Genomic DNA, 225,177 nt, shown 5'->3' with positions numbered 1-225,177 from the left:
TCACCGGCTCGGCCTCCGGCGGCATGAGCATCGCCCTGGCGGCGATGGCCGACAGCTTCATCGCCAACGCCAACGCCGCCGGCATTCCGATGGAAGTGCTGCACCGGGTCGCGGCGATGGCGTCCGGCGGCATGGACACCCTGCCCCACAACGGCGCGGTGATCACCCTGCTCGCGGTCACCGGCCTGACCCATCGCCAGGCCTACAAGGACGTGTTCGCGATCACCCTGATCAAGACCGCAGCGGTGTTCGTGGTCATCGCCACCTTCTACGCCACCGGGCTGGTGTGAGCGTCCGCCACGCGCCATCGCCGGAAGCCGTCTGCGCCTGTAGGAACGGCATCCCGCGGGCGCTTCCTTCGGCGATGAACCGCGACCTGCGCAGCGTTGCGTGCCGGCGTCCCATCCGAACGCCGGCCGTTCGAGCGTCGGCAATCGCTCGGACGCGACCCCAGCGACGAAGGATCCAAGCGCAGGCAAGGATCGATTGCGCATCGCCGCCGTTTCGCGCGTAAAGATCCAAACGATTTACGCAGCGCTCGCGCCGGCCGTGCCGGGTTCGCCGCACAATGCCCGCCGCGCGGACGTTTGCCGTTTTTTGCCCCGTCCAAAGCCTCGCCCGCGCGCTGCCCGGCGCTGGGCGACGCGCGCGGATCGACCTATAGTCGGGCCTCCGCCTTCGCTCAGCGTGCCCGCATGCGCCTCGTTCTCGCCGCATTGTTGTGCCTGTCGTCCCTGCTCGCGCCGCCGTCGGCCCACGCCTCGGAAACCCTCGACCACCGCGCCATCGCCTTTTACTACAACTGGTACGGCAGCCCGGCCGTCGACGGCGAGCGCCTGCATTGGGCGCACGATGTGTTGCCGGAGAACGACCGCGACGCCGCCCGCAAGCGCATCCCCGGCGACGGCGACATCGCCGCGAACTTCTATCCCCAACTCGGCGAATACAGCAGCGCCGACCCGGCGATCATCGAGCGGCATATGCGCATGCTGGTGCAGGCGCGGATCGGCACCCTGGCGGTGACCTGGCTCGGCGTCGACGACCCCAGCTACAAAAGCTTGACGCCGCTGTTCGCCGCCGCCCAGCGCCACGGCGTGAAGATCTGCTTCCAGATCGAACCGGCGGCGCGCAAGACCGCCGACGATGCGCGCGCGGCGATCGTCGAGATCCTGGACCGCTACGGCAAGCATCCGGCGTTCTACCGCGACGCCAAGACCCAGCGGCCGCTGTTCTTCGTCTACGACTCCTACGTGATCGACCGCAAGGAGTGGGCCCGGGTCTTGAGTCCCGACGGCGCGCAGACCATCCGCGGCGGCGGCTACGACGCCGACGTGCTCGGCCTGTGGGTCGGCGCGGACGAGCACGCCTTCTTCGAGCAGTCGGGTTTCGACGGCTTCTATACCTACTTCGCCAGCCGCGGTTTCAGCTACGGCGCCACCCCGGAGCATTGGCCGGCCTTGCAACGCTGGGCCAAGCAGCACGGCAAGCTGTTCGTGCCCTCGGTCGGACCGGGCTATATCGACACCCGGGTGCGGCCGTGGAACGCCAAGAACGCCAAGGACCGCGAGCGCGGCGCCTACTACGACGCGATGTTCCGCGCCGCGATCGACAGCGGCGCGCCGTTGATCGGCATCACCTCGTTCAACGAATGGCACGAGGGCACCCAGATCGAACCGGCGGTGCCGTTCGAGCACGCGGCCTTCGATTATCTCGACTATGCGCCGCGCGCGCCGGACTACTACCTGGACCGCACCGCGTATTGGCTGGAACGCTTCCGCCGCTGACCCCGCCTGTAGGAGCGGCGTGAGCCGCGACAAACGAAGCGACGAACGCAAGCGCCGCGGTCGAAGACCGGAAGCGCGAAGTGGTTTCCGGCCCGACCTGAAACGACTCGGCTTCGGCTGCCGCTGTGGTATTCCGTCGCTTCGGTTGTCGCGGCTCATGACCGGAGGAAATCCCCGTGGGACGCCGCTCCTACAAGAGCTACGTCAGCGCTCGCGCACCGGGCGCTTGGCCAGGCGCCGCTGCAGGGTGCGGCGGTCGACGCCGAGCACCCGCGCCGCGGCGGAGACGTTGCCGCCGCATTCGGCCAGCACCCGTTGCACGTGCTCCCAGCCCTGCCGGCGCAGCGAAGCGGCTTCGGCCGGCGGCGCCGGCACCGCTTCGGCCGCGGGCTCGGCGAAAGACTGCGCCAGCGCCTCGATGTCGAACGGCTTGGGCAGGTAGTTCCAGGCGCCGCGGCGCATCGCATCGACCGCGGTGGCGATGCTGGCGTAGCCGGTGGCCAGCACGATCCGCGCCTGCGGGCAGCGCTGGCGCAGGTCGCGGATCAGCAGCAGGCCGTTGTCGGCGCCGAGCTTGAGATCGAGCACGATCCCGTCCGGGGCGAATTCGCCCAACGCCGCCAGCGCGCTGTCGGCGTCGTGGCGCGCCTGCACTTCGATCCCGCGCCGCGCCAGCAGCCGGGCCAGTACCTGGCAGAACGCCAGATCGTCGTCGATCAGCAGCATCCGCGCCGGCAAGCTCATGCCGCTCCCTCCGCCTGCGGCGCCAGCAGCGGCAGGTCGATTTCGGTCGCGCAGCCGCCGCCGTCGCGTTCGACCTGGCGCATCCGCCCGCGGCTGCGCTCGATCGCCGCCTTGGAAATCATCAGGCCGATGCCCAGGCCGCCGCCCTCGCCGTCGTGCAGGCGCGGACGTTCGGCGATGCGCTGCGGCCCGGCGCCGCGGTCGAGGATGCTCAGGATCAGCCAGCCGCTGCGCACCGTGGTCGCGACTTCCACCGGCAGTTCGCGGGCGAGCGCGGCATTGGCGTCGGCGGCGTTGTTGATCAGGTTGATGATCGCCTGCTGCAAGCCGGGGTCGACCCGCACCTCGCCGCCCGCGGCGCCGGCGCGGAACTGGGCGCTGGCGTTGGGACGCAGCAGGCGCCAGCGGTCGACGCAGGCATGGACGAAACCGTCGGCCGACTCCACCGTCGGCTCGCCGGCGGCGCCGCGACGGGCCATCTCGGCCAGTGCGCGCACGTGTTCGCGGCAATGGCTCAGCTGCGCGCGCATCAGCTCGATGTCCTCGCGCGCCGGCGGCGCGTCGTGCGCCAGCCAGTCGTCGACCAGCAGGCCCATGGTCGCCAGCGGCGTATTGAGTTCGTGCGCGGTGCCCGCGGCCAACGAGCCCAGCGCCGACAGCGACTCGTCGCGGATCGCGCGCTCGCGCGCTTCCGACAGCCGCCGCCGCTGTTCGCGCACCACGCTCATGAACCGGCTCAGCACCACCGCCATGATTCCGGCCGAGAGCAGGAAGTTGATCCACATCCCGGTCACGTGCAGCTGGAAATCGCCGCCGTGCATGTGCGGCAAGGGGATGTTGTGGCGCATCAGCCAGGTGTACAGGGCCGCGGTCAACGCGGTCAGGCCCAGCATCGGCGCGATGTCCAGGCCGATCGCCGCCACCGCCACCGGCAACAGGTACAGCGAGACGAAGGGATTGGCCGGGCCGCCTGAGAAGTACAGCAAGGCGGTCAGGGTCAACAGGTCGACCAGCAGCTGCAGGATCAGCGCGCGCGGGCCGGCGTCGCGATGGCGCAGCGACCACCAGTGGCTGAGCACGTTGAACGCCAGCAGCCCGGAGGAGATCGCCAGCAGCTCGCGGGCCGGGATCGGCAATTGAAGGCGCTGGACCACGAACACCACGGTCAGCATCTGCCCGGCTACGGCCATGTATCGCAGATAGATCAGCAGTTGCAGCACGGCTCGGCCCACGGAACGCGAGATCCGGATTATCGCATCCCGGCACGGCCGCGCCCGGGGCTGCGGCGATCGGCCCCGGTCGACGGCGCAGGCGCCCTGCGGGTTGCGTTGCGACCGGCGGCAATACCTTCGACGCGGCGGTCGCTACCCTCGCCCGGCCAGCGTCGTCCGGCGATCACAGGAGAGGAGCTGATGAAACCGCAAGGACCGGCGCTCATGGAATCCCTGTTCGGCTCCGCCCTGGCCGCCCTGCTCGGCGCCGCCGCTTCCGCCCCCGTGGCGGCGCAGACCACTCAGCCGGTGCTGTATCGCTTCTTCGGCCCCAACGGCCAGCCGCCGGTCGGCGACTTCGGCCGCTGCAGTAGCCACCACTCGGCCAGCAGCTACACCGCCGTGTTCGAACTGCGGCGCCTGCCCGCCGGCGACTACGGCTGCGCCTGGACCACCGAGAGCGGCCTGGCGCTGGCTGGCCCCGCCGCGCGTTGCAGCCAGACCTATCGCGGCGGCATGGAGGTCGCCGACATCGTCGACGTGACCTGCACCAACCGGGCTAGCGGCGAGTCGAAAACGCCGAACCGTCCGTTGCCGATCCCCGCCCCGTTCTGAGCGGCGCGGCGCCGGACCAGGCGCTCGGCGGCAACGAAACAGCGGGCCGCGCCCGCTTTTTCGTCCCGCTGTACGAGGCCCGGTCCGAGCCGGCGGCCGTGGACCTGCGTTCAGCGGAAGCGGTAGTTCACTTCCAGCCAGAACTGGCGGCCATAAGGGTCGTAGTTGCCGACCGGATAGAACGGCCAGCCGCCGCCGCTGCGGTCGGCCGGGGGACGCGAGTCGCGCAGGTTGTTGACGATCAGCGCCACCGAGCCGCGTTCGTTGAAGCGATAGGACACGCTGCCGTTGTAGCGCGCGTACGGGGCGATGCGGCCGCTGCCGTCGCCGTTGGGCAGGCTGCCGTAGCGCAGGCCGGTCAGGTTCGCGGTCCAGTCGCCGATGTTCCAGGTCACCCCGGCATTGACCTTGCTGCGCCAGTCGGTGGAATCCAGCGAGTCGCGCAGGTCGATCGCCGGATCGTCTTCGAACTGGCGGTAGTCGTGCTTGAGCACCAGGGTGTAGCCCAGGCGTGCGGCGAAGTCGCCGTAGCGGCCCGCGCTCCAGCGCAGGTTGCTCTTCAGATCGATGCCGTCGGTGCGCTCGGAGGCGGCGTTGATCGCGTTGATCAGCACCCGCCGCACCTGGTCCGGCTGCACCGGCGCGTCGGACGGGTTGCGGATCACCCGGCTCAGCGCGTTCTGGCACAGCGGCGAGCGGATGTCGCGCGGTTCGCCGCCGACAGTGCGGCCGAGGCGGCAGTCGGCCTCCTCGCGCAGGATCCGGCTGCTGCTGAGGTTGGTGACTTCGTCCTCCAGGCGGATGCTGTAGTAGTCCAGCGACACGTCGAAGCGCTCCGACGGCGACCACACCAGGCCCACGCCGTAGGACTTGCCGGCCTCCGGCTTCAGGTCCGGATTGCCGCGGCTGGTGTAGTCGATCGCCAGGCCGGAGTAGTCGCAGTCGTCGTAGGGCTGGCCGGCGGTGCGGCAACGCCAGTAGTCGGTCATGCCCGGGTTATAGCCGCGGGTTTCGGCGGCGAAGATGTAGTTCATGTCCGGCGCGCGGAAGCTGGTCGCGGCGGTCGCGCGCAGCAGCAGGCTGTCGAACGGACGGAACTCCAGTCCGGCGTTCCAGGTCGCCTTGCCCGACTTGCGCCCGGCGAAACGGAATTCGTCGTAGCGCGCCGCCGCCGAGGCGGTCAGGCGCGAGAACAGCGGCACGCTGATCTCGGCGCCGATCGCGTAACGGTCGCGTTCGCCTTCGGCGCGCACGCCGGCGCTGGTGTTCCAGAACGTGCCGTCGCCCAGGTGCGGGTCGGGCCGGTTGATATAGCCCTGGTTGCCGGCCTCGATCACGCCGGCGAAACCGACCGGGCCGGCCGGCAGCTCGAACAGATCGCCGTTGACGGTGAAGGCCAGGTTCTGGATCCAGGCGGCGTTGTCGCTTTCGTGGAAGCCGGTCAGGCGCTCGTAGTCGGCCGGAGTCAGCGGCGTGTACAGGCGCGAGGGGTCCGGGTTGTACACGCCGATGCCGTTGCGCGTGCCCAGGCGCGGACCGAGGTAGAACTCGTTGATCCCGGCCAGGAACTGGCGGCGCTTGGTCTTGTTCTCGTAGCGGCCGCGGTTGTAGGCCAGCTCGTAGTCCCAGGCCGATTCGGCGAAGCTGCCGCGCACGCCGGTGGTGAAGGCCCAGGAGCGTTCGAGGAAGCGGTTGTTATTGGCGTGCGCCGAGCCGATTTCCTCCGGCGCGATGCGCCGGTACCAGATCTCGTTGAGGCCGGTGGCCTGGTTGTAGAAATAGTTGTTGTCCGATGTCCAGCTCGGCGCGCGGGTGTTGTTCTGGATGCTCGACACGCCCAATTGCACGTCGGCGAACAGGTCGGTGCGGTCGTTGAGGTGCCAGGTCAGCGAGCCGTAGGCGTCGGCGTTCTTCTTCTCGGTCTGCACGGTCCAGAACGCCGGCGCGGCTTCGTTGCTGCCGCAGTACCAGCCCTGACGCGGGTTGTTGGCGCGGAAGGTCGAACCGCCGTACAGGCCGCCGAGGGTCGCGCAGTTCGCGCCCGGGTCGATGAAGCCGTTGCTGCGCGCATTGCGGCGGAACCCGACCTGGGTCGGCAACAGCGCAGTGCCGGCCGGATTGTCGAGCAGCGAGTCCATGAAGTCGCGCTGTCCGCCCCAGATCGCCTCGCGGTTCAGCAGTTCGATGCCGAACACCGAATCGAACCGCTCGCCGGACCAGCCGCTGACCAATTGCAGGCGCTGGTTCTGGCCGCCGCCGTGTTCGGTGCCGCCGACGCGCAGGTTGACCTCGGTGCCTTCGAACTTGTCCTTGAGGATGATGTTGACCACCCCGGCCACCGCGTCGGAGCCGTACACCGCCGAGGCGCCGCCGGCCAGCACTTCGATCCGCTTGATCAGCGCGCTGGGAATGTTGGCCAGGTTGACCACGTTGACCGAACCCTCGTAAGCCAGCGGGTAGTCGGCCAGGCGGCGGCCGTTGACCAGCACCAGGGTGTGGTTGGGGCCGAAGCCGCGCAGGTTGATGGTGTTGGCGGCCGGAGTGAAGGTATTGCCGAAGTCTTCGCCCTGCACCGAGCCGGTGTTCTGGGTCAGCGCGCTGACCGCGTCGAAGGCGCTGCGATAGCCCTGCGCGTCGATGTCTTCCTTGCTGATCACGGTGACCGGCGACGGCCCTTCCAGGCTGGCGCGCGGAATGCGCGAGCCGGTGACCACGACCTGCTCCAGATCGGTGGCGGCACCGGCGGGCGGGCCGGCGGACGCAGTCTCCGCGGCAAGCGCGGGAGCGGCGAGCGCCGGCAGCGCCAGCGCGAGCAAAACGGAAAGCGGACGGCGTCGCAGCCGCAGGGCAGCGTGCATGGAGGATCCTCGACAGTGGGGTTGGACCGGCCGCCGGGACTGCACCCCCGTGCCCGCGGTACGGCGTTCCGGCCATGGTTGTTGCTATGCAGCATGCGTAGAAATGAACCCCGCGCATCTGCATATGGCGAGCCGGCATTTGCCTGTCGCCAGCGAAGCTGCGCCGCACGGCGCAGCAAGGCTACGCAGCGGCGCACGCGCGATCCGCGCAACGCGTCGCGGCTTGCGAACGCGGACGGCGTTCGCGCAATCGCCAGAATCGGCAAGCCGTCGCGCTCGGCGCGCGCCGCGACGCACGCGATCGGCGTGACTTGGCGCACGCGGACAACGGTACCGGTGACGAACGCGTCAAAGCGCGTGCGCCGGAGCGCATCGAAACGGTGACGCAGCGCAGCTCACGGCGAATGGATCTGTGACGCAGCCAAGGCTTTGCCGCGAACGGGCGGCATTAAGCTCGCGCTCCCTGAACGAGGTCGCAGGACTGCCATGAACCGCACGCTTTCCGCTTCAGAACAGGCGGCGACGCGCAGCCGGCTGGTGCAACGCTACGGCGCGCTCGGCCGCAGCGCGCCGTCGAAAGCCGCGCGCGCCAAGCTCGCCGGCGAAGCGCAGCCGCCGGCCGACGCGTTCGCCGCGGCGCTGCCGCTGGACCTGCCGCGGCCGCCGTTCTGGATCCGCGTGCTCGGCAACCTCAGTTACGGCGCTACGCCGCAGTCGATCGCCGAATTCAACGCGCTCGGCACCACCGACACCCAGCGCCTGGCCAACTACGTCGACTGGCAGTTGGACTGGCGCGCGATCGACGACAGCGCGGTGGAAACCCGCCTGGCCAACGCCGGCTATACCACCCTGGGCAAGTCGCTGATCCAGCTGTGGACCGACCACGTCAAACCCAACCCGGCCTACGAAGTGCGCATGCGCCCGGCCTGGGAATGCCAGCGCGCGGCGCTGGTGCGCGCGGTGCACTCCAAGCGCCAGCTGCACGAGATCATGGTCGGCTTCTGGCACGACCACTTCAACGTCACCGTCGGCGACTACGACGCCGGCCCGGTGTACGTGCACTACCAGCGCGACGTGATCCGGCCGAACGCGCTGGGCAACTTCCGCACCATGCTGGAGGAAGTGGCCAAGAGCACCTCGATGCTCTACTACCTCGACAACGCCTCCAACACCCGCGCCGGCCCGAACGAGAACTTCGCCCGCGAACTGCTCGAACTGCACACGCTGGGCGCGGAGAACTACCTGGGCTTCATGGATCCGTTCCAGGTGCCGCCGGATGCGCAGGACCCGAGCTATCCGGCCGGCTATACCGATATCGACGTGTACGAGACCGCCTCGGCGTTCACCGGCTGGTCGATCAAGAACGGCCACTGGGAATTCCCCAACGACAACGACGGCAGCTTCGTCTACCGCCAGTCCTGGCACGACGCCGGCCCGAAGTTCCTGCTCGGCCGCATGCTCTACCCCGAGCAGCCGGCGATGAAGGACGGCCGCGACGTGCTCGACCGCCTCGCCAGCCATCCGGGCGTGGCCCGCTTCGTGTGCAAGAAGCTCATCCGCCGCTTCATCAGCGACACGCCGGATCCGGCCATGGTGCAAAGCGCCGCGGCGATCTTCCGCCAGAACTGGCGCAGCCCGGACCAGATCGCCCTGACCCTGCGCCATATCCTGGTGTCGACCGCGCTGGCGCAGACCTGGGGCGCCAAGGCGCGGCGTCCGTTCGAGGCCGTCGCCGCGGCGATGCGCACCCTCGGCAGCGACTGGACCATCGCCGTCGGCACCCAGAAGAGCGACGAATTCGCCTGGCGCATGGGCTTCACCGGCCATGCGCCCTACGACTGGCCGGCGCCGAACGGCTACCCGGACACGCATCAGGCCTGGTCGGGTTCCAGCAGCTATGCGATGACCTGGAAGCTGCTCAACTGGATGACCGAAACCAGCGACGGCGGCGTGCCGCTGGCGCCGATCCTGGCGACCACGCGCGCGCAGGTGCCGCAGTGGACTGCGACCAAGCTGGTCGACTTCTGGTGCCGGCGCATTCTCGGCTATCTGCCGACCGCGGCGCGGCGCCAGACCCTGATCGCCTTCATGGCCCAGAACGGCGACCCGGCCACCTACGTCGTCACCGACACCAACGCCTGGGCCGGTACCGACCTCAAGCGCCATTACAACCAGGAACGTCTGCGCAGCATGGTCTCGCTGATCCTGATGTCGCCCGAATTCCTCAGCCGCTAGCAGGACGCCCGCCATGACCCTGACCCGACGCGAATTCCTCAAGGGCACCTGCGCCACCGCCGCGGCCGGCGCCGTCGCCGGCCCGTCGCTGCTGTTCGCCCCTTCCGCCCACGCCGCCGCCAACGGCCACGACACGGTGATCCACCTGTTCCTGCGCGGCGGCCTGGACGGGCTCAACCTGGTGGTGCCGATCGACGGCGCCGACCGCACGTTCTACGAGCAAGCACGACCGAACCTGGCGATCGCCGCGACCGGCACCTACGCCGCGCTGCCGCTGACCCTGGCCAGCGGCGCCGGCACCGGCTTCGGCCTGCATCCCTCGGCGAGCGGCCTGCGCGACCTGTGGAACGCCGGCCACCTCGCCATCGTCCACGCCTGCGGCCTGGCCAGCAGCGTGACCCGCAGCCACTTCGACGCCCAGCTCTACATCGACCTGGGCACGCCGGGCCAGCAAGGCATCGGCAGCGGTTGGATGGCGCGGGCGATGAACGTGCAGCCCAATCTCAACGGCGCCGAGCAACTGCCGGCGTTGGGCGTGGCCTCGCGCCAGCCCACCGGGCTGTTGGGTTCGGTGCAGGCGCTGACCATGTCCAGCCCGGGCGATTTCGCCCTCAACGCCGGCGCCTGGTCGTGGCAGCGCACCCGCACCGATTCGCCGGCCGGGCTGCGCGGCGTCAACGAAACCCTGGGCAGCCTGTGGGCCGGCAGCACCGCGCTGGAGCTCGGCGGCCAGCGCGCCGACCGTTCGCTGCAGGTGATCGCGCGCCAGTCCTACAGCGCGGCCCCGACCGGCTGGCCGAACAGCGACTTCGCCCGCCAATTGTGGACCATCGCCCAATCGATCCAGTTCAACCTCGGCCTGCACTACGCCACCCTCGACCTGGGCGGTTGGGACACCCACAACGGCCAGGGCACCGCCGGCAGCGGCTATCACTACTACCAGAACAAGATCGCCGAACTGTCGCAGGCGCTGGCCGCGTTCTACGCCGCGCTCGACGGCAGCGGCCACGCCTCGCGGGTGACCGTGATCGTGCAGTCCGAGTTCGGCCGCCGGGTGCGCGCCAACGCCAGCGGCGGCACCGATCACGGCTACGGCAATCCGGTGTTGGTGCTCGGCGGGCCGGTCAACGGCCGGCGCTTCTACGGCAGTTGGTCGGGCCTGGACCCGGAAATCCTCTCGCCGCATTTCGGCGACGTGCCGGTCACCACCGACCACCGCCAGGTGCTGTCGGAGATCCTGGTCAAGCGGATGGGCAACAGCAACCTGGCGACGATCTTCCCCGGCTACGCCAATTACGCGCCGCTGGGCCTGATGCGCGATTTCGGCACCCTGGCCAAGCCCGCGCCGCGCCTGCGCGCGCGCCCGATCAAGCCCGCGGCGGCCGACGAACCCGACTTGCTCGAACGGCTGATGCGTTACGTCCAGGAGTGGGTGGACTGAGCCGGCGCTGGGCCGGGACTGGGGGACTGGGGGACTGGGGGACTGGGGACTCGGGACTCGGGACTCGGTTCAAGAGCGCATCTGCCTCTCCCGTTTCCCAGTCCCGTTTCCCGACTCAATCGAATCCCGAGTCCCGAGTCCCGAGTCCCGACCGAACTTGTCCGCAAACACCTGCGCCACCCAGTCCACGAACACCCGCACCCGCGGCGACAGTTGTCGGTGCTGCGGATACAGCACCGACACCGGCACGCCGGGGCTGGCGTAATCGGCCAACACTTCGATCAGGCGGCCGTCGGCCAACTGCGCTTCGACGCCGTGGCGCGGCAACTGGATCAGCCCGCAGCCGCGCACCGCCGCGGCGACATAGCAGGCCGCGTCGCTGACGCTGATCCAACCGTCCAGGGCGAACTCGCGCAACTGGCCGTCGACGGTCAGCTCGAACGGGTAGCGCAGGTCGCGGTCGCTGGCGAAGAAACCCACCGCCTGATGTGCCGACAGTTCGTCGGGATGGCGCGGCGTGCCGAAGCGCCGCAGGTACTCCGGGCTCGCGCAGACCACTTCCGGCATCACCGCCAGCCGCTTCGCCACCAGGCTGGAATCGCGCGGCTGCCCCGAGCGCACCACGCAGTCGATGCCCTCACGCACCAGGTCGACCAGCCGGTCGCCGCTGCTGATCGCCAGGTCGACCTGCGGGTATAGCGCGCGGAACTCGTCGATGCGCGGCAGGATGATCCCGGTCGCATGGCTGCCGTGCAGATCCAGCCGCAGCACCCCGCGCGGATTGCGCGCCACCGCGGTCAGGGCCGACTCGGCATCGTCGAGTTCGGCCAGCACGTGCACGCAGCGCTCGTAGTACGCCTGCCCGTCCAGGGTCGGACGCACCTGGCGGGTGGTGCGCTCGAGCAAGCGCACGCCCAGGCGCGCCTCGAGCTGCTTTATCGCGTGGGTGGCGGTGGCCTTGGGCAGGTCGAGCACGGCCGCGGCGCGGGTGAAGCTGCCCAGCTCGACGATGCGGACGAACAGGCGCAGGGCATCGAAACGGTCCACGGGCAGGCTCCGGGCATTGTTGGCGATTATTGAATTGTATTGCCCGATCCGACGCATTTATCCAGACAGAGGCAATACGCAGACTGCTCCCAGCGCGAAGCCGGGCCTCCGCCCGGCCGCCTACCGGAGTTCCCCATGACCGACTCGCCCTCCCCGACCCGCGTCGCCCTCGTCACCGGCGCCTCGCGCGGCCTCGGCCGCGCCATCGCCCTGCGCCTGGCCGGCGACGGCCACGCCGTGGCGGTCAACTACGCCGGCAACGCCGCCGCAGCCGACGCCGTGGTCGCCCAGATCCAGGCCGGCGGCGGCCAGGCCGTCGCGATCCAGGGCGACGTCGCCGACGCCGACGACGTGCAGCGCGTATTCGATCTGGCCGAACGCCGCTATGGGCGCCTCGACACGGTGGTCAACAGCGCCGGGGTGATGCCCTACCAGCCGATCGCCGGCGGCGACCTGGCCGAGTTCGACCGGGTGGTCGCGATCAATTTGCGCGGCGCGTACCTGGTCCTGGGCCAGGCCGCGCAGCGGTTGGGCGAAGGCGGCCGCATCGTCGCCCTGTCGACCAGCGTGATCGGCAAGGCCTTTCCGACCTACGGCCCCTACATCGCCTCCAAGGCCGGGGTCGAAGGCCTTGTGCACGTGCTCGCCAACGAACTGCGCGGACGCGGCATCACCGTCAATGCGGTCGCACCGGGCCCGGTCGCGACCGAGTTGTTCCTCAACGGCAAGAGCGAAGCGCAGGTGGCCCACTTCCGCGGCTTGGCGCCGCTGGAGCGTCTGGGCACGCCGGAAGAGATCGCCGCCGCGGTGTCCTTCCTCGCCGGCCCCGACGGCAGCTGGGTCAACTCGCAGGTGCTGCGGGTCAACGGCGGCTACGTGTTCTGAGCCGCCTGCGCCAACGCCTCCTCGCCGCTCGGGCCTGCTCTGCGTCCACTTTGTTCCCCGCCTGGCTCCTTTCTTTTGAAAGGCCTGCTTGCTCCAGCCCTGCTCCCTCTTCTAAGAGCCTGCTTGCGCCTTGCTCCCCCCTTTGAAAAAGGCGGGCCAGGGGGGATTTGCTTTGGCTTGGCTTTGGCTTGGCTTTGGCTTGGCTTTGGCTCCGTTCCATGCATGCACACAGCGCCTCGCTCCCGGTCGCGGCTCACGCCGCTCCTACAAGAAGCCACACCGCGTTCCGACAGCTCCGCGACGCTCGCGAAGGTTGCCTGGATCGCCGCCGCCAGGCGAATCAGGGCAGATACGGCCCTTTCGCCTCGCCCCAACCCCAGCGCGGCATCGGCGCGTCCGCATCCGCGCTCGCGCCGGGCTGCGAATTGATCACCGCCAGGCGCGAGCCCCACTCCAGATAACCGACCAGGGCCGAGCGGAACTCCGGGTCGTCGGGCAGGCCGAGCTGATCGGCGGTGTCGAGCAGCAACTCCATCCAGCGCCGGCGCTGCGGCTGGGTGAGATGGCGGTTGAGGTGCCGACGGATCATCTGCGGATGGCCGCCGTGGCGCTGCGAGTAGTCGTCCGGGCCGCCCAACACCTCGGCCAGGAACGCGGCCACGTGCGCCGGATGATCGCCGCCCATGTGCGCGAACACCGGCGCCAGCAGCGCGTCCTCGCGCACCCGCTGGTAGAAGCGTTCGGTCAGCCGCTGCAACGCGGCGCTGCCGCCGCACCATTGGTACAGACTGGGTATTGCGGTGTCGCTCATGCGGGCTCCCGGCGGGCGATCGCGCCCCGAACAGTCCAGCGGTCCGTCACGGCGATCGGATCGCGCACGTTGCGCCGCCGACGCCCCTGCGAATGCGACCGCGCGCACGTTCGCACAGACCCTTACCGGATCGCGACGCCGCCGCCGGCCCGCGGGTGCACTCCGGCACATGCCGCCCGCGCCGGCACGGACCAGCATTCGCGCATGAGCGACCGTCCTGCCTGCTACCCCGATCCTTCGACCGAGCGGTCGGCGGCCGGTTCGGCGCTGCCGCAACTCGACGTGCTGATCTCGCCGGTACCGGTCGGCCGCTTCGACTCGCCGCTGGACGGCCGCCACGTGCTCTGCCTGCACCTGGGCGCACCGGTGCCGGTGTCCTACCGCGCCGGCCGCCACGAGCGCCAGGGCGTACGCCTGCACGGCCAGTTCTGCGTCGTGCCCGGCGGCAGCAGCACGCGCTGGACCCTGAGCCTGCCGGCACGCTCGCTATTGCTGCGGCTGGCGCCGTCGCTGTGGCGCGATACCGCGCACAGCCTGGGCGCCGGATCGGGCGACCAACTCGCGCCGGCGATCCATATCCGCGATCCCCAGGTCGAACGCATCGGCTGGATGATGCAGGCCGAACAACGCGACGGCTTCCCCGGCGGACGCCTGTTCGCCGACGGCCTGGCTGCGGCACTGGCGGCGCGCCTGCTGGCGCTGCAGTCGCGCAAGCCCTTGGCGGCGGTTGCGGCCGGCGCGCTGCCGACGTGGCGCCTGCGCCAAGTGCTCGAATACATCGAAGCGCACCTGGAGCGCGACCTGCGCCTGGCCGAACTGGCGGCGGTCGCCGGCTTCAGCGTCTCCCACTTCAAGCCCTTGTTCAAACAGGCCACCGGCCTGCCCGCGCATCGCTTCGTGCTGGAACGGAGGGTCGAGCGCGCGCGCACGCTGCTGCAGGAAGGCCGCGGCAGCATCAGCGAAATCGCCCAGGCCTGCGGCTTTTCCCACGCCAGCCACATGGCCCGCAGCCTGCGCCGATCGCTGGGAGCGACGCCGTCGCAGATCGCCGCGGCGGCGCATTGAGCGCAGCGTCTGGAACCGGCCGGCGCCGCGCGCACCGATCGGATCCAGCGCGACCGCATCGAGCCCGGGCAGATCTAACGCGGTCCGACCAAACTCGATCGACACGGCACGCTCGAAGCGGCACGATCGAGGCGACGCGCTCGTATCGGCGCGATCAGCGCGGAGTCCGGCGCGCCTCGCCCAGGGTCGCGGCCGGCGCGCCATCGCGCGGCGTCCAGCCCTGCAGGGAGAAATCGTCCGGCAACGGCGCCGACCGCGGCTGCAGGCGCAGCCGGGCGGAGATCCGCATTCCTACCGGCGCCAGTTCGGCCAGGCGCGCAGCGCGATCCTCGCTGGTGCTGAAGGTCGCGAACTGTCCGCTCGGATCCGGCGCTGCGTCGGATTCGGGACGGGTTACGGTCGCGGTCTTGACGATCTCGACGGTGTAGCTCGCATCCGGCTCGGCCCGGAGCCGCACCCGGAACTGCTCCTCGCCGTAGGCCCACTCGTTGCTGGCGGCGCGCTCCACCGCCTGCCCGGGCGCCGGCCAGCGCGCGTCCGGCTCCAGCGCCATGCCCAGCCACAGCATCGGCGTCATGGCGACCATCGTCACCCAGGCCGCCGGATGCTCCGGCATCGGCCCCGACGCCTCGCCTTTGACGAAGCCGCGGCCGTTGCCGAGCAGCAGGACCTCGAACCGCTGTTCGCCGCTCTGGATCGACACCCGGGCATCGTCGCCGGCGTAGAGTTCGACACGGCCCAGATAATCCTTGTCGCCGCTGCCGCTGGTGCTGGTTTCGATCCAGCTCAGGCAATCGGCGGCCTGATCGATGCGGGTGCAGTCGCGAGCCGCTGCGGCGGCGTCCGCCGCGGCCGCGCGCGCCTGCGCCACCGGCCAGCCGCAGCACGCCGCCGCCAGCCAGCCCGCCAATACCGAAGCCCTCACCCAGCGTGTCCTCACGACGCCATGCTCCCTGTCCGCGCAAGCCGGCCAGTATAGGCCGCGGCGCGCGCCGCAAGTTTCCAAATCGAGGCTTCACATCCGGGCGAGGCCTGCGTTTGCAGCCATGAGCGCAGCGTTGCGACCGCGCAAGGCCGCGCCGCCCTCGTCCACCGCACAGGCCGCGCCGTGAGCCATTCCCTGCCCGAACCATCGCTAGACATCGGCCGCTTTTCGCTGGACCTGCATCCTCGTGTCTCGCAACCGGCACCGGGCGGGCCGAACGGCCCGCAGCCTGGCCTGGTGTACGGCGCCGACTTCAAGGTCGGCTATACGCCGGCGCTGGCGCGCAATCCGCTCGGGCTGATCCAACTGGTGTTTCCGCAAACCAAGCGCTTCGAGCATACGAACCTCTACGCCTGGAACGTCGACAAGCGCGCTCCCGACACCGGCCACAGCCTGCTGATGGCCCGCTGCCTGTACGGCAGCGACGACGGCCGGGTCGGCGACGCGACCTCCGGCGGCCAACAACGCCGGCTCGGCGCGGACCAATGCTGGCTGGCGGCCGCGCCGCGCGAAACCTGCAAGAGCATCGCCGCGGCGGTGGTTCCTACCGCGACCCTGACCAAGTTCGCCCAGTACGCCGTCGACCTGGTCACCGGCAAGATCGCCAATGCCGGCATGCTCTGGGGCTACTACGTGCTGCCGCCGGGCGCGGCCGGGCAGCCCTACGCGATGCAAGTGCAGCCGCCGCAGGAAACGCGCCTGCGCAGCAACAACGAGCACCTCAGCGCCCTCGCCGGCTTTCTCGGCGTCCCGACCGCCGAGGTCAGGAGCCACATCGACTGAGCGGCCCGCGAGCGCGCCGCCGCGACGGGGACAAAAGAAAAGCGGGCCGAAGCCCGCTTTTCTCCGATCGCGGCGATGCGCTGGCCGATTACTCGGCGGCCACGCCCTCGCCTTCTTCCACGGCCTTCATCGACAGGCGGATGCGGCCCTGCTTGTCGACTTCCAGCACCTTGACCTTGACCAGGTCGCCTTCCTTGAGCTTGTCGCTGACCTTCTCGACGCGCTCGTTGGAGATCTGCGAGACGTGGACCAGACCGTCCTTGCCCGGCAGGATGGTCACGAAGGCGCCGAAGTCCATGATCTTGGCGACCTTGCCTTCGTAGATGCGGCCCGGCTCGACGTCGGACACGATCTGGTCGATGCGCGCCTTCGCGGCCTGGGCGGCGGCGGCGTTCACCGAGGCGATGACGATGGTGCCGTCGTCCTGGATGTCGATCTGGGTGCCGGTTTCCTTGGTGATGGCCTGGATGGTCGAACCGCCCTTGCCGATCACTTCGCGGATCTTGTCCGGGTGGATCTTCATCGTCAGCAGGCGCGGCGCGTACTCGCTCAGCTCGCCGCGCGGCGCGGTGATGGCGTTGGCCATCTCGCCGAGGATGTGCAGGCGGCCGGCCTGGGCCTGGGCCAGGGCGACCTTCATGATCTCTTCGGTGATGCCCTGGATCTTGATGTCCATCTGCAGCGCCGAGATGCCTTCGGCGGTGCCGGCGACCTTGAAGTCCATGTCGCCGAGGTGATCCTCGTCGCCCAGGATGTCGGACAGGACGACGAAGTTGTCGCCTTCCTTGACCAGGCCCATCGCGATGCCGGCGACCGGCGCCTTGATCGGCACGCCGGCGTCCATCAGCGCCAGCGAGCTGCCGCAGACCGAAGCCATCGAGGACGAGCCGTTCGACTCGGTGATTTCCGAGACCACGCGGATGGTGTACGGGAACTCTTCCATGGTCGGCATCACCGCCAGCACGCCGCGCTTGGCGAGGCGGCCGTGGCCGATTTCGCGGCGCTTGGGAGCGCCGAAGCGGCCGCATTCGCCGACCGAGTACGGCGGGAAGTTGTAATGGAACAGGAAGTGTTCCTTGTACTCGCCCGAGACGGCGTCAATGATCTGGCCGTCGCGCGCGGTGCCGAGGGTGGCGACCACGATCGCCTGGGTCTCGCCGCGGGTGAACAGCGAGGAGCCGTGGGTGCGCGGCAGCACGCCGACCTTGGAAGCGATCGGGCGCACGGTGTCGAGCGCGCGGCCGTCGATGCGGACCTTGGTGGTCAGCACGGCGTTGCGCATGGTCTGGTACTCGAGCTCGCCGAATTCCTTCGACAGCTCGGCGCCGTTCCAGCCTTCGGCTTCGGCGCGGCCGGCCAGCGAAGCCAGCACGTCCTTCTTGATCGCGCCGATCGCGTCGCGGCGCTGCAGCTTGTCGCGCACCTGGAAAGCCTCGGCCAGCTGGCCGCCGACCGCTTCCTTCAGCGCCGAGATCATGGCGTCGTTCTTGGCCGGAGCTTCCCAGCTCGACGGCTTGGTGCCGGCTTCCACGACCAGTTCGTTGATCGCGTTGATGACCTTCTGCATCTCGCGATGGCCGAACATCACCGCGCCGAGCATGACCTCTTCGGACAGCATCTTGGCTTCGGATTCGACCATCAGCACCGCGTTCGAGGTGCCGGCGACGACCAGTTCCAGCTCGGAATCGGCCAGTTCGGTCGCGGTCGGGTTGAGCAGGTACTGGCCGTTCTTGTAACCGACCTTGGCCGCGCCGATCGGGCCCTGGAACGGCGTGCCGGCCAGCGCCAGGGCGGCCGAGGCGCCGATCAGCGCCGGGATGTCGCCGTCGACTTCCGGGTTCAGCGACATCACCGTGGCGATGATCTGAACTTCGTTCTTGTAGTCTTCGGGGAACAGCGGACGGATCGGACGGTCGATCAGGCGCGAGATCAGCGTTTCCTTCTCGGTCGCGCGGCCTTCACGCTTGAAGAAGCCGCCCGGGATGCGACCGCCGGCGTAGAACTTCTCCTGGTAATCCACGGTCAGCGGGAAGAAGTCCTGGCCCTCGCGCGCGCTCTTGGCGGCGACGGCGCTCACCAGCAGTACGGTGTCGTCCATCTTCACGATGACGGCGCCGCTGGCCTGACGGGCGACTTCGCCGGTCTCCAGGGTCACCTGATGGTTGCCGTACTGGAAGGTCTTGGTAATTTTTGCCACGTTGGGTTCCTTCGGTATCTATGCGTTCCGGTCGGAGCCCTTGCTCCGCTCCGGTCGGCCGCCGGCGCAGCGACCTGAGGATGGTTGTGTTTCGCGCGCGCTCCGGCGCTGCATCGCACGTGGCCCGAAGGCCGGTCCAGTTCGGCGGTCGCGCTCGCGTACCGTCGCTGGCGGCGCTGCCTCCTGCATCGCCCGGCGGAGCTTTCGTGCCCGCCAAAACAAACCGCGGCGCATCGCTGCGCCGCGGTTGGGTGTCCGGTTAGCGGCGCAGACCGAGCTTCTCGATCAGGGCCTTGTAGCGCTCGCCGTCTTTGCGCTTCAGATAGTCGAGCAGGCTGCGACGGCGGTTGACCATCATCAGCAGGCCGCGGCGGCTGTGGTGATCCTGCTTGTGCTGCTTGAAGTGACCGGTCAGCAGTTCGATGCGGGCGGTCAGCAGGGCGACCTGGACTTCCGGCGAACCGGTGTCGTTGGCGCCGCGCTTGTTATCTTCGATGATCTTGTTGGTGTCGATCGACATGACGATTTCTCTTTAGATGCGCGGCCCGCAGAAGCGAATCGGTCGCGGCCCGAGGCCGTCCCGACGCACCGCTTGGCCCGCCGTTTGCTTAGTGAGGAATGCCGTTCTCGCGATCTCCGCGGCGCGTGCGCCGGGAAGTGCTTGAAAAGCGGCGGGATTGTAACAGCCCGGAAGCACGAATGCGACCCGCGGGCCGATCGGCGGGCAAGAACCTTCCCCTGTTCAGTTTTCCGGGCGAACCGCCTCGGCCGCGCCCGCCGGCTCAACCGCCCTGCGCGGCCCAACGGAACAGCCGTTGCGGCTGCAACCGGCCCTCGCCCTGGCGCAGGCCCAGGCCGAGGCAGCGCCCGGCCTCGCCGAACACCGCGACCAGGCCCGGCTCGCCGGCCTCGCAGGCCACCGCCTGGCCGCGGCCCAGGCGCTGCGCCGCGGCCGCGTCCAGTTCGACCCGGCCGAACCCGCTGAGCCCGGCCTCGATCGGCAGCAGGCAGGCGTCCAGCGCCCGGTCGCCGCCCTGCCCGGCCAGCTCGCGCAGTTGCTCCAGGGTGGTCATCTGCGGCTGCAGGAAGGGCTCGACCCACAGCCGGCGCAGGCTGGCGACGTGCGCGCCGCAGCCCAGGGCCTCGCCGAGGTCGCGCACCAGGCTGCGCACGTAGGTGCCCGAGCCGCATTCCACATGCAGATGCAGGCGCGGGCCGGCGCGGCCGGTCAGGCTCAGCGACTGCACCGCCACCTCGCGTTCGGGCGCCTCGATCGCCTCGCCGCGGCGGGCCTTGGCGTACAGCGGCTCGCCGCCCTGCTTGAGCGCGGAATAGATCGGCGCGCGCTGGCGGATGATGCCGCGCAGCGGCGCCAGCGCGGCCTCGATCGCCGCATCGTCGAACTCCGGCACCGGCCGTTCGCGCAGCGGCGCGCCGTCGGCGTCGTCGCTGTCGGTGGTCAGGCCGAGCACGGCGGTGGTGATGTAGGCCTTGCGCGCGCCGAGCAACAGACCGGCGATCTTGGTCGCCTCGCCGAAGCACAGCGGCAGCAGCCCGGTGGCCAACGGGTCCAGGCTGCCGGTGTGGCCGCCCTTCTCCGCGTGGAACAGGTGCCGCGCCTGCTGCAGGGCCTGGTTCGAGCTCAGGCCCTGTGGTTTGTCGAGCAGCAGGATGCCGTCGACCGTGCGCCATTGGCGTTTACGCGTGGTGTTCAAGCAGGGCGTCCGGGTTCGAAGTTCGCAGCCGCGCAGGCCGCAAGGCGGATGGCCGAATGCTCCCATATTGCGCGGCCCGCGGCGCGTGAAGCGACGCGCGCCGACCGGCGGTCGGCGTCGCGCGCGACGGCCGGAGCGGCCATGGGATCTGGGTTGGGTCCCGCAGCGGCGGGCGGACCGGAGCGGACCGCCCGGACGACGGCTCAGCCGGCCTTGCCGCTGCCGTCGCTGTCGTCGCCCGCGGCCGGCGGCAGGTCGCGCAACAGGGTGTTGATGCGTTCGCCGCGGTCGACCGAGTCGTCGTAATGGAAGTGCAGCTCCGGCACGTGGCGCAGCTTCATCGCCCGGCCGAGCTGGTAGCGCAGTTCGCGCGCCAGTTCCTTGAGCGCCTTGACCGCCTCGGCGGCGCGCTCGCTCTGCAACGCGGTCACGAACACCTTGGCGTGGGCCAGGTCGCGGCTGATTTCGACGTCGGACACGCTGACCGACGGCAGGCCGTGCTCGCGCACGGCCTCGTGCACCAGCGTCCCGAGCTCGCGGCGGAGCTGGGCGGAAACGCGATCGGTGCGGTGGAACGATTTGCTTGGCATTTATCGGGAATCGAGAGTGGGGAATCGGGAATCGGAGAAAGCAAGGCCGCTAGGCCGGGACGCTTCGCGAAGACTCCCGACTCCCGGCCTTACGGAGAGTCGGCGGGCCGGAGAAGAACCGGTCGCCCGGAATCGCTCTCGCGATTCCCGACTTCCGATTCCCCATTCCCGGCTTACAGCGTGCGCTGCACCTCGATGCGCTCGAAGCACTCGATCTGGTCGCCCGGCTTGACGTCGTTGTACTGCTTGACGCCGATGCCGCACTCGGTGCCGTTGCGCACTTCGTCGACGTTCTCCTTGAAGCGGCGCAGCGATTCCAGCTCGCCCTCGAAGATCACCGCGTTGTCGCGCAGCACGCGGATCGGCTTGCTGCGCTTGACCACGCCTTCCACGACCATGCAGCCGGCGACCGCGCCGAACTTCGAGCTGCGGAACACGTCGCGCACTTCGGCGATGCCGATGATCTCTTCGCGGATCTCGACGCCGAGGATGCCCGAAGCGACCTGCTTCACCTGGTCGATCACGTCATAGATGATCGAGAAGTAGCGCAGGTCGACGCCGTTGGACTCGATGATGCGGCGGGCCGAAGCGTCGGCGCGGACGTTGAAGCCGATCACCGTGGCCTTGGCGGTGGCCGCGGCGTTGGCGTCGGACTCGGTGATGCCGCCGACGCCCGAGCTGATCACGTTGATCCGGATCTGGTCGTTGGACAGCGCCATCAGCGCCTGGCGCAGCGCTTCCACCGAACCCTGCACGTCGGCCTTGACCACCAGGTTGAGGCTCAGCTGGCCCTCGCCCTTGCCCATCTGGGCCATGATGTCTTCCATGCGGTTGCCGGCCTGGGCGACCAGGCGCGACTCGCGGCGCTTGGCATCGCGCTGCTGCGCCACGTCCTTGGCCAGGCGTTCGTCGTCGACGACCACGAAGTCGTCGCCGGCGTCGGGCACGCCCGACAGGCCCAGCACCTGCACCGGAATCGACGGACCGGCGCTTTCGACCTGCTTGCCGGTTTCGTCGAACAGGGCGCGGACGCGGCCGTAATGCACGCCGCAGACCAGGTAGTCGCCCTTCTTGAGCTGGCCCTGCTGGACCAGCACGGTGGCGACCGGGCCGCGGCCCTTGTCGAGCGCGGATTCGATCACCGTACCGGTGGCGCGGCCGACCGGCACCGCCTGCAGTTCGAGCACTTCGGCCTGCAGCGAGATCGCGTCGAGCAGATCGTCCACGCCGGCGCCGGTCTTGGCCGACAGCTCGACCATCTGGGTCTCGCCGCCGAAATCCTCGGCCACGACTTCTTCGCCGAGCAGTTCGTTCTTGACCCGCAGCGGATCGGCGTCGGACTTGTCGATCTTGTTGATCGCCACGATCAGCGGCACGCCGGCCGCCTTGGCGTGCTGCACCGCTTCCTTGGTCTGCGGCATGACGCCGTCGTCGGCGGCGACCACCAGCACGACGATGTCGGTCAGCTTGGCGCCGCGCGCGCGCATCGAGGTGAAGGCGGCGTGGCCCGGGGTGTCGAGGAAGCTGATCACGCCCTTTGCCGTTTCGACGTGGTAGGCGCCGATGTGCTGGGTGATGCCGCCGGCTTCGCCCGAGGCGACCTTGGTCCGGCGGATGTAGTCCAGCAGCGAGGTCTTGCCGTGGTCGACGTGGCCCATGATCGTGACCACCGGCGGACGCGCGGACTTCTCGCCCTGCGTCTCTTCGACGTGCGCGATCAGCGCGTCCTCGGCGTCGTTGGCGTTGGCCTTGATCACGGTGTGGCCGAGCTCTTCGGTCACCAGCGACGCAGTGTCGTGATCGATGGACTGGTTGATGGTCGCCATGACGCCCATCTTGAACAGCGCCTTGACCACGTCGCCGCCCTTCAGCGCGAGCTTCTGCGCCAGGTCGGCCACGGTGATGGTGTCGCCGATCGCGACTTCGCGCACGATCGGCGCGGTCGGACGCGAGAAGCCGTGCTGGCCGCCGCCGGAGCGCGACTGCTCGGAATGGCGGCGCGGCTGCGGCTTGGACTTGCCGCGCGAGCTGCTGCTGCGGCGGGCGCGGTCGGAGGCGCTGAGGTGCAGCTGGCCGGCGAAGCGGTTGGCCGCATCGTCGTCCTCGACCCCGGCGACCATCGCGTGCGAGCCGCGGGTCTTGTGGCGCGCGGCGCTGTTGCGGTCGTCGGCGCGCGGCGCGACGGCCGGAGCCGGCTTGGGATGACCGTGGCCGTGGGTGGCCGGCGGCTTGCGCGCCGGCTCCTGCTCGTCGGCCGGCGCGGCCGCGCTGGCGTCGGCGAGCTTCGCCCGCGCCTCTTCCTCGGCCTTGGCCCGTGCGGCGTCCTCGGCGACCTGGCGCGCGGCTTCGGCGGCCTCGGCGCGGCGGCGGTCGCTGTCGGCCAGGCGCTGCTGCTCGGCCAGGTTGCGCTGCTTGGATTCTTCGAGCTTGCGCAGGATCTCCGCGCGCTCGTCGTCTTCCGACACGGCCGAACCGGCCTCGTTCGGCTTGACCAAGGTCACCTTCTTGCGCACCACCACGTCGACCGTGGTGCGGTTCTTGCCGCCGCCGACGGTGATTTCCTGCTTGCGGCTGCGGTTGAGGGTGATCTTCTTCGCCGCCTCGTCCGCATCGGCCGGCTTGTCGGCCTTGCCGTGGGAGCGCTTGAGGAAGCCGAGCAGCTTGACTTTTTCGATGCTGGTCACGACCTGGTCGGGGCCGCTGAACTTCATGCCGGCCTCGGCCAGCTGTTCCAGCAACTTCTCGACCGGCGTGTTCACCAGTTCGGCCAGCTTGCGGATGGTGGTTTGCTGCGACATTCGGTTTTTCCGTGTCCTCGTGGCGCGGGACGGATCCCGCGCGTGATGGCGCCATTCTAGCTCCGCGCGCGCCGCACGACCGGCTCGCGCAGGCCGTCTTGGCCTGCCCGCGGACCGGGCCATGCCCGATCCTGCGAATCCGCCCCCGGCCGGGCCGGTGGCGGGGTGCCGCAAGACGCTCCCCGGAGCCTCTTGCGGCGGTATTTACCTCGACTCGCTAATTCACTCGAACCAGTGCTTGCGCGCTTCCATGATCAGGGCCTTGGCCCGCTCCTCGTCCACGCCCTCGATGTCGGTCAGCTCGTCGGTGGCCAGGTCGGCCAGGTCGTCGCGGGTGACCACGCCGCGCGAGGCGAGGGTGAAGGCCAGCGCCTCGTCCATGCCGTCCAGCGACAACAGGTCGGCGGCGGGCTGGTGCTCGTCGAGCTCCTCTTCCGCGGCCAGGGCCTCGTTGAGCAGGGCGTCGCGGGCGCGGGCGCGCAGTTCCTCGACGATGTCCTCGTCGAAGCCCTCCACCGCGAGCAGCTCGCCGACCGGCACGTAGGCGATTTCCTCGACCGTGCTGAAGCCTTCCGAGACCAGGATGCCGGCGATTTCCTCGTCGACCTCGAGCTTGTCCTGGAACAGCTGGCGCGCCGAGGCCTGTTCGGCTTCGGACTTGGCGGTGACCTGGTCCTGGGTCATGACGTTGAGCTGCCAGCCCGACAGGCGGCTGGCCAGGCGCACGTTCTGGCCGCCCTTGCCGATCGCCTGGGCCAGACGGTCCTCGGCCACGGCCAGGTCCATCGAATGCTTTTCTTCGTCGACGATGATCGACTGCACTTCCGCCGGCGCCATCGCGTTGATCACGAACTGGGCCGGGTTGTCCGACCACAGCACGATGTCCACGCGCTCGCCGTTGAGCTCGTTCGACACCGCCTGCACGCGCGAACCGCGCATGCCGATGCAGGCGCCGATCGGATCGGTGCGGTTGTCGTGGGCGAGCACGGCGATCTTGGCGCGGTCGCCCGGATCGCGTGCGCAGGCCTTGATCGAGACCAGGCCCTGGCCGACTTCCGGCACTTCCAGCTTGAACAGCTCCATCATGAATTCCGGCGCGGCGCGGCTGATGAACAGCTGCGGGCCGCGCGGCTCGGTGCGCACGTCCTGCAGGTAGCCGCGGACGCGGTCGCCGGCGCGCAGCACGTCGCGCGGGATGCCCTTGTCCTTGGGGATGATCGCCTCGGCGTTGCCGCCCAGGTCGACGTAGATGTTGCCGCGCTCCACCCGCTTGACGATGCCGGTGACCAGCTCGCCGACCCGGTCCTTCCAGGCGTCGACGACCTGCGCGCGCTCGGCCTCGCGCACGCGCTGCACGATCACCTGCTTGGCGGCCTGGGCGGCGATGCGGCCGAACTCGGGGTTTTCGATCTGTTCTTCGATGTAGTCTCCGACCTCGACGCCCTCGACTTCGTCGACCGCGTCCATCAGGCGGATCTGCCGGTCCGGCGACTCCATGACCACGTCGTCGGCCACCACTTCCATGCGGCGGAAAGTCTCGTAGTTGCCGTCCTTCTGGTCGATGGACACGCGCACCAGCACGTCCTCGTCGTGGTAGCGCTTCTTCGCGGCCGACGCCAACGCGGCTTCGATGGCCTCGAAGATGACCTCGCGCGGCACGCCCTTTTCGTTGGCGACCGCATCCACCACCAGCAACAGTTCCTTGCTCATTTCGTCACTCCGCACGGGTCGGCGTTCCGCCGCCGGCTATTCGGGTTGGTATTCGGCTGGAAGCGCCCGGCGCTCCCATGTTCGTCACTTCTTCTTCGAGGCGTCCTGCTTCGAAGCCTTGTCCTTGGCCGGCTTGCCGCGGCTCGGGCTGCCCTTGCTCGGGGCGAAGCCCAGCGCGGCCCAGTCCGGCACGATCCGGCCCTTGTCGATGTTCGAGAACGGCACCGCGAAGCGCACGCCGTCGATCGCGAACGCGACCTGCTCGCCTTCCACGCCGAGGATCTCCCCCTGCAGGCGGCGACGGCCCTCGTGCGGCAGCTTGAGGCCGACCTTGACGGTCTGCCCGGCGAAACGGCGGTAATGCTCGAGCGTGAACAGCGGCCGGTCGATGCCCGGCGAAGACACTTCCAGGGTGTAGTTGCCGCTGATCGGATCCTCGACGTCGAGCTGCGCCGACACTTCGCGGCTGACCGCCTCGCAGTCTTCGATGCTCACCGAGCGCGGTTCCTCGCCTTCCGGCGTGGCGTCGACTTCCGCCGCCGGCACGTCGATGTACAGGCGCAGGGTCGCGCTGCCCGGCGCGGGCAGGTATTCGATGCCGAGCAACTCCACGCCCAACGACTCGATGGTCGGGGCGAGCATTGCGGCGATTTGGCTGGCCTTGTCCGTCACGCGCCGGAACTCCCTATGTTGCGATTGCCAAGAGGTGCGACTGGTACGACCAATCTTTGGATACGCGAAGCTTGTGTACGCGAAGCGGTATATAGCGGGGCCCTGCGGCGCGGCGCGAACCGCATCGCGTCCCGGATTACGGAAACCCGGATTACGGAAACGCAGAAACGACAAAGGGCCCGTTGGGCCCCTTGTCCGTTACCGCTGGATTTCGGCGTGGCCGCGCGAGCAGAGCGCGACCACAAAGCCCGAGCCTTAGCCGAAAAGAAAGCCCCATCGGAGGCATTCCCTCAGCCGAAGCTGGTAGCGGGGGCAGGATTTGAACCTGCGACCTTCGGGTTATGAGCCCGACGAGCTGCCAGACTGCTCCACCCCGCATCAGGCCGACCATGATAGCGGCCGGCATCACTTCCTGCAAGCCTCCGATCTCGATTCGGGATCTTCCGCTTGCCCTGCGTTCCGTCGTCGTTGCCGACTGCGTCTCGCAGGACCGCAATAATAAGGCGGTTTCAAAATTATTCAAGTCTTATTTTGGGGACTCGGGACTCGGGATTCGGGACTCGGGATTCGGGACTCGGGATTCGGGACTCGGGACTCGGGATTCGGGATTCGGGATTCGGGATTCGGGATTCGGGATTCGGGATTCGGGATTCGGGATTCGGGATTGGACTTGGGACTTGGGACTTGGGACTTGGGACTTGGGACTTGGGACTTGGGACTTGGGACTTGGACTTGGACTTGGACTTGGGACTTGGGACTTGGGACTTGGACGCGACGTCCCGCACGCCATCCCCCGCCCCCGCCTTTCGAGTCCCGAGTCCCGAGTCCCGAGTCCCGAGTCCCGAAACCCGAAACCCGAAACCCGAAAAAGCGAAAGGGCCGCAAAGCGGCCCTCCCGTCATACCCCGTGGCCGAAAAACTCAGGCCTGGAAGGCGCGCAGGCACCAATCCATGATCGGGTTCCAGGCGATGCCCAGCGCCAGCAGGCCCAGGGCGTTGACGCCGAACACCACGCGCAGCGGGCGGTCGTCGCTCGGCGCCGGCATCTTGCCGTCCGGCTCGTCGAAGTACATCGCCTTGATCACGCGCAGGTAGTAGAAGGCGCCGACCACCGCGAACACGATGCCGACGATCGCCAGCCACAGCATGTCGCCGTGCAGCGCGGCCTTGAGCACCGCCAGCTTGGCCCAGAAGCCCAGGAACGGCGGCAGGCCGGCCAACGAGGCCATCACGCACAGGACCATGCCGGCCATCCACGGGCTGCGCGCGTTGAGGCCCTTGTAGTCGTCGATCTTGTCGGCCTCGAAGCCGCGGCCGGACATGACGATGATCGCGGCGAAGGCCGCGGCCGACATCAGCGAGTAGCTGATCGCGTAGAACGCCGCCGCGGCGAAGCCCTGCCCCCCGCCGCCGGCCATGCCGATGAACAGGAAGCCGACGTGGGACACGGTCGAATACGCGAGCAGGCGCTTGAGGTTGGTCTGAACCAGCGCGCTGAGGTTGCCGATCGCCAGCGACAGCACCGCCAGGCCCGCCAGCAGCAGGCGCCAGTGGCCCTCCTGGCCGGCCGCGCCGACTTCGAGCAAGCGGTAGGTCATGCCGAACGCCGCCAGCTTCGGCGCCGCGCCGATGAACAGCGTGATCGGGGTCGGCGCGCCCTGGTAAACGTCCGGCAGCCACATGTGGAACGGCGCCGCGCCGAACTTGAAGGCGATGCCCGCGACCACGAACACCACGCCGGTGACCAGCATCAGCGAGGACGGGCCGACCTGGCCGGCGACCGCGATCTGGTCGAGCATCAGGCTGCCGGTGGCGCCGTAGATCAGCGACAGGCCGTACAGCAGCAGGCCCGAGGCCAGCGCGCCGAGGACGAAGTACTTGATCGCCGCTTCCGAGGCCAGCGGGCTGTCGCGATCCACCGCGACCAGCGCGTAGGAGCACAGCGCCAGCATTTCCAGGCCCAGGTAGACCATCACCAGGCTGCCGGCGGAGACCAGCAGCATCATGCCGGCCAGGGCGAACAGCATCAGCACCGCGACTTCGCCCTTGTACAGGCCGCGCGAGCGCAGGTAGGGCCAGGTGTAGATCAGCGACAGGATGCCGACCACGCCGATGCCGAGCTTGAGCACGTCCGCGGCGGTATCGCGCACGAACATCCCGGCCAGGACCGAGCCGTGGCCGCCGACGTCGAAGGCGATCAGCGCGGTGGCGACCGCGACCGTCGCGATCGCGAACACGTGGGAGACGATGCGATTGCGCTCCTCGACGAACAGGTCGAGCATCAACAGCGCGAACGCGCCGAGGATCACCACCAGTTCGGGCAGCAGGGGCATCAGATCGGCGAAGGTCCGTACGGGCATGTTCATTAGTGCATCTCTTGGCGGCTTCGAGCCTAGCTCTAGGAGCGAGCGGAGAGGAGTGAGAAGTGAGCGGCGGGCGCTCGTGCCTTTCTCTCGCTCCTCGCTCCTCGCTTCTGCTCACTTCTGCGCGGGCAAGGCCCGCGCGTTTTACAGCTTGCTGGCGACGATCTGGCTGGCCAGATTGGCGATCGCCGGCTCCATCAGGTCGGTCAGCGGCTTCGGCCACACGCCCAGGATCAGCACGCCGGCGGCGAACACGCCCAACACCAGCGCTTCGCGCGGGTTGATGTCCTCCAGCTCGGCGACGTGGGCGTTGCCGACCTCGCCCCAGATCACCCGCTTGACCAGCCACAGGGTGTAGCCGGCGCCGACGATCAGGGTGGTGGCCGCGCCGAACGCGACCAGCGGATGCTGCTGGAACGCGGCCAGGATGACCATGAACTCGCCGACGAAACCGGAGGTGCCCGGCAGGCCCGAGTTGGCCATCGCGAACAGGACCACGAACGCGGCGAACCACGGCATCACGTTGGCGACGCCGCCGTAGTCCTTGATCATGCGGCTGTGCATGCGGTCGTAGAGCACGCCGACGCAGGTGAACATCGCGCCGGAAACGAAGCCGTGGCTGATCATCTGCACCATCGCGCCCTGCAGGCCCAGGCGCGCGGCGTCGGTGCCGTGCGCGTCGCCGTTGTGGACCAGGGCGAAGGCGATGAAGGTGCCCAGGGTGACGAAGCCCATGTGCGAAACCGACGAGTACGCGATCAGCTTCTTCATGTCGTCCTGGACCAGGGCGACCAGGCCGACGTAGATGATCGCGATCAGGCTCAGCGCGATCACCAGCCAGGCCCACTCGTGGCCGGCGTCCGGCACGATCGGCAGGACGAAGCGCAGGAAGCCGTAGCCGCCGATCTTCAGCATGATCGCGGCCAGGATCACCGAGCCGGCGGTCGGCGCCTCGACGTGCGCGTCCGGCAACCAAGTGTGGACCGGGAACATCGGCACCTTGACCGCGAAGGCGATCAGGAAGCCGAAGAAGATCCACATCTGCTCGGTCGCGGTGAGCTGCAGCGCGTACATGTCCGCCAACTGCCAGCTGCCGCCCTTCAGGTACAGGTAGATCAGCCCGACCAGCATGAACACCGAGCCGAGGAAGGTGTACAGGAAGAACTTCACCGAGGCGTAGACGCGGCGCGGGCCGCCCCAGACGCCGATGATGATGAACATCGGGATCAGCATGCCCTCGAAGAACACGTAGAACAGCATCGCGTCCAGGGCGGAGAACACGCCGACCATCAGGCCTTCCAGGATCAGGAAGGTGGCGTAGTACTGGTGGACCCGCTTGTCGATCGAGGTCCAGGCGCTGATCAGCACCAGCATCGAGGTCAGCGTGGTCAGCGCGATCAGCGCCGCCGAGATGCCGTCCGCGCCGAGGTGGTAGCGGATGTCGTAGGCCGGGATCCAGGCGTGGTCTTCGACCAATTGCATGCTCGCGCTGGCGAAGTCGCCATGGCTGAACATCAGCAGGCTCAGGCCGAGGGTGGCGATGGCCACGATCAGCGCGAACCAGCGCGCGGTGTTGGCGCGCTCGTTGCCGAACGCGAGGGTGGCGAAGCCGCCGAGAATCGGCAGCCAGATCAGGAGGCTAAGCAAGGGCACGGGGCTCACGTCGGGTGTCCTTGTCGGATTAGTGCCAGTAACGGATGACGACGGCGAGCAGAGCAATCAGGCCGACAATCATCGCGAAGGCGTAGTGGTAGAGATAACCGGACTGGACCCGGCGGGCGAGATTGGCGACGAAGCCGACCAGGCTGGCGCTGCCGTTGACCGCGGCGCCGTCGATCAGCTTGCTGTCGAACAGGCGCGAGACCTTGCCCAGGCCGACGCCGCCGGCGGCGAAACCGTCGATCCACAGGTTGTCCATGCCGTACTTGTTCTCAAGCACGCGGATCGGCAGCGCGAACAGCTTGCGCGCCTTGGCCGGCAGCTCCGGCTTCCACCAGTACATGACCGTAGCCAGCGCGAAGCCCGAGAAGGCGAGCCAGAACGCCGGCGCCTGGAAACCGTGCAGGGCGAACGGCAGCCAGCCGTGCCAGGCTTCCGCGCCGACCTGGGCGATGGTGTCGCGCGCCGGCTGCAGGTCGATCGCGCCGAGGAAGAACGGCAGCTGCTTGGCGTGGCCGGACATGTCGGTGCCGAACAGCATCGGACCGGCGGTGAAGATGCCGATCAGCACCGACGGAATCGCCAGCAGCATCAACGGCAGGGTCACCACCCACGGCGACTCGTGCGGCTCGTGCGGGCCGTGGTGGCCGTGATCGTCGTGGGCGTGATCGTCGTGCTTGCCGTGGCCGTGGCCGTCGTGGGCGTGCGCCGCATGATCGTCGTGGCCATGGCCGTGATCGTCGTGGGCGTGCGCGTCGCGGAACCGCTCCTTGCCGTGGAAGGTCAGGTACAGCAGGCGGAAGCTGTAGAACGCGGTGACGAAGGCGCCCAACAGCACCGCCCAGTAGGCGTACTGCGAGACCCAGGTCGCGTGCTCGCCGCTGGCGGCGTGGTGCGCGGCCTCGATGATGGTGTCCTTCGAGTAGAAACCGGCGAAGAACGGCGTGCCGACCAGGGCCAGCGTGCCGAGCAGGCTGGTCCAGTAGGTGATCGGCATGTACTTGCGCAGGCCGCCCATCTTGCGCATGTCCTGCTCGTGGTGCATGCCGATGATGACCGAGCCGGCGGCCAGGAACAGCAGCGCCTTGAAGAAGGCGTGGGTCATCAGGTGGTAGACCGCGGCCGAGTAGGCCGACACGCCCAGCGCCACGGTCATGTAGCCCAGCTGCGACAGGGTCGAGTACGCGACCACGCGCTTGATGTCGTTCTGGACGATGCCGATCAGGCCGGTCCAGAACGCGGTGGTGGCGCCGATGAACAGGACGAAGTTCAGCGCGGTCTGCGACAGCTCGAACAGCGGCGACATGCGCGCGACCATGAAGATGCCCGCGGTGACCATCGTCGCGGCGTGGATCAGCGCCGAGATCGGGGTCGGGCCTTCCATCGAGTCCGGCAGCCAGACGTGCAGCGGCACCTGCGCCGATTTGCCCATCGCACCGATGAACAGGCAGATGCAGATCACCGTCGGCAGCGACCACACGATCGGGTCGGCGCCGCCCCACACCGTGATGGTGCGGCCGGCCAGGGTCGGCGCGTTGGCGAACACGGTGCCGTAGTCGAGCGAGCCCAGCGCCCACAGCACGGCGCCGATGCCGAGCAGGAAGCCGAAATCGCCGACGCGGTTGACCAGGAAGGCCTTGAGGTTGGCGAACACCGCGGTCGGCTTCTTGAACCAGAAGCCGATCAGCAGGTACGAGACCAGGCCCACCGCTTCCCAGCCGAAGAACAGCTGCAGGAAGTTGTTGCTCATGACCAGCATGAGCATCGAGAAGGTGAACAGCGAGATGTAGCTGAAGAAGCGCTGGTAGCCCGGGTCGTCGGCCATGTAGCCGATGGTGTAGACGTGGACCAGCAGCGAGACGAAGGTCACCACGACCATCATCATCGCGGTCAGCTTGTCGACCATGAAGCCGACATGGGCCTCGTAGCCGCCGATCTGGAACCAGGTGTAGACGTTCTCGTTGAACGGCGCGGCGCCCTGCCCCACGAGCTGCCACAGCACGTAGATCGACATCGCGCAGCTGGCGGCGACGCCGAGGATGGTGACCGTGTGCGAGCCGGCGCGGCCGATCTTGCGCCCGAACAGGCCGGCGAGGATCGCGCCGAGCAGCGGCGCGAGCACGACCGCGAGCAGGATGGTCTTGGAAAGTACGACGGGTTGCATGCCGGTCAGCCCTTCATCGTGTCGATTTCAGCGACGTTGATCGTGCGCCGGTTGCGGAACAGCGTGACCAGGATCGCCAGGCCGATGGCGGCCTCGGCGGCGGCCACGGTCAGGATGAAGAACACGAACACCTGACCGGCCGGATCGGCCAGCTGACGCGAGAACGCGACGAAGTTGATGTTGACCGCGAGCAGCATCAGCTCGATCGACATCAGCAGCACGATCACGTTCTTGCGGTTGAGGAAGATGCCGGCGACGCTGATGCAGAACAGCACCGCGCCGAGGGCGAGGTAGTGGCCCAGCGCGAGGCCGGCTCCGAAGAATTCGCTCACGGCTTGGCCTCCTGTGCGGCGGGCTCGGCGGGCGCCGGCACGACCGGCTTGACCGCTTCCCGGCTTTCGGCGGGCATTTTGATCATGCGGATGCGGTCGCTGGCGCGGACGCGGGCCTGCTCGCTCGGGTTCTGGTGCTTGGCTCCGGCGCGACGGCGCAGGGTCAGCATCACCGCCGCGATCACCGCCACGGTCAGGATCACCGCGGCGACCTCGAACGGCAGCAGGAAATCGGTGAACAGCGCGTGCGCCAGCCACTTGGTGTTGGACTCGCCGGCGGCGTCCGCGGTCAGCGGCGCGGCCAGGCTGGCCTTGACCCCGATCAGGGTCAGCATTTCCGCCAGCATCACCACCGCGACCAGCAGGCCGACCGGCAGGTACCGGACATAGCCTTCGCGCAACGGGGCCACGTCGATGTCCAGCATCATGACCACGAACAGGAACAGCACCATCACCGCGCCGACGTAGACCAGGATCAGGGCCACGCCGAGAAACTCGGCGCCGGCGATGATCCAGACGCAGGCCACGGAGAAGAACGTCAGCACCAGGCTGAGCGCGGCATGGACCGGGTTCTTGACGCTGATCACGGCCACGGCCGAAAGCGTGGCCGCGGCGGCGAAGACGAAGAAGGCGATCTGGGCGAGATCCATGTCGGGGTACTCAGCGGAAGGCGGCGTCGGCGGCGCGGCGTTCGGCGATCTCGGTCTCGAGACGGTCGCCGATCGCCAGCAACTGCGGCTTGGTGACGATGTTCTGTCCGCGCTGGTCGAAGTGGTATTCGTGGATGTGGGTTTCCACGATCGAGTCGACCGGGCAGGACTCTTCGCAGAAGCCGCAGAAGATGCACTTGAACAGGTCGATGTCGTAGCGCGTGGTGCGGCGGGTGCCGTCCTCGCGCTTCTCCGAATCGATGGTGATCGCCAGCGCCGGGCACACGGCCTCGCACAGCTTGCAGGCGATGCAGCGCTCTTCGCCGTTGGGATAACGGCGCAGCGCGTGCACGCCGCGGAAGCGCGGCGATTGCGGGGTCTTCTCCATCGGGTACATCAGCGTGTACTTCGGCTTGAACAGGTACTTGAGCGTCAGCCCGAGGCCCTGCGCGAGCTCGATCAGGAGCAGGCTCTTGAAATAGGAAACGATGCGATTCATGTAGGTGCCTGCCTTACTGTCCCGGCTGGAAGACGCCGTAGTACGCCATCACCGCGACCACGCAGATCCAGGCGATGGTCAGGGGGATGAACACCTTCCAGCCCAGGCGCATGATCTGGTCGTAGCGATAGCGCGGGAACGACGCGCGGAACCAGATGAAGCAGCTGGCGAAGAAGAACACCTTGATCAGCAGCCACCACCAGCCGTCGGCCGACAGCAGCGGGATGCCCAGGCCCTGGAACGGGCTCAGCCAGCCGCCGAGGAAGAAGATCGAGGTCAGGAAGCTGATCAGGATCATGTTCGCGTATTCGGCGAGGAAGAACAGCGCGAACGCCGAACCCGAATACTCGACCATGTGGCCTGCGACGATTTCCGACTCGCCTTCGACCACGTCGAACGGCGCGCGGTTGGTCTCGGCCACGCCGGAGATGAAATAGACCACGAACAGCGGCAGCATCGGCAGCGCGAACCACTCCAGCGCGCCGGCGTTGCCCGACTGGGCCATCACGATCTCGCTGAGGTTGAGGCTGCCGGCGCCGACCATCACGCCGACCATGGCGAAGCCCATGGCGATTTCGTACGAGACCACCTGGGCCGCGGCGCGCATCGCGCCGAGGAAGGCGTACTTCGAGTTCGAGGCCCAGCCGGCGAGGATGATGCCGTACACGCCCAGCGAGGTCATCGCCAGCAGGTACAGCAGGCCGGCGTTGGCGTTGGACAGCACCACCTGGGCGTCGAACGGCACCACCGCCCAGGCCGCGAAGGCCGGGGCCAGGGCCAGCAAGGGCGCCAGCTTGTACAGGAAGGACTGCGCCCGGGTGGGCTGGATCACTTCCTTGAACAGCAGCTTGAACACGTCGGCGAAGGCCTGGAGGATGCCCATGCCGACGTACATCGGGCCGCGGCGGACGTGCATCCAGCCGATCAGCTTGCGCTCCCAGACCACGTAGAACGCGACCGAGACGATCACCGGCATGGCGATCAGCAGGATCTTGAGCACGATCCAGGCCACCGCGCCGGCCATGCCGAAGGAAAGAAAGAACTCGCGAACCGGGTCGACCACGTGGGTCGTGAACATTCCATCCGTCATGGCTTAGGCCCTCCCCGCCTGCACGCGGCCGGCGCCGAGCGGCGCGGTCGCGCCATGCCCGCTTTCGATCCACACCGTGCCCGCGGCGACCTTGGCGCTGAGCGCCACCGGCAGCGTCGCGGTGCCCGCGCCCGCGCCGAACTTGGCCACCGCGCCCTCGGCCAGGCCGAGCGCCGCCGCGTCGTTCGGGTTCAGCACCGCGCGCGGCGCCAGGTTGAGCGGATGCGACTGCAGGGCCGGCGCGCGGCGCACGGTGGCGTCGCTGCGGTAGATCGCGGTCGACACGGCCAGCTCCAGACCGGCATGCTCCAGGCCCTCGCCCGCCGCCTTCGGCGCGCGGCCGGCGGCCGGGGTCACGCTGCGCGGCGCGATGCCGCGGCGCAGGCCGTCCAGGTCGGTGAACTCGAAGCCCGGAGCGCCCAGCTCGCCGCCGAGCGCGCGCAGCACGCGCCAGCCGGCGCGCGCGTCGCCCGGCAGTTTGCCGCCGGCGCTGGCGGCCTGGGACAGGCCGTCGAGATTGGTCAGGGTGGCGTCGACTTCCGGCAGCAGGCCGATCGGCAGGATCACGTCGGCGACCGCCTTGGTCGAGCGGCAGGCGTAATGGCTGAACGCCACCACCTGGGCCGCGCCGAGCGCGCGCAGGGCGCTCTCGCTGTCGGCGAAATCCAGGCCCGGCTCGATGCCGTAAACGATGTAGGCGCCGCGCGCGTCCTCGAGCATGGCGCGGGCGTCGCGCGCGCTCGGCAGCACGCCGTGGCGGGCCAGGCCGACCGCGTTCGCGCCTTGCGGAATGCGGCACAGCTTGGCGCCGGTGGCCTCGGCGAAGGCCTTGGCCGCGGCGCGGATCGCGGCCGCGTGCGGGCCGTTCTCGGCCAGCGCGCCGACGATCAGGGCGACATGGTGGCCGGCCTTGGCCGCTTCGCGCAGGGCTTCGTCGGCGAGCGCGCCGGCGAGCTGCGACGGGGCGACGATGCGCTTGCCGGCCAGGTCGAAGGTGAAGTCGAAATCGACCGGGTTGATCGCGTGGACCTTGGCTCCGCGGGTGAAGGCCTTGCGCACGCGCTGGTGGACCAGCGGCAGTTCGTGGCGCAGGTTCGAACCCACGATCACCACCACATCGGCGCGATCGATCTCGGCGACCGGCATGGCGAAGGTGTCGGCGACCGCGGCGTCGGTCAGGTCGTGCTGGCCGATGCGGTGGTCGAGGTTGCCGCTGCCCAGGGCCTCGGCCAGGCGCGCCAGCAGCGCGCCCTCTTCGTTCGAGGTCGCCGGATGGGCGAGCACGCCGAGGTTGTCGCCGCCGTTGTCGCGCAGGATCTTGGCCGCGCGCGCCAGGGCTTCGTCCCAGGACGCTTCGCGCCACTCGCCGTTGTCCTTGAGCAAAGGACGCTGGGCGCGGTCTTCGGCGTACAGGCCCTGGTGCGAATAACGGTCGCGGTCCGACAGCCAGCACTCGTTGACCGCTTCGTTGTCGCGCGGCACGGTGCGCAGCACGTCGCCGCGGCGCACGTGCAGGAACAGGTTGCTGCCCAGCGCGTCGTGGTAGCCCAGCGACTCGCGCGCGGTCAGCTCCCACGGACGGGCCTTGAACTGGAACACCTTGTTGGTCAGCGCGCCGACCGGGCAGACGTCGATCACGTTGCCGGACAGCTCGGTGGTCAGCGGCTTGCCGTCGAAGGTGCCGATCTGCAGGTTCTCGCCGCGGTACATGCCGCCGAGCTCGTAGGTACCGGCGATCTCGGCGGTGAAGCGCACGCAGCGCGTGCACTGGATGCAGCGGGTCATCTCGGTGGCGACCAGCGGACCGATGTCCTCGTCCGGCACCACGCGCTTGCGCTCGGCGAAGCGGCTGACCGAGCGGCCGTAGCCCATCGACACGTCCTGCAGCTCGCACTCGCCGCCCTGGTCGCAGATCGGGCAGTCCAGCGGGTGGTTGGCGAGCAGGAACTCCATCACGTTGCGCTGCGACTTCAGCGCGCGCTCGTTGCGGGTGAACACCTTCAGCCCGTCCATGACCGGGGTAGCGCAGGCCGGCGACGGCTTGGGCGCGGCGCGGCCGCCGACCTCGGTGTCGACCAGGCACATGCGGCAGTTGGCCGCGATCGCCAGCTTGTCGTGGTAGCAGAAACGCGGGATCGGAATGCCGGCCTTGTCGGCGGCATGGATGATCATCGAGTTCTTCGGCGCGGCCAGCTCGACGCCGTCGATGAAGACGGTGACGTGGTCGGGCGGCAGATTCGGATTTACGGGCTGCGCGCTCATGCCGCCACCTTCTTCTCAATGACCGTGCCGGCGCGCTGGTCGTCGACCAGGAAGCGCTTGTTCACGATCGCGTACTCGAACTCGTCCCAGAAGTGGTGCAGGAAGCCCTGCACCGGCCACGCGGCGGCTTCGCCGAACGCGCAGATGGTGTGGCCTTCGATCTGGCCGGCCGCGGCGCGCAGCATGTGCAGGTCGTCCAAGGTCGCCTGCTGCTGGGCGATGCGGGTCAGCATGCGGTACATCCAGCCGGTGCCTTCGCGGCACGGCGTGCACTGGCCGCAGCTTTCCTTGTAGTAGAACCGGGCGATGCGCTGGCAGGCGCGGACCATGCAGGTGGTCTCGTCCATGACGATGACCGCGCCCGAGCCGAGGCCGGAGCCGGCCTTCTGCAGCGAGTCGTAGTCCATGGTGCAGGCCATGATGGTCTCGGCCGGCAGCACCTTCATCGACGAGCCGCCGGGGATCACCGCCTTGAGCTTGTTGCCCTGGCGCATGCCGCCGGCCATCTGCAGCAGTTCCGGGAACGGCGTGCCGAGGCGGATCTCGAAGTTGCCCGGGTTGGCGACGTGGCCGGAGACCGAGAAGATCTTCGGTCCGCCGTTGTTGGGCTTGCCCAGATTGAGGAACCACTCCGCGCCGTTGCGCAGGATCGCCGGCACCGAGGCGTAGGTCTCGGTGTTGTTGATCGTGGTCGGCTTGCCGTACAGGCCGAAGTTGGCCGGGAACGGCGGCTTGTAGCGCGGCTGGCCCTTCTTGCCTTCCAGCGACTCCATCAGCGCGGTCTCTTCGCCGCAGATGTAGGCGCCGGCGCCGAGCGCGCCGTAGATGTCGATGTCCACGCCGCTGCCGAGCACGTTCTTGCCCAGCCAGCCGTGCTCGTAGGCTTCCTTCAGCGCCTGCTCGAAATGCTCGAACGGCTCGTGATGGAACTCGCCGCGCAGGTAGTTGTAGGCCACGGTCGAACCGGTGGCGTAGCAGGCGATCGCCATGCCCTCGACCACCGAGTGCGGGTTGAAGCGCAGGATGTCGCGGTCCTTGGCCGTACCCGGCTCGGATTCGTCCGAGTTGCACAGGATGTACTTCTGGGTGCCGCTGCCCTTGGGCATGAAGCTCCACTTCAGGCCGGTCGGAAAGCCCGCGCCGCCGCGGCCGCGCAGGCCCGAGGCCTTGACCGCGTCGATGATCTGCGCCGGATCGGTCTTCTCGGTCAGGATCTTGCGCAGCGCGCTGTAGCCGCCGGTCTTGAGATAGTTCTCGTACGACCAGGGGGTGTCGTAATGCAGCGTGGTGTAGACGACCTGATGCTCCTGCGGAGCCGGGCCGACCGGGCCGTAGCCCTTGGAATAATCGTGGTGACCATGCGCCATCTCGCCCGACCTCACTTCAGACCGTCGAGCAGCTCGTCGACCTTGGCGGCGTCGAGCTTCTCGTGGTAATGACCGTTGATGACGACCACCGGGGCGCCGCAGCACGCGGCCACGCATTCTTCCTCGCGCTTGAGGAAGACGCGGCCGTCGGCGGTGGATTCGCCCAGCTTGCAGCCCAGTTTCTTCTCGGCGTGGGCGACCAGTTGTTCGGCGCCGTTGAGCCAGCAGCTGATGTTGGTGCAGAAGGCGACGTTATTGCGGCCGACCTTCTCGGTCTCGAACATCGAGTAGAAGCTGGCGACTTCGTAGGCCCATACCGGCGGCAGGCCCAGGTACTTGGCCACCGCGGCGATCAGCTCGTCGGTCAGCCAACCGCCGTTCTGCTCCTGAGCCGCGTGCAGACCCTGCAGCACCGCCGAACGCTTGCGGTCGGGCGGGAACTTGGTCAGCCAGTGATCGATGTGCGCGCGCGTCGCATCCGACAACGCCACCATCGGATCGACGTGCTGTGCGGCTTCGAAATTGCCTGTCGCTTTCATGCTTGAACCTCCGGGACTCGGGACTCGGGGCTCGGGACTCGCGGAGCCCGATTCGCCGATCGCCGAAGATCGCGGAAAGAATGTTGAGAAATAGCCTTGCGGAAAAGCGGCCGAACCGCTCCTGCGAGTCCCGAGCCCCGAGTCCCGAGTCCCGCCATCACCGATCGATCTCGCCGAATACGATGTCGTAGGTGCCGATCATCGCCACCACGTCGGCCAGCATGTGGCCCTTGACCACCTCGTCCATCGACGACAGGTGGGCGAAGCCCGGGGCGCGCAGCTTGACCCGGAACGGCTTGTTGGCGCCGTCGGAAACCAGGTAGCAGCCGAACTCGCCCTTGGGCGCTTCCACTGCGCTGTAGGTTTCGCCGGCCGGGACGCAATAGCCTTCCGAGAACAGCTTGAAGTGGTGGATCAGCGCTTCCATGTCGTCCTTCATCTCCTCGCGCTTGGGCGGGGCGACCTTGAAGTTGTCGACGATCACGGGGCCGGGGTTGGCGCGCAGCCACTTCACGCACTGCTTGATGATGCGGGTGGACTCGCGCATCTCGGCGACGCGGACCAGGTAGCGGTCGTAGCAGTCGCCGTTGACGCCGACCGGAATGTCGAAATCGACTTCCGCGTACTTGGCGTACGGCTGCTTCTTGCGCAGGTCCCAGGCGATGCCGGAACCGCGGATCATCGGCCCGGTCATGCCCCAGGCCAGAGCCTGTTCGGGCGAGATCACGCCGACGCCGACGGTGCGCTGCTTCCAGATGCGGTTATCGGTCAGCAGCGTCTCGTATTCGTCGACGCGCTTGGGGAAATCGTCGGCGAAGGCGTCCAGGTAATCGAGCATCGAGCCTTCGCGCCATTCGTTGAAGCGCTTCAGGCTGGCGCCCTTCTTCCAGGGCGACTCCTTGTACTTCGGCATCCGGTCCGGCAGGTCGCGGTAGACGCCGCCCGGACGGTAGTAGGCCGCGTGCATGCGCGCGCCGGAGACCGCCTCGTAGCAGTCCATCAGCTCTTCGCGTTCGCGGAACGCGTACAGGAACACCGCCATCGCGCCCAGGTCGAGCGCGTTGGAGCCGACCCACATCAAGTGGTTCAGGATCCGGGTGATCTCGTCGAACATGGTGCGGATGTACTGCGCGCGCACCGGCGCCTCGATCCCCAGCAGGGTCTCGATCGCGCGCACGTAGGCGTGCTCGTTGCACATCATCGACACGTAGTCGAGGCGGTCCATGTAGCCGATCGACTGGTTGAACGGCTTGGACTCGGCCAGCTTCTCGGTGCCGCGGTGGAGCAGGCCGATGTGCGGATCGGCGCGCTGCACGACCTCGCCGTCCATCTCCAGGATCAGGCGCAGCACGCCGTGCGCGGCCGGATGCTGCGGGCCGAAGTTCAGCGTGTAGTTGCGGATCTCGGCGTTGTTGAGGCCGGAGGTGTTGGCTTGCGGCATGACGCTAGCGGGGTTGCTCATTTCACTTCACCTCGCGCTGCGCCGGCTCGCGTTGAGCGAGCTCGCCCTGCGCGGTCTGGTAGCGGGCGTCGTCGCGGATCACGCGCGGCACGCCGACGCGCGGGTCGATCGAGACCGGCTCGTACACCACCCGGCGCTTGTCGGCGTCGTAGCGCACTTCGACGTTGCCGATCAGCGGGAAGTCCTTGCGGAACGGATAACCGACGAAACCGTAGTCGGTCAGGATGCGGCGCAGGTCCGGATGGCCTTCGAAGACGATGCCGTACAGGTCGAAGGCTTCGCGCTCGAACCAATTGGTGCCCGGCCAGATGCCGGTCAGCGAAGCGACCACCGGCAGGTCGTCGTTCGGGGCGAAGGTCTTCAGCCGCAGCCGCTGGTTGTGCTGGCACGACAGCAGGTGGGCGACCGCGGCGAAGCGGCGCTCCGGCGCGATCGACGCCGCGTTCGGGCTTTCGCCCCAACGGAAGCGGCCGGCGCTCTTGCCTTCGACGCCGCGCGAGAAGCCTTCCGAGGACACGTCGGTGTCCCACTCGTCGCTGCCGAAGCTGAGGTAGTCGACGCCGCTGACGTCGACGCATTGCTCGAAGCCGAATTCGTCGCGCAGCGCGCGGGCGGCGGCGAGCCAGTCGGCGGCGGGCACTTCCAGGGTGAGTTCGCCGCGCGGCTCGGCCACGACGACGGTAGCGTCGGCGAAACGTTCGCGCAGACGCTCGGCGAGGTTGGCGGCGCTCATTCGCGGACGCCCTGCTTCTGGTCGCCGAAATTGGTGCCGCGGCGGATCTTGCGCTGCAGCTGCAGGATGCCGTAGATCAGCGCCTCGGCGGTCGGCGGGCAGCCGGGCACGTAGACGTCGACCGGCACCACGCGGTCGCAGCCGCGCACCACCGAGTAGGAATAGTGGTAGTAGCCGCCGCCGTTGGCGCAGCTGCCCATCGAGATGACCCACTTCGGGTCCGGCATCTGGTCGTAGACCTTGCGCAGCGCCGGGGCCATCTTGTTGACCAGGGTGCCGGCGACGATCATCACGTCGGACTGGCGCGGCGACGGGCGGAACACCACGCCGTAGCGGTCCAGGTCCAGGCGCGCGGCGCCGGCGTGCATCATCTCGACCGCGCAGCAGGCCAGGCCGAAGGTCATCGGCCACATCGAACCGGTGCGGGCCCAGTTCCACAATGTGTCGAGATTGGTGGTGACGAAGCCCTGCTGCAGCAGCGGGTTCTCGCCTTCCGGGCGCAGGATATCGTCGAGGCGGCCTTCCGGGAGAGGGTTGTGCATCAACCCGGAAATCGTGTCGCCAACGCTTTGGATCACTCCCATTCGAGCGCTCCCTTCTTCCAGACGTAAACGAAGCCGAGCAGGAGCATGCTGGCGAAGATGCCCATCTCGATCAGGCCGATGATTCCGAGGTCTCGGAACACGGTGGCCCAGGGCACGATGAAGATGATTTCCAGATCGAAGATGATGAACTGGATCGCGATCAGGTAGTAGCGCACGTCGAACTGCATGCGCGCGTCTTCGAAGGCTTCGAAGCCGCATTCGTAGGGAGACAGTTTCTCCGCGGTCGGGCGCTTGGGCCCGAGCACATTGCCTACCACCAACAGGGCGACGCCGATACCACCGGCGACGATCAGGAACAGCAGGGTCGGCAGGTATTCGGCCAGCACGCGGTGTTCTCTCGGCTACTTGTTCGGCTACATGGGCGCGTTACCGCGACCTTGGCTTGGCGCTATGGCGCCCAGTCGTTTGGACGCATTGCGCGGCCCGCCGTGCGTGCCGCACCTGCGTACCGTGGTGCGAGTTGCGAATAACTGAAGCAAAGGGATGGATGTGGTGCCCAAAGGGGGACTCGAACCCCCACGACCTAAGTCGCTACCACCTCAAGGTAGTGCGTCTACCAATTCCGCCATCTGGGCACTGTTACCAACCGCGGCCATCCCGGGCCCGACTCCGCAAGCGCTGCGAAGCCCCTGGTCATCGCTGACCTGCCCTGCCGTCCGTGCGGGGCGATGAAACCGTATTTTAACTCTTTATTTCACTTACCGTCAGCCGGCTGTTTTGCCGGGGTTGCCTGCTCGGCGGGCGCCGGAGCGGGCGCGGCCGGAACCGCGGGCGCCTGGGTCGCGGCCGGAGCCGGGACCGACTGCGCCGGCGCCTGCGGCACGCCGGAGGCGGGCGCGGCCGGAGCGGTCGCCGCCGGGGCGGGAACCGTCGGCTGGGCCGCCGGAGCGGTCGCCTGCGGCGCGCCCATCAGACCCATGTCGGGCTTGCCGGCTTCGGCCGAGGGGCGGCTCGCCTGCCAGGCCATGAACAGGCTGATGGCGAAGAACGCGATCGCCAGCCACTTGGTCGCCTTGGACAGGAAGTTCGAGGAACCGCGCGCACCGAACACCGTCGCCGAAGCGCCGCCGCCGAAGCCCGAGCCCGCCTGCGCGCCGGCGCCGCGTTGCATCAGGATCAGCGCGACCATCGCGATCGCGATCAGCACATAGATGACGTTGAGGAACAACAGCATCGCTTTGGATTCTTCGGTTCGGACTGCTGGTTACGACCGCATCGCTGCGGCGCCGTACGCCGCAACGCTTCGATCAGGGCGCCGCCGCGGCTGCGATGGCGTTGAAATCCGCGGCCACCAGCGAGGCGCCGCCGACCAGGCCGCCGTCGACGTCGGGCTGGGAAAACAGCGCGGCGGCGTTGTCGGCCTTCACGCTTCCGCCGTAGAGGATCGGAAGCGAGCCAGCGATTGTAGCATCGTGCGCGGCGATTTCGCTACGAATGAATGCGTGGACCTGCTGGGCCTGCTCCGGGCTGGCGGTCTTGCCGGTGCCGATCGCCCAGACCGGCTCGTAGGCCAGGACCGCGCCCTCCAGCGCCTGCGCGCCGAGCAGCTCGAAGATCGGCGCCAGTTGTTCCTGCAGGCGCCATTCGGTCTTGCCGTCTTCGCGCTCGTCCAGGGTCTCGCCGACGCACAAGATCGGGGTCAGGCCGGCGGCCTTGGCCGCGGCGAACTTGCGCGCGACCAGTTCGCTGCTCTCGCCGTGGTACTGGCGGCGCTCGGAATGGCCGACCAGGCCATAGCCGGCGCCGACGTCCTTGAGCATCGCCGCCGAGACTTCGCCGGTGTAGGCGCCCTTCTGGTTGGCGCTGACGTCCTGCGCGCCGAAGCCCAGGCCGCGCTCGCCGTAGTGTTCGATCAGCTCGCCCAGGTACGGCAGCGGCGGCAGGATCAGCCGTTCGACCCCCGGCGGCGGGGTCTGCGCGGCGACCTCGTCGAGCAAGGCGAAAGCGAACTCGCGGCTGCCGTGCAGCTTCCAGTTTCCGGCGACGATCCTGCGGCGCATGGTCTCTCCTGTTGCGTCTGAACGCGCAGTTTAACCCAGCCCGCCGCGCCCCCACCCTATCCCGGCACGTTCGCGACCCCAACCCAGTCCCCGCCCCACCGCCGATGACCGCGCCTCCCCCCACCCCCGTCCGCAGTTTCGCCCCGATCGAATCGCCGCAGGCCCGCGTGCTGGTGCTCGGCAGCATGCCCGGGGTCGCTTCGCTGAGCGCCGGGCGCTACTACGCCCATCCGCAGAACCGGTTCTGGCCGATCATGGGCAGCCTGGTCGGCGCCGGCCCGGAACTGGACTACGAGCGGCGCATCGCGCGCCTGCGCCGGGCCGGGATCGCGCTGTGGGACGTGCTCGCGCAATGCGAGCGCGAGGGCAGCCTGGATTCGGCGATCCGCGACGAGACCGCGGTCGCCAACGATTTCGCCGGCTTCTTCGCCCGCCACCCGCGGCTGCGCACGGTGCTGTTCAACGGCGCCAAGGCCGAACAGAGCTTCCGCCGCTTCGTCCTGCCCACCCTGGCGGCGCCGCCGGCGCTGCGGCGCCTGCCCTCGACCAGCCCGGCCAACGCCTCGCAGGCCAACGCGGCCAAGTGGACGGCCTGGCGCGAGGCGCTGCGCGAGGCCGGGGTGGCGGTGCTCGACTGAGCGCGAGCGGCCGCAGCGTGTTGCAGGCCTGAAACCTCGGCGCGCTCGCTTCCGCGCCAAGAAGACGCCGCAAACCTTTGGCGACGCTGAGTTTTTTGCCCCGCCGACCGGCTCCGTAACGGGTCGGCGACCGGCCGCCCGTCGGCGCCGATGCGCCACTGCCCTGTCCTGCCCCCTGCGACCCCGGCGTTTGTTGGGGTGACCGCCCGCATCGGGCCCCTTCAACGCCAAGGATCGCTTGCGAGCCCCCTCCCCGGAGCTCGCGGGACAGGGAGTGTTCGCCTGCGCAAACCGGCGCCGCCGGCCGGCGCCCGCTTCCCGCCCCGATCCAACGCACGCGCCCTCCGGGTCGGGGCGCGCGCCGGCGACCGCCGACCCGTCATCGCCCCCAGGGAAGCGATACCACAAGGAGTTCCGCCATGAAGTCGCAGCACCGCTCGCCCCGCCCCGTCGCCCGCCTCGCCGCCCTCGGCGCGCTGGCCCTGACCTGCTTCGCGGCCCAGGCCGCCGACGCCGGCAAGACCGTCCGCACGCCCTACGGCGAAGTGGTCGAAATCCAGGCGCCGCAGTCGCAGCAGCGCCTGCCCGCCTCGGCCCAGGCCCATCCGTTCGCGACCGCCCGCCAGCGCGCCGCGGTCCAGCCGCTGCAGTGGACGCCGCGCGACGATAAGGCCGCCGCGGCCCCGGCCGAGCTGACCGAGCAGTTGGTTCGCGCCGCCGGCAGCGCGCCCGGCGGCGAAGCGCCAGCGTTCGCCAACTACCTCGCCCGCAACCACTTCCGCGCCACCTGGCAGCGCCTGGAGGCGCTCGACGCGGCCAAGGGCGCGGCGGCGCCGACCGCCCTGTCCGATGGCGAGAAGGACGGCGCGCACTACGGCTACACCCGTTACCCGGGCAATTACTACACCAGCCAGTGGAAGACCACGCCCTGGAACAAGATCGGCAAGCTCTACTTCACCAAGCCCAACGGCAGCGGCTCGTACTGCACCGCCAACGTCGCCAGCGGCAACTCGGTGCTGGTCACCGCCGCGCACTGCGTCTACACCCTCGGCGCGGGCTGGAACTCGAACTTCGTGTTCGTGCCCGCCGAACGCTACGGCGAAGCGCCGTACGGCCGCTTCGGCTGGAGCAGCGCGCGCATTCCCAGCGGCTACCTGCCGTCCGGCGGCCGACGCTGGGACGTGGCGGTGATCAAGCTCACCGGCGAACAGACCAGCGGCCTGCCGGTCACCAGCTATGTCGGCTGGCTCGGCCGCACCTGGAACCGCCCCTACTCCGAGTACGCCTATTCGCACGGCTACGCCAGCAACCTGAGCACCCAGTACACCCACGTCTGCGCCGGCCAGACCTACGACTCGCCCAGCGAAGGCACCAACGTGCTGGTGCAGGGCTGCGACATGACCTACGGCGCCAGCGGCGGCGCCTGGCTGCTGAACCTCGGCGGCAGCCACTACGTCAACAGCGTGGTCAGCGGCCCGCACATCGGCGCCTTCGGCACCGCCTGGGTCGGCCCGCGCTTCGCCGACGACAACATCGTCGCGCTTTGCACCGCGATCGGGTGCTGAGCTTTTCGGGGACTCGCTTGGGACTCGGGACTCGGGACTCGGGACTCGGGGCTCGCTCGGGGCTCGGGGCTCGGGGCTCGGGGCTCGGGGCTCGGGGCTGGGAAGCTTGACACCCTGAGTAGTACCGCGATGACGCCCGGATTCGGGGAGAACGAAAAAGAAAAAGCCCGCCAGTCGGCGGGCTCTTTCTTTAGGCGTGCTCGAGCCCACGCCCGTTCGCCGAAACCCTAAAGCGCAAGCTCCGAATCGCAAACTCCGAGTCCTGGCCCCGAGTCCCGAGTCCCGACCCCCGAGCACCGAACCCCGAGCACCGAACCCCGAACGACTACTTGAGCTTGATCTCGCGCAGGCGCTCTTCCAGATAGCCCTGGGCGGTGATCGGCTCGGGGTAACGGCTGGGGTTGTCGGCGCTGATCGTCGAGGGCAGCACGTCGATCAGGAAGTCCGGGTTGGGGTGCAGGAAGAACGGGGTCGAGTAGCGCGGCTGGCGCGCCTGCTCGCCCGGCGGGTTGACCACGCGGTGGGTGGTCGAGGGATACACGTGGTTGGTCAGGCGCTGCAGCATGTCGCCGATATTGACCACGATGGTGTCGGCGTCGGCGGTGAACGGCACCCACTCGCCCTGGCGCGACTTCACTTCCAGGCCCGCCGCGCTGGCGCCGACCAGCAGGGTGATCAGGTTGATGTCCTCGTGCGCGCCGGCGCGCACGTTGGGAATGTCGTCGGTGGTGATCGGCGGATAGTGGATCGGGCGCAGGATCGAGTTGCCCGAATCGGTCTTGTCGGCGAAGTAGTTCTCCGCCAGGCCGATGTGCAGGGCCAGCGCGCTGAGCACGCGCGAGCCGAGCCGGTCCAGGGCCTGGTACAGGCCGTAGGCCTGCTCGCGGAATTCGGGGATTTCCTCCGGCCACAGGTTGGCCGGCATGTCCGCGGCGTACTTGGAGTCGCGCGGGATCTCGCGGCCGACGTGCCAGAACTCCTTGAGGTCGAAATGCTTGGAGTCCTTGGCGGTTTCCACGCCGAACGGGGTGTAGCCGCGAGCGCCGCCGCCGCCGGGCACGTGATACTTGCGCTTGACTTCGTCGGGCAGGGCGAAGAAGCGCTTGAACACGTCGTAGGAGCGGTCGATCTGCTCGTCGGAGATGCCGTGGCCGCGAATGCCGGCGAAGCCCCATTCGCGATAGGCCGCGCCGAGTTCGGCGACGAAGGCCTCGCGGTCGGTGTCGAAGCGGCGGATGTCCAGGGTGGGGATCTGACTCACGTAACCTTCCTGTGGTGTCTTCGGTCTCGAGTAATGGGCCATTTTCGCTCAAACCCGGCGTCCGCGCTCGCCGCGACGCGACAGGGCCGGCAAAGCCGCCTCCCGGCGGTATTCCGGGGGCGGATTACGCGATACAGTCGCGCCCCGACCGGCCTTGCGCGCCGGCAGTACCGTCGGCCGCCGAGAACGCCCCCCCGCATGCAAGATACAGTCGCCCGCCCCGCCTTCCCGGCGCGCCGCGCCCTGGCCTGGCTGACCGGGTTCATCTTCAGCAACGCGCTGGCCGCGATCGCCATCGCCGCGTCCAACATCCCCTTCGCCCATCTGGCCGAGCACTGGAAGGCCGCGTTCTTCCTGACCCTGGCCCTGCCCGGCCACTTCCTGTTCTTCGGCGCCGTATTCGGCCTGCCGGCGCTGCTGCTGGGTTGGGCGACCCGCAGCGTGCGGGTGCTGGGCGCGTCCGCGGTGCTGCTGCAGGCGGCCTGGATCTGCCTGCTGCTGACCGACGCCAAGGTCTTCGCCCTGTACCGGTTCCACCTCAATGCGATGGTCGCCAACATGGTGTTCGGCGGCGCGATGCAGGACCAGGTGGTGTTCTCCGGCGCGGTCTGGGGCCTGATCGCGCTCGCGGTCGGCTCGGTGCTGGCGCTGGAGATCGTGATCGCCTGGCTGTGGTGGCGCCTGCTCGAGCGCCGGCCGGGCTGGCAGCGCGTGCTCAAGGGCTGGCTGGCGGCCGCGGCGGTGATGCTGGCCGGCCAGGGCATGGTCGCCTACTACGACGCGCGCGGCGACCGTGCGGTGATGTCGCAGCTGCCCTATATCCCCTGGGCCCAGCCGATCACGCTCAAGGACGCGCTGGCCCGGTTCGGCATCGAGCGCGATCCCGGCGCGTCTCTGCCGGCCCAGAGCGAAGGCCTGCTGACCTACCCGCTGCGCCCGCTGCAGTGCGACCCGGCGCCGAAGCTCAACGTGGTGGTGATCCTGCTCGAATCGCTGCGCCACGACGCGCTCGACCCGCAGGCGATGCCCAACGTATGGGCCTACGCGCAGCGCTCGCAATGGTTCGACGACCACTACAGTTCCGGCAACGCCACCCGGTTCGGCGTATTCGGCCTGCTCTACGGCCTGCCCGGCGGCTATTGGCACCCGATGCTGGCCGAACAGCGCGGCTCGGCCCTGATCGGGCAGATGAAGCGCGACGGCTACGGCATGCACATCTACGGCAGCGCGCCGCTGCACAGCCCCGAGTTCGACCGCACCGTGTTCTCCGAGGTGCGCGACCGGGTGGTCAACGGCCCGCGCAAGCGCAAGAGCGCCGAGCGCGACCGCGAGATCCTGCGCCGGCTCCAGGCCGACATCGCCGCGACTCCGCGCGACGGGCGCTTCTTCGGCTTCGTGTTCCTGGATTCGCCGCACCAGCCCTATTACATGCCCAAGGGCTATCCGCCGCTGGCGCGGCCGATGGCGGCCGACGTCAATCCGCTGGACCTGGGCCCGGACCACGACCCGACCCCGGAATTCAACCGCTACCGCACCGCCGTGCATTACGCCGACAGCCTGATCGGCGAATTCCTGCGCGCGCTCGACGCCGGCCCTTTCGCCGAAAACACGGTGGTGCTGATCACCGGCGACCACGGCGAGGAATTCAACGACCTCAAGCTCAACTACTGGGGCCACAACGGCAACTTCTCCGACTACCAGCTGCGCACCCCGTTCGTGCTGCGCTGGCCCGGCCGCGCGCCGCAGAAGTTCGCCCACGTCACCGCGCACGAGGATTTCGTCCCGACCGTGATGCGTCACGCATTGGGCTGCCGCAACCCGGCCGGCGACTACAGCACCGGCCGCGACCTGTTCGGCCCGCCCCAGCCGCAGCGGCCGCTGCTGGTGGAGAGCTGGTCGCAACGGGGCATCCGCCAGGGCGAGCGGATCTATCTGTTCGACAACTATGGCGCGGCCACCGTGGTCGACCGCCGCTACCGGCCGCTGCCCGAGGCCAAGGTCGACCCGACCGCCCTGCGCCAGTCCTGGGACATGCTGACCCGCTTCCAGCAACAGCACTGACCCGCACGCGCTTCGGTCTGTGCGGTTGCGGCCGCCGTTGCCGTTGCCGTTGCCGTTGCCGTTGCCGTAATGAGCTTGGCGCCGCAACGAACTCGTGAGAAAGCCCTGAAGCCCCCGAAGGGCGGCCCGCAGGGATGCGGGCCGTGCGCAGCCAGGCCAGGGATGGCCTGTGCGGAGCAGCCCTGCGCAAACCTTGTCCCATAGCGGCTCTTGATTCGAAACAGTTGTGGCGTTTTCTTTGGTTACTTTTGACCGCAGGAAATCCCCTGGGACTTTGTCGCCTTGGACAAAGAAAGTGACCCGGCCGCTTGCGGACGGAAGCTTTGCTTTTGAGGCTTTGGAAGCCTTCGAACGGCACACGCTGCGAGACCGCAAGAACGCTGTCGCGGCTCACGCCGCTCCTACAAGGGCGGTGCGCAAACAAAAACGCACCGGCGCGCTGGGCGCCGGTGCGTTCGGGAACGATCGACGCGAGCGGGTTCAGGCCGCGGCGGCGCGCACCGCGGCGGACAGGGTGTCCAGGGTCGATTGCATCAGCGCTTCGTCGTCGGCCTCGACCGTGACCCGCACCACCGGCTCGGTCCCGGACGGGCGCAGGAAGGCGCGGCCGCGGCCGCTGACCGCGGCCTGGGCATGGCGCAGCGCCTCCTGCACCGAGGCCGCCTCGGCCGGCTTGGCCTCGCCCTCGTAACGCACGTTGACGGTCTTCTGCGGCACCCGGTACAGCCCATCCAGCGCCTGGCGCAGGGTGACGCCGTTGCGCCCCAGCACTTCCAGCACCTGCAGCGCGCTGACGATGCCGTCGCCGGTGCTGGTGCGGTCCAGGCACAGCAGGTGGCCGGAGGCTTCGCCGCCGAGCACGCCGCCGTGGGCGATCAGTTGCTGGTGCACGTAACGGTCGCCGACCTTGGCGCGCAGGAAGCCGATGCCCATCTGCTCGAACGCGCGCTCCAGGCCGTAGTTGGTCATCAGGGTGCCGACCACCGGCCCCTGCAGGCGGCCGCTGCGCTGCCAGTCGCTGGCCAGCACGTACAGCAGGTCGTCGCCGTCGCAGACCCGGCCTTCGCCGTCGACGAACAGCACCCGGTCGCCGTCGCCGTCGAAGGCGATGCCCAGGTCGGCGCCGGTGGCCTGGACCCGCGCGACCAGGGTCTGCGGGTGGGTCGAGCCGACCCCGTCGTTGATGTTGAGGCCGTTGGGATCGATGCCGATCGCGTCGACCCGCGCGCCGAGCTCGCCCAGCACCAGCGGGCCGGTCTGGTAGGTGGCGCCGTTGGCGCAGTCCATCGCGATGCGCATGCCGCTGAGGTCGAAGCCCTTGGGCACCGAGTTCTTGCACGCCTCGACGTAGCGGCCGATCGCGTCGCGGGTGCGCACGGCCTTGCCCAAGCGTTCGGATTCGACGGTGCGGAACGGCTGTTCCAGCGCCGCCTCGATCGCCAGTTCGGTCTCGTCGTCGAGCTTTTCGCCCTCGGCCGAGAAGAACTTGATGCCGTTGTCGTAATGCGGATTGTGCGAGGCGGAAATGACGATGCCGCCGTCGGCGCGCAGCGAACGGGTCAGGTGGGCGACCGCCGGGGTCGGCATCGGCCCCATCAGTTGCACGTCGACGCCGGCGGCGACCAGCCCGGCTTCGAGCGCGGCCTCGAACATGTAGTTGGAGATGCGAGTGTCCTTGCCGATGATGACCATCGGATTGCGCCAGCCGCGCCGGGTCAGGGCGTGACCGTAGGCGTTGCCCAGGCGCAGGACGAAATCGGCGGAAATCGGGCCTTCGCCGACCCGGCCGCGGATGCCGTCGGTGCCGAAATACTTACGAGCCATGCAGTTCAACCTCCAGGTAGCGCGGCGCGTCGCACCAGGACGCGGGCGCTGGATGTGATCGGGACAGGATCGAAGACGCCGCCGACACCGATCGCGCCCCTAGGCCATCCAGCCCGCGCTCGTGTCCACAGACGGCAAGGACCGCCGCGGCGGTCCCCCATGACGCGCGCGGTCGGGCCGCTGCGATCAAGCCGCCGCCTCTGCGTCGTCTTCGGGTTGCGATTGTTTCATCAACAGCGCCAACAGATGCGAGAGGCGGTCACGCATTTCGCGTCGATCGCAGATCTGGTCGACGGTGCCGTGCTCGAGCAGGAACTCGCTGCGCTGGAAACCGTCCGGCAATTTTTCGCGCACGGTCTGTTCGATCACGCGCGGGCCGGCGAAGCCGATCAGCGCGCCGGGCTCGGCCAGGTTGAGATCGCCGAGCATCGCGAACGAGGCGGTGGTGCCGCCGAAGGTGGGATGGGTCATGACCGAAATGAACGGCAGCCCGGCATCGCGCAGCCGGCCCAGCGCGGCGGAGGCCTTGGCCATCTGCATCAGCGAGAACAGGCTTTCCTGCATGCGCATGCCGCCGCTGGCGGCGAAGCAGACCAGCGGCACGCGGTCGGCCAAGGCGCGTTCGGCGGCGCGGGCGAAGCGTTCGCCGCTGACCGAGCCCATCGAGCCGCCCATGAAGGCGAAGTCCATCGCGCAGGCGACCAGCGGACGCTGCTTGAGAGTGCCGGTCATCGCCACCAGCGAGTCGCGCTCGCCGGTCGCCTTCTGCGCCGCCTTGAAGCGTTCGGCGTACTTCTTCTGGTCCTTGAACTTCAGCACGTCGACCGGGCTGAGCTCGGCGGCGATCTCCTGCGGGCTGCCGGCGTCGAGGAACGCGAGCAGGCGAACGCGGGCGCGGATCGGCATGTGGAAGCCGCACTTGGGGCAGACCTCCAGGTTCTCCTCCAGCTCCGGCCGGTACAGCACCGCGCCGCAGCTTTCGCACTTTTCCCACAGCCCCTCGGGGACGCTGCGCCGCTTGGCCGCGACCGTCTCGGTGCGGATGCCGGAGGGCATGAGTTTCTTGAGCCAAGACATGCGATGGAATCTTCCTGTTCAGGCAACCACGGGTGAAGTGCCGGCGGGCAACGGGGCGGCAGGCGCCACCGCGCATCGGCGGATGAGTTTAGCGCAGCGGGCGCCGACGCCCGCCGCCGGCCGTTCAGCCACGCGCGTCCAGGGCCTGGCGCAGCGGGGCGAGGAAGTCCGCTGCGGTGCGCGCGGCGGCCTCGTCGCCGGCCTCGGCCAGGGCCGCGACCAGGGCGCTGCCGACCACCACGCCGGCGGCCTCGCGCGCCATCGCCGCGGCGCTGGCCGCGTCCTTGATCCCGAACCCGGCCACCACCGGGACCCGGCTGCGGGCGCGGATCTCGTGCAGGCGGTCGTTGGCGGCGCCGGCGTCGAGCCGGTCGGCGCCGGTGACCCCGGCGAAGCTGACGTAGTACAGATAGCCCTGGGCGCCTTCGCACAGCAAGGCCAGGCGCTGGTCGGTGGTGGTCGGAGAGGCCAGCAGGATCAAGGCCAGGCCGGTGTCGGCGAAGGCGCCGCGCAGTTCGGCGGCCTCTTCCGGCGGCAGGTCGACCAACAGCACGCCGTCGACCCCGGCCGCGACCGCGTCGGCAGCGAAGCGCGCCGCGCCGCGGATCTCGATCGGGTTGAGATACCCCATCAGCACCACCGGCGTATCGGCGTCGTCGCGGCGGAACTCGCGCACCGCCTGCAACACCCAGCCGAGCCCGGCGCCGCGCGCGATCGCGCGTTCGGAGCTGCGCTGGATCACCGGCCCGTCGGCCATCGGATCGGAGAACGGCACGCCCAACTCGAGCACGTCGGCGCCGGCGCCGACCAGCGCGTGCATGACCGGCACGGTCGCTTCCAGCGAAGGGTCGCCGGCGGTCAGGAACGGGATCAGCGCCTTGCGGCCGGCGGCGTGCAGTTGGTGGAACTTGGCGTCGATTCGGTTCATGGGAGGGCTGTGGTGAGAAGTGAGGAGTGAGAAGTGAGCGGTTCAAAAGCGGCGTGGAGGATCGCGGGGCGGCAAGGCGGTGCTTCGCTCGCTCCTCACTCCTCCACGCTCGTTCCTCGCTTCAAAAATGCAGCCCCTCGCGCCCGGCGATGGTATGCACGTCCTTGTCGCCGCGCCCGGACAGATTGCACAGCACCACCTGGTCCTTGGGCATCGAGCGCGCCAGCTTGATCGCCTGGGCGATGGCGTGGCTGGACTCCAGCGCGGCGAGGATGCCCTCGGTACGGGCCAGGGTGCGGAACGCGGCCAGCGCGTCTTCGTCGGTGACTCCGACGTACTCGGCGCGGCCGGCGTCCTTGAGGAAGGCGTGCTCGGGACCGACGCCCGGGTAGTCCAGGCCGGCGGAGACCGAGTGGGTCTCGATGATCTGGCCGTCGTCGTCGCACAGCACGTAGGTGCGGTTGCCATGCAGCACGCCGGGGCGGCCGGCGGCCAGCGAGGCGGCGTGGCGGCCGCTGTCGATGCCGTCGCCGGCCGCTTCGGCGCCGACGATCCGCACCGAGCGGTCGTTGAGAAAAGCGTGGAACAGGCCGATCGCGTTGCTGCCGCCGCCGACGCAGGCGGTGATCGCATCCGGCAGGCGGCCGTACTCGGCCAGCATCTGCGCCCGCGCCTCGCGCCCGACCACGGCGTTGAAGTCGCGCACCATGCGCGGATACGGGTCGGGACCGGCGACGGTGCCGATGATGTAGAAGGTGTCGCGCACGTTGGTGACCCAGTCGCGCATCGCTTCGTTGAGCGCGTCCTTGAGGGTCTGCGAGCCGCTGGTCACCGGCACCACGGTCGCGCCTAGCAGCTTCATCCGGTAGACGTTGATCTTCTGCCGCTCGATGTCGGTCGCGCCCATGTAGACCACGCACTCCAGGCCCAGGCGCGCGGCCACGGTGGCGCTGGCGACGCCGTGCTGGCCGGCGCCGGTCTCGGCGATGATCCGGGTCTTGCCCATCCGGCTGGCGAGCAGCGCCTGGCCGATGGTGTTGTTGATCTTGTGCGCGCCGGTGTGGTTCAGGTCTTCGCGCTTGAGCAGGATCTGCGCGCCGCCGACTTCGTCGCTGAGCCGCTGGGCGTGGTAGATCGGGCTGGGCCGGCCGACGTAATGGGCCAGGTCGCGCTCGAACTCGGCGATGAAGGCCGGGTCGACCCGCGCCGCGTCGTAGGCCGCCGCCAGTTCCTCCAGCGGCGCGATCAGGGTCTCGGCGACGAAGCGCCCGCCGAAGCGGCCGAAGTGACCGGACGCGTCCGGGTAAGCGTGGAAATCGATCGGTTCTGCGGACATCGGCTCGGCGCGCTGAGTGGGCAACGTGGGACGCCGCCGGAAGCGGCGACGGGAACCGTGGAGTTTAGGCCATCGCGGGCCCGACCGTACGCGTTGCCGGCCGATGGAATGGGACCGGGGTCGCGGCGCCGTGGCAGGCGGCGTCCAGGACGCTGGAATCGCCCGACTGCCGCCCGACCGGGCCCAGCCCCCGCCCCGATCCGGCAAACGCGCCGGACCGCAGTGCGGCAACGAAAAGGGCGCCGCAGCGCCCTTTGGTCAACGATCCCGGATCAGGCGCGGCGGGTCCGCCGCAACGCCGGCTTGCGCGCTCCGCGCCGAGCCTGCGCCGGCTTGGCCGCCTTGCGCGGCTTGCGCGCGCCGCGGCGCGGCTTGTTGCTGCCCTTGAGGCCGAGCTTGTCCAGCACCGGCGCCAGCCGGGCTTCGACTTCGGCGCTGAACTTCACCACCGTCGGCTCGACCTGGCCGCGCACGTTCTCGATCCCGCCGCGCACGTTGTCGCGTGCATCGGCGACCAGGCCCTGGGCGCGACGCTGCAGCGAACCGATCCGGTCCAGCGCGCGCGCGCCGCCCGCCAGCGCTTCGCGGCGCGCGACCACGACCAGTCCGAGGCCGGCCAGCCAGACGTGGCGCAGCGTGGGGTTTGGGCTCTTCGCCGCCGTCTTGTTGCGCTTCACAGCTGCCATGGTTCGCTCCGCACGACCGCCCGGGACCGGGGGTTTCACCGCGCCACTGTGGGCCGTCGCCATCGAGCATTCACACTAGCCGCGACCGCTGCCGCAAGCCCGCGGCCGCCCTCTTGCCAGCGCACGGCCGCGGCGGGATGCTGCCCACCCGACCTGTCGACAAGGACCGCAGATGGCCGCTAAATCCGCTTGGGCCGCTTTTCCCCACGATGCCAAGGCCTACGCCTATGCCGGCGACGCTCTCAAGAAAGCCTGGCCCAAGCTGCATGCCGGCGACACCGAGCCCTACCCCGACGCCAAGCGCGCCGCCGCCCTGATCGACGCCGCCGGCAAGGCCGCGCCCAAGGGCCTGGATGCGGCCGCGCTGGCCGACGCCTTGCAGGAGGCCTGGCGCGCCTTCCACCGCGGCGACTTCAAGGCGGCCTTCGACGCCGGCCAGGCGTTGGGCCCGATCGGCGCCACGGTCGCGGTCAAGGCGCTCGGCATCCACGCCACCTACTTGGTCGAGGACGAAGACGAGCAACTGCAACGCTACGAGCAGGCGGCCAAGATCGCCGAGGCCGCGGTCAAGGCGCTGCCGGACGAAGCCAACAGCCACTATCGCCACGCTTTCGCCCTGGGCCGTTACAGTCAGGGGCTGAGCATCGCCAAGGCGCTCAAGGCCGGCATCGCCGGCAAGGTGCGCAACGCCCTCGACGCCACCCTGGAACTCGCGCCCAAGCACGCCGAAGCGCATACCGCGATGGCGCTGTACCACGCCGAAATCATCGACAAGATCGGCGGCATGATCGGCGGCCTGACCTACGGCGCCAAAGCCGCCGATGCCGAGAAACACATCAAGACCGCGCTCAAGCTGACCCCGGACTCGCCGATCGCGCATATCGAACACGGCAACGTGCTGCTGCTCCTGCACGGCGACAAGCAGGAAGCCGCGGCCGCGGCCGCGTACGAGAAAGCCGCCAAGCTCAAGCCGCTGGACGCGATGGAAGCCTTGGACGCGGCCTTCGCCAAGGAGCAGTTGGAGTAATCTCGCGGCGGCCGCGAGGGACATGAAGCGATCGGGCAGAACGCGACTGCCGCCGGACGCGCCTGCCTCGCCCCGCGGAAAAATTTTCCGCCGAGGCTTGTCAGCCCGAAAAAGCCCGATTACACTTTGCGGCCCGATAAGACTCGGGCGGTTAGCTCAGCGGTAGAGCATCGCCTTCACACGGCGAGGGTCGCAGGTTCGAACCCTGCACCGCCCACCAGTTCCACGAAAAGCCGGCGCAAGCCGGCTTTTTTCGTTTCCGGCGCCGCGCCGGCGCGGCCCTCGCCTCCGCTCTCGCCCCGTCCCGACCAGGACCCGCCCCATGACCGACCCCCACCTCGCCCCCACCCGCCTCTACCACAATCCGCGCTGCTCCAAGTCGCGCGGCGCCCTGGAACTGCTGCGCGAGCGCGGCCTGGAGCCGGCGTTGGTGGCCTACCTGGACTCGCCGCCCGACGCCGCGCAATTGCGCGCCCTGCTCGGGTTGCTGGGCCTGTCGGCGCGCGAACTGCTGCGCAGCGGCGAAGACGAATACCGCGAACTGAACCTGGCCGATCCGGGCCTCGACGACGCCGCGCTGATCGCGGCGATGGTCGCGCACCCGCGCCTGATCGAACGCCCGATCTTCGTCCACGCCGGCCGGGCCGTGATCGGCCGCCCGCCGGAGCGGGTGCTGGAGTTGTTGTAAGCGGCCGCAAGCCGCCGCGGATCGACCAGTCCGCACCGGGGCCGCCTGCAGGGGCGGCGCCCTGCGGGGAGTTCCCCCGCGCCCAAGCCGCGACCGCAGAGGCGGCGGAGCATCGCGCAGCCAGACGAAACAGCGCGACCGCCCAGGCTTCGGCAATGGCGCTGGCGCACACCGCTGCGGTTGTCGCGGCTGACGCCGCTCCTACAGAAAGCCGGCGCGCGTGGGCTACAACGACTTGCTCTCGCGCATCGCCAGCACCCGCGCCGGCGCGGCGAACGAATCGCTGCGCGCTGCGCTCCAGAACGCCTGGAACACCGCATGCGCCGGCACCTTGCCGATCAGGTCGCCCGGAGCGAGGAAGTTGTACAAGGCCCCCAGCGAACGCACCTCGGTCGGCGAGACCCGGCGCAGGATGTGTTCGGGCCCGATTTCGCCCGGATGGCGCAGGCCCGCCGCGCACAGCAGGTCGCGCAGCGCCTTGAGCGTGTTCTCGTGGAAATGGAACACGCGGCTGGCCTTGTCCGGCACGTCGAGCTTGCGCCAGCGGCTCGGATCCTGGGTCGCCACCCCGGTCGGGCAGCGGTCGGTGTGGCAGCTCTGCGCCTGGATGCAGCCCAGCGCGAACATGTAGCCGCGCGCGGCGTTGCACCAGTCCGCGCCCATCGCCAGGGTGCGGGCGAGGTCGAAGGCGCTGACGATGCGGCCGGCGGCGCCGATCCGGATCTTGTCGCGCAACTCCAGCCCGACCAGGGTGTTGTGGACCAGCATCAGCGCCTCGTGCATCGGCACGCCGACGTGGTCGATGAACTCCGCCGGCGCCGCGCCGGTGCCGCCCTCGGCGCCGTCGACGACGATGAAGTCCGGCAACAGGCCCGATTCGTGCATCGCCTTGGCGATGCCGAACCACTCCCAGGGATGGCCGATGGCGAGCTTGAACCCGGTCGGCTTGCCGCCGGACAGCTCGCGCAGGCGGGCGACGAAGCGCAGCAGGCCCAGCGGCGAATCGAACGCCGAATGCGCGGCCGGCGACACGCAGTCCTGGCCCATCGGCACGCCGCGGGTGGCCGAGATCTCGGCGCTGACCTTGGCCGCCGGCAGGACTCCCCCATGGCCGGGCTTGGCGCCCTGCGACAGCTTGATCTCGATCATCTTGACCTGCGGATCGCCGGCGTTGGCGGCGAAGCGCTGCTCGTCGAACAGGCCGCGCTCGTCGCGGCAGCCGAAATAGCCCGAGCCGATCTCCCACACCAGGTCGCCGCCGTTCTCGCGGTGATACGGCGAAATCGAGCCCTCGCCGGTGTCGTGGTAGAAGCCGCCGAGCCTGGCGCCCTTGTTGAGCGCGCGGATCGCGTTGGCCGAGAGCGAGCCGAAGCTCATCGCCGAGATGTTGAACACGCTGGCCGAGTACGGCTGGGCGGCGTGCTCGCCGATCGTCACCCGGAAGTCGTGCGGCACGTGCGCGGTCGGCGCCAGCGAATGGTTGATCCATTCGTAGTCCTGGCTGTAGACGTCCTGCTGGCTGCCGAACGGACGCACGTCGTTGACCGACTTGGCGCGCTGGTAGACCAGGGCGCGCTGCTGGCGCGAGAACGGCACCTCGGCGGTGTCGGCCTCGATGAAGTACTGGCGCATCTCCGGGCCGATCGATTCCAGGCCGTAGCGGAAATGGGCCAGCACCGGATAGTTGCGGCGCAGGGTGCTGCGGGTCTGCAGCAGGTCGGCGGTGCCCAGCGCGGCGATCGCGCCGAACGCGGCCACGCCCCACCACCAGTCCGGATGGTGCAGCCAGACCAGCGACAACGAGATCACCGTCAACAGCAGGCTGGCGGCGTAGGCGGCATAACGCATGGCGATCGGTCGGTTCACGAATTGGCGCCGAGCATAACCGGCCGCGGGTGCAGGCACCGTGCCCGCGGCCGCCGCGCCGGCTACAGCCGCGCGTCGACCTGGTCGCGCGGATACAGGCTCTTGATGTCATACAGCAGGGCGCCGGGCTTGCCGAACGCGCGCGCGCCGGCGGCGCCGAGGGTGCGGAACTGCTCGTGCGCGACCGCGACGATCACCGCGTCGTAGCTGCCGGCCTGCGGCGCCTCGACCATCTCCAGGCCGTATTCGCGCCGCGCCTCTTCGGCGTGAGCCCAGGGGTCGTGGATCTCGACCCGAGCCTGGTACTCGCCGAACTCGCGCGCCAGGTCGACCACCCGGGTGTTGCGCAGGTCGGCGCAGTTTTCCTTGAAGGTCAGACCGAGGATCAGGATCCGCGAACCGGCCACGGCGATGCCGCGCTGGATCATCCGCTTGATCACCTCGGCCGCGACGTGCCCGCCCATGGCGTCGTTGATGCGCCGGCAGGCGAGCAGGATGTCGGGGTAGTAGCCCGCGCTCTGCGCCTTCTGGATCAGGTAGTAAGGGTCCACGCCGATGCAGTGGCCGCCGACCAGGCCGGGACGGAACGGCAGGAAGTTCCACTTGCTGCCCGCCGCTTCCAGCACCTCGGTGGTGTCGATGCCCAGGCGCTGGAAGATCAGCGCGAACTCGTTGATCAGGGCGATGTTGGCGTCGCGCTGGGTGTTCTCGATGACCTTGGCCGCCTCGGCCACGCGCAGGCTGGAGGCCTTGTGGGTGCCGGCGGGAATGATGCTGCGGTACAGCGCGTCGACCCGCTCGGCGGTGGCCGCATCGGAGCCGGAGGTGACCTTGGGAATGTCGACCAGCCGGCGCTGGCGATCGCCGGGGTTGATCCGCTCCGGGCTGTAGCCGACGAAGAAATCCCGGTTCAAGCGCAGGCCGCTGGCGCTTTCCAGTTCGGGAATGCAGATCTCCTCGGTCGCGCCCGGGTAGACGGTGGACTCGTAGATCACCGTGTCGCCGGCCTTGAGCAGCGCGCCGAGCGCGCGGCTGGCCTGGATCAGCGGGCTGAAGTCCGGACGCTTGTGCTCGTCGATCGGGGTCGGAACGGTGATCACGTAGGTGTCGCGATCGGCCAGGTCCTGCAAGCGGGCGCTGAAGCGCAGGCGGGTCGCGGCGGCGATCTCGCCGGCCTCGTTCTCGCGGTGCAGGTCCTCGCCCAGGCTGAGCTGGGCGACCCGCACCGGGTTGATGTCGTAGCCGACGGTGTCGTAGCGCTTGCCGAATTCCAACGCCAACGGCAGGCCGACGTAGCCCAGGCCGATGACGCCGATGCGCGTTTGCGCGAGGTTGCCGCCCTGCTCCGCCATGCCCTGCCCCGATCTTCGAGTCTGCGCCGGGTGTTCCGGACGGTGGATTCTAGTGAGCCGGTTTCGTTGCTGGCAAACCCCGCTCCGCCTCGGCGTCGGCGCACACCACCTGGTTGCGGCCGCGCTGCTTGGCCTGGTACAGCGCCGCGTCGGCGTGGCGCATCCACATCGCCGCGCTGACCGTGCGCAGCCCGGTCGAGGCCAGGCCGATGCTGACCGTGCAGCGCAGCGCCGGCGCGTCGTCGAAACGCGCGTCCTCGATCGCCTTGCGGATGCGCTCGGCGATCGAGCGCGCCGGCTCCGGGTCGGTGTTCATCAGCACCAGGGCGAATTCGTCGCCGCCGATCCGGCTGGCGGTGTCGGTCAGGCGCACCACGCCGTGCAGGATGCCGGCGACCCGGCGCAGCACCGCGTCGCCGATCTGATGGCCGTGGAAGTCGTTGATGTCCTTGAAATGGTCGACGTCGATCAGGATCAGGCTGGCGTGGCGGGACGAGCGCGCGCAATGGGTCATCGCCGCGGTCGCCGAATCGTCCCAGTGCAGGCGGTTCTGCAGCCCGGTCAGGGGATCGGTGCGGCTGAGCTGGTCGAGCTGCTTGTTCTGCCGCACCACCTTGCGCGCCAGGCCGTAGGCGGCGCTGCTGATCGCCATCGGGTAGACCACCATGAACGGCAGGCAAGCCAGGACCACGGTCATCGAACTGTAGGGCGAGAACGGAAAGCCGATCAGAGTCCATACCGCCGCGCCGGTGATCAGCATCGCCAGCGCGGTGCGGACCAGGAAACGCCAGCCGCCGACGCCGATCTTGTCGGCCGACAGCATCACCGCGAGCAGGGCGCTGGGCACCAGGTTGAACTGCATCACCGCGATCCACAGCCCGCCCAGCGCCGAGTCGATCGCCAGGTTGCGGTACTCGGCGTACTCGGGGTCGCGGCTGCGCGACGCCAGTACATAGGCCAGCGTGGGCCACAGATAGCCGTTGGCGAACAGCAGCGCCCACACCCCGATCGCGGCGCGCTGCTCGTACAACACCCCGGCCACGGCGAAGAACCCGAAGCCCAGCCCCAGCGAGCGCATCGCATAGATGCGGCGGACGAAACGCAGATGCTCGGCGGTGCGTCCCGATTCGCGGGAACTGTCGGTCATTCCGCTCACGCCCCCTCGCTCGTGGATGATCGCGCCGAACCGGTAGTGCCTGCCCCGTCCGAGCATACCTCGCTTGGCGGTCCGGCGAGCACACTGCCCCGGCCCGGCCGGAGCCTGCGCCGGCGCGGTCCCGGGCCGGTCCGGGCGCGGGTCCCGACCCGCGGATCGGACCGGACCGGCGCCCGTGGCGGCGCGCGCCGGCACGTGACCGCGGTCGCGCAGCGGAGCGGATGCCGATCGCAGAGATGAACGTTTAGCTCGATTGAATCCCCGTCTACACGTGCATCTAACAGCGCGTTCGGGCACCATCTGCGCGACAGGGGGTTCCTCCACGGAGCCTGAGCGATGACGACCACCCTACGCGGCCGCCACAGCCCGAACACGCCCGGGCTCAGCTATTGGGCCAGCCATTACCGACACGCGGACTTCTACCGCGACGGCATGCGTTTCAGCGATTACGCGCCGGCGTTCTACGTCGGCATATCGGTGCATCTGGAACATCCGGATCGCGACTTCGACGATCCGACCCTGGAATTGCGCCAGCGCTATCAGCGCATCCGCCTAGGTTCGGCGCTCAATTGGGAGCAGGCCGAACGCGCCGCGCGCTCGGCCTGGCAGCGCGCGCGCAACACCGCCGAAGCCGCGCAGGCGCGCATCGCCCGGCACATGGCCGAACTGGCCGCCCAGCCCTGAGCCCGGGCTGCGGCGCGCGCATCCCGGCACGCCCGGACAGAGCGCGCGGCGGCGATGCCGCCGCGTTCGGAGCCGGGCCTGGGCCTGGCGGGCTTCGGACTCAGGCCGTCACAACCGGAAGCGACCGCCGTCGACGCGCAGGATCTCGCCGGTGCAATAGGCCGCATCGCTCAGGTACATCACCGCCGCGACCACGTCCTCGGGCGAGCCGATCCGCCCGAGCACCGTGCGCGCGGCGATCGCGTCTTCCTGCTCGGCGCGCTCGGCCGGATCGCGCACGGACGGCAGCACCGTGCCCGGCGCGACCGCATTGACCCGGGTCGGCGCCAGTTCGCTCGCCAGCGCGCGCACCAGCCCGGCGCCGGCGGCGCGGCTGACCTGGTAGGCCGCATGCCCGGGAAAGGACCGGTCCAGGTAGGTGTCCAGCAGCATCACCACCGAGTTCAGCGGGCGGCGCCGTTGCAAGGCCAGCGCCAGTTCCCACGGCGCCAGCAGGTTGACCTGCAGATGGCGCTGCATGCGCGCGCGCTCCTCGTCCAGCCCGGCCGCGTCGAGCGCGTTCCAGTCCTGGCCGCGCTCGAACATCGACGCGCTGAGCACCAGGTCGGTGACCTGCGCCTCGGGCAGGGCCGGCAGCGCCTGGTTCAAGTCCCAGCTCCAGCCGCTCACCGGACCCGAATACGGCGCCGGCTCGGCGTCGGCCTCGCGGCGGTGCGCGATCACGCGGTCGCCGCGCGCCAGGCAGGCTTCGGCGATGGCGCGGCCGATCCGGCGCGAGGCGCCGGTAATCAAGGTGACGCGCTGCGACATCAACCGGCCTCCGCTGCGAAATCGACCCAAAGATCCTTGCTGTGCAGGCAACGTTCGACGAAGGCCGCGCCGGCCAGGGCATAGAACCCTTCGGCGTTGCGCTCCGGCACGAAGCCGCGCTGCGCGGCGACCGCGTCCAGCGCCTGTTTCAACGCCGGCAGCGGCAGCTGGTGCAGGCCGTGGAACAGATACGGCCGACCCGGATCGTAGCGCGGCTGCCATTGCACGTCCGTGTCGATGCGCCCGACCAGATCGATGTCCAGCGGCACCGGCAAGGCCCGGAGCGGATCGCGGCGGCGGCCGAACTCGCTTTCGATCTGCTTGAAGCCCCGCTCCAGCGCCTCGACGCTGTCGGCCGCGGCGGTCTGCAGCGCCAGCATCAGGTTCACCGTCACCCCGCCGCGGTAATCGCGATGGCGGTCGGCGAACAGGTCCGAGCACGCGCGCAGGCTGTTCGGGCCGGCCTGCGCGCGCAGTCGCGCGGCGGCGCCGATCAGGGTCTCGACCCGGGCGCCGTCGCAGGCGCCCAGGCAGATCAGCGCGATCGCGCTCATGCCCATCCCGCCGGCGGCGCGCCGCGGCGCGGGAAGTTCGAACCCGGAATCGTCTGGTAGCGGTGGTTCAATGCGGCGCCTCGTCGGTGAGCGGCGACGGCACGCCCGGCGCCGTCGTCATCGGGACTCATTCTAGCCAGCGCCGGGCGGACGCCCCAGCCGCCCGCTCCAGCCGCCGCTCAAGCCACCGGATAGGGCATGTCCTCGAAGCGCTGCGCGTGATAGCCCTTGACCCCGACCTCGCGCGCCAGTTCGCTGCGGAAATCGCGGCCCTCGCGCAGGCAGTCCAGCACATGGCCGAAATCGTAGCGCGGCCGCCAGTCCAGATCGCGGCGCGCACGCGCGTTGTCGTAGACACGGTCGAGCTCGGGAAACAAGCGCCAGCCTTGGGCCGCGTACAGCTCGCGACAGTGCGGGTAGTGGCGCTCGACCGCGGCCGCGGCGTCGCGGCGCAGCTCGGCCCGCTCGGTGCGCGCGAAGGGGGTGGTGGCCGAGACGATGTAGCGGCCGAAGCCCAGCGCCGGCGCGCGCTCGATCGCGCACAGATGAGCCTGGACCACGTCCTCGATGTCGGCGCGCCGGTGCAGCAACTCGTTGGCCTGCGCATTGGCCGGGCTGTAGACGCTGCGCACCGCCGCATCGTCGTCGTCCTCGGGGAAGAAGCGCGAGGTGCGCAGCACCAGCGCCGGCAGGCGATGCTTGCGGTGGAACAGCTCGCACAGGCCCTCGGCGGCGATCTTGGTGGTGCCGTAGATGTTCTTCGGCACCGGCGCCACGTCCTCGTCGATCCACGCCGCCGGCTCGCCCGGCGCCGGGCTCAGCGCCGCGCCGAAGGCGCTGGTGGTGCTGGTGAACACGAACGCTTCGACCCGTTCGGCCAGCGCCGCCTCGAGCAGGGCCAGGGTGCCGGCGACGTTGGTGTCGACGAACTGGCGGTAGCTGTGGGTGGCCACGTGCGGCTTGTGCAGGGTCGCGGCGTGGATCACCTGGCGCACTCCGCGCATCGCCGCGGCGACGAAGTCGGGATCGGCGATCGAACCGACCGCATCGGTATAGGCCGAAGGCTTGATGTCCACGCCGCGGACGTCGCGCCCCTGAACGCGCAAACGGCGCATCAGGCCTTCGCCGAGGTGGCCGGCGCTGCCGGTAACGAGAATCGACATCGGTGCTCGCTCCTGGCCGGGGCCGGGCGCGGACGCGCACGCGGCGAACCGGCAAAGAAGCCGACACTAGCAAGCCCGATCGCCCGCCGCCAGGCGCGGCGCGGCGTTTCGGCCCGGCCCGGCGCTGGGCTGCGCATCGGGCTGCGGGGCCGCGCCGGCGGCGCGGATCATAAGCCGGTGCAGGTGCTGATGGTGGCTGCGCCAGCCGTCGCCGTCGAACAGCACGAACCACCCCAGCTGCAGGCGGCTGCGGCCGGTGTCGTTGCGCGAGACCAGCGCCAGCCGACGGCGCGGATCGACGATCAGGAACTGCCCGCCCCAACCGTCCGCCCAGACCGTGTCCGCATCCCGGTCGACCCACCACAAATAGCCGTAGGCGTCGAAGGGATCGCGGTCGGCCACCGGCGAACAGGCGCGCGTGCTGCGCTCGACCCAGGCCTGCGGCACCACCTGCACCCCGCGCCAACGGCCGCGGTCGGCGTAGAGCATGCCGAACCGGGCCAGATCGGCGGCCGAGAGGAAGATCACGAACTGGCGGTGCTCGGTATAGCCGGGCTGCTCGTAGATCACGTGCGCGGCGCGGAATCCGGTCATGCCGGTGGGCCGGGCGATCCAGCGTTCGAAGGCTTCGCCGATGCTCAGTCCGGTGCGGCGTTCGAAGATGGTGCCGAGCACGTTGAAGTCCCAATTGTTGTAATAGAAGAACTCGCCCGGCCGGTGCGCGCCGCGGCGCGGCCGCGAGTCCTTCATGCCGCGGGCTTCGCCGGCGGCCTGGATGTAGATGCCCGAACGCGACATCAGCAGGTCGCGCACCGTGGCGCGCTTCTCCTGCGCGGTCAGCGGCACGACCCGGTCGTCGATGCCCAGCTCCGCCAGGCTCTGGTCCAGGCGCAGATAGCCCTTGTCGATGGCGATGCCGTACAGCGCACTGAGCAGGCTCTTGCGCACCGAATGGGTGTTGATCGGCAGGTCGGCATCGCCCCAGCGCGCCAGCTCGCTCCCCTGATGCACGGCGACGAATGCGTCGAAGCGGGTCTGCGCAGGCAGGTAGGCATAGGCTTCGCGCAGCGCGGCGGGATCGGCCGGCGCGCGCCGCGGCAACGGCCCCGCGCCGGCGCTGGAAATCGCCGGCGCGATCGCCGGGATCGCGGCATAGATCAGGGCGGTGCCGGCAACGCCGGCGAACAGGGCCAGGAGCGGACGCAGCTTGCGGGCCGGGATGCGCATGGGCGGGTTCCGATGGCGGAGGTGGGCGCAGTCTGGGCGTCGCCGCCGCGACGCCGGCAGAGCCCGGAAGTCAGCGCCGGCGGTGACGAAAGTCATCCATTCGCGCGCCTGGCTTGCCTTGCCCGGGCCGCGCCGGCCAAGCTGGCCGCATGCGCTCTCCGCCGCCCCTACGCTACCCCGCCGCGGTGCTGGCCGGCTTGCTGGCCTGGGCCGCGGTCGGCCTGGAGCTGTGGTCGGGCCCGGTGCAGGCCAGCGGCTTCGCCGCCGCCTGGCCGGTCCCGGCGCTGGCGCGCGGGCTGCATCTGCTGTTCGCGCCCGCGTTCGTCCTGTCCTGGCGCCTGCGCGAGCGGCGCGCGCGCCTGGCGGCCGCGTCCGGCCTGACCGTGCTGGCCTTGGGCCTGGTCGCGCTGTACCGCTACAACTCGGCCGCGGCGCTGCTGATCCTGCCGATGATCGAGTTCGCCGCCCTGCTCGGACCGCGCGCGTTGGCCGCGGCGTTCGCGCTGAGCAATGCCGCGCTGTTCGGCGTGGTCTGGCTGGCGCGCGAGATGGACGCGCCGTGGACCTACGTCGGCGTGCACGCTGCGCTGCAGGCCTTCGCCATCCTGTTGCTGCGCTCGGCACGCCGCACCGAGCGGGCGCACCAGGCCCTGGCGCAGTCGCACGCCGACTTGCTGGCCGCACGCGGCATGCTCGCCGAGGCCGCCCGCAGCGAAGAACGCTTGCGGTTGTCGCGCGAGCTGCACGACGTCGCCGGGCACAAGCTGACCGCGCTACGGTTGAACCTGAGCGCGCTGCAGTATCACCCCGGGCTCGACCGCGAACAGGCGCTGGCGCGCTGTTCGCAGCTCAGCGCCGAACTGCTCGAGGACCTGCGCGCGGTGGTTCAGCAACTGCGCCTGCACGACGGGCTGGACCTGGAGCCGTCGATGCGCGCGCTGGCCGGCGCGTTCCCGCAGCTGCGCCTGCACCTGCGGCTGGATCCGGACGCGCGCGCCCCCGGCCTGGACCAGGCCGAGGCGTTGTTGCGCGCATTCCAGGAGGGGCTGACCAACGCCGTGCGCCACGGCCAGGCGCAGACCCTGTGGGCCAGTCTGCAGCGCGACGGCCAGCGCTTGGCGCTGGAACTGCGCGACGACGGCCGCGGCGCGCCGGCCGGGCTGCTAGCCGGCAACGGCCTGACCGGAATGCGCGAGCGCCTGCTCGCAGTGGGCGGCGGACTGGACTTCGGCGCCGGCGACAACGGCGGTTTCCGCCTGCGCGGATGGGTACCGCTGTGCTGATCGAGCCGACGCCGCTGCGCCTGGCCTTGGCCGACGACCAGGCCCTGGTGCTGGGCGGACTCAAAGCCCTGCTCGGCGGCTTCGAGCGTTTTCGCATCGTGCTCGAGGCCGGCGACGGCGAGGCCTTGATCGCCGGGCTGCAGGAGCGGCCGGTGGACGTGGTCCTGTGCGACGTGCGCATGCCCCTGCTCGATGGCTACGGCGTGTGCGAGCGCCTGCGCGGCGTGCCCGGCGCGCCGCCGGTGATCCTGCTGACCACCTTCGACGAGGCCGGCGCGGCCCTGCGCGCGATAGCGGCCGGCGCGCGCGGATTCCTGCTCAAGGACGCATCGCCGCCGGAACTGATCGCGCTGATCGAAGAGGTCGCGCAGGGTCGGCGCGCGATCGCCCCGGTGTCGACCGATGCGGTGCGCGCGCGCTACGCCTATCGCGAAACCGCCCCGCCCAGCCACGGCCTCAACCGGCGCGAGGTCGACATCCTGCGCCTGCTCGCCGGCGGCTACAGCAACCGCGAGATCGGCCAGGCGATCCACGTCGCCGAGGGCACGGTCAAGAACTACCTGATCGAGATCTTCGACAAGCTCGGCACCCGAGACCGCACCCGCGCCGTGCTCAAGGCGATCACCCTCAAGATCATCTGAACCCCCGGTCCGCGGCCGCCGGCGCCGGCTCCCAGCGCCAGGCCGACCGCAGGCGCTCGCGCAGGTAGTCGACGAACAGCCGCACCCGCGGCGGCAAATGGCCGGCGTGCGCGTAGATCGCATGCAGCGGCGCGGCCGGGATCGAATGCCCCGGCAGCACCCGCCGCAAGCGCCCGGCGGCGAGGTCGTCGCCGACGTCCCAGATCGACTTCAGCGCGATGCCGGCGCCGGCCAGGGCCCAGGCGTGCACCGCGCCGCCGTCGTTGCTGACCAGGCTGCCGCGCACGCGCACGCTGAGCGGCGGCTCGCCGCCGAAGCGCCAGTCCGCGCGCGGCTGTTCGCCGATCAGCAGGCAGCGGTGCGCGGCCAGTTGCGCCGGCTCGCTCGGCTCGCCGTGCGCCTGCAGATACGCCGGCGCCGCGCACAGCACCCGGTAGTTGGGCGCGAGCGGCCGCGCGACCAGCGAGGAATCCTCGAGCCGGCCGAAACGGATCGCCAGGTCCAGGCCGTCGGCGACCAGATCGGCCAGGCCGTCGCCGAGGCTCAGTTGCACGTTCAACTGCGGATGCAGGCGCTGGAAGTCGGCCACAATCGGCGCGATCCAGCGCCGGCCCAGGTCGTTCGGCGCGGTGAGGCGCAGCAGGCCGTCGACGCTTTCGCGCCGGCGCGAGATCAGCGCCTCGGCCGCAGCGACCTCGGCCAGGATACGCACCACCTGCGCATGGAACAGCGCGCCCTCCTCGGTCAGCGTCTGACGGCGCGTGGTCCGTTGCAGCAGGCGCAGGCCGAGGTCTTCTTCGAGCTGGGCCAGGCGCTTGCTGACCACCGCCAGCGACAGGTCCAGCTCGCGCGCCGCGGCCGACAGACTGCCGGCCGCGACGATGCGGTCGAACGCGATCAGATTGGGCAGGTTGTCGATCACGCGCCGCGCGCTCCGGCCATGCTTCGCTGGCATTGTTCGCAGATCGGAAAGGATACCTCTGCGCCGCGCGCCTGTTTACGCGGCCGCGAACGGGCCAGCATGCCGTTCCCGCGCCCCAGGCGCTCGCCCGGCCTCGCCCATGACCGTCTCTACTCCGTTCCCGTTGCTACGCCCCGCATGCGCGTCCGCCCTCGCCGCCTTGCTGGCCGCGGCGCCCGCCGCATTCGCCGCTGCGCCGCCGCTGCTGCAACCGGCGCGGCTGATCGCCGCGGCGCCGGACGATGCGCGCAGCGCCGCGCGAGTGCTCGCCGCGCGCCGTTACGCCAGTTTCTGGAACAGCGGCGATCCTGACCTGGCGCGTGCGGCCCTGGCGCCGGATTTCGTCGACCGCACCCTGCCGCCCGGCCGCGCCCAAGGCCTGGCGGGCGCGTTGCGGGCATCGCGCACGATGCGCGCGGCGGTGCCCGACCTGCGCTGCGAAATCCAACAGATGATCGTGGCCGGCGACCGGGTGGTGGTGCACCTGCGCTTCCGCGGTCGTTTCGACGGCCGCTTCGGCACCGTGGAAGGTAGCGGCCAGACGGTCGATTTCATCGCCACCGACATCTACCGGATCGCCGCAGACCGGATCAACGAGAACTGGCACCTGGAGGACAACCTCGGCCTGATGCGCCAGCTCGGACTGCTCGCCCCCGCCGGCTGAGCGCTCGCCCGGCGTCGCCGCGCGGCGGCGGCAAGCCGTCCGCCTTGATCAGCGCCGTCGTTCCGCTCGAACGGGCCGGAAACGACGACAGCCGGCGCGAAGCCGGCTGTCGTTACCCGCTAAGCCAGCGGCCGCGGTTCAGTGCCCTTTGCCGTTGCCCTTGCCGTTGCCGTGCCCGCCGCCATGGCCCTTGCCATGCCCGCCTTTGTCCGGCTTGCCGTGGCCCTTGTCTTTGCCCTTGCCGTGGCCGTCGTAACCGCCGCGGTCGTAGTGGCCCCGATCGTGACCGCCCTTGCCCTTGTCCTTGCCTTTGCCCGGACCGTGCTGCGACCAGTCGACGTGCACCGACTGATGGACGGTGATCGGATAGCCCCAGCGATCGTAGGTGCCGACCGCGCCGCGCTTGAGCGCGTGGAAGGCCGGCGAGCCGGGCTTGATGCCCATGCGCTTGGCGACGTCGCCCCAGCCGCGGCCGGGATAGCGGTCGTACTCGCGGACGACGTTCAAGCACGGCACGCCAAGCGCGCGGGCGATGGCGCAGGCGTAGTAGACGTCGCCAGGCGCCCAGCCGCGACGGCCGAGCAACTCGTCGATCAGCGAGCGCGGCGCGCCGTAGTAGCCGGTCATTTCGTTGATGAAGGGATCGCGATAGCGATACCCGTAGTCGTTGATCTCGCCCAGCCGGGTATCGACCCACACGTCGCCGGTGCGGATGTTGTAGCCGATGGTCTGGGCCTGGACCCCGGCCGCCAGGCCGAGGCCGAGCAGCAGGACCGCTGCCGTCCGCTTGATGGTTCGCATCGCTTGCACCTCGTCGTTCGTGCGTGATGTTGCTGTGACGGTCATGGTTTTTCGCGCCCCCGGGCCGCGGACGGCATTGCCGCCGAGCGCAGTATGCGCATTCTGGCTTAATCGCGCCGGAGCGCGTTTGCCGCATCGCAGAATGCATTCGCGCACGCGCTCTGCTTAGGTGCGATCAGGTCCGCGCGACGGGCCTTTGCCGTTCATTATGTTCACTTACGTTCGGGGGGTTTCGGAATGAAAATCAGTCTCATGTCCGCGGTCGCGGGCAGCGTGGTGGTGGCCGGCGCGATCGCCTCGGCGACCGCGGCGCCGAAGTACGAAAAAGCCAATCCCTTGCGCATCGGCCTGATGGCCGTCGCCGATTCGTCCGGCCGCTTCGACGGCCTGGTCGAAGTGACCGTGACCAACGCCAGCCGCCACACCGTGCGCGTGCCGAAGTGGCAGCTGCCCTCCGCCCTGGCCGAGTCCAAGCTGTTCAACGTCAGCCGCGACGGCGTCGCGGTCGACTACCTCGGCCCGATGATCAAGCGCGGCCTGCCCCAGGCCGAGGACTTCGCGATCCTGCGCGCCGGCCAGACCCTGCGCAGCACGATCGACCTGTCGCAGGCCTACGACTTCTCCCAGCGCGGCCAGTACGTGGTCAACCTGGACTCGCCCCTGCAGTACGCCTCGCTGTCCGACGGCAGCCTGCTGCGCCAGGACAACGGCCTGCCGCTGGTCGCGCGCAGCGTGCCGCTGAGCCTGTGGAGCGCGGGCAAGGGCGGCGACGTCACCGCCCAAGGCAAGCCCGGCGGCGGCGGCACGGTGGTCGGCGGGGTGACCTACAAGAGCTGCGACGCGACCCAGATCGGCACCATCGGCAATGCGGTCGCCGCCGCGCGCGGCTATTCCGAAAACGCCAAGGGCTACCTGGCCGCCGGCACCGTCGGCCCGCGCTACGCCACCTGGTTCGGCGCCTACACCTCGGCGCGCTACGGCACCGCCAGCCAGCACTTCGTCGCGATCGACCAGGCCATGGACCAGAGCAACGGCCAGATCACCGTCAACTGCGGCTGCAACCAGCGTTACTACGCCTACGTGTATCCGAACCAGCCGTACGAGATCTTCGTCTGCAAGACCTTCTGGACCGCGCCGCTGACCGGCACCGATTCCAAGGCCGGCACCCTGATCCACGAGATGAGCCATTTCAACGCCGTCGCCGGCACCGACGACCACGTCTACGGCCAGGCCGGCGCCAAGAACCTGGCGATCAGCAACCCGGCCGACGCGCTCGACAACGCCGACAACCACGAGTACTTCGCCGAGAACACTCCGGCGCAGAACTGAGCCGGCGGCAAAGCAGTCGCGAAAAGAAGGCCCCGGGAAACCGGGGCCTTCCGCTTTTGCCGCCGCTGCGTCCGGCGGTATCGCCGCCCCCCCGCGGCGGGCGCCGGCGCCGCAGGGTTCAGAACCCGCTGGCGTTGAGCCGGCCGCCGCTGACGGTCTTGCCGCTCAGCGAGGGCGTGGCGATCGCCGCGCTCATCACCGCGCTCTTGATGTCGGCCGCGCTCGCGCCCGGGTGCGAGGAAGCGTACAGCGCCACCGCGCCGGTCACGTGCGGAGTCGCCATCGAGGTGCCGTTGTAGCTGGCGTAGCCGGGAATCACCTTGCCCTTGGACGAGACCGGCACGGTCGACCAGATGCCGTAGCCCGGCGCGCCGATGTCGATGGTGGTGGCGCCGTAGCTGTAGATCTGGGTGCCGTTGGAACGCAGCGCGGTCACCGCCAGCACGTTCGGGTTCGGGTACTCGGCCGGGTAGCAGTCGGAGGTGTCGCAATTGACCCCGGAGTTGCCGGCCGCGACCACGAACAGGATGCCGGCGCTGTTGGCGCGGCCGATCGCGTCCTGCAGCGCCTGCGAGAAGCCGCCGCCTCCCCAGGAGTTGTTGGTGGCGACGATGTTGAGGCCGTGGCGGCTCTTGAGGTCGTTGAAGTAGTCGATCGCGGTGATCGCGTCGGCGGTGCTGCCGCCGCGACGGCCGAGGAACTTGCCGCTGATCAGCTTGACCCCGCTCCAGCACACGCCGGCCACGCCCTGGCCGTTGCCGCCGGCGCCGGCGATGGTGCCGGCGACGTGGGTGCCGTGGTCGTCGCCCGCGCCGTCGAAGACTTCATTGTTGCCGCCTTCGAAGTCCCAGCCGTGGACGTCGTCGACATAGCCGTTGCCGTCGTTGTCGATGCCGTCGGCCGGGTCGTAGGGATTGGTCCAGGCGTTCGCCGCCAGGTCCGGATGCGAGTACATGTAGCCTTCGTCGATGACGCCGATCACCACGTTGCTGCAATCGGTGTGGCCGCCGGCCCAGGCCTGCGCGGCCTGCGAGCCGTAGGCGTTGGCCGGGCTGGTGCCCGAGCCGTACATGCCCCACAGCGAGCCGTTGCTGTAGTAGGTGTCGTTCGAGGTCGCCTGGTGCTGGTACTCCCAGTTCGGCTCGGCGTACTCCACGCTGGGGTTCTTGCTCAGTTCGTACACGGTCGCGGCGAGGTCGCGCCCGGGCGCCACCCGCCACAGCGCCAGTTCGCCGTTGCGCGCATTGCCGCCGCGCAGGGTCTTGAGCTTCTCCAGGCCGAACGCCTGGCGCGCGGCGCCCTGTTGGCTCGCACTGCTGCCGTCGCGGAACTTGACCAGCACTTCGCCGGCGCGATGCGCTTGTCCGGCCTTGAGCCCCGCCAACACCAGATCCGGCCGGCCGCCGGCGACCGCGGCCGAGGAAGCGCCCAGCGCGGTCAGCACCGCGCCGCACAACAAGGCGATACGAAACGAGGACGTCATGGCGAGTACCCTTTGAGTCGAACCGCGACCAGGAGCGGCCGCAGGGCAAATGTAATTTGCGCACTTTGTCACATTCATGCCGCACTGCAGCGAACACTAAATCCGCTGAACAGGACACCGAAACCGTGACCGCTGGCGCCGAACCGTTATCTGCCCCGCCCCTGCCGCCGCGTCCGGTTGCCGTCGCCCATGCTTGAGGTGTTCCGGGTGTTCCTGCGCCTGGGCCTGACCTCGTTCGGCGGGCCGATCGCCCACCTGGGGTATTTCCGCGACGAGTTCGTGCGCCGGCGCGGCTGGCTGGACGAGGCCGGTTTCGCCCAGTTGCTGGCGATCTGCCAGTTCCTCCCCGGCCCGGCCAGCAGCCAGCTCGGCTTCGCCATCGGCCTGCTGCGCGCCGGCTGGCGCGGCGCGCTGGCCGCCTTCGTCGGCTTCACCCTGCCCTCGGCTTCGCTGATGTTCGCGCTGGCGCTGTCGGCGCCGCACTGGATCGCCCATCCCACCGGCGCCGCCCTGGTGCACGGGCTGAAGCTGGTCGCAGTGGCGGTGGTCGCGCACGGCGTCTGGGGCATGGCGCGCAACCTGACCCCGGACTGGCGCCGGCGCCTGATCGCCCTGGCCAGCGCGCTGGCGATCGCGCTGATCGGAGGGGCCTGGGTGCAGTTGCTCGCCGTCGCCGCCGGCGGCGCGGCCGGGCTGGCCTGGTGCCGGGCGCCCGTCGCCGAATCGACGCCGGCCGCGCCGATGTTCGCGCCGGGCTATGGCCGCGGCGTCGCCCTGCTGTGCCTGACGCTGTTCGCCTTGGGTTTGGGCGCGGCTTTGCTGTGGTCCGGCGGAGCGGCATCGCTGGCGGGACTGGTTGCCGCCTGCTATCGCGCCGGCGCGCTGGTGTTCGGCGGCGGCCACGTCGTGCTGCCCTTGCTGGAACAACGTCTGGTCGCCAGCGGCTGGCTCGACCTGGACCGTTTCCTGCTCGGCTACGGCGCGGCGCAGGCGATGCCGGGGCCGATGTTCTCGCTCGCCGCCTACCTCGGCGCGGCCTTGCCGCTGGCGGCGCCGGCGCCGTGGCGCGCCCTGGCCGCGCTGCTGGCGCTGTTCCTGCCCGGCCTGCTGCTGATCGTCGCGGCGCTGCCTTGGTGGTCGGCATGGATGCGCCGCGCCTGGGCCGCGCGCGCCGTGGCCGGGATCAACGCGGCGGTGGTCGGCCTGCTCGCGGCGGCCCTGTACGACCCCATCGTCCGCCAGGGCATCGGCGATGTTCGCGACCTGGCCATCGTCGCGGTCGGCATCGCCTTGCTGGCGCGGACGCGGCTGCCGGCGCTGGCGACGATCGCCTGGTGCGTGCTGGCCGCTCTGGCGTCGGCCTGGCTATGGCCGCGGGTTTGAGCGCGCGCCGCGGCCGACGCCGCAGCGGCGCTGCGTTGGTATCGGCTAGGCCGGCCGAGGTTTGCCGGTCGGCGGCCGTCGCCTCGGGCGTGCGGTCGGGGCCCGATCCGGGACCGCGCTGGCGCCGCGTCGTCGTCCAGGCCGGGCGGCCGACGGACACAGGGGAGCGGATGGGATACACCGAAAGCGGCCGGCGCACGGTGCGAACTCGGTCACGTCCGGGCCTCCCCCGCTTGCCTCTATGCTCCGCTCGCCAAGCACTTCCGCAAGCCGCTGTCGCCAGCCGCCACTCGCAGTTCCCAACGCTTCGCCAACGCCGGAGCCCGCGCATGAGCGTGTCACGCCCCCCGCCCCGCGCCGTTGCCGCCGGGCTAGAGAAGTCGCGACAAATCCGACAGGATGGGCCATGAATAACATTTCGATTCGGCAACGCATCGTGCTCGGCTTCGCCCTCATCGTCGCCGCGATGCTGGTGATGGGCGGGATCGCCTTCCTCCGCTTGCAGCACATCCAGGAAGAAGAGAACCTGCTGCGCAAAGACTCGATTCCCGGGCTGTATGCCTCCGGGCAGATGGAGGCGGCCTGGCATTCGTACTACACCGCGGTGCATGGGCTGGCCGGGCTGCCGGCCGCCGAACTGCCCGCCGCCCAGGCCCGACTGGAACAACGTCGCGCCGCCTACGAGGCCACGGCCAAGCGTTACGAAGCGAGCATCGTCCTGGCCGACGACCGCGCCGCCTTCCAGACCTTGTCCGCCCTGACCGCGCCGCTGTTCGCCGAGCAGGCCGACCTGCTGCGCCAGGCCGGCAGCGGCGACACCGCAGCGCTGCAGAAGACCCTGCGCGAACGCATCGACCCGCTCTTCGACAAGGCCGAAACGGCGATCGGGCGGCTGATCGAACGCAACCACGAACGCGCGGTGGCCTCCGGCCAACGCATCGACAACGCGGTGCAGTCGGCCCGCTACGGCATGAGCATCGCCTTCGCGGTCGCCCTGCTGGTCGCAGTGCTGGCCGGGTTCTACCTGCTCAGGGCGATCACCGAACCGCTGCAGCGCCTGGCCGGCGCCGCCGAGGTGTTCGCCAAGGGCGACTTCAGCCAGCGCCTGAACTTCCGCCGCAACGACGAGTTCGGCACCCTCGCCCTGGGCTACAACAAGATGAGCGGCGAGCTGTCGGGCCTGGTCGGCCAGGTCCAGACCTCGAGCATCCAGGTCAATTCCTCGATCAACGAGATCACCGCGACCCTGCGCGAACAGCAGGCCACCGCGGCCCAGATCGCCGCCACCACCACCGAGATCGGCGCGACCTCGCGCGAGATCGCCGCGACCTCGAAGGAACTGGCGCGGACCATGGACTCGGTCGCGACCAGCGCCGAGCAGACCGCGACCCTGGCCGGCAACGGCCAGGACGGCCTGGCGCAGATGGAGGAGACCATGCGCCGGATGATCGAGGCGACCGCGGCGATCAGCGGCAAGCTGGCGGTGCTGGCCGAGAAGGCCAACAACATCGGCCAGGTGGTGACCACCATCACCAAGGTCGCCGACCAGACCAACCTGCTCTCGCTCAATGCCGCGATCGAGGCCGAGAAGGCCGGCGAATACGGCCGCGGCTTCTCGGTGGTGGCGGTGGAAATCCGCCGTCTGGCCGATCAGACCGCGATGGCGACCCTGGACATCGAGCAGATGGTGCGCGAAATCCAGTCGGCGGTCTCGGCCGGGGTGATGGGCATGGACAAGTTCTCCGAAGAGGTGCGCCGCGGCACCGGCGACGTGCAGCGGGTCGGCGAGCAGCTGACCCAGGTGATCGACCACGTGCAGACCATGGTGCCGCGCTTCGATGCCGCCAACGAAGGCGTGCAGGCGCAGGCCGCCGGCGCCGAACAGATCAACCTGGCCCTGAGCCAGCTCAGCGAAGCGGCGCAACAGACGGTCGACGCGCTGCGCCAGTCCAACCAGGCCATCGACGAACTGCACCAGGTCAGCGCCAGCCTGCGCGACGGGATTTCCAAGTTCAAGCTGCTGGCCTGAGCGAAGGCGCCGGCGGCGCGACCGACCCAGCGGAGAACGCGTGCTCTTTCTCGTCTTCCAGCTCGACCAGGACCGATACGCGATCGAAGCCCGGCGGGTGACTGCGGTGCTGCGGATGGTCGCGCCCAAAGCGATCCCGCAGACGCCGGCGGCGGTCGCCGGCGTGTTCGACTACGCCGGCGAACCGGTGCCGCTGATCGACCTCAGCCAGTTGGCCCTGGGCCGGCCGGCGCAGGCGCGGCTCAGCACCCGGGTGGTGCTGGTGCCCTATGCCGACGGCGCAGGCCGCGACCGCAACCTGGGCCTGATCGCCGAACACGTCATCGAGACCGTGCAGCGCGACCCGGCCGAGTTCGCGCCCAGCGGCGTCGACAGCGCCGGCGCGGCCTACCTCGGCCCGGTCGCGGCCGACGCGCACGGCCTGCTGCAGTGGATCCAGGTCGAACGCCTGTTGCCGGCGTCGCTGCGCGACCTGCTGTTCGCGGCGGTGGACCGCGAGAGCGCATGAAACTCGCCGGCTTCGAGCGCTGGTTGAAGGAAACCATGGGGCTGGACGCCAGCACCATCGGCCCGACCATCGTCGACCGCGCCCTGCGCGAACGCATGGCCGCGGTCGGCAGCGCCGACCTGGCCGGCTACTGGCAGGCGCTGCGCGCCTCGCCGCTGGAACAGCAGGAGCTGATCGAGGCGGTGGTGGTGCCGGAGACCTGGTTCTTCCGCGACCGCGAAGCCTTCGCCGCGCTGGCCCAGCGCTTCGGCCCCGGCGGCGCCGGCGAACGCGCGCCCGAACGCTTGCGCTTGCTCAGTCTGCCCTGCTCCACCGGCGAAGAGCCCTACACCATGGCCATGGCGATGCTCGACGCCGGCCTGTCCGGCGAGCGTCTGGCGATCGACGCGTTCGACATCAGCGAACGCGCGCTGGCCAAGGCGCGCCGCGCGATCTACGGCAACAACTCGTTCCGCGGCAACGACCTGCGGTACCGCGAACGCCACTTCAGCCCGGTGCCGGGCGGCTGGCAGCTCGGCGCGGCGGCGCGCCAGCGGGTCGACTTCCGGCAAGGCAACGTGCTCGACATCGGCTTCCTGCCCGGCGAGGCGGTGTACGACGCGGTGTTCTGCCGCAATCTGTTGATCTATTTCGACCCGCCGACCCAAGCCCGCACCGTCGCCGTGCTCGACCGCCTGCTGCGGCCGGACGGGCTGATGTTCGTCGGCCCGGCCGAAACCGGGCTGATGCTGTCGCTGGGCTTCGTCTCGGCGCAATTACCGATGGCGTTCGCGTTCCGCAAGCCCGGCGCGACCGATGCCACGACGGCCGGGGCGGCCGCCGCGCCGGCGCCGGCGCGCACGGCCAAGCCCGCGACGGCCACACCCGCTTCGGGCAAGCGCGCCGGCCCGCCCGCCGCGGCCGGACCGGCGACCGCCGCGCCGCGTCCGCGCGCTGCGCCGCGGCCGACCGCCGCGGCACCGGCCGCGGACGCATCGCCGTTGCAGACCGCCCAACGCGCCGCCGACGACGGCCGCTTCGACGAAGCGATCGCGATCTGCCAGGCGCAGTTGCGCGAACACGGGCCCTCGGTCGAGCCTCTGTACCTGCTCGGCCTGGTGTACGGCGCGATCGGCCAGGCCACCCGCGCCGAGGACAGCTTCCGCAAGGCGCTCTACCTCGACCCCGCCCATGAGGAAACCCTGATGCATCTGGCCCTGCTGCTCGACGCCAAGGGCGATGCCGCCGGCGCGCGCGTGCTGCGCAGCCGCGCCCAGCGCCACCGCAAGCACGAACCGCGTAGCGGAGACCGCGCATGAACCCGGGCGACGAACGCGGCGCCATCGGCTCGGCGGTCGCGCGCCTGCTCGAGCGCGCACCGCAGGCGCAAGACCTGCGCGAAGCCACCGCCGAGGCCGCGGCGCGCCATGCCGGCCAGGCCCTGCTCAGCGGCTCGGCCTTCCTGTTCCGGCTCGGCGGCGAATGGCTGGGGCTGGACAGCGCGGTGGTCGACGAGGTGATCGAGCCGCGCAGCGTGCACAGTCTGCCGCACCGCCGCGACGGCCTGGTGCGCGGACTGGTCAACGTGCGCGGCCGACTGACCGTATGCGTGGCCCTGGAATCGTTGTTCCAGCTCGACGCGGCGCGCGCGCAGGCGCAGGCGCGCCGGCGCCTGGTGGTATTGGCCCAGCACGACCAGCGCCTGGCCTTCGAGGCCGACGAAGTGCACGGCTCGCACCGCTACGATCCGGCCGAATGCCTGCCGGTGCCGTCGACGGTGGCCCATTCGACCTCGCGTTTCAGCACCGGCGTGCTCCAATGGAGCGTGCCGCAGCGCGACGGCGGCGCCCACGCCGCGGCGGCCGCGGCCGGACCGGCCTCGCGCAGCGTCGGCCTGCTCGACGCCGAACTGATTTTGAGCAGCATCAACCGGCGGCTGGGATGAGTAACGGCAATCTCCAGGACTACTCCCTGCACGACCTGTTCCGCCTCGAGGTGGAGGGGCAAAGCCAGCTGCTGACCGACGGCCTGCTGCTGCTCGAACGCCAGCCGACCTCGGCCGCCGAGCTGGAGTCGTGCATGCGCGCGGCGCATTCGCTCAAGGGCGCGGCGCGGATCGTCGGCCTGTCGGCGGCGGTGGCGGTGGCGCACGCGATGGAGGATTGCCTGGTCGAGGCCCAGCACGGCCGCATCGTCCTCGACCAGGACACCATCGACGCCCTGCTCGGCGGCGTCGACCTGCTGGTGCGGATCGCCTCGACCCCGGCGGCCGAGGCCGGGCCGTGGATGCAGGACGAGGCGCCCGAGGCGCTGCGTTTCCGCGACGCTCTCGCCGCTGCCCTGGCGGGAGAACGCACCGCGTCGAACGCCGCAGGCGACGCGCCCGGGCCAGTCCAGGCGGCAACGCAGGCGCCCGTAGCGGCCGCGCCGACGGCAACGGCGCCGGCCGAGCCGTCGGCCGCCGAGGCCGAGGCCGAAGAACGCGTGCTGCGCATCGACGCGCGCAATCTCAACCGCTTGCTCGGCCTGGCCGGCGAATCGCTGGTGGTGTCGCGCTGGCTGGATCCGTTCCTGCGCTCGCTCAATCGGCTCAAGCAACTGCAGCAGGCCGGCGCGCAGGCGCTGGACCGGCTGGCCGAAGCCACGCCGGCGCTGGCCCAGGAGCAGAGCGCCGCGGCCTTGCTGCTGCAGGCGCGCACCTCGCTCAGCGAAGCCCAGCACCTGCTCGGCGAGCGCAGCTACCAGCTCGACCTGTTCGAACGCCGCTTCGCCAGCGTCGCCCATCGCCTGTACGACGAAGCCCTGGCCAGCCACATGCGGCCCTTCGCCGACGGCACCCGCGGCCTCAACCGGATGGTCCGCGACATCGCCCGCGAACTCGGCAAACAGGCGCAGTTGGAGATCGCCGGCGCCAAGACCCAGGTCGACCGCGACGTGCTGGCCAGGCTGGAGGCGCCGCTCGGCCATCTGCTGCGCAACGCCGTCGACCACGGCATCGAAACGCCGGCCGAACGCCTCGCCGCCGGCAAGCCGGTCGAAGGCCGGATCCGCCTGGAAGCGCATCATGTCGCCGGGCTGCTGGAGATCGTGGTCGAGGACGACGGGCGCGGGATCGAGGTGGACCGGGTGCGCGAGCTGGTGATCGAGCGCGGCCTGTCCGACCCGGCCACCGCGCAACGGCTCAGCGAAGCCGAACTGCTGGAGTTCCTGTTCCTGCCCGGCTTCACTCTCAAGCGCACCGTGACCGAAATTTCCGGGCGCGGCGTCGGCCTGGACGCGGTGCAGAACATGGTCAAGCAGTTGCGCGGCAGCGTGCGCCTGAGCGTTCGCCCCGAGCAGGGCCTGCGCTTCCAGTTACACCTGCCGCTGACCACCTCGGTGCTGCGCGCGCTGGTGGTCGAGATCGGCGGCGAACCCTACGCCTTCCCGCTGGCGCAGATCGCCCGCACCGCGATCGTCGCGCGCCACGACCTGCAATGGCTGGAAGGGCGCCAGCATTTCGCCCTCGACGGGCGCCGGATCGGCCTGGTGGCTGCGCAGCAGTTGCTCGGCGGCGAAGCCAAATCGGCGCCCGAGCAACTGCAGGTGGTGGTGCTCGGCGACCGCGGCCGCGTGCACGAGTACGGCCTGGCCGTGGACCGCTTCGTCGGCGTCAGCGAACTGGTGGTGCAGCCGCTGGATCCGCGCCTGGGCAAGGTCAAGGACATCGACGCCGGCGCCCTGCTCGACGACGGCACGCCGGTGCTGATCGTCGACGTCGAGGACCTGCTGCGCTCGATCGAACGCCTGGTCTCGACCGGCCACCTGGCCCAGGTGCGTTACGACGACGGCGCCCAGGCCGCGACCCGCAAGCGGGTGCTGGTGGTCGACGACTCGCTGACCGTGCGCGAATTGGAGCGCAAGCTGATCGAAAGCGGCGGTTATGCGGTGGAAGTGGCGGTGGACGGCATGGACGGCTGGAACGCGGTGCGCTCCGGCCATTTCGACCTGGTGGTGACCGACATCGACATGCCGCGCATGGACGGCATCGAGCTGGTCTCGCTGATCAAGAAAGACGCCCGCTTGCGCACCACCCCGGTGATGATCGTGTCCTACAAGGACCGCGAAGAGGACCGCCGCCGCGGCCTGGACTCCGGCGCCGATTTCTATCTGACCAAGGGCGGTTTCCACGAGGAAGCGCTGTTGCAGGCGGTGATCGACCTGATCGGCGAGGCCTCGGCATGAGCGCGGCGCGACAACGCAACCGGGCAATCGCACAATGAGGACTGGGCCATGAGCGCATCGGCATGAGAATCGGCATCGTCAACGACCTCGCACTCGCGGTCGAGGCGCTGCGCCGCGCGCTGAGCCAGCGCTCGGACCACACCGTGGTATGGACCGCGCGCAGCGGCGAGGACGCGGTGGTGCAGTGCGCGCGCAACACCCCCGACCTGGTGCTGATGGACCTGGTCATGCCCGGCATGGGCGGGGTCGAGGCGACCCGCCAGATCATGGCGCGCAGCCCTTGCGCGATCCTGGTGGTCACCGCCAGCGTCGGCGGCAACGCGCCGCTGGTGTTCGAGGCCATGGGCCACGGCGCGCTCGATGCCACCGACGTGCCCGCGCTCGGCAGCGACGCGCCGGGCGCGGCCGACGGCCTGCTGGCCAAGATCGACCTGATCGGCCGCCTGATCGGCGACCGGCCGGCGCGCGCGCCGCGCATGCCGACCCGCCGCGCCGGCAACGGCGAGCGCCTGATCGCGATCGGCGCCTCCGCCGGCGGCCCGGCCGCGGTGGCCGAGGTGCTCGGCGGCCTGCCGGCGGGATTCCCGGCCGCGGTCGCCGTGGTCCAGCACATCGACGAGAAATTCGCCGGCAGCATGGCCGAGTGGCTGAACCGTTACTCGCCCAACCCGGTGCGGTTGGCCCGCCCCGGCGACGGCCTGGTCGCCGGCGAGGTGTTGCTGGCCGCGACCAACGAGCACTTGGTGCTGACCCCGGAGGGCGTGCTCGACTATACGGCCGAGCCGAAAGAGCAGCCTTATCGGCCGTCGGTCGACGTATTCTTCGGCAGCATCGCCGAGCGCTGGCCGGGCCCGATCGCCGGCGTGCTGCTCAGCGGCATGGGCCGCGACGGCGCCAGCGGCCTGCTCGGCCTGCGCCGCAAAGGCCATCCCACCATCGCCCAGGACCGCGCCACCAGCGCGGTCTACGGCATGCCCAAGGCCGCCGCCGAACTCGGCGCCGCGGTCGACGTGTTGCCCCTGGACCGGATCGCGGCGCGGCTGCGGGTCCTGTTCGGGGATCTACGGAGCGCATCGCAATGAACGCCACCGCCGACCCGGCTTCCGCCGATCTGCGCCCCGGCCGCATCGTCGTGCTGCTGGTCGACGACCAGCCGATCATCGGCGAGGCGGTACGGCGCGCGGTCGCCAGCGCCGCCGACATCGAATACCACTACTGCGCCCAGGCCGGCGAAGCGGTCGCCGTCGCCGAGGCGCTGCGGCCGACGGTGATCATGCAGGACCTGGTCATGCCCGGGATCGACGGCATGAGCCTGGTGCCGCTGTATCGCAACAGCCCGATCCTGCGCGACGTGCCGATCGTGGTGCTGTCGAGCAAGGAAGACGCGGCGGTCAAGAGCCAGGCCTTCGCCACCGGCGCGGCCGATTACCTGGTCAAGCTGCCCGACCCGATCGAGCTGATCGCGCGCATCCGCCACCATTCGCGCGCCTACCTCAACCAGGTCGAGCGCGACGCCGCTTATCGCGCGCTGAGCGAGAACCAGCAGAAGCTGATGGAAATGAACGAGGTGCTGCGCCGGCTCAGCGAGGTCGACGGCCTCACCGGGCTCAACAACCGCCGCTACCTGGACTCCTTCCTCGATCACGAATGGCCGCGAGCCGCGCGCGAGCGCAGCGCGTTCTCGGTGCTGATGATCGACGTCGACTACTTCAAGTTCTACAACGACACCTACGGCCACCTGGCCGGCGACGAGGTGCTGAAAGCGGTCGCCGGCGTGGTCCGCGGCTGCGCGCGGCGCCCGGCCGACGTCGCCGCGCGCTACGGCGGCGAAGAGTTCGCCCTGGTCCTGCCGGCCACCGACCTGGAGGGCGCGCGCATCGTCTCCGAGCAGATCTGCACCGAAGTGCACGCGCTGGAGATTCCCAACGAACGCGCCGCCGGCGGCCGGGTCACGGTCAGCGTCGGCGGCGCCACCGCGATGCCGGCGCCGGGCACGTCCTACAAGCCCTTGCTGGAAGTCGCCGACGCCGCGCTGTACGAGGCCAAGCGCGCCGGCAAGAACCGCGCGATGCACCGCCAGCACGGCTGAGCGCGCGCTACGGGAAACTCGGCGAAAGCGTCCCCGGCACCGCTGCGCTCAGTCCTCCGGCAGCACGATCTTGGCGCAATCCGGACCGCTCAGCATCGGATCGTCGACGCAGGGCAGGCCGCCGGGCACGCGCTGCGGATAACGCGCCGGCGCATGGCCGCCGCCCCAGCCGGGGAAGTAGGTCGCGGTGCGCGAAGGCCGGCGGTCGATCACGGTGGTGGTCTGGACGAAGTCGCCGCCGCCGTAACGTTCGATCCGGTAGCCGCGCAGTTCGCTGTAGCCGTAGGCCGGTATCGCCGCGTCGATCCGCACCGAGGGCCGGGCGTAGTGCAGATAGACGCCGTCCCGCGCCGGCGGGTACGCCCGGTAGCCATGACCGTACCGGCCGCCGCGATAGCCGTCGTCGCCGCGGTCGCGATAGCCGTCGCGATAACCGTCGAGATAGGCGCGGCCGTCGCCGCCCGCGGCGCGATACGGCGACGCCGTAGTCTGCGGCCGCACCGTGTCGTAAGGCGCGACCGTCTGTCCCGGCCCCGGAGTGAAACCGTAGACCTGCACCGCACCGCGCGACTGCGCCGCTGCCGGCATCGCCACCGCGGACAACCAGACCGCGCCGGCCATCGCCAGAATTCGTCGTGTGCTGCTCATCGCTCGCTCCGCTGTCCGCCGGTAGGGGCCGCCATGCGGCCGGTGACGGCGCGGCGACAGGCCGATGGTAGCGCCGCCCGCCGCGTCGATCGGGGCCACGCCCGACAAAATCCGCCGGCATTCAGGCGCTGGTCGGCGACGGCGCGGCCGAACGCCGGGGAGGGCCTGTTCAGGTCAGGAGCGAAGAGCGACTGCGAAGCAACGAGCAGCCGGAGCAGGCAGCCATCCTCGGCAACTCGCCGCTCCCCCCTTGCACCGACTACTGTCTACTCGTTCCTCTCGGCTTTCATCTCGCCCCCGGCGCTCAAGGCCTCGATCGCCGCATCCAGATCCGGATCGCGGCCGCCGCACAGATCGGCGCGGGTCCATTCGATGCGCCGGTCCGGCGTCAGCGGCCGGTCGCCCAGGTCGCGTCCGTCCGCCGCCCACAGCCCGTGCACCGGCACGGTCAGGGTCCAGCCGCCGGCCAACTCGAAGTTCTCGCCGCTCAGCAGTTCGCCGGCGCTGTCGCGGCCGTACAGACGCGCGCCGCTGTACAGGCGCATCGCCCAGGCGAAGCCTTCGCCTGCGCTGGCGGTCTCGCCGTCGATCAGCACCACCACCGGCGCGCGATAGCGCGGCTTGCCGGCCAAGGGGTCGGAGTGGAACACCGCCGCGCCGCGCTGCGCGCCGATCGCCTCGAACACCGCCGCATCGGTATAGGCGCCGACGGTCTTCGGCCCTTGGGCGATGTCGGCCGCGCTCGGCCGCCGGCCCAGCGACTGCAGATAGGACCGCGCATACAGGGCGAACACCGGGCGTTCGCCCGGCTGCATGAAATAACTGGCCAGGCGCAGCGCCGAGGTGTTTCCGCCGCTGTTGCGGCGCAGGTCCAGGATCAGGCCCTGGGTATCGCCCAATTCGCTCATCGCGCTGTCGGCCAGGGCCGCGGCGCCGTCGTCGAAACGATCCACGCGCAGGTAGCCCAGGCTCAGGCCCTTGCGCGGCGAGTAACGGCTCCAGCGCCATCCGGGATGTTCGGCGGCGCTGAGTCCGACCCGGGCGACCTGCAGCGCCCGGGTCTGGCCGGCGCAATGCTGCACGATCAGCTCGGCGCGGCTGCCGAGCGCCCCGGCCACCGCATCGGCCGGGCTCAACAGGCGATCGCCCGGGCGCAGGCCCTGCCGCCAGGCGTCGCTCAGCGGCGAGACCTCGACCGCCGTGGCCGCGCCCTCGACCGTGCCGAAGCGCGCGCCGATGCCGCGCGCACGCGCGGCGCTGCCGGCCGGCGCCGACAGCGCGACATGCGAGACCTTCAGCTCGCCCAGCATTTGCCCGATCAAGGCCTGGAACGCCGCGTCGTCGCCGACATCGCCCAGGCGGCCGCGGTAACGACGCCCGACCGCGGCCCAGTCCGCACCGTGGAAACCGGGGTCGTAGAAGTTGCGCTCGACGGTGGACCAGACCTGTTCGAACACAGGCGCATACGCCGCGCCCTTCGGCGCGCCGGCCGCGGTGCCGGTCGCCGCCAGCGCCGCCAGTCCGATCGCCGCCCATGCCGTTGCCGCTCGCCGCATCCCTGCCCGCTTGCTCTTGCTTTGCCGCATCGACCGCATCTCCCGCGCCGGCGCCGTCGTGGCGCCCCCGGACGATGTGATAGCCGATCGCGGCCGCCAGCGGCAATGGCGTTGGTCCCGGCGGCGGACGGCTTGGTCACAGCCCGGCGCACAACGCGGCCTTCACAGCCCCGGGCCTAGGGTGAAGGCGCAGGGGGTGGTCAGCCGGAGAGTGCGTCATGCACGCTGCGCAGCTGCGTTCGCTCAGCTACTGGGCGAGCCACTACAAGCACGCCCCCTTCTACCGCGAAGGCCTGACCTTCTCCGACTACGCCCCGGCGATCTATCTCGGCATCGCCGCCCGCGGCGACCATCCCGAGGCCTGCTTCAAGGACTTGGTGGCCGATCTCGAAGAACGCTATGCCCAGGTCCGGCAGGGCTCGCGGTTGAACTGGATCCGCGCGATCGAAGTCGCCGAAGCGGCCTGGCTCAGCATCCACGACGAAGCCGAAGCGGCTTGAAGCAGGGCGGGTCGCCCCGCTCCGCCGTACCCGCGGCGCGGGTGCGCGAGGACTGAACATGCCTCCGGCCCCGCGCGGCACCGCGCTGCTGATCATCGACATGATCAACCTGCTCGACTTCCCGGGCGGTCCGGCGCTGCTGCGCCTGGCCGTGCCGGCGGCGCGCCGCATCGCCGCGCTCAAGCGGCGCTTCGTCGAAGTCGGCGCACCGGTGATCTACGCCAACGACAACTTCGGCCAATGGCATGCCGACTTCCGCGAACTGGTCGCGGTCTGCCGCCAGCCCGGCAGCCTCGGCGCGCCGCTGGCCGAGTTGTTGGCGCCGCAGCCGGACGACTACTACGTGCTCAAGCCCAAGCACTCGGCTTTCCACTCCACCCCGCTGGCGATCCTGCTGGAGCAGTGCCAGACCGAACGGGTGGTGATCGGCGGCGTGTCGACCGACGTCTGCATCGCCGCGACCGCGATCGACGCGCATATGCGCGAGCTCGCCGTGCACGTGCCCTCCGATTGCGTCGCCGCGCCGTCGCGCGCGCGTTCGGAACGGGCTTTGAAGTTGCTGCGCGACTCGATCGGCGCGGCGACCGCGGCGGCGCGCTGGGTCCGGCCCTGAGCCGTCCGTCCGCGCTTACAACTGGGCCCGCAACGGCCGCACCAGCAGTTCGCCGATGCGCTGGCCGAGCGGCCGTTCGCGCCACATCGCCGCGGTATAGACCGAGGAATTTTCCAGGTCGCGCTCGAACACCGCCCGCATGCGCCCGGCGAACTCGCGGTCGAACAGGTTCAGGCTGGCCTCGTCGTTGAGCCGGAACGAACGGATGTCGAAATTGGTCGAACCGACCGAGACGAATTCGCCGTCTACGATCAACAGCTTGACGTGCATCATGGTCGGCCGGTACTCGTAGAATTCCACGCCGGCGTCCAGCAAGCGCCCCCACTGCGCCTTGGAGGCGTAGCGCACCACTTCCGAGTCGGTGTGCGCGCCCGGCACCAGGATGCGGATGCGCACGCCGCGATGGCGGGCCTGCAGCAGCGCCAACAGGATCAGGTCGTCGGGCACGAAGTAGGACGCGGCCAGGTCGATCTCGCGGTTGGAGGCGGCGATCGCCATCAGATACATCAGGTGCATGCTTTCGCTGCCGCTGGCCGGCGAGCTCAGGAACAACTGCGCTTCGGTCGAACCGACCGGCGCGAGCGGCGGGAAGTACTCCGGCCCGCGCAGGGCCTGGCCGGTCATCTTGATCCAGTTGTCGTTGAACGCGGCCTGGAACTGGCCGACCACCGGCCCTTCGACGCGGAAATGGCTTTCGCGCCAGTGCTCGGCGTCCTGGGCGTGGCCCAGCCACTGGTCGGCGATGCCGACGCCGCCGGTGAACGCGACCCGGCCGTCGACCACCAGCAGCTTGCGGTGGGTGCGGTTGTTGAGCCGGTCCCAGGTGTACCAGCGGATCGGCCGGTACTGCTCGATGCGGACCCCGGCCTGGCGCATCTGCCGCAATAGCTCCTCGTCCATCTTGGTGCTGCCTAGCCAGTCCAGGGTGACGTGCACGCGCACTCCGGCGCGCGCGCGCTCGGACAGGGCTGCGCTGAATTGCTGACCGATCCGGCCCGACCAGTAGATGTAGGTTTCGAAAGTGATCGAGCGCTGCGCCGCGGCGATCGCCTGCAGCATCGCCGGGAAGATCTCGTCGCCGTTCTGCAGCGCCTCGACCCGGTTGCCGTCGAGAATGGTCGGCCCCAGCGCCACCGCCATCTCGCGGCGGAACTGCCGGTCGGTCACCGAATAGGCATGCGGCGGCAACTGGCGCAGGCGCTTTTCCGGCCCGATCAGATTGACCGACACCAGCAGCGCCAGCGCGGTCGCCAGGACCGCGATCGCCAGCGCCCACAGCACCTGCTTGCGGCTCCAACGCTTGCGCTTGATCAGCGAGACCTCGGTCATCGGCGGGATACCTGGGCAACCGGTCGCACTTTACGCCGCGGCCCGCGCCCGCCGCGTCAAGACGCGATCGGGGTTTGCTGATGCTGGATCAAGCGCCAATCGCCGCCGTCGCGGCGATAAGTCGAGCTGCAATAGGCGCGGTACGGCGGCGCGCCCGGCCGAGAGCCGAGCGCGCGATAGGCCAGCACCGCGGTATCCGGATCGGCCCGTTCCAGCGTGGGCTGCTCCAGTTCCACCGCGGTCCAGCGCGGCGCGGCGCGCAGGCTGTCCAGGACGGCCTCGCGGCCGCGCAGGATGCCGGTCGGCGGTGCGAACGCCATCAGACAATGCGGGCTGAGCCTGGCGGCGTTGTCCGCCGCCGGGCTCAGCCAGAAATCGCGTTCGCGCTGCCACAGTTGCGCATCGTCTATGCCGTGCTCCGCGTCTTCGCAGCCGTGCGCCGCTGCGTTGCGCACCGCGGACCGGCGATCGGATTCCGTCGCCGGCCCGCGAACACCGCCATTCATCGGCCGTCGCGGTCGGCATCGCCCGGCAGGGCGCGCTCGACGCTGTGCCAGGCGTCGCGGACCGCGGCCTTGGCCTTTTCCCAGCCCAGGCGCGATTGACCCTTGACCCGGTCCCAACCGCGGCCGAGATCGCTTTCCAGGCGGTCGTCCCAGGCGCGGTCGCCGTACTGATGGCGTGCCTGAGTGCCGTAGCGGTACGCCGGCCGATAGTCGTCGTAGTTCGCTTGCGGGTCGCGGTAGTCGACCTGATCGAAGCGCGCCGCGTGATAGCGGTCGGTGGCGTCGTACGCCCGATAGCTGCGGTCGGCGCGGTCCCAGGCGTCGCGCACCGCCGGCATGGCCGCCGCCCAATCCAGGCGCGACCGGTCGCGCGCGTTGCTCCAGCCGCGCTCCAGTTCGGTCTCGATGGCCGCGTCCCAGGCGCGGCCGGCGTAGCGATAGCGCGCCTCGCCGCCGTAGCCGTAGGCCGGCGCATAGTCCTTGTCGTAATCGTATTGCTGGTTGTAGTACGGCCGATGAGCGTACTCGTCGCGCCAGTACTCGGCTTCGCCGGTCGGGTCGACGCGTTCGGCCAGATCCTTGCCGACCGCGGCGCCTGCGACCGTGCCGATGCCGGCGCCGATCAAGGCGCCGATCGGCCCGCCGAGCGCGCCGACGGCTGCGCCGGCGGCCGCGCCGCTGGCGCCGCCGAGGCCGACGCCGACCGGATGCGAACCGGGCGCACCGGTGATGGGGTCGCGATTGAGGTCGCGGTTCGATTGCGAAGCGCGCGGATCGTTGGGGTTTGCCATGAGCGTTCTCCAGGTAGGCCCTGCATCGCGCCGAAGTGGCCATGCCGGGATGGCTATCAAGCTGCATGCCTCGGCGTAAGCGGCTCGTAGCCCGGGCGCCAAGGGCGCATTAACCCGGCGTGGATGCGGCGTAAACGTGTCGGCTGCCTGACGCTCCGGCCGCCGCCGCGCTGGCCGGCAACTCCTGCACCCGGGTTCGCGAACTGCGCCCACGGCTTGGCCGCCGTCCGCCTCCGCGCGCCCGCGGCGCAGCGTCGCCAATGGCATGGATGTTGCGTGATCGTGCATGACCGCCGGTCGCGCCCAGCCTCCGCCGGTCGCCACCGCCCACGCAGTACGAAGCCTGATCCGGGAGTCGCCGATGCGCGTGCACCATCTCAACTGCGCCACCTTCTGTCCGCTCGGCGGACATTTCTTCGACGGCCGCACGCCGGGACTGCGGCGAGCGCGGCTGGTCTGCCATTGCCTGTTGATCGAAACCGCGGACCGGCTGATTCTGGTCGATACCGGCCTGGGACTGAACGATGTGTCGCATCCGCATCCGCGCTTGAGCCGCAGCCTGACCGCCCTGTTGCATCCGCGCTACGCCCTGGCCGAAACCGCGCACGCGCAGATCGCCGCACTCGGCTACTCCACCGCCGATGTGCGCGATATCGTCCTCACCCATCTGGATTTCGACCATGCCGGCGGGATCCAGGATTTTCCGCGCGCGCGCGTGCACATATACGCTGAGGAACTGCAGGCCGCGCTGCACGCATCGGAGCGACTGGCGCGACGCCGCTACCGGCGCAGCCAGTGGGGCCACAACGTGCGCTGGATCCAGTACCGCACCCAGGGCGAGACCTGGTTCGGCTTCGACTGCGTGCACCAACTCGCCCAGTTGCCGCCGGAGATCCTGATGCTGCCCCTGCCAGGCCACACCGCCGGCCACTGCGGCATCGCGGTCGACGACGGCCAGCGCTGGCAGTTGCTGGCCGGCGACGCCTACTTCCATCACGACGAGCTGCACGCGGCCGAGCCGAGCTGTCCGGCCGGGCTGGGCCTGTACCAAAGCCTGATGCAAACCGACCGCGACGTGCGCTTGGACAACCGGCGCCGACTGCGCGAGCTGTCCCGCAGCGAACCCTCGGTGCGCATTTTCTGCTCGCACGATGCGGCCGAGTTCGATCGGCTGCATGTGTCCGTGCCGGCCTACGTGAAGCCGGTGAGAAAACCCAGCCGAGCCGTCTAGCGGCAACAGTACGATCGGCGCGTCGAAACGGCCGACGGAACGAGCCGGTCGAACGCGTTGGCGCAGCAGGTTGGCGAAGCAAGTCGACGGAATCCTGGCTGAACATCGCCGGCCGCGTTAGCGCCGTGCATAGCGATCCGTCCTCTGCATTGACGCGGCCCTAGCGAATGCTGATCTAGCTTCGGCTCAAGACCGCAGGTTTGCGATGTATCGAACGGCAGTCGCGGAGCGCAAACCGCGCTCCCCGAGGCGAAGGAGGCACCGATGCGAAACGCTCGACTCGACCTGGAGCTGTGCGCCCTGGAGGCCGCGATTGCGTTCCTGCGCGCTTCGCTCGACGACAGTTGCTTCGAGCGTGAAATACGCGCCTATCGCCAAGGCCTGAATGTCCTCGCCGCCGATGCCGCGGACCGCAGCGAGCTCGATCGTCGATGGATATCGGCGCTCTCCCCGGCCGCCGGCGGTCCATCGTCCTGACTGCGCCGCGCGCGCAGCCCGCGTTCCACATCGGCCGCCCCGCGGCCATCGCCAAGGAGAACTCCATGCTTCGCTATGCCGTCATCTTCTTCGTCATCGCCCTGATCGCCGCCGTGCTGGGTTTCACCGGCATCGCCGGCACCGCCAGCAGCATCGCCTGGATCCTGTTCGTGGTGTTCCTGGTCCTGGCGGTCATTTCGCTGATCCGCGGCCGGCGTCCGGTCGCCTGATCGTTCCTGCATGCAGGCGCGGCTGGAAACAGGTTCGGCCGAGAACAGGTACGGCCGCCCACCGGAGCGCAGCCGGTACGCACCGGCGCGCTCCCTCTGCATCCGGATCAAGCGGCAGCTGCGCGCCGATAGCGCGCGCGTCTACGAGGCCCTGCTGGATCCGCGCGCCTGGCAGACCTGGATCGCGCCCGAAGGTGCGCTCTGCCGCCTGCACCGCTTCGACCCTTGCCAGGGCGGGCGGTTGCGCTATTCGCTGCTGTATCCGGCGGCCCCGGGCCCGCTGCCTGGCGGCCCGCGGGTCGAGACTTATCGCGGCTGCTTCAGCGCCTTGGTTCCATGGCGCAAGGTAGTGCTGCTGTTGGAGCGCGAAGCCGCCGATCCCGACTCGTTCGGCGAAATGGGCTTGGCCTTCCTGCTCGAAGAGACCGGCCACGGCACCGATCTGCTGCTCGTACACGACCGGATTCCGCCGGGCCTGGCGGGCCAGGACCAGGAACGGGCCTGGCGCTCGGCCCTGGCGAACCTGGCCGCCTGGACGGAAACCGACGACCCCTAACGCGGTGCGCTTGCCGGCGCGCCTGCATTCTCGCGGTCTGACCGACGACCTGCGGCGCGCGTCGGCCCCTGCCCCCGCTGTCTACCTGCGATCGTCAGGCCGATGCCGCGCACGCCTGCCCCGTGTACTCGCGCCCAGCAAGCAGCCGCAGACGATCGCGGCCGCGAACGCCGGCATCGGGCGCTCGCGTATCGCTGCCTGCAGGCGGCGCCACGGCGAGGCGGCCTGCTCCGGACCATGTACGGCGACGCGGCTGCGAACGGGTTCGGACAGGCAACCGCGATCGACGCCGGATTCGGGGCTGGATTCCGGGGCGGGTTCCGGCTCGGGCGCCGGTACCGGACTGGCCAGGTCGACGGTCGGTCGGTTGCGCACTCCGCGGCCGGCGTAATCGGTCGGCGTGGCGGGCGGATACGTGGTCGGTTTCATCGGCAAATCCTCGGCTCTCGCGCGCGTCTTGGTCGGATCGGGATGGCGGTCCACGCGCACGTCGTGGCCGCCGTCAAAGACCTGGGCTTTTCAGCCTTTTTCGATGGCGCGTCGCAGCGGAGCGCCGCTTCATACCAGGGGCGGATCGGTCTCGCGCCGCCAGTGACGGTGGGCCGCGACCGCGTCGATGAAACGCTCGATGGCCGGGTGCAATGCCTGCGCATCGCTCAGCACCAAACCCGGATCCGGCTCGCCGTCGGGCAGGCGGCCCCCGGCGCCCGCGCTCTCCAGCAGAGCTCGCGCCGCGCCGATGGCGAGGATCGACTTGCAGTGCCGGTACTGATCCTTGATGTATTCGGCGACGCGGCCGTCCGCGCGCAGCCGCTCGACCGCTGCCGCGCCGTCCGGCAACACCAGCGCGTCGAACAGTACCGACGGTTCGTTCTCGAACGAGGCCTCGGCCTCGAACGCGCTGCCGTCGGCGGCGAGCACCCGGCCGACCCGCGGCCCGACCAGGCGCGGCGCCGCGCCGGCGCTGACCAGCGCCTCGCGCACCGCCTTGACCACGCCTGCATCCACGCCGTCGGCGATCGCCACCGCGACGCGACGGGTCTGGATGCCGCCCTCGCCCGGCCGCGCCAGCATCGACAACGGCGGCGACTGCCGCACTTCCGGTTTCGGCGAGCGCGCCAGCGCGCGCGGCATCGGCTCGGGCACCGCGATGCCCAACCCCGCGGCGACGCCGGCGGCCAGATCGTCCGACACGTTGGCGAGCATCGACACCACCCGTTCGCGGATCGCCGGCACCATCACCTTGCTCAGCTCGAAGCGGAACGCGGCGACGATATGCGCCCGCTCGGCCGGGCTCTGGCTGTCGAAGAACAGGCGGGCCTGGTTGTAGTGCTCGGCGAACTTCTCCGGCTTGGCGCGCAGTTCGTCGGCGCGGATCGGCTCGGGGAAGGACACGAAGCCGGCGCCTCCGGCCTGGAACGGACAACCGCCTCCCAGGCTGTTGGGTTCGTAAGAGACCCGCCCGCGGTGGATCGCCTGGCGATGGAAGCCGTCGCGCTGGTTATTGTGCACCGGCGCGATCGGCGCGTTGATCGGAATCTCGTGGAAGTTCGGCCCGCCCAGGCGCAGCAGCTGGGTATCCACATAGGAGTGGATGCGCCCGGCCAGCAAGGGGTCGTTGGTGAAGTCGATGCCGGGCACCACGTGCGCGGTGCAGAACGCGACCTGCTCGGTCTCGGCGAAGAAATTGTCCGGGTTGCGGTTCAGCACCAGCCGGCCGACCGGCATCACCGGCACCAACTCCTCGGGCACGAGCTTGGTCGCGTCGAGCACGTCGAAACTGAACTTCGCCGCCTGTTCCTCGCCGAACAGTTGCAGTCCCAGTTCGTACTCGGGGAAAGCGCCGGCCTCGATCGCCTCCCACAAGTCGCGCCGGTGATAGTCCGGATCGCAGCCGGAAATCTTCACCGCCTCGTCCCAGGTCAGGGCGTGGGTGCCGAGCTTGGGCGTCCAGTGGAACTTGCACAGGGTCGCCTCGCCGCGCTCGTTGACCAGGCGGAAGGTGTGCACGCCGAAGCCCTGCATCATCCGGTAGCTGCGCGGGATCGCCCGGTCCGACATCTGCCACAGCAGCATGTGGGTGGATTCGGGCATCAGGGACACGAAGTCCCAGAACGTATCGTGGGCCGAAGCGGCCTGCGGCATGGCGTGGTGCGGTTCGGGCTTGACCGCGTGCACCAGGTCGGGAAACTTCATCGCGTCCTGGATGAAGAACACCGGGATGTTGTTGCCGACCAGGTCCCAGTTGCCCTCGTCGGTGTAGAACTTGACCGCGAAGCCGCGCACGTCGCGGGCGGTGTCCTTGGAGCCGCGCTCGCCGGCTACGGTGGAAAACCGCACGAACGCCGGGGTGATCTTGCCGGCTTCGGCGAACGGCGCGGCACGGGTGATCCGCCGCAGCGACTCGTAGCATTCGAAGTAGCCGTGCGCGCCGGAGCCGCGGGCATGGACGATGCGCTCGGGGATGCGCTCGTGATCGAAGTGGGTGATCTTCTCGCGCAGGATGAAGTCCTTGAGCAAGGCCGGCCCGCGCAGGCCGGCCTTGAGCGAGTTCTGGTTGTCGGCGACGGGCACGCCCTGGTTGGTGGTCAGCCGCTGGGCCGACGGGTCGACCCGGACCCGGTCCAGATCGGCGACCGTCGGATTGCCGCCCGGCGTCGCGCGCGAACCGAGTTTGGCGCCGCGGCTGCTCTCGCTGAGGGTGCTCGCCGTCGCCAGCGGATCCGCGTCGGCGCTGGCGCCCGGCGGTGGCGTCAGCGCGCCGTCGCGGCCATGCTCGGCAGGCTTGTTCGGGTTGGACGGGAACCGGCGCGCCAGCGCGTCGGCCGCCTGGACCTGATTGGCCAGCGGCGAATGCGCGGCGGCCGCTTCGCGCGGTGCGGCCGGACGGGCGCGGCCGCTGTGGCGAACCGTCTTGGAACTTGTTTTGGAGCTTGCCGTCTTGGCGCCGGCCGCTTTGGGGCCGCTCGCTTTGGAGCCGGTCGTTCCGGGACTGGCCGATTTCGGGCCGATGGACTTGGTGGACCTGGCAGGCGCCGGCTTGGCGGCGGCCGGCTTCTTCGGAGGACGGGCCATGGGCAGTCTCGCGGTGAACTGGACCAGTACGCCGCAAGTTCCGTGCCCAGCGCCGATGCCTCAGTCCGGCGCCGCCTGCCGCGCTGCTGCGCGCGGCACCCGGTGCGCGGCTGCAGGCAATTAATGCGGACGCCAGCACTTCTTGCACGGTCGACGCGTACGCGTGCGCCGTTGACGCAAGCCTAACCCCGCCGCTGCCGATACTGGGTCGTGCCCGAAGGTCCCACCATCGCGATCCTCAAGGAAGCAGCGGCCGGTTTCGTCGGCCGCCGCGTGCGCTGGGTCGGCGGCAACAGCCGCGAGGACATCCAGCGCCTGCATGGCCGGACCCTGCGCCGCCTGCGCAGCTGGGGCAAGCACTTCCTGCTCGAATTCGACGACGTCGCCTTGCGCATCCATTTCATGCTTTACGGCAGCTACCGGATCAACGAAGAACGCGACAGCCCGCCGCGCCTGAGCCTGCGCTTCGACCGGGGCGAGTTCCTGAACTTCTACGCCTGCTCGGTGCGCTTCATCGAGGACGACCTGGATCGGGTCTACGATTGGAGCGCGGACGTGATGAACCCGGACTGGAACCCGCGCAAGGCCCGGGCCAAGCTGGCGCTGCGGCCGCAGGCGCTGGCCGCCGATGTCCTGCTGGACCAGCAGGTGTTCTCCGGAGTCGGCAACATCATCAAGAACGAAGTGCTGCACCGCATCCGGGTGCACCCGGAAAGCCGGATCGGCGCGCTGTCCTCGCGCAAGCTGGGCGAGCTGATCCGCCAGGCGCGCGAGTACAGCTTCGACTTCTATGCCTGGAAGAAGGCCTACGTGCTGAAGCAGCATTTCCAGGTGCATACCAAGACCCACTGTCCGCGCGACGGCCAGCGATTGAGCTTCCGGCCCAAACTCGGCAAGGCGCAACGGCGCGCGTTCTTCTGCCCACGCTGCCAGCGCCTATACGAATAGGCGCCGCGACGGCTCGACAACGCGAGCGGCCGCATCGCGCCCTGGTCTGAAGGCGCCCGGGGCCGGATCATAGCGGTCTGTCCTCCCCCGGCGCGGCCTACCGCCCCGTCACGATCGAGCGTCTTATGGCTGCTAGAACTTCGCCCCGCAAACCTTCCGCGCTCCGCGCCCACGGCGATGCCTTCGTCCGCGTCCGCGGCGCGCGCGAGCACAACCTCAAGGACGTCGACGTAGACCTGCCGCGCGACGCCCTGGTCGCGTTCTCCGGCGTGTCCGGCTCGGGCAAGTCCTCGCTGGCCTTCGGCACCCTCTACGCCGAAGCCCAGCGCCGCTACCTGGAATCGCTGTCGCCGTACGCGCGGCGCCTGATCGACCAGGTCGGCGTGCCCGATGTCGACGCGATCGAAGGCCTGCCGCCGGCGGTGGCCCTGCAGCAGCAACGCGGCAGTCCCAGCGTGCGCTCCACCGTGGGCAGCGTCACCACCCTGTCCAGCCTGCTGCGCATGCTGTATTCGCGCGCCGGCCACTACCCGCCGCGGCAGCCGATGCTGTACGCCGAGGACTTCTCGCCGAACACCCCTCAGGGCGCCTGCCCGCACTGCCACGGCCTGGGCCATGTGTACGAGGTCACCGAACGCTCGATGGTGCCCGACCCGTCGCTGAGCATCCGCGAGCGCGCGATCGCCTCCTGGCCGCCGGCCTGGCACGGCCAGAACCTGCGCGACATCCTGGTCACGCTCGGCTACGACATCGACAAGCCCTGGCGCGATCTGCCGAAAAAAGACCGCGACTGGATCCTGTATACCGAAGAACAGCCGGTCGCCCCGGTCTACGCCGGCTTCACCCCGGCCGAGACCCGCGCCGCGCTGCGGCGCAAGGCCGAGCCCAGCTACATGGGCACCTACATGGGCGCGCGCAAATACGTCCTGCACACCTTCGCCACCACCCAGAGCGCGCAGATGAAAAAGCGCGTGGCCCGGTTCATGACCGGCGCGCCCTGTCCGCAATGCGACGGCCGACGGCTCAAGCCGGAAGCCCTGTCGGTGACGTTCGCCGGGCTCGATATCGGCCGCCTTTCGCAGTTGTCGCTGGACCGGATCGCCGAAACGCTGGCTCCGGCCGCGCAAGGCCGCTTCGAAGCCGCTAGCGACAACGCCACCCGCAGCCGCGCCGCCGGACGCCGCGACATCGCCAAACGCGTGGCCGCCGGCGGCCTGGCCCACACCGGCAGCTCCGACGTGCGGCGTACGCCGAACCTGTCGGAGGAAAAGCGCATCGCCGCGCAGCGCATCGCCCACGACCTGGTCGAGCGCATCGGCACGCTGCAGGCGCTGGGCCTGGGCTATCTGGCCCTGGACCGCACCACCCCGACCCTGTCGCCCGGCGAGCTGCAGCGCCTGCGGCTGGCGACCCAGGTGCGCTCGAACCTGTTCGGCGTGGTCTACGTGCTCGACGAACCTACCGCCGGCCTGCATCCGGCCGACGGCGAAGCCCTGCACGACGCGCTGAACCAGCTCAAGGCCGCCGGCAACACCTTGTTCGTGGTCGAGCACGACCTGGACACCTTGCGCCGCGCCGACTGGATCGTCGATGTCGGCCCCGGCGCCGGCGAACTCGGCGGGCAGGTCCTGTACAGCGGGCCGCCGCAGGGGCTGGGCGCGGTCGCCGGCTCGCATACCGGACGCTATCTGTTCGCGCCGCCTGCGGCGTCCGGACGCGCGCCGCGCGCCGTGTCGGACTGGCTGGAACTGCGCGGCGTCCGCCGCAACAACCTGCACGATCTCGATGCGCGCTTCCCGTTGCGCGCCTTCACCGCGGTCACCGGCGTGTCCGGCTCGGGCAAGTCCAGCCTGGTCAGCCAGGCCCTGGTCGATCTGGTCGGCGCCCACCTCGGCCACGAACCGGCGCCGGAGGAGACCGAAGGCGAACTGCCGTCGCTGAGTCCGGTCGCGGTCACCGGCGGTCGCCTGCACGCCGGCGCCGATTCGATCCGGCGTCTGGTCAACGTCGACCAGAAGCCGATCGGCCGCACCCCACGCTCCAATCTGGCCACCTACACCGGCCTGTTCGATCACGTGCGCAAGCTGTTCGCCGGCACCGCGCTGGCGCGAACGCGCCGCTACGGCGCCGGCCGCTTCTCGTTCAACGTCGCTCAGGGCCGCTGCGATACCTGCGAGGGCGAGGGCTTCGTCCAGGTCGAGCTGTTGTTCATGCCGACCGTGTACGCGCCCTGCCCGACCTGCCACGGCCGGCGCTACAACGACAAGACCCTGGAAGTGCAGTGGAACGGACGCGATATCGCCGAAGTATTGGCGATGACCGTCGACGAGGCGCTGGCGTTCTTCGCCGACGAGGCCGCCCTGCAGCGTCCGTTGGCCTTGCTGCACGACATCGGCCTGGGCTATCTGCGCCTGGGCCAGCCGGCGACCGAACTGTCCGGCGGCGAAGCGCAGCGGATCAAGCTCGCCACCGAACTGCAGCGGCGCCAGCGCGGCGACACCTTGTACGTACTCGACGAACCGACCACCGGCCTGCATCCGGCCGATGTCGACAAACTGATGGCGCAACTGCACGGCCTGGTCGACGACGGCAATACGGTGATCGTGGTCGAGCACGAAATGCGCGTGGTCGCCGACAGCGACTGGGTGATCGACGTCGGCCCGGGCGCCGGCCAGGAGGGCGGCCGCATCGTCGCCGCCGGCACCCCGGCGCAGGTGGCGCGCGCCAAGGCCAGCCGCACCGCGCCCTATCTGCGCGCAGCGATGGGCTGAGGCTCAGCTCGCGCTGCGCTTGCGCACGGAAGCCTTGCGTGGCGCCGGCTTGCGCGTGCCGGCCGCGGCGGCGGCCTTCAGCCGCACCCAGGCCGGCGCGTGATCGCTGGGCTTATCCAGGCCGCGCACCCAGCGGTCGACCCCGGCTTCGGCCAGCCGCGGCGCCAGTGCGCGGTTGAGCAGGACATGATCGATGCGCAAGCCGGCATCGCGCTGCCAGTGCTGGCGGAAGTAGTCCCAGAAGGTGAACATCGGTCGCTGCGGATGGCGCTCGCGCAGCGCATCGGTCCAACCCTGCGCGAGCAGCGCCCGGTATCGCTCGCGGCTTTCCGGTTGCAGCAAGGCGTCCTTGCGCCAGTGGCGCGGGTCGTAGATGTCGAAATCGGTCGGCACCACGTTGAAATCGCCGGCCAGCGCCACCGGATGGCGGCTGCGCTGCAACCCGGCCGCGTAGTCGATCAGGCGGTCGAACCAGGCCAGCTTGTAGTCGAATTTCGGCCCCGGCTGCGGATTGCCGTTGGGCAGGTACAGACAACCGACCAGCAGGCCGTGCACGGCGGCCTCGAGATAACGGCTCTGGGTATCGCGCATGTCGCCCGGCAAGCCGCGCCGGCTTTCCACCGGTTCGCTGCCGTGGGCGAGGATGGCCACACCGTTCCAGGAGCGCTGGCCCAGCCACAAGGCGCCATAACCGGCATCGCGGATCGCCGCCTCCGGAAAACCTTCGTCGGCACTCTTGAGTTCCTGCAGGCAGACGATGTCGGGCCGCTCGCGCTCCAGCCACGCCAGCAGGTGCGCCAGGCGGGTGCGGATGCCGTTGACGTTGAAGGTGGCCAGGGTCAGGCGACGAGCCGGCATGGAGGCGCAGCGCTGAAGAACCGCGCCCAGCCTCCCATCGACGGTGTTAAGCTGCGGTCGTGCAGGGACTGCATCGCGCGGCGTCGCGCGGCGCGCGCAGCCGGCGGACTACGATCCGTTAACGGCCAAGGCTCCAGCCTGTCGCCTCGATGATCCGCGCGCCGGTGCCGCACTCATCGCCATATCGACCGGTGCGACACGCATCCGACATTCTGGCTGCCGATGATCGATGCCGGCGATACCGCGCCGGTCGCGTCGCCTGCCCCGCGCGGCCTTTGCGCCGCAGCTCCGTTACGGAATCGCCCTATGCTGGAAAAAATCGCAGACCGCTACGCCCTGAGCTGGGCCGAACCGCAGATCGCCGGCGACGACCTGCGCTGGATCGCCTGCTGGGAGGTGTACGAGCGTCCGCCCGGGCGCGACGACGTACCGCTGCTGCAAGGCCGCGCCCGGCACTGGACCGGCAGCCGCCAGGCCGCGGCCGAAGAGGCGCGCCGGCTCGCCGCGCAGGCTGCGCGCGGTTGAGTCGTCGGCGGCCGCGCCGTTCGCGTCGGCTGCACGACCGCGGCCGGATCCTACCGCCTGCTTGTTTCGTCGGGAGTTCCGTATGAACGTCGACCTGATCGGCTGGCTCGCTTCGGCCGTGCTGTTGGCGACCCTGACCCGGCAGATCGTCAAGCAATGGCGCGGCGACGATTCGCTGTCGCGCTGGCTGTTCATCGGCCAATGCGCGGCCTCGGCCGGGTTCGTGCTGTACAGCCTGCTGCTCGGCAACTGGGTGTTCACCGTCACCAACGCCTGCCTGCTGCTCACCGCGATCGTCGGCTGGGCGATCGACCGACGCCGCCGCAACCCGAACGAGCGCGACGGCGGCCGCGGACGACACAGCGGCGCCTGAGCTGCGTCAACGATTGGTTAGCGCATCGCCGCTGCGCGTGAATGCGGACGCGGCGGCCCTTGGCGCGTGTTTAACGCGGCCGGTAGCAGGTTCGGTTCATCCCCGATGGAGGACGAGCCGTTGAGCAACGCCATGACCCTGCCGATCTGGTCGTCGCTGCAGGAGCTGACCCAGGAATGCTTCCAGGCCCCGGACGGCATCGAACGCGTCGACGTAGCGGTGATCGGCGCCGGCATCGCCGGCCTGGCGACCGCGCTGAACCTGGTCGACGAGGGCCGCCATGTCGCGGTGTTCGACCGCGACGGTTTCGGCGCCGGCGAGTCCCTGCGCACCACCGCGCATCTGGCCTCGGCCCTGGACGATCGCTACGGCCACCTCGCCCGCTGGCACGGCAGCGACGGCGCGCGCCTGGCCGCGGCCAGCCATGCCGCGGCCACCGACTGGATCGAAGCCTTTTGCAGCCGCCAGGGGCAGCGTTGCGGTTTCCGCCGCGTGCCCGGCTATCTGTTCGCGCACGACGGCGACCCGGCGCCGCTGCGCGAGGAGTACCACGCCGCGGCCCATGCCGGACTGAAGGTGGCGTTGCTCGAACGCGGCCTGCCCGGCGTGCCGCAGTTGGGCGCGCTGCTCGAATTCCAGGACCAGGCCCGGGTCGACATGGGCCGGCTGCTCGAGGCCCTGGCCGAAGAACTGCGCGCCCGCGCGGTGAGCTTCGTCCGCGCTGAAGTGACCGCGGTCGACGGCGGCGACGAAGTCGGCCTGAGCCTGCGCTCGGGCCAGCGCATCCGCGCCGCGGCCGCGGTGGTCGCGAGCAACGTGCCTTTCCATGAAATGGTGTCCATCCACACCAAGCAAGCGCCTTATCGCAGCTACGTCGTCGCCGGCGACTGCCGCGCCGGCGCGGTGCCCTCGATGCTGCCCGATGCGCTGTTCTGGGACGACGGCGATCCCTATCACTACCTGCGCCTGCGCGAAGACCCCGAGCGCGACGGCCGCTGGCAGTTGCTGGTCGGCGGCGAGGATCACAAGACCGGCCAGGCCGAGGATCCGCAGGCCTACGTGCGGCTGCAGACCTGGACCCGGCGCCTGTTTCCCGAGCTGGTCGAGAGCTTCAGCCACGCCTGGTCCGGCCAGGTGCTGGAACCGGTCGACGGCCTGGGCTTCATCGGCGCCGACGCCGGCGGCGCCGACAATGTTTACGTGATCACCGGCGACTCGGGCAACGGCGTCACCCACGGCGTGATCGGCGGCATGCTGGTCGGCGACCTGATCGTCGGCCGCGCCAACCCCTGGCGCGATCTGTACGACCCGGCGCGCAAACCGGTTCGCGCCGCTGGCGGTTGGCTGCGCGAAAACGCCAATGTGCTCGCCCAGTACCGCGACTGGCTGGAATTCGGCGACGGGTTGAAGGACCTCGCACGCGGCAGCGGCGCGGTGGTGCGCAAGGGGCTGCACCGGGTCGCGGTGTACCGCGACGGCGACGGCGCGCTGCATGCGTTCTCGGCGCGATGCCCGCACTTGGGCTGCGCAGTGCGCTGGAGCCCGCAGGAAAAATCCTGGGACTGCCCCTGCCACGGTTCGCGCTTCGCCGCGCAGGACGGGGCGGTGCTGAACGGCCCGGCCAACGCGCCGCTGGCGCCGTTCGAGCTCGACGCCGACGACGCCGCGGCGCCGGAACGATGATCGCGGCGCTGTATCTGGCCTACCTGCTCTGGCTGACGGCCGGATGGGCGGATTTCCGCTGTCACCGCCGCACCGACCTGGCCCACACCTCCGGCTTGCGCGAATCGAGCCTGCACCTGCTGCAACTGGCGCTGATCGGCGGCGGCACGATCCTCGCCCTGACCTTCGAACTCGGCCGAGGCCCCTTGTTCGCTTTGGCCGCGCTGGTCGCCGCGCACGCCTGGGTCGGCTATCGCGATACCTGCAGCGCCTACGGCCGGCGCGACCTGCGCCCGATCGAGCAGCATCTGCACAGCGTGCTCGACGCGGCGCCGGTGGCGGCCTGGACGATCGCCGTCGTCGGTTACGGCGCCGACGACGGCGGCTGGGGCTGGCGCCCGCGCCGTCCGCCGCTGCCGCCGGCCGGGTGGATGGCGGTGCTCGCGCCGGCGTTGCTGCTGTGCGTGTGGCCGGCGCTGAGCGAGTTCCGCAGCGCCTGGCGGGCGCGGCGGGCGCACGCCGGACCCCAGCGCGGGCACGACGGCTGAACCAGGCGACCGCCATCGCAGCCTACGCAGTCTTCACATCGTCTTGGCCGAACCCTTATCGTCCGCCGGCTAGGCTGCCTCGACCGAACGCTCGGAAGGAGACAGCTACGTGTACATCGTATTAGGCGGCACCGGCCATGTCGGCTCGGCCCTGACCCGGGAACTGCTGGCGCGCGGCGAGACGGTGACGGTGATCTCGCACGACCCGGACAAGCGCGAACCCTGGGAACGCCGCGGTGCCGCTTTCGCCCTGGCCGATGTCGGCGACACCGAGGCCCTGCGCGAAATCTTCGCCCGCGGACGGCGTTTGTTCCTGCTCAACCCGCCGGCGCCGCCGGACACCGATACCGACGCGGTCGAACAGGCCGGGGTGCGCTCGATCGTCGACGCCCTGCACGGTTCGCGGCTGGAGCGCATCGTCGCCGAGTCCACCTATGGCGCCCAGCCCGCGCAACGCGCCGGCGACCTGGGCGTGCTCTACGACCTGGAGCAGGCGTTGCGCCTGCAGCCGATCGCGCACCGCGCGATCCGCGCCGCCTACTACATGAGCAACTGGGACGCGGCGCTCGACACCGCGCGCGAGCGCGGCGTGGTGGAGAGCTTCTTCCCGGCCGATTTCCTGCTGCCGATGGTCGCGCCGCAGGACCTGGGCCTGGCCGCCGCCGACCTGCTTACCGCGGCCGAGATCGAGCGCCCGCCGCTGTATGTCGAAGGCCCACGCCGCTACTGCCCGGCCGACGTCGCCTCGTGCTTCGCCAGCGCCCTGAACCGCAGCGTCGAGGTCGAGGTGGTGCCGCGCGAGCGCTGGGTCGAACGCTTCCGCGAACTCGGCTTCTCCCAGCCCGGCGCGGAGTCGTACGCGCGGATGACCGCGCTGACCCTGGACCAGGGCAGCCACGCCGCCAGCGAGCCGCGCCGCGGCGACACCACGTTGCGCGAATACATCGACGCCCTGGTCGGGGTGGATTGAGCCGCGACGCAGCGCACGCGCGCGGCGCGTTCGCCGGATCGGTTCCGCACCCGCGTTCTCAGTTTCGCCGACCCGGCGAAAGTCGAACGCCGGGCCCTGTCCCCCGGCCGCGCCTGCCGCCGTTTGTCAGGGAGCACGACGCCAGGGACGCGTCGCGAGCGCCCGCCGCGCCCGCCCGTCCAGGCCGTGTCCTTCCTCCGACGCCACAGGACCCAGGCCCCATGACCGACACGCCCGCTCCGCCGCCGACCGCCGAGCTCCAGGCCCATATCCAGCGCGTCACCGAGGCCGCCACGCGCGCGATCGCCTCGCTGGACCGGGTGTCAGGCGATGCCGCGGGCCAGGTCGCGCAATCGGCCGCCGCCTATTTCGACAGCGTCAGCCAGCTCGCCCTGGCCAGCCACGCCGTGCTGCTCAAGCGCATGTCCGAGGAGATGGTCCAGCAGCACACCGCCCAGGCCGCCGAAGACGCGCTCGGCCTGCTCGCCAGCGACGTCCTGGCCGGCGCCGCCGCCGCAGTGGCCGCTGCGGCCGGCGCGATCGAGGCCGAGTCGGCGAGCTTCGCCATCGACCACATCGATCAGAGCATCGCCCGCTACACCTCGCTGCTGCACCGGCACGGGCCTTGATCGCCCCCGCCGGCGCGACGCCGACGCCGGCCGGGCAGACAGCCAGGCACCACGGCCGCGTGGCGTGCCGGCGGACGTGAATCCGCGCCCCGCTGCCGCAACCGCCCGGCCGGATGCGGCAATGGCGGCGCTCGCCGATCGGCTGGCGCTGCGCTCCGGCGTGTCGGCGCTCCGATCGGCGCGCGGGCCGCGATCGCCCGCACGGCGCCTGCGGTTTCAAACAAAAACAGGCGCGAGCCTGCAGGACTGGCAAGCTCCGCGACGTCGCCGAGCCGCCCGGATCGACGCGCAATCCCGCAAATTACTCCGCCCCTTCTCTCCCCATGAACCTCCTGTCCAAGCCCGTCGCCGCGACCCTCCTCTCCATTGCCGCCATGACCGGCGCGCCTTCCGCGCGCAGCGCCGAGTTGCCTCCGCTCATCATCGATCTGAGCAAGTGGCCGCGCATGACCTCGACCCAGTTCGGTTGCTATATGGAAAAGACCTTCGGCCACCGCGACCCGCGTTTCAACTGCGCGACCAAGAACTACAAGAACGGCGGCGACCCGTGCCGCAACACCGAGCCCTACTACGAGGGGCCGGCGTTTCCCGACCGCGCGGCCCGCAAAGTGCACCCGCTCGCCACCCGCGTGGAGCTGGACTGGGAACACGAAGAGCTGCGCGAGGTGACCGTGACCCTCAAGGGCACCTGGAACGAAGCGCAGGTGCGCAAGGTCTTCCGCCTGCCGCGCACCGACGCGTTCCGGCTTTCGGACGCAGAAAACGCCGCGCTGCCCGAACATCTGATGGACACCTCGGTGCAGTATCCGCTCAGCAACGACGATGCCGTCGGCGAGCGCGCCAGCGATCCCTCCCGCGGGGTGACCTCGGTGTCCTTCATCGGCTTCGAGCATATGGGCGCCGCCGATTTCGAATGCGGCGAGCCCGGGTGAGCACCGAGGACCGGTGCGGATCGCGGCTTGACCTTGCCATCGTGGCAAGCCCGAGGCTGGCAGCGCCGGCGCACCGCCGGCTTACCGGGAACCGCCATGAAACTGATCGTCGAAGGAATGAGCTGCGGCCACTGCATCGTCGCCGTCACCTCCGCCATCCGCCTGCTGGACGCCGCGGCCGAGGTCGAAGTCGATCTGGCCGCGGCCACGGTGTCGATCGCCAACACCGATCTCAGCCCAGCCGCCGCCAGCGATGCGCTCGGCGACGCCGGCTATGACGTCGTCGCGGTGGTCGATGCCGCGATCGGCAACCCGAGCGCAAAGCCGCAAAGCGCAAACGCCTGCTGCGGCGGTTGCCGCAGCTGAGCTGGCGTCGGTTTGGGCGCCAAAGCGGTAGGCGCTGGAAGCGAACCGCTAGCGACGCAGGGAAATCCGACGGCGCACCGAACTCGGCTGAGCGATGCGATCAACAGGAACCATCGCCTGCGTTTTGCGACGCCGGCGACGCCAACCTGGAAATCGCATCGCGCTTCGGCCGGACGCCGCTCGCGTCGCCAGGCCGCGACTTGACGTTCGCTCCACCCAGCGGCCAATCTTGAAACCGTCGAACAACGCGGGCGCCCGCCACCGGCGCCCCGCCTGGCCTGAGCGCCGGGCCCAGGTGCGATAACAAACCCATTCGCCGCTGCGCAGGATGCGCGACGAGGCCGCCGCACAGAGCAGACAAGGACCGTCCATGCCCCATCGCCACGACGCTCGCACCACCACACCGCCGCCTACACGCGCGGCGCGACGACGTCCGTCGTGCGCCGCACCGACACCCCGTCTGCGCACGGATAAAGTGCGGCATGGGCAGGCCACTAAGCACATTCAGCGACTACCCAGAGCGATGGCTTCCTAGGACGATAGGCATGAACTCCCCCGCTTCCCCGAACCCAGCCATGGCCATCAGCCCTGAACTGCAAGCTAAGATCGATGCGCTCGACAATGAGAAGCTCAGGGACAGAATTCTGAGTGTGCTTACCGGCCCCGGAAAACGGACGGCCAGCGACGAGGATATCTATGAAAACATGGTGTCCAATCACAAGGCGTGTCAGGAACAACAGGCCCGAACACGCAAGTGGCGCGACGACGAAGTGGTCGCCTTCGCGCAATATTTCAGCGTGATAAGCCCGGAGGACTACGCCGACTTCCTCCACCAGCAGAGAGAGTTCAACCACATCGATGCAGAACTCGGCTGGGACGTCGACCGATTGATAGAGACATGGGCTCCGAAGCTGGACTATTTCCTGGACGCAGGCGAGCTGTTCGGCGACTTCCGCACCTACATCGAGACCACCTTTTGCGAGTCCGCGCTCGAACGCCAGGCCACGGACCTGTCCATCAGCCCAGAACTGCGGGCCAGGATCGACGCACTGGAAGAAAAACCGCTCAGGGACAGATTGCGCTGGGTGCTCGCAGCGCCGGCGCACCGGCGCGCCGACGATGAGGCGACCTTCCAGATCGTGCTGTCCGCCGACGCCTTGGCCAAACAGCAACTGGCCGGGGTAGAGAGCTGGAGCGAGGACGAGCTGGCGGAGTTCACCCGCTTCTTCCGCGAAACCTGGCCGGAAGACCATGCCGAACTGCTGCGGCAGCAGGATCCCAGCCTGATCGGACCCGAACTCGCCTCGAGTCTTCAATGGCTGCTGGCATGTTGGGCGCCGGTTTCGACCATGGTCGAGATCAAGGGGCTGTTCCGCCAGTACCGCAACCACCTCAAGACCGCCGCGCCGGTCGCGGACGAGACCGACCGGAGTCTTTGGCAACGAACCACGCCCGTCGATCCGGAACTGCAAGCCAAGATCGACGCGATCGAGAACGCCGAGGTCAAAGCCAGAGTCCTGCGCCTGCTTTCATGCCCCTGGCGGGGCCACACTCTCGATAGCGCGATCTACTCCCTGGTCGCCTCCGAACACGAGAACGCCGAAATCGAGCGGTCCTACCTCGAGGAATGGGGCGACAAGGAGCGATGGCGCATCGACGGGGAAGTGCGTTTCGCCGAATACTTCCGCAAACACCGGCCGCAAGACTATGCCGAGTTCCAGCGCCAGGCCAAGGAATCCAGCGAGATCGCCCCGCAACTGCGCTGGGACGTGTCTCGCCTGCTGAGGGAATGGAACATGGAACTAAGCTCCTCCGACCACAAGATGCTGATCGGCAGGCTTCGCGATTACCTCAAGTCGCATTGATCCGATCGAGGTGGGTGAAATGGATGCGAGAGATCGCTAGAAACGCCCTACGAACGGGGCACTCGACCATCGCGACCGCCAGATCGAACGCCAGCCAAGCACGAGCCATCGAACCCTAAAGAGTCCATGCCATGCCCATCAGTCCTGAACTGCAAGCCAAGATCGATGCTCTGGAAGACCAGGATTTCAAAGCAAGAATTCTTCACCTGCTTACAAGTCCAGCCAAGAAGGAGGTTAGCGATGAAGAAATATTTGAGAACTCCGTCAACAGCTACATGAGGGCCCAGGCCCAGCAGGACAAGCTGCGAAATTGGCAGGATGAAGAAGTCACCGCATTCGCGCAGTATTTCAAAGGGGAAAAGCCAGAAAGCTATTCCGAATTTTTGCGGCAAGAAAGGGACTTCAATGAAATCGAATCAGTGCTCGCCTGGAACGTCCGCACCTTGATAAAGCAATGGATGCCCGGCCTGGATGAGTCGGACAATATCAGTCTGTTCAGGAAATTTCGCCGCCATGTCAGATCCTCGCCACCGGAGCAGACTTAGCAGCCAGATATCGACTGCCGAACAGATCGCCGTTCCTGACGTCACAACCGCTCTGCCAAAGCAAATAAATCCGCGAGCGCTTACGACATGCCCATCGAGCCTGAATTACAAGCCAAGATCGACGCATTGGAGGACGAAAAGCTAAAAGAGAGAACTCTCTTCATTCTATCGGGACCCGGGAACAGACAGGCGACTGACGAGGAAATCTTCGATTCCATGATGCTTGGCTATCAGATGGCAAAAGACCGCCGAGCTCGACTGAGAGAATGGCAAGACGATGAAGTTAAAGCCTTCGCGTCACACTTCGAAAAAGAGAGCCCCAACGATTACACTGAATTTCTTCGGCAGGAAAAGGAATTCAACGAAATAGATGCAGAGCTTGCCTTAAAGGTTCGCCACTTGATTTGGGAGTGGATGCCAGGCTTGAGCTTTTCGGACTGCGATGAGTTCTTCAGCAAATTTCGCGACCATGTAAATTCGCATCTGAGTTGACCAAGGAGGGTCATATGGCCGTGAACTATATCCTGGCCGACACGAGCAGCTTGGTTTTTGCTTATCGTGCGGGAGGTCCAGAGCTTCTAGACTCCTATCTACTGCAAGCAAGATCGACGCCATCGAGAACGCCGAGGTCAAAGCCAGAGTCCTGCGCCTGCTTTCATGCCCCTGGCGGGGCCACACTCTCGATAGCGCGATCTACTCCCTGGTCGCCTCCGAACACGAGAACGCCGAAATCGAGCGGTCCTACCTCGAGGAATGGGGCGACAAGGAGCAATGGCGCATCGACGGGGAAGTGCGTTTCGCCGAGTACTTCCGCGAACATCGGCCGCAAGACTATGCCGAGTTCCAGCGCCAGGCGAAGGAATCCAGCGAGATCGCCCCGCAACTGCGCTGGGACGTGTCTCGCCTGCTGAGGGAATGGGTCCTGGAGCTAAGCTCCTCCGATCACAAGATGCTGATCGGCAGGCTACGCGACTACCTCAAGTGGCATTGATCCGATCGAGGCAGGCGAAATGAATGCATGCCCCTGCTGGGCATTACTTTATAAACAAAAATATGACCAAATCAATAATTCAACCCAAATACATTTGATACGTTAACCGTCAACTCTTAAAGGATCCGTGTCGTGCCCATCACTTCTGAAGTACAAGCGAAAATTGATGCATTAGAAGATGAAGAGCTCAAAGCAAAAGTTATCCGAGCCCTTACAGGCCCCGGCATTAGGCGAGCGAGCGACGAGGACATCTACGAGCTAATCGTCACCGACTACGTATTGGCAAAGCAGGAACAGGCCCGACTGAAACAATGGAAAGACGACGAAGTACTCGCCTTCATACAATACTTTAGAGAAAAAAAGCCGAAGGACTATGCTGAATTCCTAAGGCAGGAAAAGGAATTCAATGAGATTGACACAGCGCTTACCTGGGATGTTCGCCGTTTGATCTGGGATTGGATGCCCGATCTCAGCTCGGCTGACTGCAGCGGACTTTTCAGGAAGCTTCGTCATCATGCCAGGTCGATTTTGGCCTGATCAAGGAGGATCTGATGGCCGCGAAATATCTTCTTGCTGACACCAGCAGCTTGGTTTTTGCCTATCGCGCGGGAGGCCCGGATCTACTTGATGCATATATCAAGCTCGCTGAAAACGAGGGATTTAAGCTCGCCATCTCCAGACTAGTCGAAATCGAAATTGAAAAAGGCCCTCTTGAGCGGGACCTCCTTGATTATCTCGCCAGTCGCGATATCAGAGCTCTAGACACACCCGAAACAGAGCAACAATTGAGGGATGCTACCGATCCTCAGGAGCTCAAGCGGCTTACAAAGAATGCAGGCGAACGCTCCCTGCTCGAAATCGCAGCTCGCGAGCATGCTGAAGGTCGCAACGTCGTCATCTGGTCTGATGACGGGCAATTCATTTCGCCGCAGATACGGCGCCAACTCCAGCGGGAGCTGCCTGGCCTGCAACTCAGGACTACCGCCGAGTTGCTGGACCAATCGTACCGGGATGGCATCATCACTGAGGCCCAGTACCAACAGCATTTAGCCGGCTACCGCCAACAGGATCATTTCCAGAAGAGCACCCGCCTCAACTCGTTCGACCCCACCCTCTCCCCCGCCCCCGCCGATCTCCCCGAAGGCGAAGCCTCCTTGCGCGGCCCCAACGGCCAGCGCGGCTTCGCCTCCGCCCAATTGCTGATCGGCGAGGTCCCCAGAAACACCCTGATCCGCTCGGGCGGTCTGTTGGCCAGCGGGGTCGACGTGGCCGCCAGCACCCGCCGCGTCGCCGAATTGCTGGAGCAGGACAATCCCACGGCCGCGCGGTCCGAAGCCGCCCATGCGGCGGCGCGCAATCTCGGCGGCTGGGTCGGCGGCAGCGCCGCGGCCTACGCGGTCGGCACCTCGGGCTACGTGCCCGCGGCCCTGGTCGTCGCCGACGCGATGCTGATGAGCAAGGCCTTCGACAAGGCCGTGGACCTGAAAGAAAACCACGACATCACCCATCAGACCGACCGGCAGGGCGTGGCGTGGGAATTCAATGGCCGCAACTGGGTGCGCGAGGGCTTGATCGACCGCAGCGCCGACGGCCGCGACAACCCGGTCGAAGGCACGCTGGGCGCGAACTACGACAAGGCGCGCGAGCTGGGCGCCCGAGCCAGCGTCACGGCGGTGGAACTGGCCCTGGGCAAGGTGCCGCGGCCGCAGGATCCGTTCGATATTCCGGCCGGCCCGCACGACCAAGCGGGCCTGGACAACCCGAACTGGCGCCGCGACCCGGCGACGGAGCAGTGGCAGCGCCAGGTCAAGACCGGCGTCGCCGGCGCCAACGATCGCGGCGTTTACGAACAACAGGTCGCCGCTCCGGAACGGGCGATGGAGCTGAACCGCGAAGCGGTCGCGCGCATCCAGCACAACATCGGCAACGGCCGCGAGGCCGTCGCCGCCGCCTACCTGGAGAACTACGCCGCGCAGCGCTCGAGCGACTTCGTCGCGGTGCCGGCGGCCGTGCAATCGGCGCGGCCGCGGCCCGAGGAGGTGCTGGGCTCGGACGGCCAGCTCTATCGGCGCAGTCCGGACGGGGAATGGGCCGGCGCCGGCCGGGTGGCGCAGGGTAATCTGGCGCTGGAACTGGAGCTGACCCGCTCGGCGCGCGAGCCTTCGCTGCAGCAGCTCGATGCGCGTATCGCCGCGCTCGACGCCAGGCCCGCGCCCAGCGAAGAACAGCGCCAGCGGAACCATCTGCTGCACCAGTACCGGGTCACCGCCGACAGGACCGAACTCAGTCCCGAATGGCAGCAGGCCATCGCCCTGGCGGTGCAACGCACCCGCGACGCGCACGGCATCGACGGGCCCGGCGCGCTGCAACTGCAACGCAGCCACGGAGCCTATGGCGCCGACAGTTCCATCGCCCACTACCAGCGCGACGCCCAGGGCGTGAACCGGCTGGTCGCCGTCACCAGCCGCGAAGAGATCCTGCAGGCGCGCCAGGAGGTGCTGGCCGGCGCCCGCCAGGCGGCGCCGCTGACGGCGCCCGAGTCCGCAGAACGGCCTGCGCCGGCCGCGCCCGACCCGCCACCTCAGCGCGTGCCGCCGCCCGCCGAGCCCGAGCCGGCTTTCGGCCTGTCGCGCTTCTCGCGCGAGGACCAGGCGATGATCGCCAAGATCCGCGCCGCCGTTCCCGCCAGCCTGTCGGACGAGCACGCGGCCGCCGCGATGCTCGCGGCCAAGCGCAACGGCATCCCCGACGCGGACCGCATCGGCCCGGTCGGCCTGGTCGGCGACACGCTGTGGATCGGCCGCACCGTGCCGGGCTTCCATACCGCCGTGGACCTCGCCCAGCAGGCGCCGCAACTGCGCGACACCTTGCGCGACAGCCAGCAGTTCAACCAGGAACAAACCCAGAAGCAGTCGCAAGATCAGGAGCAGCAACGCCAGCAGGCGCAAGCCACCGGGGCGATGAAGCTGATGCAGTAAGCGGCGGTGCGAGCGCCTGGAAGCGGTCCAACGCGCGTCGCGATGGCTTTCGCGCCCAACCCCAGACGCATGCGCGGAAGCGGCGAACGCGAAGCGGCCCCGAGGCACAGAGGCCAGAAACGAAAAGCCCGCTCGATGGCGGGCCGTGGTGCTGGATAGACAACCAAGGCGCCGCGGTCGTCGGTCTTGCTGCCTGTTCGTGGTGCCCGGAGCCGGACTCGAACCGGCACGGCCGCGAAGCCGGCGGATTTTAAGTCCGCTGCGTCTACCGATTTCGCCATCCGGGCAGGATGCGGTGACCGGCTTAGCTTACCGCATCCGGACCTGGGGCCGGGCCGCGGGTCGCCGGGCACCGCGCGACGGCGGCGCTCACCATTCGCGCGGGGCGATCAGTTCCTCGATGTCGGCGTCGAAGCCGTAGGCGGCGGCGATGCGGGCGAAGTCGGCGCCGATGCTTTCGCGGGCGACGGTCTCGATCTCGCTGCCGGCGGCGTCGAACGCTTCTCCCAGTGCGTTGAAGCGCTCGGTCGCGGCGTGGGTACGCGCGTACAGCGCGGCCAGGTCGGCGGGGCGATCGCGTTCGATGCTCAGGCACAGCTCGGCCAGGATCGCTTGCCCGCGTTCGACCAGGTGCGGCGGAAAATAATCGTCCTCCAGCATCTCGCCGAGGAAGACGTGGCCGGCGAGAGCGGGGTTGGCAAGACCGGGGTTGGCAAGAGCAGGATTGGCGGTGGGCATGCGGCGGTCCTTGTGTGCGTTCGCGGGCGAGTGCGGCGAAGACGCGGACGCTAGTCGATTCGCGTCGCCGCGGTTGCGACCCGCTTGCGGCCGGCCGGGTTCGTTGAGCCAATGGCAGGCAGCGCACACGATGGCCGCGCCCGAGCGCGGCGCCGCAGTTTCGCGCGCCGTGCCGCAGGCCTATGCGGCAACCGTATGCGCCAGCCCGCCGCCGCGAACCTGACCGCAGCGAAAACCGCAGTCGCCAAGCGAAGCTGCGGCCGCTCCGCCGCAGGGACGATGCGATGCGGAAACCAGGCGCGGAGACCGGCCCCTGGCGAATCGGATTGCTGCAAGAACCATAGCCGCCAAAACGACAAAGCCCCGCATCGCGGGGCTTGGGCGTTCGCTGCCGGAGGCGGCGAAGAATATGGAGCGGGAAACGAGACTCGAACTCGCGACCCCGACCTTGGCAAGGTCGTGCTCTACCAACTGAGCTATTCCCGCTGAAACTTTGTTTTACCGCTTTTCCTTACTGCGGCGGACCGACCCTTGGTCTGATCGATGCGCCCGATTTGGAGGCCGAGGTCGGAATTGAACCGGCGTACGCGGATTTGCAGTCCGCTGCATAACCACTCTGCCACCCGGCCGGTGACTCGCCACAGCATACTGCCTGCGGTCGCGACGGCTTGCAATCTCTGCCCGCCTTCGCTGAAAAAACAAGACCCCGCGAAGGGGCCTGGTTTCTAAACCGATTCCGTTGCCGAAACCGCTTTGAATCTGGAGCGGGAAACGAGACTCGAACTCGCGACCCCGACCTTGGCAAGGTCGTGCTCTACCAACTGAGCTATTCCCGCTGAGGAAGCGATATTTTAGGCATGGAAGCGAAAGTGTCAACACCTTTCTTCACGCCCCGGGACCGCGCCGGACCCGTTCCGGAACCGGTCAAACCGGTTTGGCCGGTTAGACCGCCCCGCGCCGCGATTCCGTGTCCGGATCCGTTGCGCGTCGACCGTTTCGTTGCCGATCAGGTCGAAGGCTTGTTCTCGTCGGCGAGCATTATAGGCCATGCCGCGCGCAAATACGCCAGCCCCGACCACAAAGTGAGCAACGCCGCCGCGGCGAGCAACCATTCGCCGATCGGAAAGATCGGCAGGCCGAAAAACGATTCCTGATACAACAGGCAGACCAGCGCGACCATCTGCACGATGGTCTTGATCTTGCCGATCGCGGCCACTTTGACCGCGGCGCGCTGGCCCAGTTCGGCCATCCATTCGCGCAGCGCCGACACGGCGATTTCGCGGCCGACGATGACCGCGGCCCACAACGTCATCCACACCGTCGGATGCTTCTGCACGATCAGCAGCAGCGCCACCGCCACCATCAGCTTGTCGGCGACCGGGTCGAGGAAGGCGCCGAAAGCCGAGTACTGGTTGTAGCGGCGCGCGATCCAACCGTCGAGCCAGTCGGTGATCGAGGCGAAGGCGAAGATCGACGCGGCAGCGAGGTTGACCCACGGGTAGTCGAGGAAGAACACCACCACCAGCACCGGGATCAGGACGATCCGCGCCAGGGTCAGCATGGTGGGTATGGTCAACTTCATCGCTCGCTCCGCTTGCCGTCGGGCGCCGCGTCGGCGGCGCCCCGTTGTTTCCTGCCCCGCCCCGCCGTCGCCGCGGCGGCCGGCTCGGCCGGCGCCTCCAGCCCGTGCAGGGCGGCGTAGATGCGCTCGGCCAGGGCCTCGTTGACGCCCTCCACCCGCGCGATCTCCTCGACCCCGGCGGCCTTGAGCCCGCCCAGTCCGCCGAAGTGCCGCAACAGATTAGCGCGCCGGCGCGGCCCGATGCCTGGGATGTCCTCCAGCCTACTGCTGTTGCGGGCCTTCTGCCGACGCCCGCGGTGGCCGGTGATGGCGAAACGGTGCGCCTCGTCGCGGACCTGCTGGACCAGTTGCAGGGCCGGCGACTCCGCGCCCGGACGCACCGTGCGCCCGTCCGGCAGCAGCAGTTCTTCGTCGCCGGGCCGGCGCGCCGGTCCCTTGGCCACGCCGACCAGGATCACGCCCTCCACGCCCAACTCGTCCAGCGCCGCGCGCGCCTGGGCCACCTGGCCGGCGCCGCCGTCGATCAGCAGGATGTCGGGCAGCACGCCGTCTTCCTCGACCGCGCGCCGGAACCGGCGCGAGATCGCCTGGTTCATCGCCGCGTAATCGTCGCCCTCGGTGATGCCGGCGATGTTGTAGCGGCGGTATTGGCCGCGCACCGGGCCCTCGGCGTCGAACACCACGCACGAGGCCACGGTCGCCTCGCCCATGGTGTGGCTGATGTCGAAGCACTCGATCCGGCCCGGCAGGGCCGGCATGCGCAGCAGCTCGCGCAGCGCTTCGGCGCGGGCCAGCTGGGCGGCGTGGCTGGTCAGCTCGGTGCCGAGCGAAAGCTCGGCGTTGCGCCGGGCCATGTCCAGGTAGCCGGCGCGCTCGCCGCGCACGTTGTGCCTGATCTGCACCCGCCGCTCGCCCGAGCTGGACAGCGCGTGCTCGAGCAGTTCGCGCTCGGGCAGGTCGCGGTCGAGCACGATCTCGCCCGGCGGCGGCTGCTCGGCGTAGTACTGGGACACGAACGCGGTCAGCACTTCCTCGGGGTTGTCGCTGCCGCGGGTCTGCGGGAAGAACGCGCGCGTGCCCAGGTTGCGGCCGTCGCGGAACGCCAGCAGCAGCACGCAGGCCGACACGCCCTGCATCGCCACCGCCAGCACGTCCAGGTCGGCGGCGCGGCCGTCGACGTACTGCCGCGCCTGCAGGCTGCGGATGCTGGCGATCAGGTCGCGCAGGCGCGCGGCGTCCTCGAAGTCCAGGCGCGCGCTGGCCGCTTCCATGTCGCGGCCGAGCTCGTCGGTGAGCTCGTCGCTGCGTCCTTCCAGGAACAGGCCCGAGCGGCGCACGCTCTCGGCGTAGTCGCGCGCCGGCACCAGGCCGACGCAGGGCGCGCTGCAGCGGCCGATCTGGTGCTGCAGGCAAGGCCGCGAGCGGTTGCGGAACACGCTGTCCTCGCAGCTGCGCAGGCGGAACAGCTTGTGCATCAGGTTGAGCGTGTCGCGCACCGCGCCGACGCTGGCGTAGGGGCCGAAATAGCGCCCGGGCACCGCGCGCGGCCCGCGGTGCATGGCGATGCGCGGCCAGGCCTCGTTGGTCATCAGCACGTAGGGGTAGCTCTTGTCGTCGCGCAGCAGCACGTTGTAGCGCGGCTTCAGCGACTTGATGAGCTGGTTCTCGAGGATCAGCGCCTCGGCCTCGGTGCGGGTGACGGTGACTTCCATCCGCGCCGTCTGCGCCAGCATCGACATGATCCGCGCCGACTTGGGCGTGGCGTTGAAATAGCTGGAGACGCGGTTTTTCAGCGCGCCGGCCTTGCCGACGTAGAGCACGCTCTCGTCGGCGCCGATCATCCGGTACACGCCCGGCGCGGTGCTGAGCTGCTTGACGAAGGCCTTGCCGTCGAACGGCGCGGGCGCGGCGGCCTGGCTCATGCGCGCCGCGCCCCCGCGGCGGGCGCGCGCAGCAGGGCGTCGTTCGGGAGCATGGCGGCGGAGAGCGTCACAGGCATCGGCGGCGGCAGGCGGCGGGCGGGAGTCCGAAGCGGGTTCAGGCGGGAACGGAGCATGAATTGGGTTGATTATGCGCGAGTGCAAGGGCCGCGACCGGGATGCGGCGCTGAACCTGTCGGGTAGGCGGCGCAGCGGACGGGACGGCCGTCGACCATCGACCATCGACCATCGACCATCGATCATCGAGCGTAGACCGGGCCCGGGGCGCGGGCATCCAGGGCGCCGGCACCTCGGGCGGCGGGCTCGGCTCGACCGCGCACGCCCGGTTGGGCGATGTGCGGATTCGCCCAATCCGCGTTGCGGAACCGGGCCGCGAGCGGCGCAGCTCTTTCCGGCCCGGCGGCGCTCAGCCCAGCCGCAGTTCCTGGCGCAGGCGCGCGATCGCGCCGTCGGCGGCGCGGTCGAGCAACTGGAACACGTGCTCGAACTGGTCCGGCCCGCCGGTGTAGGGATCGGGCACTTCGCTGCCCTCGCCCAGCCCGCACCAGTCCAGCAACAAGGCGCTCTGCGCGGTTGCATCGCGCGGCGCGCGGGCGCGCACGTCGCGCAGGTTGGCGCGGTCGGCGCACAGCAGCCAGTCGAAGCGGCGGTAGTCGGCGGCCTGGAGCTGGCGCGCGCGCAGGCCGGCGATGTCGATGCCGTGGCCGGCGGCGTTGGCGATCGAGCGCCGGTCGGGCGGATCGCCGATGTGCCAGTCGCCGGTGCCGGCCGAATCCAGCTCGACCCGGCCGGCGATCGAGGACGCGGCGATGCGCGCGCGCAGCACGCCCTCGGCCACCGGCGAGCGGCAGATGTTGCCCAGGCAGACCACCAGCAGGCGCATGCTCAGCCGCCCTCGCCTGCCGCGGCGCCGGCCGCCAGACGCGCCTCGGCGCGGGCCAGGTCCTCGGGGGTATCGACTCCGGGCGGGAACGGTTCCGGCGCGATCCCGACCGCGATCCGGTAGCCGGCTTCCAGCGCGCGCAGTTGTTCCAACGACTCGACCTGCTCCAACCGGCCCGGGCGCAGCTTGGCGAACTTGCGCAGGAAACCGGCGCGGTAGCCGTAGATGCCGATGTGGCGCAGCCATTCGCCGCCGCCGGGCATGCGGGTGCGGTCCTTGGCGAAGGCGTCGCGCGGCCACGGGATCGGCGCGCGGCTGAAGTACAGCGCGTCGCCGTTGCCGGCGCGCACCAGCTTGACCGCGTTCGGGTCGAGCAGGATCTCGACCTGGTCGATCGGCGTGGCCAGGGTCGACATCTCGGCGCCGCTGTCGCGCAGGGTCGCGGCGGTCGCGGCGATGCCGGCCGCCGGCGCGAAGGGTTCGTCGCCCTGCAGGTTGACCACCACCGTGTCGTCGCTCCAACCGGCCTGGTCGGCGCATTCGGCCAGGCGGTCGGTGCCGGAGGCGTGGTCGGGCGAGGTCATCGCCACCCGCACGCCCTGGCCGTCGAGGGCGCGGGCGATGCGCTCGTCGTCGGTGGCGATCCAGACCTCGCGCGCGCCGGCGGCGAGCGCGCGGCGGGCGACGTGCAGCACCAGCGGCTCGCCGCCGAGCAGGCGCAGCGGCTTGCCCGGCAGGCGCGAGGCGGCGTAACGGGCGGGGATGGCGACGACGAAGTCCTGGCTCATGTTCGGTTCCGGGGCGAAACGGTGCGGCCGCGGCGCGCAGGCGCGGGTTGCGGCGGATAGGACGCAGTCTAGCGGCGCCGGCGCGCCGTGGCGGCGTCCGCGCTCAGCGGCGGCGGTGCGCGGCCAGCTTGTCGATCAGGGCCACCCACAGCGCCTCCGGCAGTTCGGCCCGCACCGGCACGCTGTAGTGCTGCTCGGAGACGAACGCGTCGGCGCCGTCCAGGGCCAGCTTGACCGCGTCCTTCTCGGTCGTCAGCACCGGCAGCTTGCTGCCGAAATCGAAGTCCTCGGCGACGTAGCGATGATGGTCGGCGAAGGCGTGCGGAACCACCGCGATGCCGAACTCGCGCAGCATGGCGAAGTAGCGCTCAGGGTCGCCGATCCCGGCTACCGCGTGCACGCGCCGGCCGGCGAACGACGCCAGCGGCAGCGGCCGGCCGCCGAGCAGCGGCAGGGCCTGGTCGGCGATCAGCCGCATCGGCCATTCGCCGAAGCCGGCGCTCGCCGCCGGATCGCCGGCCGCGCCGGCCAGGTTGACCACGCGGAAGTCGCAGGCCGCCGCGCGCTCGGGCAGCTCGCGCAGCGGCCCGGCCGGCAACAGCTGGCCGTTGCCGTAGCGGCGGCGGCCGTCGATCACTTCGATCTCGATGTCGCGCGCCAGCCGGTAGTGCTGCAGGCCGTCGTCGCAGACCACCACGTCGCAGCCGGCCTCGGCCAGCGCGCGCGCGGCGGCGGCGCGGTCGCGGTCGACCCGCACCGGCGCGCCGGTGCGGCGCGCGATCAGCACCGGCTCGTCGCCGCCCAGGCGCGGATCGGTGTCGCGCTCGACCCAGCGCGCGGCCTTGGCCTCGTCGCGGCCGTAGCCGCGGCTGGCGATGCCCGGCTTCCAGCCTTCCTGTTGCAGGCGCTGGACCAGGGCGATGCTGAGCGGGGTCTTGCCGGCGCCGCCGGCGGTGATGTTGCCGACCACCACCACCGGCACGCCGGGGTGGCGGCGGCGCAGCAGGCCCCTGCGGTACAGGCCGCGGCGCAGGCCGGTCAGCGCGCCGTACAGGCCCGACAGCAGCCGCGCGGAGACCGGCACCGGCAGGTCGTCGTACCAGAACCCGGGCACCCCGGGGCGGCGCTCGGCGCCGCTCATTCGCCGTCCCGGAACTGCATGCGGTGCAGGTGCGCGTACAAGCCGCCCTGCGCCAGCAATTCGGCATGGCGGCCGCGTTCGACGATCCGGCCTTGGTCCAGCACCAGCACCTGGTCGGCATGTTCGATGGTCGACAGGCGGTGCGCGATCACCAGGGTGGTGCGATCCGGCATCAGCCGTTCCAGCGCGTCCTGGACCAGGCGCTCGGACTCGGTGTCCAGCGCCGCGGTGGCTTCGTCGAGGATCAGGATCGGCGCGTCCTTGAGCATCGCGCGGGCGATCGCCAGGCGCTGGCGCTGGCCGCCGGAGAGCTTGCCGCCCTTGGCGCCGATCGCGGTGTTCACGCCGTCGGGCAGTTTGTCGACGAATTCGGCGGCGTTGGCGCCGTGGATCGCCTGCGCCAGCGCGGCCGGGGCGGCGTCCTGCATTTCGCCGTAGGCGACGTTGGCGGCGATGGTGCCGTCGAACAGCATCACCTGCTGGCCGACCAGGGCGATCTGCCGGCGCAGGTCGGCGAGCCGGTACTCGGACAGCGGATGACCGTCGAGCAGGATCTGCCCGGCCTCGGGATCGTAGAAGCGCGGGATCAGCTTGATCAGGCTGGACTTGCCGCTGCCGGAACGGCCGACGATCGCGGTCACCGAGCCCGGCTTGGCGACGAAGCTGATGTCCGCCAGCGCCGGCTGGGCCTGGCCCGGATAACGCGCGGTGACGGCGCGGAATTCGATCAGGCCCTGGCTGCGGGCGAGCGCGCGCTCGCCCTGGTCCGGCTCCTCGGCCGCATCCAGCACCTCGAACAGGCGCTCGGCCGAAGCGACGCCGCGCTGGAGCATGTTCTGCACGTTGGTCAGCTGCCGCAGGGCCGGGATCATCGCCATCATCGACATCATCAGGGCGACGAAGCCGCCGGCGCTGAGGCGGCCGGCGGAGGCTTCGTAACCGGCGACCAGCAGCAGCAACGCCAGCCCGGTGGCGCCCATCAGCTGGACCATGGCCGAGGCGATGCTGCGGGTGGATTCGACCTTCAGGCTCAGCCGCAGGTAGTCGTTGGCGATCGCGCCGTAGCGCGCCAGCTCGGAGGTCTGCGCGCCATAGACCTTCACTTCCTGCTGATTGGACAGGGCCTGGTCGGCCGAGACCAGCAGTTGCGCCCCGCTCTCCTGGATCCGGTGGCTGATCCGGCGATAGCGGCGGCCGACCTTGTCCATGACCCAGGCCAGCGGCGGCGCCATCACCGCCACCGCGATCGTGACCTGCCAGTTGGTCCAGATCATCACCGCCAACAGGGCCAGTGCCTGCAGCGAGTTCTGCACCATCACCTTGAGCGCGTCGACCGCGGCCTGGGCGACCTGGTCGCTGTCCGAGCCCAGCCGCACCAGCATCGACGGCACCGGCTCGGTGTCGAAGCGCGAACCCGGCAGGCGCAGGTACTTGTCCAGCACCCGCACGCGCAGGTCGCGGGCCACGCCGCGGCCGGACTTGGCCATGTAGTAGTCGGTAAGGTACCCGGCCACGCCGCGCAGCACGAACACGCCGACGATCGCCGCCGGCAGCCACAAGGCCACCGCCATGTTCTTGGCGATGAAGGTCTCGTTGACGATCGGCTCCATCAGCTTGGTGAACGCCGCGCCGGCGCCGGCCTCGATCGCCATGCCCAGCGCCGCGATCCACAGCAGTCCGCGGTAGGGCCGCGAGAATTCCAGCAACCGGCGATACGTCTGCCAGGGCGAGGCGGTTGCCGTCACCGCGCGGCCCCCGGCGCCGGCTTGGCCGCGCTGGGTTGCGGCGGCGCGGTCGCGTTCATGATCCGGCGGAAGCCGAGCTGGCCGAGCGCGTCGTAGACGGTGACCACGGCTTGGTACGGGGTGCGCGCGTCGGCGCGCAGCATCACGGTGCGGTCGCGGTCGCTGCCGGCGACCTCGGCGATGGTGGTCTTGAGCGATTCCAGGTCGTCGCGCAGCACTTCGCGGTCGCCGACGAAGTAACGGCCTTCGGCGTTGACCAGCACGATCAGCGCCTTGCTGGCGTCGCCGGCCGGCTCGCCGGTGGCGCGCGGCAGCTCGAGCTTGAGCACCGAGCGCGCGTCGAAGGTCGCGGTGACGACGAAGAAGATGATCAGCACCAGGATCACGTCGATCAGCGGGACCAGGTTGATCTCAGGTTCGTCGTCGGCGCGGTGGTCGCGGATACGCATGCGGCGGCGCCTCAGCCGGCCTGGCCGCCGGCCAGGCGCACCGGCGGACGCGCTTCGTGCGCGCGCGCTTCGGCCGTGCCCGGGGTCAGCACGTCGACCAGGGCGATGGCCTCGTGCTCCATCGCGACGATGTACTCGGCGATGCGGCCGCGGAACCAGCGGTGGGCCATCAGCGCCGGGATCGCCACGATCATGCCGGCGGCGGTGCAGACCAGCGCCTTGCCGATGCCGCCGGCGAGTTGGTTGACATCGCCGATGCCGTGGTCGTTGATGACCAGGAACATCTGGATCATGCCGACCACGGTGCCGAACAGGCCCAACAGCGGGCCGGCCGCGGAAATCGTGCCGAGCGTGTTCAGATAACGCTCCATGCGGTGGACCAGATGGCGGCCGACGTCCTCGATCCGCTCGCGGATCTCCTCGCGCGGGCGATGGCGCACGTCCAGCGCGGCGGCGAGCAAGGCGCCCAGCGGCGCGGTCGCGCGCAGCGACTCGATATGCGCCGGGTCGAGCTTGCCGGAGGCCGCCCAGGCGCGTACTTCCTGGCCCAGATTCGGCGGCAGCACGGCGCGCCGGCGCAGGGTCCACAGGCGTTCGACGATGATCGCCAGCGCTACCGCCGACAACATCAACAACGGAATCATCGGCCAACCGCCGGCCTTGACCAGTTCCAGCACTCGCGAACCTCCGGCCCGTGGCCGACTTCAATCCGGGCGATAGGATAGCCCAGGGTCCGTGCGCCGGGTCGCATCCCACAGGCGCGGGTGTGTCTGGCGTCGCGTTTCCACGGCGATGCCGGCGGCGCCCAGCCGGACCCGCAGCGCGCCCTGCTCGGCGGTCAGCCAGGTGCGCGCGCCGGCCTCGCGCCAGCGCTGCAGCACCGGCTTGCGCGGATGGCCGAAGCGGTTGCCGTGGCCGGCCGAGACCAGCGCGTGGCGGGCGCCGGTGGCGGCGACGAAGGCCGGGTCGGAGGAACCGCCGCTGCCGTGGTGGGCGACCAGGACCACGTCGGCGCGCAGTCGCTCGTCGGGCGATTGCGCCGAGCGCCGGACCAGGTCGCGTTCGACCACTTCGCCGATGTCGCCGGTCAGCAGCACGCTGCCGTGGGCGCCGTCGATCCGCAGCACGCAGCTGGATTCGTTGCCCAGGTAGGGAAAGTCGGCCGGCGGGTGCAGGAAACGCAGGCGCACGCCGTCCCAGGCCCAGCTCTGCCCGGCCCGGCAGGCAACGCTGCGCAGCCCGCGCATCGCCTCCCCGGCCACCTCCGGCGGTGCGGTCAGCGGCGCGGCGAACTCGGCCAGCACCGCGCCCAGGCCGCCGGCGTGGTCGTTGTCGCCGTGGCTGGCGACGACCCGGTCCAGGCGGCGTACGCCGAGCGCGCGCAGGCTCGGCAGCACCGCGCGCTCGCCGGCGTCGTAGCCGTCATGCACCGCCGGGCCGGCGTCGTACAGCAGGCTGTGGCCGGCGGTGCGGACCAGCACCGACAGCCCCTGGCCGACGTCGATCGCGACCACTTCGACCTCGCCATGGCGCGGCAGTTGCCGGTCCGGCCATAACAACGGCAGCCACAGCAGCGCGGCCAGGGCCTTGCCCGGAGTGCCGCGCGGCAGCAGCAACCAGAACGCGCCGGCCAGGGCCAGCGGCAGGGCATACCAGCGCGGCTCCGGCAGCCACCACAGCGCCAGGCCGCTGTCGGCCAGGGCGGCGAACCAGGGCCAGCCGGGCTCGAAACAGGCCGCCGCAACCCGCCACAGCGGTGCGCCGGCGCCGGGGTGCAGGCACTCCAGAGCGGTGCCGAGCAAGGCCAGCGGCACCACCAGCAGGCTCCACCACGGCACCGCCAGCAGGTTGGCGACGGGGCCGGCCAGCGAAGCCTGGCCGAACAGCCAGGCCGCCACCGGCAACAGGCCCAGGCTGGCCACGCCCTGCGCGCCGAGGAAGCCGCCCAGACGCGCGCGCCAGCCGCTGGCCCCGCCTGTTGCCGGCAGGCACCACATCAGCCAGGCCACGCCGAGGAAACTGAGCCAGAACCCGGCCCCGAGCAGGGCCAGCGGATCGGCCAGGGCGAGCGCGAGCGCCGCCACCGCCAGGGCGTCGAAACCGCGCCAGCGCCGGCGCGACAGGCTCAGGCCGGCGACCACCGCGATCATCAGCCAGGTGCGCACGGTCGGCAGAGCGAAACCGACCGCGGCGGCGTAGCCGCCGGCGCCGAGCATCGCCGCCAGCGCCGCGGCGGTCGCCGCCGGCCAGCGCCGCCCCAGCCCCGGCCACAGCCACCACAAGGCTCGCGCCATCCAGGCCGCGGCGCCGGCGACCAGGCCGACATGGAAGCCGGAAATCGCGATCAGATGGGTCAGGCCGTTGGCGCGCAACACGCTCCAGTCGCGTTGCTCCAGGCCGCGGGTGTCGCCGAGCGCCAGCGCGCGCACGAAGCGCGCGCCGGGCGTGGGCACGGCAGCGGCGATGCGGTCGGACATGGCTTCGCGCCAGGCCTGCAGCCCTTGCGCTTCGCCCAGGCGCCGCGCCTGCTCGGGCTTGCGCAGATAGCCGGTGGCGGCGAGCCGGTCGATCAGCGCATAGCGCTCGGCGTCCGGCGCGCCCGGGTTGCGCAGCCCGCGCGGCGCGCGCAGGCGCGCCCGCAGCTGCCAGCGCTGGCCGGCGCGCAAGGCCGAACGCGGCTGCGGGTCCTGGTCGTACCACGACAGGCGCACCAGCCGGCCGCGCAGCGGCGCCGGTTGCGCGGCATCGTCGTCGACGCGGAAATCGAAGCGGGTGCGGCGCGGCTCGTGCAGCGGCAGCTCGACGATGCGGCCGCGCAGCGAGAGTTCGCGCTTCTCCCAGTCCGGCGGCAGTTGCAGGCTCAGCGCCCAGGCCGCATGCAAGCCGGCCCAGGCGAAACCGAATACGAACGCGGCCGGCGGGCGCCAGCGCGGCACCCGCCACCACAGCGCGGCGGCCAGGGCCGCCAGCAGCGCGGCGGCGATCCAGGGGCAAACGCGCGGCAGGGCCAGGCCGGCGCCGATGCCGGCCAACAATGCGATCGCTACGCGTTTTCCGAACGGCGGCGTCCTTGCCGCATCGAACATGGCTACACCTCGGCGGCGTCCAGTTGCCGCAGTTTGCCCTCGTGCAGTTCCAGCACGCGGTCCAGGCGCCGCGCCAGGCGGCGGTCGTGGGTCACCAGCACCAGGCTGGTGCCCTGGTCGCGGTTCAGCGCGAGCATCAGCTCGAACACCGTCGCCGCGGTCTTCTCGTCGAGATTGCCGGTCGGCTCGTCGCCGAGCACGCAGGCCGGCCGGTTGACCAGCGCGCGCGCGACCGCGGCGCGCTGGCGCTCGCCGCCGGACAGCTCGCCTGGCTTGTGGTCGAGGCGGTGGCCCAGGCCGACCGCTTCGAGCAGTTCGCGCGCGCGCTGCTTGGCTTGCGCGGTGGTGGCCGAGCGGCTGCGTCCGTCGAGCAGCACCGGCAGCATCACGTTCTCCAGCGCGGTGAACTCGGGCAGCAGGTGATGGAACTGGTAGACGAAGCCCAGCGCCTGGTTGCGCAGCAGGCCGCGGGCGCGGTCGGACAGCGCGCTCATGCGCTCGCCGGCGACGTAGACCTCGCCCGCGGTCGGCGTGTCGAGGCCGCCGAGCAGGTGCAGCAGGGTGCTCTTGCCGGCGCCGGACGCGCCTAGGATGGCCACGGTCTCGCCCTTGCGCACGCTCAGGTCTAGGTCGTGGAACACCGGCGTGCGCAACTTGCCTTCGGCATAGGTCATCGCCAGGCCCTGGCACTGCAGGACCACGTCGGCGCCGTTGGAATCGGAATGCATCGGCGCCTCACTCATAGCGCAAGGCCTCCGCCGGCGCGGTGCGCGCGGCGCGCCAGGCCGGGTAGATGGTGGCCAGGAAGGCCATCGCCAAAGCCACGCCGGCGATGATCACCACGTCGCTGGTCTGCAGGTCGGTCGGCAGGCCGGTGATGTAGTAGACGTCCTCCGGCAGCAGTTGCACCTTCAGCACGCGCTCGATCGCCTTGAGGATGTGCTCCAGGTTGAGGGTCAGGACGATGCCGCCGACCACGCCGAGCACGGTGCCGATGATGCCGATCAGGGTGCCCTGGACGACGAAGATCCGCATCACGCTCATCGGGGTCAGGCCGAGGGTGCGCTGGATGGCGATGTCGGCCTGCTTGTCGGTGACCAGCATGACCTGCGAGGAGACCAGGTTGAACGCGCCCATGGCGATGATCAGCGACAGCAGGATCGCCATTACCGTCTTTTCCATCTTCAGCGCGCGGAACATGTTGGCGTTGTCGCTGCTCCAGTCGCTGACCCGGTACGGGCCGCCCAGGCTCACCGCCAGGTCGCGCGCCACGTTCCAGGCCTGGTCCATGTCGTGCAGGCGCAGGCGCACCCCGGTCACGCCCTCGCCCATCCGCAGCACGCGCTGGACGTCGTGCATGTTGACCACCGCCAGGCCCTTGTCGAACTCGTTGTAGCCGGCCTCGAAGATGCCGCTGACGGTGAAGCGCTTGAGCTGCGGCATCGCCCCCATCGGCGTGCTGCGGCCGTCGGCGGTCATCACCACCACGCTGTCGCCGACCTGCGCGCCCATCCACAGCGCCAGTTCCTTGCCGAGCACGATGTTGAAGCTGCCCGGAGTGAGCGAGTCGAGCTTGCCCTCGACCATCTTGTCGGCCAGCACCGAGACCTTGCGCTCCTGGGACGGATCGACGCCGCGGATGATCGCCGGCTGCTGGCGGGTGGCGGACAACAGCGCTTCCTTCTCGATGTAAGGCGCGGCGCCGGCCACGCGCGGGTCGGCCTGGGCCTTGTCCACCGCCTGCCGCCACTCGGTCAAAGGCTCGCCGTAGGCGCTGACCGTGGCGTGCGCGGCCATCTGCAGCATGCGATCGCGGATCTCGCGCTGGAACCCGCTCATCACCGCCAGGGTGGTGATCAACGCAGTCACGCCGAGCGCGATGCCGGCGATCGAGGCCAGCGAGATGAAGGAAATGAAGCCGTTGCGGCGCTTGGCGCGCAGATAGCGCAGGCCGATGGCTACTGAGATGGGTTTGAACATCAGGGATTGGGTTCGGGATTCGGGTTGGTTCGAGGCGGGACTCGGGACTCGGGACTCGGGACTCGCAAGAGCGGGTTTCGCGGCAAGCTGTTTCACGAGTCCCGAGTCCCGAGTCCCGGCTCATGGTGCCATCGATCGCGCCTCGGGCGCAGGCGCTGAGACCGCGGCGGCCAGCCGCAGTTCACGCCGCTGCGCGGCCGCCAGGGTGTCGGGCCACCACAGCAGGCGGCCTCGGTGGCCGTCGGCATCGCGATACTCCAACCGCGCCAGCCAGCCGCGCCAATGCACCTGCCAGTGGCTCAGCGGGCGGCCGTCGAGCCAGGCGCGGCCGCCGCGCAGCAGCAGCCGGTGCGGCGGACGGCGCAGCTCTCGCCGGGCCGAATGCGCGGTCCAGGCCAGGGCCGCGGCCGCCAGCGGCCAAGCCAGCGGCGCCGGCAGTTCGCTGCCGAGGCAGGCCGCGGCGGCGGCCGGGCCCAAGGCGATCAGGCCGGCCGCGAGCAGGCGCGAGGGGCGCCACAGCAGGCCGTCTTGCTCCCGCCCGTCGCTCGCCGCCGATGCGGCCGGGCGTCGCGGTCCGAGGCCGATGGCGGCGCGGGTGTCCTGCGCCCTGCCCTGCTGAGCCGCCAGGCGCGTCGCCGGCGCGCCGCCCACGTCCGCCGCGCCGCGCTCAGGGCGGCAGCCTGCCGATCGATTCGACGAGTCGCTGCAGTTCGGCATCGCTGGAAGCCTCGTGGCCCATGAACCAGTGCCAGAGCTTATCGTCCTCGGTTTCCAGCAGCCGTAGGAAAACGCCGCGCTCGGCGTCGGAAGCTTGCCGCCACGCGCGGTCGAGATAACGGCCGAACAACTGGTCCAGTTCGCGCATGCCGCGCCGGCAGCGCCAGCGCAGGCGGCGCAGTTCCAGTTCGTCGCTTCGTTCGCGCTCGCTTGCGCCGGTCTCGTCGTTCATGAGCTCCTCGTTGCGTTCACGGCGTCGCCGGCGCGCTTTCCAGCGCGTCGCACAGGCCGCCGGGGTTGCGCTGGCAGTGCGCGGCGGCGTCCTTGGCCAGGGCCGGGTCGTTCTCGACCGCCAGGCGCGCCGCAGTGCGGAAATCCTCCTCCGACGCGCCGTCCGCCATGACATTGCCGAGCTTGTCTTCGATCGAGGTCTCGGCGAAGGCCCGATGCGCCCGGTACTGCGCTTCGCCGCCGCGCTCGCGGATGCAGTCCGGTACGCCGGGCGTGCCTAGCGCGGCGCGGATGCAGGCCAGTTCGGTGCGGCCGGCGTCGCTGCGGAAATAGGCCAGGCCCTGGGCCAGTTCGGCCGCGCTGCTCGCGGCCGCCAGGCGGCTGGCGGCGCCGTCTGCGAACGGCGCCATCGGCATCGCCGCGGTCCAGCGCCGGACCAGCTCGCGCTCGGCGTCGCTGCGCGAATCGTCCGGACCGCTCGGCCCTTGCCCGGCGGTGAGCTGCAGGATCTGCCGCATCAGCGCGGGATAGCCGATGGCCTCGAGCAGGCTGCGCGCGTCGGCGAGCCCGCTTTGCCCGGCAGCGCTATCGATGGCGGCGGTCTGGCCGGCGGGCGTTGCGGCCAGCGCCGACGACACCGTGGCTACGGCCAGCAGCGCGACAGCGTAGCGGTACATCGGCCGAAGGAGATGGCGGTGGGATGGGCGAGTCATGAGCGGAGCAATCCGATTGCGAGGTGAATCCACAACGCCCACAGCGCGACCGCGCCGGCGAAGTAGGCGGTGAAACGGTGCATGACCCGGTTGTAGCCGCAGTGGATCAGGCTGTGCAGCACGCGCAGGGCGACGAAGGCCCAGGCCAACGCCAGCGTCGCCGCGTCCGCCAGGCCGCTCAACGCCGCCACCGTCAGCGCCAGGTAGAACAGCACCGGCAGTTCGAACAGATTGCGGAAGTTGTCCGCCGCCGCGCTGTCGGTCAGTTTCGCTGCGGCCTGCGCGGAGGTCGCCACCGCCTGCGGATGGATGCGGTCGCGGCGCATCTGCCCGATCCGCACCACGTACAGGCGGATCCACACCGCGCAGGTCAGCGCGACCATCGCCAGTGCGGGCAGGAAGATCGCCTTCGACGGCATGCTCGACCCCGTTTGCGGCGCGCGGCCGCCGTTGCGGTGGGCGTAACGGCACGACGGCGCCACCGGGCGCCGTCGTGAGTCGGTGCTGGAGGGCCGCGGCGCCGCAACGACGGCGGCACGGCCGGCCGCGCATCAGACGCGGCGCGCCAGCATCAGCTTCTTGATCTCGCCGATCGCCCGCGCCGGGTTCAGACCCTTCGGGCAGGTGCGGGCGCAGTTCATGATCGTGTGGCAGCGGTACAGCTTGAACGGGTCTTCCAGATCGTCCAGGCGCGCGCCGGTGTCCTCGTCGCGCGAATCGACGATCCAGCGGTAGGCCTGCAGCAGGATCGCCGGGCCGAGGTAACGGTCGCCGTTCCACCAGTAGCTCGGGCAGCTGGTCGAGCAGCACGCGCACAGGATGCACTCGTACAGGCCGTCGAGCTTCTCGCGGTCGGCCGGCGACTGCAGCCGCTCGCGGTCCGACGGCGCCGGGCTCTGGGTGCGCAGCCAGGGCTTGATCGAGGCGTACTGGGCGTAGAAGTGGGTCAGGTCCGGCACCAGGTCCTTGACCACTTCCATGTGCGGCAGCGGGTAGATCGGCAGCTCGCCGTTGCCGCCGCAGTCGCTGATCGCCTTGGTGCAGGCCAGCGTGTTGGTGCCGTCGATGTTCATCGCGCACGAACCGCAGATGCCTTCGCGGCAGGACCGGCGGAAGGTCAGGGTCGGGTCGATCTCGTTCTTGATCTTGATCAGCGCGTCCAGAACCATCGGACCGCACGCGGCCAGGTCGACCTCGTAGGTGTCGACGCGCGGGTTCATGCCGTCGTCCGGGTTCCAGCGGTAGACCTTGAAGGTGCGCGGCTGCTTGGCGCCGGGAGACGCCCAGTGGCGGCCCTTCTGGATCTGCGAGTTCTTGGGTAGGGAAAATTCAGCCACGGTGCTCGCTCCGGATCAGTAGACGCGCTTGGCCGGCGGGATCGAAGCGACCTCGCCCGTCATCGGCTGCATGTGGACGGGACGGTAGTCGATCCGGGTCTCGCCCTTGTCGTCCACCCAGCACAGCGTGTGCTTCTGCCAGTTGACGTCGTCGCGTTCCGGGAAGTCCTCGTGCGCATGCGCGCCGCGCGACTCCTTGCGGTTCTCGGCCGAAACGATCGTGACCAGGGCCTGGTCGAGCAGGTTGGACAGCTCGAAGGTTTCGATCAGATCCGAATTCCACACCAGCGAACGGTCGGTGACCTTGACGTCGGCGAACGAAGCGTGGATCTCGCGCATCTTTGCTACGCCTTCGGCCAGGGTCTGGCTGGTGCGGAACACCGCCGCGTCGGCCTGCATGGTGCGCTGCATCTTGTCGCGGATCACCGCGGTCGGCGTGCCGCCGTTGGCGTTGCGCAGCTTGTCCAGGCGCGCCAGCGCGCTGTCGCAGGCATCGCCGGCGAGCGGCGCCTGCTTGCCGTTCGGGACGATGGTCTCGGCGCAGCGGTTGGCCACCGCGCGGCCGAACACGACCAGGTCGAGCAGCGAGTTCGAGCCCAGGCGGTTGGCGCCGTGCACCGACACGCAGGCGGCTTCGCCGATCGCGTACAGGCCCGGGACGACCGCGTCGGGGTTGCCGTCGCGCAGTTGCACCACTTCGCCGTGGTAGTTGGTCGGGATGCCGCCCATGTTGTAGTGCACGGTCGGCAGCACCGGGATCGGCTCCTTCTCGACGTCGACGCCGGCGAAGATGCGCGCCGATTCGGCGATGCCCGGCAGCTTCTTGTGGATGACGTCGGGGCCGAGGTGGGTCAGGTCGAGCAGGATGTGGTCCTTGTGCTCGCCGACGCCGCGGCCTTCGCGGATCTCGATGGTCATCGAACGGCTGACCATGTCGCGCGGCGCCAAGTCCTTCACGCTCGGCGCGTAGCGCTCCATGAAGCGCTCGCCGTTGCTGTTGCGCAGGATGCCGCCTTCGCCGCGCACGCCCTCGGTGATCAGGCAGCCGGCGCCGTAGATGCCGGTCGGGTGGAACTGGACGAATTCCATGTCCTGCATGCCCAGGCCGGCGCGCAGGGCCATGCCGCCGCCGTCGCCGGTGCAGGTATGGGCCGAGGTGGCGCTGAAGTAGGCGCGGCCGTAGCCGCCGGTGGCCAGGACGGTGCCCTGGGCCTTGAACAGGTGCAGGGTGCCCTCGGCCATGTCCAGGGCGAGCACGCCGCGGCAGACGCCGTGCTGGTCCATGATCAGGTCGAGCGCGAAGTACTCGATGAAGAACTGCGCGTCGTGCGCCAGCGACTGCTGGTACAGGGTGTGCAGGATCGCGTGGCCGGTGCGGTCGGCGGCGGCGCAGGTGCGCTGCGCCGGCGGGCCCTTGCCGAACTGGGTGGTCATGCCGCCGAACGGACGCTGGTAGATCTTGCCGTCGTCGGTGCGCGAGAACGGCACGCCGTAGTGCTCGAGTTCGATGATCGCCGGGATCGCCTCGCGGCACATGTACTCGATCGCGTCCTGGTCGCCGAGCCAGTCGGAGCCCTTGACGGTGTCGTAGAAGTGGTACTGCCAGTTGTCGTCGCCCATGTTGGCCAGCGCCGCGGCCACGCCGCCCTGCGCCGCCACGGTGTGCGAACGGGTCGGGAAGACCTTGGTGATGCAGGCGGTCTTCAGGCCCTTCTGGGCCAGGCCGAAGGTGGCGCGCAGGCCGGCGCCGCCGGCGCCGACCACGATCATGTCGAAGGTGTGTTCTTGGATCTTGTAGGCAGAGGCCACGGCTCAGGCTCCCAACGCGATGCGGATGATGGCGAGCACGCTGGCGAGGGCCGCGAGTACGCAAACGAAAACGACCGCGAGCTGCGATGCGATCGCCAGCCCCGGGGTATGGACGTAATCCTCGATGACCACCTGCAGGCCGAGCTTGGCGTGCCAGAACATCGCGATCAGGAACGCGCTCAGCAACACCGCGTTGCAGGGGTTGGCGACCGAGGCGCGCACCGCGGCGTAATCGGCGCCGATCCACGACACGATCAGGCCGACCACGTACAGCACCAGCGGGATCATCGCGATCGCGGTGACGCGCTGGACCACGAAGTGATGGGTGCCGTCCTTCGCCGAGCCCAGGCCGCGCGCGGTCTTGAGCGGGTTGCGCAGACGCTTGGAATCCTGAGTGCTCATGCGCCACCTCGCGACATCATGGCGGCGATCCAGACCAGGGCGGTCAGGACCAGGCTGCCGATCACACTGATCCAGCTGTTGCGGACGAAGGCTTCGATCTTGTAGGCGTAGCCGGCGTCCTGGACCAGATGGCGGATGCCGTTGATCAGGTGGTAGCACAGCGCCCAGGTCCAGCCGAACAGGACCAGGAAGCCGAGCGGCGAGCGCGCGCAGGCGACGAACTTGGCCCACGACTCCGGACCGCCGGCCAGGGCCAGCAGCGCCCAGGCGATCAGCAACGCGCCGATGGAAAGGATGACACCGGTGGCCCGGTGCAGGATCGAGGTCACCATCTGCACCTGCCAGCGGTAAACCTGCAGGTGGGGTGACAAGGGTCGTTCGCGGTTCGCCATGAGCGATGGCAATCTCGGCTGGGCGGCGGCGCCGCGTGGCGGGAAGCGTGGGAGCGCTATGTGGGGGTGTGCTTGAAAAGCGGGCTGTCGGATCTGCGTTCCAGCGGACTAGAAGTCGATGCAACGGCCGTTCTTTTCCCAGTCGCCGTAACGGGTCGGTTCGAGACCCTCGCGACCACCGTGCTCACGCGGAGCTCGCTCCGTCGGAGCGTCCTTGGCGGAAGGCGAGTGGCCTCCCGTGTCGGGCACGGGAGTCGCCGGGGTCTCGGACGTCGGGTCCGAACGTGCTTCCGGGGTGGTTTCGCCTATCATCACAGCGTTAAATATTAATTCCCGGCCCCCATGCCTGACAACCCGCAAGCCTTGCCCGGACAGGCCTTCGCCCTGCCCGGCCATACCGTAATCGCCCTGGAAGGCCGCGACGCCGCGGTCTTCGCCCAGGCGCAGTTCATGAACGACGTGAAGCCGCTCGGCGACGGCCAGTGGCAATGGAACGGCTGGCTGACGCCCAAGGGCCGGGTGATCGCGCTGTTCGCTTTGCTGCGTCTGTCCGATCAGCGGCTGCGCCTGGTCGTGCCCGACGCCGACGCCGCGGCGCTGGCCGAGCGGCTGCGTCGCTTCGTGTTCCGCAGCAAGGTCGCCATCGCGGTGCGCGAGGACCTGCACGCCGCCGGCCGCTGGGGCCGCCCCGCGCAGGCCCGGGACGCGGCCCTGGCCGGCGACGAGGACGCCGGGCTGGAACTGGACTACAGCGGCGACGGCGGAGCCCGCAGCCTGATCCTGGCGCCGGCGCCCGCCCCGGCCAACGCCGAGGCGGCGGCGCGCTGGGCCCTGGCCGACCTGGGCCACGGCCTGCCGCGGCTGGCCGCGGCCCAGGCCGAGCATTGGACGCCGCAGCAGCTGTCGCTGGAGCGCCTGCGCGCCTTCAGCGTCAAGAAGGGCTGCTATCCGGGCCAGGAAATCGTCGCCCGCACCCACTTCCTCGGCAAGGCCAAGCGTGGTCTGGTCCTGTTCGCCGCCGCCGCGCCGATCGCCGAGGGCGCCGAAGTGCGCGGCACCGAGTCGGTGCTGGGCACGGTCGCGGCCAGCGCCGGCAGCGGCGACACCCACCTGGCGCTGGCGGTGCTGCCCTTGGAGCGCGAGGCGCAGGCGCTGAGCATCGATGGCCAGGCGGTCAGCGAGCAGCCGCTGCTCGACGGCCTGGCGCGCTGAGCCGGGCCGCCTATCGCAGCCCCCCTGCAGGAGCGGGGCAAGCCGCGACCAGCGAAGCGACGTCCCCAGGCGCAGGCGCCGAAGCCCGGTGAATCGGGCTCGCGTGCCGGTTCACCCGATGGCGCAGCCCGCGCGTCGGGGCCTCGATTGGATCGGTTACCCCGCCTTGGTTTTTCCACGCGTCCCGGTCGTGGCTTACGACCGGAAGGAAATCCCTTGGGGCGCCGCGCCTGCGGCAACGGCGTCGCGCTGCGCGCGCCAGTGCGCGTGCCAGGCCTGGAACATCAGCACGTTCCACAGATGGGTATGCCAGCGCCGTTCGCCGGCCTGGAATTGCCGCCACAGCCCGTGCACCAGGTCGGCGTCGAGATAGCCTTCGCGGCGCAGCCGCGCCGGATCCAGCAATGCCTCGGCCCAGCCGCGCAGATCGCCGCGCAGCCATTGAGTGACCGGCGCGCCGAAGCCGCGTTTTTCCCGGTCGACCATCGCATCGGGCAGATAGCGCTTGAGCACCCGCTTGAGCAGGCGCTTGCTGCCGCCGTCGCGCTTGTAGGCCAGCGGCAGCGACCAGGCGAACTCGGCGACCCGCGTGTCCAGCAACGGCGCGCGCGCCTCCAGGCTCACCGCCATGCTGGCGCGGTCGACCTTGCACAGCAGATCGTCGGGCAGATACACCGCGTAATCGGCCAGCATCATCGCGTCGGCCGGCGTGCCCAGGCCGTCCAGCGGCTCGGCCCGGTCGTACAGAGTCGGCGGCAGCTTCGCGCCCGGCACCGCGGCCTGCGGAAAGCGCCAGCGCACGATCCGGTTGCGGTAGACGTCGCCGATGCCGCGCGCGCCCATCTCGGCCGCGAATGCGGCGAAGCCGCCGGCGCGCGAGGTCTCGCCATGCCCGCGCGCGCTCGCCGCCAGCCAGCGCCGCAACGGCGCCGGCACCTGCCCGAGCAGGCGCAGATTGCGCAGGGCGCGCTCGTAGCGGGTGTAGCCGAGGAACAACTCGTCGCCGCCGTCGCCGGACAAGGCCACGGTGACCTGGCTGCGCGCCAGCCGGCAGACCAGTGCGGTCGGCACCTGCGAGGCGTCGGCGAAGGGCTCGTCGAACATGGTCGGCAACTGCGGCACCACCGCCAGGGCATCGGCGCCGCTGACGTAGAGCTCGGTGTGGTCGCTACCCAGGTGGCGCGCGACTTCCAGCGCCAGCGGCGCCTCATCGTGGTGCGAGTCCTGGAAGCCGATGGTGAAGCTGCGCACCGGCTTGGCGCTGAGGGTCTGCATCAGCGAGGTGACCACCGACGAATCGGTGCCGCCGGACAGGAACACCCCGACCGGCACGTCGGCGACCATGCGCAGGCCGACCGCGTCGCGCAGCAGTTCGTCCAGTCGCTCCTCGGCGGCGTCGATGTCGCCGTCGAAGGGAGCGCGGATCGCCGCCGACATGCGCTCGCGCGCATCCCAGTAGCGGCGCTGGTCGCGGTGCGGGTCGTGCCCGGCCGCGCCGCGCGCTACCGTCTGCGCGTCCAGCCGCAGCAAAGCGCCCGGCATCAGCTTGTAGGTGTCCTGGTGGATCGCGTACGGCGACGGCACGTAGTCGTAGCGCAACAGCAGCGCCAGCGCGTCGCGGTCGACGCCGTTGTCGAAATTGGGATGGCGCCACAGCGCCTTGAGCTCGGAGCCGAACACCAGGGTGTCGCCGGCCCAGCCGTAGTACAGCGGTTTCTTGCCGACCCGGTCGCGGGCCAGCCACAGGGCGTGCCGCTCGCGGTCCCACAATGCGATCGCGAACATGCCGTTGCAGCGCGCCAGCGCCGCTTCCACGCCCCACTCCACCACCGCCGCCAGCAACACCTCGGTGTCGGAATGGCCGCGGAAGGCATGGCCGCGTTCGACCAGGGCCTCGCGCAGTTCGGCGAAGTTGTACACCTCGCCGTTGTAGGCGATCACGTAGCGTCCGTCGGCCGAGGCCATCGGCTGATGGCCCAGCGGCGACAGGTCGAGGATGCTCAGGCGCCGGTGCGCCAGGGCGACGCCGTGGGCGGGATCGGCCCAGACCCCGTCATCGTCGGGGCCGCGGTGGGCGAGCGCTTCGCCCATCGCCGCCGCCAGGCGCCGCAGCGCGTCTTCCGGCTGCCGCGCCGCTGCCTGCCACATGCCCGCCAGACCGCACATTCGATTCCCCCTACGTCGCTGCGGCCATTATGCCGCCGGCGCCGTGATCGCGTCCTGATGCGCCGATCCGGCGCGGCGGAAGGCCCGATCGCGGCGGCCGCGGCAACGGGCCGCGTTCGCGGCACGGCCGGGCGGCGATCGCCCGGACCGCGCCGCGGCGCCGGCTCAGACCAGCCGGTCGGCCGCGGCGACGATGTCCTCGTCGCCCGGAATGACCAGGAAGGCCGCGCCGGCCAGCGGGGTGTAGGTGTCGACGCCGACCACGCGCTGCATCGGCACGCCGCCCAGGCCGGCCTCGGCCAGCGCGGTGATCACGCCCTCGCCGACGCCGGCGCTGCGCCGGCCTTCGTCGACCACGACGATGCGCTTGGCGCCGCGCGCCTGCTCGGCGATGTAGGCGTCGTTGAGCGGCACCAGCCAGCGCAGGTCGACGACCTTGGTCTTCCAGCCGTGCTTGCCCTCGATCGCCCGCGCCGCGCGCAGGCTCATCGGCACGCCGTTGCCGTAGCTGAAGATCACCAGGTCCTCGCCCTCGCCGTAAGTGCGGCCCTCGCCCAGCGGCATGGCCTGGTCCGGCGCCGGGTAGGCGGTCAGCCATTGGCCGTCGCCGGCCTCGTACAGGTCCTTGGTCATGTACAGCGCGATCGGCTCCAGGAACACCGCGACCCGGCCGTCGACCTTGGCCAGCGCGGTCAGGGTGCGCAGCATGGTCGCCGCATCGTCGCCGCGCGACGGGCAGCCGACCACCAGACCGGGGATGTCGCGCAACGCGGCGATCGAGTTGTCGTTGTGGAAGTGGCCGCCGAAACCGCGCTGGTAGCCCAGCCCGGCGATGCGCACCACCATCGGGTTGCGGTACTGGTTGTTGCTGAAGAACTGCAGCGAAGCCGCTTCGCCGCGGATCTGGTCGCAGGCGTTGTGGAAATACGCCAGGTACTGGATTTCCGGGATCGGCAGCAGGCCGACGTTGGCGAAGCCCTGGGCCATGCCCAGGATCATGGTCTCGTCGAGCAGGGTGTTGAACACCCGGCGCGGGCCGAACGCCTTCTGCAGGCCCTTGGTGACGGTGTAGACGCCGCCCTTCTGCGCCACGTCTTCGCCGAACAGCAAGGTCTCGGGGTACTTGGCGAACAAGTCGTGCAGGGCGTTGTTGATCTGGATCGCCAGATGGCGCGGCGCCTGCGCTTCCGGCAGCTTGGCCTCGCCGCCGAACACCTCCAGGCGGCGGGCCTGGTAGTCGGCGCGCGCGGCCTCCGCGGCGACCGCCTCGGGCGAGTACGGCGCCAGCGGCGCGATCACCTCGTCGAGCCGATCGAGTTTGGGCCGGCGGTCGGCCTCTTCGGCCGCGGCGAAGCACTTGGCGCGGGTGGCCTCGTACAGGTCCAGCACGTCCTCGCGCGACATCAGCCCCGATTCCAGCGCGATCGCCGCCGAGCGCAACAGCGGGTCGCTGGCCTCGACCGCGCACAGCTCTTCGACCGAACGCCATTCGATCTCGAAGTCGGTGCCGGCGTGGCCCATGATCCGGGTCGTGCGCAGGTGCAGGAAGGTCGGCCGGCGGGTGCGGCGGCAATGCTCGACCGCGCGCTGCACGTCGCCGTAGCCGCCGGCCAGGTCGAGGCCGTCGGCGGCGAAGTAATCCAGGCCGTCCATGTTGCGGAAGCGGTTGCCGATCCAGCCGCCGGGGGTCTTGACCGAGATGCCGATGCCGTTGTCCTCGCACACGAACAGCACCGGCGCCGGCAGCTTCTGGTAGGCGGTCCAGGCGGCGGCGTTGAACGCGGTCTGGGCGGTGGCGTGGTTGGCCGAGGCGTCGCCGAAGGAGCAGATCGCGATGCTGTCGTCCGGGATCGGCAGCGCATGGCCGAGCCGGCGCGCGGTCTCGATCGCCACCGCCGTGCCCAGCGCCTTGGGCAGGTGCGAAGCGATGGTCGAGGTCTGCGGCAGCACCCACAGGGGCTTGCTGCCCCAGACCTTGTGCCGGCCGCCGGACGCCGGGTCGTCCTTGCTCGCCGCGAACGACAGCGCCGAGTCCATCACCGGGTCCATGCCCGGCAGCTTGCGGAAGCGTTCGGCCATGAAGCCGCCGCTGCGGTAGTGCAGGAAGGCCGGATCGGTGTGGCGCGCGAGCCGCGCGACCATCGCATTGCCTTCGTGGCCGCTGGAGCCGATGGTGTAGAAGACCTTGTTCTGCACCCGCAGCACCCGCGCCATCAGGTCCAGGTGGCGGCTGATCAGCTGCGACTCGAACAATTCGCGGAAGCCGCGCGCGTCCAGCGCGCTGCCGTCGAGCACGGCCTCGTCGGCGGCCGGGCGCGCATCGGCGCGGCCGTTCCAGCCGCGCACGAACTCGACGAAGTTGACGTCGCAGATTTCGGCCCGGTTGAGGCCTTTCATGCGCGCCGGGATCGGACTCGGCACCGGGTTGAAGTTCGGCACGCCCTGGAAGATCGGAGACTGCGGTTGCGCTGACATCGGAAACTCCGCCGCCCGCATGCGGGCCGGCTCAACGGTGAGGAATCGGGGGAGGAAGTCGGGTTCGGAAGCGGTTTCAGGCGGTCTGCGCGATCCGCTGCGCGGCCTGCTCGTCCGGTTCGGGCAAGGCGACGAAACCCTCGGTCGCGCGCACCCGCGCCAGCCAGGCGCGCAGCGCCGGGTAGCCGTCCAGGCCGATGCCGCCGTGGCCGGCGACGTCGGTGTAGGCGAACAAGGCGATGTCGGCGATGCCGTAGTCCGCGCCGCTGAACCAGTGGTGGGACTGCAGATGCCGCTCCATCACCGCCAAGGCGCGATGGCCGCGTTCGCGCAGCGCCGGCAGCTCGGCGCGGCGCGGCGAGTCCAGCGGGGTCCAGCCGGCGATGAAGCGCGCCACGGCGATGTACGGTTCGTGGCTGTATTGCTCGAAATTCATCCAGCTCAGGGCTTGCGCGCGCTGCCAGCGATCGGCCGGCAGGAAGCGGCTGCCGTCGGCCAAGTAGTACAGGATCGCGTTCGACTCGCTGAGCGTGCGCCCGTCGTCGAGCTCGATCACCGGCACCTTGCCGTTGGGATTGAGGGCGAGGAACTGCGCGGTACGGGTCTGGCCCTGGCTGCTGTCGACTTCGACCCAGCGATAAGGCTCGCCGAGTTGTTCCAGCAGCAGGCGCAGCTTGTGGCAGTTGCCCGAGGGCGAAAAGCCGTGGACGGTGATCATGCGGCCCGCCCCTGGCGGCGCGCGCGCCATTCCTCGCGGCTCTGGCCCCACACTTCGACTTCCATGTCGACCGGCGCCGGCAAGCGGTCCTGGCGCAGGTAACGCGAACCGAGCTTGCACGCCACGCCCTTGGAGGCGGCGTTGTCGGCGTCGATGGTGTGGATCACCTCGGTCCAGCCCAGGTGGTCGAAGGCCCAGTCGATCGCGGCGGTCGCGCCCTCGGTCCCGTAGCCCTTGCCGCCTTCGCTTTCGACGATGCCCCAGCCCACCTCGGTGCCCGGCCAGCCTTCCGGCTGCCAGGGGCCGAGCCGGCCGACCCAGCGCCCGGAGGCTTTTTCGTAGACCGAGAAGAAGCCGTAGCCGAGCGCGGCCCAGGAGCCGATCACCGACATCAGTCCGCGCCAGGCCACCGAGCGCGGCTGCGGCCCGCCGATGTAGCGCAGGTAGTCGCCGGCATCCATGAAGGCGGCCCAGTCGTCGAAATCGTCCAGGCGCGGCGGGCGCAGGATCAGGCGCGGGGTTTCCAGTTCGATGTCGGGAATCGTCATCACGGCTGGGGCTCTCCGATTGCGCATGCATCGCGATTGAAAGCCCCTCTCCCGCATCCGGGAGAGGGGTTGGGGTGAGGAGCCCGCGCCGCGGCGGCGCGCCCTCATCCGGCCCCCTGCCTCCGCAGGGGCAGGCTCTTCGGGCCACCTTCTCCCGCGAGCGGGAGCAGGGAATTCGCGGCTCCCGCACACGGCGGGAGCGAAACTCAGAACGCGTTGATGCCGGTCAGTTCGCGGCCGACGACCAGCTGGTGCACGGTCTCGGTGCCCTCGTAGGTGATCACCGATTCCAGGTTCAACGCGTGGCGGATCGCGGCGTGCTCGGTGGTGATGCCGGCGCCGCCGAGCAGGTCGCGGCATTCGCGGGCGATGTCGATCGCCATCCGGCAGTTGTTCCACTTCGCCAGCGACACCTGGGTCGGCTGCATGGTGCCGGCGTCCTTGAGCCGGCCGAGCTGCACCACCAGCAACTGGGCCAGGGTGATGCGGCGCGCCATCTCGGCCATCTTGATCTGCGCCGACTGGGTCGCCGCGACCGGACGGTCGAACAGGATGCGTTCCTTGGTGTAACCCAGCGCTTCGTCCAGGCAGGCGATGGCGGCGCCGATCGGGCCCCAGGTGATGCCGTAGCGGGCCTGGGTCAGGCAGCCCAGCGGGCCCTTGAGGCCCTTCACGTTGGGCAGGCGGTTGGCTTCCGGCACGCGCACGTTGTCGAAGAACAGCGACGAGGTCACCGACGCGCGCAGGCTCATCTTGTGCTTGATTTCCTGGGCGGCGAAACCGGGCATGCCCTTCTCGACCACGAAGCCCTGGATGCCGTCCTCGGTCTGCGCCCAGACGATGGCGATGTCGGCCAGGTTGCCGTTGGTGATCCACATCTTGGAGCCGTTGAGGATCCAGTCGCCGCCGTCGCGCTTGGCGTTGGTCTTCATGTTGGCCGGGTCGGAACCGCCGTGCGGCTCGGTCAGGCCGAAGCAGCCGATGATCTGGCCCTTGGCCATGCCCGGTAGCCAGCGCTGGCGCTGCTCTTCGGTGCCGTAGGCGTAGATCGGGTACATGCACAGCGAGGACTGCACGCTGACGAAGCTGCGGATGCCGCTGTCGCCGCGCTCCAGTTCCTGGCAGATCAGGCCGTAGCTGACCGCGTTGAGGCCGGCGCAGCCGTACTGCTCCGGCAGCGAGGAGCCGAGCAGGCCGAGCTCGGCGATCTCCGGCACCAGCTCCTTCGGGAAACGGCCCTGGTCGAAGGCATCGCCGATGATCGGAATGACGCGTTCGTCGGTGAAGCGGGCCACGGTGTCCTGTACGGCGCGCTCCTCTTCGCTGAGCAAGGAACGGACGTCGTAGAGATCGTAAGGATGCAGGGCCATGGCGTGCTCAGGAGACCTGTTTGGGCAGAAAGACGGCCATTGTAATGGCCGGCTGCGGCCCGGGTAAGGCCAAAAACCGCGGGACGCAGCGCTCTGCGCGCGATACGGGGAATTCTTGCGCGAGCCACGGCGATAGCGGGCGGGTTTATCGCCGGCGGCCGCGGTACGGCCGCCGATCCAATCCCGTCGCCGCACGCGCGCCCGGCCGCGGGGCCGCACGCAGCCTGCCCGGCCGCGCTTGCCGACGCGCCGCGCGCCCTGCCCGGCCGGCACGCGGCGGCGGCACAAAAAAACGGGGCCGGACAAGCCGGCCCCGTTTCGGGTGTCGCGCTACGACGCCGATCAGCCGCGGCTGGGCATCGCCGCCGAAGCGGTCTGGGTCACGACTTCGCCGTTGATCACCGGCAGGCGCTGGGTCGGACGCTCGTCCATGCGGATGGTCTGCTCCTGGCCCTGGTAACGGTAGGTCACGTCGTAGCCGACCACCTTGTCTTCGCTGCCCAGGGCGATGCGGCTGCCCGGCTTGCTCTCGGTACGCATGGTGCCGGTGGTGCCGTCCGGATTGCGGTAAGTGACGTTGTAAGCCACCACGCGCGAGGACTGCGAGGTATCCGACACGGTGCGGCACTGGCGCTCGGTGCGGTTCACCACCCGGCCGCCGACATGGTTGCGGTCGACCCGGTTGCCGATGAAGCCGCCGGCCACCGCGCCGGCCGCGGTCGCGGCCTTCTTGCCGTTGCCGCCGCCGACCTGGTTGCCGAGCAGGCCGCCGATGACCGCGCCGGCCACGGTGCCGCCGACGTTGCCGTCGCGCTCGGGCAGGCGCTCCTGCACGACCACGTCTTCGCAGACTTCGCGCGGGGTCGAGACGGTGTTGGTCTCGCGCACCGGATCGGTGCCGATCACGGTCGCGTACAGCTTTTCCTTCTGGTTGATCGGCGCGACCTTGACCACGTCGGCGTACTCGACCTGCGGGGTGGCGTCGATCGCGCCGCTGGCGGCGATGTCGCCGCCGGCGCCGTTGCCCGGCTGCAGCTGTTGGCCGGCCGGGGTCAGCGCGGCATCGGCGGTGGCCGGGCCGCGGAAGCTCTGGAAGGCTGCGACGGCGACGCCGCCGACCAGCAGCGACGCGATCGCGACAGCAATCATGTTCTTGTTCATATGGAGCCTCCAGCGGGGGACCTGAGTGCAGCGTGGTTGGATGCGGACCGCCGGGGCATGGCGGGCCGCGCGTTGTGTGTGTGCGCTAATTCCACCACCGGAAAGCTGAACCGGTGCCTATTGATTTTCGCCAGCCTGTCCCCGGCATGAACCCCGCCGCGCACGCGTGCTAGCGTGTTCGCGAACGCCGTCACATCCCACCGTTACCCCGACGAGTTGCCAGACGACCGCCATGACCAATCCGCTGCTCGCTCCCCTGATGGGCTTCCTCGGCCGCCTGAGTTACCCCCGGCTGTTCATGGTCGCCGCGACGCTGTTCGCGCTGGACGTGGTGGTGCCGGACTTCATCCCGTTCGCCGACGAGTTGCTGCTCGGCCTGGGCACCTTGCTGCTGGCCAACTGGAAGAAGCGCAAGAACCCGGCGCCGCCGCTGAAGCCGCCGGCGCCCGGCGCCCGCTGAACGTGGGCCTGACCGACAGCCATTGCCACCTCGACGCGGCCGAGTTCGACCGCGACCGGGCGCAGGTGGTCGCGCGCGCCGCCGCCGCCGGGGTGACCCGGCAAATCGTCCCGGCGGTCGACGCCGCCGGCTGGCCCAAGCTGCGCGAGGTCTGCGCGGCCGCGCCCGGCCTGTACCCGGTCTACGGCCTGCATCCGATGTACCTGGATGCGCACCGCCCCGAGCACCTGCGCGAACTGCGCGACTGGATCGAGCGCGAACGCCCTTGCGCGGTCGGCGAATGCGGCCTGGATTTCTTCGTCGACGGGCTCGATCCGGCCCGCCAGGCGCTGTACTTCGATGGCCAACTGGCCCTGGCGCGCGAGTACGACCTGCCGGTGATCGTGCACGCGCGGCACGCGGTGGAGGCGACGATCGCCGCGATCCGCCGCGTCGGCGGGCTGCGCGGCGTGATCCACAGCTACTCCGGCAGCGAGGAGCAGGCCGCGCAGTTGCACAAGCTCGGTTTCCTGCTCGGCTTCGGCGGCCCGCTGACCTACGACCGGGCCAAGCGCCTGCGCCGGATCGTCGCGAGCATGCCGCTGGAGCAGTTGCTGCTGGAAACCGATGCCCCCGACCAGCCCGACGCCGCGATTCGCGGCCAGCGCAACGAGCCGGCGCGGTTGGCGACGATCTGCGCCAGCGTCGCCGAGCTGCGCGGCGAGCCGCCGGAACGCATCGCCGCTGCGACCAGCGCCAATGCGGCGCGGTTGTTCGGCTTGAGCGAGGAGTGAGCGCAGAGAAGCGAGAAGTGAGCCGGCAATACCTCGGCTTGCTCGCTCCTCACTTCTCTGCGCTCACTCCTGTTTCCAGGCTCATTCCTGCTTCTTCAGCAGCAACTCCAGCGCCCGCCCCACCGCCGCGAACGCGAACGCCCCGGTGATGTGGGTGGCCGCGCCCAGGCCGGCGCCGCAATCGAGCTTGAGCGCGGCGTCGCCGTCGAGCTTGGGCCGCAGGCCGCAGACCGTGCCGTCCGGCTGCGGGTACTTGACGTTTTCCAGCGAGTAGATCGCCGACACGCCGAAGTAGCGGTCCGGGTTCTTGGGGAAATTGAACTCGCCGCGCAGCTTCTTGCGGATCAGCGCCAGCATCGCGTCGTGCTCGGTGCGCGACAGATCGCGCACCCGCACCAGGGTCGGGTCGGTGCGGCCGCCGGCCGAGCCGACCACGATCACCGGCCGCTTGCGCCGCCGGCACCAGGCGATCAGCTCGACCTTGCTGCGGAAGCTGTCGCAGGCGTCCAGTACCAAGTCGTAGCCGCGGTCGAGCAGTTGGTCGAGGTTGGCCGGGGTCAGGAAGCTCTGCACCGCGTCGACTTCGATCGCCGGATTGATCGCGCGGCAGCGCTCGGCCATGGCCTCGACCTTGGCCCGGCCGTACTGGCCGGCCAGCGCCGGCAATTGGCGATTGGTGTTGGACACGCACAGGTCGTCGGCGTCGATCAGGGTCAGGTGGCCGATGCCGGTGCGCGCCAGCGCCTCCACCGCCCAGGATCCGACCCCGCCCATGCCGACCACGGCGATCCGGCAGCGGCGAAAGCGCGCGACCGTGCCGCGGCCGTAAAGCCGGTCGACGCCGGCGAAGCGTTCCTGCCAGACGGTGTCGGCGGAGGGGTCGGAGAGAGCTGCGTTCATCCGCATAGTGTAGTCGCCGGCGTACCGCGGATCGGAGCCGGCGATGGAATGCTGCGGGCGGCCGCGCGCCCTCGTCGGGCCATGGCACGTACCGCCCGGGCGACCGGATCGATCTGGCCCCGCCCCGCCGCCGCCCCGCCCCGCCGCATCCCGCCCCACCCCGCCCCAAACCGGCCCGGCGCCGACCCCGGCCTCACGCGGTCGCATGCTATGTTCGCGGGCAATTGGACGGAGGCCAGGCAATGAGCAATACCCAGCCCACTGACGCAGCACCCAAGCGCAAAGGCAATGGTTCGAAATATCTGTTCCTGTTCCTGATCGGCCTGGTCGGCGGCGTGGTCGCCACGGTCATGGCGGTGCGCGCGCTCGACCAGCGCAAGGACCATTTCCCCGACAGCGTCATGCACGTGCAGCAGTGGCACCTGGGCCAGCTCAAGAGTCGGGTCGAGCAGAACCGCTGCGCCGCCACCGACACCCTGCCGCACGTGAAGGCGCTGCGGACGATGGCCGACGATCTCGAACCGGCCTTCCCCGACCTCAAGGACGACCAGCGCTTCGGCCAGCACGCCAGCAAGATGCGCGCGGCGCTCGACGGCGCGCTGGCCAGTCCGCCGCTCGGCTGCGCCGGGGTCAGCGCCGTGTCCGAACAGATCGGCGAAGCCTGCAAGGCCTGCCATCAGGATTTCCGCGGTTGAAAGGCGGCAACGAGTGGAGAGAAAACGGCAGCGGACAGGACACGGCTAAGGCTGCTTTCATTCCTCGCTCTCCACTCGTTGCTCTTCACTCGTCCCTAGCGCTCCCGTCGCCTTCCCCGACGCTAGCTGAACGCAGCGGCGCGCAGTGCCGGAACGGGCGGAAAAATTGAACACGTGTTCACGCAAGGCTGGCTAGCGTGGCAGGCGCGTGGCGATGCCCGCCACATGCCTCTAGCGCAGGAGCCTCGAATGAACACCAATCAATTCCGACTGTTGGGCCTTGCCGCGACGGCCACCCTGGCGCTCGCCGGCTGCGCGACCTCGCCGGGCTACAGCGGCGGCGGCTACAACAGCTATCCGCAGCCCTCGCAGCCGAGCTACAACCAGAGCAACTGCTACGACTGCGGCGTAGTCACCCGGATCGAGCAGATCAGCACCGCCAGCACCGCTCCGCGCGCTACCGGCGCCGTACTCGGCGGCCTGGTCGGCGCCGTCGCCGGCCGCGAGATCGCCGACGACCACACCGACAGCAAGGGCCGCAGGAATACCGCCACGGTAGCCGGCGCGGTGGCCGGCGCGGTGGCCGGCAACGCGATCCAGAACCGGGTCGGCGCGCCGAGCTACAACGTCTATGTGCGCATGAACGACGGCCGCACCGTGGTGATCACCCAGAAGGACATCGGCGGCATCCGCGAGAATACCTACGTCCGCGTCGCCAACGGCCGCGTGTACCTGCGCTGAGCGTATCTGCGTCGAGCCGCCGTCGCCGCCGCTCGCGCGGCGGCGACGGAACCAAGCAACGAAATCGCCAGGACAACAACGGCCCGCATCGCGGGCCGTTTTTTTGCGCGGTCCTTTCGTTGCGTTTTCGCCGCGCCGGCGCTGCGATCCGCGTTCCCGACCCGCGTCACGGTTGGGCGCGGAACTGGCGCACTTCTAGCGGTCTTCATGGGCGCCGCGTTGCGCTAGGGTCGTTTGCGTCCGCCCTGCGGATGCCAGCCAACGCAACTCAGCCAACGCAAGCTCAGGAGATAGTGGAATGAAACTTCGCTTCCTGCCCGTGGTGTCCGCCGGCGCCGTCCTCACCGGCGCCATCGCCGCCGCCGTCGCCGCGCCGGGCGCGGCCCAGAACAATCCGCTGCGCGTGGGCCTGGTCGCGGCGACCGGCGCCGCCGACGATTTCCTCGGTGCGGTCGAAGTCAGCATCACCAACACCGGCCGCAAGGCGGTGCGCCTGCCCAAGTGGCAGTTGCCTTCGGACGAATTCGACGCGCGCCTGTTCGACATCAGCTACGGCGGCAAGCCGGTCGCCTATGAGGGCGCCCTGGTCAAGCGCGGCCTGCCCGCTGCCGAAGACTTCGCGATCCTGCAGCCGGGCGAGACTTATCGCCGCACCATCGATCTGTCGGCCGGCTACGACCTGTCGCGCACCGGCCAGTACGTGGTCCGCTTCAATGCGCCGCTGCAGCACGCCTCGACCTCCGACCGCGCCATGCTGCGCCAGGGCAACGGCCTGGCGATGAGCGCGCAGAGCGTGCCGCTGAGCCTGTGGGTCGACGGCCTGGACCAACTCGGCGGCAGCAAGGTCGCCGCGGCGGCGAAGAAGCCGATCGGCCCGACCGCGGTGGTCAACGGCGTCAACTACGTCGGCTGCACCACTTCGCGCATCAGCGCCGCCGGCCAAGCGGTGGTGTCGGCGCGCAACTATTCCGAGAACGCCAAGGGCTATCTCGTCGGCGGCTCGTTCGGCCCGCGCTACACCAGCTGGTTCGGCGCCTACACCGACAGCCGCTACGCCACCGCGCGCCAGCACTTCGTTTCGATCGACCAGGCGATGGACCAGAACAGCGGCCAGATCACCATCAACTGCGGCTGCAGCAGCAGCGCCTACGCCTACGTGTACCCGAACCAGCCGTACCAGATCTATGTCTGCAACGCGTTCTGGAGCGCGCCGCAGACCGGCACCGATTCCAAGGCCGGCACCCTGATCCACGAGATGAGCCACTTCACCGTGGTCGCCGGCACCGACGATCACGCCTACGGCCAGGGCGCGGCGCAGAACCTGGCCAACACCAACCCCGCCGCGGCGCTGGACAACGCCGACAACCACGAGTATTTCGCCGAAAACACGCCGTTCCAGAACTGAGCCTGGGCCGCCGATGCCCGCGCATCGGCGGCGGCTCGAGAGCCGCGCATCGCTTCGTACGAAGTCGAAGATGCGAATCGGCGCACGGGGGATTTGCTTGGGCTGCAGGTAAAGCGAATCCCCCCTGCCCCCTCTGCGAAGGGGGGAGGCGGTAGTCGGTTGCGATGGGGGCCGGATCGAACGGCTTCGGGCGGACGGTGCAAGGCCGACTCCGCGTTCCAGATCGCAGCCCGCAGCACTCACGCCAGATTCCCCGGCTCCTAGCTGCTTGGCTACTGCCCTCCAGCCACCAAGCTACGACCCCGATTCCCCATTCCCGCCCCCGCAGCAACCCCACTGCCGCCGCCGGCGCGTTAGCCAACATCGAGCCCGGCGGCAGGACGCCGTAGCGATCGGCAGGGACGCGGGCGGCGCAGCGGAAGACGAGGCCGCTGCGCCGCGGTCGGGGTTCGACGCGGCCGGGACGGCCGCGCTGCGTGCGCAGGGCGGAACATCGGGAACGCACGCGACGGGCAAGGAAGCGCCGGCCCTGGCGGCCGGTCGGCGGGTCGGGGGCTCGCGCCCCCGGCTCGACCGAGTCGCTGCGGCCGCCTATGGGCCAGTCGCTCGCCGGCGACCCCCGGGGCAACGGGTTCAACGCAACGGATTCAAGCGGACGAGATTCGCGGACGGCCGAAGGCGGCGAGGACGACGCCAGCATCGACCCGCAGCCTAGCCGCTGCGGCGGAAAATCCCGCGCCGGGCTTGGATCGAGTCAAACGCGATGGCGGTCGGAGTTTGCGGCGCCGCTCCGATGACTGCGCGCACGCTTTGGACATTTCGTATGACCGGCGCGGCGGCAATTGGCGATTTTGTGACGATTATCGAACTTCCGCACAAGAAAAACCCGGCCGTAGCCGGGTCTTTCCGATGCGTTCGCGGCGCCGACAGCGCCGCGGCGGATCTCAGTACGGGGTCAGATCGGCTCGACCGCGTCGGCCTGCAGGCCCTTCTGGCCTTGGACGACGGTGAACGAGACCTTCTGGCCTTCCTTCAGGCTCTTGAAGCCCTGGGTCTGGATCGCGCGGAAATGCACGAATACGTCTTCGCCGTTTTCACGGCTGATAAAGCCAAAACCCTTGGCGTCGTTGAACCACTTGACGGTTCCGGTTTCTTTCGCGGACATCGCTACTCTCTCCTTGAAACGTGGTGTTGTTAACGCGACTGGCTCGCGTGCTGGTTGCAAGGAGGAAGCGAGGTGCAACGATGTAGCGGATCGACGGATCAACCGCATCGGGCCACGATTCACGGTGACCCTTGGCAAACGCAGCGCCCGCAACGTACCCCGACATCGGTGAAAATGCAAACCGGCCGGACACCCCGTCCGGACAGGGAATAAGCATGGATTTGCAGACACTTTATTACATATTGGCCGGCGTCCTGGTGGTGATCGGAATCGTCGGCACGGTACTCCCCGCCCTGCCCGGCTTGCCGCTGGTGTTCGGCGGCATGGTCCTGGCCGCCTGGGCCTCGGATTTCGAGAAAGTCGGCTGGGTCACCCTGGTCGTGCTCGGCCTGCTGACCGCGCTGTCCCTGGGGATCGACTTCCTGGCCACGGCGATGGGGGCCAAACGGGTCGGCGCCAGCAAGCTGGCCCTGATCGGCTCGGTGATCGGCACCTTCGCCGGCCTGGCCTTCGGCCTGATCGGGGTGTTCGTCGGTCCCTTCGTCGGCGCGCTGGTCGGCGAACTGATCCACACCCGCGAGTTGTCCAAGGCGACCCAGGTCGGGGTCGGCACCTGGGTCGGCATCGTCGTCGGCACCGTGCTCAAGTTCGGCCTGGCCTTCGCCATGGTCGGACTGTTCGCGCTGGCGTGGTTCTTCTGAACGGGCCTCGCCGCCCCGGGTTCATCTGACCCGACCGGCCGCGCCGACGCGGCCGGTTCACCTCTCGTTCGCACGCCGATGCAAGACTGCAGCGGTTTGCCGTCCGTCGACCTTATCGCCATGACCCCTGCCCTGCCCCGAACCCGCCTGCTGCCCTGCCTGCTGCTGACCGTCCTGCCCGCCGCGGCCGGCGCGCAGGAAATCAAGCCGCAGCCGGCCACGCCCGAAGCCTGTGTGGCGATCGCCAACGGCGCCGACCGGCTGGCCTGCTACGACACCGCCCTGGGCCGCGGCGCCGATGGCGTGCGCGCGGCCGATATCGCCGCCAAGGAGGCCAAGGCGATCCAGCGCAACCTGGAACTGGGCGACCAGATCGAAGCCGCGCCGACGCCGGGCCTGGCCGCACCGGCCCGGCGCAAGGCCGGCAGCAGCGACCTTTTCAGTCACGAAGAGGAGGCGCTGGACAGCGCGATCGCCAACGCCGGCAAGGGCGGCCTGCTCGACAGCCGCTGGGAACTGGCCAAGGACTCCAAGCTGGGCGTGTTCAACTTCCGCGCCTACAAGCCGGTGTACCTGCTGCCTGCGTTCTGGAGCAGCAAGCCCAACGTGCTGCCGCATTCGCCGAACCCGCGCAACACGGTGACCGATCCGCAGTCGCTGAAGGACGTCGAGGCCAAGTTCCAGGTCAGCTTCAAGACCAAGGCGGTGGAGAACCTGTTCGGCGACAACGGCGATATCTGGATGGGCTACACCCAGTCCTCGCGCTGGCAGGTCTACAACGGCGAGGACTCGCGCCCGTTCCGCGAGACCAACTACGAACCGGAAGTGATGCTGGTGTTCCGCAACAACTACCGCATCGGCGGCTGGAACGGGCGCATGGCCGGGATAGGCATCAACCACCAGTCCAACGGCCGCGCCGACCCGTTCTCGCGCAGTTGGAACCGGGTGATCGGCCAGGTCGGCTGGGACCGCGAGAATTGGGCGGTGATCGCGCGGCCGTGGTGGCGCCTGTCGGACGGCAACGACGACGACAATCCGGACATCGAGGATTACATCGGCCGCGGCGATCTCACCATCGTCCATACCCGCGGCGGCCATGAGTTCTCGCTGATGGCCCGGCATTCGCTGCGCGGCGGCGACCGTTCGCACGGCGCACTGCAGTTCGATTGGGGCTTCCCGATCCACAACCAGCTGCGCGGCCACCTGCAGATCTTCGACGGTTACGGCGAGAGCCTGATCGACTACAACCACCGCGCGACCTACGTCGGCCTGGGCATCTCCTTGCTGGAGTGGTACTGAGCCGCCGTTTTTTGTAGGAGCGGCGTGAGCCGCCGATAACGAAACGCCCGGCGCGCAGCCGGTTTTTGTAGGAGCGGCGTGAGCCGCGACCGCCGAAGCGGTGTACGCAAGCGCCGCCCACGAAGCCGGGCATCCGGATGCATGCTTCGCCTCGCCGCAGGGTTTCGGGTCGAACCGTGGTATTCCACCGCTTCGGTCGTCGCGGCTCACGCCGCTCCTGCAGGGGCGGGCGGCGCCGCCGATAACGAAACGCCCGGCGCGAGGCCGGGCGTTTTCGCAAGCGGGTACGGCGGCCGGTCGACCTATTCGACCACCACCGGAATCTTGCCGAGCATTCCAGCCGAAATCCGCGCCTGCCATTCCTTCGGGCCGGTCTTGTGCACCGATTCGCCGGCGCTGTCGACCGCCACCGTCACCGGCATGTCCTGCACGGTGAATTCGTAGATCGCCTCCATGCCCAGGTCGGCGAAACCGACCACGCGCGAGGCCTTGATCGCCTTCGACACCAGGTAAGCCGCGCCGCCGACCGCCATCAGATAGACCGACTTGTGCTTCTGGATCGCCTCGATCGCGGCCGGGCCGCGCTCGGCCTTGCCGACCATGCCGAGCAGGCCGGTCTGCGCCAGCACCTGTTCGGTGAACTTGTCCATGCGCGTGGCCGTGGTCGGGCCGGCCGGGCCGACCACTTCGTCGCGCACCGGATCGACCGGGCCGACGTAGTAGATGAAGCGGCCCTTGAAATCGACCGGCAGCGGCTCGCCCTTGTTGAGCATGTCGACCATGCGCTTGTGCGCGGCGTCGCGGCCGGTCAGCAGCTTGCCGTTGAGCAGCAGCACTTCGCCGGGCTTCCAGCTGGCGACATCCTCGGCGGTGACGGTGTCGAGATCGACCCGGCGGCCCTTGGACGAGTCGTAGGTCAGCTTCGGCCAATCCTCCAGCGACGGCGGGTCGAGCATGACCGGGCCGCTGCCGTCGAGGGTGAAGTGGGCGTGGCGGGTCGCGGCGCAGTTCGGGATCATCGCCACCGGCAGGTTGGCGGCGTGGGTCGGGTAGTCCTTGACCTTGATGTCGAGCACCGTGGTCAGGCCGCCCAGGCCCTGCGCGCCGATGCCGAGCGCGTTGACCTTCTCGTACAGCTCCAGACGCAGCTCTTCGGCGCGGTTGCTGGCGCCGCGCGCCTGCAGTTCGGTGATGTCGATCGGCTCCATCAGCGCTTCCTTGGCCAGCAGCATCGCTTTCTCGGCGGTGCCGCCGATGCCGATGCCGAGCATGCCCGGCGGGCACCAGCCTGCGCCCATGGTCGGCACGGTCTTGAGCACCCAGTCGACGATCGAGTCGGACGGGTTGAGCATGGCGAACTTGGACTTGGCCTCCGAGCCGCCGCCCTTGGCGGCGACGATCACGTCGACCGTGTTGCCCGGCACGACCTTGACGTTGACCACCGCCGGGGTGTTGTCGCGGGTGTTCTGGCGCTTGCCGGCCGGATCGGCCAGCACGCTGGCGCGCAGCTTGTTGTCGGGGTGGCTGTAGGCGCGACGCACGCCTTCGTTGACCATGTCCTCCACGCCCATGGTCGCACCGTCCCAGCGCACGTCCATGCCGATCTCCAGGAAAACGGTGACGATGCCGGTGTCCTGGCAGATCGGCCGATGGCCTTCGGCGCACATGCGCGAATTGATCAGGATCTGCGCGATCGCGTCCTTGGCCGCGGGCGACTCCTCGCGCTCGTAGGCGGCGGCGAGGTTCTTGATGTAGTCGACCGGATGGTAGTAGCTGATGTACTGCAGAGCGTCGGCGACGGACTGGATCAGGTCGTCCTGGCGGACGACGACCGGGCCCGAGGCGGCGGAAACGGCGGAAGACGAAGAAGCGGTCACGGCGGGCGTAAGGCTGGCGGTGGGGCGATTATTCTACCTGTCCCGGCCGGTCCGGGCCCGCGGCCGCGCGCAGCGGCCCCGGTTCGGCCAATGGCCCACCCGCCCAGGCCGATCGCCCATGACTGCGTCCTCCGCGCCACCTGCAACCCCGTTCAATCCCGTACTGCCGTCCCTGGGCGTGCTGGTCAGCCTGCTGTGCGGGCTGTTTCCCGTGTTCGCCGCACCGCATTTCGCCCCGGTCTACGCCGCCTTCGGCGCCGATCTGCCCTGGCCGACCCGGCTGCTGCTGGATTACCCCTGGGCCCTGTGCCTGCTGCCGCTGTCGACCGTCGCGGTCTGGGGCTTGAGCCCGGTGCGGCGGCGCGATCCGATCGCCTGCCTGTTCGGCATCGGCGCCGGGCTCGCCGGGCTGGCGGCGGCGCTGGTCGCGCTGTATCTGCCGATCTACCGACTCGGTGCGCCCCTGTGAGCCGTGGCCGCGGCGCGACGGCCCGCCCCCTCGCGGAGGCGGGCCGCGGTGCGGCTTACTGCGGGCAGGCGTCGAGCACGCAGGAGCGCCAGAACACGTCGCACATCGACGGGCTGCCGCCGCCGTCCAGGCAGGGCTGACGGACTTCCTGGTCGCAATACACGCCGCCGGCGCAGACGATGATGTCGCGCGAGGACGCGGTGGCGCCGAAGGCGAAACCGAACGCGGCCACGGCCACGGCGAACAGCTTGATCTTCATTCGAACTCTCCTCTCGGATGGTGGATCTTTCGGTGATGGAGCGAGGCTGGAGCAGCCTGTCCGGCCGGGCCGGACCCGAGCTGCGCCGCGCGCGGGCTGCGCACGCGTGGCGCAAGAGCGAATGCGGACTAGCCGGCGAGGCGGGCGACGAACGCGGTCGGACGGTATCGGCCGGCCGCGCCGCAAGGCATCGGACGCGATCGGTGCGGTCGAATCGGCATGCGGACACTCCCTGTCGTGATGGCGTTGGCGGAACGGGCGGACCGAGCGGGCCGGCGGACGATGCCGGTTCGCTCGCGCAGCTTCGCGGGCGCCGATCCCTTCGGCGTTCCCCCACGGCGCCCTCTCGGCGCGCCGGGCCACGTTAGCGGCTGCGTCTGGGCAAAGGTAGCCGCAGTGCAGCACACCGGCGCCGCGCGGCGTGCGCCCGCTCACTGTTCGCCGCGCCGGCCGCGTTCGCTGCGCGGGCACACGCGAGCGTGCGCGGTTAGCGGCACAATCGCGGCATGAGCTCAGCCGACAGCGAATCCCGCGTCCCGCCCCGCGCCGGCGACGGCAAACCCAGCCTGCGCGAACGCTTCGACGCCTTGCGCAACCTGCCGCCGTTCCTGCGCCAGATCTGGAGCACCAGTCCGGGCCTGACCTTGATGACCTTGGGCCTGCGCCTGGTCCGCGCGCTGTTGCCGGTCGCCACCCTCTATGTCGGCAAGCTGATCATCGACGAGGCGGTGCGCCTGGTCGCGACCGGCCCCGACGTGGACTCGCTGGCCGCGGCCTGGCGCAGCGGCCAGTTGGACACCCTGCTCGCCCTGCTGGCGCTGGAGTTCGCCCTGGCGGTCGGCTCCGACCTGCTCGGCCGTCTGGTCAGCTACGGCGATGCGCTGCTGTCGGAGCTGTTCACCAACGCCACCAGCGTGCGCCTGATGGAGCACGCCGCGACCCTGGACCTGGAGGATTTCGAAGACCCGGAACTGCAGGACAAGCTCGACCGCGCCCGCCGCCAGACCATGGGCCGGATGAACCTGATGAGCCAGCTGTTCGGCCAGGCGCAGGACAGCATCACCGTGGTCGCCTTCGCGTTCGGCCTGCTGGTCTATGCGCCGTGGCTGATCGCCCTGCTCGCCGTGGCCCTGGTGCCGGCGTTCGTCGGCGAGGCGCATTTCAACGCGCTGAGCTATTCGCTCAACTACGCCTGGACCCCGGAGCGACGCCAGCTCGAATACGTGCGCCAGATGGGCGCCAGCGTCGAGACGGCGAAGGAAGTGAAGATCTTCAACCTGCACCGGTTCCTGATCGCGCGCTATCGCGAGCTGGCGGAGAAGTTCTACCGCGCCAGCCGCGCCCTGGCCCGCCGGCGCGCGTTCTGGGGCACCCTGCTGGCCGCGCTGGGCACGCTGGGCTACTACGTCGCTTACGGCTACATCGCCTGGCGCACGGTGCGCGGCGACTTCAGCATCGGCGACCTGACCTTCCTCGCCGGCAGCTTCCTGCGCCTGCGCCAGTTGCTCGAAGGCCTGCTGGTCGGTTTCTCCCAGGTCGCCGGCCAGGCCCTGTACCTGGACGATCTGTTTTCGTTCTTCCGGATCCGTCCCGAGATCGTCTCGCCGCCGCTGCCGCGGCCGGTGCCGCGGCCGATCCGGCGCGGCTTCGCGTTCGAGAACGTCGGCTTCCGCTATCCCGACGCCGAGCGCTGGGCGCTGCGCGGGCTGGACTTCGAGCTGAGGGCCGGCGAGGTGCTGGCCCTGGTCGGCGAGAACGGCGCCGGCAAGACCACCCTGGTCAAGCTGCTGGCGCGGCTGTACGACCCCGACGAAGGCCGCATCCTGCTCGACGGCCGCGACCTGCGCGAGTACGACCTGGACGAACTGCGCGCCAATGTCGGCGTGGTGTTCCAGGATTTCGTCCGCTACCACCTGACCGCCGGCGAGAACATCGGCGTCGGCCAGATCGACGCCATGCACGACCAAGGCAGGATCCGCGACGCGGCGCGGCGCGCGCTGGCCGACGAGGTCATCGAATCGCTGCCGCGCGGCTACGACCAGCTGATCGGACGCCGCTTCAAGACCGGGGTGGACCTGTCCGGCGGGCAATGGCAGAAGATCGCGATCGCCCGCGCCTACATGCGCGACGCCCAGGTCATGATCCTGGACGAGCCGACCGCGGCACTGGACGCGCGCGCCGAATTCGAGGTATTCCAACGCTTCAAGGAGCTGTCGGCGCAACGCACCGCGGTACTGATCTCGCACCGTTTCTCCAGCGTGCGCATGGCCGACCGGATCCTGGTGCTGGCCGAAGGCCGCCTGGAGGCCAGCGGCACCCACGCCGAGTTGCTCGCCCAAGGCGGACGTTACGCCGAATTGTTCGAACTGCAGGCGGCCGGCTATCGCTGAGCCCTCGCAGCGCCGACGCCCCGCTCGACGGCAAGGATGCCCCCCCCCCTTCTCTGGAACCCTCGATCCGATGAAAACCGGGAGCCCCGCATGACCGCCGTCCGACCCGCACCGATGTTCCGCCGCGCCGCCCTCGCCTTGGGCCTGATCGCCGCCCTGGCCGCCTGCCAGCGCGGCCAGGACGCGGTCGCGGCGACCGCACAGCCGGCGCCGAAGCAGCAGGCCGCGCACCGCGTCGGCAGCGAACGCGGGCCGGTGCAGGTCACCGAAGTCGCCTCCGGCCTGGAGCACCCCTGGGCGGTGGCGTTGCTGCCCGACGGCGGCTTCCTGGTCACCGAACGCGCCGGCCGCCTGCGCCGGGTCGGGCCCGACGGCGCGATCTCCGCGCCGATCGGCGGCGTGCCGGCGGTGTGGGCGCAGGGCCAGGGCGGCCTGCTCGACGTGATCCTGGCGCCGGACTTCGCGTCCAGCCGGCGCATCTACCTCAGCTATGCCGAACCCGGCCCGGACGGCAGCGCCGGCACCGCGGTGGCCTCCGCGGTGCTCGGCGAGGCCATGCTGAGCGAGGTCAAGACGATCTACCGCCAGCAGCCCAAGCTGGAGGGGCCGAACCACTTCGGCTCGCGCCTGGCCTTCGACCGCCAGGGCCATCTGTTCGTCAGCCAGGGCGAACGCCAGCAGCGCATGGCCGCGCAGGAGCTCGACAAGCTGCAGGGCAAGCTGGTGCGGCTCAACGCCGACGGCAGCGTACCCGCAGACAACCCCTTCGTCGGCCGCGACGGCGCGCGCCCGGAGATCTGGAGCTACGGCCACCGCAACATGCAGTCGCTGGCGCTCGATCCGCGCACCGGCACCCTGTGGGAGGCCGAGCACGGCCCGCGCGGCGGCGACGAAATCAATCGGCCGCAGGCCGGCAAGAATTACGGCTGGCCGATCGTCACCCACGGCATCGACTACAGCGGCCTGAAGATTTCCGAGGCGCAGGGCAAGGAAAAACCGGGCATGGAATCGCCCTACCACGTGTGGGAAAAATCGCCGGCCTTGTCGGGCATGGCCTTCTACGTCAACCAGCCGCAGTCGGCGTGGAACGACAGCCTGTTCCTGGGCGCGCTGGCCGACGGCAGCCTGATCCGGCTGAGCCTGGACGGCGACAAGATCGTCGCCGAGGAACGGCTGCTGAAAGAGCTGGACTGGCGCATCCGCGACGTGCGCGTCTCGGCCGACGGCAAAGTGTTCGTGCTGACCGACGAAAGCGACGGCAAGCTGCTGCGGCTGGATCCGCCGGCGAAGTGAGCGGCGCCGCCCGGCCGTCGTAGGAGCGGCGTGAGCCGCGACAACCGCAGCGGTGTACGCGAGCGCAACGGCCGAAGCCGGACAGACTCAGGTCGTCGCCATCGTCGGCGACGACCTAACCCCACGGCTTCGGCTGCAAACGTGGTATTCCACCGCTGCGACTGTCGCGGCTTACGCCGCTCCTACAAGGTTGCGGGCGCTGGGACGAGGGCCGCGCCGCCGCATCAGCCCTTCTGCTTGGCCCGCGCGAAAGCGTCGGCCAGGGCGCCGCCCAGCGGCGCCGCGGCGGCCTTGCCCGGCGGCGAGAACGAACCGCCGCGCGCGTGCGGCTCGCGTCGGCCGCCGCGGTCGTGGCCGCGGCCGGCGTTGCGGTCCGGGCGCTCGCTGCGCTCGCCCGGCGCGCGCGGCGCCGCCGGCAGCGGGTCGTCGAGGCGCCGGGTCAGGGCGATGCGCTTGCGCGCGATGTCGACCTCCAGCACCCGCACCTTGACCACGTCGCCGGCCTTGACCACTTCGCGCGGATCCTTGACGTACTTGTCCGACAACGCCGAGATGTGGATCAGCCCGTCCTGGTGCACGCCGATGTCGACGAAGGCGCCGAACGCGGCGACGTTGCTGATCACCCCTTCCAGGATCATCCCGACCTGCAGGTCCTTGAGCTCTTCCACGCCGTCGGCGAACTTGGCCGCCTTGAACTCCGGGCGAGGGTCGCGGCCGGGCTTTTCCATTTCCTTGAGGATGTCGCGCACCGTCGGCACGCCGAACTTCTCGTCGGTGTACTGCTCCGGCTTGAGGCTGCGCACGAACTGCGGATCGGCGAGCAACTGCTTCACCTCGCGGCCGCATTGCTTGACGATGCGCTCGACCACCGGATAGGCCTCCGGGTGCACCGCCGAGGCGTCCAGCGGCTCCTCGCCGTCGACGATGCGCAGGAAGCCGGCGCATTGTTCGAAGGTCTTCTCGCCCAGGCGCGGCACCTTGAGCAGCGACTTGCGCGACTTGAACGGGCCGTTCTCGTCGCGGTGGCGGACGATGTTCTCGGCCACCGTCGACGACAGGCCGGACACCCGAGCCAGCAGCGCCGCCGAGGCGGTGTTGACGTACACGCCGACCGCGTTAACGCAATCCTCGACCCGCGCGTCCAGCGCGCGCGCCAGGCGGTACTGGTCGACGTCGTGCTGGTACTGGCCGACGCCGATCGCCTTGGGCTCGATCTTGACCAGTTCGGCCAGCGGATCCTGCAGGCGCCGGGCGATCGACACCGCGCCGCGCAGGCTGACGTCGAGGCCCGGGAACTCCTTGGCGGCGAATTCGGACGCCGAGTACACCGAGGCGCCGGCCTCGCTGACCACGACCTTGCTCAGCTTGAGTTCGGGCGCGAGCTTGATCAGCTCGCCGGCGAGCTTGTCGGTCTCGCGCGAGGCGGTGCCGTTGCCGATCGCGATCAGTTCGACCTGGTGCTTGGCGCACAGCGCGCGCAGCGCGTGCAGCGACTGGTCCCACTGCCGGCGCGGCTCGTGCGGGTAGATGGTGTCGGTGGCGACCAGCTTGCCGGTGGCGTCGACCACCGCGACCTTGACCCCGGTGCGCAGGCCGGGGTCCAGGCCCAGGGTCGCGCGCGGGCCGGCCGGCGCTGCCAGCAACAGGTCCTTGAGGTTGTCGCCGAATACCTCGATCGCCTCGGCCTCGGCTTTCTCGCGCGCCTGGCCGAACAGGTCCAGCAGCAGGTGCAGGTGCAGCTTGGCGCGCCAGGTCAGGCGGCAGCAGTCGAGCAGCCAGCGATCGGCCGGGCGGCCCTGGTCGCGGATGCCGGCGTTGAGCGCGACCCGCGCCTCGCCCTGCTGGTGCCCGGCCTCGGCGTCGTTGCCCGGGTCAAGGTCGAGGAACAGGATCTCCTCGCGGCGGGCGCGGAACAGCGCCAGCAGCCGGTGCGAGGGAATCTTGGCCAGCGGTTCGGCATGGTCGAAGTAGTCGCGGTACTTGGCGCCTTCGTTCTCCTTGCCCTCGGCGACGCGGGCGCGGATCACCCCGACCTCGCTCAGCCAGGTGCGCAGTTCGCCGACCAGCCTGGCGTCCTCGCCCCAACGCTCCATCAGGATCGCGCGCGCGCCGTCCAGCGCCGCCTTGACGTCGGCGACCTGCTTTTCCTGGCTGACGAAACCGGCGGCGAACTCCTCCGGCTTGAGCATGGGATCGGCCAGCAGCGCGTCGGCCAGCGGTTCCAGCCCGGCCTCGCGGGCGATCTGGGCCTTGGTCCGGCGCTTGGGCTTGTACGGCAGGTACAGGTCTTCCAGGCGCGCCTTGCTGTCGGCGGCCTCGATGTCGGCGCGCAGTTCGTCGCTGAGCTTGCCCTGCTCGGCGATGCTCTCCAGCACCGCGGCGCGGCGGTCTTCCAGCTCGCGCAGATAGCGCAGGCGGCTTTCCAGGTCGCGCAACTGGGTGTCGTCGAGCCCGCCGGTCACCTCTTTGCGGTAGCGGGCGATGAAGGGCACGGTGGCGCCTTCGTCGAGCAGGCCGATCGCGGCCTGGGCCTGGGCGGGCTGGGCGTTGATCTCGGCCGCGATGAGCAGGGCGATCTTGTTGGCGATCTGTGCGGACTGCGCGTTCTTGTCTTGCATCGTTTCCCATCGGTCTGGCCCCGCCGGGCGGGGGACGGGACGATTGTGGCAATGCCGGCGTGAAGACGAAACCCATTGACAGGACAGGAGATTTGGGCCCAGCGGGGCCCAGGCAAAGCAATGCGCGGAAACGCGAAACGGGTAGAGATCCGGGATGGCGCCTGCCGTTACTCGTTCCTGCTCGCTCGCTGCCTGCCTTCAGATAAGAACCGCTCTCATCCATCGGCTACAATGGCCGCCCCGCTCCACCCGACCTCACCGGCATGTCCTCCGCTTTTGGCACCGAGACGGTGCTGGACGTCCGTCACTGGACCGACGACTACTTCAGCTTCACCACCACCCGCGACGACGGCTTCCGCTTCGAGAACGGCCAGTTCGTGATGATCGGCCTGCAGGTCGAACAGGCGGACGGCTCGACCAAGCCGCTGCTGCGCGCCTATTCGATCGCCAGCGCGAACTGGGAAGAGCAACTGGAGTTCTTCAGCATCAAGGTGCCCAACGGCCCGCTGACCTCGCGCCTGAAGTCGATCCAGCCCGGCGACAGCGTGCTGATCGGGCGCAAGCCGACCGGCACCCTGCTGATCCACGACCTGCACCCCGGCCGCAACCTCTACCTGCTCGGCACCGGCACCGGCTTCGCGCCGTGGCTGTCGGTGATCAAGGACCCGGAAACCTACGAACGCTTCGAGAACGTGGTCCTGTGCCACGGGGTGCGCAGCGAGCGGGACCTGGCCTACCGCGACTACATCGTCAACGAGCTGCCGCGCCACGAGTTCCTCGGCGAGCAGATCGCGGCCAAGCTGAAGTACTACCCGGCGGTCAGCCGCGAGGACTTCGTGTTCGACGGCCGCGACCAGCGCGGCCGCCTGACCGAGATGATGGACAGCGGCCGGATGACCGACCAGCTCGGCCTGCCGGCGCTGCAGGCCGAGCACGACCGGGCGATGATCTGCGGCAGCCCGCAGATGCTGGCCGACTTCCGCGAGATCCTCGACCGGCGCGGCTTCGCCGCCGCGCCGCGGATCGGCACGCCGGGCCAGTACGTGTTCGAGCGCGCCTTCGTCGAGAAGTGAGCCGGGTGCCGGCCTCGTCGTCCGTCGCGACCGTCCTGCGCGGCTTGTTCGCCGGCCTGCTGCTGGCCTGGTGCGGCGCCGCCGGCGCCCAACTCGCCAGCGCACCGCTGAGCGCGCCGGCTTCCGCCGGGGCGGCGCCGCGCACCGCCTTGCGCACCGGCCAGGCGCCGCCGGAATGGCTGGGCCTGGACCGACAGGGCCGTTCGCTGCAGGTCGGCCAGTACCGCGGCCGCGCGCTGCTGGTGGTGTTCTGGGCCGGCTGGTGCGGGCAATGCCGCAGCGAACTGCCGCTGCTGTCGGCGCTGCGCCGCAGTTTCGGCCGCGAGCGGCTGGCGGTGGTGGCGATCAACCACGCCGAACCGCGCCGCGATTTCGACGCCTTCGTCCGCCTCAACCCCGGCCTGGACTTCGACTTCGTCCACGACTCCGGCGCGGTGGCGCGCCATTACGGCGTGCGTGCGGTGCCGCAGGTGTTCCTGATCGACGCCCAGGGACGCCTGGCCCATCAGCAGCGCGGCTACTCGCCGCAGAAGATCGAAGCGCTGGCGCGGGAACTGCGCAAGCTGCTGCCCGCCTCCGGCGACGCCGGCTGAGCGCGGCTCAGGCCGCGCGCCGTTCCGAGCGCAGCGCGCCGCGGTAACGCCGGCTGCACGGGATGCGGGTGCCGTCGCTCATGGTGATGCGCGCGTCGCCGCTGTCCAGCGGCTCGATCTCGCCGACGCAGTCCAGGTTGACCATGTAGCTGCGGTGCACGCGCACGAAGCGCGCCGGGTCGAGTTGGGATTCGAGCGCAGCCATGGTAGTGCGCAGCGGATAGTCGCGGCCGCGCAGGTGCAGGTTGACGTAGTTCGACGCCGCCTGCAGCCATTCGACCTCGCTGGCGGCGATCAGGAACTCCTTGCCCAGCTTGCGCACCAGGAACCGCTCCGGGCGCTCGGGCTGGGCCGGCTCGGGCACGCCTTCGGCCGGCGCCAGCACGCTGGCCTCGCCCTGCCAGCGCCGCAGCAGCAGCCGGTAGCCTTCGATCCACAGCACCATGTAGGCGTAGCTGCGCACGTCCTTGAGGTATTCGTAGCCGTACTCCAGCGGCCAGAAGCCGAAGTCGTAGCGTTCGCCCAGGCTCAGGTAGACCAGCTTGCGGATCGCGACCATCGCGCTGACGTGCAGCACCGACCAGGCCAGGCTGCCGAGCAGGTGCAGGGCCAGCGCCCGGCGCCAGCGGTCGAAGCCCCACGGCACCCGGCGGGTGAACCAGACCAGGGCCGGCGCCAACGCCAGCGCGACCAGGCAACTGCTGCCTTCCCACACCGGCGGCGCCCAGCTCGGGATGTCGAGGCCGGCGCGGCGGATGTCCATCAGCGTGGTCAGGCTGCCGGCGATGGCATTGACCGCGAACAGCAGCACCCAGGCCGAGACCTCGGCGCTGCGCCGCCAGGGTTGGTAGCGCTCCCAGGAACCGGACGGCGCGGGCGCGCGCTCGACGGCGGGGTCGGCGGCGGTGGACGAAAACGAGGGCGGACTCATGCCGCGCATTCTCGCCCGAGCCGCGCTCGCGGCGCCCACCGGTCGTCCCTGCGGCCCGCGACTCGTCCCCGCGCGGCCGCCGGCGGTCCCCCTGGCATATCGCGCAAGTGCTTGCCGTACAAGGATTCGCTCACCTTCCGCCGCGAAACCGCCATGCCCCGCCGCCACGACATCGACGCCTTGCGCGCCCTCGCCTTCGCCCTGCTGATCCTCTACCACTGCGCGATGCTGTACGTCGCCGACTGGGACTGGCACCTCAAGAGCGCCCACCTGTCCGAAGCGCTGCAGTTGCCGATGCTGGCGGTGAACCGTTGGCGCATGGACCTGATCTTCCTGATCTCGGGCCTGTCGGTGCACTTCCTGCTGCGCGGCAGCACCCTCGGCCGCTTCGTCGCCCTGCGCAGTTGGCGCCTGTTGCTGCCGCTGAGCTTCGGCTGCCTGGTGGTGGTGCCGATCCAGCCCTATGCGCAAGGCGTGGCCAACGGCCTGGTCGAGCCCGGCTTCGTCGACTTCCTGCTGCGCTACTACCGCTTCCAGCCCTGGCCGGAGGGCGCCTTCGACGGCTGGCAGTACGGCTTCACCTGGAACCACCTGTGGTACCTGGCCTACCTGTGGGTCTACACGGTGGTGTTCGCCGCCCTGCTGCCGTTGTTCCGCCACCGCGCCGGGCGCGCCGTGCACGCGCGCCTGGTGGCGTTGCGCGGGCCGGCGCTGTGGATCCTGCCGGCGCTGCCGCTGGCGTTGGCGACCTGCCTGCTGCAGCCGCTGTTCGAGGAAACCGGCGACCTGATCCACGACTGGTACCGGCATGCGATCTATTTCACCGCGTTCGCCTACGGCTACTGGCTGGGCAACGACGCTGGCCTGTGGGCCGAACTGGCGCGGCTGCGCCGGCGCAGCCTGACCCTGGCGCTGGCGTTGCTGGCGGTCTATCTGGCCCTGGTGATCGTCCTGCCCGAACAGATCCCCGACGCCTTGCAGTACGCGGTCTGGACCCTGCGCAACCTGTACCTGTGGTGCGCGATCGTCGCGATCCTGGGCTGGACGCGGGCCTGCCTGGACCGTCCGTTCGCCTGGCTGCCCTGGGCCAACGAGGCGGTGTATCCCTGGTACGTGCTGCACCAGAGCCTGACCGTGCTGATCGCCTACTGGATCCTGCCGCTGCGGTTCGGGCCTGTGCTGGAGCCGGCGATCGTGGTCGCCGGCACCGTGGCCGGTTGCTGGCTGCTGCATGCCGGCATCCGCCGGGTGGCGTGGCTGCGGCCGTGCTTCGGGCTGAAGGCCCGGCCGCGGCAAGCCGCGGGCGCAGCCGCGCCGTCGGCGCAGGCGGCGCAGGCGGCTTGAACCGCTTGCCCCTCAGAATGCCGTTCCCCCCTTTGAAAGGGGGGGGGATTTGCTCCTGCCCTTGGAGCGTTCGCGCCGCAGCGTGGGTTTCGCGGTCGCGGCTTGCGACCGAAGGAAATCCCCGTGGGACGCCGCTCCTACAACAGAGCTATCGGAGCCGCGGCTCCCCCCTTCGAAAAAGGGGGGCCAGGGGGATTTGCTCCGGCTTTCGCCTTGGATCGCCTGATTCTCAGGCCAACGCCTTCTCGATGTCGGCGGCGATCGATTCGGGCTTGTCGGTCGGGGCGTAGCGCTTGATCACCCGGCCGTCGCGGCCGACCAGGAACTTGGTGAAGTTCCACTTGATCGCGTCGATGCCGAGGAAGCCGCCCTTCTCGTCCTTCAGCCACTTCCACAACGGATGCGCGGCGTCGCCGTTGACGTCGATCTTGGCGTACATCGGGAAGGTCACGTCGTAGGTCAGCGAGCAGAAATTCTTGATTTCGGCCTCGTCGCCGGGTTCCTGGTGGCCGAACTGGTCGCAGGGGAAACCCAGCACCTCGAAGCCGCGGGTGTGATACTCGCGCTGGAGCTTTTCCAGGCCGGCGTATTGCGGGGTGAAGCCGCACTTGGAGGCGACGTTGACGATCAGCAGCACCTTGTCGCGGTAACGGTCCAGCGACTGGGTCTGGCCGTCGATGTCGTTGGCGGAGAAGTCGTAGGCGGTGGTCATGGCGGGCTCGCGGCCGTGGGGATGACCCACGATAGCGCGTCGGGACGACGCTGTCCGGGCACAGCCCGCGAAAGCAAATCCCCCCTCCCCCCTTTTTCAAAGGTGGGAAAGGCATAGCGGGAATCTGGATCGGGATCGAATGCCGCTTTTGCTCGGCCATTCCCTATTCCCTACTCCCCATTCCCCATTCCCGGCCCCCAAAAGCGAACGGCCCGCCGAAGCGGGCCGTTCGCTTTGCAGCCAAGACCGATCAGAACGAAGCCTTGAACTCGACGCCGACGATGCGCGGGTCGTTGACGAAACCGACCAGGTTGTTGAAGTCGATGCCGCCGACGGCGCGCACCTCGTCGAGGATGTTGCGGCCGTACAGGGCCAGGTCGTAACGGCCGTCGTCCCACATGTAGCCCACGCGCAGGCCGCCTTCGGTCAGCGACTTGCCGCGGAACTCCTTGGACTCGTACAGGAAGAAGTTCACTTCGCTGCGGTAGGCCCAGTCGGTGTAGACGTAGAACTCGTTGCCGTTGGCCAGCGGCAGGGTGTAGCGCGCGGTCAGGTTGTAGACCCACTTCGGCGCCTGCGGCAGCGGGTTGCCGTCGATCGCCGCCAGGGTCTGGCCGTTGCGCACCACCAGCGGGTCGGTCACGGTGCAGCCGCCGCCGCAGGGTGCGACGAACAGGTTGCCGTCCTGGATCTCGGTGTCGTTGTAGCTGGCGCCGAAGGTGACCATCAGGTTGTCGGTCACATAGGCGTCCAGGTCGACTTCGAAGCCCTGGCCCAGGGTCTTGTCGGCGTTGACCAGGATGGTCTGGTTGAGCGCGCCGCCGACCGCGTTGAGCTGCTGGTTGTCGACGGTATAGCGGAACAGCGCCACGCCGAGGCGGGCGCGCTTGTCCCACAAATCGGCCTTGAGGCCGGCTTCGTAGGAGATCACCTTCTCGGCGTCGGCGACCGACGGGCTCGGCGGCACCTGGAACAGCAGGCGGCCCTGGATGCTGGGCGCGCGGAAGCCCTTGGCGACGCGGGCGTACAGATTGATGTCGTCGGTGGCCTGGAACACGCCGCTGACGTCCCAGCTGACGTCGTCGACGTCGGTGCTCACCTTGAACGGGCCCGACACCGGCGCGCCGAACGGCGCGCTCTGCAGCACGCTGGCGCTGAAGTCCTTCTCGTCCTGGGTGTAGCGCAGGCCGCCGCGCAGCTTGAAGCGCTCGGTGACCGCGTATTCGACCGAGCCGAACGCCGCCCAAGCCTTGTTGCGCTGCTTTTGCTGCGCGTGGCCGGCTTGCGCGCCACCGCCGAGGGTGTCGTAGTTCAGGCTGTCGACGGTGATGTCTTCGTCGAAGTAGAACAGGCCGGCCTGCCAGTTGAACGGACCGGCGTAGTTCGATTCCAGGCGGAATTCCTGGGTCCACTGGCGGTGGTCCGGCAGGCCGTCGGCCGATTCGGCGGCGAACGGAATGCCGCGCGGAGTGCTGCCGCCGGGCAGGAACTCGGCGCCGATGCCGCCGTCGATGTCGCCGCGGCTGAGCGAGTCGGCCGACTCGTAGCCGGTGATCGAGTACAGGGTCAGGTCGTTGGACAGGTCCCAGCTCAGGCGCGCGCTGGCGCCGAAGGTGTCCAGCTTCTGGAAATTGCGCCCGTCGATGCCGACCTTTTCCACGTCGAAGCCGTCGACCAGGTCGTTGCTGCCCGGCTTGAACAGCATCGCCCGGAACAGGCGAGCGGTGCCTTTGAGGTGGCGCGCGTGGACGTTGAACAGCGCGTCGAAGGTGTCGCTGCCGTCGTACTGCAGCTGCAGGCGCAGCGCCGACTCGTCGTAGCCTTCCAGTTCGCGGTTGCTGCGCGCGTTCGGGTTGGTGTTGTCGACCCAGTCGCCGCGGCGCTGGTACATGCCCGAAGCGCGGCCGGACCAGTTGGCGCCGAGCGGGCCGCTGATCGCGCCTTCGAAGTTGGTGGTGCCGTAGGTGCCGTAGGAGATCTGGCCGTAGCCTTCCAGTTCGCGGGTCGGCTTGGCCGATTCGAACTTGACCACGCCGGCCGGGGTATTACGGCCGAACAGGGTGCCCTGCGGGCCGCGCAGCAGCTCGACGTTCTCCAGGTCGAACACCGGGAAGCCCTTCAGCAAAGGGTTCTCCAGGACGATGTCGTCGTACACCAGCGAGACCGGCTGGGAGGCATTGAGATCGAAGTCGGTGTTGCCCAGGCCGCGGATGTAGAAGCGCGGGAAGGCGCGGCCGAACGAAGATTCGATGTTCAGGCTGGGCAGGCGGCCGGACAGGAAGCGGATGTCGCCGCCGCCGGAGCCGAGCACGTGCAGCTTTTCGCGGTCGACCGTGGTCAGGGCGACCGGCACGTCCTTGGCGCGTTCGACCTTGCGCTGCGCGGTCACCATCAGCGCATCGAGGGTCTTGGCTTCGCCTTCGGCCGGCGCGGCGGGCGTGGCGTCCTGGGCGAAGGCGGCGGCGGAAGCCAGGCTCAGGCCGATGGCGGCGGCGAGGACGCCGGCGCGCGGGGCATGACGACGGAGCGCACGAAGGTGCTGGGGCATGGTCGGATTTCTCGTGGACGCGGCGCCGCGGCGGCGCCAGTTCGGGGGGAAGACCGCCGCGGCTCCTCAGCGGGAATGCGCGCGCGGCGTTCGGCGATCGGACCGTCCCTTGACGGCCGTGACGCGGACCTGCCCGCGCCCCTGGGCGACTCATTGACCGGGGAATGTTACCAAATCATTAAAAGAGCTGGGGCTCGAAAGTGGGGACTCCCGGGGGGGGCGGGGGTCGGGGGTCGGGGGTCGGGGTCGGGTCGCTGGCGCGCAAAGCAAATCCCCCTGCCCCCTTTTTCAAAGGGGAGAATTCAAAAGAGGGGGACGACTCGAAGGGAGACGCGACTGCCGACGGTGCGCTTGGACCGGGTGCGCAAGACCGGCCCCCCTTTGGCAAAGGGGGCCGGCGCCCGGCGCTGGTCCGAGGCCGAGCCGTACCGCAGCGCGGGGGATTTCGCGGGCCGGCGGCGGGGCCGCAGCCCACTGCGCCGGCACGAGGTCCGCCGACGCCGCGCTCGCGTGCCCAGCCGGCGCCCGGCTTCAGTTGGAGATCTTGGCCGGCTCGGCGAAGGCGCGCACGCCCAGGGCCTTGTAGATCTCGCTGGGGTAATAGCCGGTGTCGCCTTGCACGACCAGGGCGATCTTGCGGATGTCGCCGATGTTGCGGGTCGGGTCGCCGTCGACCAGCAGCAGGTCGGCGCGCTTGCCCGGAGCGATCGAGCCGCGGTCGTCGAGCACCCGCGCCGCCTTGGCCGCGTTCCAGGTCGCCACCTGCAGCGCCTGCGCCGGAGTCAGGCCGGCGCGCACGTACAAGGCCAGTTCGTGCTGCAGGGTGAAGCCGGGCACCTCGTCGGTGCCGGCCAGCAGCGGCACGCCGGCCTGGTAGGCGCGGCCGACGAACTCGACCAGCTTGTCGTAAGACTTGCGGTAGCGCGCCGCGGTGGCGTCGTCGGGAATGTCCAGCTCGGCGGCGCGGCGCGCGCGCTGCACGTCCGGCGGCAGGTGCTCGGCGACTTCGGCGAAGCCCGGCCACAGCTCGCCGTTGCGCTGGTGCAGGAACTCGAAGGTGGCCAGAGTCGGGTCGATCGCGATCTGCTTCTTCGCCAGCATGGCGATGAAGTCCTGCACCGGCTTGGAATCCAGGTCCAACGCGGCGGTCTTGTCGGCGACCAGGTAGAAGCGCTGCAGGGTGCGGGTGTCGGTCTTGTCGTCGACGAAGAAATTCAGCATCAGCTGGTTGATGTGCTGGATCTCGTCGAAACCCTGGTCGGCGACGTCCTGGGCGCGCATGAACGCCGGCACGTGGCCGCTGACCCGCAGGCCCTTGGCGTGGGCGTAGGCGACCGTGTCGCGCAACGCGTCCTTGGGGAACGAGTTGTAGATCTTAATCTGCGGGTAGCCGTTGGCGGCGTACCAGTCGACCGCCTTCTTGGCTTCGTCCAGGTTCTTGATCACGAAGCCGTTGCGCGCGGAATAGCTGCTCTCGCCCTCGATGAAGCCGGCCGGGACCACGTTCGGCGACATCAGCGTGCCGTCCTTGATCTCGCCGATGATCTGCTGCAGGGTCGCGTTGTCGTTGCCCATGTCGCGCACGGTGGTCACGCCGGCGGCGAGGTTGAGCCCGCCGTCCCAACGCGACACGTGGCCGTGCATGTCGAACAGGCCCGGCAGCAGGGTGCGGCCGGCGCCGTCGATGACCCGGTCGTACTTGCCCTGGTCGGCGGCCTTGCCGATCGAGACGATCTTGCCGTCGGCGATCACCACGTCGGTGGCTTCGCCCAGGCGCGCGTGCTCGCTGTCGAACACGCGCACGTTGCGGATCACGCTGGAACCGCGCAGCGGCATGCCCAGTTGCTTGCGCAGGTCGACCAACAGCTTGCCCTCGGCGGCTTTTTGCCGGGTTTCCAACGCCGCGGCGTTGCCCTGCCAGCCGTCCTCGATCAGTTGCAGGAAGCCCGGGTAGATCGAGGCGAACAGACGCGGCTGCGCGCCGGTGGTGGCCCAGACGAAATCGGGCGAGAAACCGGCGCCGTTGACCGCGTACAAGGCCACTTTCTGGCTGCGCCCGTCGCGGCTGACTTCGGCCTCGTCGAGCTTGCGCAGGCTCAGGCTGCCGTTGGGCAGCAGCGGCAGGACGCCGTCCTTGCGCTTGGCCAGGGCCTGCAGGGCCACCGAGTAACCGGCCGGCGTGCCGCCCAGCGGCGAGTACAGGCCGGTGCCCTGGACCTGCATTTCGCCGGCGTCGGAGGTCGACTTCCACACCGCCTTGTCGCCGTCTCGACGGAAGCTTTCGTCGACCTTGGCGCCGAAGGTCTCCAGCCCGGTCACCCGGTAGCTGCGGTAGGTGCCGTCCTCGGCCAGGGTGTAGGTTTCCTTGAGCTCGGGGCCGCGGCCGTTGTCCTTGAACACGAAGTCGACCGTGGTGGTGCCGTCGTCGGCGCGGGTCACCACCTGCTGGCCGGCCTGCTTGCCGCCGTCGACCAGGGCCAGGTAGCGCACGGTCTCGGCGGCCAGCGCGTGACCGCTCAAACCGCCGATCAGGCACAGCGCAAGAGCAAGCCGCGCACGGCCGCGACGCGGCGCCAAGGCGGACGGGGAAAGCGTTCGGATCATCGGTGCGGCTCCATGAAGTGGGATACGGCCGTTGCGACGCGCGGCTCAGTCCTGATGGGTGACCATCAACACGTAGCCGTCCGGGTCCTGGACACGGAATTCGCCGCGCGGGCGATAGAACGGATAAGCGATTTCGCCGGCGTCGATGCCGGCGGCGAGCACGCGCTCGCGCATCGCCGCGACATCGTCGCAGTAGACATAGAACAGCACGCCCTGGGCGCAGGCGTCCACCGGCGCATCGGCCTGCACCAGCATCAGCTCGGCGCCGGCGGCGCTGCCCAGCCAGGCCCAGACCGGCTCGTCGCGGCCCGGATCGTCGCAGGACGGTTCGCGATGGACCTCGCCGATCGCGAAGTCGAGCGCGGCGTAGAACCCGGCCGCGCGCATCACGCTGGCGACGTGCAGCATCGGTACGAAGCGCGCCGCGCTCGGCGGCGCGACGGTCGGGACGTCGGTGGCGGACATGCGGGCTCCTGTAGCGGGTCGTCCATGCGGCGCGTCGGCGCGCCCCCGCCCGGCGCCGGCCCTCGCGATGGTCCCGGACCCGCCGGTCCGCCGGCCCATGCCTTTCGTCATGGGTCCGCCCGCCCCCCATCGGTTAGGCTTTCGGCCTCCTATTGACGAGGTTTCGTACGATGAAGCATCCCCTCGCCCTGGCGCTGGCCGTGGCCCTGGTCGCCACCGTTCCCGGTCTGGCCCACAATGCCCAGGCCCAGACTGCCGCCGCCCAAGCCGTGAAAAACGACGCCCAATCGCACGCCAATCCGTTCTTCCAGGAAAGCCCGCTGCCGCTGCAGTTCCCGCAGTTCGACAAGATCAAGGACGCCGACTTCGCGCCGGCATTCGATCGCGGCATGGCCGATCAGCTCAAGGAAATCCAGGCGATCGCCGACAACCCGCAGGCGCCGACCTTCGACAACACCATCCTGGCGATGGAGCGCTCCGGCCGCATCCTCAGCCGCGCCACCGCGACCTTCTTCAACCTGGTCGGCACCGACACCAATCCGACCCGGCAGAAGCTGCAGCAGGACTACGCGCCCAAGCTGTCCGCGCACCGCGACGCGATCGCGCTGAACCCGAAGCTGTTCGAACGCATCAAGACCCTGCACGGCCAGCGCGAATCGCTGGGCCTGGACGCCGAAGGCGTGCGCCTGATCGAGCGCTACTACACCGACTTCGTCCGCGGCGGCGCCAACCTCAGCGAGCCGCAGAAGGCGCGCCTGAAGGCGATCAATTCCGAGCTGGCCGAGCTGGGCGCCAAGTTCAGCGAGAACGTGCTCGAGGAAGTGAAAGACTCGGCGATCGTGGTCGACAGCAAGGCCGAGCTCGACGGCCTGTCCGACGAGCGCATCGCCGCCGCCGCCGAGGCGGCCAAGGCGCGCAAGCTGGAAGGCAAGTACCTGCTGACCCTGCTCAACACCACCGGCCAGCCGCCGGAAACCGACCTGACCAACCGCGCCCTGCGCGAGAAGCTGCACAAGGCCTCGGTCGCGCGCGGCAGCCGCGGCAACAAGTACGACAACACCGCCATCGTCTCCAAGGTCGTCACCCTGCGCACCGAACGCGCCAAGATGATGGGCTACCCGAACTACGCCGCCTACGTGCTCGAGGACGAGACCGCCAAGAACGCCGAGGCGGTCAACAAGATGCTCGGCCAGCTGGCTCCGGCCGCGGTCGCCAACGCCCAGCGCGAGGCCGCCGACCTGCAGGCGATGATCGACAAGGAACAGGCCGCCAAGGGCGAGCAGAGCTTCAAGCTCGAGCCCTGGGACTGGGCGTTCTACGCCGAGAAGGTGCGCAAGGAGAAGTTCGCCTTCGACGAAGCCCAGCTCAAGCCCTACTTCGAGATGAAGAACGTGCTCGAGAACGGCGTGTTCTACGCCGCCGGCCAGCTGTACGGACTGAAGTTCAAGCAGCGCACCGACCTGCCGCTGTACCACCCCGACACCAGCGTCTACGACGTGTACGACGCCAACGGCAAGCAGCTGGCGATCTTCATCGCCGACATGTACGCGCGCGACTCCAAGCGCGGCGGCGCGTGGATGAACTCCTACGTCGAACAGTCGGAACTGTTCGGCACCCTGCCGGTCGTGGCCAACCACCTCAACATCCCCAAGCCGCCGGCCGGCAAGCCGACGCTGATGACCTGGGACGAGGTCACCACCATGTTCCATGAGTTCGGCCATGCCCTGCACGGCATGTTCTCGAACGTGAAGTACCCCTACTTCTCCGGCACCAGCGTGCCGCGCGACTTCGTCGAGTTCCCCTCCCAGGTCAACGAGATGTGGGCCGACTGGCCGTCGGTGCTGGCCAACTACGCCAAGCACTACCAGACCGGCGAGCCGATGCCGAAGGAACTGCTCGACAAGGTGCTGGCGGCGTCCAAGTTCAACCAGGGCTTCACCACCACCGAGTACCTGGGCGCGGCGATGCTCGACCAGAACTGGCACCAGCTCTCCGACGCCTCGCAGGTGCCGGCGGCCAAGGACGTGATGGCCTTCGAAGCCGCGGCGCTGAAGAAGGACGGCATCGCCTACGCGCCGGTGCCGCCGCGCTACCGCACCCCGTACTTCAGCCACATCATGGGCGGCTACGCGGCCGGCTACTACGCCTACATCTGGTCGGAAGTGCTGGATGCCAACACCGTGGAGTGGATCAAGCAGCACGGCGGCCTGACCCGCGAGAACGGCGACCGCTTCCGCGCCACCCTGCTCTCGCGCGGCGGCAGCAAGGACGCGCTGCAGCTGTTCCGCGATTTCTCCGGACACGAGCCGAAGATCCAGCCTTTGCTGGAACGTCGCGGCCTGACCGCGCCGGCGAGCGCCGCCCCGGCTAAATAATTCAGCTTCGGCCGCGGTCGCGAGACCCCGAAAGCCGCCCACCTGTCCGGTGGGCGGCTTTTTTGTCGTTGGAGCCGACAAGACCTGTGCGATGCGATTCGCAGCACATGGGAACACCCGAGGGAAAGCCCATTAGCACGATCTAAATGATCCGCGTATCCCAAGGATTTCAATACTTTCCGCGAACACCGACCTGTGTCACTGTAGCTTCCAGTGGAGCCCCATTAACCTGATTTTGGACGTCGACGGCACCGTCCCGCAGACGCGGAACGGTCGGTTAGCTCGATCAACAGGGGAATTCAGGATGGCCGCCATTCCCACAGTCCTGCCCGGCAGCACCGGCAACGACCACCGCAACGAACGCCGCATCGCGGTGGTCGAACGAGATCCGATGCTGCGGCAGCAGATCCTGCAATCGCTGCAGACCCGGCAATTCGCCGTGCTCGAATGCGCCAACGCCACGGCGCTGTACCGCAACCTGCTCAACGCGCCGTGCGACATCGCGGTGATCGCCAGCGACCTGCCCGACGACAATCCGCGCGTCGTCGCCCAACACCTGCGCCAGCATTCCGACATCGGCATCATCGTCCTCGACGCCGAGGCCGACGCCTGCGGCGACGCCTACCAGGAAATCGCCGACGCCTGCCTGGCCAAGCCGGTCGACCTGGACCGGCTGACCTCGGTGGTCTCCGCGATGCACAGCCTGCAGCACCACATGCGCGCCCTGCCCGCGCGCGCCGGCAACGGCGCGATGCCGGACTGGGAACTGGCCGCCGACGGCTGGACCCTGCGCACCCCCGACGGCGCGGCGATCGATCTCAGCGCGCCCGAACGCAGCGTGCTGCTGCGCCTGGTCAACGCCGGCGCCGGCGGCCATCCGGTCTCGCACGACAGCCTGATCGGTTCGCTGACCAGCGATGTCTACGACTTCGACCCGCATCGCCTGGAGATGCTGATCTACCGCTTGCGCAAGAAAGTCGCGCTGATGAGCCCGCTGCCCTTGCCGCTGCGCGCGGTGCGCGGCATGGGCTATCTGTGCACGGTGGTGCGCGCGCCCGGCTGAGCCGCGCCGCCCACGCCCCCACTATCCCCCGAATTCGTCGGCGCCTGCGCGGCGCCGCGATCTTCAGTGTGTGAACCTCGGTGAGTCGAGGTGATCGTGCGTGAACCAACATGAGTGCGTACCGCACCCGGCTTTCCTAGCCTGCAGTCGCCGATGCATCGACCGTGCCAGCGAACACGGTCGGTCGCGGCGACGGGGGAGACGATCGACCGATCGTCGTTAGCCATGCGCTAAACCGCCGCCGTCGGCGCTACGTAGGCTCAGCAGACGGAGGCCGTGTCATGACCCAGGGCATCAACCCCACCCGCACCGCACGCCGCACCACTACTTCCACCGCCCACGCACCGTGGGCCCGAGCGATACCGGCGTTCGCGCCGCTAACCGCGGCCTGCTGGATCGCGCTCGTCGCCGCCGCGACCTGCGCGCCGGCATTCGCCGCCGATCCTGCGTCTGCTCCAGACCCGCTCGCCGACGTCGTCGCGCCGCTGGCCGAACCCACCATCGGACCGGTCGTCGAGTCCATCGTCGAGCCGGCCGCCGAGCCGTCGGCCGAACCCGGCGCGAGCGAGGATCCGCTGGCCGAACCCGGTCCGCTGCTGCCGCTGGTGTTCGACGGCATTCCCAACAGTTCGACCTGGGGACCTAGCGCGCTGGAGGGCGACCTGATCTCGCCGATGAGCGTGATCCAGCCGCCACCGCCGACCAGCAGCCTGCCCGATCTCAACGTGTATCTGAGCAATTGGCTGCTCGGCAACGACTACCAGGCCTGCGGCCTGCTCGGCAGCGACTGCCTGACCATCGACCGGGCCAACTTCAACTACTCCTACCTGTCGCTGATCCTCAACCTGATCCAGGCGCCCAACGTCGCCGACCTCGACGGCAATCAGCCGGCCGATCACCTGACCCTGATCGGCGCGGTGCATTCCGACAGCTACATCCAGTTCCAGGACAGCAATTACTTCGGCAACAACAACAATCCCTCCTGCGTGGTGATCGGCCTGGCCTGCACCTGGCGCACGAATCCGGCGCAGAACAACCAGGTCATCATCGGCGACGGCAGCTACGCCAACGGCTCCAACACCGTGGTCCTGGGCACCAATGCCCGCCACCAGTTGCCGACCGTCAGCGCCGCCTCGGCCGGCTTCACCGGCGGCCCCGACACCAACTACGCCGCGCGCCTGGGCAATTCGGTGGTGATCGGCGACAACAGCTTCGGCAACGCCGACCGCCAGACCGTGCTCGGCTTCGGCGCGACGTCCACCCACGCCAACAGCGTCGCGCTCGGCGCCGGTTCGTCGACCGTGATCGGCGCCCAGACCGGCTATATCGCGTTCGGCCTGGCCGCGCCGCAGAACTCCGCGGGCGAGGTCTCGCTCGGCGCGCCCGGCGCGACGCGCAAGCTGACCAACGTCGCCGCCGGCAGCCTCGGCACCGACGCGGTCAACCTCGCCCAATTGCAGGGCGCACTGGCCGGCGCCGTCGCCGATCCGTTCGCGGTCAAGTACGACGATCTCGGCGGTGCGCCGGATCTGCAGAACGTCACCCTGCAAGGCGCCGGCGGCACCACCGTCGCCAACCTGCGCGCCGGCGCGGTCAACCCCGCCAGCACCCAGGCGGTCAACGGTTCGCAACTGTTCGCGATCAGCCAGTCCAACGCCCAGCGTCTCGGCGCCGGCGCGGCGGTCGCGGCCGACGGCACCGTCACCGCGCCGAACTACCTGATCGCCGGCAGCGGCTACGACAACGTCGGCTCGGCCCTGGCCGCGCTCGACACCGGCCTGGCCGCCGCCGACGCGTTCGCGGTGCGGTACGACGACGACGGCAGCGGCAATCCGGATTACGCCAACGTCACCCTGCGCGGTCCGGCCGGGATCGGCAGCGTGCTCGGCAATCTCGCCGCCGGCCAGATCGCCGCCGGCAGCCTGCAGGCGATCAACGGCGGACAATTGTTCGGCGTCGGCGGCTCGATCGCCAACGTGTTCGGCGGCGGCGCCGCGTTCAACGCCGGCGGCGGCTTCACCGCGCCCAGTTACGTCATCGCCGGCAATCCCTACGACAACGTCGGCGACGCGCTCGCCGCCTTGAACAGCGGCCTCAGCACCGGCGACGCCTTCGCCGTGCAGTACGACGACGATGGCAGCGGCAATCCCGACTACGGCTCGGTCACCCTGCGCGGCCCGGCCGGAGTCGGCAGCGTGCTCGACAACCTCGCCGCCGGCCAGATCGCCGCAGGCAGCCTGCAGGCGGTCAACGGCGGACAGATCTTCGGCATCGGCGGCTCGATCGCCAATCTGTTCGGCGGCGGTGCGGTCTTCAACGCCGGCGGCACGTTCACCGCGCCCAGCTACCTCATCGGCGGCAACACCTATACCGACGTCGGCGCCGCGCTCGCCGCCCTGAACAGCGGCCTGAGCAGCGGCAACGCCTTCGCCGTGCAGTACGACGACGACGGCAGCGGCAACCCCGACTACGGCCGGGTCACCCTGCGCGGCCCGGCCGGCAGCGGCAGCCTGCTCGACAACCTGGCCGCCGGCCAGATCGCCGCCGGCAGCCTGCAGGCGGTCAACGGCGGGCAGATGTTCGCGATGGGCAACTCGATCGCCTCGATCTTCGGCGGCGGCTCGCTGTTCGCCGGCGGCGTGTTCGGTGCGCCGAACTTCACCGTGCAAGGCGGCACCTACACCGATGTCGGCGCGGCCTTCGCCGCGGTCGACGCCAGCCTGACCCAGCTCAACACCCGCATCGATAACCTGCCCGGGCCGACCTCGCCCGAACCGCGGCTGGCGATCGACGGGACCGGCAATGCCTCGGTCGGCGCCGGTACCCGCGCGATCGCCGCCGGCGCCAGCGCCCACGCCGGCGGCCAGCACGCCGTCGCGGTCGGCGGCGACGCCTACGCCGCCGGCGACAACGACACCGCGGTCGGCGGCAATGCCCGGGTCGAAGCCGACGGCAGCACCGCGCTCGGCGCCAACAGCAGCATCGCCGCCGGTGCGACCAATGCCGTGGCGGTCGGCGAAAGCGCCAGCGCGACCGCCTCCGGCGCGGTCGCGCTCGGCCAGGGTGCGGTCGCCGACCGCGCCAACACGGTCTCGGTCGGCAACGCCGGCCAGCAGCGCCAGGTGGTCAACGTCGCCGCCGGCAGCCAGGACCACGACGCGGTCAACCTCGCTCAGTTGCGCGCCTCGCAGACCGGCACGGTGCGCTACGACACCCACGTGGACGGCAGCGTCAACACCACCCAGGTCACGCTCAACAACGGCGGCGCGCCGGTGACCATCCGCAACGTCCGCGCCGGGGTCAACAACTCCGATGCGGTCAACGTGCAGCAGCTCAACGACGGGATCAACCGCGCGATCAACACCTCCAACCAGTACACCGACAATTGGGGCATCACCCTGCGCCGCGACCTCGGCCAGCTCGACGACAAGGCCAGCGCCGGGGTCGCCTCGGCGATGGCGGTGGCCGGGCTGCCGCAGGCCTACGTGCCGGGCAAGAGCATGGCGGCGGTCGCAGCCAGCTCGTTCCGCGGCGAAACCGGCTTCGCGATCGGCGTGTCGACCATCAGCGAAGACGGGCGCTACGTGTACAAGTTCTCCGGCAACAGCAACTCCCAGGGCGATGTGGGGGTGACCATCGGCGCCGGCATCATGTGGTGAAGCTCGGGTTTCGGGGCTCGGGTTTCGGGGCTCGGGTTTCGGGACTCGGGTTTCGGGACTCGGGTTTCGGGACTCGGGACTCGGGACTCGGGACTCGGGATTCGGGATTCGGGATTCGGATCGAGGATTGGACTGGGAGTGACTTTGGGAAGTCGGTTTGGGGATCGGGATTCGGGATCGGGGCGCGATGCTCTTCGAGTCCCGAGTCCCGAGTCCCGAGTCCCGAGCCCGGGCCCCGGGCCCGGGGCCCGAACTCCGTCTTGCGATCAGACGCGAACGACGCCATATCCGCTCCAGCCCCGCCGAGCGTCGCCGAAGCCCGCCATGACCGCCGATCCCCTCGCCCGCGACGCCGCTCAGCGGCTGCGCGAGTTCCTCGCCCCGCACCGGCGGGTGTTCGTGCTGACCGGCGCCGGCCTGAGCGCCGGCTCGGGCATTCCGCACTATCGCGACGAGTCCGGGGCCTGGCAGCGCAAGCCGCCGATCGAGTACCGCGCCTTCGTCGGCGACGCCCAGGCCCGCGCACGCTACTGGGCGCGCAGTTTCGTCGGCTGGCCGGGGTTCGCCCGCGCCCGGCCCAACCCCGGCCATGCCGCGCTCGCGCAATGGCAGGCGCGCGCGCCGGACACGACCCTGGTCACCCAGAACGTCGACGGCCTGCACGGCCGCGCCGGCAGCCGCGGGGTGATCGACCTGCATGGCCGGCTCGACCAGGTCGTGTGCCTGGACTGCGGCGCGCTGCGGCCGCGCGAGGCGGTGCAGGAGGAACTGGCCGCGCGCAATCCCGAGTGGACCGGGCTGGAAGCGCGGCGGCTGCCGGACGGCGACGCCGACCTGGAAGGCCTGGCGTTCGAGCGCTTCGTCGCCCCGGTCTGCGCGGACTGCGGCGGCCTGGTCAAACCCGACGTGGTGTTCTTCGGCGAGAACGTGCCGCGCCCGCGCGTGGCCGCCGCCCAGCAGGCCCTGGCCCAGGCCGAGGCGATGCTGGTGGTCGGCTCCTCGCTGATGGTCTACTCCGGCTTCCGCTTCGCCCGCGCCGCGCGCGAGGCCGGCCTGCCGCTGGCCCTGCTCAACCGCGGCGTCACCCGCGCCGACGACATCGCCACGCTCAAGCTCGAAGCCGATTGCGCAGCGACGCTGGTTGCCGGGATTGGGGATTAGCAGGCAGAAATTGGGGATTGGCCGGAGCGATTCCGCCGCCCCTGCAGCAGCGGCGCGCCACGGGTTCTCCCTCGGTCACAAGCCGCGACCGCGACACCGCAACGACGACGAAAACTCGCCGCGGCCAGGCATCCGCCCATCCGCCTCGTGCGACGCGAGTGGGCGACAGCGCGGTCGCGGCTCGCGCCGCTCTACCCCGAAAGCGGCACGCGTGCGCAGTCAGCGACCGGCGTCCGGCAAGCGGCTGTGCTGCAGGAACAGGTCGCGCGCGGCGACGCCGATATCGGGCTGGTCGATGAACAAGCCCTGCACTCCCAACGCATACAACTGCAGCGCCTCGCCGAGCGCGTTCTGGTCGACGCCGCTGGCGCTCTGGCTCAGGAACGGCGCCTCGGCGCGCACGGTGTACGGGTGCACCTGCAAGCCCAGCGCCAGCGCGCGCCCGAGCAGCGGATGCACATAACCCGTGTTGCGGGTCTTCAACCCGGCCGCGCCCGCCGGCGCCGGCGCGCGCGGCAGCAGGCCGCTCTTGGACGGGCCCAGGCCGCTGGCGTAATGGCGCCGCATCCAGGCCAGCGCCGCCGGCTCGGTCAACGCCGCATAACGGGTCTGGGCGTTCAGGCCGCCGGGGATCTCGCGTTCCAGGCCGCGGTAGCGCGTCGCCGGGTCCTCGCCGCGGCCGAGGTGATAGACCACGTCGTAGGGACGGTCGCGCTCGAAGTCGCCGTACAACTGCACCAGCGGCAGGTCGACCCCGGCGCGCGGCATGATCTCGCGCGCCAGCTCGATCAGGTTGGCGACTTCGAAGCTCTGGATATAGACCCGGCGCGGATCGGTGAAGCCCTCGGCGACCAGGGTGTCGATCAGCTTCTGCCCCAGGCTGATCCCGATCGGCGAACCGTCCAGGCGCCGGCCCTCGTGGGCGAACCAGGTCGGGTGCTTGGTTTCGGGGTAGATGCCGATCGCGCGGCCGTCGCGGCTTTCCTGCCGGGCCAGGGCGATCACCTCGCGCAGGGTGGCGATCGGGTACTGGCCGTCGTAGCGGGTATTGCCGGGACGGAGCTGCGGGATGCGTTCTTTCGCGCGCAGGGTCTTGAGCTCGGCGAGGGTGAAATCCTCGGTGAACCAGCCGGTCAGCGCCTCGCCGTCGATGGTCTTGGTGGTCTTGCGGTCGGCGAACTCGGGGTGCGCGGCGACGTCGGTGGTACCGGAGATCTCGTTCTCGTGCCGCACCACCAGTTCGCCGTCGCGGGTCGCGACCAGGTCGGGCTCGATGAAGTCGGCGCCCTGGGCGATGGCCAGGCGGTAGGCCTCCAGGGTGTGCTCGGGGCGATAGCCGCTGGCGCCGCGATGGGCGATCACGATCGGACGCGACGCGGAAGACGGCTCGGACATGGGCGCGGCAGGGGTCGGGACGGGACCGGCGACGGCGGCGCCGGTGAAGCACAGCAGCGCGCCGAACAGGCGACCCAGCTTAAAGCAATGCGGCATGCGGAACGGACCTCGGACGGGCGTGGCGGCAGGCGCGCCGCGGGGCGCGCGCGTCGGCGGCGCGGGGCGCCGCGGCCCCAGCTTGCCGCAATTGGATGACAGCGCGCCGGCGCCGGCCGCCCATTCGCCGCGCCGCCGCGCTCAGTCCTCTTCCTCGACCCGCAGCGAGATCCGTCCCGGCCACACGCCGCGCAGCTCGATCCGGCGCCGGCCGTTGCCCCACTGGCGCAAGGGGTCGGCCCAGCGGCGTTCGATCGGCGGGCTGCCCGAGCCGACGAACCGCGCCGACATCCGCAGGTCCCGCGCCGCCAGCGGGATATTGCCGATGGTGCGGGTCATGCCGCCGTTCACTCCCACCCGCTGCACGGTCCGCGCCCGGTTGCCGACCTGCCAGCTGACCTCGATCTCGACCCGGAAGGTGCCGCCGGCGGGATTGCGGAACTCCAGCTCCAGCGCGCCGAGCCGGCGCTGCCAGTTGGGCAGGAACAGATCGCCGTCGAACGAAGCGAAGGAATAGGCGATCGGCACCGCCTCGCCGGGCCGGGTATTGGCCTGCGCCGGCCACACCTGGCGGTCGACGTTGCGCACCCGCCGCACCGAACTGTAGCTGCCGTTGCCGGCGACGCCGCCCAGCATCTCGCGCACCGCGCTGGCGCGGCCGGCGATCGAGAACTCGGCGTTCTCGCTCTGCGAGCCGACGTTGAGCCCGCTGTTGGCGTAGATCGCCGAGGTCACTACGCCGAAGCCCTGGTGGATCGCGCCGTTGCGGCCGTGGCCGACCCGGGCCGCCTGCTCGGCCAGCCAGCGGAACTGCGCGGGGACCCGGGTCAGGTCGGCGATCACCGCCTGCTCGCGCAGCGAAAACTCCGAGGCGATCGCGCCGGCGCGGCCCATCGCCCAGCGCACCTCCAGGCCGCCTTCGCCGCGCGTGCCGGTGCCGTCGTCGGCCTCGGCGCTGACGTCGACCGCGCCTTCGTGGCGGCTGACGTGCTCGGACAGCAGCTTCCACGAGCCCGGCATGCGGTCGCGGCGGATCTCGACCCCGGGCAGCGACGGATGCACCAGGCGGAAGTCGCCGGTGGCCGGGTCGACGATGCCGACCGCGCCCGGGCGCACGTGCATGGCCAGACCCCAGTTGCCCCAGTAGCCGGCGCGGTTGCGCCGGATCAGTTCGGTGAACTGCCGGTTCCAGCGGATCATGCGCGGATCCTCGTGAGAGCTATCCGTGACAACGTCCGCGGCGGCGCCGCGTGAGCGGCGACCGTGCGCCACCGTCCGGCGCGGCAGCGGCTATGATGCGGCGTCCAACTCGGGGAGTACGCGTTCGATGAGCCTGATCGCCAAGGTCCTGCGGCACAAGTCGGTGGAACAACTGCAGGCCGAGGCCGGCAAACGCTCGGATTTTCGCCGCGTGCTGGGGCTGTGGCAGCTCACCGCGATCGGCATCGGCGGCATCATCGGCGTCGGCGTGTTCGTGCTCGCCGGCCACGAGGCGGCGACCAACGCCGGCCCCGCGGTCGCCCTGGCCTTCCTGATCGCCGGCATCGCCAGCGCCGCCGCGGCGCTGTGCTACGCCGAGTTCGCCGGCATGATCCCGGTCACCGGCAGCGCCTACACCTACAGCTACGCCACCCTGGGCGAGCTGGCCGCCTGGCTGATCGGCTGGGACCTGCTGCTGGAATACGCCTTGATCGTCGCGGTGGTGGCGATCGGCTGGTCGGGCTATGTGCAGGTGCTGCTCGAAGGGGTCGGCATCCACTTGCCGGTCTGGGCGCAGGGCGCGATCGGCACCGGCGAAGGCCGGGTGTTCAACGTCATCGCCGCCGCGGTCACCCTGGCGGTGTCGGCCCTGCTGGTGTTCCGCACCGAATGGGGCGCGCGCTTCAACACCCTGATCGTGGCGATCAAGATCCTGGCGGTGGTGCTGGTGATCGGGGTCGGCGTGTTCTACATCAACACCGCCAACTGGGTGCCGTTCGTGCCCGAGCGGGTGGTCGGCGCCGACGGCGTCGGCCACTTCGGCTGGAAGGGCGTGGGCACCGCCGCGGCGGTGGTGTTCTTCGCCGTGTTCGGCTACGACACCCTGACCACCGCGGCCGAGGAATCCAAGAACCCGCAGCGCGACCTGCCGCGCGCGGTGCTGTTGTCGCTGGGCGTGTCGATGGTGCTGTACCTGGCGGTGTCGCTGGTGCTGACCGGCATCGCCCACTACTCGACCCTGGGCGGCGACGCCCCGGTCTCCGACGCCTTCGCCGCGCTGGGTCTGCCGTGGATCGCCAAGGCGATCGCGTTCTCGGCCGTGGTCGGCATCGCCAGCGTGCTGTTCGCCTTCATGCTAGGCGCGGCGCGGATCTGGTTCTCGCTGTCGCGCGACGGCCTGCTGCCGGGCTGGTTCGCCAAGATCCATCCCAAGTACGGCACTCCGCACCGGCCGACCATCGTGCTGGGCGTGTTCACCGCCCTGGTCGCCGGTTTCCTGCCGATCGGCGAGGTCGCCAAGCTGGTCAACATCGGCGTGCTCTCGGCCTTCATCATCATCTGCGCCTCGGTCTGGGTGCTGCGGGTGCGCAAGCCGAACCTGGAACGCTCGTTCCGCACCCCGCTGGTGCCGCTGATCCCGATCGTCGGCATCGCCTTCTCGATCTGGCTGCTGGCCGAGCTGGCCGCGATCACCTGGCTGATCTTCCTGATCTGGGTCTCGCTGGGGCTGCTGGTGTATTTCGCCTACGGCATCCGGCATTCGAAGCTGGCGCAGGAACCATAAGAGGAGTGAGCGGAGAGGACTGAGGAGTGAGCAAAGGCTGATTCGCTTTGGCTCGCTCCTCGCTCCTCTTGGCTATTTCCTCGCCTCAGCGCGGCGCGACATAGCCGCCGGGCACGCCTTCCGGCGACAGCACCAACTGCCACAACTGCGCGTGGCGGCTGCGGAAGGTCGCCATCGAGGCGGCCAGGTAGAAGCGCCACATGCGCCGGAAGCGCTCGTCGTAGCGCGGGCCGAGCCGGTCCCAGGCGGCTTCGACGTTGTCGCGCCAGCCCTGCAGGGTCAGGTCGTAGTCGGCGCCGAAGTTGTGCCAGTCCTCGATCACGAACCGGCCTTCCAGGTGCTCGGCGATCTGCCGCGCCGAGGGCAGCATGGAATTGGGGAAGATGTACTTGGCGATCCACGGGTCGCTGTGGCCGACCGAGCGGTTGCCGCCGATGGTGTGCAGCAGGAACAGGCCGTCGCCGTCCAGGCAGCGCCGGGCGACGTCGAAGTAGGTGTCGTAGTTCTTGACCCCGACATGCTCGAACATGCCCAGCGAGAAGATCCGGTCGAACGGCTCGTGCAGTTCGCGGTAGTCCTGCAGGCGGAATTCGACCGCCAGGCCGGCGCAGTGCCGCCGGGCGTAGTCCAGTTGTTCGCCCGACACCGTCACCCCGACCCCACGCACGCCGTAGCGTTCGGCGGCGAACTTCAGCGCCTCGCCCCAGCCGCTGCCGATGTCCAGCACGCGCATGCCCGGGCGCAGGCCGAGCTTGCGGCAGACCAGGTCCAGCTTGGCCTCCTGGGCCGCGTCCAGGTCGTCCAGCCTGCGGCCCTCGCGGTCGCGCCAGTAGGCGCAGCTGTAGACCAGGCGCCGGCCGAGCATGGCCGCATACAGATCGTTGCCGAGGTCGTAATGGCGCTCGCCGATGGTGAAGCTGCGGCGGTGGCTCTGCAGGTTGATCAGGTGCGCGCGCAGGCCGTCGAGCATCGCCGCCCAGCCGTGCACCCGTTCGTCGACGTGGGCGCGCATCAGCCGCACCAGCATCTCGTCCAGGGCCTGGGTGCGCCAGGCGCCGTCCATGTAGGACTCGCCCAGCCCCAGCGAGCCCTGCGCCAGGACCCGGGCGTAGAACCCCTCGTCGTCGACCTGCAGGTCCCAGGGCCGGTCGCCGTCGATGCGCACGTCGGCCAGTTCCAGCAACCCTTCCACTCGCTTGCGCAACGACGCAACGGACATGCGGACCTCGCTCAGGGGCGGCGAACCGGCTGACGACGGCGCGCCGCGGCTGCGAACCCGACGCCGCCGGCGCGGGCGGCGCCGGTAGCGCGTTGCCGCGCACCTTAGCAAACGCGGCGCGCGGCGATATGCCGAACCGTGTCGATTTCGCGCAACACGATCCGCGCCCTGCGACGCCGGCCGCGACCGGCTTCAGCCGCCGCTGAACAAGCCGCGGTAGGCCGGCGCGAGATGCGGCAGCAGCACCGCGGCCGGCACTTCCACGGTCTGGGTGCCGTCCGAATAGGGGCCGACCTCGTAAGGGGCGAACACGAACTTGAGCCCGGCGAGCTTGCCGTCGGCGGCCTTGATCGGCTCGAACATGGCGAAGTTGGCCGGATCGGCGGCGGTGCCGTCGTCGATCATGCGCCCGCCGGTCTCGATCTGCTCGGCGCGTATCGCCGGGGCCAGGTCGTCGGCGTCGATGCGCTGCGACAGCGCCGAATGCAGCTGCTCGCGCACATAGCGCGAGATCGCGTCCCAACCGGCCTTCTGCGGCACCAGTTCGGTCGCGCTGAGCAGCTTGTTCTGCTGCGGCAGCCAGACGAAGCGCGCGATCAGCGGCGCGGCGTGGGCGCCGCCGGTGTAGCTGCTGCCGTCGGCCGAGACCGCCATCATCTGCGGCGCGTCCAGCACGTCGTCGAAGGTCAGCGACAGTTCGTACGGCGACGGATTTTCCTTGGCGGTGCGGCCCTTGGCCGCCTCCAGCAGTTCGGCGCGGGCGGCGTCGGCGTAGCGGCGCAGCTCGCGCGCCAGGCCCGGATACTTGGCCGCCTGGGTCGCGTAGCTGATCCCGATCACGTAATCGGGCGTGGTCTCGACCACTTCCTTGAGCTCGACCGGGCCGTCTTCGGTCGCTACCGGCGCGGGCAATGCGCCGGGGGCCGGCGTCCCCGCGGCCGGCGCCGGCGGCGTGGCTTCTTTCTTGCAGGCCGCCAGGGCCAGGGCAAGCAGGGAGACGGCGATGACGCGCTTCATGCAGCTATCCTTTTCGACGACGGTCCATGGATGTTTCGCGCGACATTATCGCCCAGGGCGTGACGCCCACATCTAGACCGCGGTCCGCCGAAGCGCTGGCCGGCGCGCGCCGCGCCGTCCGTTCACCACTCGTTGCGGTGCGGCAGCAGGCCTTGCAGTTCCGGATCGGTCAGGTTGCGCCATTGGCCCGGCTTGAGATGGCCGAGCTTGACGTTGCCGATGCGCACGCGCAGCAGTTGCTTGACCCGGAAACCGAAGTGCGCCGCCATCAGCCGGATCTGCCGGTTGAGGCCCTGGACCAGGACGATGCGGAAGCCGAAGCGGCCCAGCTTGCCGGTCTTGCACGGCAGGGTGGTCTGGCCGTGGATCGGCACGCCGCGGCCCATGCCGCGCAGGAACTCGGGCGTGACCTCGTGGTTGACCGCGACCAGGTATTCCTTTTCCAGCTTGTTCTCGGCGCGCAGGATCTCGTTGACGATGTCGCCGTTGCTGGTCAGCAGGATCAGGCCTTCGGAGTCCTTGTCGAGGCGGCCGATCGGGAAGATCCGGCGCTCGTGGCCGACGAAGTCGACGATGTTGTCCTTGACCCCGGATTCGGTGGTGCAGACCACGCCGACCGGCTTGTTGAGCACGATGTAGACGTGCTGGCGCTTGCCCTTGATCGCGGCGCGGGCGCGCAGCACGTCGCCGTCGACGCGGACCTCGTCGCCCTCGCCCACCTCGGCGCCGACCCGGGCGCGCAGGCCGTTGACCGTGACCCGTCCCTCGGCGATCAGCCTGTCCGCCTCGCGCCGCGAGCAGAAGCCGGTGTCGCTGATGTGTTTGTTCAGACGCATGGGAAGGACCAGGGGACGAAGCGGAGGGACGGGGCCGGGCACGCCGGAGGGCGCGTAGGCTGGCACAGCCGGGCCGGCTTGGCGACCCCTGAGGTCCGGAGGCCGGCCCGGAAGCCGGCCCGCGGAGGGCGGCGGCGCGCGGTCGCGGACCGGCGGCGGACGGGAGGCCAGCCGATCGCGCCGCCCGCGGGGCGACGGGCGCGGGCGGTCGGGCTCAGCCCAATTGCTCGTTGTATTCGGGGTGGCGCTCGATCCAGGCGGCGGCGTAGGAACAGGCCGGGCGCACCTTCAGCCCGGCCTGGCGGGCGTAGTCGAACGCCGCCCGGACCAGGTCCGAGGCGATGCCGCGGCCGCCGATCGCATCCGGCACGCCGGTATGGGCGATCACCAGGTGGCCCTGGTCGAGCCGGTAGTCGAGCAGCGCCAGCACGCCCTCGACTTCGGTGTAGAAACGCCGCTGGGCGGGGTCGTGAAGAACGGTGACGGCCATGCTGCGGAATCCTCGTGCGGTGACGACGGCACCGGAGCCGCGCGAGGCGGCCCCGGCGTCGGTGCTCAGCGGTTGTCGCGCTTGCCCTGGTTGTGGCGGTCCTGGGTGCTGACCGAGCCCTGGATCGCCTGCATCCGGCTTTCGCCGGCGTGCAGTTCGTTGGCCTTGTCGGCTGCCGCGCCCGACTGCGGGCCCGGTGCCGGCACGTGGCCGTGGCCAGGATCCAACTGCTGCCAGGGCTGCGCTTCGCGCGCCTGGTCCTGCTTGGCTTCGAGCAACTGGCGGGTATTGGCCAGGGCCTGCTCGGGGGTGATCCGCGACGGCGCGGCGTCCTCGTCGGCGTCCTCGACCGCCTCCGCCTCGTCCTCGCGCACCTGCGCCTCGGCGGTTTCGGCTTCCACCGCGGCGGCCTCGTCGTCGCTGCGCGCGGCCGACTCGGCGGCGCCCTGCGCGATCAGCGAACCGGCGCCGCGGTCGGCGGCCGGCTCATGTCGCGCCGGCTGCAAGCCCGGCGCGGCCGCTTCGGCCTCGATCGCGGCGACCAGCGGTGCGGCGGCCGGTGCGGCGCCGACCACGGGCTTGACCGCGCGCGGCTTGCGCGCCGGCTTGGGCTTGGCCGCGGCTTCGACTGCGTCCGGGGCTTGCGCCGCCGGCGCGAGCGCGGTTTCGGCGCGCTTGCGCGGCGCCGGCTGCGGCTTGGACGGCCGAGCCTCGGCCGCCGGCTTGGACGGCGTGCGCTTGGCGGCCTTCGCCGGCTCCGGCTGGCGGGTGATCGCCGGCATCGCGGGCTGGGGCTTGATCGCCGCCGGCGCGGCCGCGGCGCGTTGCGGCGCCGGCTTGCGCGCAGCGGGCGTCCGCTCCGGCTTGGCGCTCGCCCGCTTGACCGCCGGCGGGTTCAGCGCCGCCGGCTTGGCGACCGGCGGGCGGGCTGCGGGCTTTTTCGCCGCGACCTGCGCGGACGCAGGCCGCTGGGCCGCAAGTTTCTTGGTGGCCGGCTGTTTGGCCCCGCTCTTGTTGACCGGCGTCTTGCGGGAAGCGGTCTTGCTGGGGGCGGTCTTGCTAGGAGCGGCTTTCTTGGAAGCGAGCTGCTTGGGAGCGGCCTGCTTGCGCACGACCGGTTTCTTCGCAGCGGCTTTTTTGGCCGTCGCCCTCTTGCTCGCGGTCTTCTTGGCCGCGGCCGCCCGGGTCGCCTGCTTCGCCGCAGCGCCGCGCTTGGCCGCGGGCTTCCTGGCCGTGGTCTTCTTCGCCGTCGCGGCCTTCTTGGCCACGGCCTTCTTGGCTACGGCTTTCTTGGTCGCAACCTTCTTGGTCGCGACCTTCTTGATCGTAGTCTTCTTGCCAGCAATCTTCTTGCCAGCAAGCTTTTTGCTCGTGGCCTTCTTGGCTGCGGCTTTCTTGGCCGCCGGCCTGGAAGCCGTCTTGCCGGTCGCCGCCTTCTTGGCCGCGCCCTGGGGTGTCGCCTTCTTGACCGTCGCGCGCGCGGTCTTGCCGGCGCTCTTCTTCACGGCCTTGCTGGCGGTGGTCTTGGCCGGTTTGCCGGCCTTCTTGGTCGCCATGCCTCGCTCCTGTCGAGTTTTGCTGGTTTGACGGCCGCCCCCCAGGCCGCAACCGTGTGGTAGCACGGCCGACCTTCAAGGCGGGTGAGCGGGCGTGAGACTCGCCACGTCGCGTCACGCGGCTGATCCTGCCCGGCTCGGATTGACCCGGTGCGTCACTTTAGAGGCCGAAAAAGCCCCTTACGCGCTGGCACGAAATGTGCGTGAATTGTGACCGGGGACACACTGAACAAAGGGGTTTGCCATGCGATTCATCGCTGCGTCCGCGCCCGACGCCCACGCCGAGGCCGTGATCACCCGCGCCTACGAACTGGCCCGCAACGGCGAGCTCGACCAGGCCGAACTGAGCCGGCTGGATGCCGAAATCCAGGCCGGCCTGCGCGAGTCGTACGGCGATCCCGCGATCGTTGCCGGCAACGCCCTGGCGGCCTGAACGGCCGCCTCGCCTCAACCGCCGAAAAAGCTCGGCAGGCTCGGGCTGGCCAGGCGCTGCAAGAAGATCAGGCCGATCCGCGGCTCCATCAACAGCATGAACAGCACGCCGTAGATCGCGCCGGACAGATGCGCATTATGGTTGATGTTGCCGCGGCCGCGCTTGTCCATCCAGAACGAATAGACAACGTAGGCGACCGCATACGCGATCGCCGGAACTGGGATCACGAATACGATGATCCAGTTCCAGGGGTTGATCAGCACGTAGGCGAACAGCACCGCCGACACCGCGCCGGAGGCGCCGAGGCTGACGTAGCCGTTGTCGCGGCGATGGCGCAGGTAGCTGGGCAGGATCGCCACCACTATCGCCGACAGATAGAACAGCACGAATCCGGCCTGACCGATGGTCTGGGCGAACACCTGCTCGATCACGCCGCCGAAGAAATACAGCGTGATCATGTTGAACAGCAGGTGGGTCCAATCGGCGTGGACGAAGCCGTGGGTCAGCAGCCGATCGTACTGGTGGAAACGCTCCACCCCCGGCGGCCACAGCACCAGCCGCTCGAAGATGCGCTTCTTCTCGAACGCCTGCCACGACACCAGGGCGGTCACGGCGATCAGGATCAGGGTCAGCATCGGCTCGGAGTCTCGTAGGGAACGGCCGCGGCGCCGGTCAGGCGCTGCGGTAGTGGTCCTGCATCGGGTAACTGCGCGCGTACAAGGCGAACGCCGCCGCGGCGACGAAGGCGAAGCCGGCGAAGAAGAACATCAGGAAAGCGTTCTCGCTCAGCCCGGTGGCGGCGATGTGCGAGGTCACCGCCTCGTTGCGCACCGCGGCGTTGGTCAGCATCACCCACAGGTTGCCGAAGGTGCTGGTCAGGTACCAAAGGGCCATGATCACGCCCTTCATCGACTGCGGCGACTGGCTGTAGGCGAACTCCAGCGCGGTCGCCGACACCAGCACTTCGCCGAAGGTCAGCAACACGTAGGGAAGGATCTGCCATGCCAGCGACATGGGGTGGCCGGCGTCCATATACAACTGGATCGAAGCGGCGACGATCCAGGACAGGCCCGAGACCGCGATGCCGAAGCCCATCCGCCGCAGCGGGGTCGGGTTGATCCCGATCTTGCGCAGCGCCGGGTACAGCACCAGGTTGTTGAACGGGATCAGCAGCATCACCAGCAGCGGGTTGATCGCCTGCATCTGCGAGGCGGCGGCCTTGGCCCCGCCCTCGCCCGAGATCAGCCAGCTCGGCCACCACCACAGCTCGGTCGGCACCACCATGCGCTGGCCCTGCAGCACCCAGGTCGAGGCCTTCTGGTCGAACAGCGACCAGAACGGGGTGACGAAGGCGAACACGATCAGGATCCGCAGCACCGCGCGCACCCCGTCCACCGCCGCGTCCGGATGCTGGCCGCGGGCGCGCTCGAGCTGCAGCGAAATGCCGTAGCCGCCGAAGCCGATCAGCAGGCCCAGCGCCATGCAGGCGCTCTTGACGAAGCCCAGGCTCGGGATCAGCGCCAGCGCGCCGGCCGCCAGGGCCACGCCGACCGCGGCCACCGCCACGCCCGGGTTGCCCTGCCCGGCGATCTTGCTGCGCAGCGCGGTGCGGGCGACGTTGAAGAACGAATCCGGGTCCGGCGCGCTGCGGGTCGGCGGCACCATGACGTAGCGCTTGCGGCCCAGCCAGAAGATGAAGGTGGCCAGGAACATCAGCGCGCCGGGGATGCCGAACGCCACCGAGGGGCCGTATTCGCGCAGGAAGATCGGCATCAGCAGCGAGGCGAACAGCGAGCCGAAGTTGATCGTCCAGTAGAACGCATCGAACACCAGCTTGGCCTTGTGCTTGTTGCTCTGGTCGAACTGGTCGCCGCAGAAGGACACCACCAGCGGTTTGATGCCGCCGGCGCCGAAGGCGATCAGGAACAGGCCGGTGAAGAAGCCGGTCTGGTTGTGCTCGAACAGCGCCAGGCAGGCGTGGCCGGCGCAGTAGACCAGCGAGAACCAGATGACGGTGTTGTACTTGCCGAAGTAGCGGTCGGCCAGCCAGCCGCCCAGCAGCGGGAAGAAATAGGTGCCGATCATGAACGTGTGGAACACGTCCTTGGCCATCCGCTCGCGCTCGGCCAGGTCGCCGGTCGAGGCCATCAGCAAGGTCCCGACCAGGAACGCGGTCAGGATGTTGCGCATGCCGTAGAAACTGAAGCGCTCGGCCGCCTCGTTGCCGATGATGAAGGCGATCTGGCGGGGCATCTTGCCCTGCGAATCGGCGCTGACGGGGGCGGTGGCGGCTTGGCTCATCTACGGCGTTCCTCGGCGGTCGGGTCGCGCATTCCGTCGCGTGGCCGGGCCGCGATGGCGGCCGGGCAGTCCAGCCCCACAGCCTAACCGATCGGCCCCGCCGGCGGTTCCCGCAGTGCGGCGGACCGCGCCGTTCAGCCTCGCCGCGCCGCTCAGATCGTCGGTTCGCCGATCTCCAGCTCGTACTCGAAATTCTGGATCATCCCGCCGAAATCGGGGTCGGCGGCGTTGCCGTAGTTCGCCCCCACCACCAACCGGTGCCGGCCCGGCGCCAGCGGCGGCAGCACAAGCCAGTAGCCGTCGGCGGCGGCGCGCACCGGACCCTCCGGTTCGCGCTGGGAATCGCGCGCGGCGAACGGATCGAAGCAGCGCGAGATCAGCCGTGCCGGCCGCTCCAGCGCGCGGCCGTCGAGCAGGACCACCGCGCTGAGCAGCGCGTCGTTGTTGAGCGCCGCCTCGGCCTTGACCTGGGCGCAGCTCATCGCATTGCGCCCGCGGCGCGGGGCGTGGAAGTACATGTTGATCGCCGGCACCAGCAGGTGGCGCCCGGCCGGGACCCGGCAACGCCGCTTGGCGTCGAAGCCGCCGTCGGTGCCGGCCAGGAACCAGACCGGCCCGTCCGCGTTCTGGCCCTGCGCGCACTGCGCGCCGCTGCGGTCGCGGTAGGGTTCCTGCCCGGCCGGGAACGCATGCACCCAGCGCCACCAGCGCACCGTCCATTCGGCCGCGGCGACGCCGTCGACCGCGGCCACGGACGCCGGCGCCTGGCCGGCGGCAGGCGCGGCCGCAGTCGCCGCTCCGGCGGCCGGCAGCCACGCGGCCAAGGCCGCGACCAGCGCGGCCGACGCCAGCCTCAGGCCCATTCGCTCAGCCCTTCGCGCTCGTAGAGGGTCTTGAACGACGGCCGCGCCTTCATCCGCCGCGCGTACTCGGCCAGGTGCGGCCAGTCGTGCGCCGGCCTGGGCAGGTTGCGGGTCCAGCGCATCAGCATGGTCAGGTAGAAGTCGGCTACGCTCAGGCGCTCGCCGAGCAGATAGGGGCCGCGCTGGGCCAGTTGCGCGTCGAAGCGCTCGCAGGCGGCCTCGATCCGGGCCTGGGCGCCGGCGCGCACCGCCGCGTCGTCGGCCTGCAGGTCCCACGGGTACCACCACAGCCGCGCCGGCGCCTGCAGGGTGCTGACCAGGTTGAACATCCACTGCGCGTACTCGGCACGCTGCGGATCGTCCAGGGCCGGAGCGAAGCCGGCCTGCGGATGGCGGTCGGCCAGGTACATCGCCAGCGCCGCGGCCTCGTAGTGCGGGCGGCCGTCGACGATCAGGGTCGGGACCAAGCCGTTGGGGTTCAGCGCCAGATATTCGGCGCTCTTCTGTTCGCGCGCCTGGATGTCGACCCGGCGCAGTTCGTGTTCCAGGCCCAGCTCGATCAGCAACCAGTGCACGACCAGGCTGGCAGCGCCCGGAGTGTAGTAAAGCGCGTACATGCGGCGTTCTCGCGGCGGCAGGGCGCGACAGTCTACGTCGCGCCGGTGCCGCCGCGCGCGTCCCCAGTCGCGACGGGCGCGCGATTGCTGCCAAAACGCTGGCAGCAGGCGCCGGTTTCCGGCGCCGATCGGCCCTTTCGGGCCAATCGGCGGCACCCGCACTTCGCTACCATGCTCGGCGATTCCGGGGAGAACCGATCCGATGCCACGCACCGTTGCCCGCACCGCCCTGCTGTCCGCCCTGTTCGCCGCCGTCCCCTTCGCCTCCGCAGCGCCCGCAGCGGCGCCGCTGACCACCGTCGCCGAGCGCAGCGGCTTCCTCAAGACCGGCCGCTACGACGAAGTGATCGCGCTGTGCGCGGCCTACGCCGAGCGCTATCCGGACGCGGTGCGCTGCATCGACTTCGGCGCCACCCCCGAGGGCCGGCCGATGAAGGCGCTGGTGGCGACCCGCAGCGGCGCGTTCTCGCCCGCGCAGGCCAAGGCGCAAGGCCTGCCGGTGAGCCTGATCCAGGGCGGCATCCACTCCGGCGAGATCGACGGCAAGGACGCCGGCTTCCTGGCCCTGCGCCAGATCCTCGACGGCCAGGCCGCCAAGGGCGCGCTGGACAAGCAGGTGCTGGTGTTCGTGCCGGTGTTCAACATCGATGGCCACGAGCGCTTCGGCCGCTGGAACCGGCCGAACCAGCGCGGTCCGGAAGAGATGGGCTGGCGCACCACGGCGCAGAACTACAACCTCAACCGCGACTACCTCAAGGCGGACTCGGCCGAGATGCAGGCCATGCTCAAGCTGATCGAAGCCTGGGACCCGCTGGTCTACGTCGATCTGCACGTCACCGACGGCGCCAAGTTCGAGCACGACGTATCGATCCAGGTCGAGCCGGTGCACGCCGGCGACGCGCCGCTGCGCCAGGCCGGCCTGGCCCTGCGCGACGGCGTCATCGCCCGCCTGGCCAAGCAGGGGTCGCTGCCGCTGGCGTTCTACCCCTCCTTCGTCGAGAACGACAACCCGGCCTCGGGTTTCGAGGACGGCGTGCCGCCGCCGCGTTTCTCGCACGGCTACTACTTCCTGCGCAACCGACTGGGCATGCTGGTCGAGACCCATTCCTGGAAGGACTATCCGACCCGGGTCCGGATCACCCGCAACACCATCGTCGACGTGCTCGAGCTGGTCGCCCGCGACGGCGCCGGCTGGCGCCGCGAGGCCGACGCCGCCGACCGCCGCGCCGAAGCGCTGGGCGGCCAGACCGTGGCCCTGGACTACAAGGCCGGCGACGCGGTGCGCACGGTCGATTTCCGCGGCTACGTCTACACCCGCACGCCGTCGGAAGTGTCCGGCGCGCTGATGACCCGCTACGACGAAACCAAACCGCAGGTCTGGAAGCTGCCGCTCAAGTACGACATCCAGCCCGCGCGCAGCGTGACCGCGCCGCGCGGCGGCTACCTGGTGCCGGCCGCGCACGCGGCCTGGGTCGCGGCGCGGCTGGACCGCCACGGCATCGGCTACCGCCGTCTCGACGCCGCGCTGAGCCAGGCGCCGGTGGCCGCGTTCCGCGCCGGCAAGGCCGAGTTCGCCGCGCAATCGGTCGAAGGCCACCAGCGCAACACGCTGGGCGGCGAATGGACTTCGGAAACCCAGGACCTGGCCGCCGGCGCCCTGTTCGTGCCGATCGCCCAGCCCAAGGCGCGCGTGGTCATGGCCGTGCTGGAGCCGCAGGCGCCGGACTCGCTCGCGGCCTGGGGCGAGTTCAACAACGCCTTCGAACGCAAGGAGTACATGGAGGACTACGTCGCCGAGGAGGTCGCGCGCGAGATGCTGGCGCGCGATCCGCAGCTCAAGGCCGAGTTCGAGCGCAAGCTGCGCGACGAGCCCGAGTTCGCCAAGAGCCCGCAGGCGCGGCTGGAGTTCTTCTACCGTCGCCACTCGGCCTGGGACGCGCGCTACAACCTCTACCCGGTGCTGCGCACCGAGCACGTGCCGCGCTGAGCCGTATCCTGCGGTTCCCCCCTGTGAAAAAGGGGGCCAGGGGGATTTGCTTTTCCGCTCCTTGCATAAGCGCCGAGCGAAGCTCCCGCCGCACACGGCGGCGTTGAGCCTCGCCGCTTCGACGGTCGCGGCTTACGCCGCTCCTACAGGCGGTGCGGCGCGGCCGCGTTCACGCGGCCGAGGCTATGCTCGCTGCGCCCCGGATCGGAGACCGACATGCTGTCGCGCATCGCGTTCGCCCTGCTCGCCGCCGCCGTACTCGCCGCCTGCCAGGGCGCGACGCCGCAAAACCGCCCCGCGCCGCCGACCGTCCTGCCCGGGCTGCGCGCGGTCGGCAACGAACCGGGCTGGCTGGTCGAAGTCGGCCCCGGCGAAACCCCGGCGATGCGCCTGACTCTCGACTACGGCGAACGCAAGCTCGACGTCGCCGCCGCGACCCGGATCGGCGACGAAGGCTATCGGGGCACCGCCGCCGACGGCACCGCGGTCGAACTGCGCTACCGGCGCGAGGCCTGCAGCGACGGCATGAGCGAACGCGACTATCCGGCCAGCGTGACCTTGCAGGTCGGCGCGCGAGCCTACCGCGGCTGCGCGGAGTTTCCGGCGCGATGAACGCTCTGCGCTCGAATCCCCTCCCGGTCGCTCCGCGGCCGCGGCCCGGTTTCGCCGCGCGCCCCGCCGCCGTCGGCATCGGCGCGCGTCTGCGCCGCGCCGCAACCCGCCTGCTGGCCGCCGCCGCGCTGTCGGCGACGTTCGTCTTCGCTGCCTGCGCCGCGACCGACACCGCGGCGCCGTCTCCTGCCGCAACGCACGCGGCCGCCCGCACCGCACCAACGATCCGCGTCCTCAGCCTCAACCTGTGGCACGACAAGGGCGACTGGCCGCGCCGCCGCGCCCTGATCGTCGACGAAGTCCGCCGCCTGCGCCCCGACGTGATCGCCCTGCAGGAAGTGCTGCAGCGCGAGGGCCTGCGCAATCAGGCCGAAGACCTGGGCGCGGCCCTGGGCTACCGGGTCCAGTTCGTCTCGGTCGATCCGCCGCAAGCGGCTCGCCGCTACGGCAACGCCCTGCTGACCCGGGCGCGCAGCCGCGCCCAGGACCAGCGCAAGCTGGAGCCGCTGGACGACTACCGCACCGCGGCGCATGCGCAGCTGCCCCTGGGTCGCGCCGGCGAAGTCGCGGTTTACGCCACCCACCTGCACAACGACCGCGGCGGCGGCGCGATCCGCGCCCGCCAGGTCGCCAGCCTGCTCGATTTCGTCGACGCGACCCGCGGCGACGGCCGGGTGCTGATCGCCGGCGACTTCAACAGCGACGCCGATTCGCCGGAGCTGCAGGCGCTGCGCGCTCGCTATCGCGACGCCTACGGCTTCGCCCACCCGCAGGCCGGCGCCGATCCGGCCGCGCACACCACGCTCAACCCGGCCTATCTGCCGGCGCAACGCATCGACCACGTGTTCTACGACCCCCAGCGTTTCGAACTGGTCGAGGCCAGGATCGTCCTCGACCGCAGCCGCGACGGGATCTGGGCATCGGATCATTTCGGCATGCTGGCGGTATTGCGGCTGCGCTGAGCGCGGGACGCGGCTTCGAGGGATGGCGTCGGCGGCACCGATGCTGCGGTTTCCCCGGCGGGGCCTGCGTGGCGCCCGTTTCTGCGAAGGCTCCGGGCTTCGATCGTTGACGCAAGCCTTGAGAACTCTGCGCGTTCCGTGGTCGCGGCTTACGCCGCTCCTACAGGCGATGGGTCCTGGCTTCGATCGTTGATGCAAGCCTTGAGGACTCTGCGCGTTCCGTGGTCGCGGCTTGCGCCGCTCCTACAGGGCCATAGGACAAAGACGCGGCTAGATTGAACGATGGCGGTCGCGGCTTATGACCAAAGGAAATCCCGGTGGGACGCCGCTCCTACAGGGGTTTATCGCCGCGTTCGGGACGGACCGTCATCGCGCTGACATCTGCCCGTTCCAGCATGACCGGCTCCCCCTGTCCGCTGGAGCCTCGCATGATCCGTTCCGCCCTCGCCGCCGCCGTGCTGCTCGCCTGCGCCCTGCCCGCCTCCGCCGCGTCCTGGTCGCTGCGCAACGTGGTCGAGACCCCGGCGACGACCCGCGATGCGGTGCGCTTGCCGCCGGGCACTCCGGATCAGGCCAATCTCAATCGCTTCGGCTTCTATTCCGACCTCAGCTACAACCCGCGCGACGGCTACTGGTATGCATTGTCCGACCGCGGCCCCGGCGGCGGAGTGATCGACTACGCCACCCGGGTCCAGCGTTTGCGCATCCCCTACGACCGCCGCAGCGGCCGGATCGGCCAGCCGGTGGTCGACAAGACCATCCTGTTCAGCGCGCGCGGCCGCGACAGCCTCAACGGCCTCAACCCGCAGCTGCTCAACGGCGACGCCTCCAAGCTCGGCCTGAGCTTCGATCCGGAAGGCTTCGCCGTCGGCCGCAACGGCCACTTCTACGTCGCCGACGAGTACGGCCCCAGCCTGTACGAGTTCGCGCCCAACGGCCGCCTGCTGCGCGCGTTCGAGATCCCGGACAACCTGCGCCCGCGCAACGCCCAGGACGCGCTGGAGTACGTCGGCGACCGCAAAAGCGTGGTCGCCGGGCGCCAGGACAACCGCGGTTTCGAGGGCCTGACCCTCAACGCCTCGGGCACCAAGCTCTATGCGGTGATGCAGGACCCGCTGGTGCAGGAAGGCGCCGGCAACGACGGCCGCCGCAGCCGCAACGTGCGCATCGTCGAGTTCGACCTGCGCCGCGGCCGCGCCGGAGCGCAGTACGTGTACCGGCTGGAGCCGATCGAGGCGCTGAACGCGATCGACCCCTCGACCCAGGACGATTTCTCCGCCACCCACCAGGGCCGCAGCATCGGCCTGAGCGCGATCCACGCCCTCAGCGACCAGGACTTCCTGGTGCTGGAGCGCGACAACCGCGGCCTCGGCGTCGAAGTCACCGCCGCGCCGTTGCACAAGCGCGTGTACCGGATCTCGTTGCGCGGGGCCAGCGATGTGTCGCAGCGTTCGCTGGCCGGCAGCAACGAACTGCCGGCGGGCGTGCGTGCGGTCGACAAGGCGCCGGAAGTCGATCTGCTCGCGGCGCTGCGCGGCGCCGGCGCGCGCGACATCCCGGAGAAGCTGGAGGGCCTCGCGATCGGCCCGCGCCTGCGCGACGGGCGCCACCTGGTGCTGGTCGGTAGCGACAACGACTACAGCGTCACCCAGACCGGCGCCGGCGAGCAGTTCGAAGTCTGCGTCGACCGCATCGGCGGCGGCCGCACCCAGGTGCCGCTGGACGCCGCCTGCCCGACCGGCACTGCGCGCATCCCAGGCACGCTGATAGCGTTCGCGGTGGATTTCCGCCGCTGATTCGCCACGCAGGCGCCGAAGAGCAAATCCCCCGGCGCCGCCGGATCTGGGCATCCCATCGTTGCGCAGGCGCCAGCCCCCTTTTCCAAAGGGGGCCAACCAACGCGCCTTCGCGAATCGGCATAAGCCAGGGCCAGCGCTCTCTCAGCTCGCCGCACAACGCTTGTCCGATTCCCGATTCCCCCCGACCGGCGCCGCGCGCATCCCGGGCACCCTGATCGCGTTCGCGGTGGATTTCCGCCGCTGATCCGGCGGCGGCGGCGCAGAGCAAATCCCCCGGCGCCGCTTCCCCTGCGCGTCCCATCGTCGCGCGAGGCGCCAGCCCCCTTTTTCAAAGGGGGCTAATCGACACGCCTTCGCCATTGGAACAGGCCAAGAACAGGGCCGTCCCACTCGCGCTCACGCTCTTCCCTCGCCCCTTCCTGCGCCCCCACACTCGAGTCCCGAGTCCCCAGTCCCGCATCTCCGAGTGCCGTTCCAACCGTTCCCTACTTCACATACTTCCAGTTCCGCACCTTGCCTTGCGCCATCCACTCCACCGCCTGCGCCAGGCGGGATTGGCGGGTGGCCTCGCGCTTGGCCTCTTCGATCCATTCCACGTACTCGCGCTGCTGGCTCGGCGCAAAGGCTTGGTAGGTGGCGCGGGCCTTGGCGTTCTTGCCCAGGGCCGCGGCTAGGTCGTCGGGGGTCCGCACCGGCGGCTTGGGCTGCGCGGTCTTGGTCGTCGGCCGGGTCGCGCCGGATTCGATCAGCGCCATCGCCTGCTTGACCAGCCCGGTGAACTCGCGCTTGCCCGGCAGATCGGCGAGCCGGGTCAGGCGGCCGAACTGGCCCATCGCGTCGCTGTCGCCGGCGCGTTCGGCGCCGACCACTTGCGCGCCGTGCCAGAAGCCGAAGCTCGCGTGCTGCTTGAACGCGGCCATGGCGCACAGGATCTTGCCGCGGTAGACGAAACTGGGCATGCCCCATTTCACAGTCTCTTCGACCTCGGGACAGGCTGCACGCACGGCGGTGCGCAAGTGTTCTAGGATCGGCCGCGCGAACGGCGCGGCCTGGGCGATGTAGGCGTCGATGCGCGGATCGGCGGCGGCCATGACCATGCCCTCTCGGCGGCGAGGCCCCATTCTGCGCCGGCCCGGCGTCCGGCAGCCAGCGCCGCCATCCAGGCGCCGGCTCGTGCCGGGCCCGGTTTTCGCCGGACAGCGGCGGCCCACCGGGTTTCCTTCAAGCCGCGGCTGCGTTGTTCCGGTCTCGCGCCGCGATCACGGCCGACCCGGTCGACGCACCGGCGCCGACCGACGAACTCCGCCGAGACGGGGTCGGGCCACGGCGACGCCCGCCGTCCCTATCCGCGCAACGGCCACTGCCCCAGAACGGTGTAAGCGTTGCGCGATCCCAGTTGACTGTGGATCAACGCGAACTCGCTCACCGGCCAGTCGATGGCTCCGATCGCGATCGGCGGATGCAACGCCGCGGCGGCGTCGCGGACCACGGTGACGTGCGGCACCAGCTGCGATCCGGATTCGACGCGCAGCCCCTGCTTGGCCAGGGCCACGCCCAGGCGCTGCCACAGATGCTGCAGGCCGTCCGGCAGGCGCTCGCAGCCCAGCCACCATGGAATCGAGCGATTGCGGAAGCTGCCGGCGCGGTCCAGGCGCAGCGCGAAGGCCGGCGTGTCGACGCTCGCCGCCGCGGCGCGCGCGGCGTCGGCACGCTCGCTCTGGAACCGGTGAGCGTCGCCGAGGAACTGCAGGGTCAGGTGGTAACGGTGCGCGCCGATCGCGCGGCCGCCGCTGCGCTGTTCCTGCTCCAGCCGCGCCGTCGCGGCGGCGATGCGCTCGCGGGTGGCCGCATCGGGCAGCAGGGCGAAGAACAGCCGATGGACATCGGCGGGCGCGGCCGGAGCCGCGCCGAACAAGGAGTCTTGATGCATGCCGCCAGTGTAACGCCGGCCGTTGCGGCGGCCGGCATACGGTCCGCACTCGATCAGCGCGCCGGCGCGGCTTGCGGAGAGGCGGTCGCCTGGACCGGATCCGGCGCCTTGGCCGCATCGGCGTCGGCGGCTTCGCGCCGGCGGGTGTCCTCGGCCAAGACTTCGGCCGCAGCGCGCCGCACCGCGCCGGGATCGGCGGTGCGCAGGTCGGCGTCCGCCGCCAGGCCCATCCGCACCGCGACATCGGCCAGCACGCGCTTGTTCGAATACGGGTGCGGGTGATCGGGGTTGTCGTCGCGGCTGCGATAGAACTTGCCCAGCAGGACGTCGCGGGTCTGGTCGGCCTGCGCCAGTTCGACCAGCTTGGCCCGGTACTCCAACTGCCAGGACGGCATGTCCGGCCAACGCTGCTGATCGGCGTAGTGCTGCGATTCGTGGCCGAGCAAGCTCACCCGGTAGTCCTCGCCCTGCAGATCGCCGTAGTTGGAACGCACCGCGAACACGCCTTCGGCGTTGGCCCAGCCGCCGGCGCCGCCGGTGCCGCAATTGCCGTAGTGGATCCAGCCGCGGCTGATCCAGTCGTCCATCAGGAACACCCGCACCGGCTGCCGCGCGCCGCCCGGCAGGTCGACCACGTAGTCGCGCTGCTCCTGGCCCCGCCACAGCAGCAGGTCGTACAGCGGCGGCGTGCGGCCGAGCTGCGCGTGCAGGCCGCGCTTGCCCAGTTCGGCGTCGATGCGCTCGTTCAAGGCGTCGAACGCGTCCTCGCCCTCCGCCGGCGGCGCTTCGCCGAGCAGGCCGGCCAGTTCGGCCCTGAGTTGCTTCTCGGCCGCGGGCCGGGCGGCGACGTCGCGCAGCGACCGCCACCAGTAGCGCTGGTAGCTGGCCAGCAACGCGCGCACCATCGGATCGTCGAGGCCGCCGGCCGGCTCGACCGGCGCCGGCGCGCTGCTGCGATCGTGGCGTTCGAGCATGCAGCCGCGGAATGCGGCGTCCTTGGCGCTGAACTGCTCCAAGGGCGCGGCTTTCAACGCCGCCAGCGCGGACGGCATGTCGGCGCGCAGCGTGTCGCCCTTGGCCTGGTTCACCGCCTGCGCGGCTTGCGGACCGCTGTCGGCGGGCGTGGCGGCGGCGGTGGCGGCAACGGCTGCGCCGGCGGTCGTCGCCGCCAGGCCCAGCGCGCACAGGGTGGACAGCAGGGTCGGTTTCATCGTCGGACTCCGGTTGCGCCGCGGCGCGTTGGGGCCATTAGGCCGCCTGCGCCGGGACCGGGTCTTGTACGCACTTGATCTGCCGGCGCAGCAGCGCCGGGGTGCAACCGGCGTGGGCGACCACGATCCGGTGCAGATGGCTCTGGTCGGCGAAGCCCGCGGTCGCGGCGACGTCGGCCAGCGGCAGATCGGTGGCCAACAGTTGCAGCGCGCGGCGCCAACGCAGTTCGCGGCGCAGCGCGCGCGGCGGCATGCCGTAGCTGCGGCTCAACGCGCGGCTGGCGTGCTCGGCCGAGACCCCGAGCCGGCCGGCGAGCGCGCCGATCTCTTCTTCGCTGTCGGCCATGCCGCGCAGCAGTTCGCCCTGCCAGTCCGGCAGCGCCAACCCCGCCTGCGGTACGGCGCAGGCCAGCAGCTCGGGCAGGCGCTGCGGGCAGCGCGCGAACACCTCCAGGGCGTCCTTGAGGTCGTGCACCCGCCAGGCGCTGGCGCCCAGGGCGGAGACGGCCATGTCCGGCCGGCGCATGCCCTGTCGATCGCCCCCCTGCCGGCCGGGTCCGGGCGAGGCGAGACGCGCAGGATCAAGACCGGATACGCCCAAACCCGGCAGATCCAGATTGATCGCCTGCGCGCCGAGCCGGCCGAAACGGTCGCCATGGGCGTGATAGGCAGGATGCAGCACCAGGGTGCCGGGCGTGCACGGCAGCGGGCCGTCGACGCTGGACTCGGTGTAATCGCCGTCCAGCACCAGCGCGGCGTAGGCCTGCCGGTGGCGGTGCGTCGCCAGGCTGGCGCCGCGCTCGTGACGGGTGCGGTAGGCGGCCGCCGAGCTCATCGCTGCGGATCGGGCGGGACCGCGCCATGGCCGGTTTCGTCGTCGGCCTTGGCGCGGGCCGGGCCGGCCGCCGAACGGCGCAGATAGTCGCCCAGCCCGCGCAGTTGCAGGCCCTGCACCCGATCGACCACGGCGACGAACTTGCTCAGATCCTCCGGCGTGTAGCCGCCGGCGCGATAGGTCATGACGATGCGGGTGCCGCCGTCGGCGGTCGCGGACAGCTTGAACTCCAGCGCTCCGTGCAGGCCCATGCCCTGCAGCGGGCCGAGTCCGCCGAGCAGGCGCAGGGTCTTGCCCGGGTCGACGAAGCTCACCGTCATGTGCAGGGCCTGACGCCGGCCGTCCCGGCCGATCTCGCAGAAGCAGCCGCCGGCGCGCGGCTGCAGCGACAGGCGCGAATCCTGGCCCCACCAGGTGTGGTCCTTCGGCCACCAACGGTCGATGTCCTCGACCAAGGCCGTCCACGCCGCGTCGGGCGCGACCGCTACCGTCTGCTCGTTCTCGACCGTGAACCCGTTCGCCGCCGCGTCCTTCACTGCGGCCGCGGCCGGGCCCCCGCCCAGGCCCAGGGCGAGCGCCATCGCCGCCACCGCTCGTGTGCCGATCCGCCGCATCGCCGCTCTCCCTCGCCGGCGACCGCCGGCGTTCGTTGCGCCGATTAGGAACCCGCGCCGGAGACCGGCGCAAGCGACGGAAGTCGGGGGTGGCGCGGCGCGCTCAGCCTTCCAGTTCGGCCCAGCGCGCGTAGGCGTGGTCGAGCTCGGCCTGGGTCTGGGCCAGGCTGGCGTTGTGGGCGTTGATCGCGGCGCTGTCGCGCTGGTAGAACGCGGCCTCGTTCATCTGCGCGGTGAGCTGGGCCAGGCGGGTTTCCAGTTCCTCGATCCGCAGCGGCAACTGCTCCAGCTCGCGCGCGTCCTTGTAGCTGAGCTTGCGCTTGTTCGCCGCCGGCGCCGCGGCCGCAGCCGCCGCTTCGACCTTGGCGGCGGCCGGTTTCGCGCCCGCTGCGGCCTGCGCGGACGGCTGCGCGCGCTGGCGCAGCCAGTCGCTGTAGCCGCCGACGTACTCGCCGACCCGTCCCGCGCCTTCCATGACCAGGGTCGAGGTGACCACGTTGTCGAGGAAATCGCGGTCGTGGCTGACCAGCAGCAAGGTGCCGGGGTAGTCGCCGAGCAGTTCTTCCAGCAGTTCCAGGGTCTCGACGTCGAGGTCGTTGGTCGGTTCGTCCATCACCAGCAGGTTGGACGGCTGGGCGAACAGCTTGGCCAGCAGCAGGCGGTTGCGCTCGCCGCCGGACAAGCGGGTGATCGGCGCGCGCGCGCGTTCGGGAGTGAACAGGAAATCCTGCAGGTAGCCGATCACGTGCTTGCTCTTGCCGCCGACCTCGACGTACTCGCGGCCTTCGGCGACGTTCTCGATCGCGTTCCAGTCTTCGCGCAGGGTCGCGCGGTACTGGTCGAAATAGGCGATCTGCAGCTTGCTGCCCTCGCGCACCTCGCCCGTGCCGGGGCTCAGCTCGCCGAGCAGGATCTTCAGCAAGGTGGTCTTGCCGCTGCCGTTGGGGCCGATCAGGCCGATCCGGTCGCCGCGGAACACCGTGGTCGAGAACCCGCTCAGCATCGGCTGGCCGCCGTAGCCGAAGTTCACGTCCTTGGCTTCGATCACCTTGCGTCCGGAGGCTTCGGACTGGGCGAACTCCATGCGCACGTTGCCGACCGCATCGCGGCGCGCGGCGCGCTCGTTGCGCATCGCCTTGAGCCGGCGCACCCGGCCTTCGTCGCGGGTGCGGCGGGCCTTGATGCCCTGGCGGATCCAGACTTCTTCCTGGGCCAGCAGCTTGTCGAAGCGCGCGTTCTCCTGCGCCTCGGCGTTGAGCCGTTCCTCGCGCCGGCGCAGGTAGTTGTCCCAGTCGCCCGGCCAGCTGGTGACCTGGCCGCGGTCGATCTCGACGATCCGGGTCGCCAGCGCGCGCAGGAAGCGGCGGTCGTGGGTGACGAACAGCAAGGCGCCCTGCCAGGACTTGAGGAACTGCTCCAGCCAGTCGATCGCCTCGATGTCGAGATGGTTGGTCGGTTCGTCCAGCAGCAGCAGGTCCGGCGCCGAGACCAGCGCGCGCGCCAGCAGCACGCGCCGCTTCATCCCGCCGGACAGGCCGGTGAACGCGGCCTCGCCGTCCAGGCCGAGCCGGGTCAGGGTTTCGGTCACCCGCTGGTCCAGGGCCCAGCCCTGGGCGTCCTCGATCTTGGCCTGGACCTTGGCCACCGCATCGGCGTCGTAGACCTCGGCATGGCTGAGATGGTGGTACTCGGCCAGCCAGGCGCCGAGTTCGCCGAGGCCGTCGGCGACCACGTCGAACACGCTGCCGGTCGCGCCGGCCGGCACTTCCTGCTCCAGCCGCGCCACTCGCGCGCCGTTCTCGCGCCGCACTTCGCCGTCGTCGGGCTGCAGCTCGCCGGCCAGCAGCTTCATCAGCGTGGACTTGCCGGCGCCGTTGCGGCCGATCAGGGCGATGCGTTCGCCGGGTTCGATGGCCAACTCGACGTTTTCGAGCAGGAGCGGGCCGCCGACGCTGTAGTCGACGTTCTGGACGGTAATCAGGGGCATCCGCCCATTCTACCGGGCGCGGCGCCCGCGGCGGCGTCCCGGCCCGCACGCGGCGCCGGCCGGGCGCATACTCGGCGCAGGCGCTCGGCATCCGCCGCACCGCGCCGCCACCGAGGGAGGATCCGCGATGAGCAAGGGCATGGACCGCAAGAAAGAGACCAAGAAGAAGCCGGCCAAGACCATGAAGGAAAAGCGCGCCGAGAAGAACGAGAAGAAGGCCGCCAAGCCGTTCGCACCGGCTTGAAGGCGCGGCTTGCAGGGACCGGCCTGCCTGCCGATCCGAACCAGTTCGATCCGAACCAGTTCGATCCGAACCAGTTCGATTCGAACCAGTTGGGCCTGGACATGCCGGTATGAACCAGGCCGGTATGAACCAGGCCGGTCTGGACCAGGCAGGCCTTTACACCCCGCTTGGAGCGCCCCGGCCGGAGCCCCCGGGCCCGAACCGGGCCGGCGCGCTCAGGTCCGCGCCAGCAGCGGAAAACGGTGCGCGGGCAGCGCCGCAAGGTCGAGCCCGCGCACGAACAGGTGGGCGTCGTCCTCGATCGCCGTCGCCGCGGCCTGCGCCCAGCCGCGCGGCGGGCCGAAGCCGAAGCTCACGGTGTGCACCGGCGCGTCGATCAATCGCGGCAAGGCCGCGGCCAGGTCGAAGCGGTCCGGAGCGGCTGCGAACACGTCCTGGATCGTCAGCACCCCGTCTTCGGCCTGGGCGAACACCAGGGTGTCGCGATCGAGCCGGCGCAAAGGCGCGGCGTAGCCGTTGGCCGCGTACCAGGTCGCGATGCGGCCGTAGTCGCGGGCGGCGAAGGTCCCGGCCGACGGCGCCGCAACCGCCGCCAGGCGCAGGAAATCGGCTCGGTCCGCCGGCTCGGCCAGGTCCAGCCGCGGCGCCGGTTCGGCGCCGGGGCGCAGCTCGGCCCGGGTTTCGAACCGCCATTGCGGCGCCGCCGCGAAGCCGAAGCGCGGGTAGAACTCCGCCACCGTCGGATTGGCGAACAACAGTACCGGGGCGCTGCCGCAGGCTGCCAGCGCCGCTTGCATCGCGCGCCGCGCCAGTCCCTGCCCGCGGCAACCCGGCAGGCAGCCGACCGCGCCGAGCTGGAAGCCCTCGACTTCCTCGCCGTCGACCCACAGACGCATGCGCGACACCGCCGCGTTGGCGACCACGCGCTCGCCGTCGAACAGGCAGAACGCGCGATAGCTCTCGCTCCACTGCTCCCATTCGCACCAGCGGCGGAAATCGGCCTGGGTGAAGACCCGGGCGACGTAGTCGCAATAGGCCGGGTGCAAGGCGGCGTCGGCAGGCCCGAGAACGTGCAGGCGGATGACGGAATTCATCCGCCGATTTTGCGCGGACCCAGGTCCGAAAAACGTCGTCCTGCCTGTGCCGGATGCGCGCTTGCGTCGCTGGGCAGGCGGCGGCGCGGCCGCGGAAACCGGGTCAGGAACTGCACGACAGCATCGAACAGCCGGCGCGGTCGCGCGCCCAGTCCGGACGCTTGGCCGCGAACGCCTCGCGTCCGGGCTGGTCCTGATACGGCCGCCGCATCACCTCCAGCAGTTCGTGCACGCCGCCCAGGTCGCCCTGCTCGGCGCGGTCGATCGCCTGCTGGGCCAGATAATTGCGCAGCACATAGCGCGGATTGGCCGCGTGCATGCGCGCACGCCGATGCGCAGCGGGCAGCGCGTCGGCGCGGGACCGGCTGGCGTAGTCGGCCAGCCAGGCCTGCAAGGCCGGCGCGCCGGCGGCGGCCTTGTCGGAATCGTAGGCGGCATCGGCCAACGGCGACGGATCGGGCGCTTCGGCCTCGACGTCCACCTCGGCCAGGGCGCGGAAGAAGATCGTCATGTCGATCTCGTGCGCCTGCAGCCATTCGCGCAGGCGCTGCATGCGCTCGATGTCGCCGTCCGCGCACTCGCGCAGGCCCAGCTTGGCGGCGATCGCCTCGGCCTCGACTGCGTTGTAGGTGTCGACATACCGGCGCAGGCCGTCCTGCAGCGCCTCGACCGGGATCAGCAACGACAAGGCCCCGGCCAGACGGCTCAGATTCCAGTACGCCACCTGCGGTTGCTGGCCGTAACGGTAACGGCCGCGGCCGGCATCGGTGGTGTTCGGCGTCCAGTCCGGGTCGTAGGCGTCGATCCAGCCGTAAGGACCGTAATCGATGGTCAGGCCCAGCACCGAGAGATTGTCGGTGTTCATCACCCCGTGCACGAAGCCGACCCGCATCCAGTGCGCCATCAACACCGCGGTGCGCGCGCAGACCTCGCCGAACCAGGCCGCGTAGCGCGCCTGGTCGTCGCCCTGCAGGTGGGGAAAATCGCGGCGGATGCAGAAATCCAGCAGTTGCTTCAGCAGCCCGCTCTCGCCGCGCGAAGCCGGCAGTTCGAAATTGCCGAAGCGGATGAACGAAGGCGCGACCCGGCACACGATCGCGCCCGGCTCGGCCTGCGGACGGCCGTCGTAGAACATGTCGCGGACCACCGCCTCGCCGGTGCCGACCAGGCTCAGCGCGCGCGTGGTCGGCACGCCCAGGTGATGCATGGCCTCGCTGCACAGGAACTCGCGGATCGACGAGCGCAACACCGCGCGGCCGTCGGCGCTGCGCGAGTACGGGGTCGGCCCGGCGCCCTTGAGCTGCAGCTCCCAACGTTCGCCGCCCGCGGTGACCGCCTCGCCGAGGCTGATCGCACGGCCGTCGCCGAGCTGGCCGGCCCAATGGCCGAACTGATGGCCTCCATAGTTGGCCGCGTAAGGTTCCATTCCGGGCAGCAAGGCGTTGCCGGCGAACACCGCGGCGAACTCGGGGCTGACCAGATCTTCGGCGGAAAAGCCCAGCGTCGCCGCCATTTCGGCCGAATGCGCCAGCAGCCGCGGCGCCGCGACCGGGGTCGGCGACACCCGCGAATACGCCGCGCCATGGACCTGGCGCACGCCGGGTGCTTGCACGGGGTCGCCGGGCAGTTCGCGGACGAAGGCATTGTCGAAGCGCAGCGCGAGCATGGCGGAACCGGTTTGGGATGAGCCTTCAAGATGGGTGTCGGCCGGCGCGAATCCAAGCCGCGCGGCGGCTTGCCCGCTTCGGCGGCGAACTCAACTCAGCAGCGAATACGGCCCGCCCTGCTCCAGCGCCCGCTGATAGGCCGGCCGGGCGCGGATGCGTTCGACGAAGGCCTGCATCTTCGGCCGCTGGCCGCCAGCGCGGGCGGCCGCGGCCTCGACCGGGAAGCTCATCTGGATGTCGGCGGCGGTGAAGCGTTCGCCGGCGAACCATGCGTGCCGGCCCAGCTCGCTTTCGATATAGCCCAGGTGCAGCGCCAGCTGCGGCCCGACGAAGGCCGACAGGGCCTTGTCGGCGATGCCGCGCGCGACCGGCCTGGCGAAGAACGGCATCGGCGCCGACTTCAGCCGCGCGAACACCAGGCTCAGCAGCAGGGGCGGCATCGCCGAGCCCTCGGCGTAGTGCATCCAGTAGCGGTAGCGGCGGCGCTCCTCGCCGTCCAGCGGCTGCGCCGGCGGCGACACCCGGTGCTCGCGGTCGTAGCGCTCGCACAGGGTCTCGATGATCGCCGCCGACTCGGCCAGCACCTGTCCGTCCAACTCCACCACCGGCGACTTGCCCAGCGGATGCACCGCCCGCAGCTCGGCCGGCGCCAGCAGGGTCTTGGGATCGCGCTGGTAGCGCACGACCTGGTACGGCAGCTCCAGTTCCTCCAGCAGCCACAGCACGCGCTGGGAACGGGAATTGTTGAGGTGGTGGACCTTGATCATGGCCGGCGCCGTGGAGGGGTTGGCCGCATGGTACGCGGACGACAGCGACGGCTCAGCTGCGGCCGGCGGTCAGCTGGGCGGCCAGGCGCCGCTTCCAGTGCTCCAGGTCGCCTTCCACCCAGGGATACTCGGCGCGGAAATTGGCCCAGTCGATCCGCCAATCGGCGATCTCCGGCAGCGCGTCTTCGCCCCAGGCGCGGTAGTCCGGATTGCTGCGGATCGCGTCCACGAACAACCGCAATGGCATGTTGCAGCGTTCGGCCAGCAGCACCGCATCGTAAAGATCCTTGCCCTGCGGCCACATGTCGGTCTGCAGCCACACCAGCTTCCAGGCCAGCGACAGTTCGGCCGAAGCGCCCAACAGGCACACCGGTTCGCCCTCGGTCAAAGGAATCTCGACCGGCACCGGCGGTTGCGGCAAGGCCTCGTTGAACACGAAGTCGAACTGCGCCTGGCCTTCTGGCAAGCCGTCCAGCGACCAGACGATGGTCATGCGCCGGCCTTCGGCCCGCTCGTAGGTCCAGATGTCGTCGTGGGCGATCCGGTCGAAGTGGATGCGCACCGGGCCGACCGTACGACGCTGGGTCAGCAGGGCCGCCAGTTCCTGCAGCATCGCGCGCGCGGCCGGCTCGTCGGCCTTGAGTTCGGCCGGCAGCACCACCCAGTCGATATCGCCGGGAGCGCGCGCGCGTTCGCCCAGATAGGCATGCAACAGCACGCTGCCGCGCAGCACCAGCCGGTCGCGCCAGGGCGATTCGGCGATGAGACGCAGCATTTGCGCCTGCACCGAGGCGCGTGCGGCATACCAGCGGCGCCGGTCCTCTGCGTTGGCGAAGCTCGGATCGCCGGTGCGGAAGGCGTCGGTGTGGTGCTTGAGCGCCGGATCGAACAGGTCCGGACGCCCTCCTCCGCTGAGCTGGGTGCTGGCCGGGTAGCGGATCTCGCGCGGCGGCCCCGGCGGCGCACAGGCCGGGCCCGAGGCGGCAACCTGCGCCGGTTGCGGACCTCTATCGCGTCCGCCGAGCCAGCGGGTCAGTCGTTGCCACATCGATCCAGCCATCGTCCACCGCCAGGTTGTCGTCGTACACCACGTATTCGGTTTCCACGCCCGCGCGAGGCAAGCGCAGTCCATCCAGCCTCGCCAGCAGCGCGTCCAGTTCCGCGCGAGCGCGCTGCGAACCGCCGTGGCTGCGCTGGGTGACGAAACGTTCGTCCACTCCGTCCGAGCGCCGGCGCAAGGCGTTGCGCGACAGATGCGCGCCGTGGCCGCGCACCGCTTCGGCCAGTGCCGCCAGGTCCGCATCGACGCTCAGCAACAGCTTGATATGGCTTTCGAAATAGCGCCCGGGCGTCGCATCCGCATCGTCCTGCGGCACGCCGCTATTGGCGGGCGCGGCCTCGATCTTGGTCCTCACCGGCGTCAGCCCGGCCGCACGCAGTTGCCTTGCCACCTCCGCGGCGGCGGCGAGCTGTTGTGCGAGAACGCCGCGGCCGCGCCAGCTCAGCATGGGCTGGGCCGGCCGCACGCCACGCGCCAGTTCGATATGCAGGCACTTCAGTCCGCGCGCCTCGGCGAAACGCCGCAACGCGCCGTCGCGGTCGGCGGCGACGGTCAGATGGGTTTCGAACTCGCCCGCGAACCCGGGCCCGGCGCGATCCGATGCGGCGGCGATGTCCATCGGCGGAGTGTCCGGGCGCAACCGAGCGGTCCTTGCGGCAGCCGAGAATAGCAGCGCCGCGGCGAATTCCGTCCCCCGTCCCGATCCGACGGACGGGCCGCATCGACGCGCCCATGACCTCGCCGTCCTGTCCCACATGACGCAGACCACGCCCCGCCGCACAATGCACACCGCCTCCCCGCCCGTCCGCCATGACCGAAACGCCCGCCACGCCGCAAATCTGGGTCGACGCCGACGCCTGCCCCGGCCCGATCAAGGAGATCCTGTTCCGCGCCGCGGACCGGGCCCGGATCCCGCTGACCCTGGTCGCCAACCAATGGCTGCGCACCCCGCCTTCGCCGTACATCCGCGCGATCCAGGTGCCGGGCGGGCTGGACGTGGCCGACAACGAGATCGTGCAGCGCCTGGGCGCCGGCGACCTGGTGGTGACCCAGGACATTCCGCTGGCCTCGCTGGCGCTGGAGAAAGGCGCGGTGGCCTTGAACCCGCGCGGCGATCTGTACACCCGCGACAACATCGCCGAACGCCTGTCGGTGCGCAATTTCATGGAAGAGCTGCGCGGCGCCGGGATTCAGACCGGCGGCCCGGCCGCGTTCCATGCCCGCGACCGCCAGGCCTTCGCCGCGCAACTGGACCGCTGGCTGGCGCGGCGTCCGCGCTGAGCGGGCTCAGTCGGCGCGGGCGATGCGCGCGCTGGCCGCCACCGCGACCAGGCCCAGGCCGAGCAGGCCGAACGCCAGCGGCAGGCTGCTGGCGCGAGCGATCGCGCCGATCGCCGCCGGGCCGGCGAGGATGCCGGCGTAGCCCAGGGTGCTGATCGCCGAGATCGCCGCGGCCGCCGGCATCGCGCGCTGCTGGCCGGCGGCGCTGAACAGGATCGGCACGATGTTCGAGCAGCCCAGGCCGACCAGGACGAAACCCAGCAGGGTCGCGAGCGGCGACGGCAGCGCGGCGGCGAGCAGGAAGCCGGCCGCGGCGCAGGCGCCGCCGATGGCCTGCACCCGGCGCGGGCCGAAACGCTGGACGATGCGGTCGCCGTTGAAGCGGCCGACGGTCATCGCCAGGGCGAACGCCGCATAGCCGATGCCGGCGGCGCTGGATTCGACCCCGCGCGCGGACACCAGCAACAGCGCGCTCCAGTCCAGCATCGCGCCTTCGGCCAGGAACACCACGAAGCACAGCGCGCCGATCAGCACCACCGCGCCGCGCGGCAGCACGAACATCGAGCCGCCGCTTTCCTCGCCGTAGCGCAGCAATCCCTGGCTGCCGGCCAGCAGCAGGATGGCCAGCGCGACCGCGGCCGCCAAGGCCGCGGTCGGCGGCGGCGCCTGCAGCCACAACAAGCCGCCGACCAGGCCGGCGCCGGCGATGCCGCCGACGCTGAAGAAGCCATGGAAACCGGACATCAGCGCGCGGCCGCTGGCTTTCTCGACGATCACCGCCTGGATGTTGATCGCCACGTCGATGGTGCCGATCGCCGCACCGAAGCCGAACAGGGCCAGGGCCAGGCTCGGCACCGTCGCGCAGTAGGCCAACAGCGGCAGGCAGGCGCAGACCGCGGCGCCGGCGAGCAGGATCAGCTTGCGGCAGCCATAGCGCGCGGCCAGCGCGCCGGTCAGCGGCATCGCCACGATCGAACCGGCGCCGAGCGCGAGCAGCAACAGGCCCAGGGTGCCTTCGTCGACGCCGGTGCGCGCCTTGGCGTAGGGCACCAGCGGCGCCCAGGCCGCCATCGCCACGCCGGCGACGAAGAAGGCGATGCGGGTCGACAGGCGTTCGCGCGCGCCGATCGCGGAGGAGGACGCTGCCGGCGCCGATGCGGCGTCCGTCGCGGCGGGCAAGGCGGCCCGCTCCTGCGCGGAGTGTTCCGGCGCGGCATCGTTGGGCGCGACGGACGAGGCGGAGATTTCGTTCGGGTCGAGCGGATTCATGGGCAGTCCCGGTTCGTCGGCGGCCGCGGGCCGCGTAAGCGCCTGGCGGCGGATGCGATACGCATCGGCGCCGAGGCTGTGGCTCATCGGCTCGGCGCGGCGCGCAGCACGCGCACGCCGCGGCGGGCGAAGGCCTCGGCCTGAGCGGGGTCGCCGCCGTGTTCGATCGCCAGCGCATGCAGCGCGTCGGCGGCCAGCACCGGGTACCGCGCGGCGGTGCCGAGCTTGTCGTCGGTGACCGCCGCCACCACCGCGCGGCTGGCCGCGGCGACCGCCTGCTTGAACTGCGCATCCTCGTAGTCCAGCGCGCTCACCCCGGCGTCGCCGTCGGCGCCGCACACGCCGAGGAAGTACAGATCGCTGCGCAGCGCCTCGGCGTCGCGGGTCGCGGCGCGGCCGAGACTGGCGCCGATGCGCGGGTCGACCCGGCCGCCGATCACGATCAACTGCAGGTCCTCGCGCTCGGCCAGGCGCGCGGCGATCGCCGGCGCATTGGTCGCCACGGTCAGGCGGTAGTCGGCCGGCAAGGCCTCGGCGATGGCCAGGTTGGTCGAGCCGGCATCCAGGAACAGCAGTTGGCCGGGTTCGATCAGAGCGATCGCGGCCCGCGCCAGGGCCGCCTTGCGCGCCGGCTCCAGGCCGCGGCGCCGGGCCAGCGGCCCATGGTCGGGCGACAGCGGCAGGGCGCCGCCGTAAACGCGCTGGCACATCCCGGCCGCCGCCATCTCGCGCAGGTCGCGGCGGATGGTGTCGTGGGAGACCTCGAGTTCGCGCGCCAGATCCACCGCGAGCACCCGGCCCTGGGCCAGCAGGCGTTCCAGGATCAAGCCTTGGCGCTGCTGCGGGAGCAGTTCTTCGACGGACATGGGCGACACTCATTTGTGCACGATTTGAATTAATTGTGCACAAACGTGCATCCGATGCAAGGGCCGCCGGCGCTGTCTCGCGGGCCGGCCGGGCCTCGCCGGCGAATCGGCCGATCCGGCACAACCGACGCCCGCGCCGCGGCGAAATCGCCCTGCGCGCGACCTACCGCACGTCGCCCGGCGCGCGGCCGAGCCGAAGCTCCACCCGCATACAGGTAGACTGGTGGGTCTCCCGACCGGCCTCGCCGGCGCTGCTAGAGCCTCGACATGAGCGCCGACACGCCCAACACCGCTTCCGAAACCGCCCCCGAAGCCCCCAAGTTCACCGACCTCGCCCTGCCCGAGCCCTTGCTGCGCGCGCTCGCCGACGTCGGCTACGAATCGCCCTCGCCGATCCAGGCCGCGACCATTCCGCCGCTGCTGGAAGGCCGCGACGTGCTCGGCCAGGCCCAGACCGGCACCGGCAAGACCGCCGCGTTCGCGCTGCCGATCCTGGCCGCGATCGACCCGGCCCAGGCCCGCCCGCAAGCGCTGGTGCTGGCGCCGACCCGCGAACTGGCGATCCAGGTCGCCGAGGCGTTCCAGAAGTACGCCACCCACCTGCCCGGCTTCCACGTGCTGCCGATCTACGGCGGCCAGAGCTATTACCCGCAGTTGCAGGCGCTCAAGCGCGGGGTGCAGGTCGTGGTCGGCACCCCCGGCCGGGTCATCGACCATCTCGAGCGCGGCTCGCTGGACCTGTCGCAGTTGCGCTGCCTGGTCCTGGACGAAGCCGACGAGATGCTGCGCATGGGCTTCATCGACGACGTCGAGGCGGTGCTGAAGAAGACCCCGGAAACGCGCCAGGTGGCGCTGTTCTCGGCGACCATGCCGCCGCAGATCAAGCGCATCGCCCAGACCTACCTGAAGGAGCCGGTCGAGGTCGCGATCAAGGCCAAGACCACCACCTCGGCCAACATCCGCCAGCGTTACTGGTCGGTCAGCGGCGTGCACAAGCTGGACGCGCTGACCCGGATCCTGGAGGCCGAAACCTTCGACGCGATGATCGTGTTCTCGCGCACCAAGCTCGGCACCGAAGAACTGGCCGAGAAGCTGTCGGCGCGCGGCATCTCGGCCGCGGCGATCAACGGCGACGTGCAGCAGGCGCAGCGCGAGAAGACCATCGCCAACCTCAAGGACGGCAAGATCGACGTCCTGGTCGCCACCGACGTGGCCGCGCGCGGCCTGGACGTGGAGCGGATCAGCCATGTGCTGAACTACGACATCCCCTACGACACCGAGAGCTACGTCCACCGCATCGGCCGCACCGGCCGCGCCGGACGCAAGGGCGAGGCGATCTTGTTCGTGACTCCGCGCGAACGCGGCATGCTGCGCGCGATCGAGCGCGCCACCCGCCAGCCGATCGAGCCGATGGAGCTGCCCAGCGTGGAGACGGTCAACGAGCAGCGCGTCTCGCGCTTCCTCGGCCGGATCAGCGAGGCGCTGGAAAGCGAGGAGCTGGGCTTGTTCCGCGACCTGGTCGAGCGCTACGAGCGCGAGAAGAACGTGCCCGCGGTGGAGATCGCCGCGGCCCTGGCCAAGCTGGTCCAGGGCGAGAACCCGCTGCTGCTGGCGCCGCCGGCGGCGCAGCCGCGCTACGCCGAACGCGAGGGACCGCGCGAACACCGCGGCCAGGCCACGCGCAAGTTCATCGAGCGCGACAACGCCTCCAACTCCGGCGCCCATCGCCGCGACAAGTTCGAGCGCCCGGCGCGCGACGAGGCCCGCCCGGCCCGCCGCGACGAGGAGCGCGGCGCGCACCGCCACGAACAGCGCCAGTACACTCCGCCGATGCCGGGCGCCGCGTCCGAGCGCCCGCTCAACGCCGCCGAATCGATGTTCGACGACGAGGCGCCGGCGCCGCGCCGCGAGCGCGCGCACGAGCGCAGCCACGAGCGCGCGCCGCGCGAGGCCGAGGTCGGCATGGAGACCTTCCGGATCGAAGTCGGCCACGCCCACGGCGTGCAGCCCGGCAACATCGTCGGCGCGATCGCCAACGAGGCCGACCTGGAAAGCCGCTACATCGGCCGGATCGACATCCGCGACGAATACACCCTGGTCGACCTGCCCGAAGGCATGCCGCGCGAGCTGATGGAGCACCTGAAGAAAGTGCGCGTCGCCGGCCAGCCGCTGCGGATCCAGCGCGCCGGCCCGGGCGACGCCGAAGGCGGCCGCGGCCACGGCCGTCCGGGCGCGTTCCGCCCGCACGGCGCGCGCCCCGGCGGCCCCAAGCCGCACGGCGCCGGTCCGCGCAAGCCGTTCAAGCCGCGCGGCCCGCGCTGACCGCCGCGCCTTGCGGCCGCGCCCCAGCCTCCCGACGTCATGCCCGCGTATGCGGGCATCCAGGGATTCATCCGGCACGACGCTGAAGTCTCTGGATCCCCGCCTTCGCGGGGATGACGGACTGGAGTGGCTGGCAGCCGGGCGCGACCCTGCCTCCCGACGTCATGCCCGCGCATGCGGGCATCCAGGGATTCACCCGGCACGACGCTGAAGTCCCTGGATCCCCGCCTTCGCGGGGATGACGGAATGGAGTGTCTGGCAGAACGCCTGGCCGACCCTGGTTCGCGGCGGCCCGCCGTCGCACCGAGTCTGGCGGCGAGGCCTTGGCTCTGCGCTGCGGCAACCGGCGGGATGCGGGAACCTCGACCGAAACCGTCAGGCCCCACGCCCCAAACCAGAAGTCATAAGCCCGGCGCCCCACAGCGCGCGCCGCGTTTGGCATAGTCGCAGGCGTAAGCCGCAACGCCGCCGCTCATGTCCCGCATCCTGGTCTTCCAACACGTCGCCGCCGAGCCGCTGGGCACGCTCGACCCGCTGATCCGCCGGCGCGGCCACCGCATCCGCTTCGCCAATTTCGACCGCCATCCCGAGGCCCAGCCCAACGTCGACCGTTATCGCGGCCTGATCGTGCTCGGCGGGCCGATGAACGTCGAAGACCAGGCCGCGCGTCCGCACCTGCGCACCGAACTGCTGGCGATCGAACGCATGCTCGAACAAGGCAAGCCGGTGCTCGGCATCTGCCTGGGCGCGCAGTTGCTGGCGCATGTGCTCGGCGCGCCGGTACGCAAGCACCACCGGCCGGAGATCGGCTGGTACCCGTTGCAGACCACCGACGCCGGCGCCGCCGACCCGGTGCTGGCGCCGCTGGCCGGCGTCGCGCCGGTGTTCCAATGGCATCGCTACAGCTTCGAGATTCCCGACGGCGCGCATCATTTGGCCCGCACCGACAGCTGCGAGCAACAGGCCTTCCGCTGGGGCGACAACGCCTACGGCTTCCAGTTCCACCTGGAAATGGACGTGCCGCTGATCGAGCGCTGGCTGGCCAACCCGGCCTATCGCGAGGAACTGGCCGAACTGGGCCACGACACCAGCGAGGACGCGATCCGCGCCCGCACCGTCGAGCACATCCACGGCATGCAGGCGCGCGCCGACGCGGTGTTCAACAACTTCCTCGACCTGATCGGCCGCCCGCAAAGGCGCTACACCCTGCCCTCGCGCGAGTGGGTGTGAGCGCGAAGTTCCGGGGCTAGGAGCGGCGCCAGCCGCGACCGGGACACCGCGCCGCCGACGCCGACGCCGATAAGCCTCGACCGCGCAGCCACCGGGCTGCCTGTTTCGATCTTCGATGGGATCACGAAGGCCTTGCCGGTTCTGCGCGTCCCTTGGTCGCGGCTCGCGCCGCTCCTACCCAGGACATCGTCGGTTGCGGCGCGGGACCGAGGCGGCGCGGTCGCGGCTCACGACCGAAGGAAATCCCCGTGAAACGCCGCTCCTACAGGGCCAAGGCGCTGTCGTAGCGGCGCTCGCGGCCGTCCAGCGGGTCGACGAATTCCAGCGAGCGCGCCAACAGCTTCAGCGGCCGGGCGTAGTCGTCCGGCGCCTGCGCCGCAAGCGGATAGAAACGGTCGCCCAGGATCGGCGCGCCCAGCGCGGCCAGGTGCAGGCGCAGCTGGTGCTTGCGGCCCGTCAGCGGTTCCAAGGCGTAGCGCCAGACCGATTCGCCGCGTTCGAGCACGTCGATCCGGGTCTCGCTGTTGGCTTCGCCCTGCGCCTCGCGCATCAGGAAGAACGGCTCGCCGGCGACGATGCGCGAGCGCCGCAGCAGCGGAAACGCGCAGTGCGGCAGCGGCGGCGCCAGCGCCTCGTAGCGCTTGCGGATGCGCCGTTCGCGGAACAAGGCCTGGTAGGCGTCGCGGCTGGCCGGATCGCGCGAGAACAGCACCAGGCCCGCGGTGCCGGCGTCGAGCCGGTGCAGCGGCGCCAAGCCGGGTTCGCCGTAGCGTCGCTGCAGCCGTCCCAGCAAGGTCTCGGCGACGAAGCGGCCGGCCGGGGCCACCGCCAGGAAGTGCGGCTTGTCGACCACCAGCAGGTGCGCGTCGGCATGCACGATCCGTTCCTGGAACGGAATCCGCGCCTCTTCGGCGACCTCGCGGAAGTAGCGGATCTCCATGCCGACCCGGTACGGCGCGTCGGCGTCCAGCGCCCGCCCCTGCGCGTCGAGCACCCGGCCGCGGGCGAAGCGGTCTTGCCAGCGCTCGCGGACGATCGCCGGAAAGCGCGCGCACAGGCCATCCAGCAGGGTCGTCCACGGTCCCGGCGGCAGTTGCAGGCGGCTCGGCGGCGCGGCCGCGAAGCGGTCCTGGGACGGAAAAGTCGGCATGCGCCCATGATCGCTCACTTCGCCGCGCGGCCCGCATCGTGTCAGGCCCGGGCGCGCGTCTGGCGCGGCCGCCCGGATGCCTGTATGGGTCGCTGGGCCGGGCCGGCCTGGATCGACGCGCGGGCGGCGACTGGCCGGCCCCAGCGCGGCGGCCGGCGCCGCGCCGCGCAAAGCCCTAGAATGCGCGCTGTTTTTACCCCAGGTCCGCCCCATGGCGCCGAACGCCACCATCGTCAAAATCGAACTGCAGGTCAGCGACATGGACCGGCACTACTACGCCGGCCACAACCTGACCCTGGCCCAGCACCCGTCCGAGACCGAGCAGCGGTTGATGGTGCGTTTGCTCGCCTTCGCCCTGCACGCGCACGAGCGGCTGGAATTCGGCCCCGGCCTCAGCGGCGAGGACGAGCCCGAGCTGAGCCTGCGCGACTACAGCGGCGAAATCGAGCTGTGGATCGACGTCGGCCAGCCCGACGAGTCGCGGATCCGCAAGGCCTGCGGCCGCGCGCGCCAGGTGGTGGTGGTCAACTACGGCGGCCGCGCCGCCGACATCTGGTGGGACAAGAACATCGCGACCCTGCGCCGGCTGAAGAACCTGACCGTGCTCGACCTCGACGCGGGTTCGGTCGAAGCGATGGCCGGGCTGGTCCAGCGCAGCTTCCGCCTGGACTGCCAGATCCAGGACGGCGAGGTCGCGCTGAGCACCGACAAGGCCAGCCTCGCCCTGGTCCCGAGCGTGCGCCAGGGCGCGGAAAACCGGGCGGCCTGAGATGGCGGAGCGTTACGACGCCGTGATCGTCGGCGGCGGCGCCGCCGGCCTGATGTGCGCGCTGACCGCCGGCCGCCGCGGCAAGCGCGTGCTGGTGCTGGAGCACGCCAACAAGGTCGGCAAGAAGATCCTGATGTCCGGCGGCGGACGCTGCAATTTCACCAATACCGGCACGACGCCCGCCAACTACCTGTCGGCCAACCCGCATTTCTGCAAGTCCGCGCTGGCGCGCTACACGCCCTGGGACTTCATCGCGATGGTCGAGCGCCACCGCATCGCCTACCACGAGAAGGAGCTCGGCCAGCTGTTCTGCGATCTGTCGTCGAAGCTGATCGTGAAGATGCTGGTCGACGAATGCCAGGCGGCCGGGGTGCGGATCGAGACCGGTCACGGCATCGACGCCCTGCACCACGGCGACGGCGAGGCGCCGTTCCGGCTGCATACCGCGCACGGCAACATCGCTACGCCCGCGCTGGTCGTGGCCAGCGGCGGCCTGTCGATCCCGAGCATGGGCGCCAGCGGTTTCGGCTACGAACTGGCGCGGCGCTTCGGCCACCGCGTGCTGCCTACCCGCGCCGGACTGGTGCCGCTGACCCTCAGCGGCAAGCACCTCGAGCGCCTGCACGACCTCAGCGGCGTCGCCCTGGCGGTGACCGCGAACTGCAACGGCCAAGCCTTCAGCAACCAGATGCTGATCACCCATCGCGGCGTCAGCGGGCCGGCGATTCTGCAGATTTCCTCGTACTGGCAGCCCGGCGACGACCTGCGCCTGGATTTGCTGCCCGGCCACGACGCACTGGACTGGCTGCTCGCCCAGCAGCGCCAGCGCCCGGCCGCGGAACTGAAGACCGTGCTCGGCGAAATCCTGCCCAAGCGTTTCGCCCAGCGTCTGTGCGAGGTCTGGTTGGCGAACAAGCCGATGAAGCAGTACAACGCGCCGGAGCTGAAGCAACTGGCCGCGACCCTGTCCGACTGGCCGCTGACCGCCAGCGGCACCGAAGGCTACCGCACCGCCGAAGTCACCCTGGGCGGGGTCGATACCGACGAAGTCTCGTCGAGCACGCTGCAGTCCAAGCGCGTGCCGGGCCTGTACTTCGTCGGCGAAGTGCTCGACGTCACCGGTTGGCTGGGCGGCTACAACTTCCAATGGGCCTGGGCGTCGGGCCATGCGGCGGGGTTGGCGGTGTAGGTTGGGGACTCGGGACTCGGGACTCGGGACTCGGGACTCGGAGCGAGTCTGTCGCTGTCGGTTTCGATGTCTAGCGTCCAACTCCTGCCTCGAGCTGCCAGGCCGCTAGAATCGGCATCCATCGCACGCCATCAGGCCAAGGACGCCGTCTATGCCCGCCCCTCGTTCGTTCCGCCGTTTCGGCATCGTCGCCCTCGCCCTGCTGGGCACCGCCTTGCTACCGGCCGGCGCCGCCGATCGCGGCGCGCTGGCGCCGGGCGAGTACATCACCGGCCAGGGCTGGGGCACGCTCAAGATCAGCGCCGACGGCAGCGGCCGGCAGCGGTTCGAGATCCTCACCGTCAACATCGGCCATTACTGCGAACTCAGCGGCACGATCGAGCGCGGCCGTGGTCTGGTCGCCGCCGACGGCGATCTGCCGGCCTGCGCCATCACCCTGAGCGACAACGGCGAAGGCATCGACGTGGCGATGGCCACACCGGCCGAATGCAAGCGCCACTGCGGCCTCAACGGCAGCTTCGATGTCGACTACCTCAAAGTCGCGCCCGAATGCACCAGCGACGGCCTGCGCCGCAGCCGCGACGCGTTCAAGCGCAGCTACGACGGCAAGCGCTACCCGCAAGCGCTGGCGACCCTGGAGCCGGTGCTGAGCCGGTGCGGGCGCACCTTGAGCTGGGAGGACGAAGGCGATATCCGCAACGACCTGGCCATCACCCAGTACCACAACGGTCGTTATCGCGAATGCCTGGCTACGCTGCAGCCGTATGCCGAGGAGGCCGCGCTCGACGATGCCGAACTCGCCGACAGCTGGCCGCCGGTGCTGCTCGACCGTCGGCTCAGCATCGTCCGTCCGGCGCGGACGAATCTGCGCCTGTGCAAGCGCAAGCTGGGGCTGCGTTGAGAACCGCAGACGGCGTCGCGGCCTGAGCGAGCGAACGGCGGCTCGGGCGCAGGACTCGGCCTTTCGCGCCTGACTTCATTGCTCTCGAGACAGCCGGCGCGGACGCCGAACTCGAAAGAAAATCCCCCAGCGCAGCCAGCGCACCTCGACCTCGATTCGCATCGGCGCCAGCCCCCTTTTCCAAAGGGGGCCGATTCCAAAGGGACCGATTCCAAAGGGACCGATTCCAAAGGGACCGATTCTCGAAGGGCCGATTCTCGAAGGGCCGATTCTGGAAGGGCCGGCTCTCCAAGGGGCCGATGCTCGATGCGCACGCGGGGACCCGGCCCATCCCGATGAACTAGCGCGGGGCCAGGGGGGATTTGCTGTTGCTGATGCCGTCGCGGTTGCCGTTGCTCTCGCCACACCCCGGCAACCAGCCCCCTCACTGCGGCAGCAAGGCCTCGCCGTACAGATCGTGCTCGTCGCTGCCCATGATCTCGACGTCGACGAACTGGCCGACGCGCAGTTGCGCTTCCAGGCCGTTCTGGATCTGCACCAGGCCGTCGATCTCCGGCGCGTCGGCCATCGAACGGGCGATCGCCAGGTCGCCGTCGATCGCGTCGACCAGGCAGCGCTGCACGCTGCCGACCTTGGCCTCGAGCTTGGCCGCGGAAATCTCCGCCTGCCGCTCCATGAACCGCGCCAGGCGCTCTTGCTTGACCTCTTCGGCCACCGGATCGGGCAGGTCGTTGGCCTGGGCGCCGTCGACCGGCGAATAGGCGAACGCGCCGACCCGATCGAGCTGGGCCTCGTCCAGGAAGTCGAGCAGTTCCTCGAACTCGGCCTCGGTCTCGCCCGGGAAACCGACGATGAAGGTGCTGCGGATCGCGATGTCCGGGGCGATCGAGCGCCAGCGCTGGATCCGCTCCAGAGTCTTGTCGACCGCGCCCGGGCGCTTCATCAGCTTGAGCACGCGCGGGCTGGCGTGTTGGAACGGGATGTCCAGGTACGGCAGCAGCTTGGGCATGCCGTGGGCGCCGTTCTGCGCCATCAGCGGGATGATGTCGTCGACGTGCGGATACGGATACACGTAGTGCAGGCGGGTCCAGATGCCCAGCTCGGCCAGGCCCTCGCACAGCGCCTTCATCCGGGTCTGATAGCTGTTGCCGCGCCACTCGCGCGCGGCGTACTTGAGGTCGACGCCGTAGGCCGAGGTGTCCTGCGAGATCACCAGCAGTTCCTTGACCCCGCCCATCGCCAGCTTCTCGGCTTCGCGCAGCACCTCGTCGACCGGACGCGAGACCAGGTCGCCGCGCATCGACGGGATGATGCAGAAGCTGCAGCGGTGATTGCAGCCTTCGGAAATCTTCAGGTAGGCGTAGTGCTTCGGGGTCAGCTTGATGCCGATGCCGTCGTCGAGCCGATGCGAAGCCGGTCGCGGCACCAGGTCGATGAACGGATCGTGCCTGGGCGGCAGCGCCGCGTGCACCGCGCTCATCACGCTGCCGTAGTCCTGCGGGCCGCTGATCGACAGCACGTCCGGATGCGCCTGGCGGATCAGCTCCGAGCGCTTGCCCAGGCAACCGGTGACGATCACCTTGCCGTTCTCGGCGATCGCCTCGCCGATCGCGTCCAACGACTCGGTCACCGCCGAATCGATGAAGCCGCAGGTGTTGACCACGACCACGTCGGCGTCGTCGTAGCTCTGCACGATGTCGTAGCCCTCGACCCGCAGCTGGGTGAGGATGCGCTCGGAATCGACCAGGGCCTTGGGGCAACCGAGGCTGACGAAACCGACTTTGGGATTGGCGGGCGAAACGCTGGCGGAAGACATGAACGCGGAGACCTGAACGAGGATGCCCGATGGGCGGCGGGCCGACGGCCCGGATCCGGCGACGCCGGGGGCGCGAATTATAGCCTCCGCGGCTAAACTGGCCGCGAACCAAGGTTCATTCGCATAGGAGCAGTCCCCATGGCCCAGTGGACCGACCTCGACACCCCGGCCGGCCCGGTCCGCGCCTGGCGCGCCGACCCCGGCGGGCCGCCGCGCGGCGGTCTGGTGGTGATCCAGGAGATTTTCGGCGTCAACGCGCATATCCGCGCGGTCGCCGAACGCTTCGCCGCAGCCGGCTATGCGGTCCTGGCGCCGGCCCTGTTCGATCCGGTCGAGCCCGGGGTGGAACTGGGCTACGACCAGTCGGCGGCCGCGCGCGGGGTCGAACTGCGCAACGCGCTCGGCTTCGACCGCGCCAGCGAGATCGTCGGCGCCGCCGCGCACCGGCTGCAGTCCGAGGGCCTGCGCACCGGCGCGGTCGGCTTCTGCTGGGGCGGCTCGCTGGCCTTCCTGGCCAACACCCGCCACGGCCTGCCTGCGGTCAGCTACTACGGCGCGCGCACCCTGCCCTTCCTCGGCGAACCGACGCGCGCGCCGATCGCGTTCCACTTCGGCCGCCACGACGGCAGCATCCCGCCGGACGCGATCGAACAACACCGGCAGGCGCTGCCGAACGCGCCGATCTATATTTACGACGCCGGCCACGGCTTCAACTGCGACCTGCGCGCCGACTACGACGCCGACAGCGCCGCGCTGGCCTGGCGACGCACGCTCGACTTCCTCGCGGACACGCTGAAATGAACCCCTGGCATCTGCATCCGCAACTGGCCGACGACACCCATCCGGTGGCGCAGTTCGAACTGTGCGAGCTGCGCCTGATGGACGACGCCAATCATCCCTGGCTGATCCTGGTGCCGCGGGTGGACGGCGCGGTCGAGCTGGTCGATCTGGACCAGGACCAGCAGCAGGCCCTGACCCGCGAAATCGCCCGCACCAGCCGCGCCCTGCAGGCCGCGTTCAAGCCGCACAAGCTCAACGTCGCCGCGCTCGGCAACCTGGTGCCGCAACTGCACGTGCACGTGATCGCGCGCTACCGCGAGGACATCGCCTGGCCGCGGCCGGTATGGGGCATGGCGACGGCGCAGCCGTATTCGCCGGAAACCCTGGTGCAACGCATCCGCCGGCTGCAGGACGCGCTGGCGCAGTGACGCCGGCGCCCACGCCGATGCCCGCGCCGATGCCGACCCCGCCGGCCGCGTTCGAACCTCTGGCCGACGATGCCTGGCTGCTGCGTCTGGGCGAGCGCATCGACGACGCCGTCAACGCCCGGGTGCACGCGTTCGTCGCCCGTCTGCGCCGGCAGCCGCCGCCGTGGCTGCGCGACCTGGTGCCGGCCTACGCCAGCCTGGCGCTGTTCTTCGATCCGCGAATCGTCGATGCCGAAACCGCGCTGGACTGGCTAAGCGCGCAGTGGCAGACCCACGACCACGACCTGGCCGACAGCCCGGTCGAAGCACTGCGCGAGGTCGAGATTCCGGTCGCTTACGGCGGCGACTACGGCCCCGACCTGGATGCGTCGGCGGCGGAACTCGGTCTGTCGCCGCAGCAGTTGATCCAGCGCCACGCGGACGCCGAGTATCGGGTGGCGATGATCGGCTTCGCCCCCGGTTTCCCCTATCTGTCCGGGCTCGATCCGGCGCTGGCCCTGCCGCGCCTGACTACGCCGCGCACCGCGGTCGCCGCCGGCAGCGTCGCCATCGGCGGCGCCCAGACCGGCATCTACCCGCGCCCCGGACCGGGCGGTTGGCGCCTGCTCGGGCGCACGCCGCTGACCCTGTTCGACGCCGGCCGCGCCGCGCCGACCCTGCTGCTGCCCGGCGACCGGGTGCGGTTCGTGCCGATCGAGGCGGACGCGTTCGAACGCTTGCGCGCTCGGGCGACGCCATGAACCGCGACGATGCCGCGATCGAAGTGCTGGCGCCCGGTCCGCTCAGCAGCGTGCAGGATCAGGGCCGACCCGGCTGGCGTCACCTCGGCGTGGCGCGCAGCGGCGCGCTCGACCCCGGCCTGGCCGAGCTGGCCAATCGACTGGTCGGCAACGATGCGGACGCGGCGGTGCTGGAGCTGTGCCTGCACGGCCCGCAGTTGCGATTGCGGCGGCCGCTGCGCCTGGCCCTGCTCGGCGCAAGTCTGGACCTGCGCCTGGACGGCCGCGCCTTGCCCGCGGCGATGGGCCGGCCGATCGAACTGCCGGCCGGCGAACTGCGCCTGGGCGGCCTGCGCGGCGGCGTGCGCGCCTGGCTGGCGGTGGCCGGCGGTTTCGCCGCGCCGACCGTGCTGGGCAGCCGCAGCACCGATTTGCGCGGCGGCTTCGGCGGTTACGCCGGCCGCGCCCTGCGCGCCGGCGACCGGCTCGCCCTCGGCGACTGCGTGCCGCCTGCGATCCAGGCGCCGCGCGCCAGCGCCTGGTGGGTCGATCCCGAATTCGATCCGCCGGATCAGGCGCCGATCCGCTACCGCGCCCACGCCGCGCCGGCGCTGGCCGAAGCGCAGGCTCGCTTCGGCGCGCAGGCCTGGCGGGTGGCCGCGGCCAGCGACCGCCAGGGCCTGCGCCTGGACGGCGCCGCGCTGCCGGCGCCCGCCGCCGCCGGGGTGTCGGAACCGGTCGCGCCCGGCACCGTGCAACTGCCGCCGGACGGTCGGCCGATCGTGCTGTTGGCCGACGCGCAGACCGTCGGCGGCTACGCCCGCCTCGGCCACGTCATCGCCGCCGATCTGCCGCGCCTGGCCCAGGCCGGCCCCAACACGCCGCTGCGCTTTCGCGCCTGCGACGCGGCCGAAGCCGCCGCGGCCTGGCGCGAGCGACAGCAGCGGCTGGCGCGCCTGGGCGTGGCGGTGGATGCGCGCTTGCGCGGCTGAGCCGCGCGACATCGGTGGGTCCGCGGATCTTGCCGCAACGCAAGGCATCGGCCGCGCGTTGCTGGCGCAGCTGTAGCTGCCGTCGCTGAATTGGCGCGAGCGGCATTCGCGAGCGTCCGCAGCGCAGGCGCCGGGCCGAAACTGTGCCGGATTCTGCATCCGCCTAGGGCAAAAGACACTATCGCCGGCGCGTCCGCAACCGCGAGGATCGGCGACACCGTCGCCATCGCCGTTCGGAGGTTCCGCATGCCGTCCCTGCGTCTACTGTCGCTGTCCGTCTGTGTCGTCGCCGCCCTGGGCGCCGGCTGCAAGCAAGGCGCGCCCGCGCCCGCCGCCCCAATCGCCGACAGCGCCGCCGCGCCGGCCGCGGCCGATGCCGCCTGGAACAGCGCGGTCGACCAGTTCATCCAAGGCTTCTTCGAACACTTCCCGACCTGGGGCGCGAACGCCGGCAAGCACGAATTCGACGGCCGCCTGCCCGACTTCTCGCCCGAAGGCCTGAAGCGCAACGCGCAATGGCTGCACCAGCAGCGCGATGCGATCGCGGCGTTCGGCGACGACCGTCTTTCGCCGGCGCAGCGCTATCAGCGCGACTACGTGCGCGCGGTGATCGACGGCCAGTTGTTCTGGCTGGAAGACTCCGGCTTCGCGACCAAGAACCCGGCCTTCTACATGGGCGACCTGTCGCCCAGCATGTACCTGACCCGTCCTTACGCGCCGCTGGAACAGCGCATGGCCGCGTTCGTGAGCTATCAGGAAAACCTGCCCAAGGCGGTCGCGCAGATCCGCGCCAACCTGCAGGGGCCGCTGCCGGATACCTACATCCAGCTTGGCGCCGCGGTGTTCGGCGGCATGGCGACGTTCTTCGACCAGGACGTGCCGAAGATCTTCGCCGAGGTGCAGGACGACAAGCTGCAGATGCGCCTGAAGCAGTCCAACGCCATGGCCACGGTGGCGATGCGCGAACTGGCCGAGCACATGAAGCTGCAGAAGGGCCGCGAGCCGGTGGACTTCGCCTTGGGCGCGGACAAGTTCGCCAGGATGCTCAAGGCCACCGAAGGCGTCGACCTGCCGTTGGACCGTCTCAAGGCCGCCGGCGAAGCCGACCTGGCGCGCAACCTGGCCGCGCTGCAACGCGCTTGCGAGGCCTACGCCAAGGGCAAGCCGATCGCCCAATGCATCGAACAGGTCAACGCCGACAAGCCGGTCGGCGGCGCGGTCGAGGGCGCGCGCAAGCAACTGGTCGGGCTGCGCCAGTTCCTGGTCGACAAGGACCTGGTTACGATTCCGGGCACCGAAGAGGCCAAGGTCGAAGAAGCGCCGCCGTTCAACCGCAACAACTTCGCCTACATCGAGATCCCGGGGCCGTACGAGAAGAACCTGCCCTCGGTGTATTACATCGCCCCGCCGGATCCGAGCTGGCCCAAGGCCGAGCAGGACGCCTACGTGCCGGGCCGGGCCGATCTGCTGTTCACTTCCGCGCACGAAGTCTGGCCGGGGCATTTCCTCCAGTTCCTGCACGCCAACCGCTCGCAGTGGAAGTTCGCCCAATTGTTCGTCGGCTATGCCTACGCCGAAGGCTGGGCCCACTACACCGAGGAAATGATGTTCGACGCCGGCCTGGACGGGGCGACGCCGGAGATCCACATCGGCCAGCTGAGCAACGCCTTGCTGCGCAACGTGCGCTACCTGTCGGCGATCGGCCTGCACACCGGCGGCATGACCGTGGCCGAGTCCGAGCAGATGTTCAAGGACAAGGCCTTCCAGGACCCGGGCAACGCGCGCCAGCAAGCCGCGCGCGGCACCTACGATCCGGCTTATCTGAACTACACCCTGGGCAAGCTGATGATCCAGCAACTGCGCGAGGACTGGACCGCCAGCCGCGGCGGCCGCAATGCGTGGAAGTCCTTCCACGACCAGTTCCTCAGCTACGGCGGTCCGCCGATCCCGCTGTTGCGCGGACAGATGCTCGGCACCGCGCCGGAGGCGAAGCTGTGGATGGCGCCGGCGACCGCCGCCGCGCCCAGCGCCTCGGCGGCGCCGGCTTCGGCTGCGACGGCCAGCGGTTCGCGCTGAGCGAAAGCAAATCCCCCGCGCAGCGGCGACGTCGCGACACCGACTAACGCAGGCGCCAGCCCCCTTTTCCAAAGGGGGCGAATTCTCCAAGCGCCGCCGCACCGAGAACAACCACATAACAGTTCCCCCTTTGAAAAAGGGGGCCAGGGGGGATTTGCTCTTGCCCCCCCAAAAAACCCCAAATCCCCCGCGCAGCGGCGACGTCGCGACACCGACTAACGCAGGCGCCAGCCCCCTTTTCCAAAGGGGGCGAATT

General features: G+C 69.9%; 198 protein-coding genes, 7 tRNA genes and 1 pseudogene (1 of these 206 only partly in view). 84 read left to right on the top strand and 122 right to left on the bottom strand.

Annotation, left to right across the window (positions count from 1 at the left end):
* Positions 1-290 carry the final stretch of a GntP family permease gene (locus tag AC3A57_RS09055; RefSeq protein ID WP_487578608.1) on the top strand. Its footprint begins 1,108 nt before the window's first position, so only the last 290 of its 1,398 coding nucleotides appear in the window; the start codon falls outside the window, past its left edge; the stop codon is at positions 288-290.
* 405 nt (positions 291-695) lie between these two features.
* Positions 696-1,784 (top strand): glycoside hydrolase family 99 protein, encoded by a 1,089-nt coding sequence (locus AC3A57_RS09050; RefSeq protein ID WP_487578607.1) that lies wholly within the window; start codon positions 696-698, stop codon positions 1,782-1,784.
* 204 nt (positions 1,785-1,988) lie between these two features.
* Here AC3A57_RS09050 and AC3A57_RS09045 read toward each other — a convergent pair whose 3' ends face one another.
* Both AC3A57_RS09045 and AC3A57_RS09040 read right to left on the bottom strand, forming a co-directional pair.
* Positions 1,989-2,528 (bottom strand): response regulator transcription factor, encoded by a 540-nt coding sequence (locus AC3A57_RS09045; RefSeq protein ID WP_487578606.1) that lies wholly within the window; start codon positions 2,526-2,528, stop codon positions 1,989-1,991.
* Positions 2,525-3,760 carry an ATP-binding protein gene (locus AC3A57_RS09040; RefSeq protein WP_487578605.1) on the bottom strand — a complete coding sequence of 412 codons (1,236 nt, stop codon included), beginning with the start codon at positions 3,758-3,760 and terminating at the stop codon, positions 2,525-2,527. Before AC3A57_RS09040 ends, AC3A57_RS09045 begins: the two co-directional genes overlap by 4 nt.
* A gap of 204 nt (positions 3,761-3,964) precedes the next feature.
* Here AC3A57_RS09040 and AC3A57_RS09035 point away from each other — a divergent pair, with 204 nt between their 5' ends.
* On the top strand, positions 3,965-4,354 hold the full coding sequence (locus AC3A57_RS09035) for a hypothetical protein (protein ID WP_487578604.1): 390 nt from the start codon (positions 3,965-3,967) through the stop codon (positions 4,352-4,354).
* Positions 4,355-4,464: 110 nt separating this feature from the next.
* Here AC3A57_RS09035 and AC3A57_RS09030 read toward each other — a convergent pair whose 3' ends face one another.
* Positions 4,465-7,212, bottom strand: coding sequence for a TonB-dependent receptor domain-containing protein (locus AC3A57_RS09030; RefSeq protein ID WP_487578603.1), 2,748 nt, complete (start codon positions 7,210-7,212; stop codon positions 4,465-4,467).
* Between the two features lie 486 nt (positions 7,213-7,698).
* Here AC3A57_RS09030 and AC3A57_RS09025 point away from each other — a divergent pair, with 486 nt between their 5' ends.
* On the top strand, positions 7,699-9,447 hold the full coding sequence (locus tag AC3A57_RS09025) for a DUF1800 domain-containing protein (protein ID WP_487578602.1): 1,749 nt from the start codon (positions 7,699-7,701) through the stop codon (positions 9,445-9,447).
* Positions 9,448-9,460: 13 nt separating this feature from the next.
* Positions 9,461-10,888, top strand: coding sequence for a DUF1501 domain-containing protein (locus AC3A57_RS09020; RefSeq protein ID WP_487578601.1), 1,428 nt, complete (start codon positions 9,461-9,463; stop codon positions 10,886-10,888).
* A 69-nt stretch (positions 10,889-10,957) separates the two neighbouring features.
* Here AC3A57_RS09020 and AC3A57_RS09015 read toward each other — a convergent pair whose 3' ends face one another.
* A complete protein-coding gene (locus AC3A57_RS09015; protein WP_487578600.1) occupies positions 10,958-11,935 on the bottom strand; it encodes a LysR family transcriptional regulator in 978 nt (325 codons plus the stop codon).
* A 135-nt stretch (positions 11,936-12,070) separates the two neighbouring features.
* Between AC3A57_RS09015 and AC3A57_RS09010 the strand changes: the two genes are divergently transcribed.
* Positions 12,071-12,820, top strand: a complete 750-nt coding sequence (locus tag AC3A57_RS09010) for an SDR family oxidoreductase (RefSeq protein ID WP_487578599.1) — start codon at positions 12,071-12,073, stop codon at positions 12,818-12,820.
* Positions 12,821-13,160: 340 nt separating this feature from the next.
* On the opposite strand, the gene AC3A57_RS09005 is transcribed toward AC3A57_RS09010, so the two are convergent.
* A complete protein-coding gene (locus tag AC3A57_RS09005) occupies positions 13,161-13,631 on the bottom strand; it encodes a group II truncated hemoglobin (protein ID WP_487578598.1) in 471 nt (156 codons plus the stop codon).
* A 204-nt stretch (positions 13,632-13,835) separates the two neighbouring features.
* Between AC3A57_RS09005 and AC3A57_RS09000 the strand changes: the two genes are divergently transcribed.
* Positions 13,836-14,696 (top strand): helix-turn-helix domain-containing protein, encoded by an 861-nt coding sequence (locus tag AC3A57_RS09000; RefSeq protein WP_487578597.1) that lies wholly within the window; start codon positions 13,836-13,838, stop codon positions 14,694-14,696.
* 154 nt (positions 14,697-14,850) lie between these two features.
* Here AC3A57_RS09000 and AC3A57_RS08995 read toward each other — a convergent pair whose 3' ends face one another.
* Positions 14,851-15,621 (bottom strand): hypothetical protein, encoded by a 771-nt coding sequence (locus tag AC3A57_RS08995; RefSeq protein WP_487578596.1) that lies wholly within the window; start codon positions 15,619-15,621, stop codon positions 14,851-14,853.
* Between the two features lie 183 nt (positions 15,622-15,804).
* Here AC3A57_RS08995 and AC3A57_RS08990 point away from each other — a divergent pair, with 183 nt between their 5' ends.
* Entirely contained in the window at positions 15,805-16,464 is a 660-nt protein-coding gene (locus AC3A57_RS08990; RefSeq protein WP_487578595.1) for a hypothetical protein, read from the top strand.
* Positions 16,465-16,552: 88 nt separating this feature from the next.
* Here AC3A57_RS08990 and pnp read toward each other — a convergent pair whose 3' ends face one another.
* The 25 genes from pnp to tpiA form a co-directional block, all read right to left on the bottom strand.
* Positions 16,553-18,661: a polyribonucleotide nucleotidyltransferase gene (gene pnp, locus AC3A57_RS08985; protein WP_487578594.1), complete on the bottom strand. Its 2,109-nt coding sequence runs from the start codon at positions 18,659-18,661 to the stop codon at positions 16,553-16,555.
* 259 nt (positions 18,662-18,920) lie between these two features.
* Positions 18,921-19,181 carry a 30S ribosomal protein S15 gene (gene rpsO, locus AC3A57_RS08980; protein ID WP_221672946.1) on the bottom strand — a complete coding sequence of 87 codons (261 nt, stop codon included), beginning with the start codon at positions 19,179-19,181 and terminating at the stop codon, positions 18,921-18,923.
* A gap of 262 nt (positions 19,182-19,443) precedes the next feature.
* The gene (truB, locus tag AC3A57_RS08975) at positions 19,444-20,376 is read right to left on the bottom strand and encodes a tRNA pseudouridine(55) synthase TruB (RefSeq protein WP_487578593.1); all 933 of its coding nucleotides are present in this window, start codon (positions 20,374-20,376) and stop codon (positions 19,444-19,446) included.
* A gap of 203 nt (positions 20,377-20,579) precedes the next feature.
* Complete coding sequence (gene rbfA / locus AC3A57_RS08970; RefSeq protein WP_487578592.1) at positions 20,580-20,966, bottom strand: 30S ribosome-binding factor RbfA; 387 nt, start codon at positions 20,964-20,966, stop codon at positions 20,580-20,582.
* Positions 20,967-21,139: 173 nt separating this feature from the next.
* Positions 21,140-23,764: a translation initiation factor IF-2 gene (gene infB / locus AC3A57_RS08965; protein WP_487578591.1), complete on the bottom strand. Its 2,625-nt coding sequence runs from the start codon at positions 23,762-23,764 to the stop codon at positions 21,140-21,142.
* A gap of 222 nt (positions 23,765-23,986) precedes the next feature.
* Positions 23,987-25,474 carry a transcription termination factor NusA gene (gene nusA / locus AC3A57_RS08960; protein WP_221672950.1) on the bottom strand — a complete coding sequence of 496 codons (1,488 nt, stop codon included), beginning with the start codon at positions 25,472-25,474 and terminating at the stop codon, positions 23,987-23,989.
* 84 nt (positions 25,475-25,558) lie between these two features.
* Positions 25,559-26,146: a ribosome maturation factor RimP gene (rimP, locus tag AC3A57_RS08955; RefSeq protein ID WP_221672951.1), complete on the bottom strand. Its 588-nt coding sequence runs from the start codon at positions 26,144-26,146 to the stop codon at positions 25,559-25,561.
* Positions 26,147-26,447: 301 nt separating this feature from the next.
* Positions 26,448-26,524 (bottom strand) — tRNA-Met (locus AC3A57_RS08950).
* 542 nt (positions 26,525-27,066) lie between these two features.
* Entirely contained in the window at positions 27,067-28,512 is a 1,446-nt protein-coding gene (gene nuoN / locus AC3A57_RS08945) for an NADH-quinone oxidoreductase subunit NuoN (protein WP_487578590.1), read from the bottom strand.
* Positions 28,513-28,653: 141 nt separating this feature from the next.
* A complete protein-coding gene (locus AC3A57_RS08940) occupies positions 28,654-30,171 on the bottom strand; it encodes an NADH-quinone oxidoreductase subunit M (RefSeq protein ID WP_487578589.1) in 1,518 nt (505 codons plus the stop codon).
* A gap of 19 nt (positions 30,172-30,190) precedes the next feature.
* On the bottom strand, positions 30,191-32,332 hold the full coding sequence (gene nuoL / locus AC3A57_RS08935; protein ID WP_487578588.1) for an NADH-quinone oxidoreductase subunit L: 2,142 nt from the start codon (positions 32,330-32,332) through the stop codon (positions 30,191-30,193).
* A 5-nt stretch (positions 32,333-32,337) separates the two neighbouring features.
* Positions 32,338-32,664, bottom strand: coding sequence for an NADH-quinone oxidoreductase subunit NuoK (gene nuoK, locus AC3A57_RS08930; RefSeq protein ID WP_057918244.1), 327 nt, complete (start codon positions 32,662-32,664; stop codon positions 32,338-32,340).
* On the bottom strand, positions 32,661-33,314 hold the full coding sequence (locus AC3A57_RS08925; protein WP_487578587.1) for an NADH-quinone oxidoreductase subunit J: 654 nt from the start codon (positions 33,312-33,314) through the stop codon (positions 32,661-32,663). Before AC3A57_RS08925 ends, nuoK begins: the two co-directional genes overlap by 4 nt.
* Before the next feature lie 10 nt (positions 33,315-33,324).
* The gene (gene nuoI / locus AC3A57_RS08920) at positions 33,325-33,813 is read right to left on the bottom strand and encodes an NADH-quinone oxidoreductase subunit NuoI (RefSeq protein WP_487578586.1); all 489 of its coding nucleotides are present in this window, start codon (positions 33,811-33,813) and stop codon (positions 33,325-33,327) included.
* A 13-nt stretch (positions 33,814-33,826) separates the two neighbouring features.
* Positions 33,827-34,891 (bottom strand): NADH-quinone oxidoreductase subunit NuoH, encoded by a 1,065-nt coding sequence (gene nuoH / locus AC3A57_RS08915; protein WP_087960764.1) that lies wholly within the window; start codon positions 34,889-34,891, stop codon positions 33,827-33,829.
* Positions 34,892-34,906: 15 nt separating this feature from the next.
* On the bottom strand, positions 34,907-37,165 hold the full coding sequence (nuoG, locus tag AC3A57_RS08910) for an NADH-quinone oxidoreductase subunit NuoG (protein WP_487578585.1): 2,259 nt from the start codon (positions 37,163-37,165) through the stop codon (positions 34,907-34,909).
* On the bottom strand, positions 37,162-38,532 hold the full coding sequence (gene nuoF / locus AC3A57_RS08905; protein ID WP_487578584.1) for an NADH-quinone oxidoreductase subunit NuoF: 1,371 nt from the start codon (positions 38,530-38,532) through the stop codon (positions 37,162-37,164). Before nuoF ends, nuoG begins: the two co-directional genes overlap by 4 nt.
* Positions 38,533-38,543: 11 nt before the next feature.
* Positions 38,544-39,071 carry an NADH-quinone oxidoreductase subunit NuoE gene (gene nuoE, locus AC3A57_RS08900; protein WP_064749530.1) on the bottom strand — a complete coding sequence of 176 codons (528 nt, stop codon included), beginning with the start codon at positions 39,069-39,071 and terminating at the stop codon, positions 38,544-38,546.
* 157 nt (positions 39,072-39,228) lie between these two features.
* On the bottom strand, positions 39,229-40,533 hold the full coding sequence (locus tag AC3A57_RS08895; protein ID WP_487578583.1) for an NADH-quinone oxidoreductase subunit D: 1,305 nt from the start codon (positions 40,531-40,533) through the stop codon (positions 39,229-39,231).
* A gap of 1 nt (position 40,534) precedes the next feature.
* Positions 40,535-41,266, bottom strand: coding sequence for an NADH-quinone oxidoreductase subunit C (locus AC3A57_RS08890; protein ID WP_487578582.1), 732 nt, complete (start codon positions 41,264-41,266; stop codon positions 40,535-40,537).
* Entirely contained in the window at positions 41,263-41,850 is a 588-nt protein-coding gene (locus tag AC3A57_RS08885) for a NuoB/complex I 20 kDa subunit family protein (RefSeq protein WP_064749533.1), read from the bottom strand. Before AC3A57_RS08885 ends, AC3A57_RS08890 begins: the two co-directional genes overlap by 4 nt.
* Complete coding sequence (locus AC3A57_RS08880) at positions 41,841-42,197, bottom strand: NADH-quinone oxidoreductase subunit A (protein WP_064749534.1); 357 nt, start codon at positions 42,195-42,197, stop codon at positions 41,841-41,843. The genes AC3A57_RS08885 and AC3A57_RS08880 overlap by 10 nt, the downstream gene beginning before the upstream one ends.
* 164 nt (positions 42,198-42,361) lie before the next feature.
* Positions 42,362-42,446: transfer RNA gene (locus AC3A57_RS08875), tRNA-Leu, on the bottom strand.
* A 119-nt stretch (positions 42,447-42,565) separates the two neighbouring features.
* The gene (secG, locus tag AC3A57_RS08870; RefSeq protein WP_487578581.1) at positions 42,566-43,045 is read right to left on the bottom strand and encodes a preprotein translocase subunit SecG; all 480 of its coding nucleotides are present in this window, start codon (positions 43,043-43,045) and stop codon (positions 42,566-42,568) included.
* 73 nt (positions 43,046-43,118) lie between these two features.
* Entirely contained in the window at positions 43,119-43,871 is a 753-nt protein-coding gene (gene tpiA, locus AC3A57_RS08865) for a triose-phosphate isomerase (RefSeq protein ID WP_487578580.1), read from the bottom strand.
* A gap of 104 nt (positions 43,872-43,975) precedes the next feature.
* On the opposite strand from tpiA, the gene AC3A57_RS08860 reads away from it, so the two are divergent.
* Entirely contained in the window at positions 43,976-44,509 is a 534-nt protein-coding gene (locus AC3A57_RS08860; RefSeq protein ID WP_487578579.1) for a DNA-deoxyinosine glycosylase, read from the top strand.
* A gap of 419 nt (positions 44,510-44,928) precedes the next feature.
* A complete protein-coding gene (locus AC3A57_RS08855) occupies positions 44,929-46,074 on the top strand; it encodes a trypsin-like serine peptidase (protein ID WP_487578578.1) in 1,146 nt (381 codons plus the stop codon).
* A 325-nt stretch (positions 46,075-46,399) separates the two neighbouring features.
* Here the strand turns inward: AC3A57_RS08855 and AC3A57_RS08850 are convergent, their stop codons facing one another.
* Positions 46,400-47,377: an isopenicillin N synthase family dioxygenase gene (locus tag AC3A57_RS08850; RefSeq protein ID WP_487578577.1), complete on the bottom strand. Its 978-nt coding sequence runs from the start codon at positions 47,375-47,377 to the stop codon at positions 46,400-46,402.
* Between the two features lie 156 nt (positions 47,378-47,533).
* Here AC3A57_RS08850 and AC3A57_RS08845 point away from each other — a divergent pair, with 156 nt between their 5' ends.
* Positions 47,534-49,396, top strand: a complete 1,863-nt coding sequence (locus AC3A57_RS08845) for a sulfatase-like hydrolase/transferase (protein ID WP_487578576.1) — start codon at positions 47,534-47,536, stop codon at positions 49,394-49,396.
* A 480-nt stretch (positions 49,397-49,876) separates the two neighbouring features.
* Here AC3A57_RS08845 and glmM read toward each other — a convergent pair whose 3' ends face one another.
* The 5 genes from glmM to AC3A57_RS08820 all read right to left on the bottom strand — a co-directional run bounded on the left by glmM (position 49,877) and on the right by AC3A57_RS08820 (position 55,247).
* Positions 49,877-51,220, bottom strand: coding sequence for a phosphoglucosamine mutase (gene glmM / locus AC3A57_RS08840; protein ID WP_487578575.1), 1,344 nt, complete (start codon positions 51,218-51,220; stop codon positions 49,877-49,879).
* 186 nt (positions 51,221-51,406) lie between these two features.
* The gene (accD, locus tag AC3A57_RS08835) at positions 51,407-52,297 is read right to left on the bottom strand and encodes an acetyl-CoA carboxylase, carboxyltransferase subunit beta (RefSeq protein WP_487578574.1); all 891 of its coding nucleotides are present in this window, start codon (positions 52,295-52,297) and stop codon (positions 51,407-51,409) included.
* Positions 52,298-52,421: 124 nt separating this feature from the next.
* On the bottom strand, positions 52,422-53,225 hold the full coding sequence (gene trpA / locus AC3A57_RS08830; protein ID WP_487578573.1) for a tryptophan synthase subunit alpha: 804 nt from the start codon (positions 53,223-53,225) through the stop codon (positions 52,422-52,424).
* A gap of 121 nt (positions 53,226-53,346) precedes the next feature.
* On the bottom strand, positions 53,347-54,561 hold the full coding sequence (trpB, locus tag AC3A57_RS08825) for a tryptophan synthase subunit beta (RefSeq protein WP_487578572.1): 1,215 nt from the start codon (positions 54,559-54,561) through the stop codon (positions 53,347-53,349).
* A 272-nt stretch (positions 54,562-54,833) separates the two neighbouring features.
* Positions 54,834-55,247, bottom strand: a complete 414-nt coding sequence (locus AC3A57_RS08820) for a hypothetical protein (protein ID WP_487578571.1) — start codon at positions 55,245-55,247, stop codon at positions 54,834-54,836.
* Between the two features lie 172 nt (positions 55,248-55,419).
* Between AC3A57_RS08820 and AC3A57_RS08815 the strand changes: the two genes are divergently transcribed.
* The 3 genes from AC3A57_RS08815 (at position 55,420) to arsC (ending at position 56,962) form a co-directional block, all read left to right on the top strand.
* Positions 55,420-56,274: a tetratricopeptide repeat protein gene (locus AC3A57_RS08815; RefSeq protein WP_221672973.1), complete on the top strand. Its 855-nt coding sequence runs from the start codon at positions 55,420-55,422 to the stop codon at positions 56,272-56,274.
* Between the two features lie 145 nt (positions 56,275-56,419).
* Positions 56,420-56,494, top strand: a tRNA-Val gene (locus AC3A57_RS08810).
* A gap of 102 nt (positions 56,495-56,596) precedes the next feature.
* Positions 56,597-56,962 carry an arsenate reductase (glutaredoxin) gene (arsC, locus tag AC3A57_RS08805; RefSeq protein WP_487578570.1) on the top strand — a complete coding sequence of 122 codons (366 nt, stop codon included), beginning with the start codon at positions 56,597-56,599 and terminating at the stop codon, positions 56,960-56,962.
* Positions 56,963-57,187: 225 nt separating this feature from the next.
* Here arsC and AC3A57_RS08800 read toward each other — a convergent pair whose 3' ends face one another.
* From AC3A57_RS08800 to AC3A57_RS08790, 3 genes are all read right to left on the bottom strand, one after another.
* Entirely contained in the window at positions 57,188-58,810 is a 1,623-nt protein-coding gene (locus AC3A57_RS08800; RefSeq protein ID WP_487578835.1) for an FMN-binding glutamate synthase family protein, read from the bottom strand.
* Positions 58,811-58,890: 80 nt separating this feature from the next.
* Complete coding sequence (locus AC3A57_RS08795) at positions 58,891-60,180, bottom strand: nucleotide sugar dehydrogenase (protein WP_487578569.1); 1,290 nt, start codon at positions 60,178-60,180, stop codon at positions 58,891-58,893.
* Positions 60,181-60,229: 49 nt separating this feature from the next.
* Positions 60,230-61,327, bottom strand: coding sequence for a diguanylate cyclase (locus AC3A57_RS08790; protein ID WP_487578568.1), 1,098 nt, complete (start codon positions 61,325-61,327; stop codon positions 60,230-60,232).
* Between the two features lie 345 nt (positions 61,328-61,672).
* Here AC3A57_RS08790 and AC3A57_RS08785 point away from each other — a divergent pair, with 345 nt between their 5' ends.
* The gene (locus tag AC3A57_RS08785; RefSeq protein WP_487578567.1) at positions 61,673-62,020 is read left to right on the top strand and encodes a hypothetical protein; all 348 of its coding nucleotides are present in this window, start codon (positions 61,673-61,675) and stop codon (positions 62,018-62,020) included.
* 108 nt (positions 62,021-62,128) lie between these two features.
* Here AC3A57_RS08785 and AC3A57_RS08780 read toward each other — a convergent pair whose 3' ends face one another.
* From AC3A57_RS08780 to AC3A57_RS08765, 4 genes are all read right to left on the bottom strand, one after another.
* Positions 62,129-62,830 carry an SDR family oxidoreductase gene (locus tag AC3A57_RS08780; RefSeq protein WP_487578566.1) on the bottom strand — a complete coding sequence of 234 codons (702 nt, stop codon included), beginning with the start codon at positions 62,828-62,830 and terminating at the stop codon, positions 62,129-62,131.
* Positions 62,830-63,384 carry a hypothetical protein gene (locus AC3A57_RS08775; protein ID WP_487578565.1) on the bottom strand — a complete coding sequence of 185 codons (555 nt, stop codon included), beginning with the start codon at positions 63,382-63,384 and terminating at the stop codon, positions 62,830-62,832. Before AC3A57_RS08775 ends, AC3A57_RS08780 begins: the two co-directional genes overlap by 1 nt.
* Positions 63,385-63,563: 179 nt before the next feature.
* Positions 63,564-64,547, bottom strand: coding sequence for an NAD-dependent epimerase/dehydratase family protein (locus AC3A57_RS08770; protein WP_487578564.1), 984 nt, complete (start codon positions 64,545-64,547; stop codon positions 63,564-63,566).
* A gap of 66 nt (positions 64,548-64,613) precedes the next feature.
* Complete coding sequence (locus AC3A57_RS08765) at positions 64,614-65,774, bottom strand: serine hydrolase domain-containing protein (protein ID WP_487578563.1); 1,161 nt, start codon at positions 65,772-65,774, stop codon at positions 64,614-64,616.
* A gap of 149 nt (positions 65,775-65,923) precedes the next feature.
* Between AC3A57_RS08765 and AC3A57_RS08760 the strand changes: the two genes are divergently transcribed.
* Positions 65,924-67,057, top strand: a complete 1,134-nt coding sequence (locus tag AC3A57_RS08760; protein ID WP_487578562.1) for a sensor histidine kinase — start codon at positions 65,924-65,926, stop codon at positions 67,055-67,057.
* On the top strand, positions 67,039-67,698 hold the full coding sequence (locus AC3A57_RS08755; protein WP_487578561.1) for a response regulator: 660 nt from the start codon (positions 67,039-67,041) through the stop codon (positions 67,696-67,698). The genes AC3A57_RS08760 and AC3A57_RS08755 overlap by 19 nt, the downstream gene beginning before the upstream one ends.
* Here the strand turns inward: AC3A57_RS08755 and AC3A57_RS08750 are convergent.
* On the bottom strand, positions 67,691-68,620 hold the full coding sequence (locus AC3A57_RS08750) for a LysR family transcriptional regulator (protein ID WP_487578560.1): 930 nt from the start codon (positions 68,618-68,620) through the stop codon (positions 67,691-67,693). The genes AC3A57_RS08755 and AC3A57_RS08750 overlap by 8 nt on opposite strands.
* 139 nt (positions 68,621-68,759) lie before the next feature.
* Here AC3A57_RS08750 and AC3A57_RS08745 point away from each other — a divergent pair, with 139 nt between their 5' ends.
* Positions 68,760-69,323 carry an ester cyclase gene (locus AC3A57_RS08745; RefSeq protein ID WP_487578559.1) on the top strand — a complete coding sequence of 188 codons (564 nt, stop codon included), beginning with the start codon at positions 68,760-68,762 and terminating at the stop codon, positions 69,321-69,323.
* Positions 69,324-69,461: 138 nt separating this feature from the next.
* On the opposite strand, the gene AC3A57_RS08740 is transcribed toward AC3A57_RS08745, so the two are convergent.
* Positions 69,462-70,124: a hypothetical protein gene (locus tag AC3A57_RS08740; protein WP_487578558.1), complete on the bottom strand. Its 663-nt coding sequence runs from the start codon at positions 70,122-70,124 to the stop codon at positions 69,462-69,464.
* A gap of 237 nt (positions 70,125-70,361) precedes the next feature.
* On the opposite strand from AC3A57_RS08740, the gene AC3A57_RS08735 reads away from it, so the two are divergent.
* Complete coding sequence (locus AC3A57_RS08735; RefSeq protein WP_487578557.1) at positions 70,362-71,453, top strand: M35 family metalloendopeptidase; 1,092 nt, start codon at positions 70,362-70,364, stop codon at positions 71,451-71,453.
* A gap of 118 nt (positions 71,454-71,571) precedes the next feature.
* Here the strand turns inward: AC3A57_RS08735 and AC3A57_RS08730 are convergent, their stop codons facing one another.
* Positions 71,572-72,936, bottom strand: coding sequence for a S8 family serine peptidase (locus AC3A57_RS08730; protein WP_487578556.1), 1,365 nt, complete (start codon positions 72,934-72,936; stop codon positions 71,572-71,574).
* A gap of 189 nt (positions 72,937-73,125) precedes the next feature.
* Between AC3A57_RS08730 and chrA the strand changes: the two genes are divergently transcribed.
* From chrA to AC3A57_RS08690, 8 genes are all read left to right on the top strand, one after another.
* Positions 73,126-74,319: a chromate efflux transporter gene (gene chrA, locus AC3A57_RS08725; protein WP_487578555.1), complete on the top strand. Its 1,194-nt coding sequence runs from the start codon at positions 73,126-73,128 to the stop codon at positions 74,317-74,319.
* A gap of 406 nt (positions 74,320-74,725) precedes the next feature.
* Entirely contained in the window at positions 74,726-76,348 is a 1,623-nt protein-coding gene (locus AC3A57_RS08720; protein WP_487578554.1) for a methyl-accepting chemotaxis protein, read from the top strand.
* Positions 76,349-76,388: 40 nt separating this feature from the next.
* Positions 76,389-76,856: a chemotaxis protein CheW gene (locus AC3A57_RS08715; protein WP_487578553.1), complete on the top strand. Its 468-nt coding sequence runs from the start codon at positions 76,389-76,391 to the stop codon at positions 76,854-76,856.
* Positions 76,853-78,154, top strand: a complete 1,302-nt coding sequence (locus AC3A57_RS08710; protein ID WP_487578552.1) for a CheR family methyltransferase — start codon at positions 76,853-76,855, stop codon at positions 78,152-78,154. Before AC3A57_RS08715 ends, AC3A57_RS08710 begins: the two co-directional genes overlap by 4 nt.
* The gene (locus AC3A57_RS08705; protein ID WP_487578551.1) at positions 78,151-78,780 is read left to right on the top strand and encodes a chemotaxis protein CheW; all 630 of its coding nucleotides are present in this window, start codon (positions 78,151-78,153) and stop codon (positions 78,778-78,780) included. The genes AC3A57_RS08710 and AC3A57_RS08705 overlap by 4 nt, the downstream gene beginning before the upstream one ends.
* On the top strand, positions 78,777-81,059 hold the full coding sequence (locus tag AC3A57_RS08700; RefSeq protein ID WP_487578550.1) for a hybrid sensor histidine kinase/response regulator: 2,283 nt from the start codon (positions 78,777-78,779) through the stop codon (positions 81,057-81,059). The genes AC3A57_RS08705 and AC3A57_RS08700 overlap by 4 nt, the downstream gene beginning before the upstream one ends.
* 62 nt (positions 81,060-81,121) lie before the next feature.
* On the top strand, positions 81,122-82,141 hold the full coding sequence (cheB, locus tag AC3A57_RS08695; protein ID WP_487578549.1) for a chemotaxis-specific protein-glutamate methyltransferase CheB: 1,020 nt from the start codon (positions 81,122-81,124) through the stop codon (positions 82,139-82,141).
* Entirely contained in the window at positions 82,138-83,148 is a 1,011-nt protein-coding gene (locus tag AC3A57_RS08690; RefSeq protein ID WP_487578548.1) for a GGDEF domain-containing response regulator, read from the top strand. Before cheB ends, AC3A57_RS08690 begins: the two co-directional genes overlap by 4 nt.
* Positions 83,149-83,196: 48 nt before the next feature.
* Here AC3A57_RS08690 and AC3A57_RS08685 read toward each other — a convergent pair whose 3' ends face one another.
* Together AC3A57_RS08685 and AC3A57_RS08680 are read right to left on the bottom strand one after the other, a co-directional pair.
* Complete coding sequence (locus AC3A57_RS08685) at positions 83,197-83,796, bottom strand: hypothetical protein (RefSeq protein WP_487578547.1); 600 nt, start codon at positions 83,794-83,796, stop codon at positions 83,197-83,199.
* A 266-nt stretch (positions 83,797-84,062) separates the two neighbouring features.
* The gene (locus AC3A57_RS08680) at positions 84,063-85,352 is read right to left on the bottom strand and encodes a S41 family peptidase (RefSeq protein ID WP_487578546.1); all 1,290 of its coding nucleotides are present in this window, start codon (positions 85,350-85,352) and stop codon (positions 84,063-84,065) included.
* Between the two features lie 218 nt (positions 85,353-85,570).
* Between AC3A57_RS08680 and AC3A57_RS08675 the strand changes: the two genes are divergently transcribed.
* Complete coding sequence (locus AC3A57_RS08675) at positions 85,571-85,852, top strand: hypothetical protein (RefSeq protein ID WP_487578545.1); 282 nt, start codon at positions 85,571-85,573, stop codon at positions 85,850-85,852.
* 58 nt (positions 85,853-85,910) lie between these two features.
* The gene (locus AC3A57_RS08670) at positions 85,911-86,465 is read left to right on the top strand and encodes a cysteine hydrolase family protein (protein ID WP_487578544.1); all 555 of its coding nucleotides are present in this window, start codon (positions 85,911-85,913) and stop codon (positions 86,463-86,465) included.
* A gap of 15 nt (positions 86,466-86,480) precedes the next feature.
* Here AC3A57_RS08670 and AC3A57_RS08665 read toward each other — a convergent pair whose 3' ends face one another.
* The 3 genes from AC3A57_RS08665 to AC3A57_RS08655 form a co-directional block, all read right to left on the bottom strand.
* The gene (locus AC3A57_RS08665) at positions 86,481-87,746 is read right to left on the bottom strand and encodes a phospholipase D-like domain-containing protein (protein WP_487578834.1); all 1,266 of its coding nucleotides are present in this window, start codon (positions 87,744-87,746) and stop codon (positions 86,481-86,483) included.
* A 104-nt stretch (positions 87,747-87,850) separates the two neighbouring features.
* On the bottom strand, positions 87,851-88,249 hold the full coding sequence (locus AC3A57_RS08660; RefSeq protein WP_487578543.1) for a DUF4440 domain-containing protein: 399 nt from the start codon (positions 88,247-88,249) through the stop codon (positions 87,851-87,853).
* A 47-nt stretch (positions 88,250-88,296) separates the two neighbouring features.
* On the bottom strand, positions 88,297-89,091 hold the full coding sequence (locus AC3A57_RS08655) for a glycine zipper domain-containing protein (RefSeq protein WP_487578542.1): 795 nt from the start codon (positions 89,089-89,091) through the stop codon (positions 88,297-88,299).
* A 361-nt stretch (positions 89,092-89,452) separates the two neighbouring features.
* Here AC3A57_RS08655 and AC3A57_RS08650 point away from each other — a divergent pair, with 361 nt between their 5' ends.
* The 4 genes from AC3A57_RS08650 (at position 89,453) to AC3A57_RS08635 (ending at position 91,585) form a co-directional block, all read left to right on the top strand.
* Positions 89,453-90,322 carry an MBL fold metallo-hydrolase gene (locus tag AC3A57_RS08650; RefSeq protein WP_487578541.1) on the top strand — a complete coding sequence of 290 codons (870 nt, stop codon included), beginning with the start codon at positions 89,453-89,455 and terminating at the stop codon, positions 90,320-90,322.
* A 264-nt stretch (positions 90,323-90,586) separates the two neighbouring features.
* On the top strand, positions 90,587-90,799 hold the full coding sequence (locus AC3A57_RS08645) for a hypothetical protein (protein WP_487578540.1): 213 nt from the start codon (positions 90,587-90,589) through the stop codon (positions 90,797-90,799).
* A gap of 65 nt (positions 90,800-90,864) precedes the next feature.
* Positions 90,865-91,029 (top strand): DUF1328 domain-containing protein, encoded by a 165-nt coding sequence (locus AC3A57_RS08640; RefSeq protein WP_221672997.1) that lies wholly within the window; start codon positions 90,865-90,867, stop codon positions 91,027-91,029.
* Positions 91,030-91,039: 10 nt separating this feature from the next.
* The gene (locus tag AC3A57_RS08635; protein ID WP_487578539.1) at positions 91,040-91,585 is read left to right on the top strand and encodes an SRPBCC domain-containing protein; all 546 of its coding nucleotides are present in this window, start codon (positions 91,040-91,042) and stop codon (positions 91,583-91,585) included.
* A gap of 81 nt (positions 91,586-91,666) precedes the next feature.
* Here AC3A57_RS08635 and AC3A57_RS08630 read toward each other — a convergent pair whose 3' ends face one another.
* Positions 91,667-92,068 (bottom strand): hypothetical protein, encoded by a 402-nt coding sequence (locus AC3A57_RS08630; protein ID WP_487578538.1) that lies wholly within the window; start codon positions 92,066-92,068, stop codon positions 91,667-91,669.
* A gap of 75 nt (positions 92,069-92,143) precedes the next feature.
* Entirely contained in the window at positions 92,144-94,660 is a 2,517-nt protein-coding gene (locus AC3A57_RS08625) for a catalase (protein WP_487578537.1), read from the bottom strand.
* Between the two features lie 210 nt (positions 94,661-94,870).
* On the opposite strand from AC3A57_RS08625, the gene AC3A57_RS08620 reads away from it, so the two are divergent.
* Positions 94,871-95,608, top strand: a complete 738-nt coding sequence (locus AC3A57_RS08620) for a DNA-formamidopyrimidine glycosylase family protein (protein ID WP_487578536.1) — start codon at positions 94,871-94,873, stop codon at positions 95,606-95,608.
* A 125-nt stretch (positions 95,609-95,733) separates the two neighbouring features.
* Entirely contained in the window at positions 95,734-98,379 is a 2,646-nt protein-coding gene (locus tag AC3A57_RS08615; RefSeq protein WP_487578535.1) for an excinuclease ABC subunit UvrA, read from the top strand.
* Between the two features lie 3 nt (positions 98,380-98,382).
* On the opposite strand, the gene xth is transcribed toward AC3A57_RS08615, so the two are convergent.
* Positions 98,383-99,237, bottom strand: a complete 855-nt coding sequence (gene xth, locus AC3A57_RS08610) for an exodeoxyribonuclease III (RefSeq protein WP_487578534.1) — start codon at positions 99,235-99,237, stop codon at positions 98,383-98,385.
* Between the two features lie 306 nt (positions 99,238-99,543).
* Here xth and AC3A57_RS08605 point away from each other — a divergent pair, with 306 nt between their 5' ends.
* The 14 genes from AC3A57_RS08605 to AC3A57_RS08540 all read left to right on the top strand — a co-directional run bounded on the left by AC3A57_RS08605 (position 99,544) and on the right by AC3A57_RS08540 (position 111,621).
* Positions 99,544-99,762 (top strand): hypothetical protein, encoded by a 219-nt coding sequence (locus AC3A57_RS08605; protein ID WP_487578533.1) that lies wholly within the window; start codon positions 99,544-99,546, stop codon positions 99,760-99,762.
* Between the two features lie 82 nt (positions 99,763-99,844).
* Entirely contained in the window at positions 99,845-100,135 is a 291-nt protein-coding gene (locus AC3A57_RS08600; protein ID WP_487578532.1) for a hypothetical protein, read from the top strand.
* A 120-nt stretch (positions 100,136-100,255) separates the two neighbouring features.
* Positions 100,256-101,818, top strand: coding sequence for an FAD-dependent oxidoreductase (locus tag AC3A57_RS08595; protein WP_487578531.1), 1,563 nt, complete (start codon positions 100,256-100,258; stop codon positions 101,816-101,818).
* Positions 101,815-102,345 (top strand): hypothetical protein, encoded by a 531-nt coding sequence (locus AC3A57_RS08590; RefSeq protein WP_487578530.1) that lies wholly within the window; start codon positions 101,815-101,817, stop codon positions 102,343-102,345. The genes AC3A57_RS08595 and AC3A57_RS08590 overlap by 4 nt, the downstream gene beginning before the upstream one ends.
* A gap of 109 nt (positions 102,346-102,454) precedes the next feature.
* Entirely contained in the window at positions 102,455-103,315 is an 861-nt protein-coding gene (locus AC3A57_RS08585) for an NAD(P)H-binding protein (protein WP_487578529.1), read from the top strand.
* A gap of 221 nt (positions 103,316-103,536) precedes the next feature.
* Entirely contained in the window at positions 103,537-103,944 is a 408-nt protein-coding gene (locus tag AC3A57_RS08580) for a hypothetical protein (protein ID WP_487578528.1), read from the top strand.
* 113 nt (positions 103,945-104,057) lie between these two features.
* Positions 104,058-104,876, top strand: a complete 819-nt coding sequence (locus AC3A57_RS08575; protein WP_487578527.1) for a hypothetical protein — start codon at positions 104,058-104,060, stop codon at positions 104,874-104,876.
* Positions 104,877-104,903: 27 nt separating this feature from the next.
* Positions 104,904-105,242: a heavy-metal-associated domain-containing protein gene (locus AC3A57_RS08570; RefSeq protein ID WP_487578526.1), complete on the top strand. Its 339-nt coding sequence runs from the start codon at positions 104,904-104,906 to the stop codon at positions 105,240-105,242.
* A gap of 575 nt (positions 105,243-105,817) precedes the next feature.
* Complete coding sequence (locus AC3A57_RS08565) at positions 105,818-107,107, top strand: hypothetical protein (protein ID WP_487578525.1); 1,290 nt, start codon at positions 105,818-105,820, stop codon at positions 107,105-107,107.
* Between the two features lie 131 nt (positions 107,108-107,238).
* Complete coding sequence (locus AC3A57_RS08560; RefSeq protein WP_487578524.1) at positions 107,239-107,652, top strand: hypothetical protein; 414 nt, start codon at positions 107,239-107,241, stop codon at positions 107,650-107,652.
* 87 nt (positions 107,653-107,739) lie between these two features.
* Positions 107,740-108,144, top strand: a complete 405-nt coding sequence (locus AC3A57_RS08555; protein WP_487578523.1) for a hypothetical protein — start codon at positions 107,740-107,742, stop codon at positions 108,142-108,144.
* A 298-nt stretch (positions 108,145-108,442) separates the two neighbouring features.
* Positions 108,443-108,643, top strand: coding sequence for a hypothetical protein (locus AC3A57_RS08550; RefSeq protein ID WP_487578522.1), 201 nt, complete (start codon positions 108,443-108,445; stop codon positions 108,641-108,643).
* Between the two features lie 132 nt (positions 108,644-108,775).
* Positions 108,776-109,180, top strand: coding sequence for a hypothetical protein (locus tag AC3A57_RS08545; RefSeq protein WP_487578521.1), 405 nt, complete (start codon positions 108,776-108,778; stop codon positions 109,178-109,180).
* Between the two features lie 14 nt (positions 109,181-109,194).
* On the top strand, positions 109,195-111,621 hold the full coding sequence (locus AC3A57_RS08540; protein WP_487578520.1) for a hypothetical protein: 2,427 nt from the start codon (positions 109,195-109,197) through the stop codon (positions 111,619-111,621).
* Positions 111,622-111,821: 200 nt separating this feature from the next.
* Here the strand turns inward: AC3A57_RS08540 and AC3A57_RS08535 are convergent.
* The 25 genes and pseudogenes from AC3A57_RS08535 to AC3A57_RS08415 form a co-directional block, all read right to left on the bottom strand.
* Positions 111,822-111,908 (bottom strand) — tRNA-Leu (locus AC3A57_RS08535).
* 82 nt (positions 111,909-111,990) lie between these two features.
* The gene (locus AC3A57_RS08530; RefSeq protein ID WP_487578519.1) at positions 111,991-112,359 is read right to left on the bottom strand and encodes a DUF5713 family protein; all 369 of its coding nucleotides are present in this window, start codon (positions 112,357-112,359) and stop codon (positions 111,991-111,993) included.
* Between the two features lie 410 nt (positions 112,360-112,769).
* A tRNA-Gly gene (locus AC3A57_RS08525) sits at positions 112,770-112,845 on the bottom strand.
* A gap of 69 nt (positions 112,846-112,914) precedes the next feature.
* A tRNA-Cys gene (locus AC3A57_RS08520) sits at positions 112,915-112,988 on the bottom strand.
* Positions 112,989-113,119: 131 nt separating this feature from the next.
* Positions 113,120-113,195 (bottom strand) — tRNA-Gly (locus AC3A57_RS08515).
* A 170-nt stretch (positions 113,196-113,365) separates the two neighbouring features.
* A complete protein-coding gene (gene pgsA / locus AC3A57_RS08510; protein ID WP_487578518.1) occupies positions 113,366-113,941 on the bottom strand; it encodes a CDP-diacylglycerol--glycerol-3-phosphate 3-phosphatidyltransferase in 576 nt (191 codons plus the stop codon).
* Between the two features lie 89 nt (positions 113,942-114,030).
* Positions 114,031-115,863 (bottom strand): annotated as a pseudogene (uvrC, locus tag AC3A57_RS08505) (excinuclease ABC subunit UvrC); the annotation flags it as partial.
* Positions 115,864-116,287: 424 nt separating this feature from the next.
* A complete protein-coding gene (locus tag AC3A57_RS08500; protein ID WP_487578517.1) occupies positions 116,288-116,764 on the bottom strand; it encodes a low molecular weight protein-tyrosine-phosphatase in 477 nt (158 codons plus the stop codon).
* Positions 116,765-116,766: 2 nt separating this feature from the next.
* Positions 116,767-117,552 (bottom strand): 3-deoxy-manno-octulosonate cytidylyltransferase, encoded by a 786-nt coding sequence (gene kdsB, locus AC3A57_RS08495; protein ID WP_487578516.1) that lies wholly within the window; start codon positions 117,550-117,552, stop codon positions 116,767-116,769.
* 103 nt (positions 117,553-117,655) lie between these two features.
* On the bottom strand, positions 117,656-118,693 hold the full coding sequence (lpxK, locus tag AC3A57_RS08490) for a tetraacyldisaccharide 4'-kinase (protein ID WP_487578515.1): 1,038 nt from the start codon (positions 118,691-118,693) through the stop codon (positions 117,656-117,658).
* Positions 118,690-120,438 (bottom strand): lipid A export permease/ATP-binding protein MsbA, encoded by a 1,749-nt coding sequence (msbA, locus tag AC3A57_RS08485; RefSeq protein ID WP_487578514.1) that lies wholly within the window; start codon positions 120,436-120,438, stop codon positions 118,690-118,692. The genes lpxK and msbA overlap by 4 nt, the downstream gene beginning before the upstream one ends.
* A complete protein-coding gene (locus AC3A57_RS08480) occupies positions 120,435-120,887 on the bottom strand; it encodes an ExbD/TolR family protein (RefSeq protein ID WP_487578513.1) in 453 nt (150 codons plus the stop codon). The genes msbA and AC3A57_RS08480 overlap by 4 nt, the downstream gene beginning before the upstream one ends.
* 11 nt (positions 120,888-120,898) lie before the next feature.
* On the bottom strand, positions 120,899-121,564 hold the full coding sequence (locus tag AC3A57_RS08475) for a MotA/TolQ/ExbB proton channel family protein (protein ID WP_487578512.1): 666 nt from the start codon (positions 121,562-121,564) through the stop codon (positions 120,899-120,901).
* A 27-nt stretch (positions 121,565-121,591) separates the two neighbouring features.
* Positions 121,592-123,973 (bottom strand): ComEC/Rec2 family competence protein, encoded by a 2,382-nt coding sequence (locus AC3A57_RS08470; RefSeq protein ID WP_487578511.1) that lies wholly within the window; start codon positions 123,971-123,973, stop codon positions 121,592-121,594.
* Between the two features lie 2 nt (positions 123,974-123,975).
* Positions 123,976-124,701, bottom strand: coding sequence for a lipoprotein-releasing ABC transporter ATP-binding protein LolD (lolD, locus tag AC3A57_RS08465; RefSeq protein ID WP_487578510.1), 726 nt, complete (start codon positions 124,699-124,701; stop codon positions 123,976-123,978).
* A gap of 7 nt (positions 124,702-124,708) precedes the next feature.
* On the bottom strand, positions 124,709-125,953 hold the full coding sequence (locus AC3A57_RS08460) for a lipoprotein-releasing ABC transporter permease subunit (RefSeq protein WP_487578509.1): 1,245 nt from the start codon (positions 125,951-125,953) through the stop codon (positions 124,709-124,711).
* 120 nt (positions 125,954-126,073) lie between these two features.
* The gene (locus tag AC3A57_RS08455) at positions 126,074-126,604 is read right to left on the bottom strand and encodes a hypothetical protein (RefSeq protein WP_487578508.1); all 531 of its coding nucleotides are present in this window, start codon (positions 126,602-126,604) and stop codon (positions 126,074-126,076) included.
* Between the two features lie 16 nt (positions 126,605-126,620).
* Entirely contained in the window at positions 126,621-126,902 is a 282-nt protein-coding gene (locus AC3A57_RS08450) for an FAD assembly factor SdhE (RefSeq protein WP_487578507.1), read from the bottom strand.
* Between the two features lie 16 nt (positions 126,903-126,918).
* Positions 126,919-127,614: a hypothetical protein gene (locus tag AC3A57_RS08445; RefSeq protein WP_487578506.1), complete on the bottom strand. Its 696-nt coding sequence runs from the start codon at positions 127,612-127,614 to the stop codon at positions 126,919-126,921.
* Positions 127,611-128,033, bottom strand: a complete 423-nt coding sequence (locus AC3A57_RS08440) for an MAPEG family protein (protein ID WP_487578505.1) — start codon at positions 128,031-128,033, stop codon at positions 127,611-127,613. Before AC3A57_RS08440 ends, AC3A57_RS08445 begins: the two co-directional genes overlap by 4 nt.
* Positions 128,034-128,165: 132 nt before the next feature.
* The gene (locus AC3A57_RS08435; RefSeq protein ID WP_487578504.1) at positions 128,166-128,951 is read right to left on the bottom strand and encodes a succinate dehydrogenase iron-sulfur subunit; all 786 of its coding nucleotides are present in this window, start codon (positions 128,949-128,951) and stop codon (positions 128,166-128,168) included.
* Positions 128,952-128,966: 15 nt separating this feature from the next.
* On the bottom strand, positions 128,967-130,721 hold the full coding sequence (sdhA, locus tag AC3A57_RS08430) for a succinate dehydrogenase flavoprotein subunit (RefSeq protein WP_064747585.1): 1,755 nt from the start codon (positions 130,719-130,721) through the stop codon (positions 128,967-128,969).
* Positions 130,722-130,763: 42 nt separating this feature from the next.
* Positions 130,764-131,162 carry a succinate dehydrogenase, hydrophobic membrane anchor protein gene (gene sdhD, locus AC3A57_RS08425; protein WP_487578503.1) on the bottom strand — a complete coding sequence of 133 codons (399 nt, stop codon included), beginning with the start codon at positions 131,160-131,162 and terminating at the stop codon, positions 130,764-130,766.
* Positions 131,159-131,554, bottom strand: coding sequence for a succinate dehydrogenase, cytochrome b556 subunit (gene sdhC / locus AC3A57_RS08420; RefSeq protein WP_487578502.1), 396 nt, complete (start codon positions 131,552-131,554; stop codon positions 131,159-131,161). The genes sdhD and sdhC overlap by 4 nt, the downstream gene beginning before the upstream one ends.
* 108 nt (positions 131,555-131,662) lie before the next feature.
* Positions 131,663-131,866, bottom strand: coding sequence for a DUF1674 domain-containing protein (locus tag AC3A57_RS08415; RefSeq protein WP_487578501.1), 204 nt, complete (start codon positions 131,864-131,866; stop codon positions 131,663-131,665).
* Positions 131,867-131,896: 30 nt separating this feature from the next.
* Here AC3A57_RS08415 and ygfZ point away from each other — a divergent pair, with 30 nt between their 5' ends.
* Positions 131,897-132,766, top strand: coding sequence for a CAF17-like 4Fe-4S cluster assembly/insertion protein YgfZ (ygfZ, locus tag AC3A57_RS08410; RefSeq protein ID WP_487578500.1), 870 nt, complete (start codon positions 131,897-131,899; stop codon positions 132,764-132,766).
* 195 nt (positions 132,767-132,961) lie between these two features.
* Here the strand turns inward: ygfZ and asnB are convergent, their stop codons facing one another.
* From asnB to AC3A57_RS08380, 6 genes are all read right to left on the bottom strand, one after another.
* Positions 132,962-134,932 carry an asparagine synthase (glutamine-hydrolyzing) gene (gene asnB / locus AC3A57_RS08405; RefSeq protein WP_487578499.1) on the bottom strand — a complete coding sequence of 657 codons (1,971 nt, stop codon included), beginning with the start codon at positions 134,930-134,932 and terminating at the stop codon, positions 132,962-132,964.
* A 165-nt stretch (positions 134,933-135,097) separates the two neighbouring features.
* Positions 135,098-137,329 carry a thiamine pyrophosphate-dependent enzyme gene (locus tag AC3A57_RS08400; protein ID WP_487578833.1) on the bottom strand — a complete coding sequence of 744 codons (2,232 nt, stop codon included), beginning with the start codon at positions 137,327-137,329 and terminating at the stop codon, positions 135,098-135,100.
* A 154-nt stretch (positions 137,330-137,483) separates the two neighbouring features.
* Positions 137,484-138,125, bottom strand: a complete 642-nt coding sequence (locus AC3A57_RS08395) for a glutathione S-transferase family protein (RefSeq protein WP_487578498.1) — start codon at positions 138,123-138,125, stop codon at positions 137,484-137,486.
* Positions 138,122-138,673 carry a GNAT family N-acetyltransferase gene (locus AC3A57_RS08390; protein ID WP_487578497.1) on the bottom strand — a complete coding sequence of 184 codons (552 nt, stop codon included), beginning with the start codon at positions 138,671-138,673 and terminating at the stop codon, positions 138,122-138,124. Before AC3A57_RS08390 ends, AC3A57_RS08395 begins: the two co-directional genes overlap by 4 nt.
* 206 nt (positions 138,674-138,879) lie before the next feature.
* A complete protein-coding gene (locus AC3A57_RS08385) occupies positions 138,880-140,043 on the bottom strand; it encodes an acyl-CoA dehydrogenase family protein (RefSeq protein WP_487578496.1) in 1,164 nt (387 codons plus the stop codon).
* A gap of 342 nt (positions 140,044-140,385) precedes the next feature.
* Complete coding sequence (locus AC3A57_RS08380; RefSeq protein ID WP_487578495.1) at positions 140,386-141,204, bottom strand: glycine zipper 2TM domain-containing protein; 819 nt, start codon at positions 141,202-141,204, stop codon at positions 140,386-140,388.
* 232 nt (positions 141,205-141,436) lie between these two features.
* Here AC3A57_RS08380 and AC3A57_RS08375 point away from each other — a divergent pair, with 232 nt between their 5' ends.
* Together AC3A57_RS08375 and AC3A57_RS08370 are read left to right on the top strand one after the other, a co-directional pair.
* Positions 141,437-141,664, top strand: a complete 228-nt coding sequence (locus tag AC3A57_RS08375; protein ID WP_487578494.1) for a DUF6116 family protein — start codon at positions 141,437-141,439, stop codon at positions 141,662-141,664.
* Positions 141,665-141,666: 2 nt separating this feature from the next.
* Entirely contained in the window at positions 141,667-142,437 is a 771-nt protein-coding gene (locus AC3A57_RS08370; RefSeq protein WP_487578493.1) for a TatD family hydrolase, read from the top strand.
* 81 nt (positions 142,438-142,518) lie between these two features.
* On the opposite strand, the gene AC3A57_RS08365 is transcribed toward AC3A57_RS08370, so the two are convergent.
* Entirely contained in the window at positions 142,519-143,337 is an 819-nt protein-coding gene (locus tag AC3A57_RS08365; protein WP_487578492.1) for a tRNA threonylcarbamoyladenosine dehydratase, read from the bottom strand.
* Positions 143,338-143,579: 242 nt separating this feature from the next.
* Between AC3A57_RS08365 and AC3A57_RS08360 the strand changes: the two genes are divergently transcribed.
* The 3 genes from AC3A57_RS08360 (at position 143,580) to AC3A57_RS08350 (ending at position 146,178) form a co-directional block, all read left to right on the top strand.
* Positions 143,580-144,032, top strand: a complete 453-nt coding sequence (locus tag AC3A57_RS08360) for a hypothetical protein (protein ID WP_487578491.1) — start codon at positions 143,580-143,582, stop codon at positions 144,030-144,032.
* Positions 144,033-144,281: 249 nt separating this feature from the next.
* Entirely contained in the window at positions 144,282-144,773 is a 492-nt protein-coding gene (locus AC3A57_RS08355) for a glycine zipper 2TM domain-containing protein (protein ID WP_487578490.1), read from the top strand.
* 298 nt (positions 144,774-145,071) lie between these two features.
* Entirely contained in the window at positions 145,072-146,178 is a 1,107-nt protein-coding gene (locus AC3A57_RS08350; RefSeq protein ID WP_487578489.1) for a M35 family metalloendopeptidase, read from the top strand.
* A 955-nt stretch (positions 146,179-147,133) separates the two neighbouring features.
* Here AC3A57_RS08350 and AC3A57_RS08345 read toward each other — a convergent pair.
* Positions 147,134-147,343, bottom strand: coding sequence for a cold-shock protein (locus AC3A57_RS08345; protein ID WP_221673032.1), 210 nt, complete (start codon positions 147,341-147,343; stop codon positions 147,134-147,136).
* 215 nt (positions 147,344-147,558) lie between these two features.
* Here AC3A57_RS08345 and AC3A57_RS08340 point away from each other — a divergent pair, with 215 nt between their 5' ends.
* Together AC3A57_RS08340 and AC3A57_RS08335 are read left to right on the top strand one after the other, a co-directional pair.
* A complete protein-coding gene (locus tag AC3A57_RS08340; protein WP_221673033.1) occupies positions 147,559-148,044 on the top strand; it encodes a DUF456 domain-containing protein in 486 nt (161 codons plus the stop codon).
* A 120-nt stretch (positions 148,045-148,164) separates the two neighbouring features.
* Entirely contained in the window at positions 148,165-149,343 is a 1,179-nt protein-coding gene (locus AC3A57_RS08335; RefSeq protein ID WP_487578488.1) for a phospholipase A, read from the top strand.
* A gap of 302 nt (positions 149,344-149,645) precedes the next feature.
* Here the strand turns inward: AC3A57_RS08335 and AC3A57_RS08330 are convergent, their stop codons facing one another.
* Positions 149,646-151,220, bottom strand: coding sequence for a fumarate hydratase (locus AC3A57_RS08330; RefSeq protein WP_487578487.1), 1,575 nt, complete (start codon positions 151,218-151,220; stop codon positions 149,646-149,648).
* 118 nt (positions 151,221-151,338) lie between these two features.
* Here AC3A57_RS08330 and AC3A57_RS08325 point away from each other — a divergent pair, with 118 nt between their 5' ends.
* The gene (locus AC3A57_RS08325) at positions 151,339-151,689 is read left to right on the top strand and encodes a hypothetical protein (RefSeq protein WP_487578486.1); all 351 of its coding nucleotides are present in this window, start codon (positions 151,339-151,341) and stop codon (positions 151,687-151,689) included.
* Between the two features lie 55 nt (positions 151,690-151,744).
* Here the strand turns inward: AC3A57_RS08325 and AC3A57_RS08320 are convergent, their stop codons facing one another.
* On the bottom strand, positions 151,745-151,948 hold the full coding sequence (locus tag AC3A57_RS08320; protein ID WP_064747549.1) for a hypothetical protein: 204 nt from the start codon (positions 151,946-151,948) through the stop codon (positions 151,745-151,747).
* Positions 151,949-152,454: 506 nt separating this feature from the next.
* Here AC3A57_RS08320 and AC3A57_RS08315 point away from each other — a divergent pair.
* Positions 152,455-154,338: an ABC transporter ATP-binding protein gene (locus tag AC3A57_RS08315; RefSeq protein WP_487578485.1), complete on the top strand. Its 1,884-nt coding sequence runs from the start codon at positions 152,455-152,457 to the stop codon at positions 154,336-154,338.
* 90 nt (positions 154,339-154,428) lie between these two features.
* Positions 154,429-155,631: a PQQ-dependent sugar dehydrogenase gene (locus AC3A57_RS08310; protein WP_487578484.1), complete on the top strand. Its 1,203-nt coding sequence runs from the start codon at positions 154,429-154,431 to the stop codon at positions 155,629-155,631.
* Positions 155,632-155,855: 224 nt separating this feature from the next.
* Here the strand turns inward: AC3A57_RS08310 and AC3A57_RS08305 are convergent, their stop codons facing one another.
* Positions 155,856-158,249 (bottom strand): Tex family protein, encoded by a 2,394-nt coding sequence (locus AC3A57_RS08305; RefSeq protein WP_487578483.1) that lies wholly within the window; start codon positions 158,247-158,249, stop codon positions 155,856-155,858.
* Between the two features lie 263 nt (positions 158,250-158,512).
* Here AC3A57_RS08305 and AC3A57_RS08300 point away from each other — a divergent pair, with 263 nt between their 5' ends.
* A complete protein-coding gene (locus AC3A57_RS08300) occupies positions 158,513-159,322 on the top strand; it encodes a ferredoxin--NADP reductase (RefSeq protein ID WP_487578482.1) in 810 nt (269 codons plus the stop codon).
* Positions 159,319-159,915 (top strand): TlpA family protein disulfide reductase, encoded by a 597-nt coding sequence (locus AC3A57_RS08295; RefSeq protein ID WP_487578481.1) that lies wholly within the window; start codon positions 159,319-159,321, stop codon positions 159,913-159,915. The genes AC3A57_RS08300 and AC3A57_RS08295 overlap by 4 nt, the downstream gene beginning before the upstream one ends.
* Positions 159,916-159,922: 7 nt before the next feature.
* Here AC3A57_RS08295 and AC3A57_RS08290 read toward each other — a convergent pair whose 3' ends face one another.
* Entirely contained in the window at positions 159,923-160,846 is a 924-nt protein-coding gene (locus AC3A57_RS08290; RefSeq protein WP_487578480.1) for a LytR/AlgR family response regulator transcription factor, read from the bottom strand.
* Positions 160,847-160,999: 153 nt separating this feature from the next.
* Here AC3A57_RS08290 and AC3A57_RS08285 point away from each other — a divergent pair, with 153 nt between their 5' ends.
* Positions 161,000-162,190: an acyltransferase family protein gene (locus AC3A57_RS08285; protein ID WP_487578479.1), complete on the top strand. Its 1,191-nt coding sequence runs from the start codon at positions 161,000-161,002 to the stop codon at positions 162,188-162,190.
* 229 nt (positions 162,191-162,419) lie between these two features.
* Here AC3A57_RS08285 and AC3A57_RS08280 read toward each other — a convergent pair whose 3' ends face one another.
* From AC3A57_RS08280 to AC3A57_RS08265, 4 genes are all read right to left on the bottom strand, one after another.
* Entirely contained in the window at positions 162,420-162,902 is a 483-nt protein-coding gene (locus AC3A57_RS08280) for a glutathione peroxidase (protein WP_487578478.1), read from the bottom strand.
* A 250-nt stretch (positions 162,903-163,152) separates the two neighbouring features.
* Positions 163,153-165,450 (bottom strand): TonB-dependent receptor, encoded by a 2,298-nt coding sequence (locus tag AC3A57_RS08275; protein ID WP_487578477.1) that lies wholly within the window; start codon positions 165,448-165,450, stop codon positions 163,153-163,155.
* A 531-nt stretch (positions 165,451-165,981) separates the two neighbouring features.
* The gene (locus AC3A57_RS08270; RefSeq protein WP_487578476.1) at positions 165,982-168,054 is read right to left on the bottom strand and encodes an amidohydrolase family protein; all 2,073 of its coding nucleotides are present in this window, start codon (positions 168,052-168,054) and stop codon (positions 165,982-165,984) included.
* A 45-nt stretch (positions 168,055-168,099) separates the two neighbouring features.
* Positions 168,100-168,519, bottom strand: coding sequence for a VOC family protein (locus tag AC3A57_RS08265; protein WP_487578475.1), 420 nt, complete (start codon positions 168,517-168,519; stop codon positions 168,100-168,102).
* Positions 168,520-168,689: 170 nt separating this feature from the next.
* Between AC3A57_RS08265 and AC3A57_RS08260 the strand changes: the two genes are divergently transcribed.
* From AC3A57_RS08260 to AC3A57_RS08245, 4 genes are all read left to right on the top strand, one after another.
* Positions 168,690-170,894 (top strand): M3 family metallopeptidase, encoded by a 2,205-nt coding sequence (locus tag AC3A57_RS08260; RefSeq protein WP_487578474.1) that lies wholly within the window; start codon positions 168,690-168,692, stop codon positions 170,892-170,894.
* 304 nt (positions 170,895-171,198) lie between these two features.
* On the top strand, positions 171,199-171,957 hold the full coding sequence (locus tag AC3A57_RS08255; protein ID WP_487578473.1) for a response regulator transcription factor: 759 nt from the start codon (positions 171,199-171,201) through the stop codon (positions 171,955-171,957).
* A 281-nt stretch (positions 171,958-172,238) separates the two neighbouring features.
* Positions 172,239-175,616 carry a YadA-like family protein gene (locus tag AC3A57_RS08250; RefSeq protein ID WP_487578472.1) on the top strand — a complete coding sequence of 1,126 codons (3,378 nt, stop codon included), beginning with the start codon at positions 172,239-172,241 and terminating at the stop codon, positions 175,614-175,616.
* A 324-nt stretch (positions 175,617-175,940) separates the two neighbouring features.
* Positions 175,941-176,777, top strand: a complete 837-nt coding sequence (locus AC3A57_RS08245; protein WP_487578471.1) for an NAD-dependent protein deacetylase — start codon at positions 175,941-175,943, stop codon at positions 176,775-176,777.
* 219 nt (positions 176,778-176,996) lie between these two features.
* On the opposite strand, the gene AC3A57_RS08240 is transcribed toward AC3A57_RS08245, so the two are convergent.
* Positions 176,997-178,172, bottom strand: a complete 1,176-nt coding sequence (locus AC3A57_RS08240) for a glycerophosphodiester phosphodiesterase family protein (RefSeq protein WP_487578470.1) — start codon at positions 178,170-178,172, stop codon at positions 176,997-176,999.
* Positions 178,173-178,409: 237 nt separating this feature from the next.
* Positions 178,410-179,468: a hypothetical protein gene (locus AC3A57_RS08235; protein ID WP_487578469.1), complete on the bottom strand. Its 1,059-nt coding sequence runs from the start codon at positions 179,466-179,468 to the stop codon at positions 178,410-178,412.
* 127 nt (positions 179,469-179,595) lie between these two features.
* Here AC3A57_RS08235 and AC3A57_RS08230 point away from each other — a divergent pair, with 127 nt between their 5' ends.
* A complete protein-coding gene (locus tag AC3A57_RS08230; RefSeq protein ID WP_487578468.1) occupies positions 179,596-181,032 on the top strand; it encodes an amino acid permease in 1,437 nt (478 codons plus the stop codon).
* A gap of 85 nt (positions 181,033-181,117) precedes the next feature.
* On the opposite strand, the gene cfa is transcribed toward AC3A57_RS08230, so the two are convergent.
* The 5 genes from cfa to AC3A57_RS08205 form a co-directional block, all read right to left on the bottom strand.
* Complete coding sequence (gene cfa / locus AC3A57_RS08225) at positions 181,118-182,251, bottom strand: cyclopropane fatty acyl phospholipid synthase (RefSeq protein ID WP_487578467.1); 1,134 nt, start codon at positions 182,249-182,251, stop codon at positions 181,118-181,120.
* A 192-nt stretch (positions 182,252-182,443) separates the two neighbouring features.
* Positions 182,444-183,268, bottom strand: a complete 825-nt coding sequence (locus AC3A57_RS08220) for a DUF3298 and DUF4163 domain-containing protein (RefSeq protein WP_487578466.1) — start codon at positions 183,266-183,268, stop codon at positions 182,444-182,446.
* A gap of 122 nt (positions 183,269-183,390) precedes the next feature.
* Complete coding sequence (locus AC3A57_RS08215) at positions 183,391-184,104, bottom strand: pseudouridine synthase (RefSeq protein WP_487578465.1); 714 nt, start codon at positions 184,102-184,104, stop codon at positions 183,391-183,393.
* A 214-nt stretch (positions 184,105-184,318) separates the two neighbouring features.
* Positions 184,319-184,594, bottom strand: a complete 276-nt coding sequence (locus tag AC3A57_RS08210) for a GNAT family N-acetyltransferase (RefSeq protein ID WP_487578464.1) — start codon at positions 184,592-184,594, stop codon at positions 184,319-184,321.
* Between the two features lie 65 nt (positions 184,595-184,659).
* Positions 184,660-186,150 (bottom strand): hypothetical protein, encoded by a 1,491-nt coding sequence (locus AC3A57_RS08205; protein ID WP_487578463.1) that lies wholly within the window; start codon positions 186,148-186,150, stop codon positions 184,660-184,662.
* Positions 186,151-186,394: 244 nt separating this feature from the next.
* On the opposite strand from AC3A57_RS08205, the gene AC3A57_RS08200 reads away from it, so the two are divergent.
* Positions 186,395-186,583, top strand: a complete 189-nt coding sequence (locus AC3A57_RS08200) for a hypothetical protein (protein ID WP_221673061.1) — start codon at positions 186,395-186,397, stop codon at positions 186,581-186,583.
* Positions 186,584-186,597: 14 nt separating this feature from the next.
* Here the strand turns inward: AC3A57_RS08200 and AC3A57_RS08195 are convergent, their stop codons facing one another.
* From AC3A57_RS08195 to AC3A57_RS08180, 4 genes are all read right to left on the bottom strand, one after another.
* Complete coding sequence (locus tag AC3A57_RS08195) at positions 186,598-187,218, bottom strand: rhomboid family intramembrane serine protease (RefSeq protein WP_336132032.1); 621 nt, start codon at positions 187,216-187,218, stop codon at positions 186,598-186,600.
* A gap of 37 nt (positions 187,219-187,255) precedes the next feature.
* Positions 187,256-188,884: a POT-type proton-dependent oligopeptide transporter gene (locus tag AC3A57_RS08190; protein WP_487578462.1), complete on the bottom strand. Its 1,629-nt coding sequence runs from the start codon at positions 188,882-188,884 to the stop codon at positions 187,256-187,258.
* Positions 188,885-189,036: 152 nt separating this feature from the next.
* On the bottom strand, positions 189,037-189,747 hold the full coding sequence (locus tag AC3A57_RS08185) for a hypothetical protein (RefSeq protein ID WP_487578461.1): 711 nt from the start codon (positions 189,745-189,747) through the stop codon (positions 189,037-189,039).
* Positions 189,738-190,364 (bottom strand): glutathione S-transferase family protein, encoded by a 627-nt coding sequence (locus AC3A57_RS08180; RefSeq protein WP_487578460.1) that lies wholly within the window; start codon positions 190,362-190,364, stop codon positions 189,738-189,740. Before AC3A57_RS08180 ends, AC3A57_RS08185 begins: the two co-directional genes overlap by 10 nt.
* Positions 190,365-190,566: 202 nt before the next feature.
* Here AC3A57_RS08180 and AC3A57_RS08175 point away from each other — a divergent pair, with 202 nt between their 5' ends.
* From AC3A57_RS08175 to AC3A57_RS08160, 4 genes are all read left to right on the top strand, one after another.
* Positions 190,567-192,351 carry a M14 family metallopeptidase gene (locus AC3A57_RS08175; protein WP_487578459.1) on the top strand — a complete coding sequence of 595 codons (1,785 nt, stop codon included), beginning with the start codon at positions 190,567-190,569 and terminating at the stop codon, positions 192,349-192,351.
* 216 nt (positions 192,352-192,567) lie between these two features.
* Positions 192,568-192,963 carry a hypothetical protein gene (locus tag AC3A57_RS08170; protein WP_487578458.1) on the top strand — a complete coding sequence of 132 codons (396 nt, stop codon included), beginning with the start codon at positions 192,568-192,570 and terminating at the stop codon, positions 192,961-192,963.
* Positions 192,960-193,925 (top strand): endonuclease/exonuclease/phosphatase family protein, encoded by a 966-nt coding sequence (locus AC3A57_RS08165; RefSeq protein WP_487578457.1) that lies wholly within the window; start codon positions 192,960-192,962, stop codon positions 193,923-193,925. The genes AC3A57_RS08170 and AC3A57_RS08165 overlap by 4 nt, the downstream gene beginning before the upstream one ends.
* Positions 193,926-194,353: 428 nt before the next feature.
* Positions 194,354-195,721 carry an esterase-like activity of phytase family protein gene (locus AC3A57_RS08160; protein ID WP_487578456.1) on the top strand — a complete coding sequence of 456 codons (1,368 nt, stop codon included), beginning with the start codon at positions 194,354-194,356 and terminating at the stop codon, positions 195,719-195,721.
* A 488-nt stretch (positions 195,722-196,209) separates the two neighbouring features.
* On the opposite strand, the gene AC3A57_RS08155 is transcribed toward AC3A57_RS08160, so the two are convergent.
* The 11 genes from AC3A57_RS08155 to AC3A57_RS08105 form a co-directional block, all read right to left on the bottom strand.
* Entirely contained in the window at positions 196,210-196,815 is a 606-nt protein-coding gene (locus AC3A57_RS08155; RefSeq protein WP_487578455.1) for a YdeI/OmpD-associated family protein, read from the bottom strand.
* Positions 196,816-197,066: 251 nt separating this feature from the next.
* Positions 197,067-197,654 (bottom strand): RNA 2',3'-cyclic phosphodiesterase, encoded by a 588-nt coding sequence (thpR, locus tag AC3A57_RS08150; RefSeq protein ID WP_487578454.1) that lies wholly within the window; start codon positions 197,652-197,654, stop codon positions 197,067-197,069.
* A gap of 53 nt (positions 197,655-197,707) precedes the next feature.
* A complete protein-coding gene (locus AC3A57_RS08145) occupies positions 197,708-198,865 on the bottom strand; it encodes a hypothetical protein (RefSeq protein WP_487578453.1) in 1,158 nt (385 codons plus the stop codon).
* 37 nt (positions 198,866-198,902) lie between these two features.
* The gene (locus AC3A57_RS08140; RefSeq protein WP_487578452.1) at positions 198,903-199,700 is read right to left on the bottom strand and encodes an AraC family transcriptional regulator; all 798 of its coding nucleotides are present in this window, start codon (positions 199,698-199,700) and stop codon (positions 198,903-198,905) included.
* Positions 199,697-200,314, bottom strand: a complete 618-nt coding sequence (locus AC3A57_RS08135) for an SRPBCC family protein (RefSeq protein WP_487578451.1) — start codon at positions 200,312-200,314, stop codon at positions 199,697-199,699. Before AC3A57_RS08135 ends, AC3A57_RS08140 begins: the two co-directional genes overlap by 4 nt.
* A 103-nt stretch (positions 200,315-200,417) precedes the next feature.
* Complete coding sequence (locus tag AC3A57_RS08130; protein ID WP_487578450.1) at positions 200,418-202,301, bottom strand: ATP-binding cassette domain-containing protein; 1,884 nt, start codon at positions 202,299-202,301, stop codon at positions 200,418-200,420.
* Positions 202,302-202,760: 459 nt separating this feature from the next.
* Positions 202,761-203,639, bottom strand: coding sequence for a GNAT family N-acetyltransferase (locus AC3A57_RS08125; RefSeq protein WP_487578449.1), 879 nt, complete (start codon positions 203,637-203,639; stop codon positions 202,761-202,763).
* A gap of 103 nt (positions 203,640-203,742) precedes the next feature.
* Positions 203,743-205,305 (bottom strand): protein adenylyltransferase SelO, encoded by a 1,563-nt coding sequence (locus tag AC3A57_RS08120; RefSeq protein ID WP_487578448.1) that lies wholly within the window; start codon positions 205,303-205,305, stop codon positions 203,743-203,745.
* Between the two features lie 90 nt (positions 205,306-205,395).
* Entirely contained in the window at positions 205,396-206,073 is a 678-nt protein-coding gene (locus AC3A57_RS08115) for a glutathione S-transferase (protein ID WP_487578447.1), read from the bottom strand.
* A gap of 52 nt (positions 206,074-206,125) precedes the next feature.
* Entirely contained in the window at positions 206,126-207,121 is a 996-nt protein-coding gene (locus tag AC3A57_RS08110) for a nucleotidyl transferase AbiEii/AbiGii toxin family protein (RefSeq protein WP_487578446.1), read from the bottom strand.
* Entirely contained in the window at positions 207,081-207,752 is a 672-nt protein-coding gene (locus tag AC3A57_RS08105; RefSeq protein ID WP_487578445.1) for a hypothetical protein, read from the bottom strand. Before AC3A57_RS08105 ends, AC3A57_RS08110 begins: the two co-directional genes overlap by 41 nt.
* A gap of 191 nt (positions 207,753-207,943) precedes the next feature.
* On the opposite strand from AC3A57_RS08105, the gene AC3A57_RS08100 reads away from it, so the two are divergent.
* Positions 207,944-208,414, top strand: a complete 471-nt coding sequence (locus AC3A57_RS08100) for a YaiI/YqxD family protein (protein ID WP_487578444.1) — start codon at positions 207,944-207,946, stop codon at positions 208,412-208,414.
* Positions 208,415-208,420: 6 nt separating this feature from the next.
* On the opposite strand, the gene AC3A57_RS08095 is transcribed toward AC3A57_RS08100, so the two are convergent.
* Together AC3A57_RS08095 and AC3A57_RS08090 are read right to left on the bottom strand one after the other, a co-directional pair.
* Entirely contained in the window at positions 208,421-209,683 is a 1,263-nt protein-coding gene (locus AC3A57_RS08095; protein WP_487578443.1) for an MFS transporter, read from the bottom strand.
* 83 nt (positions 209,684-209,766) lie between these two features.
* On the bottom strand, positions 209,767-210,549 hold the full coding sequence (locus AC3A57_RS08090; protein WP_487578442.1) for a DeoR/GlpR family DNA-binding transcription regulator: 783 nt from the start codon (positions 210,547-210,549) through the stop codon (positions 209,767-209,769).
* Positions 210,550-210,816: 267 nt separating this feature from the next.
* Here AC3A57_RS08090 and AC3A57_RS08085 point away from each other — a divergent pair, with 267 nt between their 5' ends.
* Complete coding sequence (locus AC3A57_RS08085) at positions 210,817-212,871, top strand: DEAD/DEAH box helicase (RefSeq protein ID WP_487578441.1); 2,055 nt, start codon at positions 210,817-210,819, stop codon at positions 212,869-212,871.
* Between the two features lie 474 nt (positions 212,872-213,345).
* Entirely contained in the window at positions 213,346-214,101 is a 756-nt protein-coding gene (locus AC3A57_RS08080) for a type 1 glutamine amidotransferase (protein WP_487578440.1), read from the top strand.
* A 262-nt stretch (positions 214,102-214,363) separates the two neighbouring features.
* On the opposite strand, the gene AC3A57_RS08075 is transcribed toward AC3A57_RS08080, so the two are convergent.
* Complete coding sequence (locus tag AC3A57_RS08075; protein ID WP_487578439.1) at positions 214,364-215,251, bottom strand: pseudouridine synthase; 888 nt, start codon at positions 215,249-215,251, stop codon at positions 214,364-214,366.
* A 211-nt stretch (positions 215,252-215,462) separates the two neighbouring features.
* On the opposite strand from AC3A57_RS08075, the gene AC3A57_RS08070 reads away from it, so the two are divergent.
* The 3 genes from AC3A57_RS08070 to AC3A57_RS08060 all read left to right on the top strand — a co-directional run bounded on the left by AC3A57_RS08070 (position 215,463) and on the right by AC3A57_RS08060 (position 218,110).
* Entirely contained in the window at positions 215,463-216,020 is a 558-nt protein-coding gene (locus AC3A57_RS08070; protein ID WP_487578438.1) for a YaeQ family protein, read from the top strand.
* A 1-nt stretch (position 216,021) separates the two neighbouring features.
* Positions 216,022-217,209 (top strand): BaiN/RdsA family NAD(P)/FAD-dependent oxidoreductase, encoded by a 1,188-nt coding sequence (locus tag AC3A57_RS08065; protein WP_487578437.1) that lies wholly within the window; start codon positions 216,022-216,024, stop codon positions 217,207-217,209.
* A gap of 151 nt (positions 217,210-217,360) precedes the next feature.
* A complete protein-coding gene (locus AC3A57_RS08060; protein WP_487578436.1) occupies positions 217,361-218,110 on the top strand; it encodes a hypothetical protein in 750 nt (249 codons plus the stop codon).
* A 424-nt stretch (positions 218,111-218,534) separates the two neighbouring features.
* Here the strand turns inward: AC3A57_RS08060 and rimO are convergent, their stop codons facing one another.
* Positions 218,535-219,926, bottom strand: coding sequence for a 30S ribosomal protein S12 methylthiotransferase RimO (gene rimO / locus AC3A57_RS08055; protein ID WP_487578435.1), 1,392 nt, complete (start codon positions 219,924-219,926; stop codon positions 218,535-218,537).
* Positions 219,927-220,064: 138 nt separating this feature from the next.
* On the opposite strand from rimO, the gene AC3A57_RS08050 reads away from it, so the two are divergent.
* From AC3A57_RS08050 to AC3A57_RS08030, 5 genes are all read left to right on the top strand, one after another.
* The gene (locus AC3A57_RS08050; RefSeq protein ID WP_487578434.1) at positions 220,065-220,727 is read left to right on the top strand and encodes a dienelactone hydrolase family protein; all 663 of its coding nucleotides are present in this window, start codon (positions 220,065-220,067) and stop codon (positions 220,725-220,727) included.
* The gene (locus AC3A57_RS08045) at positions 220,724-221,134 is read left to right on the top strand and encodes an HIT domain-containing protein (protein WP_487578433.1); all 411 of its coding nucleotides are present in this window, start codon (positions 220,724-220,726) and stop codon (positions 221,132-221,134) included. The genes AC3A57_RS08050 and AC3A57_RS08045 overlap by 4 nt, the downstream gene beginning before the upstream one ends.
* 17 nt (positions 221,135-221,151) lie before the next feature.
* A complete protein-coding gene (gene pxpB, locus AC3A57_RS08040; protein WP_487578432.1) occupies positions 221,152-221,874 on the top strand; it encodes a 5-oxoprolinase subunit PxpB in 723 nt (240 codons plus the stop codon).
* The gene (locus tag AC3A57_RS08035; protein ID WP_487578431.1) at positions 221,871-222,845 is read left to right on the top strand and encodes a 5-oxoprolinase subunit C family protein; all 975 of its coding nucleotides are present in this window, start codon (positions 221,871-221,873) and stop codon (positions 222,843-222,845) included. Before pxpB ends, AC3A57_RS08035 begins: the two co-directional genes overlap by 4 nt.
* Before the next feature lie 246 nt (positions 222,846-223,091).
* Positions 223,092-224,921, top strand: coding sequence for a DUF885 domain-containing protein (locus AC3A57_RS08030; RefSeq protein ID WP_487578430.1), 1,830 nt, complete (start codon positions 223,092-223,094; stop codon positions 224,919-224,921).
* Positions 224,922-225,177: the final 256 nt, after the last annotated feature.

The organism is Lysobacter sp. Soil_C_15 (assembly GCF_057657315.1).
This window is presented reverse-complemented; position numbering and strand designations above follow the sequence as displayed.

Excerpts from the sequence above, each read along its gene's own strand:
- AC3A57_RS08765 (WP_487578563.1), bottom strand. The coding sequence starts at position 65,774 with ATGCGCATCCCGGCCCGCAAGCTGCGTCCGCTCCTGGCCCTGTTCGCC.
- AC3A57_RS08285 (WP_487578479.1), top strand. The coding sequence starts at position 161,000 with ATGCCCCGCCGCCACGACATCGACGCCTTGCGCGCCCTCGCCTTCGCC.
- AC3A57_RS08925 (WP_487578587.1), bottom strand. The coding sequence starts at position 33,314 with ATGGATCTCGCCCAGATCGCCTTCTTCGTCTTCGCCGCCGCGGCCACG.
- AC3A57_RS08080 (WP_487578440.1), top strand. The coding sequence starts at position 213,346 with ATGTCCCGCATCCTGGTCTTCCAACACGTCGCCGCCGAGCCGCTGGGC.
- AC3A57_RS08235 (WP_487578469.1), bottom strand. The coding sequence starts at position 179,468 with ATGATCCGCTGGAACCGGCAGTTCACCGAACTGATCCGGCGCAACCGC.
- AC3A57_RS08565 (WP_487578525.1), top strand. The coding sequence starts at position 105,818 with ATGGCCATCAGCCCTGAACTGCAAGCTAAGATCGATGCGCTCGACAAT.
- AC3A57_RS08135 (WP_487578451.1), bottom strand. The coding sequence starts at position 200,314 with ATGCGGCGGATCGGCACACGAGCGGTGGCGGCGATGGCGCTCGCCCTG.
- AC3A57_RS08355 (WP_487578490.1), top strand. The coding sequence starts at position 144,282 with ATGAACACCAATCAATTCCGACTGTTGGGCCTTGCCGCGACGGCCACC.
- AC3A57_RS08775 (WP_487578565.1), bottom strand. The coding sequence starts at position 63,384 with ATGAGCGCGATCGCGCTGATCTGCCTGGGCGCCTGCGACGGCGCCCGG.
- AC3A57_RS08770 (WP_487578564.1), bottom strand. The coding sequence starts at position 64,547 with ATGTCGATTCTCGTTACCGGCAGCGCCGGCCACCTCGGCGAAGGCCTG.
- AC3A57_RS09005 (WP_487578598.1), bottom strand. The coding sequence starts at position 13,631 with ATGAGCGACACCGCAATACCCAGTCTGTACCAATGGTGCGGCGGCAGC.
- AC3A57_RS08240 (WP_487578470.1), bottom strand. The coding sequence starts at position 178,172 with ATGTCCGAGCCGTCTTCCGCGTCGCGTCCGATCGTGATCGCCCATCGC.
- AC3A57_RS08100 (WP_487578444.1), top strand. The coding sequence starts at position 207,944 with ATGACCGAAACGCCCGCCACGCCGCAAATCTGGGTCGACGCCGACGCC.
- nuoI (WP_487578586.1), bottom strand. The coding sequence starts at position 33,813 with ATGAATCGCATCGTTTCCTATTTCAAGAGCCTGCTCCTGATCGAGCTC.
- AC3A57_RS08210 (WP_487578464.1), bottom strand. The coding sequence starts at position 184,594 with ATGGCCGTCACCGTTCTTCACGACCCCGCCCAGCGGCGTTTCTACACC.
- AC3A57_RS08350 (WP_487578489.1), top strand. The coding sequence starts at position 145,072 with ATGAAACTTCGCTTCCTGCCCGTGGTGTCCGCCGGCGCCGTCCTCACC.
- AC3A57_RS08060 (WP_487578436.1), top strand. The coding sequence starts at position 217,361 with ATGCCCGCCCCTCGTTCGTTCCGCCGTTTCGGCATCGTCGCCCTCGCC.
- AC3A57_RS08755 (WP_487578561.1), top strand. The coding sequence starts at position 67,039 with ATGGGTACCGCTGTGCTGATCGAGCCGACGCCGCTGCGCCTGGCCTTG.
- AC3A57_RS08065 (WP_487578437.1), top strand. The coding sequence starts at position 216,022 with ATGGCGGAGCGTTACGACGCCGTGATCGTCGGCGGCGGCGCCGCCGGC.
- AC3A57_RS08250 (WP_487578472.1), top strand. The coding sequence starts at position 172,239 with ATGACCCAGGGCATCAACCCCACCCGCACCGCACGCCGCACCACTACT.
- AC3A57_RS08890 (WP_487578582.1), bottom strand. The coding sequence starts at position 41,266 with ATGAGCGCCGCCAACCTCGCCGAGCGTCTGCGCGAACGTTTCGCCGAC.
- AC3A57_RS08125 (WP_487578449.1), bottom strand. The coding sequence starts at position 203,639 with ATGAATTCCGTCATCCGCCTGCACGTTCTCGGGCCTGCCGACGCCGCC.
- AC3A57_RS08555 (WP_487578523.1), top strand. The coding sequence starts at position 107,740 with ATGCCCATCGAGCCTGAATTACAAGCCAAGATCGACGCATTGGAGGAC.
- AC3A57_RS08310 (WP_487578484.1), top strand. The coding sequence starts at position 154,429 with ATGACCGCCGTCCGACCCGCACCGATGTTCCGCCGCGCCGCCCTCGCC.
- sdhA (WP_064747585.1), bottom strand. The coding sequence starts at position 130,721 with ATGATCGTGGTCGGCGCCGGCGGCGCCGGCCTGCGCGCCACCTTCGGC.
- AC3A57_RS08115 (WP_487578447.1), bottom strand. The coding sequence starts at position 206,073 with ATGATCAAGGTCCACCACCTCAACAATTCCCGTTCCCAGCGCGTGCTG.
- AC3A57_RS08305 (WP_487578483.1), bottom strand. The coding sequence starts at position 158,249 with ATGCAAGACAAGAACGCGCAGTCCGCACAGATCGCCAACAAGATCGCC.
- asnB (WP_487578499.1), bottom strand. The coding sequence starts at position 134,932 with ATGTGCGGTCTGGCGGGCATGTGGCAGGCAGCGGCGCGGCAGCCGGAA.
- AC3A57_RS08315 (WP_487578485.1), top strand. The coding sequence starts at position 152,455 with ATGAGCTCAGCCGACAGCGAATCCCGCGTCCCGCCCCGCGCCGGCGAC.
- AC3A57_RS08255 (WP_487578473.1), top strand. The coding sequence starts at position 171,199 with ATGGCCGCCATTCCCACAGTCCTGCCCGGCAGCACCGGCAACGACCAC.
- AC3A57_RS08710 (WP_487578552.1), top strand. The coding sequence starts at position 76,853 with ATGAAACTCGCCGGCTTCGAGCGCTGGTTGAAGGAAACCATGGGGCTG.
- AC3A57_RS08075 (WP_487578439.1), bottom strand. The coding sequence starts at position 215,251 with ATGCCGACTTTTCCGTCCCAGGACCGCTTCGCGGCCGCGCCGCCGAGC.
- nuoN (WP_487578590.1), bottom strand. The coding sequence starts at position 28,512 with ATGAACATGCCCGTACGGACCTTCGCCGATCTGATGCCCCTGCTGCCC.
- AC3A57_RS08850 (WP_487578577.1), bottom strand. The coding sequence starts at position 47,377 with ATGGCCCATTACTCGAGACCGAAGACACCACAGGAAGGTTACGTGAGT.
- AC3A57_RS08600 (WP_487578532.1), top strand. The coding sequence starts at position 99,845 with ATGAACGTCGACCTGATCGGCTGGCTCGCTTCGGCCGTGCTGTTGGCG.
- AC3A57_RS08260 (WP_487578474.1), top strand. The coding sequence starts at position 168,690 with ATGAAGCATCCCCTCGCCCTGGCGCTGGCCGTGGCCCTGGTCGCCACC.
- ygfZ (WP_487578500.1), top strand. The coding sequence starts at position 131,897 with ATGCCTGACAACCCGCAAGCCTTGCCCGGACAGGCCTTCGCCCTGCCC.
- AC3A57_RS08790 (WP_487578568.1), bottom strand. The coding sequence starts at position 61,327 with ATGACCGACAGTTCCCGCGAATCGGGACGCACCGCCGAGCATCTGCGT.
- AC3A57_RS08320 (WP_064747549.1), bottom strand. The coding sequence starts at position 151,948 with ATGAAGATCAAGCTGTTCGCCGTGGCCGTGGCCGCGTTCGGTTTCGCC.
- AC3A57_RS08685 (WP_487578547.1), bottom strand. The coding sequence starts at position 83,796 with ATGAGCAGCACACGACGAATTCTGGCGATGGCCGGCGCGGTCTGGTTG.
- AC3A57_RS08280 (WP_487578478.1), bottom strand. The coding sequence starts at position 162,902 with ATGACCACCGCCTACGACTTCTCCGCCAACGACATCGACGGCCAGACC.
- AC3A57_RS08700 (WP_487578550.1), top strand. The coding sequence starts at position 78,777 with ATGAGTAACGGCAATCTCCAGGACTACTCCCTGCACGACCTGTTCCGC.
- AC3A57_RS08735 (WP_487578557.1), top strand. The coding sequence starts at position 70,362 with ATGAAAATCAGTCTCATGTCCGCGGTCGCGGGCAGCGTGGTGGTGGCC.
- AC3A57_RS08380 (WP_487578495.1), bottom strand. The coding sequence starts at position 141,204 with ATGAACAAGAACATGATTGCTGTCGCGATCGCGTCGCTGCTGGTCGGC.
- AC3A57_RS08860 (WP_487578579.1), top strand. The coding sequence starts at position 43,976 with ATGACCGCGCCTCCCCCCACCCCCGTCCGCAGTTTCGCCCCGATCGAA.
- AC3A57_RS08145 (WP_487578453.1), bottom strand. The coding sequence starts at position 198,865 with ATGAAACCGACCCTGCTGTCCACCCTGTGCGCGCTGGGCCTGGCGGCG.
- AC3A57_RS08120 (WP_487578448.1), bottom strand. The coding sequence starts at position 205,305 with ATGCTCGCGCTGCGCTTCGACAATGCCTTCGTCCGCGAACTGCCCGGC.
- secG (WP_487578581.1), bottom strand. The coding sequence starts at position 43,045 with ATGCTGTTGTTCCTCAACGTCATCTATGTGCTGATCGCGATCGCGATG.
- AC3A57_RS08845 (WP_487578576.1), top strand. The coding sequence starts at position 47,534 with ATGCAAGATACAGTCGCCCGCCCCGCCTTCCCGGCGCGCCGCGCCCTG.
- AC3A57_RS08290 (WP_487578480.1), bottom strand. The coding sequence starts at position 160,846 with ATGAGTCCGCCCTCGTTTTCGTCCACCGCCGCCGACCCCGCCGTCGAG.
- nuoE (WP_064749530.1), bottom strand. The coding sequence starts at position 39,071 with ATGAAAGCGACAGGCAATTTCGAAGCCGCACAGCACGTCGATCCGATG.
- AC3A57_RS08855 (WP_487578578.1), top strand. The coding sequence starts at position 44,929 with ATGAAGTCGCAGCACCGCTCGCCCCGCCCCGTCGCCCGCCTCGCCGCC.
- nuoF (WP_487578584.1), bottom strand. The coding sequence starts at position 38,532 with ATGGCGCATGGTCACCACGATTATTCCAAGGGCTACGGCCCGGTCGGC.
- AC3A57_RS08245 (WP_487578471.1), top strand. The coding sequence starts at position 175,941 with ATGACCGCCGATCCCCTCGCCCGCGACGCCGCTCAGCGGCTGCGCGAG.
- AC3A57_RS08340 (WP_221673033.1), top strand. The coding sequence starts at position 147,559 with ATGGATTTGCAGACACTTTATTACATATTGGCCGGCGTCCTGGTGGTG.
- AC3A57_RS08175 (WP_487578459.1), top strand. The coding sequence starts at position 190,567 with ATGCCACGCACCGTTGCCCGCACCGCCCTGCTGTCCGCCCTGTTCGCC.
- AC3A57_RS08400 (WP_487578833.1), bottom strand. The coding sequence starts at position 137,329 with ATGAAAGGCCTCAACCGGGCCGAAATCTGCGACGTCAACTTCGTCGAG.
- AC3A57_RS08070 (WP_487578438.1), top strand. The coding sequence starts at position 215,463 with ATGGCGCCGAACGCCACCATCGTCAAAATCGAACTGCAGGTCAGCGAC.
- AC3A57_RS08110 (WP_487578446.1), bottom strand. The coding sequence starts at position 207,121 with ATGTGGCAACGACTGACCCGCTGGCTCGGCGGACGCGATAGAGGTCCG.
- AC3A57_RS08450 (WP_487578507.1), bottom strand. The coding sequence starts at position 126,902 with ATGAACGACGAGACCGGCGCAAGCGAGCGCGAACGAAGCGACGAACTG.
- AC3A57_RS08720 (WP_487578554.1), top strand. The coding sequence starts at position 74,726 with ATGAATAACATTTCGATTCGGCAACGCATCGTGCTCGGCTTCGCCCTC.
- AC3A57_RS08275 (WP_487578477.1), bottom strand. The coding sequence starts at position 165,450 with ATGCCCCAGCACCTTCGTGCGCTCCGTCGTCATGCCCCGCGCGCCGGC.
- AC3A57_RS08650 (WP_487578541.1), top strand. The coding sequence starts at position 89,453 with ATGCGCGTGCACCATCTCAACTGCGCCACCTTCTGTCCGCTCGGCGGA.
- AC3A57_RS08195 (WP_336132032.1), bottom strand. The coding sequence starts at position 187,218 with ATGCTGACCCTGATCCTGATCGCCGTGACCGCCCTGGTGTCGTGGCAG.
- AC3A57_RS08605 (WP_487578533.1), top strand. The coding sequence starts at position 99,544 with ATGCTGGAAAAAATCGCAGACCGCTACGCCCTGAGCTGGGCCGAACCG.
- AC3A57_RS08205 (WP_487578463.1), bottom strand. The coding sequence starts at position 186,150 with ATGGCGACCAAGAAGGCCGGCAAACCGGCCAAGACCACCGCCAGCAAG.
- trpA (WP_487578573.1), bottom strand. The coding sequence starts at position 53,225 with ATGAACCGAATCGACGCCAAGTTCCACCAACTGCACGCCGCCGGCCGC.
- AC3A57_RS08300 (WP_487578482.1), top strand. The coding sequence starts at position 158,513 with ATGTCCTCCGCTTTTGGCACCGAGACGGTGCTGGACGTCCGTCACTGG.
- AC3A57_RS09000 (WP_487578597.1), top strand. The coding sequence starts at position 13,836 with ATGAGCGACCGTCCTGCCTGCTACCCCGATCCTTCGACCGAGCGGTCG.
- tpiA (WP_487578580.1), bottom strand. The coding sequence starts at position 43,871 with ATGCGCCGCAGGATCGTCGCCGGAAACTGGAAGCTGCACGGCAGCCGC.
- AC3A57_RS08680 (WP_487578546.1), bottom strand. The coding sequence starts at position 85,352 with ATGCGGCGAGCGGCAACGGCATGGGCGGCGATCGGACTGGCGGCGCTG.
- AC3A57_RS09045 (WP_487578606.1), bottom strand. The coding sequence starts at position 2,528 with ATGAGCTTGCCGGCGCGGATGCTGCTGATCGACGACGATCTGGCGTTC.
- infB (WP_487578591.1), bottom strand. The coding sequence starts at position 23,764 with ATGTCGCAGCAAACCACCATCCGCAAGCTGGCCGAACTGGTGAACACG.
- AC3A57_RS08265 (WP_487578475.1), bottom strand. The coding sequence starts at position 168,519 with ATGTCCGCCACCGACGTCCCGACCGTCGCGCCGCCGAGCGCGGCGCGC.
- accD (WP_487578574.1), bottom strand. The coding sequence starts at position 52,297 with ATGTCTTGGCTCAAGAAACTCATGCCCTCCGGCATCCGCACCGAGACG.
- AC3A57_RS08170 (WP_487578458.1), top strand. The coding sequence starts at position 192,568 with ATGCTGTCGCGCATCGCGTTCGCCCTGCTCGCCGCCGCCGTACTCGCC.
- nuoL (WP_487578588.1), bottom strand. The coding sequence starts at position 32,332 with ATGCAACCCGTCGTACTTTCCAAGACCATCCTGCTCGCGGTCGTGCTC.
- AC3A57_RS08895 (WP_487578583.1), bottom strand. The coding sequence starts at position 40,533 with ATGAGCAACCCCGCTAGCGTCATGCCGCAAGCCAACACCTCCGGCCTC.
- sdhD (WP_487578503.1), bottom strand. The coding sequence starts at position 131,162 with ATGAGCACTCAGGATTCCAAGCGTCTGCGCAACCCGCTCAAGACCGCG.
- trpB (WP_487578572.1), bottom strand. The coding sequence starts at position 54,561 with ATGTCCGCAGAACCGATCGATTTCCACGCTTACCCGGACGCGTCCGGT.
- AC3A57_RS08105 (WP_487578445.1), bottom strand. The coding sequence starts at position 207,752 with ATGGACATCGCCGCCGCATCGGATCGCGCCGGGCCCGGGTTCGCGGGC.
- AC3A57_RS08635 (WP_487578539.1), top strand. The coding sequence starts at position 91,040 with ATGCAGGCGCGGCTGGAAACAGGTTCGGCCGAGAACAGGTACGGCCGC.
- AC3A57_RS08050 (WP_487578434.1), top strand. The coding sequence starts at position 220,065 with ATGGCCCAGTGGACCGACCTCGACACCCCGGCCGGCCCGGTCCGCGCC.
- AC3A57_RS08215 (WP_487578465.1), bottom strand. The coding sequence starts at position 184,104 with ATGCGTCTGAACAAACACATCAGCGACACCGGCTTCTGCTCGCGGCGC.
- AC3A57_RS08670 (WP_487578544.1), top strand. The coding sequence starts at position 85,911 with ATGCCTCCGGCCCCGCGCGGCACCGCGCTGCTGATCATCGACATGATC.
- arsC (WP_487578570.1), top strand. The coding sequence starts at position 56,597 with ATGACCGACCCCCACCTCGCCCCCACCCGCCTCTACCACAATCCGCGC.
- AC3A57_RS08885 (WP_064749533.1), bottom strand. The coding sequence starts at position 41,850 with ATGGGAGTGATCCAAAGCGTTGGCGACACGATTTCCGGGTTGATGCAC.
- AC3A57_RS08180 (WP_487578460.1), bottom strand. The coding sequence starts at position 190,364 with ATGTACGCGCTTTACTACACTCCGGGCGCTGCCAGCCTGGTCGTGCAC.
- AC3A57_RS08580 (WP_487578528.1), top strand. The coding sequence starts at position 103,537 with ATGACCGACACGCCCGCTCCGCCGCCGACCGCCGAGCTCCAGGCCCAT.
- AC3A57_RS08395 (WP_487578498.1), bottom strand. The coding sequence starts at position 138,125 with ATGATCACCGTCCACGGCTTTTCGCCCTCGGGCAACTGCCACAAGCTG.
- thpR (WP_487578454.1), bottom strand. The coding sequence starts at position 197,654 with ATGCATCAAGACTCCTTGTTCGGCGCGGCTCCGGCCGCGCCCGCCGAT.
- AC3A57_RS08540 (WP_487578520.1), top strand. The coding sequence starts at position 109,195 with ATGGCCGCGAAATATCTTCTTGCTGACACCAGCAGCTTGGTTTTTGCC.
- AC3A57_RS08795 (WP_487578569.1), bottom strand. The coding sequence starts at position 60,180 with ATGGCGGAGCAGGGCGGCAACCTCGCGCAAACGCGCATCGGCGTCATC.
- AC3A57_RS08140 (WP_487578452.1), bottom strand. The coding sequence starts at position 199,700 with ATGAGCTCGGCGGCCGCCTACCGCACCCGTCACGAGCGCGGCGCCAGC.
- chrA (WP_487578555.1), top strand. The coding sequence starts at position 73,126 with ATGCTTGAGGTGTTCCGGGTGTTCCTGCGCCTGGGCCTGACCTCGTTC.
- AC3A57_RS08415 (WP_487578501.1), bottom strand. The coding sequence starts at position 131,866 with ATGATAGGCGAAACCACCCCGGAAGCACGTTCGGACCCGACGTCCGAG.
- nuoG (WP_487578585.1), bottom strand. The coding sequence starts at position 37,165 with ATGAGCGCGCAGCCCGTAAATCCGAATCTGCCGCCCGACCACGTCACC.
- rpsO (WP_221672946.1), bottom strand. The coding sequence starts at position 19,181 with ATGTCGATCGACACCAACAAGATCATCGAAGATAACAAGCGCGGCGCC.
- AC3A57_RS08185 (WP_487578461.1), bottom strand. The coding sequence starts at position 189,747 with ATGGGCCTGAGGCTGGCGTCGGCCGCGCTGGTCGCGGCCTTGGCCGCG.
- AC3A57_RS08130 (WP_487578450.1), bottom strand. The coding sequence starts at position 202,301 with ATGCCCCTGATTACCGTCCAGAACGTCGACTACAGCGTCGGCGGCCCG.
- AC3A57_RS08440 (WP_487578505.1), bottom strand. The coding sequence starts at position 128,033 with ATGCCGTCGAAGGCGATCTTCCTGCCCGCACTGGCGATGGTCGCGCTG.
- AC3A57_RS08445 (WP_487578506.1), bottom strand. The coding sequence starts at position 127,614 with ATGACTCGCCCATCCCACCGCCATCTCCTTCGGCCGATGTACCGCTAC.
- AC3A57_RS08335 (WP_487578488.1), top strand. The coding sequence starts at position 148,165 with ATGACCCCTGCCCTGCCCCGAACCCGCCTGCTGCCCTGCCTGCTGCTG.
- xth (WP_487578534.1), bottom strand. The coding sequence starts at position 99,237 with ATGCCGGCTCGTCGCCTGACCCTGGCCACCTTCAACGTCAACGGCATC.
- AC3A57_RS08230 (WP_487578468.1), top strand. The coding sequence starts at position 179,596 with ATGAGCCTGATCGCCAAGGTCCTGCGGCACAAGTCGGTGGAACAACTG.
- AC3A57_RS08345 (WP_221673032.1), bottom strand. The coding sequence starts at position 147,343 with ATGTCCGCGAAAGAAACCGGAACCGTCAAGTGGTTCAACGACGCCAAG.
- AC3A57_RS08625 (WP_487578537.1), bottom strand. The coding sequence starts at position 94,660 with ATGGCCCGTCCTCCGAAGAAGCCGGCCGCCGCCAAGCCGGCGCCTGCC.
- AC3A57_RS08590 (WP_487578530.1), top strand. The coding sequence starts at position 101,815 with ATGATCGCGGCGCTGTATCTGGCCTACCTGCTCTGGCTGACGGCCGGA.
- AC3A57_RS08390 (WP_487578497.1), bottom strand. The coding sequence starts at position 138,673 with ATGACGATTCCCGACATCGAACTGGAAACCCCGCGCCTGATCCTGCGC.
- AC3A57_RS08470 (WP_487578511.1), bottom strand. The coding sequence starts at position 123,973 with ATGTTCGATGCGGCAAGGACGCCGCCGTTCGGAAAACGCGTAGCGATC.
- sdhC (WP_487578502.1), bottom strand. The coding sequence starts at position 131,554 with ATGGCGAACCGCGAACGACCCTTGTCACCCCACCTGCAGGTTTACCGC.
- AC3A57_RS08800 (WP_487578835.1), bottom strand. The coding sequence starts at position 58,810 with ATGCGTTATGCCGCCTACGCCGCCAGCCTGCTGTTGACGGTGATCTCG.
- glmM (WP_487578575.1), bottom strand. The coding sequence starts at position 51,220 with ATGGCTCGTAAGTATTTCGGCACCGACGGCATCCGCGGCCGGGTCGGC.
- AC3A57_RS08640 (WP_221672997.1), top strand. The coding sequence starts at position 90,865 with ATGCTTCGCTATGCCGTCATCTTCTTCGTCATCGCCCTGATCGCCGCC.
- AC3A57_RS09010 (WP_487578599.1), top strand. The coding sequence starts at position 12,071 with ATGACCGACTCGCCCTCCCCGACCCGCGTCGCCCTCGTCACCGGCGCC.
- AC3A57_RS09035 (WP_487578604.1), top strand. The coding sequence starts at position 3,965 with ATGGAATCCCTGTTCGGCTCCGCCCTGGCCGCCCTGCTCGGCGCCGCC.
- AC3A57_RS08090 (WP_487578442.1), bottom strand. The coding sequence starts at position 210,549 with ATGTCCGTCGAAGAACTGCTCCCGCAGCAGCGCCAAGGCTTGATCCTG.
- rimO (WP_487578435.1), bottom strand. The coding sequence starts at position 219,926 with ATGTCTTCCGCCAGCGTTTCGCCCGCCAATCCCAAAGTCGGTTTCGTC.
- AC3A57_RS08675 (WP_487578545.1), top strand. The coding sequence starts at position 85,571 with ATGCACGCTGCGCAGCTGCGTTCGCTCAGCTACTGGGCGAGCCACTAC.
- AC3A57_RS08460 (WP_487578509.1), bottom strand. The coding sequence starts at position 125,953 with ATGTTCAAACCCATCTCAGTAGCCATCGGCCTGCGCTATCTGCGCGCC.
- AC3A57_RS09050 (WP_487578607.1), top strand. The coding sequence starts at position 696 with ATGCGCCTCGTTCTCGCCGCATTGTTGTGCCTGTCGTCCCTGCTCGCG.
- AC3A57_RS08530 (WP_487578519.1), bottom strand. The coding sequence starts at position 112,359 with ATGCCCACCGCCAATCCTGCTCTTGCCAACCCCGGTCTTGCCAACCCC.
- AC3A57_RS08760 (WP_487578562.1), top strand. The coding sequence starts at position 65,924 with ATGCGCTCTCCGCCGCCCCTACGCTACCCCGCCGCGGTGCTGGCCGGC.
- AC3A57_RS08190 (WP_487578462.1), bottom strand. The coding sequence starts at position 188,884 with ATGAGCCAAGCCGCCACCGCCCCCGTCAGCGCCGATTCGCAGGGCAAG.
- lolD (WP_487578510.1), bottom strand. The coding sequence starts at position 124,701 with ATGCATTCCGATTCCAACGGCGCCGACGTGGTCCTGCAGTGCCAGGGC.
- AC3A57_RS08785 (WP_487578567.1), top strand. The coding sequence starts at position 61,673 with ATGACGACCACCCTACGCGGCCGCCACAGCCCGAACACGCCCGGGCTC.
- AC3A57_RS08705 (WP_487578551.1), top strand. The coding sequence starts at position 78,151 with ATGAACCCGGGCGACGAACGCGGCGCCATCGGCTCGGCGGTCGCGCGC.
- pgsA (WP_487578518.1), bottom strand. The coding sequence starts at position 113,941 with ATGAAGTTGACCATACCCACCATGCTGACCCTGGCGCGGATCGTCCTG.
- AC3A57_RS08035 (WP_487578431.1), top strand. The coding sequence starts at position 221,871 with ATGAACCGCGACGATGCCGCGATCGAAGTGCTGGCGCCCGGTCCGCTC.
- AC3A57_RS09030 (WP_487578603.1), bottom strand. The coding sequence starts at position 7,212 with ATGCACGCTGCCCTGCGGCTGCGACGCCGTCCGCTTTCCGTTTTGCTC.
- lpxK (WP_487578515.1), bottom strand. The coding sequence starts at position 118,693 with ATGAGCGGCGCCGAGCGCCGCCCCGGGGTGCCCGGGTTCTGGTACGAC.
- AC3A57_RS09020 (WP_487578601.1), top strand. The coding sequence starts at position 9,461 with ATGACCCTGACCCGACGCGAATTCCTCAAGGGCACCTGCGCCACCGCC.
- AC3A57_RS08045 (WP_487578433.1), top strand. The coding sequence starts at position 220,724 with ATGAACCCCTGGCATCTGCATCCGCAACTGGCCGACGACACCCATCCG.
- nusA (WP_221672950.1), bottom strand. The coding sequence starts at position 25,474 with ATGAGCAAGGAACTGTTGCTGGTGGTGGATGCGGTCGCCAACGAAAAG.
- AC3A57_RS08365 (WP_487578492.1), bottom strand. The coding sequence starts at position 143,337 with ATGAACGCAGCTCTCTCCGACCCCTCCGCCGACACCGTCTGGCAGGAA.
- AC3A57_RS08200 (WP_221673061.1), top strand. The coding sequence starts at position 186,395 with ATGCGATTCATCGCTGCGTCCGCGCCCGACGCCCACGCCGAGGCCGTG.
- AC3A57_RS08325 (WP_487578486.1), top strand. The coding sequence starts at position 151,339 with ATGACTGCGTCCTCCGCGCCACCTGCAACCCCGTTCAATCCCGTACTG.
- AC3A57_RS08645 (WP_487578540.1), top strand. The coding sequence starts at position 90,587 with ATGCGAAACGCTCGACTCGACCTGGAGCTGTGCGCCCTGGAGGCCGCG.
- AC3A57_RS08220 (WP_487578466.1), bottom strand. The coding sequence starts at position 183,268 with ATGAAGCGCGTCATCGCCGTCTCCCTGCTTGCCCTGGCCCTGGCGGCC.
- AC3A57_RS08480 (WP_487578513.1), bottom strand. The coding sequence starts at position 120,887 with ATGCGTATCCGCGACCACCGCGCCGACGACGAACCTGAGATCAACCTG.
- AC3A57_RS08165 (WP_487578457.1), top strand. The coding sequence starts at position 192,960 with ATGAACGCTCTGCGCTCGAATCCCCTCCCGGTCGCTCCGCGGCCGCGG.
- AC3A57_RS08385 (WP_487578496.1), bottom strand. The coding sequence starts at position 140,043 with ATGGCCCTGCATCCTTACGATCTCTACGACGTCCGTTCCTTGCTCAGC.
- AC3A57_RS08780 (WP_487578566.1), bottom strand. The coding sequence starts at position 62,830 with ATGTCGCAGCGCGTCACCTTGATTACCGGCGCCTCGCGCCGGATCGGC.
- pxpB (WP_487578432.1), top strand. The coding sequence starts at position 221,152 with ATGCCCGCGCCGATGCCGACCCCGCCGGCCGCGTTCGAACCTCTGGCC.
- AC3A57_RS08740 (WP_487578558.1), bottom strand. The coding sequence starts at position 70,124 with ATGCGAACCATCAAGCGGACGGCAGCGGTCCTGCTGCTCGGCCTCGGC.
- AC3A57_RS08815 (WP_221672973.1), top strand. The coding sequence starts at position 55,420 with ATGGCCGCTAAATCCGCTTGGGCCGCTTTTCCCCACGATGCCAAGGCC.
- AC3A57_RS09025 (WP_487578602.1), top strand. The coding sequence starts at position 7,699 with ATGAACCGCACGCTTTCCGCTTCAGAACAGGCGGCGACGCGCAGCCGG.
- AC3A57_RS08820 (WP_487578571.1), bottom strand. The coding sequence starts at position 55,247 with ATGGCAGCTGTGAAGCGCAACAAGACGGCGGCGAAGAGCCCAAACCCC.
- AC3A57_RS08155 (WP_487578455.1), bottom strand. The coding sequence starts at position 196,815 with ATGGCCGCCGCCGATCCGCGCATCGACGCCTACATCGCCCAGGCCGCG.
- AC3A57_RS08085 (WP_487578441.1), top strand. The coding sequence starts at position 210,817 with ATGAGCGCCGACACGCCCAACACCGCTTCCGAAACCGCCCCCGAAGCC.
- AC3A57_RS08500 (WP_487578517.1), bottom strand. The coding sequence starts at position 116,764 with ATGCGCCTGCTGGTGGTCTGCCTGGGCAACATCTGCCGCTCGCCGGTG.
- AC3A57_RS08375 (WP_487578494.1), top strand. The coding sequence starts at position 141,437 with ATGACCAATCCGCTGCTCGCTCCCCTGATGGGCTTCCTCGGCCGCCTG.
- AC3A57_RS08160 (WP_487578456.1), top strand. The coding sequence starts at position 194,354 with ATGATCCGTTCCGCCCTCGCCGCCGCCGTGCTGCTCGCCTGCGCCCTG.
- AC3A57_RS08690 (WP_487578548.1), top strand. The coding sequence starts at position 82,138 with ATGAACGCCACCGCCGACCCGGCTTCCGCCGATCTGCGCCCCGGCCGC.
- AC3A57_RS08575 (WP_487578527.1), top strand. The coding sequence starts at position 104,058 with ATGCGGCAATGGCGGCGCTCGCCGATCGGCTGGCGCTGCGCTCCGGCG.
- cfa (WP_487578467.1), bottom strand. The coding sequence starts at position 182,251 with ATGTCCGTTGCGTCGTTGCGCAAGCGAGTGGAAGGGTTGCTGGAACTG.
- AC3A57_RS08360 (WP_487578491.1), top strand. The coding sequence starts at position 143,580 with ATGAGCAATACCCAGCCCACTGACGCAGCACCCAAGCGCAAAGGCAAT.
- AC3A57_RS08615 (WP_487578535.1), top strand. The coding sequence starts at position 95,734 with ATGGCTGCTAGAACTTCGCCCCGCAAACCTTCCGCGCTCCGCGCCCAC.
- AC3A57_RS08030 (WP_487578430.1), top strand. The coding sequence starts at position 223,092 with ATGCCGTCCCTGCGTCTACTGTCGCTGTCCGTCTGTGTCGTCGCCGCC.
- cheB (WP_487578549.1), top strand. The coding sequence starts at position 81,122 with ATGAGAATCGGCATCGTCAACGACCTCGCACTCGCGGTCGAGGCGCTG.
- AC3A57_RS08655 (WP_487578542.1), bottom strand. The coding sequence starts at position 89,091 with ATGGCAAACCCCAACGATCCGCGCGCTTCGCAATCGAACCGCGACCTC.
- rbfA (WP_487578592.1), bottom strand. The coding sequence starts at position 20,966 with ATGCCAAGCAAATCGTTCCACCGCACCGATCGCGTTTCCGCCCAGCTC.
- AC3A57_RS08270 (WP_487578476.1), bottom strand. The coding sequence starts at position 168,054 with ATGATCCGAACGCTTTCCCCGTCCGCCTTGGCGCCGCGTCGCGGCCGT.
- AC3A57_RS08560 (WP_487578524.1), top strand. The coding sequence starts at position 107,239 with ATGCCCATCAGTCCTGAACTGCAAGCCAAGATCGATGCTCTGGAAGAC.
- AC3A57_RS08730 (WP_487578556.1), bottom strand. The coding sequence starts at position 72,936 with ATGACGTCCTCGTTTCGTATCGCCTTGTTGTGCGGCGCGGTGCTGACC.
- kdsB (WP_487578516.1), bottom strand. The coding sequence starts at position 117,552 with ATGAGCCAGGACTTCGTCGTCGCCATCCCCGCCCGTTACGCCGCCTCG.
- AC3A57_RS08745 (WP_487578559.1), top strand. The coding sequence starts at position 68,760 with ATGACCGTCTCTACTCCGTTCCCGTTGCTACGCCCCGCATGCGCGTCC.
- AC3A57_RS08095 (WP_487578443.1), bottom strand. The coding sequence starts at position 209,683 with ATGAATCCGCTCGACCCGAACGAAATCTCCGCCTCGTCCGTCGCGCCC.
- nuoH (WP_087960764.1), bottom strand. The coding sequence starts at position 34,891 with ATGTTCACGACCCACGTGGTCGACCCGGTTCGCGAGTTCTTTCTTTCC.